Here is a 230686-nt window from a genome sequence, read left to right on the forward strand (position 1 = left end):
GCGGCCGCAACGGCCTGGGGATGGTGACGACGCTGAGACATGTAACGATGTACCTGTTGATCGGTGATGTGGAGGCCAGGCATCGGTACCTATCGCTGCTATGTTCGATAGGTGTTCAGATACCACCACTCCACGCGCCCCGATCAGATCCCCTCGCAAGGGGCTTCTGTCGCGCCCGCCCGTCAGACCCGCTCTCCGGTCGGGGCTCCGCCCCTCCCTGCGACCGGGCCCGACGGGCGACCCCACCGGCCATCATAGTTGTCGCTGAACCGGCCACCGTAGTTGTCGCCGCGCACTCGAACTGCGCCAGGGCCCCAAACAAATGAAAGACCAGACGGCCGCCGGATGTCGTGGTGTCGATGTTTTCGGTGATCGATCGAAAACCGGCACCTTTGGCCTCCAACTCGGTGATGATATCGATGAGGTGCTTCATCGATCGGCCGAGACGGTCGAGCTTCCAGACCGTGAGCGTGTCACCTTCCCGTACATAGCGAATGGCTTCCGCCAGACCGGGTCGATCGGTTCTGACGCCTGAAGCCCTGTCTTCGAACAGTTTCTCGCAGCCTGCTTTTCGCAGGGCGTCGAGTTGCAGGGCCGTGTCCTGATCCCCTGTGGAGACCCTTGCATAGCCGATCGAAGCCATAAGGTGTGATTTGTGGCGGGCTTTCGGAAGGCCAGAAGCGTGACCTCGACAAACTTCTCGACCCACGTGTGGGCACGAATGTGACCATCCTTGCGTGGGCGAGAACACCGGCATTGTCGCCTACCGCCATCAATCTCGACAGGATCGCCGAACGCGTCCAGTTTCTCCGGTCACTGAACCTGCCGATGCAACTGATGGAGCGCATTCCGGCCAAGGTTTTTGACGAACTCGCCGCGGAAGGGATGCGGATGAGCGCGCAGCATTTGCGCGACCTCAACCCTGACCGCCGGCACGCCGTGCTGGCTGCGACGGCTTTGCACCTATCTCGCCATTTGACCGACCGCGCGATCGACGTGTTCAAGAAGCTGATTGGTGCCTTGACGCGGCGAGCCGACCACCAGGCGACCGCCCGCATCACCAGTTCCGTCTGGGAAATTCAGAAGCCGCTGAAGGACGTTTCGAAAGTTTGCCACGCGATCATCGAGGCTAGGCAGAAGGGCGAGGATATCGGCAAGTCGCTCGAACGGGTCATTCAATGGCCGACCTTCGCGACCAGCGTTCAGGCGGTCGACACGCTGATTGCCCCGGACAGCATCGATGGAAAGATCGAAATGCTCCAGCGCTATCCGACGATCCGGAAAATGGCGCCGGAATTCCTCTCGACGTTCGTGTTTCGTGGCCACGCCGTGGCGGCGAATCTCCTGCGCGCGCTATCCATGGTCGCCGATCTGTACCGCAAAGGGAAAAAAGCGATACCCGACAGAGCACCCATATCCTTTGCACCGAAAGGCTGGATGCCGCTCATCCTGCAGGATGGCAAGATCGATCGCAGGGCCTATGAACTCTGCCTGTTCAGCGAATTGAAACGCCGCCTCGACGCCGGCGATGTCTGGGTGGCGGGCGCGAAGCGCTTCCAGTCCTTCGAGAGCTTCCTCATTCCCGCGCCGACATTCGAGTTGATGCGCGAAGAAGGTCCGCTTCCGATCGCGGTTGACACCAATGTGGAAACCTATCTGAAGCAACAGCGCCAGACCTTGAACGACGGGCTGAGCGAGCTTTCTCGTCTGGCGAAAGCCGGTGAACTCGACGATGTCGAATTGGCCGGCGCAGGTTTCAGCGTCACGCCACACAAGGCCATGTTGCCGGATATCGCAAAGGCGCTGAAACCAAGGTTGGAAAACCGCTTGCCTGCGATCCGCATCACCGACTTGCTGCTTGAGGTGGACGCCCGCACGGGATTTTCCAACGCCTTCACCCATCTGCGCACCGGGCGCACGGCCGACAACAAGCTTGCCCTGCTTACTGCCGTTCTGGCGGACGGCATCAATCTCGGTCTCACCAGAATGGCGGACGTTTCCCCCGGACTGACGATGCGCCAGCTCGCCTGGGCGCACGACCGGCATATCCGTGAAGAGGGTTACGCCGGCGCGCACGCCATCCTTGTCAATGCCCAGAGGCAATTGCCTCTCGCAAAATTGTGGGGCGACGGAACCACCTCATTCTCGGACGGGCAGTATTTTCCGGCAGGAGGGCAGGCCGAGGCGATCGGCGACCTCAACGCCCGCTATGGCCCTAACCCCGGCGCCAAGTTTTATCGCTTCACCTCCGACAAGTATGGTGCGTCCACATCATCGCCATGAACGCCAACGCAAGCGAGGCCATCTACGTTCTCGACGGTCTGCTCTATCACGGCAGCGATCTCACCATCGAAACCCACTATGTCGATACCGGCGGCGTCAGCGACATGAGTTTCGCTCTTTGCCATCTTGTCGGTTTCCAACTCGTGCCCCGGTTGCGCGGCCTCAAGGATCGCCGACTCTATCTCTTCCCGGGCGACGCGCCTCCCCAAAACCTCGCCCCGCTCGTCGGCGAACCCATCAACGTCGATCGGATCAGGGCAAACTGGAATGACATCCTGCGTCTTGTCACGACGATCCGTTCCGGCCAAGTGCGGCCTTCGACCTTGCTGGCGAAACTGTCCGCATTCCCGCGCCAAAACGGACTGGCGCTCGCGCTGCGGACATCGGACGCATCAATCGATCCATCTTCCTGCCGCAATGGTGGCAGAACCCTGAAATGCGCAGGAACGCCACCGCCGGCCTCAACAAGAGCGAGGCCCAGAACACACTGGCCCGGGCGCTGTTCTTCAATCGTCTCGGAGAGCTGCGGGACAGAACCTTCGAGAGCCAGTTCTACAGGGCGTCCGGGCTGAACCTGCTCATCAACGCCATTGTCTACTGGAATACGCTCTATCTCGAACCGACTTTCGCCGAGCTCAATCGCGAAGGCATTGCGACGCCGGCAGACGTGATCAAGCACATCACACCGCTCGGATGGCAGCATATCAGCCTCACCGGCGACTACATCTGGACCCCGACTGACAGCCTCGACCTCAGGCCGCTTCGGCGCGAAACGTCCATGCTCGCCGCCTGATCACCATATGTTCTCAAATGTCGGACGGATTCACCACTTTCGTGTCGTGACGCCACACTGGAGATTCGCCCCGGCTATATCTTCAACGTCCTCGTCGATCAGGACACGGTCTTTCCCAGCGCTTACCGCGAATAAGGCTTCGAAGGAGCGTAACGGCCTGCCATCATTCGCGGCGCTTTTGGCAGGATTGCCGATTCACCCCGGATCGCGGCTTGCGAAAGCTTGGCGTTCGTTCGGAAAGCTGATGACCTTCGGCTTCACGGTCGTGTTGACGGTGACCCGCTTGACGCCTTGGCTACATACTACCGCGTGCGCCACCTGAAATCTCTTGGCCAGCAACTTCCCCCAGTTTGTGGACACATATGTGTCGCAAGATGCGTTGGCTCGTCAGTGCCTGCAGCGGATGTCGCCGTTCGACCTCCGGATTGTGCGTATTCAGCCATGTCGGGTCGTAGACGGTTATGTCCGGAACTAGACACGAAGCATAGATATTCGACCGGTATGGCCTAAACACATGGCCTTTGCCTCCTCTGCATAGAACGCACGCAGAAACGTTTTCCGTGGCACATCGATTGCTTAGTGTGATTAGGGTTCGTGCGGTTATACGATGCCACGTCCGATCGTGCGCGAGGGCGACGGTCGCGTGGTTTACGAATACGTCGACTATCTTTCAGCTCTTGCCGAGGAAGCGAAACATGTACTGAATATGCTGCGAACGGCTATTACCGAAGCTGCAACAGAAGTGCGCCTGAATGCTGGGGACCTGCTGACAATGGACAACTCACATGTTGTCCATTGCCGAAGTCCTTATCAACCCAGTTACGATGGTAGAGATCGATGGCTGCAACGCCTTCTGATTTCCAGCAGGCTGGATAAAGGAAACCTGGGCTCCAGCGGGCAATTAATTGCCGATCCCTGCACTTCTGCATACGCCAGTGAATACCAAATGCTTCTGAAGCACCAACGGAAAACGGGAGGCGCCGAACTGATATCAGAATAGTCTAGCACTAAAAATAATGTATCCAGCGAGAACGCTTGGCGTTTCGTCCAATTCCTTCTAATAGGTGGAGTGTGACCATGGGTGACCCGAAAAAAAGAGCCGCAAAAGTCGACTTTGCTCTCGAGAATAGGCATGAAGTGCGTATCGAGGAAGTCTTAAGACTTGGCGCACTAAGAGACGGAATTCAGCTTCTCACGACCGGAGTGCGATTTCCGATTCTTGGGCAGGTCATACCGAGGCTCGAAATCGAAATACTAGGTCCTGAGTTTGTCAAAAAGATCACAGTACGTATCAACCAGAACTCACCGTTTATGTTCGACGGAGAGGTCATCACTGCATCAATAAACAACGAGATCGAACAAGTCCGCTGTCGACAGTGTATCGACCCAGAACGCTCGCCGACGGGCATGTATAATTTCGGCATGATGCGCGTGAATGGTGCCCGAAGCTTCGTGTTCGATTATCATGTTTACTGCTGCTATTCGTGCGATTTCTGTTTCAAGGAAAATGAATGGGAAGTGCTGGCGGTCCAGGGGGGAGGCGCTACGAATTACAAGGCCAACTTCCAAGAGTGTCTAAACTATGTCGACAAACATGGCCACACGTTTAATGACAAATTTGATATCGTTTGGTTAACCACTGGAAGCATCAAAGATGAGAAGACAGAATTGGATCGGCACGCTACAATCTCTCGTCACCTAAGGGAGGCCGGCTACACAAAGGGCATTTACGTATCCCAGGTAGTCCCGCCAAGCGTCCGGAATAACCAGGATAGGCGAATAGAGTACTTTTCAATTCTGAAAGATGCTGGCGTTTCGCGATTTAATACCGGGATCGAAATCGTCGATCCCGGATTGCGAAAAAAATATATTCGTGGCTTCAAGGGCGAATACACGTTTGACGAATACATGGCGATTTTTGCCGACGCGATTCACGTGTTTGGTCAGTTCAGGGTGGGAAGCTGTCTTCTAGCTGGAATTGAGGCTGCAGATAACACGATTAACGGATTGGAAGCATTGGCGAAGATCGGTGCGGTACCTGCCCCGACGGTGTTGACACCATTCGTGGTGACGCAAATGAACATTCCGTTCTGGTACGATCTCGAAGAACTGATAGATGCTCATGTTCGCTTCAACGATATTATCGCCCGCTATGAGCTGCCGGTCTTCTCCGGCGTATTCAGCCTCGCGTGACCCATCGGTGGCAACGACCGGCTGGCGAACCGGGTGAGGGCGCGCGCAAATTGTATGATGTGGCCCGTGAATCGCTATTGGCTGGCCTGGAAGAATGCCGCTCTGGCGCGCATGTCGCTGACATCGATAATGGTTCGCGTAAACCGATCGACCGTGCTGGGTTGGGCGATGCTGCGCAGATGCGTTTTGGGGTCGGCATTGGTATTGCCTATCCCCCGATTTGGTTGAGTTCCCTCCAGCTCGATAGATTTTCGACCGGCATACTGGAGCCGGGTATGACCTTCTATGTCCATTCTTGGCTATCGCTTCCCCGCGACGGCTTGGGTGTGATGTTGGGTGGCACTTACTTGGTCGTTGCCGAGAGCCATCTTTTGATTGAGGTCTCGCAAACCCGTCTCGGCCCGACGTGGGGCCGAATCCAGCAATGACGGTAGTAGCTCGCGGGGCTACCCGACGCCACACCATCGGGTACACGTCCTTCAAAGATGCGGAACTGCAGGATGAAAATCTCATCCTCCCTCGCGGCCGCCGCCTCTCCGACCGCTTTCCTTGCTGCCCGTTTTACACTCTTCACACCCGCTGCCCCGTCGAAGTTCAATGACGACGCATACTCCGTTGCATTCCGCCCCACAAATCCTCATGCTCCCCAACCACCTCGAAATGCTCAATGTGGCTCTCCGAAGTTACGACGTCCTCGAGAGGGTCGCCGAGTCGATCGGCATCGTGTTCGCTGGGCCGGCGCCACACGATCGGGAGCGCGCTTTCCTCGACGCACCGCTGCTCGGCGGCAAAAATGTCGGAAGACTGCTCGTTGGACAGAGGCGCCGGTGCCGGCATTTGGCGCCGCGCAAAGGACGTAAGGTCCAGCTCAGGAATGTCCAGCTGACGCAGGTCTATCGAGCTGAACCAGGAATCTTTGGACGCCTGAGGGATGTGGGGGAGGATAAGGAGATCCCGTGCCCGTGTGCACGCCACGTACCAGATACGCTCACGTTGATTGGCATCTTCCAGGCTTTCCGCGGCGCGCGCTGCAGCCAGCTCCGGCGGCGCGACGCCCCCCAGCATCCAGTGCAAGCTGTTGTCTAGCACCTGACCATTGCGCAACTCCGTTGGGGACTTGCAGGTCGGAGTGGAACGAACAGCTGAATCGAGGTGAGGCTGCCAACTGAACCGTCCTCGCCGACAAGCTTTGCCTTCGATGTTCTTCATTGATATCAGTCGGCGCGCCCGGAGTTGTCTGCCTACCACGTATCTTCACTGTGTGCCGAGCCACTGCCTGATGCCTTCGATGCTGCGGAAATCATCCACAGCCCGCACCTTCGCCCAAGGCAGCGTCGCCGCAGCCATCTCGGCCAAGGCATGGCCGGGGCCGAATTCGAGGATTTGGGTCACGCCGCGCTCGGCTAATATCTCCAGCACCGCTGCCCAATCGATGGTATCCGTCAGTTGCCTTGCCAGGCCGTTGAGCACAATTGAGGGGTTCGTCACCAGGGCAGGGCCGGTGGCGCTGACGAGACGCAGGCTGGGAGGCTTCGGCGCAACCGCGGCGAGGGCGTCGAGGAAGGGGGCCACCGCGGCAGCCAGGCGCGGCGTGTGGGAAGCAACGTATATCGGCATCGGAGCGGCTTTCGCCGCGCCATCCTCCAGAGCAGCCGCGCAAAACGCATCGATCGACGATCGAAGTCCGCCGACGATGAACAAGAGGCCGGGGTTCACGATTGCGAGCGCGCAATCGAAACGCCCGGCGAGACGTTCTACCGCCGGCCTCGACAAGCCCCGCAGATAGCAAAGCTGGTCATTCGACCCGCTGGCCGCGTCCATCGCGCGTGCCCGCCGCTCGGTAATCATCAGGGTCTCGTTCGTCGACCAGATCGAAGCCAGGCCACAGGCCGCGACTTCCCCGACACTGTAACCGGCCACAAAGGTTTCAGGTGGCGCGCCGGTCGGAAAAAGCGCCGCCGCGATGGCAAGGGCGCGAGTGACGCACAGAATTTGACCTTCCCGGTTTGCATGAAGAGCGGGTTCTGGCGCGGTTCGGCAGAAATCTGCCGGATCGGCGCCAAGGGCGATGCTCGCGCTATCGAGAATAGGCCGCGCCTGCGGAAGCACCGTCACGAGATCGAACATCTCGCGGTTCTGGTGCCCTTGACCCGAACAGAGCAGGGCAAGGCTCATGGCTCGAGCGCCTCGGTGAACAGTGCCATAGCGAGCAGGTCGGCACAGCCGCCCGGGCTTAGATTGCGGGCGACGAACTGACCATGCATGGCCTTGGCGTCCCAACGCCAATTTCGCCGCCCGACCCCACCATCGGCCAGGAAGGCGCGGGCCTCTTCTTGAGCAAAGCGCAGTCCGTCCTTGCCGCCTCGATAAAGCAGGTTGCTGTCGCCAACTTGCGCGATGAGAGCCATGCAGACTTGGACCCGCGCCGCTTCCTCGTCATCGTCGGCCAGGCGGCGCCCCTCGACCAGGGCCGGACGGGCCACCGCGTAGACGGATCCGAAGCCGCCGGCCGCCTCGGCGCGTGCACCGCCAACGCGGTAGCGCCGCGCCACGGCGCTGCCATGGCTGTCGCGCTCGGGCGGCGTCGCCAGAATTTCGGATCCCCAGCGTGCCGCGACCAGCGTGCCGAGCGACAAGCGCCAATCACATGCAGCGGCAAGACCGGCGGCTGCGGAAAGCAGGCCGAGGCCGAAGATGGCTCCGCGATGGGTGTTGACGCCACCGGTGGCGCTGCGCATCGCGCATTCCGCCTCCACGCCGATCTCGCGCAGGCGATCCATGCCGGCATCCGTGGCGCCTGCTTTGGCAAGCTCAACGAAGAACGGCTCAAGTGTTCTGGCGCTGCGCCGCAAAAGCTCTGCGTCCATGTCGAGATGGGCGCCGCTGTCGACGTGACTGACGAGGCCGGGCTTCGGCCAGGTTTCCAATTCCAGGATCAGGGCCTGGCGGGCGTGTTTGCCGATCTGCTCGGGATCGCTCTCGCCTATGGTCGGGCGGTCGGCTTGTATGCGCGTGGCAAGGCTCATGGAAACAAAGCCTCGCGGGCTGTCATGGCTGGCCCTGCGAGCGACTTCACCAGGAGTTCGGTGGCTCCCGAGGTCCACTCGCGCCATTGCACCGCAACTCCCGTGGAAGAGATCAGCTCGGCATCGATCTCCATCGGTGCACGCGCGGCGACGATGCTCAGCGCTCTCGTTGCCAGTTCTGCCTGCGCTTCGGTGCTGCAATGGATGAGCAGGTCGAGATCGGAGGCGTCCGTCAAATAGGGCAGGCCGGTCAGATGCTGCCAGGCGAGACTGCCGAAGCAGCGCCAGGAGATGCCTTCGGCCAGCAGTGCATCGATAGCCGCCCGCCATCTGTCCGGCGCCGTCGGCAGGGCTTCGCTCAGGAGAACCGGCGAAGCGATCCGTGCCACGCCGCCAGGAGAGCAGGCGAATGCCAGCCGTTTGCGATCCATCCCGGGCGGCAAGGGCAGGCCCAGCGGCACGCTATCGCCGGGATCGCCGCCAATGCGCCCGCGCAACACGGTCGGCCGCTCCAGCGCCGCCCAGCAAGCCAGTTCCTGATGGAGGTCACCCAGGTCGTGGCCGGCCAGCAGCCCGGGCCAGGCGCCGGGCTTGATATAGACCAGATCGTGGCGGCGCAGCACCGCGACCTCAACCATGGGCGAGGGACAGACGTTCGACTTCCGCTGCGATTGCAGCTGCTTTCAAACGTCCGCCTCGTTGGGCGCCAAGTTGCGCCCTCGGATCGTCGGAAGCCGGTCGGGCGAGTAGAGCTGCGAGCTGTCCGCTCAGGGGTTCACGCGGATCCCAGATCTCGACGATTGCGCCGGTCGCGAACAGATTGTCCAAGCCTGGCGCGAACACCGGCGTGGTTGCCGCCTTTTCCTTGAGGAGGTCGATCGGCAGTTTGGTAATCCGGGCCATGGACGGCAGGTCCATTACTTCCGGCCAGGCAGAAGGGAGCGCCACGAGCGATCCGCAGGCAAGGGCGGTCGCGATGAAAGCGCCGGCGGCGCTGCCGCCATAGAGCAGACCGACGGTGCGATGTCCCGCCCGGTCGGCGTGCCACAGCGCCTTGGCAAGGTGAGCCAGTGTTTCGCTGAGCCCCAACAGTTCATCGCGTCGGCTCATCCGCTGACTACCGGAATCGACAAGCAAGAGCAGCGGCGCTCGATCGGGGCGCGCCGCGACCTTGAGGATATGGCCGGCAAGCGCCACTGCCTCATCGACCCCGGGATATGTTTTGCCGCAGATGCCGACGACGTCGATTCGGTTGTTCGGGTCGAGCCGCCCGGTTCCGGTGACGAGGCCGCCGCTCTCGCGTATCTCGTGGCCGGCTGGAAAGAGCGAGGACAGAATTTCAGCGAGCTGCATCGGCGCCCTCCCGGCAGGCGTTGGCAGTGGCATGGAACGCGTCGATGTCGAGCTCGGGCAGTTCGGCAGGGCGGGCGACGCCAAGCTTTGCCCACACGTCGATGCCGTCGGCGGCATCGCCAAAGCGCCGAAGCCGCAGTTCGAGCCGTGCCTGTTCGCCAGCGAGCACCGACTGGTCCAGGACGGCTGGGACCCTCAAGGCCTCGATAGCCGCGAGCCGAAAAGCAGCGACATCGTCGTCGACGAAAATATCGGCAGCGCCGATCAGATACCGATGCTTGCCGCCCATGGTGCGCCAGACCAAGGCCCGATCACGCGAGTCGAATTCCTCCACGCCCTTGTTGGTCTCGATGACTTCCGGCCCGGAGACGGAGAGGCGTCCCTGTTCGGATATGACGAGGGCGGAACAACAGCCGGCAATGAGACTGCCGCCGCCGTAGCAGCCCGCCCGCCCACCGAGGAGCCCGACAACGCGCACGCCCTCGGCCCGCGCCTCCAGAAGCGCGCGGATCATTTCCGAGATAGCCAGCTCGCCGGCATTGGCTTCCTGCAGGCGCACGCCGCCTGTGTCGAAGGCAATGACGACATCGCGCTGCAATCGGCACGCCGCATGCAAGAGGCCCGTCAACTTGGCGCCATGTATTTCGCCAATGGCGCCGCCCATGAACCGCCCTTCCTGGGCAGCGCACAGCACCTTGTGTCCCTCAATGCTGCCGGTGCCGATGATGATGCCGTCGTCGAACTGTCTGGGCAGATCGAAGAGGGCAAGGTGGGGGCTCATCTCCCGCCTTTCGGGCCCCAGGAATTCGGAAAAGCTGCCAGGGTCGAGCAAATTTGCCAAACGGCCGCGGGCGGATTGTTCGTACCAGCTTTGACGGATCATTCGGGCCTCTCCATCAGCCGTATGCCTTGAGCCAGCCGCAGCGCCACCGTGTCCGGCCGGGCGCCGCCATCATTGATGGTGATGCGCAGCCCCCCGGCAGCCGAGCGGGCAACGAAATCCGAAGTGACCGCCGCCCAGAGATCCGCGAAACCATGGGCAGGCGTCGCCACGTCGATGATGCATCGGTCGCGCGCCTCGCCGCGTTCGAGCAGCACTTCGAGATTGCCTGAAGCGACGACGCCGACCAGGGCGGCGGGTCGGTTGCCGCGCGCAGGTTCGGTCGGGCCAAGTTCGTAGCGAAGGTTTTCCATGGGCGGGAACTCTACCAGTTTCGGAAACGGCTTGGCGGGCGATAGAGGCCGCCAGAAGCGAGCATCAAATCCTTGATGGAATGGGCGGAAAGCAGGCTGCGGTCGGCATCCAGCGGGTCGATGTCGAGATCCTCGGGGCACTGGATGACTTTGCGTTCGCGCAGGCGTTCCACCATCTTGCGGTCGCGAGCCCGCCCGACTTCGGTGTAGCCGGCGACACCGCGGATCGCATGCTCGCGCTCGTCCTTGTCGCGGCACAGGTGCAGGTTGGCGATCCCCTCTTCGGTGACGATGTGGGTCACGTCGTCGCCGTAAACCATCACAGGAGCGAGGTCGAGCTGTAGCTTGTCGGCCAGATCAAGAGCCGAGAGACGTTCGACGAAGGTCGGCGCGTTGCCATCGCCGAATGTCTCGCCGATCTGCACGACGAGCTTGCGACCCCGCCGCAGTGCCGGGTTGCCTTCTGGGTCGGCTTCCCGCCCGGCGCGCAGCCAGGGGTCGCTGGAGTGGCGCCGGCCGCGCGCGTCCGATCCCATGTTCGGCGCGCCGCCGAAACCGGCGACCCGGCTGCCGGTCACCGTCGAACTATGGCCGGATAGGTCGATCTGCAGCGTCGATCCTATGAACATGTCGCAGGCGTAGAGGCCGGCGGTCTGGCAGAAGGCCCGGTTCGAACGTAACGAGCCGTCCGGGCCGGTGAAGAAGATGTCCGGCCGGGCCCGCACATAGTCTTCCATTCCGACTTCCGAACCGAAGCAATGGATCTGTTCGACCCATCCGCTTTCGATGGCTGGGATGAGCGTTGGATGCGGGTTGAGCGCCCAATGCGTGCAGAGCTTGCCCCTCAATCCCAGTCGCTCGCCAAAGGTCGGCAGCAACAGTTCAATCGCGGCGGTGTTGAAGCCGATACCGTGGTTCAGGCGGCGTACACCATAGGGAGCGTAGAGGCCCTTGATGGCCAGCATGGCGGTGAGGATCTGGGTCTCGGTGATCGCCGCCGGGTCGCGCGTGAACAGAGGCTCCACGAAGAACGGGCGTCCCGCATCCACCACGAAATGCACCTGGTCGGCGGGAATGTCGACACGCGGCAACTGGTCGACGATCTCGCCCACCTGCGCGATGACCAAGCCCTTGCCGAAACTCGTCGCCTCGACGATCGTCGGCGTGTCTTCGGTGTTCGGCCCGGTGTAGAGGTTGCCGGCCCTGTCTGCGCTGACCGCCGCGATGAGCGCCACCTGCGGCGTTAGGTCGATGAAGTACCGGGCGAACAGTTCTAGGTAGGTGTGGACGGCGCCCAGCTCGATCTGGCCACCGAACATCATGCGAGCGATGCGGGCCGACTGCGGGCCAGAGTAGGAGAAATCGAGCCGGCAAGCGATGCCGACCTCGAACAGGTCGAGGTGTTCGGGCAGCACCACGCCCGATTGCACCATGTGCAGGTCATGGATCTTCGAGGGATCCACCTTGCAGAGTGCCTTGGCCAGCAGATCCGCCTGTTTCTGGTTGTCGCCTTCCAGGCAGACACGGTCGCCGGGTTTCAGGACCGCCTCCAGAAAGGCAACGAGCTTGCTTGGCTCGATGAACTTGCCGGCCGCAAGGCGTCCTCCCGCCTCGCGCCTTGCCTGCCTGTCTCGGCCTTTCGCGTTCCAATCCCGCATTCGCTCGCCTTTGTATACACGATGGGCTAGATGTCATCGCATTGTGCACACTATTGCAGAGAACGCAATATTGTGTATTTTATAATCCGCCGGATATTTGAACCGGTATGCATGGGAGGAGAAAATGACGGTCTTGCATATTGGCTGGACGCAACGGGAGTCACGCTCATGGTGATCTCCGGTGTGGCATTGCTTGCTATCTGTACACTCATGGGCGCCTTTCTCGGCGACCTGCTGGGTGTGGCCTTGGGCGTGAAGGCGAATGTCGGTGGCGTCGGCATCGCAATGTTCCTGCTGATTGCGATGCGCCTGTGGCTGACGCGGCGAGGCTTGCTGACGGCGCCGGTGAAATTCGGCGTCGAGTTCTGGGGCGCTCTCTACATCCCGATCGTCGTCGCCATGGCAGCCCAGCAGAACGTTGTTGTCGCTGCCCGGAGCGGGCCCCTGGTGCTGATTGCAGGCATCGCGGCGGTGCTCGTGTGCTTTGGCACCGTGGCCCTCATCAGCCGCATCGGCACGAAGGGGGAAACCATGGACGAGATCGAGGCAAGGGCTGGCGGCCAGTTGGCACGCTTAGGCGAGACGGTTTGAGGGAGCGGCGCAATGGAAGTCCTGACGCATGCTTTCCTCGCCAACGGCCTGCTCGCAGCCTTCGCCATCGTTGGCCTGGTGATGTGGTTGTCGAACGCAATTTCGAAACGTCTTTTTTTCGGACGCATTCACGGTTCGGCCATCGCGATTGTCATCGGCCTCGCCGCGGCCTTCGCGGCCGGTCTGTGGACGGGCGGCGAGAAAGGGGTGGTGGACATCCCGCTGTTCGCAGGGATCGGTCTGATGGGCGGCGCAATGCTGCGCGACTTCGCCATCGTCGCCACCGCCTTCGAGGTGGATGTGAGCCAGGCACGCAAGGCCGGCGCAATCGGCGCTGTGGCGCTAACGCTTGGCACGATCCTGCCCTTTATCGTCGGATCCGTTCTGGCCGTTGCCTTCGGCTACACCGATGCTGTATCCATTACGACGATCGGTGCAGGCGCCGTGACATACATTGTCGGCCCGGTGACGGGAGCCGCCCTCGGCGCAAATTCCGCGGTGATCGCGCTCTCTATTGCGACCGGGGTGTTCAAGGCGGTACTGGTCATGATCGGGACACCGATCGTGGCCAAGATGATCGGACTGGACAATCCGCGCAGCGCCATGGTTTTCGGCGGCCTGATGGGCACCGTAAGCGGGGTCTCGGGCGGGCTGGCCGCAACCGACCGGCGGCTGGTTCCTTACGGGGCGCTGACGGCGACATTCCATACGGGCCTGGGTTGCCTCGTGGCGCCCTCGGTCCTTTATCTTATCGTGCGGGCCATAGCTGGCGGTTAAGGGGGACTTCGAGTGTGATTGTCGATCTGGCGCAAGGTGAGCCCGAAGAGCGTACCCTGCTCTCACAGCGAATCCGCAATGCGCTGACGGACGAGATCGCCCGGGGCGACTTGCCGGCCGGCATGCAACTCGACGAGCAGGAACTGGCGGACCGTTTCGGCGCCTCGCGCACGCCAGTGCGCGAGGCGCTGAGCCAGCTCGCGGTCAGCGGGCTGGTGGAGATGCGGCCTCGACGCGGGGTGGTCGTCACACGGCTGACGGCGGAGCGGATCATGGACATGTTCGAGGCCATGGCGGAGATCGAAGCCATGTGCGTACGTCTGGCCACCTTTCGCATGACGCCGCTGGAGCGTAGTCGGCTGATGCATCTCCATGAAGAATCACTCGACATGGTCGAGCGAGGCGACGTCGACGCCTACGACGCCTTCAACCGCGAATTCCATGAGCATCTCTACCGCGCGACCCATAACAGCTTTATGGCGGAGCAGGCAGCCGCAACGCGCCAGCGCCTCAATGCTTTCCGGCGGACTCAATTGCGACAGGGGGATCGCATGGCGCGCTCCCGCGAGGAGCACGACACCGTCATGGCAGCGATCGCCGAGGGGGATGGAGACAATGCAGCCCGCCGCATGCGCGCGCACATGCTAAATGCCGCGACGGCCCTTGAGCGCTATATCGTGGAACACTTAGGCGCCTTTCAAGTGGGCGCAGATTAACGCTTGGCCAGGACTGCGCCCAAGGAGGCTCGGTCGTTGCGGTCGAGCCGATGGTGCCAGTTTCACGCTTTGGTAGGACGCTCCCGCGTGGCAAGTGATGCAGTTATATCGTTGGCGGCTGCTTCCACTCGCTCGCGCTGTTCCTTCGCCGATGGGCCGGGAAGGCCCAAGAGAATGCCGAGCAGACGGGTTCCTAGGATCCTGTCAATGAACTGAACGGCGAGCGCCTCACGGTGTTTCTTGCTGACACCACTAGCCTCCTGCTTCAGCCCAAGCAAGTATGCAACCATTCCTTCCAGGTGTCCGACAAGACTCTTGTGCGCCATCTCCGCCAGGCCCGGAAAGCGGGTGGCTTCTGCGATCACAGTGCGCATCAGGGCAATGGTATCTGGATCGCTCAAACGTCTCTGCGCCATTATTCCAGACCAAATGAGAACGTCCCTCAGGGGCTTTTTTAGAAGAGCCTCCCATTCTGCTCTTTCCCCTTCGTCGTCGGGATCGCAGGCATTCGAGATCACCGCCGAAAATAGGTCCTCCTTGCTCTCCGCATGGCGGTAGAGTGTCATAATCGATACATTCGCCGCCTTGGCGATGCCTTCCATGGTCGTGCCTTCATAGCCTGTTTCAAGGAAGCAAGCCTTGGCGGCAGCAAGGATATCGGCGCGCTTGCTCGCCATCAGCTTCGCTTTCGGATGGTCTGGGGACCACGATTTCATATGGCTTGACTCCTATACGATAATCTATCATATCGTACAAACGATAGTGAACAGTATCGTATCTCCGCGCCAACATACACAATGGTGTCCATCTATGAAAGCTGTCCGCCTCAGAGCCTACGGTGATGTCGATCAATTCGCGATTGAAGACATTCCCGCGCCAAAGCCGCAAGCCGACGAAATTCTAATCAAGATCGAAGCCTCCGCCGTCAATCACTTCGATCTGGTGATCCGCCAGGGCTATGTCGCCCAATACATCCCCCTGGAGCTACCAGCTGTGTTGGGCGGCGATGCCTCCGGGACCGTTGTCGAGGTCGGGGCGGGCGTGACGGGGCTGGCGGTTGGCGATCGGGTCGTTGCCGATTTCGCTGCGAATGGCAACGGTTCTCACGCTGAATATGGAGTCGTTCCGGCCTCGGCAGTTGCCAAACTTCCGGGCAATCTCACCTTCGAGGAGGGCGCGGCTCTGCCCAAGGCCGGTCTTACTGGACGGCAAACAGTCGATGCCCTCGGCGTCAGAACAGGCGACCGCGTCCTGATTTCGGGTGCTCTTGGCGCAGTCGGCCGTGCCGCGATCCAGTACCTGCAAGAGATTGGTGCAAAGCCTGTCGCTGGCGTCCGGCCCGATCGCGTCGACGAGGCGCGTCGACTGGCGGGAGAGGCACTGGACATAACGAAGGCGCCGATTGATGCAACGTTCGATTATGCCATCAGTGCCGCGGCGCCTGTCGCCGGAAATCTCATCGCGCATGTGCGAAACGGGGGCCAAGTCGCCAGCATAGTTCCGGTGCCCGAGGGCGCTAACCTCGCCAATGGCGTGCTGATCCGTGAACTCTATCATCGCCCGGACGCTGGCACTCTGAAGGCGGTGGCCGATGCGGCATCCCGTGGCGCGCTGGTCATCCCGATCGCAAAGATCTTTTCACTTGATGAGATTGGCGCGGCTCACAGGGCCGTGGGCGCCGGTGCCCAGGGCAAAGTCGTGTTGAGACACTGAAGGCAGTCGCTTCCGCCTCGACCGGAAGAAATTCTAGTCATCGAACCGATGGAAATAATCATGTCAAGTCTCGGCGCTCAGTCTGTTCGCTCGTCGTCCCGCTCTTGGAATATCGGCCTGTGGGTCGCGCAGGTTCTCCTTTTCATTCTTTTCGGCATGCCTGGCATTATGAAGACATTTCTCGATCCATCAGCGCTCCCGCCAATGGGAATCCTGTGGGCGACAGATGTTCCAGTCTGGCTGCTGCGGTTCATTGGCATCTGCGAATTGGCGGGCGCGCTTGGAATGATACTTCCAGCCGCGACCCGCATCCTGCCTTTCTTGACCCCCCTGGCTGCGCTTGGCTTCGTCGCCATCCAGGTACTCGCTATCGGGTTCCATGCGTATCGTGGGGAAACCAGCCAAGTGCTGCCTTTGAACCTCGTCTACCTGGCTCTGTCGATATTTGTTATGTGGGGCCGTGCGCGCAAAGCGCCGATTGCCAGTCGCCGATAAAATCGGCGCATCGTCGGCACATGCACCTTGAGCGTGCGCCGGTTTGCTCACAGGTCACTGTTTATGAGCAGTAGCGCCGATTGCGAAGTCAACCTATCGCTTTGACCGTGATGCTGTGGACCGCGTTCCGGGCGCCAGAGAGGGGCTGCTTGACCCCGGACTTGTCATACACCGGCACATCAAGACGTGCTCACCCTTTGTCGGTGTCCATGGCAGTTCGAACCGCTGCCAACTCCGGTCACGGCGAGGACGGACAGATGCCGTCTGCCAGTCCGCTCCTGCGTTGTGACTGATTTCGACGGTTTCGATAGGATTGTCTCCCCACGCCCAGCCCCACACGTCCACGGCCTCGCCGGCCGCAAGTGGTAACGTCGGGTCTGGACGTATAATTACGGATTCAGGGGCGACGGCCCAAACAGGCCACGTGCCGTTTGGGGTGGTGTCGTTGTAGAAGCGGGTCGTCCAGGGCCCAGGCGCACGCCGGTCTGCGGCTGTTATCGAACCAACCCATTTCACAGAATTGGTGCCGTACCAGCCCGGCACCACAAGGGGTCGGAACAAGATGGGGTGGTTGCCGCCCATCTTGTCCTGACCCCGAGCTCGCCGGCCGCCCTTATGAGCTGGTGTCCGTCGCCGGCGGCTGGCAGCACCGCACCAAAAAAGCCTTTGGCGGCATCATCCACGCCGCCTTCGGCACGGCCGCGGGTCAGGGGACAAAAGAACTGTCGCAGTCGGAGGCGCTTGTGCTCATGTGCATCGCCTATTTGGGGTGGGAACAAGAGCAGTGCGAAATCGTACGCGGCCTTTATCAACCAAAGACAGCAATATCCTTGTACACCATCGCTTTCCATGCGATTCTTTGGGCTCGAAGCGCAGGAGATCTGGATGTCTGAAACGATGCTGGCGGCGCTTTCCAACATTCGTACCGTTGAGGACATGATCGCGGCCTTCCGTGATGAAGATCATTGTCGGCGGCTGCTGGAAAGCATGGTGTGGCCGGATGGCAGGATCTGTCCCGCCTGCGGTTACAAACGCTCAATCGCGATAGCCGGCCGGGATACGGGCAAGCGACGCGCACGGCCGGGGCTTTATCAGTGCTCGAGCGGCGACTGCCGGTTCCAGTTCACGGTGACGACGCACACGCCCCTGCACTCCACGAAGCTACCTCTGCGTGTCTGGCTGAAGGCCATGTGGTTGATGCTGCAATCGGACAAAGGCATGTCCTCGGTGCGCCTGGCCGAAGCCCTTGGAGTAAGTCAGCCCACGGCCTGGCGGATGGGGCATGCGTTGCGTCTCATGGTGGCTCGCGAGCACATGCTCGACGGCACGGTCGAGGTCGATCACTTCCATCTCGGTGGAAGACCCCGAAAGCATCCTGATGATCCGCCGCCCGGACGGGGCCGGAAAGGCCAGGCGAACACGCAGAAAACACCGGTGATGGCAGTGGTGCAGCGGCCGAACGGCAACGCGCCTGGAACTGCGGCCGGTGACGCGCGGGCTGCAGTGGTGATGGGCCTTTCGTTGCGTGCCGCGGAGCGCATCATTGAGACACAGATCGAGCCCCATGCACGCTTGATGAGCGACGAAGCGAAAGCCTTCATGGCCATTGGCGAGAGTTTCGCTGAGCATGAGACTGTGAAGCACTCGAGCTGCGAATATGTTCGCGGCGCCGTCCACGTCAATTCAGCCGAAGGGTTCAACTCTCGCGTTCGTCGCACGATCGCCGGCGTCTTTCATCACATCAGCCCGCAGCATGCCGACCTTTATTTCCATGAGATCGGCTTCCGCTGGTCGCAACGCGTTGTCACGGGCAATGCCGTTCGCAAAACACGGCGCGGCCGCGAAACAATCCGGACGCTTTGGGCGCGCGTACAACCGGCGCTACAGCTGCCAAGCGTTTTTCGCGCCGCTACGGGACGCCAGATGCGCCGAAGTCCAGACGGCGGCATCATCATCAAATCGGCCGTTGCTGTCTTTGGTTGATAAGGGCCTCGTACGCTAAGGTCGAACGGAACATGAACCGTGCCGGAGCTCGGATGTGCAGGCTCCGATCTCTGTGGATTGCCACCACCAGGCACCAGTTTTGATTTCCTCGTCCGTCCGACTCGACAACGCTCCCGGCAGATTGGTCGTGGATGGTGTCGGGCGATGGCAAAACGGAAGCTGTCAAAGGTCAGGATCGACGGAAGGTTTTCGATATACCAGCCGACGAGGATAGCCTGATCCGGCGCTATTCGTTGTCACCGGCAGATCGTCTGGAGATTGAACTGCGGAGGCGTGAGCATAATCGACTCGGTTTTGCCGTTCAGCTATGTCTGATGCGATACCCGGGCCGAGTGCTGGGAGCAGAACAGACTCCGCCTCGCGCCATGCTCAGATATGTTGCTGATCAAATCGGCGCCGACCCAGAAGCATTTGCACTCTATGCACGCCGTGAAGAAACCCGTCGCGATCACACAGCGCGCCTAATGGTGTATCTGGATACGAGAAGCGCGACGGCGCAAGATCGTCGAGCCGCGCTATTGGCTGCAATTCAGGCGGCGACGATGTCCGACGACGGCGCTGCGATAGCCAGTTCCATTGTCGCCACGTTTCGTGAACGCGGATCTCTTCTGCCGGCGATCGACACGATCGAACGGATCGGCCTTGCCGGCCGCGCGATAGCCCGCCGACGGGCAGAGAGAACTCTGATTGAAGACATCCCGCTTGATAAGCTTCAATCGTTGGACAGGCTATTGGAGGTTGATCCGGTGATCGGCCAGACACGCTTTCATTGGCTGCGATCGGCGCCGGACGCGCCAGGTGGGTCAAACCTGGTCGAGCTGACCGAACGGATTGCTTTCCTGCGCACACTGGAGATCGATCCGAAATTGCAGGCGCGCATTTCGTCGGGACGATGGGACCAGATGATCCGTGAGGGTAACGCTACGCCTGCCTGGCTTGCCAATGACTTCAATGCCAGCCGTCGGCATGCTCTGATCGTCGCGCAAGTTATCAAACTCGGTCAGAAGCTCACCGATGATGCGGTGACCATGTTCATCAAGCTGATGGGTCGGCTGTTCTCGCAAGCCAACAACCGCAAGAAGCAGCGGCACATGGACTGCAGGCCGGATACCGCCAAAGCGCTGCGCATGTTCCCCGACACGATCACCCCCCTAGGCATCTCCGAAGGAAAGCCAACTCGCAAGGGCGCTACGGGAACTCGGCCGGATCGAGCGCTCGCTCTTCATGATCGAATGGTACTCAAGTCCGGCGCTACGCCGGCGTTGCCAGGCTGGCCTCAACAAGGGCGAGGCTGCGCACAAACTCAAACGCGCGGTCTTCTTCCATGAGCGCGGCGAACTCCGCGACCGATCGTTCGAAAGCCAGGCGTTCCGAGCCTCCGGCATCAACCTCGTCGTCAGTGCGATCGTACACTGGAATACGGTCTATCTCGACGCGCGGTCACACAGCTCAAACGAGCGGGAAGGAACGTTCCAGATCCGCTGTTGAAGCATGTCTCGCCGCTGAGTTGGGAGCATATCAACCTGACGGGCATCTACACCTGGGACAGCGAGCAACATCTCCCGGAAGGCTTCAGGTCGCTCCGCCTCCCGACTGGGCTACGGCGTGCCGCATCGACCTTAGCGTACGATTTCGCGCTGCTCTTGTTCCGACCCCAAAAAGGTCTTTGGCGACGTCATCCACGCCGCCTTCGGCACGCCAGCAGGGCAGGGGGCAAAAGAGCTGGCGCAGTCGGAGGCGCTCGTGCTGATGTGCATTGCCTATTTCCAGCCGATCACGCGCGGCGAGCTGTCATCCTTCTTCGGCAAGGAGGTGTCGCGCGATCTGATTGGCGTGCTGCGCGCGCAGGAGCTCATCGCCTCGGGGCCGCGCAGCCCACAGCCGGGCGCGCCCTACACCTATGTGACGACGAAGACCTTCCTGTCGCAGTTCGGGCTCGACACGCTGCGCCAGCTGCCGGATTTCGAGCCGCTCGAGGACGCCGGGCTGTTATCGAGAGAGAAGCTGCTGGCCGGCGATATCACGCCCGACTTTTCTTTTAACCAGCAAAAAGCCGATCTAGAAATCGAGGACTAACTAGTCGCAGATGGGTAACAGCCGATGGCAGTCCGACAAACCGCCCTTAGCGGCCGGAGACCAGAGGCCGTCAGCCGTCTTTTTTCTCTACCTTCTTGCTGTCGGACTTATTGATCATGTTCGTGATGCTCCGCTCACCTTCTTGCGCTTGGCATCCTCCGCCGTATAGGCGATATCAAGTGTGTCGCGCGGGTTCCAGCGGCTGTAGTCGGGCTGGGCCAGCCCGTAGCGTTTCCGCAGGTCGGCGGCGAGGTCGAGGGCGTATAGCCCGACGCGGCCATACTGGTAGCGCCTTTCCTCCCAGACTTCGTCCCAGTTCGGTGGCCCCGAGTGCTCGGCGAAGGCGGAGATCTTGCTGTCGGCTGCGGCGATCTCGTTGGGCAAGGACAGAGTCCGGTACATCAAGGCCGCGTCCATGGTTTTCCAGTCAAGGTCGGCCGGGAATTCCAGTCCCGGGGCGTCGACCTGCGGGGTCAGTTCGCCGTCGATGTACTCGCCCTGGTCATGTATCACGTCCACGCAGTGCAGCACGAACGGATCCAGTATGCAGACGACCCTGGTGGCCACGTAGGTGGCGTGCTTGGCGCGCTCCTCGTTGGAGTCCCTGCCAACGGTCAGCCGATGGTTGAAATAGGTAACCGCAATGGTGCCGACCGTCGTCGCCACGGCAGTCACGATTGCAAGTGGCCAGCCCGTCAGCAAGGAAACGGAATCGCCACCGGGCGTTTCGCCTGTCGACTGGGCAGCCGCGTGTATCGACGACAGCCCCGCCGCGAGGATGAGCGTTGCCGCGGGGACGATGACTTTCCAGCTAATTCTGACCATGTTCTTCATCAGGGGTGCGCCCGTCTAACCGGCCGTCTCAGTCTAAGGACGAGGTAAGCGAGCATCCCAGCGGAGATGCCAAGCATGGCGAACTCAACACCCGTCTCGAACGACCATGCGAGCGCGCCGAGCGGCACCGCCGACGAGCGTCCGGCCAGCCCAGGAGTCATGAACGCCGCCGCCAGCCATGTAGCAGCCGCCGCTACGAAGAGAGCGAGGGCTGTCGCCAGGACGAAGCCAAGCGTCCCGAGCAGGACCCCTGGCCGCATGCGCTGCGCGAGGTAGCCAGAAACTATGATGCTGGCCACGGCGACGGCTGCGTTGAAAGCGACGTAATGGTCCATCAGTGCGGCTTCGAATTCCTGCACGCTACCCCCCTCCGATGCTGGCCCGACACTCTAGGTGTCTAGCATGTCCCAGTCGTCGCCCATGACCCATCGGAGCGCTGACAGCTTGCCGTTGACCATTCCCCACTCGAAGTCGGTCCACGGGCCAAGATTCTCCAGGCCAACCTCTTCCTCTGTTTTCCGGGCGGCTTCCAGCGCGCCTTTCCAGATGCTGTCAATAATGACCCGGTTGTTACGGCTACGTGGTTCGGCAGCTTCCCATTCTGGCTTGGTGACGACCTTGGTATCTCCGCGCTCCACTTGACTGCGCAGGTTCCAGTGGCGGTTGTACCAAACCTGAAGCCCCAGCAGGCGCGCGGCCTCAAGGATTTGCGATAGCCGGCGAGGCTGATCCGTCCACGATAGCTCTTCGTCCACGAACTCAAGATAGTCAGCGTGCTCAGACTTCAGAAGGTCGCCCAGTGACGTCCAGTAAGTGGAGTGAGGCCCGTCGAAAAGTTCGGCGATGTCTGGATGGGGATTCCGCTGGTCACCGTTCGGGTCGCTGAAGTCGCGGGTATTGTGGGAAACGAACGCAACGCGCTGCCCCTTTGCCTTGGCAGCGCTCGCCAGATCGGCGTAGGTCTCTACAAGGATCGCATCGCCTACCGAATTCTTGGAGCGATGATAGGGCGCCAGCCCGGCGATCGCGCGTTCCGTCACACGTTGCTTGATGGCTTTGGTTGTAGCCTTGCTCAGTCCATGCGCCAGCAGGTCCTCGATCCATTCGATGGACTTGTTAACGGCCTCGCCCTTCATCGCGATGCGCTGGTCGATCTCGTTCAGGGAGTTCAGCGTCTCCGTCTTGTAGTCGTCCTCGGCGAAGCGGTCGACCGCCTCCCGGACGAGGCGGAAGTGAGCCTGCAGGCTACGCCGCGCGTCCTCGGCGACACGCGCCTTGTTGCGCGCAAACTCCGCCTTGACCACGTCCGGCACGACGAAGTCGATCTGTTGCCCGTCGAAGAGCTCTTTCGCCGCTAGGATCAAGGACTGCTGCCGATAGTCCTTTGCGAGATCGAGCCACACACACGTGTCAACGAGTATCTTGAGCATCGCCGCGCCCCTCCAACAATCGACTAGCGTCGCGGCTCAATCCAACGCGTGTATCGCCTGCGCAGGGCACCGTAGTCAGGCTGCTGCACCTCCCGCGGCCTGACCACTTCTTGTGGAGCGACCGTGTATTCGATGCCTGACTTGCCGCCGCAAGCGAGCTGCAGGTTGCGGATGAACAGGCTAACGTCGCCGAAGTAGTTCGGGTAGGTGGAGACGAGTTTGTCGATCTTGTCGACCTCGACGAGGACGACCTTGTCCTGGCTTTCTCCTGCCTCGATTGCCCTTTCGGCCAGCTCAAGGGCACTCGTTGCGGAGAAAGTGCCCGTGTAGGTCTCGATCTTGACGGTGTGATCCGGCCTGTAGCGCAGGAGGTAGTAGCGACCACGGTCATGGGTGAAATTCTCGGCGAAATGGGTGGCCGCCTTGATGTTCTCGAGCATGCTCACCGCGCCGAGCCGGGCATTAAGATCCTTTAGCTCCTTGACACGCTCTGCCTGATCTGGAACCCCGGTCGGAAGCGGGCTACGCTCCACTTGGGCGAACTCGGCGGAAGCAAGCTCGAACAGACGGAGCCAGTCGCCGTCTGCCTTGTGGTGCTTCAGGTCCTGATTACGGTAGAGACTGACGGCCTCGATGGCGGTCGCCCACGAGTGCTGCAGGCGCGTCCTCAACTGCAGTTCTATGCGCCGACCGGCAAAGGACTCGTCCTCCTTCCTTGCGGGCGTGAATTCCATGGAGAGATGGTGGCTGCGGTAGCCGTCGCCCTTGGGATTCTGGATGTAGTTCCATTCCTTGCGAATGCAATGCTGGGAGCGCTCGCGGACGCGTTCGACGAGGCGGTTCACACCATCGATGTCATTGAGGATCGCCCGGCACCCGCCGAGGTCCTGCATCTGGTCGAGCCGGATGGTGGTGTCGGCGAGCTTGCGCCGGATGGACGACATCCGCTTTGGCCGTGCGGCCATGTCACCTCGAATGTAGGCCTGCCGCATGGCGATCCGCACTGAGGCGCGGATGCTGCGCATGGGATAGATGTGGCTGTCACGCCAGGAGTTCGCTATCGAGAATATCTCGACAGCGACGGCGTTGTTTTGCGGGGTGAAGGAAACCGGGCCAGCAAGGCTTTTCCCCGCGGCGCGCACATCTTCCATGCTGTATTCGAGCCGCGGATACTGCGACATGGGACGAATCACTTATGGTTGAATCCACTTGAATCTACGGTTTTCCATCCCGCAGTCCAGCGCGGCGCAGGAGTTGTTCATGGTTGACGGGGGGTAGCGTGACATTCGCCGATGACGTCGTCGCACAGTACCACGAACACTGAAGGGCGTCGGACGAGACCTTTGCTCAGTGACGTGGCCCTCGCCGCGGCGATGCTGCTGATCATCCTGTTTCGTCCCCAGGGCATCACCGGCGGCCACGAGTTGGAACTCCCCCGAGACAAGAAGCCGATATCAGGCCTTGAAGCATCGACCAAAAACACAGGAATCTCCCATGTCTGAGCAACAGCCCAATCGGCCGACGCCGGTTGTCGACCCTGCCGCCCTTCGCGAAATCGCCGATGGGGTCTGGGTGATCCCCGACCATCGGGTGCCGCTGGTGCCCAATATCGGCATCGTGGTCGGCAGTCACTCGGCTTTGGTGGTCGATACCGGCATGGGCCGAAGAAACGGACAGTTGGTGCTCGAGACGGCGCGCCGCCTTGCCGGCACACGCGAGCTTGTCCTTACGCTCACTCATTTCCATCCAGAGCACGGCTACGGCGCCGAGCCGTTCAAGGGCGAGGCAGAGATCCTCTACAACAGCGAACAGGCCCGCGAGCTTGCCGACAAGGGCGAGGCCTATCTCGGCATGTTCAGGGGGATGGGACCCTCGATTGCCGAGGCTCTTGACGGAACGATGCTGGTCGAGGCGGATACGCACTATGACGACACCAGCCATGAAATCGATCTCGGCGGGCGCAGGGCTATCCTGAGGACATGGGGCAAGGCCCATACGCGCGGAGACCAGATCGTCTTCCTTCCTGATGACGGCATCCTGTTCACCGGCGACCTCGCCGAGGAAAAGACCTTTCCGATCTTTCCGTGGTTTCCACCTGAGGATACCGACATCGACGCGGACAATTGGATCGCCGCGCTAGACGACTGCTTGATTCTGCGGCCGGACATCGTCGTTCCTGGCCATGGCGAGATCGGCGGCCCCGAAATAGTCTCCGGCGTGCGTGACTACATCGCGAACCTGGGCGAACGTGTGCTTGCAGCTCGCAGAAGTGGCAAGGCCTCTGACGAGATCATTGCCGAGCTCGGGCCGAAGATAGGCGGTGAGCATCCCGACTGGCATTTCCCGGAATGGATCGATTTTGCAATCCGCTACCACGCGTCGTTGATTTAGGGTCGTAACAAGATGGGGTGGTTGCCGCCCATCTCAGACGGCATCGAATGTGCCAAATAGTGGGTAGGCCCACCAGCAGAGAGGACGGCAACCGCGATGAAAGATACGATGATCGGCGTGGATCTGGCAAAATCAGTTTTCCAGATTCACGGAGCGTCGATGACGGGACAAACGCATTTTCGCAGGAAATTGTCGCGTCAGCAGTTCCGGAACTTCATGAGCGAGAGCCGCCGGCGACAGTGGTTATGGAAGCCTATGGGAGCGCCCATTATTGGGCACGGGAGATGGTAAGTCTTGGCCATGAGGTGATGCTGATCGCTCCACAGTATGTACGGCCTTTTGTGAAAAGACAGAAGAGCGGTGTTGTTCCGGGCAAGGGAACGCCTGGTTCGACAGCGCACTGAAATGGTGAATGCGCTCCGCGCGGTTCTCTACAAGTTTGGGCACATTGTCCCCCGAGGGCTGGTCCAACTGGCCCGCATGCAGGAAATTGCGGAAGCGCCGAACAGTGACCTTCCAAAGCTGGTGCGGGAGGAATGCCTCGATATGGTTGAGCAGATTGCTGATCTGACTCGCATGATAGATGCCCGGACGAAGAAGGCGAAGGAACTTGCGTCGGAAGCCGATATGGCGCGTCGTCTCCAGACCATGCCCGGCGTTGGTCCGCTGACCGCATTGGCGGTTGAGGCGTTCGCGCCTGCGATGGAAAGCTTCAAATGCGGGCGAGATTTCGCGGCTTGGCTGGGCCTCGTTCCGCGTCAGCATTCTTCAGGAGGAAAGGCCCGGCTTGGGCGCGTCTCCAAGGCCGGACAGATCGATATTCGCCGGTTGCTGATCATTGGTGCGATGACGCGGTTGACCTGGCTCGGCCGCAAAGCGATCCGTCCCGACAGCTGGTTGGCCCGAATGGCGGAAAGGAAACCGAAGATGCTGGTGGCCATTGCGCTCGCCAACAAGATGGTGCGCGGGATATGGGCCATGCTGATGAAGGGCGAAGATTACAGGCTGCCGGCATGAAGAACTGCTGCCTGACAGAATGCAGGTTTTGGCGGCCGACAGATACCCCGTGAATGGGTGTAAGAAGGCGACGACCCGAATGGGCAAATGATCGAACAGATCGGGATTAGGCAACCCAGTACAGCTCTTGGAGCCCAGAGCTCGGGAACAACATTTGGACCTGATCCGCAGATCACCATACCGGCCCGCGGCGCCAAACAGGCCGCATCTTTGAGGCCTGACAGAAGACCGCACTCGATCGCAGCACATGACGGCCGGAAAACTCTTGCACTCCGGGCGGCAACCACAGAAGAGCTGTGCAGGATCTTGCGCTAAGAGCGAACGGATCGTGGACTCTATGCTGCGCGACGTATTGGGGTCGGAAGTCGTGGCGATCGGAATCCTTCAGGCATTTGATGTTCCGCGTCCCAAGTGTAGATGCCGGTCACGTTAATGTGCTCCCAACTCAGCGGCGAGATGTGCTTCAGCAGATGATCCGGAATCTCGCGACGTGCACTGCGCAAATGGGCAACCGCCCGTCCTATGTAAACTGTATTCCAATGCACGATCGCGCTGACGACGAGGTTCAAGCCTGATGCGCGAAACGCCTGGCTTTCGAACGACCGATCGCGGATTTCGCCCCGCTCATGCAAGAAGACGGCACCCTTGAGCTTGTGTGCCGCCTCGCCTTTGTTGAGACCGGCTTGGCAGCGCCGGCGCAATGCCGGACTTGAGTACCATTCGATCGTGACGAGGGACCGCTCGATGCGACCGAGTTCCCGCAGCGCCCTGGCGAGTTGGCTCTCCTTGTCGCGCCGCGCCGAAAAGCTCCTGGCAATAGCGCCAAAACTGCGCGCCAAGGGTGCCGGCGACGTGATTTTTCTGCTGCTCAATGAAGATGCCGTCGCCGGATCGCTGACGACCAAAACCTGTCGCGCTTTGCGGCGCGGCGGCTGTTCGAACGCCTCCAGCAACTGGATGCCGTGCGCGAGCTGTCGGGCCGTCCCACCTTCCGGCTGTTTGGGCTGTAGCGATAAGCCAGGCCTCCGTCCGCCGCAAGCCTGACGATCAGCCGGCGCTGCTCGACACCGAGCTCGAGCACCTGCCGCCAGAACTGCGCTGGCGCGAGTGGATGGGCTGCGTCGAAGCGGTGACCTTCGGGGCGAGCGAACCGGTGCCGCGCGAGGTGCTGGCGCGGGTGGTGGAAAGAAACTGCAATCTCGACCTGATCATCGACGACATCCGCGCCGAGCTCGCCGGTCGCCCCTACGAGCTGGCGTCAGTCGCTGGCGGCTGGCAGCATCGCACCAAGAAGGTCTTTGGCGATGCAATCAACGCCGCCTTCGGCACGCCGGCGGGGCAGGGGGCAAAAGAACTGTCGCAGTCGGAGGCGCTTGTGCTGATGTGCATTGCCTATTTCCAGCCGATCACGCGTGGTGAGCTGTCTTCCTTCTTCGGCAAGGAGGTTTCGCGCGACCTGATCGGCGTGCTGCGCGCGCAGGACCTGATCGCCTCAGGACCGCGAAGCCCGCAACCGGGCGCGCCTTACACCTATGTGACGACGAAAAATTTCCTGTCGCAGTTCGGGCTCGACACGCTGCGCCAGTTGCCGGATTTCGAGGCGCTTGAGGACGCCGGGCTATTGTCGAAGGAGAAGCTGCTGGCAGGCGATATTCCGGCCGGGCTGGCGAGCGGGGAAGGCGACAGCGAAGAAGAGCGAGTGGCCGATGTGGTCGACGACCAACTGTCTTGAGCGGGGCGTCGCCCCTTCCTAAACTCACAAATAGCCAGTCAACTCAGGGCCGCGATGACTGATTTTTCGGCAGCCGGTGATCCGGATCATGCAAAATGACTTGGTCGCGTTCGACAAGGTTCGCTGGAAAGATCACCAGGTTGGTGCCGCCGGCGTGACGCAGAGACGGAAACAGGATGGCGCGAAACCGGCCGTGATGCTCAGCTCCGCGAGCTTCCACGATGGCGGAATCTTCTTGTCGGAATTCACGCGTCATTCGGATTGCTATCCGCGCTGTGCAATGTCCGCCATGTCATGGCTTCTCCTAAATTCGCTGTGATCAGTCCGGTTGCAGAGATTGCATCCGCAGTCGGGCAGGTTTGTAATCTTTGTCGACAGAGTGTTCGGCCGCGGGCGAGCCGGCACACCTTTCCGGTTGTGACCAAATGCCCGATCCCGCATGCGGGATCATGTCAATAGCCGGTACAATGAGGACGCCGCGCCATTGCATAGGTGGCTCGGAACATCCGTCGAGGATGTCGGCAGCACGCGCTTCGACCATGTCGGATTTGTTTGATCCTCGACAAAATATTTCGCCCTTCTCTTGCTTCGCCCTCACATAAAATAGCTGAAGAGCAGTGAGAAAATTATGTTTTCGACCCAAGTCAGGAAACTGGCATGGGTTTTGCGATTTGTGGCTGCTTGAGAGCTGCCGGCGAAGACGCAACGTTGGCCGACCCGACGAGCTGCCAGACTGGGAGAAACTCATGGAGCGTTACAATAAAAAGTCGATTCTACGCACCGTAAGTAGCTTGCTGCTGCCTTGCATTTGCCTGCGGATGAGCTCCGCCAGGCGAGTGCCGAACTCTCGGATTACCTGCGGAGTGAATCGATCACCCACGCGACATTGCCTCCGGCCTTACTGGAGGCAAGACGGAGTGCAGGCTATTTGGCGTCGCACTCTCATTCTTGCCGGAGAGCTGCCGAAGGCCGAACTCATCCGACGTTTACCTGCAGCATCTGTTATCAATGCCTATGGACCGAGGGAAACGACAGTCTGTGCAACGACCTGGAGTTGCCCGGCTGACTTTGATGGGCGATTGTCCCGATCGGCCGTCCGATTGCGAACACGCGGGTGTACCTGGTGGACGGGCATGGCGCGCCTGTGCCGTTCGGGGCGGTGGGCGAGCTTTACATTGGCGGCGCAGGCGTTGCGCGTGGCTACCTGAACCGGCCGGAGCTGACAGCGGAGCGGTTCATCACCAGCCCGTTTGTGGACGGCGACCGGCTGTATAAGACTGGCGACCTCGCGCGTTATCTGCCGGACGGCAATCTGGAGTTTTTGGGCCGCAACGACGAGCAGGTGAAGATCCGCGGCTTCCGGATCGAGCCGGGCGAGACCGCGGCGCGGCTTTGCGAGCACGCCTGGGTGCGCGAGGCGGTGGTGGTGGCGCAACAGGATGGCGCCGGCGAGAAGCGGCTGGTGGCCTATGTGGTGTGCGCGCCGCAAGCGGGAGATGAGGCGGGAACCGAGGGCGAAGCGGGAGCCCGGGGCGAAGATCCAAGCGCGCTTGCCGAGGCCTTGCGCGTGCATCTTGGAGCGCGGATGCCCGACTACATGGTGCCGTCGGCCTTCGTGCGGCTGGCGGCGCTGCCGCTGACGGCCAACGGCAAGCTCGACCGCAAGGGGCTGCCTGTTCCCGACGAGGATGCCTATGCGCGAGCCGCCTATGCGGCACCGCAAGGCGAGGTCGAGACGGCACTGGCCGGCATCTGGGTCGAGCTTCTGGGGCTGGAGCGGGTCGGCCGCCACGACCACTTCTTTTAGCTCGGCGGCCATTCGCTCTTGGCGGTGCGGCTGCTTTGTCGGGCCTCGAACCTGGAACTGAAGTTGAGCGCCAGCGATCTCTTCCGGACACCCATTCTGATGGACCTTGCATCGAAGCTCAATTTGGAACCACATCTAGGCAATCTGGGAGTGATTCCCATCCGCGCGGCTGGATCGCAACCGTCGCTCTTCTTTCTTCCGACAGGGTTGGGGGACTGTTCCTACGCCGTCAAATTGATCAGCGAAATGGACATAGACTGTCCCGTCTATGCTGTGCCATGGCCGGATTTCAACGAACTTTGTCCCCCGACTCTTGAAGAGATGGCCTCACAGGCAGGCGGGGTGTTCATGGATATCCAGCCATCTGGGCCGTATCGCCTCGCACGATACTCGTCAGGCGGGATATTGGCCTACGCAATTGCGCAACACCTATTGAGGTTAGGCGAGACTGTTTCGTGCGTGGCGCTCATCGATGTTGCTGTACCTGTAAATGGCTCGACCATGTCACCCAAAATCGTGAACCACCTGGTTTTGGAACGCCTCGAATCGTTGGAAGACGAGCGCTTCGGAGAGCTTGAACGATTCGCTGAAAAAAGCTCCATTTCCCAGTTGCTTGAAAAGGCGCAGCAAATTGGAGCGCTCCCGTCAAATAGAGATCTGCGAGACGATGCGGTGATGTATAGAAAAGTCGCTCGGTTTCACGCGGCGCTGCAGGGGTACGAACATCAATCACTGCCAGTCGCAATACATCAGTTCTATGCCACCGAAATTTGCCGACCTCGCGGGGCACGAGCCAAAAGCTCAATAGGTCCAGAGGTAACTTCGCCTTTCCGGGGCTGGGACCGAGTTTTGAGTTCGGCGTCTATTCATACCGTGCCGGTTCCAGGCGACCACTTGACCATCATGAGCATTCCAGAAAACTGCAAATGTCTCGCGCTCTCATTGTCAATAGCTCTCAGTAATTCGGAAAAAAATGGCAAACGTGATACTGGGTGGGAGCTGTAAAGCTGTAGGATGCGATTGTTGGCTCCCGGTCTCGTTTGGGTGATTTTGCTCGAAGATGGAGGGAAAATAGTTGGAGATCATAACGTTTGCTCAACGGAAAATCCTCATGGGTTTTCGTACGATAGAACCCGCCGACGAGGATACTTTGGCCCCTTCCGAAGTTGCTGCGTCGGGACGCGCTGTTGCCAAAGTCCGTCGCCGAAGCGGTACTGCAAGGATCATAGCCCGAACTCTCCTCAGCGAATTAGGGTTCCCACCGATGCCAATCTTGAAAACGCGACTTGGCGTCCCGATCTGGCCAGACGGCGTAGTTGGATCTCTGGCTCATCACGATACGGTGGCCGCCGCCGCAATCGCACAGAGGAAAAACATTGAGGCCCTCGGCATCGACATTGAACCCGATGAGCCTCTTCCGGACGGTTTGATTGAATTGATTGCAACCCCCAAGGAGCAAAGCATGTACGACTTGCCCCTGCTGCGGCGGCGGGACCTCTTCGTTTTGAAGGAGGCAGTTTATAAAGCGTACTTCCCAATGCATCACCGAATGCTGGAATTTCAGGACGTTGAAATTGATATTGGCAGTCGGTCAGGCTACGTGCCCAAGGCACATTGTGCTTTTTCGGTAGATCTTCTTTCTTCTTCCACGAGCGTGATAGGTTTGGCGTACAAAGTGCCGCTACATGGGGCCGGGACAAGATTTGCTTTCCCAGACGGGCCAAGGTCGAACCAAGCACGAACATCTGTTTGCCCCCTGGCGCATCCGCAGTTCGGACGTGGGTGAATTGGTTGGCGAACCCAGTCTATTCGTGGACTTGTCGCAGCAGATCGGGCACCTCGATCAGCGGAAACATTTCACCTATCTCGGTATTCCAAATCTTCAGCCTCGCCGATGATCGGCGTGACGATCAGGGTCCCGCTTTCACGACGAACACCTTCGAGCTTTCCGGTTCGTGCCCGATAGGCAAGGCGTTTGAGGGTGAAGTCCAGCATTTGCCGAGCTTCAGTCAACCAGATCGCTCCATCAGCTTGCACGCCAAGGCCAAGTCGGTCGCCTTCCTTCATCGCAGTGGAAGGTTGGTCGAGGCATGAGGTGCTCATCGATGGGGCGGAACGAGCGACTCCCATCGACCCAGACATCGGCAAACGTAGCTGTCTCGCAATGCCGGCGAGTGCTGCAAGTCATAAAGACGGCGATCGGGCCTTTCCTGTCCGAAGATGAGTTTCCGATCGGCTTGGCTGAGGTGCAGGATCGGGGCGCGCTCCGGGAGTGTCCGGCGCTTCGTTGTCTTCTACCATAGCGGCAAGCTCGGGCTTCATCCGAAACAGTCGAGGCCAGCCAACTTCGCGATCGAGTGTCGCGATCGCATCATGGCCATTGTCATTAGCCACCTGGAGGGCAGGATTTCGAGGAACATCCGCAGAATCATTGAGGTCCCTGCCGAGCGTCCATGTGCCGCTGTTTCTTGCGATTGTTGGCACCGGTAGAATTATTGAAGAAAGTTTATCGTTTGCGAATTGTATTTAACTTACATTAACTAAAGTTTTACATATAATTAATTCCCACAAGCGCCAGTCACGGTTATCACCGTTCGGGTAATCTTATGCCGAATTGGCGACTATCCAATCCCGGAGCGTCGGGGGCTTAATCTAACAGGAGGGACTGTGGGAGCTGGTTCGTGTCGCGCGCACGAATGGCTTCGATATTAAAGCTATCGCAAGAGCTATACGGAGGTAACATACTTTGGAAATGGGATCCGATGTCTGCAGAAAGCGTGCCTCCTCGTGGCGTACTTGATTTTCAAGTCTCCGAAAAACAATATGTGCCGAAATCGATAGCTGTTCTACGCAAATAATGATCATTTACAAAAGACTATTTCATAAATCGCCAGTGGAGTAGGTAAAATGCCAAAATTACCTGGTGGAAAGAAGGAACTGCTTAGTACCATAAAGAGTGCAATTGACCCATCGTATCGGATAATTTGCTTCCCGCATGGGGGTGGTAGCGTCCAGTCTTTCCGTACCTGGTCAGACTATCTCCCCGACGATGTTGATCTTATTTGCCTCGATCTTCCCGGTCGCGGCAAACGGTCAGCGGAGGCCAACATTCGCAGCATGGACGTACTGGTGCCCATGGTCACTGAGGCGCTCAGCCGGTACGGCGATCTGCCTTTTGTTTTCTTCGGTCATAGCGTCGGTGCGCTCGTGGCTTACGAGATCGCCCGCTCCCTGGAGAAGGCCGGTCGGCCATCTCCCTTCCATGTTGTCGTGTCTGCTCACCCATCAGCGGATGTGCCGGTGGAAGGGCCGCCCATGTATAGATACGCGGATGACAAGTTAGCCGATGTGGTCCGGCTCCTTGGCATGGTCCCCGAGGAAGCGCTGACAAATGATGAACTCCTGCATGACTTCATTTTGCCGCCGCTGCGGGCTGACTTCGAACTTGCGGACACTTACGACCGGAATTTGCCGACACCTCTCGCCGCGGCAATCACCGCAATGGGGGGAGTTCAGGACGAAATGTTCAATGCCAATGACCTGGATCAATGGCGTAGGCTCACGACGTCGCGCTTCGCCCGGATTATGTTTGATGGAGATCATTTTTACACCCATTCCATGACGGCGGAAGTGGTGTCTACCCTCCTGAGTGAAGTTGGGGAAGTAAAGGCACAGCTCCCGGCGTCCATTCGATTTGGCGAGGTCCTGCCCTATCCCGAACTACCTCTGCATGATCAATTCCGTAAACAGGCGGCCCTCAATCCGGACGCCCCTGCCGTCGTCTCCGAGAGTCGGAGCTTGACGTTTAGTGAGCTCGACCAGCTGAGCGAGATTCTTTCCAGACACCTCTTCGGGCATGGTCAGAGCCGTGGTTCGCGCGTCGGTATCCTCTTGGATACCTCACTTGAATACGCCGTCGCCTTGTTCGGCATTCTTAAGACAGGGGCGGCCTACGTCGTGCTTGACAAAGCTCAGCCCGTTGCGGCGCTAAAGCGGATGCTTGAGAAGGCATGCGTTGAAATCGTTGTCACCAACAACCGTTTCGCAGCGAACCTTCCGCCTGACTGGTCGGGTCTTGCGCTGTCGCTCGACGAGGGTTGGGAAACGCAACTCGGCAAGGCCAGTCTGGCCAACTCGCAAGCGGTGGACCTCGATGCGCCGGCCCAGATTGTATTTTCATCTGGCACGACTGGTGAACCGAAAGGGGTCGTTTGCCCCCACCGAAGCGCTGTGCGCTCTTACCAGTGGCGCTATCACGCACTGCCATACAGGCCTAGTGAGCGCGAAGCGGTTAATCTCTTCTTGGTCCGGGAGATAATGCGGCCGATCCTTGCGGGTATGCCGGCCTATTTGATCCCGGACGACGTTATCTACGATCCACACCGGCTGGTTGAGTACTTGGAACGAAATCGCATTTCCAGAACATCATTTAGCCCCTCGCTGCTGGATGTGCTTCTCGGTAGCGAAGGCCTCGACGTCCGCTGCCGCCTGCCGGATCTCCGAGTGATTTACGTCTCAGGCGAGGTGTTAACAGCAGCGTTGCTGGCGCGGGTGAGGGATGCGCTGCCGCAAGTCAAGATTATCAATCACTACGGCGCAACGGAGGTCCATGATGTCTCACATATTGACTTGAGCGAGATCGATCCTGCGACAACACAAAAGGTCGTCCCGGTCGGTCCACCTCAGCACAATGTCAGTATCTATGTCCTGGGGAAACAAGGCGACCCCGTACCGCTGGGGTTCCTGGGCGAGGTTTTCGTCGGCGGCGATATATCGAGTCATGGCTATCTCGACAGCCCAAATATGACACGGGAAAGATTCCTTCCCGACCCGTTCCGCGCTGATGGCACAATGTTCCGCACTGGCGATCTTGGCCGCATGCTGCCGGGCGGCCAGTTGGAGATTCTCGGGCGTTGCGCATTCATGGTGAAAATCCGAGGTTATGGCGTTGTCCCCGGGTCTGTAGAAGCTGCTTTGCTTCGAGATTCCGTCGTCCGCTCCGCCGCCGTTGTGCCAGAGCTCGATGCGGCGACCGGTCAGCCTGATCGACTGATCGCCTATGTGGTCTTGCGGAACAGGTGCAAAGGCTGGGAGGCCGCTTTGCGGACGCACTTGAAGTCTGAGCTGCCGCACTACGCGATTCCGTCAGACTTTATCGCCGTGAGGGAATTGCCCATTGCAGCCAACGGGAAGCCTGATCAGTCGCGCCTCCGCAACCTCGCAAAAGAGACGTGCCCTCCAGTGACAGATGCCGACGAGGTCGAATCGGCACTTCGAGCAGCTTGGCGCGACCTTCTTCAGGCAGATGCTGCCGATCCGGATCACAACTTTTTCGACTGCGGCGGACACTCCCTTCTGGCTGCCCGTCTCTGCACGCGGCTTCGTGAGAGTCTGAAGATGGAACTCCGTGTCGTAGAGGTCTTCCTCAATCCTACTTTTAAAGAACTCGCGGCTCTACTCCGCAAGCGCGGCGGCGAGCAGGGCCGTCATCAAAACGGGAAACTCCCCAAAACACCGCCAGTCTCGGCGGGCAGGGCGCATAGTAGGGCGTTCGAAGGGCGACGAGGCCCCGGCATAGACATTGCGGTGATTGGTATGGCCGCGCGTTTCCCCGGCGCGGAAACAGTCGATGCGCTATGGGAAAACCTCTGTCAAGGGATCTGCTCGATCATCCCGCTGAACGAGCAGGAGCTCAAGGCCCGGGGCATTCCAGAGGCTGTCCTGAAGCGCTCCGATTATGTGCGCGTGGGCGCCCATCTCAACGACGTGGACCTTTTCGATCCCGATTTCTGGAACCTCTCGCGGCGTGAGGCTACGTTAATGGACCCGCAGCATCGCCTGTTCCTCGAATGTTGCTGGAAGGCCCTTGAGTCTGCCGGCTATGCGCCAACTCAGCATGAGGGTCGGACCGGGGTCTTCGCCGGTTCGGCCCTCCCTCTCTATCTCCTAAACCATTTGAAGGGGGGCGGCCTTATTGATCCCACCAACGCGCCGCTCGCTTTCCTGACGAAGCTCGGCAACGATAAGGACTATCTTGCCACGCGCGTGTCCTACATGCTGAACCTCAGCGGCCCAAGCATCGCGGTGCAAACCGCATGCTCAACTGGGCTGGTGGCAATCGCGGTCGCCACTCAGTCGCTCGCGGCGGGCTATTGTGACATGGCGCTGGCGGGCGGGGCGGGCATCACATTTCCTCAAGCGGGGTATCAGTATGTAGAAGGTTTTATCAATTCCTCGGACGGCGTATGCCACGCCTTTGATGCCGATGGCAGCGGCATGGTGCTCGGAGATGGGGTAGGGGTCGTCGTTCTCAAGCGCCTCGAAGAGGCTCTTGCGGCGGCCGATCCTATCCACGCAGTAGTAAAAGGATGTGCCATCAACAACGATGGTGGCGCCAAATCCTCCTACTCAGCACCTAGCGCGCGGGGTCAGGCCGCTGTTGTGCGCCAGGCACTTGCCTCCGCGGCACTCGACCCCCAAGACGTGGAATATATCGAGACCCACGGGACCGGCACGAAGATTGGTGATCCAATCGAAGTGCGCGCGCTGGCAGAGGTTTTCGCGGGGCAAGAGGACACGGGCAAAACCTGTGCGCTCGGGTCAATCAAACCAAATATCGGCCATGCCGGCGCTGCCGCTGGGGTGGCGAGCTTTATCAAGACAGTTCTCGCCCTTCAGCACGGGGTAATCCCCCCGACAATCAACATTAAACGGCTGAACGAGGACCTCGGTTTGGAGAACACGCCCTTCTTCGTCAATGAGCAACTTAGACCCTGGTCCCGTCCGCAGGGACGCCCGCGAACTGCCGGCGTCACTGGCCTCGGTATCGGGGGAACCAACTGCCATGTCGTGCTGCAGGAATGGACTGGCGAGAACGCTAGGGATTGGCCCGGTTCGGTCGAGCGGGGGTCCCACGCCCTTTGCCTTACTGCGAAGACGCCATCGGCGTTAAGCCGCGCCTGCCGGGATATGGCCGCGTTTCTGCGGCGCAACAGGGATATCAATCTCGGTGATGTCGCTCACACGCTACGGGTGGCGCGATGCCAGTTCGATCATCGGACGGTCGTTGTGGTGCGCAACTTGGACATGGCTATCATGAGGCTAGAGGAAGAAGCGGATCGCGCGGCTGATCGAATCCTTCCCTCGCCGTCGATTGCGTTCATGCTGCCGGGCGGTGGAGTGCAGCACGCGGGGATGTTCAAGGACCTGTTTGATCACGTGTCGGAGTTTCGCCAAGCGTTCCTGACTTGTGCCACGACTAGTCGCTCCATCTTGGGTCGTGATCTGGAGTCCCTCGTGTTTGGGGAAAACGACGGCCACGCGGCCGCATCCTTCGAAGAAATCAACGTGATGATCTTCTCCGTGCAGTACGCTATGGCACGTTTGCTGGAAACGTTTGGCGTGCATCCCGATTACCTTGTCGGACACAGCATGAGCGAATACGTCGTGGCCACCCTAGCTGGCATTCTGAAACTGGACGACGCACTGGCCCTGATGGTCGCTCGTGGTCGCGCGATGGCGAATCTTAGTGTCGACGGTGCTATGCTTGCGGTCAAATGCAGCCCGGAGGAGTCTGAGCGCATTCTCGAGGAGCACGCCTGGCGTGGCCGAGCTGAAGCCGGCGAGATCGGTGTCGGTGTCGTGAATTCCAAAACTAGTGTCGTGTTCACCGGAAAAAGGGAACTGATTGAAAGGCTTCAGGAGGGGCTCACAAAAGCAGAGATCCCCAACCAGATCCTCAATACAGCCGGCGTCCCCAGCCATTCTCCGCTGATGAAACCGGCGGCTGATACTATCGACGCACATGTCCGCACGCTCGAGAAGCGACCACCGGACTTGGCCATCGCTCTGAATTCAGGAGGATATCTTCACCCGGCGAAAGTCCCTCTACCCGAGACCTACTGGAGCAGGCAAGCAAGCGGAATGATCCGATTCGATCAGTCTCTCGCGGCCATCGTTGAGGCTGGCGCAACTGCGCTCATTGACCTTGGCCCCTCGTGCAACCTGACGCGTTTCGCACATGAAGCAATCGATTCAGCGGATAGTAAAACCAAGTTGCCAGCGATCGTCTCAGCCGCACGCGGGAAGGATGATCTGGAGTTCACCGACCGTCATGTTCTTCTGGAATGTCTTGGGGACCTCTGGTCCTTGGGTGTTGCGGTGGATTGGGAACAAGCCAGTGATCAATTGGAACCGTCCGGTTCTCACCGGCGGATATCTCTTCCAACATACTCGTTTGATCGTCAGCGTTGCTGGCCGGACGGTCAGCCGACTGGCTTGACGGTTCTGCCGCAGACCGAGGAGCGAGAGCGGCGCAGCGGAGAGGCGTTCATCTATGCGCAGAGTTGGACAGAGAAGAGACTTCCCCGCGCGGTTCCCGGTAACGGAAGCACAAAGTCGCTTCGTTGGCTGGTGTTGGCCGATCGGCCGTTTGGTGAGGCAGAGCATGCGGCAGACATCCTGGCGAAGAGCATTACGGGACAGTTGGAGCATGCGGGTCATGAAGTTGTTCGGGTTTGCCGACGAGCCAAACCCTCGAACCCACCCATGAAAGTCAAAGGGTCTATCATCATGATCGACCCCACCCGAGAGGGCCTGAAGGCGCTCGTCGACGCCGAGATCGCCTCGGACCGTCCCGTTGATCGGATTCTCTGCCTCTGGCACCTGAGTGGCTGCGCCGACGCATCCGGGGACCCAGGAACGGTGCAGACCGATCTTTTGCGGAGCTACGACGCGATACTCGATTTGGCGCGAGTTCTGTCGTCACTGAAATTCCAGACTCCGGTCGACGTCTGGATTGTTGGTGACCGGATGGTTCAGGTCGGTGAGGAACCTATCGATCCCGAAAAGGCGTGCGTCTTCGGTCCCGCCACCGTGCTGCCACAGGAGAACCCGATCTTCGATTGTCGCGTTGTGGACCTGAACATTGATGACCCTGGCGTGACCGATCATCTCTTTGCTGAAATCGGGAGGGACGTGCCAAATCCCGATGGGGTGGTCGCCCTCCGCGGGAACCGGCGGTGGGTCCCGCACTTTCCCGAGGTAGCCCTCGCCGCACGAGTTCCCGGTGAGGAGATCCTCCGACCCGAAGGAGTCTATCTGATCACGGGAGCTCTCGGGCGAATCGGTCTTTCCTTGACCGAACACCTCGTAAAGCTTGGGGCTACGGTTGTCGCGGTAACCCGTCGTGCAGTACCCGCCTCTTTGACTTCAGGGCGTGTGGATTTCAATGAGGATGGCTGGATGCGCAGATTGGCCGCCCTCGATGGTGAGAAGGGCCGGGTCATCCTTCGCCAGGCGGACGTATCCGATTTCGACAGCTTATCGAGTGTGCTCGACGTTAGTCTTCGGGAGTGCGGCCGCATCGACGGTATCTTCCACGCCGCCGCGTTGTCTGATCTAAAGTTCCTTTCTGAGATGGACGACACGACCTCTGCCAATGAGTTCGCGTCCAAAGTGATAGGGACGCGCAATCTCTATAATGCACTGAAACGAATTCACTCTACCTATACCCGAGTACCGGAATTCGTTTTCCTTTTCTCCTCGCTTGCTTCAATTCTCGGCGGACCGGCAACGGCCTCTTATGCGGCGGCGAACAGGTTCATGGACGCCTTTGCAAGCCAAGTGTCAGGCAAATTCGGCATCCGGTGGATCAATTCCAACTGGGATGACTGGGACTACGACTACGGGCGGCAGGTGACTGCCGCATACCAAACATCTCAGGCAAAAGCATTGGCACTCACTCCCGACGAAGGGATCGACATTATTGAGCGCATACTCGCAACCGTCGATAATGGTCAGGCCATCGTAGCGACGCGCCCCTTGCCTGCGCGCATAAGGCAATGGGTCGACCAGATCCGAACAACCACGCCCGACGACCTGCCGGCTGAAAAGAAAATATCTTCGTGCGAAGAAGGCACAAAAGGCAAGGACAACATGCCGGGAGAAGACGATTCGAGGAACCTCTTCCTTGAAGAAGTCAAGTCTCTTTTAAGCGCAGAAGAAATAGGTTTGGACGACAACTTCTTCGACTTCGGTGGAGACAGCCTTCTCGCAACGGCACTTCAATTTCGTTTGATGAAAAGCGATCGCTGGCGGTCGCCGCGACTGGATGAGATATTCAAGGCGCAGACGTTTGGCGACCTCTATGATCGAATTTCCAGAAATGACGGTCACCAGTCGCAATGACACTGGCGCACCATACCCTGCCTCGCTATCCCCCTCATCTGGGGCGACGATGCGGGCGGTTACTCTTGGAAGACGATAACGGTGATGCGGACATTTGGTGGAGGGGCCACGCCCGAGTCAAATCCTCGTCACGCTTTTTAGGACCGCGAAGATCGAAGAAGAGACGATCGAACGCGTCATGTGAATCGGCGTGCAAAATTGCCCCCCTAAGCCGGGGTATCGGCGTCCAATTGGACGCCGATCCGGGGTCAGTTTTGGAAGCCGTTTGACAGCTTACGACGGTTCTGGCCCGGTTTCGCGGCCGGAACCGTCGACTATTTGCGCGCCCTCGCATCGGCTCTATGCGGCTTCGTAGCTCCGCCTAACGATCTCAAACGGATCTTTCGCTATCCACTGCTGCGCGATGGACCCGTTGAAGCCAAAGGCCCAAACGGGATTTCCGGGATCTATGCCCCGAAGCTTGTCGTCTACAACCAAAGACTTGTCGGCAAGCGAAGTGATATATCCTGGGCGTACAGTGAAGCTCCACTGCTGAGATTTCGTAGGAGCGCCCTTGTATTCAGAGAGAACAAGCGGCACCTCTGGGGCAATCTTTCCTCCCTTAAAGTCAAGTGCCAAGATGTTCCCGCTCGCATCCAGCAAAATAACGTTCTTGCTGAGGTCGACGCTCCAAATGAGCGTGGCGGCTGATCCGAAGAGAGGGTAGATCCCCACGGGAGCACCCGCAATTTGATCATTTACGCCCAGGCCGCGACTGGTATCCGCTCGCCATTGTATAAACTTCTGAGCCATAATGCATACTCCGTTCTATACCACAGATGAGACTTAGCAAGCTCATGGTGCGCTTGTCGACGACAAAGTCAAATTAAGTCATTGAAATAAATCTGAAACATATATCGTCTGGTAAAGTCAGCCGATCTTTGGAAAACGGTTGTGAGTTAAAAAAGTCATCACCACGAATGGGCGCATTCTTGATAGCAAGTCATGGTCATTATGTGTGGATGCGATAGAGAATATGGGTTGTTTTTTTGACCGACAAAGAAAAAAATCTTAAAACGCAGACTGTGAAAAACAGCGTAATATAATATTCACAAATAATATCATTTGTATCACAATATACCGTGCTACAGTTCAGACGTCCTTTTTGACTCGGCAGGACGCGCGTTATCACCGTCCGCGTTATCACCGTCCTAGTGAGCAGCGGTAGCGACGATAACGGCTAGCGAACGAAAACCCGGTGTGGCTTGCCCTGCGCAAAAGGAGCCCTCGTGCAATGCAAAAAGAGCATGCGCACATTAGAGAAATCGTCAACCAGAAGGACAACGAAATGGCCAAGACCGAAGATCGAAACGTCGGGACTATCCACTTCCCGGCATTAGACCCTGCCAAAGCCGTCGATCAGATGCGTGTAGTGGCCGAACAGGCAAGCAAGCTGTCGACAGGAGCTCTTGTCAATTTCGCGTCGAGTGCTGAAGACGCCCAGAAAACGCTCGATTCCATCTTCGAAAACGCAAAAGCGGTCGGTGTCGAACTGTCGTTGAAGACGATCGCTGGATTGCGGGCCAATGCCGAGGCGGACCTCTCGCATCTACATGCGTTGGTTGACGCCAAGTTGCCGTCCCAAGTTATCGCGCTGCAGTCGGGCTTCTGGCGCAAGCGAGTCGAAATGTATGTGCAGCAGGCCAAGGAACTCCAGGCGCTCAGCTCTAAAGGAGTGGTCGACGTCACCAAGCCGATCACGGACGCTTTGGAGAAGGCGCTGACCGACGCCAAGGCAGCATGATTTGCCGGAAACTAGATGGAAGGCTCCCTTGGCATCGACCGAGGCCTGTATCCGGAGCCTGGCGAAATGCAAATCGAAAATAGAAGCGCCACTAAGAGGAGAAAGACCATGTATCAGGTGCCGGTTGCGAAACCCGCCGCGCGACCTCGAATACAATTATGCCGACGCGCGCTGCAGAGCACGGCGCTGCAAAGATACGCCAATCGGCTGACGCGTCTGTATCTTCAAGGAGCCAAGTTCCCTGAAATGGCGATCGAATCCGTGCCCCGGAATAGCGTCCCCCAACTAACTGTTCGCCGCGACGGGGCTAGCTGCCCTAAACGCCGGACGCGGTCGCCATGCCTCTGGACTCGGCGGCGTTACGGCTGATCGAACAGTCGGCAGACGACGTCATTGCTTTGCAGACGCAGGCGCGGACCACCTACGCCTGCCAAGGGGAACAGCCAACCCAAGGCCGGCCGACGCCGGAAATGATGATCGGCACCTCCCTGGTCATTGCTTCGTAAGCGCCCATGTTCTGGAACAAACGCTTTGTCCGAGTTGCAGTAGGAGTCCTGCTGCTGGTTGCCGCAGTTCTTGCTCTCTTGCCTGGACTCACGGGCTACACCAGCCTCGACGGCACCATCAATGCGCGTTTCGTCGAGATCTCGGCCCCGATCGAGGGCACCGTGCTGCAGACGCCCCCGAAAACCGGCATGCATCTGCCGGAAAATGCAGTACTGCTGACGATCCGGAACGAGCGAGTGAATCGCGCCGTCGAGACATCGCTGGCCGCGGAACTTGAGACCACGCGGAACAGAGTGCGGGCGCTCGAAAATCAGCGCAGCGAGTTGGAGGCGCTGCGTGCCAGATTGGGCCGACGCTTCGATGTCTATAGCAAGGCGATGATCAACAGCATCGAACAGCAGATTGCAATTTCACGTCAACGCATCACGATGCTGGCGGCCCGGCGATCGGCGAGTGCGGCGGATCTCCAGCGCAATTCGACGCTGATAGCGAGGGGCGTCGTTTCGCAGAGCAGTGTCGACGAGGCGCAAGCGACAGAGATCGCGGCCTCGGCACAGGTCGAAGTCGAAAACCTGACCCTGAAACGGCTGGAGCGGCAGCTGGAGGCGATGCGGCAAGGCATTTTTCTCGAGGACGGGCAAAACGACGTTCCTTACTCGCACCAGCGGCAGGACGAGTTGGCGATCCAGATGGCCGATCTCGATGCGCGTGCCGCAGAAAGCCGCACCCGTCAGGGCGAGATTTCCAAGCAGCTAGCAGAGGAGGCGCGACGGGTCGACAGCCTTGAACGCGCGGTCATGACAATGCCCTTCAACGGCGTAATCTGGCGTAACAACGTCGTTGCGGGAGCCAACGTCGTCGCCGGAAACGAACTGCTACGCGTGCTCGATTGCCGCGACCTCTTCGTGGATATTCTGGTTCCCGAGGTCGATTTCGACCAGATCTATCCGCGCCGAGCCGCGGAAGTCCGCATCCTCGGGACTGACAATGTCATTGACGGTGAGGTCACTTCGGTTCGTGGCAATTCGGCGGTGGTAGAGGAGCCGACACTCGCGGCGATGCCTCCAAGCGGCAGAGGGCGCAACGCCCGGGTCAGGGTGGCGCTCGCAAACTCGTCTATCAACACGGACTACAGCAATTTCTGCCATGTCGGGCGGTCGGTCCAGGTCCGCTTCCACACGCGCAGCTTCACGATGGCCCAGTGGCTGACGAGGCTATGGTTCAGTATCTGGTAGCGCTGGCGCCGACCTTTTTGGTCGGGGCATTCTTCCTCATCTTCGTCCAAGGCTGGTCGCGGTACCAGACCTGGACGCGCACCGTCACCTGCGCAATCGTTTTCGCGGTCGCTGTGCGGTATCTGTGGTGGCGTCTCACCGATACCGTGCTGCCCTATCCCGATGATGGCCTCGATTTCTATTGGGTGTGGTTTCTCTATGGCATCGAACTGCTCGCATTCTTCGACATAACGCTCTTCCTCATCATCATGAGCCGGTATGTCGACCGCAGCGCCCAAGCGGATGCGCTCGCAATCGAATTCTTCCGCCGGCCTCGACAAGAGCTTCCGACGGTCGACGTCTTCATCCCGACCTACAACGAACCGCTGGACGTGCTCGAGCGAACCATCATTGGTGCGCTCGGCCTCTACTATCCCCAAGAGAGGCTGAAAGTATACGTCCTGGACGACCTGCGCCGGGATTGGCTTCGGCGGTTCTGCGAAGAAAAGGGCGCAATCCACGTTACCCGACCGGATAATGCCCACGCCAAGGCCGGCAACATGAACAACGGCCTTACGGTGAGCGACGGCGAGTTCGTTGCAGTATTCGACGCGGATTTCGTGGCACACCGGAACTTTCTTCGACGCACACTGCCTTTCTTCACCGATCCCAGCATCGGCATCGTGCAGACGCCGCAGCATTTCTTTAACAGGGATCCCGTCCAGATCAATCTGGGATTGGAGCGATCCTGGCCCGACGAACAGCGCCTTTTTTTCGACGAGATGGCGGCCAGCAGGGATGCCTGGGACATAAGCTTCTGTTGTGGTTCGTGCTCGATCACGCGCCGCGCGGCACTGGAGGCAATCGGCGGCTTCCCGACGGAGTCAATCACCGAGGATCTGCTGACGACCCTGACGATGCTGAACAAGGGATACAAGACGCGTTACCTCAACGAGCGGCTCTCCATCGGGCTTGCCGCGGAAAACCTGAAGGGCTATTTCGTGCAGCGGCAACGCTGGTGCCAGGGCGGCATCCAGACGCTTTTCGTGCACAACGGACCCCTTCGCGGTCCCGGCCTCAGCCTGTTCCAGCACATCATGTTCCTGCCTGTGAGCTGGCTCGTGCAGTATTTCGTGCGCCTGGCGATCCTTACCGTCCCTGCCGTGTATTTCTGGACAGGGTATCCTCCGCTCTTCTTCACGGAAGTAGCCGATCTGGTCAACCATCAGCTGCCTGTTCTCGTCGCCTATTTCCTGCTGATGCACTGGATCACGCCGACGCGCTATCTGCCGGTGGTTTCGAGCGCTGTTGGCGCCTTCTCCACCTTCCGGATGCTGCCGACGGTGATTTCGAGCCTAATCCGGCCATTTGGGCGGCCTTTTCGGGTGACGCCCAAGGGAAGCTCGAACGTCGACAACAGATTCGACGGCTATACCTTTGCTTGCCTGGCAATATTAATTGCGGCCACAGCGCTGGGACTTGTGATCAATATCATTCCGGAATGGGCGCGCATTCCCCGGGGGGAATTCTCACCAGTCGCAATCTATTGGGCACTGGTGAACCTTGTGGTGCTCGTGATTGCGTCGCTGATCTGTTTCGAGAAGACGAATCCCGCCTCCGAGAGCCTCCGTGCTGACGAGCTAGCGCGGTTCGGCGGCATCGCCGGGCGAGCTGTCAGCCTCACGCTCGGGAAAGCCGTGGTCGAAATCCCCATCGAAACGGACGTCGAGACCGGCAAGGTCGTCGAAGTATCGCTGCACGGCGTCGAGCCCTTCGAAGCGGAACTCAGGGCCGTTACAATGCGCACACGGGGCCGCCGCCGGGATGCTGGCTCATTCAAATATGGCCATCTCCATTACGATTTGACCGGAGCGGCGCGCGACCAGATGATCATGAAGCTCTACACCGGCGACTACTCGCAGGATATCGAGGAGCTTCGACGGCGGACCGTGGCCGCCGGCCTGTTCTCGCGGACGTTCGGGCCGGACTATCAACGCGCATGGGGAGCAAAAGCGGTACGAAATTGATGGCATGAAAGGTTCTCGCTCCACCGGTGTTAGCTTGGCATCGAGTGAAGGCTCCCCGTCTAAACGAACTTAGTTCGGTCATGCGGCACGTCTCGAGCGCGCCGCCCACACTGGCATGCTCACTTCACGCCAACGTCGGCATCCTGGATCAATCAGGTCGAGCGGTGGTTCGCCGAGCTGACGCGAAAGCAGTTGCAGCGCGGCGTACACCGTTCCACCGCAGAACTGGAGGCCGACATCGACGCATTCATCGAAACCACAACGAAAACCCAACCCCATACAAGTGGGTCAAATCCGCCGACCAGATCCTCGCATCGGTCAAGCGTTTCTGTCAGAAGACAATGAACCAAACTTCCGATTCAGGTGACTAGGGTCGAATAGCATTAAACGGATGCGACAAATATTCTGTAAAAAAAAAGCTTCAGTCGAGCTTCATACGCAAGGGCGTCGAGATGAAGTTCAAACAGGTGAAGCAATTCCAAGCGCTTGCCGCAAAATCAGTAGCTGACATTTCCAAGCCGATCACGAACGTCGTCGATGGCCCAATGAACTGAAGGCCAGATGAAATGATGATGTGTGTGCCCCTTCGATCGAAGGCGTCTTGCGGGACTGGAGGGCGAAATGCTGTCACGGATTTCAGCGACGAACTCAAACCTGCAGTTGGCCCGCGTTAACTGTCCATCCGTGTCCGATCAAAGACGTGTATGTTCGAAAGCCGACGCTGAGGCGCAAGTATTCCGTCGGTGGTGGCCGCGCGGTGCACATAGCTTTCCCGTATTTTCGAGCAAAGACCGCAAAAAGGTCATTGGTGGCACGACGATTGCAACGAACACCAGCAAGCACCTGTGCGACCACGGCGGTCTCCCAGTTGTCCCCGCAGAACCCGAATGAAATTTCCTCGATTGTCCAAATCAATACCATAGACGCTGCACAGATGAGCGTGTTCCCTTCTAAACCACAGTCCGGATCCACTGGGAGCCACCGAATCCAAATCGCTAATTGAAATTGCGCTTACCTCAAGCAGAAGACGGCGACGTAGCCCGAACGCAACCTCTATCGCGCCTTGCCTTCCGACGAAAGCCAAAGGAGTCCTAAAGAAATGAACGTGCCGAGCTATTCCGAGGCCTTGGAGCTTGCGATCGACCGCTCGTATGACATCAACCTAGATATGTTGAGGTCACGAAATTTGCTCCTTGACACGTACAACGACTATCTCGTTGGCACGTATCCTCCTCTTAAGGCTATGGGCGACCTCAATGCCGAACAGCTGCTGGCCCGGGTTACGTCGTCGGTTGATCTCTATTTCCATATCCCCTTCTGCAACCAGTATTGCACCTTTTGCCACTTCGGAAAGGAAATAAACCCGCCCCCGTTCCGAGTGGACCGCTATCTAGCAGCTTTAAACCAAGAGATGATGTGGTCAGACGCGGCGCTCAAGGGAAAAGTTATTGAGACGGCCTTTTTTGGAGGTGGTACTCCGTCATTCTTGACCGCTCATCAACTAAAGACGCTCTTTGACATTATAAATAGGCGGTTTGATTTATCAAAGTCCGAAGTAAGTTTCGAATTGCACCCCTCTCTTGTGAAGAACGTAGATGCTGCGGATCGCATCTCGGCAGTCCTTCAAGGCGGCGCAAATCGTTTTGTCCTCGGTGTTCAAAGTCTAGATCCGAAAATCCTGCGCGTATTGAATCGCGGTCACGGCGTAGGGGAGGTGACGAAAACTGTAAAATTACTGGATGAGATGGGCGTGGGGAATCTATCCCTCGACCTTATGTACGGCCTACCGGAGCAAACGTTCCGAAGCTGGTACGACTCACTTATCGGCTTATTGGAGATGGGAATAGAGAAGTTCAACATATTCCCGCTGATGTTTAAATCGACCGACCCAATAGCCCGCCAACTGGCAAAAGGACGATATCAATTCGCTGGTTCCAAGGAGCGGATGATAATGCATTTCATGGCTGGGCACATCCTCACCGCGCTCGGCTATCGGCACGGGCCGATTTTCTATTGGACTAAGAAGTCACAGCCGCACTCCGTGCAGCAGTGCCGCAAATACGATTCATGGAACGACAATAATCTTGTCCCATTTGGGGTGAGCGGCTTTGGATACATGAGTCAGTGCCAGTTCTATAACGAAGCAAATTTGGATAGGTATCTATCTAGAGTTGAGGCGGGGGAAAAACCATTGTGGAAAGGGGCGGTGCTGTCGCAAGATGACCTTATGCGCAGGACGGTAATGTTCTCCTTGCGAAGCAGCGGAGTGTTGCTATCTCGATTCGAGCGTGAATTTGGCGTCCCAGTGGAAACGTACTTTAGCCGCGAGGTTAAAACGTTAAAAGAGGCGGGTCTCGTCAGAATTTCGAACGACGGCGTTCTTTCGTTAACTGCAGCCGGAATTATCAACTCAGGCGCTGTATCCCTACTATTTTTCTCGGACAATGTTCTAGAGCGGGTCGCGTACAACGATAGCCGGATAACAGACAAACGAACTGACCTGATCGAAAAACACGATTACTCGCCGGCGGGAAGATACGGGTCAAGTGAACAAATGCAAGCCGTCTTTCGGTGAAGTCTGGGGGCTCGTCAATGGCCGTTAGCTCGTCTTTTTCTGTCCCGGACCAGACGTCCCATCGGGCGCAGGGGATTTTTTCTCATCTGACCGACAGCATCGATCGCCGGCAGCGAAGACGCCCGCTCGGGACGGTTAGCGATTTTGTCGTTGAACAGCTCCCGCACTATATTGCAGAGATCAAAGGTAGTGAGCGGCCTGACGGGGCGGTCAAGGCGCTTGGGCATAGCATTAACACGATCATAGCGGGAGCGGACTATGAAGCGCACCTACTGGATCTGTCGCATTCCGAATTTGGAGTGGCTAAGACAGACGTTCATTATCTCGTCAATTGTGTCTATCAGATGTCCGCGGCTGCTGGCCTTGATCGCGTCGATGCCGAGTTAACGGTAGGAGAGCCGCTTAGGCGGATTGCACGCTTGAGCTGCCAGCGGCAGCGCAGCATTGATGTTCTCTCCTATGAAGATATGATCCTTTCCAATCCGCTGGAGAGCGATCCACGAGTATATTGCCTCGGCTCAGCCGGGGTCGAGGAGCGAGATTTTTGCCTAGGCCATCAACTCATTGAGAGCGACTTACAGGCGGCGATGGACGCACTACTAGAGTTGCGCGACGCGGTCGGCGCGGATGCGGGCCAGTGTCTCGCGCTTTGCGTGAAGTCGCTGGAATCCGCGAATGATGTCCTGGCGCGCTTTTATGAGCATATGTCGCCCGATCTATTCAGCGAATTTCGTGTGTTCTACGGAAAAAACCCTTACAAGGATAGGCTTGGCCCAAGCGGTCGTTTCTCTGCCCGGATCGTGGCGGTCTCGGTTCTACTGATGGGTGAAGAACTCTTCCACCAGAAACCGCAATTTTATAGGGATGTATATCGGCTGTCAGAGTACTATCCGCAAGGATGCATTCACGAGGTCTTCCGCTGGTTGTCACCAGACAACCGGAGCGCGCGGCTCCAGCCAAGCTGGCTAGAAGGGAAAGCGGGCTTTCCCAAATTTGCAACGATTTCGCCCGTCCTGAAGCGCCACGGAAGTGAAATCGGAAACATGCGAGCGTCCTGTGTTTGTGCGCTCGATCGGTTTACCCGGATGCACTTCAGGACGGCGTTGAAATATACGATTGACCCGGGTCGCCCGATCGTCGGAGTTGAGGCCGCGGAGAGTGTTGAGGCGGTGCTTTCACAGCGGCTTTTAACGGCGGTGCATCAAAAGTAGCTTCGGCACTTGTCTGGTTAGAAACGTATCATGAGGCCACGCAAGGCGTCGGAAACCAGAAAGGTGACGGCCGATGTCTCAAGACGAAGTGATCTTGCGTCGGTTCGAGACAGGGGATGCCGATGATGTATGGCACCTGCATAGAAGCGCATCTGAGGCTGTTGGTGTGTATGGTCCGCAAGGGGTGTGGGAGGATGATCTACGCAATGTCGGAGAAGTATACATCGCGTCAGGCGGAGACTTCGTGGTGGCGCATATTGGTTCCCTGCTCGCTGCTATGGGTGGATTGAAACCTGTTGACGATGATGTCGCAGAGCTGAAACGGATGCGGGTCCATCCCGCCTTTCAGCGACGAGGGCTTGGAAGGAGGATTCTTAGTGAATTGGAATCGCGAGCCGTTTCTCTGGGATTCAAGTGGATAGCGCTCGATACGACAACCATCCAAGTAGGGGCTCAAAGAATTTATGAGACGGCTGGCTATATTCGCCGCGCGGAAGGCATGTTGCACGGATATTCAGTGATCTTCTACAAGAAGCGGCTTGCCCGCCGGGATGACTGTTGAATGCTGCCGAGAAGTGCCCCGGATTTTTGCCAAGAACCGACCTGTGATTTGTATGCGGCCGAGTTTGGGGTCTGTCCGTTGTGAGTTCGTAGGCGATGGTGATTTTGAGTAGCCGGCCGACTTCGGAGCATGAGGATTTGTGAAGCGGTCATGCGGCGCGGACAGTTTGTCTGTACTCGTGATTGTCGTTCGACATGCCGGGATACCCACTGCCGAAAGGTTGAACGCAGAGATCCGTGAGGGGTCTGCGTGCGGGTTGCAGCAGAAGATGCGCGCCCAACCTGCTTCACTGCACCTGCTGTTTCTTGGCGAAACGCTTGCTGATGACGGCGTTGACGGTGCACTCCACGAAGGCCGAGGAGATGCGCTCACCGGAGCGATAGCGCTCACTGTAAGTGACCAGGCTCGCACCGTTGGAGGCGATGTAGGCCTGGAGCTCACCGATGGCTGTCAGGAACTTGTTTGGATAGTCCGTCGTGACCTTCTGCATCGAGTTGCGGGTCCGCGATTTCGTCACTGGCACGATAGCGGTTGCCCTGCCACAGATGCCACTTAATCCCGCGTAGGCCCTCAAACAGATCTTGCCGGCCTGCGGTTTTCCAGTCCCCTTGCGAAGTGGCGAAGGACCGTGATGCCCATGGTGATATGGAACCAGTTGAGCACATGCTCGCTCGCAGGCGCGATGATCTCGGCGAGCGAGCGGACCTCTTCGCCGCGATCTGTGATGAAAGTCATATCTTTGATTGGTCTGCACGTCCTGCTTCTTAATAGAATCAGGGATGCGCCGCTGCGGCTTATGGTCGTAACCGTGGACGAAACCGATGTATCGCGGATTACCGTCTTCGGGCAGCGAGCGGCCGACAATCAGCTCGAAGTTTCCGGTCGTTGCGGTCGCGGGATGTAGCCGCCATCCAGACCGATGACGATACGGCCATCTGGAACAGACAAGTTCATCCGGTCGCGCGGGCAGGCATCCTGTAGGATGGACACCCGCTCTTCCGTCAAATCCCGCTCGATACCGCGAGCGGTGCGCAGCGTATGCTGCCGGATTGTTGTGGCGTTGGCGCCGCAATCGATCGGTAGGACGTCGGTCAGCAGTTCGGCCGCGGCGGCACAGGGCACGAGCGAGGCCCAACGGGTCTCCAGATTGAGGCGTTCGTTGCAGGGTCGTTCCCTCCCGCCATCCGTGGCAGGCAATAACGCGGGCTGTTCAGCCGGACGTCGCCGAATAGGGTTTGGAAGGTGACGCGATAACTTCCCTTGCTGTGCAGGTGGCGGCCATCCAGATTACAATTTTCCTTGAGCCACGGTTCCACCTGCGTCTTCATCATTGCTTGCTGAAGTTTCGCAAGAAGGATCTTCGCCTAAGGCAGCGACAGCCCGAGATCCTCGGCACTGTGAGTTACCTCACCAGATCGGCGATGGTCTCAGTCGCGATCGTCTCGCGTCATCACCATCTGCAATATCACTCGCGCCCGCAGGTCGTCTTCCCGCATCGAGTTTTCCAGAATAGCTGGAGTGGAAAATCCGATGCTTGCAAAACATCCGTTTCCACACTTCGGCCTTGCCGGAAACAGTGATAGAGATCATCAATTAGCAATCCGAAAATTATCTGGCAAGCGGACCTGGCGGCGCGGGCCTTGCTTTCGGGCATCCGGCACGATCGCGGTGATGACGCCGCGCCCCTGGCAGGAGGTCTTCTTTCGAAAGATCGAGTTGACAGACGGAACCCGCCGCGAGGCCGTGACTAGTTCGCATCCGCTATTGGCAGACACTGCGGCGCGCAGAAGTTGCTGGCAATGCGAGTGAGGGCTAAGCCTTCTCTGCAGCTGCCTTGAGCATGGCCTCGCCGACGATGTGCTCGCCAGCGGCGATAAGAGCGTCGCCAGCGCCGCGAATGTCGCGTACCTCCTTGTTCTGGCTGAGCTTGGCCTTCCCGACCACGCTGGTGATCTCGATCTGCATCGCGACGACCGCTTTGACCATTGTATCGATGAAATCCTTCGGAGCGTCGCCCATCTTCCACGGAACTGGCTGGATGGATTCATGTCGGTGGGTGAGCTTGGCGACGTTTCTGCGAATGTACCGTTCGTCATCATGGATCGTCACCCGTCCGTGCGCGTGAACGACCATGTAGTTCCAGGTCGGCACCTGCTTGTGAAACTCGTGCTTGCTTGGATACCAGTTCGGCGAGACGTAGGCGTCGTCTGCCCGGAAGATGACCATCACCTCGTCCCCGTCACGCAGTTCCTCCCACACCGGGTTTTTGCGCGCGACATGGCAGTTTAGGATGCCGAGACCACCTTTTGAGCGGTCAAGTTCGAACGGGATGTGGTTGGCGTCGAGTGTGCCGTTGCTGCTGGTTACGAGCATTCCAAGCGGGTGGGCCTCGATGAGGCCATAAAGTGCTTCCGTGTCGAGCACGGCGAAGTGCGGCGGGATATACAAGGTGAACTCCTGTCCAAACGTTTACTGGTCAGCCAACGCCGCGCTCTCAAGCGCGGTTGGACCGTCGGATGAAATGAAGGCCAGGCGCTGCCCACCGCGCTCCAGCACAGCCATCGTGAAGCAGGTCCAGGCATCGGCTGTGCCGATGTAGGAATGTGACTGATCGGTGATGAGGTGGGCGCTTTCGCCTTCCTGCAAGGTAATTGATTCGCTGCCCACGACAACGGTCAGAGCGCCGGCAGTCACCGTCACCAGCTCGCGCGTGTCGGGGCTGTGGGCGTCCGCATGGAATTCGTCGCCGGGTGCCAAGGCCCAGGACCAGAGTTCAAACATAGTGCTGCCCGACATCGAGGCCTGCAGCTGAGCGCTACTGCCAGTGGGGCTCGTCCAGAGGGTTTTCGTCGCCGTGCGCTCAATACGCTTGTCAGCCTCTCCCCTGGGCGCATTGTTGATCAAGTCGCTTACGGACAGTGAGAACGCAGCCGCCAGCCTGCAAAGAATGCCTATGCTGGGGTTGGCCTTCCCTTGTTCGAGCGCCACCACCGTTCCCTTTGAAAGGCCGGTCAACTTGGCAACACCGTCAAGCGTCAGGTCGTGGTCGCGACGCAGCTGGTGCAACCTTGTGGCTATTGCCAGACCCAGCTCCTGCTCGCGATCCAATATGAATGATGCGTCGGTCATTATATTGACTTTAGCAGCTTTGATCGTTACGGTCAACATAATGACCGCCCCAAACAACCGACAAAAGGAGGCCGCCGTGCGTTTTGACACACAAGCTATTCATATCGGCCGGAGCGTGGATCCCTTGACAGGTGCGGTCTCCATTCCGCTGCATACCAGCACTACCTTTGAGCGAGGCGCGGATGGTTCCTTTCCGTCGGGTTATGAATACACGCGCGACTCTAATCCGACCCGCTTTGCTTTCGAGCAAGCGATGGCCGCGCTCGAAGGGGGCGGAGAGGGCATCGCTTTCGCATCCGGGATGGCTGCCATTGCCGCCGTCCTCGAAGCCCACCCTCCAAGGGGCAGGGTCGTTCTGCCGGACGACATGTATTTCGGCATCCGCTCGTTGATCAGGGAGACGGACATCGGCCGCCGTTTCGAGTTTGTGCCTATCGACATGCGCAATCTCGAGCGCGTGCGGACAGTGGTGCAAGACAAGCCTACTGGTCTGGTTTGGATGGAAACCCCGTCGAACCCGATGATCCGCGTTGTTGACATCGCTGCCATCTGTCAGATCGCCCACGAGGCTGGCGCTCTCGCCGTTGTCGACAACACCTGGGCAACCCCGGCACTGCAGCGCCCGCTCGATCTAGGCGCAGACGCGGTCGTCCATTCCGCAACGAAATACATTGGCGGCCACTCGGACATGATGGCCGGCATCGTTGTGGTGCCCGCTGCATCGCCCCTTGAGCGACCCCTGCAGATGATCCAGAAGCACAAGGGCAGTGTCCCAGCGCCTTTCGACTGCTGGCTGGCGCTCCGCGGGCTGCAGACGCTGCCGGTCAGGATGCGCGCGCACTGCAATGCCGCGCTGAAGGTTGCTGAAGCCCTATCAAAGTCGCCCCAGGTCGAGGAGGTCCTTTACCCGGGACTTGCTGGCGATCCCGGCCACGCGCTTGCTGCCCGGCAGATGAGTGCATTCGGCGGCATGTTGTCGTTTGTCGTGAAGGGCGGTGAGCCGGCGGCGATGGCTGCGGCCGGTCGCCTGAAACTGGTGGTGCGCGCCACCAGCCTCGGCGGCACCCACTCCCTGATCGAGCACAGAGCCTCGGTCGAAGGGCCCGAGTCGATGGCACCCGGCGGACTACTGCGCGTGTCGGTGGGGCTTGAGGATGTCCAGGACATCATCGAAGACCTGATGCAGGCACTCGCCGGTTCGGGGAACTGAACAACGTAGCATCTTATTCTGGTCTGAGCCGCCAGTCGTCGCTGCGGGCGTCTGGGCTCGGCCACCGTGAGGAACATGGGCGTCGCCCTCCGGCAGGGCCGCCAGGCCGGCCTTGCCTGTCCGCCGACGTCGTGACCGGCTCGATCTTCTGGGAGCTGATGGCAGCCACCGGTATCTCGGCTTTGCTGACTCAATTTGCCCATGCTCTGGCGTTGAGCAGTCGGGCTACCTCGTCGCGACTGAGCACCACCGCAGCTTGCGCGGACTGGTGAGATCGCCCGGCACGGTGCCTGAAGCGGCTGGCGCCAGTGACAATGACAGACTCGGTAGAGACGCGTGCTTCCAAGGTGAAATCAGTCGGCATGAGGGTCGATCGTCGCCTGATGACCGTTGCCTCAAACCGCAATGCCATCGCAACCGGTCGTATGTGGGGTGCATTCCTATTCCGACCGCGCCACGCAATGCTAAGTCGCTTTTCAGCGAGCCAAGCAATGACACCCACGAAACTGCTGATCGGGCAGCTCGCCGTTGTACTCTCGATCGTCCTTGTTGGCGTCTGGGCGGCAACGCAATGGTGCGCTCACATGCTCGGTTATCAGCCGCAACTCGGCGCGCCGTGGTTTGTCGCGGCGGGATGGCGGATCTACAAACCATGGAAACTGTTCGAATGGTGGTTCCATTTCGACGCCTATGCGCCCGAGATCTTTGACCAAGCAGGCGCGCTTGCCGGCGCCAGCGGGTTCTTGGGCTGTGCAGCCGCGGTCGCCGGTTCGCTGTGGCGCGCACGGCAGCGCGGACTGGTCACCACCTACGGCTCTTCACGATGGGCGGTGAAACAGGAAGTCGAGAAATCAGGGCTGTTTCGGCCCGCGGGCGTTTTCCTCGGCAAGCTGAATGACCGATATCTGCGGCATAATGGCCCGGAGCACGTCATGGCCTTCGCCCCGACACGTTCGGGCAAAGGCGTCGGACTGGTCGTTCCAACGCTTCTTTCCTGGACCGGCTCGGCCGTCATTCACGATATCAAAGGCGAGAATTGGCAGCTGACGTCTGGCTGGCGATCGAAGTTTTCTCATTCCCTTTTGTTCAATCCGACCGACCCGAGGTCGGCTCGCTATAATCCACTGCTGGAAGTGCGCAAGGGATCGAATGAAGTCCGTGACGTCCAGAACATTGCCGACATCTTGGTCGATCCGGAAGGTGCGCTCGAGCGGCGCAATCATTGGGAGAAGACCAGTCACTCGCTATTGGTCGGCGCCATCCTGCACGTGCTCTACGCCGAAGAGGAAAAGACACTCGCCCGCGTGGCCACCTTCCTGTCAGACCCGCAACGCTCGTTTACCGCGACGCTGCAGCGAATGATGACGACCAACCACCTTGGCGCGGCGGACAGGCCTCAGGTGCATCCTGTAGTGGCTTCGGCGGCACGCGAGGTGCTTAACAAGTCAGAGAACGAACGTTCGGGCGTTCTCTCAACTGCGATGTCGTTTCTCGGTCTCTATCGCGATCCGACCGTAGCCGCGGCAACATCGGGCTGCGACTGGCGCATATCCGATCTCATGGATGCCGAGCGCCCAATGTCGCTCTACCTGGTGGTGCCGCCATCTGACATCTCCCGCACCAAGCCATTGGTCCGACTGGTGCTCAATCAGATCGGCCGCCGGCTGACCGAGCGCCTGGAGGGTGATCCGAAGAAGAGCAGAAAGCACCAACTGCTCATGATGCTCGACGAATTCCCGGCACTCGGTCGCCTCGACTTCTTCGAAACCGCGCTTGCCTTCATGGCGGGATACGGCATTCGTGCCTATCTGATAGCACAATCCTTGAACCAGATCTCCAAGGCGTATGGCGAGAACAACGCCATTCTCGACAATTGCCATGTCCGAATTGCCTTTTCCTCTAATGATGAACGGACGGCCAAACGCATCTCAGATGCGCTCGGCACGGCGACGGAACTCAGATCCATGCGCAACTATGCCGGCCATCGGCTGGCGCCATGGCTTTCGCATGTAATGGTCAGCCGGCAGGAGACCGCGCGCCAGCTCCTGACGCCTGGTGAGGTAATGCAGTTGCCATCGGGGGATGAACTGGTCCTGGTTTCCGGATTGCCGCCGATCCGGGCTAAGAAGCTGCGCTATTACGACGATCAGAATTTCACTGAGCGGGTGCTGCCTGCGCCGGTGTTGCGCGAGGGTCCTTACGCCGACTGTCCTGCATCACGCCCGGATGATTGGACTGGACAGGTGCGCAGCGTCGATCGTCGTCTGGCCACTGACGAAGAAAGCGCCAGTGGGGCCGCTGAAGACGAGGGCGGCGTTCAGCAACAGCGCCATCCGGGATTGCCCGAGGAACACATTGCCATCTCTCAGGAGCCTGAGCAGGACGATCTGTTAAAGCCCGCAGACGATGATAGCGAGGCGCTCGCCGACAAACGTGTGATGGACCGAATTTCCACCGCGGCGCGCGCCTACGGTATCAACGAGGGCAGGGGCGACGACAAGGAAATCGTGCCCGGCTTCTGAGGGCCCCCAAAAGCCAAAGCGTATCTCGGCGTAGATAACGACGGTAAGCGATTTCGGGCAGCTGCTCCATGCTTGTTCTCGTCGCCGGCGCAATGCCGGCCTGTCGAGAACGAGTAGCATGAAGCCCCACCGCATCCGTCACCAGTTTCTGCTTGAGCCGGAGCTCAGCGAGAAACTAGACACGCTCAGCCGTGATCCGTCGACCACCAAGTCCGCGATCGTTGCGAAGGCCGTTGAGGCTTTCATCGAGCGCCGCGGTGAGAACGAGCTCGACCGGCGCTACGGCGTAAGGCTCGATCGTCTTTCCCGCGACGTCGCCCACGTCAGGCGCGATGCCGAGATGACCCTCGAGAGTCTGGCGCTCTTCATCCGCTTTTCGATCACGCTTCATGCCCACACGCCGGTCCCTGATCGAGCAACGCAGGCGATCGCACAGGAGCGCTTCGACAAATTCGTCGAACAGGTCGGCCGGCAGATCGCATCGGGGAAACGCTCGCTTCGCAAAGACAACGGCGTGGGAGGGGAAGGATGACCTCTCATCCGGAAGCCGACCACCGCCGCCGCGCCATGCTGCGCACCGCCATGGGCCAAGCGATCACCGAAGCCCTCGCCGATCCATTGGTCATCGAAGTGATGGTCAATCCCGACGGTGCGCTTCGGCTCGACCGTCTCGGAGAAGGTCGCGTCGATACCGACGTGCATATGCACCCCTCCGAGGCCGAACGCATCATCCGCCTGGTTGCCTCCCACGTGCGCGTCGAGGCGCATGCGGACAATCCGATTGTCAGTGCTGAACTGCCCTCAGGCGAGCGCTTCGAGGGGCTACTGCCGCCTGTCGTGCTGGCGCCATGCTTTGCGATCCGCAAGCCGGCGGCAAAGCTCTACACGCTGGCCAACTATGTCGCCGACCACATCATGTTCCCGCTGCAAGCCGATGCGCTCAGGAAAGCGGTGCGCGAGCGGCGCAACATTCTGGTCGCCGGCGGCACCTCGTCGGGCAAGACGACGCTTGCCAATGCCCTGCTGGCCGAAGTCGCCGAATGCGACGAGCGGGTGATCCTGATTGAGGATACTCGCGAACTGCAATGCGCGGCGAAGGACTGCGTTGCCTTGAGGACGAGGCGCGGCTCGGTCACGCTCGCCGATCTCGTCCGCTCGACCCTGCGGCTCCGGCCCGACCGGATCATCGTCGGCGAGGTGAGAGGCGCCGAGGCCCTCGACATGCTCAAGGCATGGAACACCGGGCATCCTGGCGGCATCGCCACCGTTCACGCTAACTCTGCACGCTCCGCACTTTACCGTGTCGAACAGCTCGCCCAGGAAGCCGTCGTCACTGTTCCGCGCCGCCTCATCGCCGAAGCCATCGATCTGATCGTCTTCATCGCCGGGCGCGGAACTTCGCGCCGCATTGACTCGATCGCCGAGGTCACCGGTCTCGACGGCAGCGGCGATTACGCCGTCACCCCGCTCACGCTTCCGCAACTCCAGCAGCTTTGAAAGGTCATCTCATGCGCAAGAAGCTTCGCTTTCTTTCGTCCACCGCGCTCGCGTTTCTTATCACGGCCCCGACGTACGCGGCCGGCTCCGGCATGCCTTGGGAACAGCCGCTGCAGCAGATCCTGGAGTCGGTGCAGGGGCCGGTCGCAAAGATCGTCGCGGTGATCATCATCATCACCACGGGCTTAACCCTTGCCTTCGGCGACACGGCAGGCGGTTTCCGCAGGTTGATCCAGATCGTGTTCGGCCTGTCGATCGCCTTCGCAGCATCGAGCTTCTTCCTTTCCTTCTTCTCCTTCGGTGGCGGAGCGCTCGTCTGATGGCCACCGCAGAACACCATATCGAAGGCTTCGAGGTGCCGGTCCACCGGGCATTGACGGAGCCGATCCTCTTGGGTGGTGCGCCGCGAGCTGTGGCGATCCTCAATGGCACGGTGGCCGCGGCAATAGGCCTTGGCTTGCAGCAGTGGATTGCCGGATTGGTGCTCTGGCTTATTGGCCACACGCTCGCGGTCTTTGCCGCAAGACGCGATCCGGACTTCGCCGGCGTGCTTGTCCGCCATCTTCGGCTGAGGGGGTGGCTGGCATGCTGAACCTTTCGGAATATCGCGGGAAGGCCGATCGGCTTGCCGACCATCTGCCCTGGGCCGCGTTGGTCGCGACTGGTATTGTTCTCAACAAGGACGGCAGCTTTCAGCGGACGCTGCGGTTCCGTGGCCCCGATCTCGAAAGCGCGACGGAAGCAGAACTCGTCGGTATCTGCGCGCGGGCGAACAATGCGCTCAGACGCCTCGGCTCCGGCTGGGCATTGTTCTTCGAGGCCGAGCGCATTGAAGCGCTGGGCTATCCAGCCTCGCGTTTTCCCGACGCTGCCTCATGGCTTGTCGATGAAGAACGGCGGGCGGCTTTCGAGGGCAAGGTCGCGCATTTCGAGAGCCACTATCACCTGACCTTGCTGTTCATGCCGCCACCGGATGCCCAGTCGCGGGCGGAGAGCGCACTGGTCGACTCTCATCACCCAGAAGACGAAAGAGACTGGCGCCAGGAGTTGGTTCGGTTCCGTGACGAGACCGACCGGGTCCTGGATCTCCTGTCCGGCTTTATGCCCGAAGTGCGTGGGCTCAATGATGCAGAGACGCTGACCTACCTGCATGGCACAATCTCGACCCGGCGACATCCTGTCGTCGTGCCGGAAACGCCGATTTATCTCGACGGCATCCTGGTCGACGCGCCGCTCATTGGTGGGTTGGACCCGATGCTGGGCGACCAGCATCTGCGAACCCTCACCATCTTCGGATTCCCGAATCTCACCCGGCCCGGGATCCTCGACGCGCTGAACCACCAGGATTTTGCCTATCGCTGGATGACGCGCTTCATTCCGCTCGACAAGTCGGAAGCGACCAGGACGCTGACGCGGCTCCGACGGCAGTGGTTTGCCAAGCGCAAGTCGATCGTCGCTATCGTACGCGAGGTTGTGACCAATGAGCCGGTACCGCTGGTCGACAGTGATGCCGACAACAAGGCGCTCGATGCCGACGAAGCCCTTCAGGAATTGGGTGGCGATCACGTCGGCTTCGGCTATCTCACCACGACGGTGACGGTGTGGGACGAGGACCGCCAAGCTGCCGCCGAAAAACTTCGCGCCGTCGAGCGCGTCATCAATGGGCTCGGCTTCACCACGATCCGCGAAAGCGTCAATGCGGTCGAGGCGTGGCTCGGTTCGTTGCCCGGTCATGTATACGCCAATATTCGCCAGCCGCTTGTTCACACACTGAACCTGGCCCATCTCATGCCGCTGTCGTCGGTGTGGGCCGGCCCGGCGGCGAACGAGCATCTCGCCAAGGTCACTCGGACCGAAGCGCCGCCGCTTCTCTTCGCCGAAACCAGTGGGTCGACTCCGTTCCGGCTTTCTACTCATGTCGACGATGTCGGCCACATGCTGATCGTCGGTCCGACCGGGGCAGGCAAGTCGGTTCTGCTTACCCTGATCGCGCTGCAGTTTCGGCGATATGCCGGCGCGCAGGTCTATGTCTTCGACAAAGGCAATTCCGCTCGTGCCGCAACGCTCGCCATGAGTGGAGAGCACCACGCATTGGGGGCTGACGGCTCCCTTGCCTTCCAGCCGCTGCGAAACATCCACGCTCCGGTCACGCGCAGCTGGGCAGCCGAATGGATCGCCGGCCTCATTGCCCATGAGAACGTCACCGTCACGCCTGAGGTGAAGGAGGCAATCTGGTCTGCGCTAGGCAGCCTTGCCACTGCGCCGGCGCAGGAACGCACGCTCACGGGCCTGTCGGTCCTGCTTCAGTCCAATGCGCTGAAGTCCGCCTTGATGCCCTACACGCTCGACGGCCCCTTCGGCCGGCTGCTCGACGCTGATGACGATCGGCTGGCCCTGTCGGATGTCCAGTGTTTCGAGACCGAGGAGCTGATGCACAGCCAAGGCGCTGTGCTACCGGTGCTCACCTATCTCTTCCATCGTCTCGAGGAGCGCTTCGACGGACGGCCAACGCTGCTCATGCTTGATGAGGCCTGGGTCTATCTCGACAATCCGCTCTTCGCCGCGCGCATCCGCGAATGGCTGAAGGTGCTGCGCAAGAAGAACGTGTCAGTCATCTTCGCCACGCAGTCGCTTGCCGACGTCGCGAACTCGGCGATCGCGCCGGCTATCATTGAGAGCTGCCCCCAACGGATTTTTCTCCCCAATGATCGTGCCGTGGAACCGCAGGCGCGAGCCGCCTACGAGCAGTTCGGCCTGAACGAACGCCAGATCGAGTTGGTCGCCCGCGCCACGCCAAAGCGTCAGTACTATTTGCAATCGCGGCGCGGCAACCGGCTGTTCGAGCTGGGTTTGGGCCCCGTCACGCTTGCGCTTTGCGGCGCCTCCGACCCAGCCACGCAGACGCTCATCGACAGCGTCCGGTCCGACGACGATCAGGAGAGCTTTGCCTCCCGATTTCTGAGTGCGCGCGGCCTCGATTGGGCCGCCGATCTTCTCCGGCAATTTCCTCAAGCAGACATGGAGCAATCGTCATGATGCGGCGCCGCTTTCTCTCAGGCCTGATAACCCTTTCGCTGATCGCCAAACCGTTGGCCGACTATGTCCAGCCGGCCTATGCCCTCATCGTGTTCGATCCCTCCAACTATACGCAGAACGTGCTCTCGGCGGCGCGCGCATTGGAGCAGATCAACAACCAGATCCAGTCGCTTCAAAACCAGGCGACCATGCTGCAGAACATGGCGCGTAACCTTCAGAGCCTGGATTTTTCGTCCGTCGGCCAGCTTACCGGTTCGCTACAACGGATCGACGGTTTGATGAACCAGGCAAGTGGTCTGAGCTTTAATCTCGGCAAGCTTCAGGACCTGTGGCGCCAGCAATATCCAGAAAGCTACGACGCCACGATCAAAGTCAGCGACGTGGCAAGCGCCGCGCGCGAGCGTTGGCAAAGCGCAATGCAGGCGTTCCGTCAGACCATGAATGTCCAGTCGCAGATCGTGGAAAATGTCCGCGGCGACGGCGACCTGCTTGCCGATCTCGTCAACCGCAGCCAAGGGTCTGCCGGTGCGCTTGAGGCAAGCCAGGCCACCAACCAGCTGATCGCGCTTTCGACCAAGCAGCAAATGCAGATCCAGACGCTGCTTGCGACGCAATTCCGCGCCGAGGCCGAGGACGCCGCCCGCAAGGCGCAGTCCGAGGAAGCTGCCCGACAGACGACAAAACGCTTCCTGGGCACCGGCTCCGCCTATCCCGGCAACTGATCACTGGCACTTCAACTTGAGGAAGGCGGCGGCATGAACGACCTTGGCGTCATCGATCGCTTCATGGAGACTTTTATCCGCTATATCGACAGCGGGTTCGGTCTGCTTTCGGGCGACGTCGCCTTCCTTACTACGACGCTCATCGGCATCGACATCACGCTTGCGGGCCTCGCCTGGGCATTCGGCGGCGAGCCCAACATTCTCGGCCGCCTCATCCGCAAGGTGCTCTATGTCGGCGTCTTTGCCTTCATCCTGAACAATTTCAAGAACCTCGCCGACATCATCTACCGCTCCTTTGCCGGCCTTGGCATCAACGCGTCCTCCGGCAATTTATCCGCCGACAATCTCCTGCACCCGGGCCGCATCGCCGCCACCGGCTTCGAGGGCGCCTGGCCGCTGCTCGATCAGGCGAGCCAGCTTCTGGGCTTCCCGGAAATCTTTGGCAACGCGCTCACCATTTTCGTGCTGCTCGTGGCCTGGTTCCTGGTCATCATCGCCTTCTTCATTCTCTCGATCCAGCTCTTCATCACCATCCTCGAGTTCAAGCTCACCACGCTTGCGGGCTTCGTTCTGGTGCCATTCGCGCTCTGGAATCGCTCGTCGTTTCTGGCCGAGCGCGTGCTCGGCAATGTCATCTCGTCAGGCATCAAGGTGATGGTGCTCGCCGTGATCGTTGGTATCGGCTCCACGCTTTTCGGCGAGTTCGCTTCGGCGCTCCAGGGCAAGGAGCCTGATCTGGCGGCGGCCATGTCACAGGTGCTGGGCGCGCTGGCGCTGCTTGGGCTGGGCATCTTCGGGCCGGGGATCGCTTCAGGGCTGGTGTCTGGTGCACCGCAGCTTGGCGCCGGCGCTGCGCTCGGAACCACGGCGGCCGCTGCCGGATCGGCGCTCGTTGCCGGGGGAACGGCATTCGCCGGTGCGCGCATGGCAACCGGCGGCGGGCTTGCCGCCGTCCGAGCCGGCACGACCATGGGTTCGGCAGCTTCCTCGGCGTGGCAGTTGGGGCGGGCAACCTCGCCCGGGACCGGCCTGTCCGGTGTGGCTGCTGGAATGCAGGGTGTGGCAAGCGCCGCCGGCGGCGCTGTATTGCGTGCAGCAGGATCCGCCGCGGGAAGCTTGGGGCCTAGCGTCAATGCCGGGCGCGAAGCCGCATGGACCGCCTCCCGCGGTGCGCCCACCGCGTCAATGACCGGAGGTCCGGCCGGTTCTGCCCCGAATACCGCACCCAATTGGGCGAGACGCATGCGTTCCGAACAGACCGCTCGTGCTCATCGCCACGCCGCCGTGCAAGCCGTCCGCGACGGTGACAGGCCGGGCGGCAGCGCCAATCCCTCTCTTAACGACAAGGACGACTAAATGCTCTTCAAACGACCCGTTCAACGTTACGGCAAGACGCCCGAGCCGGTCACGCCGTATCAGAAGGCCGGCCAGCTCTGGGATGAGCGCATCGGCTCATCGCGGGTACAGGCCCGGAATTGGCGGCTGATGGCCATTGGCTGCCTGGCTTTGGCGACCGGGCTCTCCGGCGGGCTGATATGGCAGTCGATGCAAAGCCGTGTCGTGCCTTACGTCGTCGAGGTCGACCGCTTCGGCGAGGCGCGCGCCGTTGCGCCGGCAATCCAGAATTATGAGCCCTCCGACGCCCAGATCGCCTGGCATCTCGGCCGTTTCATTCAGAATGTCCGATCCGTCTCCACCGACCCGGTCCTGGTGCGGCAGAACTGGTTGGCAGCCTACGACTTTGCCACTGATCGTGCATCGCTTTTCCTCAACGAGTACGCCAAGGCAAACGACCCATTTGGGCAGATCGGCACGCGCAGTGTGTCGGTGCAGGTGACCAGCGTGATCAGGGCTTCCGACAGCTCGTTCCAGGTCAAATGGACCGAGCAGATTTTTGAGCGCGGCAGCCTGGCCAGCACGACGCGCTGGACGGCGATCCTGACCATCGTGATCCGCCCGCCAAGCAATACCGACCAGCTGCGCAACAACCCGCTCGGCATCTTTATCAACGCTATCGATTGGTCGCGTGAGCTCGACAGCGCAGCACCTGCATCCGTTTCCCCAAAGGAGCCCGCCAATGACAAATAGAGCCCCATCGCTTCGTGCCGTGCTGATCTTGTCTGCGTCGGCAGCCGTCCTCTCGGCTTGCGCATCGAAGCCGGTGCCTCCACCAGAGATTTCTTATGATGCTGCCGACTTCAAAGCAGCGGCAATTGAGAAGCCGCCGGAGAAGGCGGTGAAGATCGTCGAGGTGCCGAAGCCGCTGCCTTTGCCCGGTCAGCTGCAGCCCGATCCGGGCAAGCTCGTCGAGGATAAACGCTCTCCTGAAGAACGAGTCGCGGACACCAACAAGGCGGCAACGCAGCAGCCCACCAAATACGGCTATGTCAATGCGGTTCAGGTCTATCCCTTTGCCGATGGCGCGCTTTATCAACTCTACGCCGCACCCGAGCGCGTTACCGATATCGCTCTGCAACCGGGTGAGAAGCTGACGTCCGTGTCCGCGGGCGATACGGTGCGGTGGGTCATTGGCGACACTGTGAGCGGCACTGGTGACAATCAGCGCACCCATGTGCTGGTGAAACCCTTCGCGCCAGGACTCAGCACCAACCTTGTGATCACCACGGAACGGCGGACGTATTACCTGCAGCTTCAAAGCACTGACAAGACCGCAATGGCGGCCATCTCGTGGACGTATAGCGAGGACCAAATCATCGCGATGCGCATGCGCAACGCTCAAGCTGAAGCTCTCACGCCGGTCGCGTCGAATGTGGCGCTCGAGAACATTCGCTTCCGCTATGCAATCTCAGGCGACGCACCTCCCTGGAGACCGACGCGTGCCTTCGACGACGGCAGCAAGGTCTACATCGAATTCCCGCGTCGCATCGATCAGGGCGAGGCGCCGCCGCTCTTCATCGTCGGGGTCGACGGGAGCAACCAGCTCGTCAACTACCGCATGCGCGGCAACTACTACATCGTCGATCGCCTCTTTGCCGCGGCCGAACTGCGGCTCGGCTCCAAGCAGCAGCAGGTGGTGCGCATCACCCGGACTGACGGGCGACAACCGCCGCGGCGGATCTCGCCGTTTTCTCGTCTCGGCAGGTGAGGGGATCCGCTCATGACTGACACGTCCCATTCCGCCCCTGCGCCGAAGCTTGATCCCGATCAGCTGCAGCTGCGAGCGTCGCCCCGCCGTGCTGTGCGGTTCAGGCGCGGCGTGATCATTGCGATCGCTGCAATCGGATCCGGTGCAATATTCGGTGTCACCATGGTCGCGCTTAGGGCCCCAGCTCTGCGCATCCAGGACTTAACGGAAGACCGCTATAACACTGAACGCAAGCCGACAGCTGAGGGGCTTGATAGCCTGCCTAAGGACTATTCGGCGATGCCGAAGGCGCCCGTGCTTGGACCGCCGCTGCCTGGCGATCTTGGCCGCCCCATACTTGAGCGACAGCGCCAGCTCGGTATCGCGCCGGGGCAGGAGACGTCCGCCGAGGAGCAGCGCCTCGCCCAGCAAGCTATCGAGGCACGCGAGTCGCAAGTCATGTTCCGGATCGACAACCGATCCAAGCAGACAGAAGTCGCGGGCGGCGGAAAGTCTGTCCAGCAGCCATTTGAAGCGCTTCCGCAAGCCGGGGCGGCACCCGCATCAGCTTCGGTCGCGCCGGCCGAGGGCGACCAGAACAACCAACAGCGGAAGCTCGATTTTATCAGCCAACGGAGCACAGGCGGGATCTACAATCCGCATGCGCTGCAAACGCCGGCTTCACCCTATCAGTTGATGGCCGGCAGCGTGATCGCGGCAAGCCTCATCACCGGCATCAATTCGGATTTGCCCGGTCTGGTCGTCGCGCAGGTCACCGAGAATGTGCACGACACTGTCACAGGCGGCAGCCTACTGATCCCGCAAGGCTCACGTCTGATCGGCACCTATGACAGCGTCGTCGCTTTTGGACAAAAGCGCGCATTGCTGGTCTGGCAGCGAATAATCCTGCCAGACGGCTCGTCGATCGAAATCGACAACCTGCCGGCGACGGACACTGCCGGTTATGCGGGCTTGGACGACGAAGTCGATTTCCACACCTGGCAACTGATCAAGGGCGTGGCTTTAGCCACGTTGCTGGGCGTCGGCACCGAGTTGAGTTTTGGGGAGAATGAGAGCGACCTCGTCAAGGCAATCCGGCAATCCACGCAGCAGAATGTCAGCCAAGCAGGTCAGCGCATCACGGAAAAGAACCTGAATATTCAGCCGACAATAACGGTCCGTCCCGGTTGGCCGCTTCGCGTAGTTGTGCACAAGGATCTCGCGCTGCGGCCGTACGCGGGCTGAAAAGGAGGGCCGATGGCAAACCTGAAACTAGGAAAACTTCCTGACCGGACGCCGTCGAAGATCACCATCACAGTTAGCGCGGGTCTGAGCCAGGTGCTGCAGGAATACGCGGCACTTTACCGTGACACGTACGGCGAGTCTGAAACAGTGGCTGAGCTCATTCCGTTCATACTGGCCGGCTTCCTGGAAGGTGACCGGGCGTTTGCCAAGGCTAGAAAAGAAGCTCTGCAGGCTGCCCGCATGCCAGGAAAACCGCGACGCCTGCCGGATTCAAATTCTGAGTAGTCAAGATCGAGGGTTGGTCAAGCTTGAGCATGGTGCGCGCCAACTCCTCACCGCTGCTCGCGGAGCTTGAACGATTTTTGGCTGTCACGGCCTATTTAGTCACTCGCCATGGCGAAGCCTATACACCGAAGCGCTTTCGGCGCCGCTTTCGAAGCACGGTGGGTCCGCCCGGCCCAAAGTGGGTCTGTGTACCGTTTGCAATTGGGGCCGGGTGGGATTATCTCGAAGCGTTCCGACAGCCCCTACAGGAGCGGTCGGTCGAAACATGGCTGAAAACAGCCCCGCACAGCGAACAATTCTCCCCCAAGGTGCCTGCTATAGTTCCAATCACGTACCGTGTTATTTTCAACATTTGCTAATTTATGTGTTGTTAATGAAAAGAGGCGTTCAGCGTGTGGATAACGTGCCGCCAATAACAGTGGAGCACGATGTGTCGCACGCTAAACCGGCGAGTTGAACTTTGCCAAGCCTGTCACTTATGTTATTTCTAGCCTAGGGGAGGGTAATTTATACCGATGGAGGTGGCCTTTGCGTCCAGAGGCATCAGGCGTCGGCACAAAGAGTGAGAAGCCCTCCTCGATCGATGTTTCACGTGTCGACGAAGCGCTTCTCGCTGACCTGTTAGCGAATACGACTGAACTTTTATCGCTCTACAATCGCGACTTTCGGCTAACCCACTACGCTGCCAGGCTCAAAGGCCTGTACGGAGACGCGGTGGTACCAGGCGCCGCCATTTGGGAGATCTACCCAAGCTTCCTGGATACCAGGTGCCGCGACGAATTCCTTCGGGTATTTCAGGGCGGCTCTGCGGCAAGCATCGAATTGCCGCGCTCATCGGGCGAAGCGCCTAGGTCCGTTTTCGTCTTCGGCACCGCAAATGGTGTCGGAATCATCGAATCACAGGGGCAGGGAGGGCGCAGCGCTGCGGAGGAGCAGGAGCATCTAATTCTGCTCCATCAGGCGACCCATGACGTGCTGACCGGGCTGCAGAATCGACGGCGATTTGGAGAGCGACTACAGGAAGCGCTGGCGGCAATCGGCGGCCCAAAGCCGAAAGCCGCCCTGCTCCAAATCGACCTTGACGATTTCAAGTCGGTCAACGACACGCTCGGCCATGGAGCGGGCGACACGCTTCTGCAACTCGCGGCAGGTCGAATCCGTGACGCGCTGCAAGATGGCGAATCTGCATATAGGTATGCCGGCGACGAGTTCGCTGTCATCCAATTGGGCAAGGAGCAGCCCGTGGAAGCAGAGCGCCTCGCCGGAACCCTGGTCAAAGCCTTCAAGGACCCGTTCGTCATCAACGGCATTCCCGTCTTTGTCGGTTCAAGCATCGGTATTGCTTTCGGGCCCGAGCACGGTACCGATGGCGAGCAGTTGATGAAAGCCGCCGACATTGCCCTTTATGCAGCCAAGACGGATGGTCGCGGCTGCGCCCGAACATTCAATCGCTCGATGCTGCTCTTACTCGAGCAACGCGAGAATCTCAGGCGCAGCCTTCGGACCGCGCTGGAGCGAGGCGAACTCTATATTGAATATCAGCCGCTGATCCGGCCTCCTTCATCGGTGATCGGTTTTGAAGCGCTGCTGCGTTGGCGACACCCCGAGATCGGCATCATCCCGCCCAGTGTGTTCATTCCTATCGCCGAAGCCGACGGTCTGATGGACGAGATTGGACGATGGGTGCTCGAGCAAGCCTGTCGCCAGGCGTTGGCATGGCCTTCCTGGCTTACAGTCGCAGTCAACCTGTCTCCGGCTCAGTTTCTGAGCGGCTCGCTGACAGATACGGTCGCTCAGATTATCGATGCAGTTGGAATTCGGGCTGACAGAATTGAACTTGAGATAACCGAAACGGTTCTTCTTGAGAAGACAATTGATAATATCGATACATTAAATACGCTGAATGTATTGGGGATAAGAATTTCGCTCGACGACTTTGGGACGTACTACTCATCGTTGAGCTATCTTAAGAATTTCCCGTTCGATACGTTGAAGATAGATCAATACTTTATTAAGGACTTGGAAATTGATCTCAAGAGCCAAACAATCGTGCGATCGATCATCAAGCTGGCTCACGGACTGGGTATAAGCGTCACCGCCGAGGGGGTCGAGACGTCGGCACAGGCACGGTGGCTGGTCGAGGAGCATTGCGATTGCCTGCAAGGCAATTTCCTGGGAGTGCCGCTTGGAGCCGAGGCAACCAGCGATTTCATCAGGCGGTCGCCGTCGAAGGGGGGGCGAGCGTTGGAGGAATCAAATCGGGCGCTCTAGCTCTGCACTCTTTGTGGAGGGGGAAAAGCGATCGAACTGGATACCGCGCAATGCGGAAACTCATCACGAGAGGCGGTCAAATTTCCGTCTCGCAGGTCAGGAGGATGCTGATGGGATCTGTTCATCACGAACCGGCTGGAGGGCCGACTTTTGAGCCGCTGATCCAGGTCGACATGGAGATCAAGACTTTTGTGTCCGCTTGGCAACACTGCGACTATGTCTCGACATACATGGCCCGGATGATCAGTCAAAAGCGATCAGACTCGGTCCGGCATTCGAATCTGTTTTCCTCTGCCTTCAACGAATTGCTGGAAGTCGCCTTCCGTACGCGCCATGCCGAGGGCGAGCTGGCCTGCAGGGTGTCTCGCCAAGGCGCGACGGACAGAATCGAGCTGACAATTCCTTGCGTGCCGGAGGAACGCCAGTTCTACCAGGAGGCCGTGGCGCAAGTCGCCGGATTTGAGGCCAGGGAGCGATATCTCAATTCCGTGTCTGGAGATCTGGCGCCCAGCAGGGAGGTCGTACTTCTGGAACTGGCTGTCGACTACAACGCGACACTCAGGGTGGAGGAGGCCGAAGGCGACGCGATCAAACTTGTCGTGGATCTTCCACTTGAGGGCTTGCAGCATTGAGCCCTTACATCCTCCATCCGCGCTTCAAGGCGCAATACGACCCCAACAACCAGGAATTCTCCATATCCGGGGTGGTTCGGCCGCAGGCGATCGATGAGCTTGGGCCCAGCCTGGCATTGCTGCGCGACGCGATCAGTTGTGTGCGCGGCGTCCTCTACGTCAACGTCAAACGCCTGACGCAGATGAACAACGCCGCGTTTCACGCTTTTTCGAGGGTCATCATTGACGCCTGCCGCGCGCGACCCGATCTCAGGTTCGTCGTCATCACGTCGAGCGTCGTCGGATGGACCTCGCGAAAATTCGGTCGCTTGAGCGGGATCGAGCCGAACGTCACGGTCGAGGAGTATGATAGCGAATTCTATCCAGGCCAGGGCTTCCTCGAGGAAGGCGGGTTCGTCCCAATCCTGCGCACGCAGACAAAGATGACCTGGCGCCACGAGCGCGCCATCCTGCCGCGACACGGCATGAGGCCCGGAATAGTCATGGCCGACATCTGTTGCGGGATCGGCGATTTCGCCGTGCTCGTGCAGAAAGAATTCCAGCCATCGCGGATCGTCGCCCTCGACCACTCCATATCAAGCCTGGACTACGCCCGGCGAGTGATGCGGGAGTTCGATATCCGGGGCATCGAATATACTTATGGCGATGCGTCCGAAATGCTGCTCGACGAAGCGCAGTTCGACTTGGTCACCTGCCGACATTCGCTTCAAATCTTCAATCGGCCGGAACTCATCCTCAAGGAACTCTACCGCATATGCAAACCCGGCGGGCGGGTCTACATCACCAACGAAAAGAATTCCCATTGCCTCGGCGAGCCGCGCGCAGAAAGCATTCGTTGGACATACAATGAAGTGGCGAAGCTGTTCGCGCATTTCGAGATGGACGTCGAGCTTGGGCCGAAGAGCAGGCGCTACCTGATGGAGGCCGGGTTCGAGGACATCCGCGTCGAATCCTTCATGGTCACCAACCTGGACGGCGATCCGCAGGACTTCGCGGATGTCATTGAAGCCTGGGCGGATGTCTACGCGGGCGAGATGGCTGCCAAACGCGGCGATGGACCGGAGTTCGTCGCACGGTTCCGGCAAGGTTTCCAGGACCACATTTTCGCTGCGCTCCACCCCAAGGGTTATGCGGGTTGGCCGATCTGGATCGCATCGGGGCGACGGCCGCAATGAAAGCCGACAACGAGCCCGCACCGCGCTTCGGCCTGCGCTCCTTTCGGGCGAAATTCGTGTTGGTCGTCGGCGGCGCGGTACTGTTCGATCTCTTGCTGAGTGGTGGTCTGGCGCTTTGGAACGTTCAAAAGCTGTCGCGCGACGCCACATCGGAAGTCGGCGAGGGCCTGACTACCGCGAACCAGGAATACATTCGCTCCTATGCCCAGTCCACGGCGACAAGTGTCGACCTGCTGCTCGATCGGGTCCATGGCGAAGTCAAGGCGCTGGCCGGCGTGCTGCAGGCCCAGATCGACGATCCGACGAGGCAGCAACAGGTCGGAGCGACCCTTGCACATGGAGCGCCCGCCTCAGTGAGGATCGTCTACGACGCGCAGGGCAATTGGGCCCAGAATCTGCCTGGCGCGCCGTCCGTAGTGAGCGTCTGGGGCTACCTGCTAGGCGCCGACCACAATCCGCTACAGGGCGTTCAACAGGAGATAGAAGACAGCGCCGTGATCGATCTCGTCGCGCCGTCTCTCATGGCCAGCGGGTCGTCCAAGCTACAGATGTATTATATCGGTCCGAAAGAACGGCCGATCTTCAGGACGGTGCCGTATACGAACCAGGCGCAGACCTTCGACCGGCTTTATCCAGGCCACAACAAGGCGGAGTTCTGGGAGTTCTTCTTTCCGGGGATCTATGGGTCATGGCAGCAATGGGCCAGCGATCCGGCCTTACGTCCGGTCGCCGACGACATCACTCAAACAGCGCCTTACACCGATGCGATCACGGGAAAGCTGATCGTCAGCTTTTTCCACCCGCTGTGGACGCGCGATCGCACCGGCATCGCCGGCGTAGCGGGTGCGGACATCACTCTCGATCAGCTCGCGGAAGTCGTCGAGCGCGTGAAGATCGCGGAAACCGGGTTCGGCTTCCTCACCATGTCGACCGGCAATGTGGTGGCAATCAATCCATCGGGCCAGGCGATCATCGGCCTGACTTCATCCAATGATGCGGGCACGCAGGGCGTCACCGGCCTGGAGAGGTCGCTGCGGACAAGCGCCCAACCGGCCATCGCGTCGCTGCCCCTCGACCAGAACAATGATGGCGTCATTCAGCATATCATGCTCGACAACAACGGCGCGCGTGTGCCTTACATCGTCGTCCTCAAGCGGTTGAAGCCGACCAATCTGTGGAGTTCGGGACCGATCAAGTCCGAAACGATGTCGGTCGGGATCGTCGTTCCCGAACGCGAGATTTATGCCTCCCTGTTCGCCGCGCAGCAGAGTATCTCCCGCGCGACCAATCGCATCCTTCTCTTTCAGGCGGGCGCGATTTTCTTTTCGCTTCTGATTGTCTTTGCGGCGGTGCTCGGAATTTCGAAGCGGATCACCGCCGGCCTCAGGGCGCTTGCCAGCGCCGCCCAGCGGCTCCAGTCCAAAGACTATTCCGTCCGCGTGAGCATTCCAACGCGTGACGAGGTTGGAGCGGTAGGCGTCGCCTTCAACCGAATGGCCGAGCAGATCAGCTTTCACACAGAAAACCTCGAGCAACTCGTCGACGAACGAACCAGGGAGCTCGGTGACGCAAATCAGGAGATTTCCGCGCTCAACGAAAAGCTACGGGACGAGAACATCCGGCTCGGCGCCGAGCTCGCGGTCGCTAGGCGCATCCAGATGATGGTTCTACCGAAACCGTTCGAGCTCGAAGCGATTCCGGGGCTTGAGATCGCCGCCTATATGCGGCCGGCCGACGAGGTCGGTGGCGACTACTACGACGTTCTGCAGAACGGATCACGGATCAAGATCGGCATCGGCGACGTGACAGGTCACGGTCTCGAGAGCGGCGTGCTGATGCTGATGGTCCAATCGGTTGCACGTGCGCTGCAGGAGACCAACGAAGGGAATCCGCACCAGTTTCTCGATCGGCTAAACAGAGCAATCTACAAGAACATCGAGCGCACGAACACCGGCAAGCATCTCTCGCTAGCCTTTCTTGACTTTGAGGATGGACGGGTAACGCTATCCGGCCAGCATGAGGACGTTCTCGTCATGCGCGCGGGCGGGGAAGTTGAACGCATAGATACGCTTGATCTGGGTCTTCCGGTTGGTCTGGAGAATGACATCTCGCAGTTCATTGACACGCGTGACATCGCGTTCGGCAGCGGTGACGTGATCGTGCTGCACACCGACGGCGTGACCGAGGCGGAAGATGAGGACAAGAGACTATTCGGGTTCGAGCGCCTCTGCCAGAGCGTGCAAAAACGTCACGGCAGCAGCGCCGAGGACATCAAGACCGGGATCATCGATGATCTGATGGCCCATATCGGTCTCCAGAAAATCCACGACGACATCACCCTCGTGATCATAAGGCATACATAGGATGACAGCGCTGTTCGGTACCCCTGACATTGCAATCGGGATGAAGGAGAGCGTCAGTCGCCTGCGGCTGTTCGATGGACCTCTCGACCTGAGTTGGCGACATTGTGCCACGACCTCGGACTTCATTGCCGATCTTTTCGCGTTGCGCTTTCAGTCATCCCGCAACGACTACGTGGAAGTGCGGCATAGCATTGGATATGTAGTCAACGAGCTCATCGAAAATGCGGTCAAGTTTCGCGCACCGGGTGAGATCGTGATTGAGGCGTCGATGGATTCGGAGAGCTTCAAGCTGAAGGTGTCGAACGACGTCGATAATGAGAATGCGTCTGAGTTCCAAAGTCTCCTCGCGGACATCACAGTTGGCGACCCCAAAGACCTGCTGATCCAACGAATTGAAGCGAATGCCGCGAATCCTGATATGGCGGGCTCCGGACTTGGATTGCTGACGTTGATGAGCGACTATGGCGCACGCTTGGCCTGGATATTCAGCCCCGCCGATAAACGCGATCGGATTTGCCTGGAAACGTACGCCTCCATTCCGATGTCGCAAACGCACAACTAGATGAAACGAAGCAAGGCAATGGAAATCAAGACGGATGACTACCGGGTATGGGTCGAAGGAAGTGAGATTTTTCTAGACGGTGCAATGCGGCTTGCCAGTTCGGAGGCAGGTGCGCCCGTCATGGCTTTGGCAAATAGGGTCCTTGACTCGAATCCTTCGACCATTACGCTCAATTTGAAGGACCTTCAATTTCTTAACTCTTCCGGCATCAATCTGCTGGCGAAATTCACGATTGAGGTGCGCAAGCATCCCCATGTCCGTCTCGTCGTGCGTGGAACGCCCGACATACCCTGGCAATCGAAATCATTGCCGAACCTGAAGAAGCTGCATCCCGCCCTGGTGCTTTTGATGAATTAATCGGTTGTCAGAAAGGCAATGCGCCTCTGCAATCGTCAGCTGGCTGAGGCGGCGATGAAAGGCGCCAACCGAGATCGAAGCAACGCCCGATGCGCTTCGGCGCACGCGTTCTTGGGTCTTGCGGTCGCTGGTCGTGCTCCGACATAACCAAGCGCGATTTCGGGACCGCGACCGTATGCCCGCCGATGAAAATCACGAGATCAGCTGCTTAGCCAAGCAGTAACGGCTCACACCCGACTGCGTTCGGGAACTGATCGGCGTTGTCTATGCTGTTCCTCCTGATGGACAGACAACCGCAGCCTGCAGGAATGCTTCCCCTTTTCTCTCTCTACGCATCAGCTAACAGAACGCACAGCTGTGTGAGATTGAATCAACGTCGAGGGTCGCGTTCTCATCGTCACGCCGCGGAACGGGCATTTTCGTGCCGTCGGTGGAAAAGTAGCGAGCCTGTCGCCCGATGACGCCGAAGTGCATGTCGCTGGCGTTGCCTATCAGGAGCACAGGCAGGCGGCATAGCGCAAGCAAGCCGCAGAGAAGTGCCAGAACGCGAGACGCGCGTGGGTGCCTGAGCACTCCGTAGGGCTCCATGACAAGACCGGCGGCCGATGTATACTGTTGGGGAATGGACACTTGAAAACCTCGGCCGCCGGCACTGGGCGTGGCGCGCCAATAAAGGCGCATACTCAGAGTCAGGCGTGATTGGATCGCCTTCAATCAGGTTGCCCGTTTATTGTGAACAAGCGGTTACTTTTCATGGGGTCAGCCCGTACCAGCAAGACTTGTGATCCACTATGGCAGCAGCGCCGGCCCCCGATCCCAATCCATCGGGATGACGGTACTTTTCGGAAGGGGAGGCTACACGCCGTGGTCTCAAGGAAAGCTCCGATTGACCCACAAAGCCGGGAGGACTTGGCCTGCAGCTATTATGATTGTAGCAAGGCGCCACCATATCGCGCCCATATCCGATCGCAGTCCCATTTTCTCAGGCTCGGCCTCCCTGGCAACCCATAGAGGACCATCGCACCGCGAACATCGTAGCCGAGCACCGACGCGTTGGCTACGAACTGGATGGCTCGCCCCAAGCTGAGGGTGCTGAACCTAGCTTCGGTTTTGGTGGTGAGATCAACGACACCAAGAATTTCCGCATCGCTTCCTCTGCCGGCCAAAACGGCTGACGAGATCGCATCGTCCAAGGCAAGAAGCATGGCAGGTCCCCGTAAACGCATTCTAACTTTGGCGCGCGGAATTGGTTCCGCGCCCGGCACGGAAGATGGCTTCCCGCAGGGAATGGATTGGCGTCCGTCCGCGGTCAAAGACCGACAGGGAATTGAAAGAGCTACTGTCGACATTCGCGCAAGAAGCGTGGCGGGGTCAGAATGGCGGATCGGAACCGGCGACGCGCGACGGAATCCAGAACGCGACGGAATCCAGAAAATGAAGCGGGAGATCGGCGCCGCGAGCAAGCTCTCAACCTTAACAAATGAGGAGGCGGACAGTTGCCTCAACGTTCATACTAGAATGCTCTAGGCTCCCGAACTGAGAGCAACCACCTTTGCCCGCTGGCTTCGGCCGGGGAACTTTTGGACGTTGAGCAGAAAATATGACGCCGAACACGACAGCGCTGGAGCGGGCGTTTTCCCTAGCGGAATCCGGCAAGTATTCTACCGTACAGCACATTCGCGACACGCTTCGGCGCGAAGGTTATGACGTCCAGCAGCTCACAGGCAAAAGCCTGATTAAGCAATTGCGGGAGATCATCCGCCGCACCTGATCGGAACTTAAAACATGGAAGAGCATTTCTTAGCCATCTTCAGTGACAAAGAAACTGTGATCGTCGAAGCTTGCCTGCTGGTTGCCGTGCCCGTGTCGATCGGCATGGCCGTTCTATCGGCTGGCCTCTTCCACTGATGAGCACGCGAGGCACCATTTTCGTGCCCAGTTGGATCCCTAACAACGTGTCGGACCACACTGGCATGGACGTGCTGGCAGTAGCCGAGATGGTGGACGAGCTATTCCTCGCACCGGCTGGGCGATAAGAAAAAGCCCCCTCGAGAGTTCGAGGGGGCCGCATTTGTTTGAGCGGTGTGGCTCGGCGAACGCGATCTCGTTCGGCCTCGATGTCGTTATAGGGCTCTGCGGTGGAGTCGAACCCTGTCCAGAGGCCCGCCTCGTAAGCGCTACGCCGCTCGTCAATATTGACGGAACGCTCTCCACACAGGATCCGTTCCGCCTCGCCGGTAAGCCGATCATCCACCCTGGCTCTCACCAGACTAACGCCGCGGCGCGCGCCCCGCATAGGCCTGGAACAGCTTGACCGCGCCGTTGTTCGCGTCTTGCTGCATCTTCACCCTTGGCTCCGGCATCTCGATCAATACGTCCATTCGACGAGGCCGCTGCAAGCGATGGCATCTGATGTTTGCATAATGTCTGCATTGGGCCGCGTACGGACAATATGGAGGAGCGGCTCGGCCATCAGGGCGAGAATCTTTCAATATCGATCGTGATCTCAAGGACAATTCCGGTGGCGTCCCAATCTCGCACGACTCTGCCAAGCTCACTCGCCGCGGCGCGGATCAAGCGGCTGCCGAAGCCTTCGTCTTCGGTGGCGACCGGAGGTGGCCCTCCAACCTCTCGCCACTGGACAATCACCTTACCGTCGCTGTTGGAGCAAGTGATGTCTATCCAGCCGGCGGCTGCCGAGAGGCAGCCATGTTTGGCAGCGTTGGTGGCGAATTCATGTAGCAAGAGAGAAAGCGGCGTGATCATCGCCGGAGGCGCCGGCAGATCGATGCCACTGATCGTGAAGCGGGGATGTTCGTCGGTTCCCTGGCGGTATGGCTCGAGGATTGCGGCGATCAATGCATGTAGGCTCGTCGCGACGTGAACCGAAGGGCCAGTCGCGGGGAGCATCGTCAGCGCATGCGCCCGCGCGAGGGCGCTGAGGCGGTCGGAAACGGTGGAGGCGAGCGCGGCCGGGGTTTCAGCGGCTGGCGCGCTCAAATTGACGATGGTGCGTGCGATGGCAAAGAGATTCTTCACGCGGTGGTCCATCTCGCGAAGCAGCAGCTCTCGCTGCTCATGCGCGCGCAGCCGTTCGGAAATGTCACGGCCGATCTTGGAGACACCGACGATCGCGCCGGACGCGTCCGCGATCGGGGAAGCGGTCAACGAGATGGGAATGCTGCTGAAATCCTTGCGCAGGCGAACGGTCTCGAAATGCCCGACATGCTCGCCATTGCGAATGCGCCCCAGAATCTCGCGCTCCTCGTTCTGGCGATCGGGCGGTATCAGCGCCATGAGAGGACGTCCGACCATTTCCTCGCGGCCGTAGCCGTAGAGCCGCTCGGCGCCGCTGTTCCAGTCCGTGACGATGCCATCCATATTGGTCGCGATGATTGCATCATCCGAGGATTCGACCAGCGCGCTCAGTCGCGCTGCTGTCGTTTCCGCCCGCTCCCGTTCGATCGCAAAGCCGAGCTGACGGGCAATGGTCAACGCCAGTTCGCGTTCACGATCGCCGAAGCGGTGGGGTGCCGGGTAGTAGACCATGAACTTGCCGATGAGCTCGCGGGAGCTGGCAAGCGGGATAAAGGCCAACGCTTGGATACCCTCGCCAAGGACGATGTCGATGAGCTGCCGAGATTCACCGCTGAGACGAATATCCTCGACAAAGATTGGCTCGGCGTCGTGCTCATTGCAGGTCCAAGGTGTGTGACCGTTGACGGCCCTGCGATAGTCTTCAGAGAGAGAGCGCCACGCGACAAAGCTCATGACGCCATGGTTGTCGAATCTCAGGATCGAGGCGCGAGACGAACCGAGGGCGTCGCATATGGCATCCAGAGCTGCATCATAGATCTCGTCAAGGCCGTTGGCCCGGTAAAGTCGGTCGGTGAGACGAAAGAGGACGGCTTGCTCGCGGACAATATCGCCGTCGGCAGGCTTAAGCTGGCCTCGCCCCATGCCCGCATTACTCACGGCCCCGTGCTGCATGGCTCCATCCCACGGGTGGCTCTATTGAAGTTCGACCATCCTTGACCAGATATCACTGCGTCCAGGTCCAGGCCCCTGGATTGCCGACTACGACCCCAAAGCCAAACAATATGCGCCTTGCGCAGTTTCGCAATAGGGACTTCGGCCGTGACGATGGTTAGGATCGCCAGTCGTTGTGGCTTGCTTGGACCGGGTTTTAGACCGAGTTCAGGAACAATGCCCGGCGATTCGACGCCAGAAGCTGGCCGAATTGCTACGCCGTCAATTTGCGAGCGAGGCAGTGCGGTGGCATCTGCTTGGGCTTCAGACCTTTCACGTTGAAAAAGTGTTGCCCGATCGACTTAAGACGTTGCTGGACCACCTCGCCAAAAAGGAAGACGGTAGGCTGCGGCAATGGGCGGAGCCGAGAAAGCGCCGGCACCACCCGATTCGACAAAACGTGCAAAAGTCGCATTATCCCGTCCAACGGGATTTGGGGATGTGACCGGGATAGATAAATCGCGCTACGACAACCGCTCTGACCAGTGGTGGCGACGCACTGGCGCCAGACGCTCACGTGCCTCGCCATGGGCCGGCGTGCCGCTTCGTCTGGTGCTCGTAACAGTCGCTGCGGTCTCCGCCCTGCTCACGCAATTCGTCATGCACAACAGCGGGCCCCTGCCGGAAATCAATCTGCAGAACATCATCAAGCCGAGGCCGGTGTCGATCGTCGGCGTTGCCTCGGTGATCGACGGCGACACGATCGAGATCCACGGCCAGCGCGTGCGCTTCAACGGCATCGACGCGCCGGAGAGCCGGCAATATTGCGACGATGCGAAAGGCTTCGAATATCCCTGCGGCCGCCGCTCCGCCGAGGCTCTGGACAAGTTCCTGGCGGCTTTCAGGCCGGTGCAATGCGCATTCGTGACATGGGACCGCTACGGGCGCTTTGTGGGCAACTGCATGCGCGCAGACCGGGCCGATGTCGCCGCCTGGATGGTCGGGCAGGGGCAGGCGCTGGACTGGCCGAAATACAGTAACGGCGCCTATGCCGCGCAACAGGCCAAGGCGCAGGCGGCAAAGCTCGGCCTATGGGTCGGCAACTTCCAAGCTCCCTGGGATTGGCGGGCGCAGCACAGCGATGGGGCGCAGGCGCCGTCGACGCCGACCTTCGCGCTTGGCAGCGGCAATGCCGGCTGCAACATCAAGGGCAACATTTCGGCGGAAGGCGAGCGAATCTACCACGTGCCCGGGCAGAATTACTACAGCGTCACCATCATCAACCCGCCCAAGGGGGAGAGGTGGTTCTGCTCGGAAGCCGAGGCTGTCGCGGCGGGATGGCGGCGGTCAAGGCGATAGTTGATCGCGTCCGTCATTTCTACTGAAAGAAGTTTATCCGCTAAGTCGGACATTCGCCACATGAGCCGCATTGCTTATGAGGATGACATCGGTCCCCGCAACCAATTTTGTCATCAATCAATAACCGACCCGGTTTGAACAATCGGGGCGGTTTTTTGCGTTTGGACGAAAGAGCAATCGCCGCGCGGCGCTAGACAGCTCATCATGGCGTCGAGAAGTTGCGGGAGCGCGCCCAAGTTAGCGCGCCTAAGCGCGGTGTACCGCGCCCCTAATGGGGAACCCATTTCACGCCTCAAAAATGCAAGTCTGCACAATCGCCCTGCATTCTTAGAAGCAGACTTAGCAGTTGGACGAAATGGAATCGATCGGGCTGAGATCGATCGGAGGACGAGGTTTGACATGAGTCTGTCGCTTGCGGGTCACCACATTGGCCTTGATCAACCTCATGTATGCACTCCGAGCGTTTGCAGCAGACCTTCGAAGGTTACGGCGCTATTCTCCACACGCGCATCGAACTGGGCATCTGAACTCTTACGATGCGTGCGGATGTTGCTTGGACTGTAACCGAACTGCTGCGTGAAGGCGCGGCTGAAATTCGCGGCCGAGTCGTAGCCTATCGCCAGGCCCACTTCGGCAATCGTGCGCCGGTCGGACGGGTCCGTCAGCATTCTGTGGGCCGCCAGAAGACGATGTTGGCGAATGTACTTCGCAACACCGCCAACGGGTTCAAAGAGTTCGTAGAGCCGCGTCCTCGATATCGCAAGCTCGCGGCTCAAGGCCTCGGGCGTCAGGTCCGACGAGATGAGGTTCTTGCGGATCAAGCGCCGCGCCCGCGTCATCAAACCGATCTGAGATACACGCTCGCTGTCGTCGCGATCTAGGAATGGTGCCACGGTATCGAGGATCATTTCTAGCAAGCGGCTCTTGATGCCCGGCAGGTCATCCTGTGAGAGACCGCTAAGATTGGTCTCAAGGCCAACCATGTGATCGTAAAGCAGCTTCACCCTGCGACCACCGAGGACGGTATTGCTGCTTGCCGGCGGTAGGCCGCCGCGATCCGCAAACTGATCGTCCGGAACGACAAGCGTGAGCGACTCCGACGCCAGGGCACGCCCCCTGAATGGGCTGCCAAGCGAACGGATCTCCATCATGCCGGGCTCGTTTTCGGCTACCCGTCCGTCGATACCCGTCCATGAGCGGCCGGTCCTGAGAAATGTAATCAGCCAGTGGTCGAGCGGACTGAACCGAACCATGTCCGGCGAACGTTCATAGCTGAAGGCAGGCACGGTCTGTTGCAAGAGCAGCATTCCGCCGAGGTTCCAAACCGCCTGGCGAACGGGAAACCCATCATCCGGTGCGACGTTGTCCGGCAGCCGCGCTTCCACCAGCGGGGACATATGTCCGCGCCACGCCGGGAACTGCTCAGGAGGGGAGAGGCTCTCCGTTTCGAAGCGCAGCGCAACGAGGGACGCTGCCGTCTTCTCGTCCTTGCCGAGAGGCTCTTGAGACACGCGCGGCCAGCGTCGGCGTTCGACGGGCACTGGCGTAGCAGGGGTCGCGTTGTTTTCTTCAGGCATCTTGCAGTCCAGTCACTACCCGGAATGCGACCAAGCCAAGGCCTAGAACGGTTTTCGTTAAAGTTCTCCTAGTTTTGTTCGTTCGCGGACTTTCTGCGCGCCGTTTCGATACGATGCAGTTTGCCCCTTGTTTCGCACCGGTCACGGCATGGCGGCGAGGGTGGACGCGCCGGCACCCTGACACCCGGCGACGATGGTTGCTGGAAGTCCGCTGAACAGCAGATCGGAGCATCTGCGCCATCAATTGGAAGCCCAGCCGTTGCCGCAAGCATCGGGGGAGCCAACGGCATCCCGCAAATTTACCCTGGCAGATCGTCCGAGAAATGGACGTTTTGATAAGTATCCGGATTTCCCGATATCGCTACGCCCCGGGGGAAGCTGCTAATTCCGGCATCAGTTTGGGCCATGAAAGACAACTGCGGATTCTTCCGAGATCTTCTCGAGTAACGAAGGTCAAAAAGTCGTCTTCTGGGAGTTAGTGAGGCAGGCGGCGATGAGTATAGTTTTCAGCTCCAAGAATCTCAAACCTCTGTCTACTTCTAGGCGCAGGATCCTTGTAGCAGGTGGTGCAGGGTTCCTAGGTTCCCATCTCTGCGAGCGCCTCCTGATCGAGGGCAATACGGTCCTTTGCGTGGACAATTTTTCCACCGGCCGCTTGGAAAACCTGCGCCATCTCAGGGGCTTCGAAGGGTTCAGCTTCGTGCGCCACGACATCGTCGAGCCGCTCGATCTGCCGGTTGACGAAATCTACAATCTGGCCTGCCCTGCTTCGCCGCCGCACTACCAGCTCGACCCGATCCACACGATGAAGACGAGTGTGATCGGTTCGCTCAACCTCCTGGAACTCGCTGTGCGCAACCAGGCACGGATCTTCCAGGCCTCCACCTCGGAAGTTTACGGCGATCCCCACGTTCACCCGCAGCCGGAAGCGTATTGGGGCAACGTCAATTCGTTCGGTCCGCGGGCCTGCTACGACGAGGGCAAGCGCTCGGCCGAGACGCTGTTCTACGATTTCCACAAGCAGCACCGGCTCGACATCCGCGTCGTGCGCATCTTCAACACCTACGGTCCGCGCATGCGTCCCGATGACGGCCGCGTCGTGTCCAATTTCATCGTCCAGGCTCTCAAGGGCGAGGACATCACGATATATGGCGACGGGTCGCAGTCGCGTTCGTTCTGCTACGTGGACGACCTGATCGAGGGCTTCCACCGGCTGATGTACGCCGAGCCGGCCATCCACACACCCGTGAACATCGGCAATCCGGGCGAGTTCACGGTCCGTGAGCTTGCGGAGCGCATCGTCGCTATGACGGGCACCAAGTCCAAGATCGTTTACCACCCGCTGCCGGTCGACGATCCGCGACAGCGCCGACCCGATATCTCGATTGCCAAGAAGGAACTCGGCTGGGAGCCGACTGTCGCGCTGGAAGACGGCCTGAGGTCGACGATCGCCTATTTCGAACGCCAGCTGACGAAGACTTCCGCGAAGCTCGTCGAGGCTGCGTAAATGTCCGCGAACACTGTGCTTGTGGTTGGTGGGGCAGGGTTCATAGGCAGCCATACGTGCAAACTGCTGTCGAAGCAGGGTTACGAGCCTGTCGTCTACGACAACCTCTCGACCGGGCATCGCGAGGCGGTGCGCTGGGGAGCGTTCGTCGAGGGTGACATCCTTGACACAGCGCACCTGATCGCTGCGCTCGAGGAGCACAGGCCGTCTGCAATCATCCATTTTGCCGCCTCGGCCTATGTCGGAGAGTCCGTCGAGAACCCGGCCAAATATTACCGCAACAACGTCGCCGGTACGCAGTCCCTGCTGGAAGCATGCCGCCTGACGGGCACGCGCAACGTGGTCTTCTCGTCGAGCTGTGCCACCTACGGCGTTCCCGACAACCTGCCGATCCAGGAACGGGAAATCCAGCAGCCTATCAATCCTTACGGTCGCACGAAGCTGATCGCGGAACATATGCTCGCCGACTACTCGGCGGCCTATGGCCTGCGTTTTGTGGCGTTGCGCTATTTCAATGCATGCGGCGCCGATCTCGATGGCGAGCTGAAGGAAGCTCATGATCCTGAGACGCACCTCATTCCACGTGCGATGATGGCTGCTGCCGGCACGATCGATTTTCTCGAGGTTTACGGCGACGACTACGATACGCCGGACGGCACCTGCATCCGTGATTACATCCATGTTCTCGACCTAGCTCGCGCGCATGTTCTGGCGGTCGAGCGTCTCAGCAACGACGGTGGAAATCTGGCCGTCAATCTCGGTACCGGCCGCGGAACGTCCATCCGTGAAATCATTAACGCTATCGGCCGTATCACGGGTCGCAACGTGCCGATCGAGATGCGTGCCCGCCGTGCCGGTGACCCACCAGCGCTTTATGCGGACCCCTCGTTCGCGGCCGAGAAGCTCGGGTTTCTTGCGGCCTATTCGGACCTGGACACGATCATCCGCTCCGCAGCTCCGACCTTCGGCCTCGAGCTACGGGGATGACAAAGTCCCGGCTCGACATGCCCACAAGGGAGGATCCCTTGATGGTTCGGATATTCCCCGGCCGCAAGCGCGTCGAATATGTCATCGGCGTCGCGCTCTGGGTGGCCGCGCTGATCTACTTCTGGCAATGGTGGATCCTGGAAGCCGTCCATACACACCTTTTCGGCTCAATCATGGTCAGCGCGCTGCTGGCATGGATAACCATTCTTCCGGTCTACTTCATCACCATCTTCATCAATGCGCGCAAGCCCGCCGGACAGCTGCGCATCCCGACCGGGAGCCGGGTTGCGATGGTGGTGACGAAAGCTCCATCGGAACCGTTCCACGTCGTGGCGGAAACCTTGCTGGCAATGCTGGCGCAGAGCGTGCCGCACGACACCTGGCTTGCTGACGAGGATCCGTCACCCGAAACGCTTGCGTGGTGCCGCGATCACGGCGTGTTCGTCTCCACGCGAAAGGGGCGTGCCGACTATCATCGTCAGTCCTGGCCCCGCCGCACGCGATGCAAGGAAGGCAACCTCGCCTTCTTCTACGATCACTATGGCTACGAAGGCTATGATTTCGTGTCGCAGCTCGATGCGGATCACGTCCCCGAGCCGGACTATCTGTTCCAGATGCTGCGTCCATTTGCGGATCCGTCTGTCGGCTACGTTTCGGCCCCAAGCATCTGCGACCGCAACGCACGTGAGAGCTGGTCCGCCCGCGGACGTCTCTACGTCGAAGCAAGCATGCACGGTTCGCTGCAAGCCGGCTACAACGGCGGCTTCGCGACGGTCTGCATCGGATCGCACTATGCTGTCCGTACGACTGCGCTGAAGGAAATCGGGGGCTTAGGTCCCGAGCTCGCTGAAGATCATTCGACGACGCTTTTCATGAATGCGCATGGCTGGCGCGGAGCGCATGCGCTGGATGCCATAGCCCATGGCGACGGGCCACGCACCTTTGCCGACCTAGTCACGCAGGAGTTTCAGTGGTCGCGCAGCCTGGTGATGATCCTTCTCCAGTACACGCCCAAGCTAATCGGCCGCATGCCGTTGCACTTGAAGGTGCAGTTCTTGTTCTCTCAGTTCTGGTATCCGCTCTACGCGTTCTTCCTGGCCATGATGTTCCTGTTGCCAGTAATCACCCTGGCCTATGGGGACAATTTCGTAAGCGTGACTTACCCGGACTTCCTGCAGCACTTCATGCCGCAGTCGCTGATGATACTGGTCATGGCGTTCTGGTGGCGGGCCAGCGGAACGTTCCGGCCCGTCGACGGCAAGATCCTGAGCTGGGAGGCGATGCTCTTTCTGCTGGCCCGCTGGCCCTGGGTTCTGGCGGGAACCTTTGCGGCGTTCCGCGACTGGCTGACCGGAACCTTCGTCGACTTCCGCGTCACCCCCAAGGGCGCGGCCGATGTCGATGCGCTGCCGCTGCGTGTTCTGGCGCCATACCTGTTCGTGGTGCTGACATCGATCCTTCCCGTGCTGCTCGTCCAGGACGCCTATCAGACTCGCGGCTTCTACGTTTTCGCCATCGTAAACGCGTGCTTCTACATCGTGTTGCTGGTGATGATCGTAGTGCAGCACGCACGTGAAAACACCGTCCGCTACCGTACCCGCATCTATCAGCCAGCGCTCGCGGCCGGCCTGCTCGCCCTGGTCTCGCTACCGACCCTCGCCACCGCCGAAAGGGGTCGTGACGGCATCGAGGCGCTCGCCTGGGGAACGCGTAGCTTCACGCTCTTCGATGATCGCTTCTCCGTCGCCGGCGCAGGCGTCGGCGGTCGCGATACGCACAAAACCATATTCAGTCCACGCTGGCGCGTAGGCGATGCCGGCGAACAAAGACAGCAATAACAAGGGATGTGTTGACATGAAGATTGCGATCATCGGAACCGGCTATGTCGGGTTGGTGAGCGGGACCTGCTTTGCTGCCTGGGGTAACGAGGTCGTCTGCGTCGACAAGGATGCCCACAAGATCGGGGCACTTCAGGGCGGCGCCGTGCCGATCTACGAGCCGGGCCTGGACGAACTGGTTGAGCGCAATTCGGTCGCCGGCCGTTTGAGCTTCACATGCAACCTTGCCGAAGCCGTCAAGGGAGCCGCGGTCGTGTTCATTGCGGTTGGCACACCGCCGCGCCCCGGCCATGGCGATGCGGACCTTTCCTTCGTTTACATGGCCGCTCGCGAACTCGCGCCGCTGATCGACGACAATACGGTCGTGGTGGTGAAGTCGACCGTGCCCGTGGGGACAGGCGATATTGTTCACAAGATCGTCGGATCGACGCGCAAGGCCGGGACTTTCTCGGTTGCTTCCAACCCCGAGTTTCTTCGCGAAGGCGTCGCGATCGAGGATTTCCTGCAGCCTGACCGGGTGGTGATCGGCGTCGAGGACAAGGTCGCCGAGGCGCGCCTGGTCGCGCTTTATGGAATTCCGCTGGAGCCTAAGAAGACACCGATCGTCGTCACGCGCCGGCGCACTTCGGAGCTTATCAAGTATGCCGCAAACGCTTTCCTTGCGACCAAGATCACCTTCATCAACGAAATGGCTGATCTCTGCGAGCAGGTTGGCAGCAATGTTGGCGAACTGGCGCTGGGCATGGGACTCGACAAGCGAATCGGGACCAGCTTCCTCAATGCGGGCCCCGGCTACGGCGGCTCGTGCTTCCCGAAAGACACCATGGCGCTTCTGCGCACCGCGCAGGACTATGGCGTGTCGGTGCGCATCGTCGAAGAAACCGTGACAGCCAACGAAGCCCGCAAGCGCCGGATGGCCCTGAAGGTCATGGACGCTCTCGACAATGACGTGCAAGGCCGCACGATCGCCGTTCTGGGTCTCACCTTCAAACCCGACACCGACGACATGCGCGACGCGCCATCGGTTCCGCTGATAGAGACGCTGCAGCGTTTCGGCGCCCATATCCGTGCCTATGACCCGGTCGGCGCAGAGAATGCCAGCCGCATCCTTTCGGACGTCGAACTCCACGACGATGCCTATGAATGCGCGCGCGGTGCGGACGCCGTGGTCGTCGTCACGGAATGGGACAGCATTCGCAAACTCGATCTGGCGCGCCTGAAAAAGGTCATGCGTCAGGCCGTTCTGATAGATCTTAGAAACGCCTTCGCTCCAGGCGTTGCCGAAGCCCTCGGTTTCCGGGTTTCGGCAATTGGTCGACCAACGTCTCGACAGGAGACGACTGGCACGGTCTCCCGCACGCATGCGGGCCCTCAGGAAGCACCGAGATCGCAGCAAACTCACGAGAACAGCATCGGAGGCTAAGTTGTTAACACGTAGAAACACGTCACGTTTTAAACGCTGCGCCAACGCCTTGGGCGCCGTCACTCTCATGTGGTTTGTTGGATCGGCCTGGAGCGCTTCAGCGCAGGAAGTTGTGCTGCCCAAGGCGGCCCGTGTGATGACGCCGGCCGAAATTCACGCCCTCTACCACGACAGGAGTTGGCGGTGGAAGGCTGGCGCGGCTTATCTTTTGAACGAGGGGCGGCGCTTCAGCGCCTGGGTCGATGGCGACACCGGCAAGTCATGGGCAGAAGGTCGCTGGATGATCACCGAGACGGGACAGATGTGTCTCGACGCGACGTGGCATTCCAAGGCCGGCCAATTCCCGGCCATGACCTGCTTTTCGCATCGCCTCGACAACGGGACAATCTATCAGAAGCGTGAGCCAGACGGCAGTTGGTACGTCTTTCGCCATGCCCAGCCTCGTGACGAGGACGAGGGGAAAAATCTGGTCCGTACGGACCTCGTGTCAGCTCATATCTCGGCTGTGAAGACTGCAATCCACTGAGAGCGGTTTTCTGGACAGCAAAAAAGGAGAATCCTGTGAATAGTTTTTTGAAGACAACCTTCATCCTCTTTGGGGGTGTGGTCATTTCGGGCGCTGTCTACGCCGCGAGCGGAGTCTCCGGCGCGAGCGTGGACAGTCGCAACCTGTTCCAAGATAAGCGCCCGTTCATAGCGGCTGATGCCGTCACGCCCGGAGCTTACGATCCGCATGGAGACTATACCAACGACGCCAACTCCAAGATCGAGCATATCTTCCTTCCCTGGGAGGACGTGGATCTGGCAACCCTTGGTGTTGCGGACGATTACGCCAAGCAACGCGGCCGGTCGTTGCTGCTCACTATCGAGCCCTGGTCCTGGGCCCGCGACTGGCGCGTCAGCCCGGAGAACCTGCTGAGCGGAATTCTCGCTGGTCGCTACGATTCCAACATGTCCGCGGTTTGCTCCGCGGCGGCACAGCTGAAGAGTCCGATTACCATCCGGTGGGGGCAGGAAATGGACGACAAGACCGGTCAATTCACTTGGTCGTACTGGAATGCAGACGGCTATGTGAAGGCCTACAGGCACGTGATCGACGTCTGTCGCAAGCACCTGCCGAATGCCAAGTATATGTGGTCGCCGAAAGGGGACGAGGGTCTTCAGGCCTACTATCCGGGTGACAAATACGTCGACGTGATCGGCCTGTCAGTCTTCGGCTATCAGCCATACGACAAGCTGGAAGCCGGCCACGATACGACATTCGTGGAGAGGACTAAGCCGGGCTACGACCGCGTGGCCGGTTTCGGCAAGCCGATTGCCATTGCCGAGCTCGGCTACGAAGGTGACGACAGCTACGTACGGAACTGGGCTGCGGAAGCGAACAAGCCGCATGCCGAATTCCCTGCCATGACTGCGGTGGTTTACTTCAATGACAAGGAAGTCTATCCCTGGCCGCGAAACGTCGGCCGGCCTGACTGGCGCGTGGCAGACCACCCGCTGAATCTGACGACCGAAACTAACGGAGCTGCTACAGCGACTCCGGATTGAACCGCTCATACCCTTGTTCCGCTTGATTTGCGGACGGATCTTTTCCCTGCCACCTATCGGAAAACAAGAAAATGTCTTCAGTCCATTCTACTGTTGTAAGTGCGGTGCTGGTCGCACTCATGCTCGCGGCCGGCAATGCCGCGGCGGCGCCGAAGCCTGCTGTCGATGACATCGCCAAGCTCGCCGCGGCCGCAACTCCCATGAAGGCGGATGCGGTTGAGCAGCTTTATGCCAACCGCACCTGGCTGTGGGAGAAGCACGGAGCCGGATATTTCTCCGAAAACGAGCACGGCCGGAAGCGTTTCGTGGCGCGAACGCAGACTGGTTATGGCAAAGGCGACTGGTATGTAACCAGCGGTGGCGAGGTATGCATGCGCGCGCTCTGGACTTCCAAGAACGACGGAGGAAGCGGCGCCATTACTTGCTTCCTGCATCGCGAAAAGGACGGTGTCATCTACCAACGGCCCAGCTTGGGGGGCCACTGGTATGTCTTCGGCAACAATCCGGTGCGGAAGAATGACGGCGTGCGCAAGCTGGTGAAGGGCGATAGGGTCATGAAAGGACTCTAGATGCCCTGGACTTCCCGCAAATGCAGAATGGCCGCGCCTGTCCAGGCCCGGCCATTCTGTCGAACATTATCGACAATCACACGTCCGGCTGCTTGAAAGCGCGCATATAACAACGGGACTTCTGACCGAAGCCGCTTGGGGTGCAGACGTAGGGGTTGTTGTGCAGGTACTGCAAGAACGAGATCTTGCGCACCGTCGTGGGGTTCTTGTTATACCGGACCATGCCGTTGATCCGGTACTTGACCAGGTACACAGTTCGCGTTTCGTCACGCGGCTTGCGAACTTCACCCGCCTGCGCGCTCGTGCCGGCAACCAGCGAAAAGCCGAGACAAAACGCGACCGCCGCAGCCCACTTCACAAGAATCGAGAACATTTTCCCACCTCCAGGTTTTGTTCTTGAGGTGGTGTTCGCACGGCCGGTCATAAGATTCCGGCCGAAATGTCATTAAAATTGTAAGCGCATCCTTGAGTACGACAGTAACTGCATTCACCAGCGCTCCCTGGGGTCATTGGGGTGCTGCGACCCACACATATGTAGATTGTAGGTAATGCGTCTGCTTTGCCAGTGCGACGCGAGTTGACCTTTCCTTCCCGGCTCCAAGCGAAGCGATACGTCGCGGGTGTTCTCCGAGCCGGCGTTGTCGGCATAGGCGCGGGCGACGAAGCGCCCGAAGAGGCCCGACAGGGCCACCTTCACCTCGCGCGCCTGGCCGAGCGGTTCACGGAAGATGAAGGGAGTGCCGACGCCGGTCGGCGTCAGGAGCGCATCGAGAATGGACCATGCGCCATAGGCAGCGCCCGGCGTCTGAAGCACCTCCCGAATGCCGGCGTCCTCGATATCCCCCACGTCTAGGTCGACGGTAGCGGCGCTGACGGGGCCGACGGTGGATCGAAGCTGTGAAGGAGGGTTCTCGTCATAGGGCTAGCGCTCGTGTCAGGTCGTCATGCTCGAAGGCGCTGGCCATACGGTTGATCTCGGCCGACCGTGCGCCGACCGCCTTTGCGGTCTCGCGCCAGGTTGCGGTCACGATCGCCACGTCTTTGATGACCGTGCGAGCTTGCGCCAGCGTCAGGGCGAAGAACTCCGAGGCCTCCTCCAGGAGGTCGAGCGAGCAGGTGCCCTCATCGAGATCGATGTTGGTCGTCAGCACCCGCGCCTTGATGTCAGTCGGCACTGGATTGAGGTCATATGCTGGGGACAGCGACCATCCGGCCTTGCCGAGCCAGAGGAAACCGTGATTGCGCAGATGATCGTCGACATTGGAGATCAGCACATTGAAGGCGACACGGCGATAAAGGGCGTGGGCATCGGTCTTTGCCTGCGCGCCGTGCTCGGCCAGAGCATCGACGATCTCGGGATAGCTGCCGCGCTCGCCATCCTTGGCGCCCATCATCGCCATGGCCGACAGGAAGGGAATCCGGACCGCGCCATCGCGGTCGAAGCGCCGGGACAGCATGACCTTCTTGCCGGCGACATCAATCAGTTCGTGGAGCGGCGTGGCGATGCCGGCCTGGCCGGCCAGTCGCAGGGCGATCTCCTCCCATGTCTCCATGCTGTAGTCGTCGGTCTCCTTGGGGAACTTGGCGATGGAGAGATGACCATGCAGGTCAACAACCGATGCCTTAGGCCGTGCTCCGCCAAGCGACGAGCCGGGCGCGAAGATGAGTTGGAGGTCCTCGTCGGTTTCCTCATCACGCAGGATGCGTTCGGTGATCTGGAGCAGTCGGCCGAGTTCGATCAGGGCGGGCACGCCGGCGCGGATCGGCGCTTGGAATTGTTCTTCGCCGACCCAGCGGAAGCGAAGTGCGCCAAGCCGGGTCTCGTCGGCGACGCCGAGCAGGTAGTCGCTTTCGGCCAGACTGCGGACGGCGCGGCCATCGTGGTCGGCGCTGCGCCGCTCCGAGCGTTGCATGAGGCGGCGGCCCCAGGTGTCGGGCGCGGAATCACCGATAGAGCCGAAGGTCGCAAGACCAGCGGGAGGCGCGAAGGCGCCGCGTGTCAGGGCTAGAGCCGGTTCGAGCGAGAAGCGATCCGGGTCGACGAGCCAAGCGCGATCATATTCGAACATGATGGTCTCAGCGCCCCGGGCGCGGTTGCTCCGCGCCAGTCCGATCGGGCGCGTGTGGCCGTGAAGGTCGAGATGGACCTCGAAATCAGCCATCGCGCGACGCTCCGGTCGGCCGCTTGGGATGGGCGTGCTTTGGCAATTCAGCGCTGGCAAGCGCTTGGCCGATGCTGTCGTTGCCGATGTCGGCGATCTGGCTCAATCCTTCGAGGAGACCGAGCGCCTGAAGGACGCCGGCATAGATACCGATGCTGACGTTGGTGTCGCCGGCCTCGATCTTCTGGAGTGTGGAACGCGACGTGAAGGCTCGCTCGGCCACGACGGACATCGGCAGCCGGCGACGCCGGCGGGCATCGTGGATGTCGGCGCCAAGCTTGCGCAACGCGCGCCGCACAGCGGCCGGGGGATTGTGGGGTGTCGGCATTTGCCACCTTCGCGCTACAGATCGACGGGATGTGTAGCACGAAGCTTACAATTTTACTAGCCCAGGCTTATGCCCATGCAAGCGGATGCCACGGCCCCCAGGTTGGATCGTCAGGCGCTCCCCAAAGCTGTCAAAGAGGCTTACCTGAACTCTATTGCGAAGCACTCAGGGCGGGAGCTGTGCGGAAGCTTGGTCCCGGCCTGGAGAGCAGCCCTCGCTGTGGTGGCGAAATCCTGCTATAGAGGACTGACGGTACTTTTCCTGCTGGTGTCTGGGCGGTGAGTAGGTCCGAAAATCGGCTCTGCGAGACAATCGATCTCGATAGCTGCCGATACCGCACAAAAAAATTTCTGGCAATTTTCCCTTTAAAATCAACACCGTAAGATTTTGACGGCCGCTGGGTCGGGTTTTTCGCGTGTCAAGCGAGAAAAAACCAAGCTAGATCAATGGCCTACCTGGGTTTAGAACAATCGAGTGGGAGTAGAGGGATAACGGCGGCAGTTAGCGTAGTTTCGGCGGCGATTTTCGCCGTCGTATAAATTGCCTTCGTGTCCACATCCGGCTCCTTCTCGACTGGGAACCTCCATCTCCGATCCGGCAGACGCGATCTGCGCCCACATCCCGGATCAAGCAAAGTGCTTTCGAATGGCGCGAGCGCCGTGGCGAAGAATGGCGTGCGTAAAGGCGTGTCTTCTTAGCGCCGCTTGTCGGCCGCAGAGTGAAGCTTGGCAGTAACCCTGAAAGCGGACATCGCAGGCGAATACCGTGACCGTCGTGGGTGGCGTCACGTGTGGAAGGTCCATGGCTATTTGGCGGTACGAGACACAACCCGACGCAAAAAAATCTAGTCTAGTCTAGCTGAACTTTGGGCACGTGTGAGAACGAGATGACGGATTGCCAGATCCAAAGTCCGGGCTGCGGCAGCGCAGTAGGCTTCTTCCCAGTTTGGCGACTACTTGCCTCACGGCGATGCTCGACCTCACGATCGCGCCGCTGCGTTGGCGACAACGAACACCGCGTAGAGCGACTGCCGCGCCGTGATGAACAGGCGGTTGCGCTTCGGACCGCCGAAAGTGAGGTTGGCCACCGTCTCCGGGATGCGGATCTTGCCGATCAGCGTGCCATCGGGATCGAAGCAGTGCACGCCATCGCCGGCACCGGCCCAGACGCGGCCGGCCGTATCCACCCGGAACCCGTCGAACAGGCCGGCGGAGCAGGTGGCGAACACGCCGAGCTCGTGTAGCATGTCGCCTTCGACGGCGAATTTACAGATGTGCTTCGGTCCGTCCTTTTGATGTGTGATGCCCGTGTCGCCGACATAGAGGACCGTCTCGTCGGGCGAGAAAGCAAGCCCGTTGGGCTTGGCCATGGTCGAGACGACGCGCGCCACTTCGCCTGTGACGGGATCGGCGCGGTAGACATGGCAGCCTACGATCTCCTGCTCGGCGCGATCGCCCTCATAGTCGGTCGCGATGCCGTAGGGCGGATCGGAGAACCATACCGTGCCGTCCGAATGGACAACGACATCGTTCGGCGAGTTCAGCCGCTTGCCTCCGAAGCGGTCGGCAATGACCGTGATCGCGCCGTCGTGTTCGGTGCGCGTGACGCGCCGCGCCCGATGCTCGCAGGTCACCAGCCTTCCCTGCGTGTCGACCGTGTTGCCGTTGGCATTGTTCGCCGGCGCGCGAAAAACCGAGACCATGCCGCTGGTTTCGTCATAGCGCATGATGCGGTCGTTCGGGATATCGGAGAACACCAGGTAGCGGCCACCCGCGAACCATGCAGGCCCCTCCAGCCAGCGGCCCCCCGTCCACAGCCGCTCGACCGTTACATGGCCGACGAAACAGCTTTCGAACCGTTCGTCGAGCACTTCGAACCCGGTGCCTTCAATGTCTCCGAACATAACCATCGCTCCACGAAATCGCTGCATCGATAGCCGTCGCGTCGACTCATTTTCAAGACTTGACCTTCAAAAATGTTAGCGATAACATCGACGGCAATTCAGTCGTTTGCTTGGCTTGGGAGGGCCAAAATGCGGCCCAAGCTCATCGAATTCATCGGCATCTCCAAGCGCTTCGGCGGCACCCTGGCGCTGAAATCGGTCTCGCTCGACATCCACGAGGGCGAGATCGTCGCGCTGCTCGGCGAGAACGGCGCCGGCAAGTCCACGCTGATCAAGACGCTGGCCGGCATCCACAAGCGTGACCAGGGCACGATCCGCTTCCGCGGCGAGGATTATCATCATCGCCCGCCGCGTCCGAACCAGCCGCAGAAAGTCGCCTTCATCCATCAGGACCTCGGCCTGATCGAATGGATGACGGTCGCCGAGAATGTCGGCATGGCGCAGGGTTTCTCACGGCGCTCCGGCCTGATCGACTGGCGCGACACCGAAAGCCGCGCCGAGCGCGCGCTGGCGCTGGTCGGCTGCGCCTTCGATCCGGCGACTCGCGTCCAGGACCTGTCGCGCACGGAAAAATCGCTGGTGGCGATTGCCCGTGCTTTGGCCACCGAAGCCGACGTGCTGGTGCTCGACGAACCGACGGCAAGCCTGCCGGCGGACGAGGTCGAGCGCCTGTTCGAAGCGCTGCGGCCGCTACGCCAGCGCGGCGTCGGCATGATCTATGTCTCGCACCGGCTGGATGAAGTCTTCCGCATCGCCGACCGGGTCGCCGTCATGCGCGATGGCCGCATGGTGGCGGTGAAGCCGGTCGCCGAGACGACGCCGCAGGAACTGGTCGATCTCATCGTCGGCCGGCCGGCGCACCAGATGTTCGCCAAGTCGCGCTGGCAGGACGGGCCGGAGCGGCTCAAGGTCGAAAACCTCACCAGCGGCAATGTCGGCCCAGTAAGTTTCGAGGCGCGCTCCGGCGAGTTGCTCGGGCTGGTCGGCCTGCGCGGCGCCGGCCAGGAAGCCGTCGGGCGCGCGCTGTTCGGCGCCGAGCGTTTCGACGGCACGGTGCTGCTGGACGGCAAGTGCCTCGACCTGACTTCGGTAGGCGCCGCCCTTGCCGCCGGCGTCGGGCTGATCGCCCGCGACCGCACCGAGGAGTCGGTGGCGCTGTCGCTCTCCGTGCGCGAGAACATGTATCTCAACCCGTCGGCCGTCGGCCGCGGGCTCTTCTCCTTCATGAAGCCGGCGCGGGAAAGCGAGCTGACACGCGAACTCGGCGCGCGGCTGGGGCTTAGGCCCAACGATCCGCATTTGCCGATCGAGGCGCTCTCCGGCGGCAACCAGCAGAAAGTCGTCGTCGGCCGTTGGCTGGCGACGGGGCGCAAGCTGCTGATCGCCGAGGACCCGACGGCGGGCGTCGATGTCGGCGCCAAGGCCGAGATCTACCGGCTGATCGCCGCCGCCGTCGAAGCCGGGCTGGCCGTCATCGTCGTCTCGACCGATTTCGAGGAAGTCGCCCATATCTGCCATCGCGCGCTCGTCTTCTCGCATAACCGCATCGTGCGCGAGCTGGCCGGCGACGCCTTGACCACGGCAGCGCTGATCAGTGCCGCCTCCGTGTCCGAAGCCGCCTAGAGCCGGATGATTTCAGGTCGGGTCGACCTGAAATCTGAATCCGGTTCTAAATCAAAGAGATAGAGCATGATGTCGTCCGAAAGCCGCCTCACACTTTTCGGCATCATGCTCTGGGAGAAGCCATGAACTCGATCAAGTCGACGGCGCTGGAACCAACCCGTTCGGAACTCTCCGGATTGAGCCCTGCCCAGAAGGCGGCGCGCTATCTGCCGGTCTACGGCCTGCCGATCCTGATGCTGCTCCTGATCCTGCTGTTCTCGCTGCTCCTCCCGCGGACGTTTCCGACGCTGCTCAACCTGCGCTCGATCGTCTCCGACAAGGCGATCATCGCCATCCTGTCGCTGGCCGCCATGATCCCGATGGCCGCGGGCCGCATCGACCTCACCGTCGGCTACGGCATCGTGCTGTGGCACATCCTGGCGATCAGCCTGCAGACTGCCTTAGGCATTCCCTGGCCGATCGCGGTGCTGATCGTCATCGCGCTCGGCGTGCTGACCGGCTTCATCAACGGTCTGCTGGTCGAGGTGGCGCGCATCGATTCCTTCATTGCCACGCTCGGCACCGGCACCGTGCTCTACGCTTTGGCCATGTGGTACACGGGCGGTCGCCAGGTCGTCGGCGTGCTGCCCGACGGATTCCTCTCGCTCAACGGCACGATGCTGTTCGGCCTGCCGATCACCGGCTACTACGTGGTTGTCCTGGCGCTAGCGATGTGGCTGGTGCTCGAATATTTGCCGATCGGCCGCTACCTCTACGCCATCGGCGCCAATCCGAAGGCGGCGGCGCTCAATGGCATTCCGGTGCAGAAATTCGTCATGGGCGCCTTCGTCGCCTCCGGCGCGCTGACCGCGCTCGGCGGCGTGCTGCTCGCCTCCAAACTTCGGATCGGCCAGGCCAGCGTCGGCCTCGAATACCTCCTGCCGGCGCTGGTTGGCGCCTTCCTCGGATCGACCACGATAAAACCCGGCCGCGTCAACGTCTGGGGCACCATCGTCGGCGTCGTCATCCTCGCCGTCGGCATCTCCGGCATTCAGCAGTTCGGCGGCTCGTTCTGGGTCGAGCCGCTGTTCAACGGCGTCACCCTGCTCGTGGCCATCGGCATTGCCGGCTACGCGCAACGCCGCCGCGGCGCGGTTGTGCCGCCTCCACCGCTTGCCAGCCAACCAACAAAGACAAACGACAATGCTTAATGGGAGAAGAAACATGCATCGCAGAACAGTCCTTCAGCTCGGCGTCGCCTGCCTGGCGCTCGGCATCGCCTCGCCGACGCTTGCCGACCCAATGGCCGACGCCAAGGCGGTCGTCGACAAATATGCCAGCAAGGTCGAGAAATGGGACGGGCCGACGACCGGACCGAAGGGCGCCGCCGGCAAGACCATCGTCGTGCTGGGCGCCGACATGAAGAATGGGGGCATTCTGGGCGTCACCAAGGGCGTCGAGGAAGCCGCGGCGGCACTAGGCTGGACGGTCAAGACGCTTGATGGCGCCGGCTCCATTGGCGGCCGCACGGCGGCTTTCGGCCAGGCGCTGGCGCTCAATCCCGACGGCATCATCATCAACGGCTTCGACGCCGTCGAGCAGAAGCCGGCGATGGAGCAGGCCAAGGCGGCCAAGATCCCGATGGCCGCCTGGCATGCCGCGCCCACGGTCGGCCCGATCGACGATCTCGGCATCATCGCCAACGTCTCGACCGATCCGATGGAAGTGTCCAAGGCGGCGGCCGACTGGGCCTTCGTCGACGCCAAGGGCAAGCCCGGCGTCATCATCTTCACCGATTCCACCTACCAGATCGCCATCGCCAAGGCCGACCGGATGAAGAAGGAGATCGAGGATCTCGGCGGCAAGGTGCTCGAATATGTCGACACGCCGATCGCCGAGACCTCGCAGCGCATGCCGCAACTCACCACCTCGCTGCTGCAGAAATACGGTGACGCCTGGACGCATTCGCTGGCCATCAACGATCTCTACTTCGACTTCATGGGCCCGTCGCTGGCGGCGGCCGGCAAATCCGGCACCGACGCGCCGATCAACGTGGCGGCGGGCGATGGTTCGGAATCCGCCTACCAGCGCATCCGCTCCGGCCAGTTCCAGAAGGTGACGGTGGCCGAACCGCTGAACCTGCAGGGCTGGCAGCTGGTCGACGAGCTCAACCGCGCCATGGCCGGCGAGAAATGGTCGGGCTACATCTCGCCGCTGCATGTGGTGACGTCGGACAATGTCGAGTTCGACGGCGGCCCGGACAATCGCTTCGATCCCGGCAACGGCTATCGCGACGAGTACAAGAAGATCTGGGGCAAGTAAGAAATCTCAGGCAACGGCTTGCCGCATAGGAACGGCCGGCGATCATCCCGCCGGCCGCTCTCATCTCTCGGAAATAATCAGGTCGTGTGGCGCACGATTACCCTCGGCGTCATGCCGACCACCACCCGGTCCTCCGGCGCGTGGCGCCCGTTGAGGAGGTCGAGCACCAGTTCGGCGACGCGGATGCCGATCTCATGCGCGCCGACATCGATCGTGGTGATCGGCGGCACCGACTGCTCGGCTAGATCATAGGCGCCGAAGCCGGCGATCGCGACGTCGTCGGGAACACGGATGCCGCGCCGCACGCATTCCATCAGCGCGCCGAAGGCGGAAAGGTCCGACACGCACATCACCGCCTCCGTGTCCGGCCAGCGCGAGATCATCTCGACCATGGCGGCGGCGCCCTCGCGCATCGAGATCGGCGGCACGCCGGAGGCGATGACGCGCGAAGCGTCGAGGCCGCGGTCCTGCAACGCGGCGATGAAACCGCGCCGGCGGTCGAGGCCGCGCGTGTCGCGCGACGTGTCGCCGCCAATGAAGCCCAACTTCGAATAGCCGCGCGCGACGAAATGGTCGACCATCAGCCGCCCGGCTTCGGCGTTGGAGAAGCCGACGACGTGACCGATCGGATCGCTGGGCAAATCCCAGGTCTCCACCACCGGCACGCCGGCATTGGCGAGCATCTTGCGGCAGCGCGGCGTGTGCCGGCCACCGGTGACGATGATCGCCTCCGGCCGCCGCTGCAGCAATTGCCCGACCAGGCGCTCCTCCTCCTCGACATTGTAGTCGGTGAAGCCGAGCAGGATCTCCAGCCCGCTGTCGCGCAGGCCCTCGGTCATGCCGCGCACGGTGTCGGCGAAATTGGCGTTGTTGATAGAGGGGATGGTCGCAGCCACGAAGCCGGAGCGGCGCGAGGACAGGTTGGCGGCGATGCTGTCGAAGACATAGCCGAGCTCTTCAGCCGCCTTTAGGATACGGTCGCGCGTGTCGGCGCTGACCGACGTATCACGCTTGAAGGCGCGCGACACGGTCATCGTCGAGACGTTGGCGCGATGCGCGACATCGGCCATGGTCGGGCGTTTTGGCGAAGGCTGCATGGCCATACGTTATCGATATCACAGCGGAATGCAACGCGCCGTTGCAGCTCACGCGAAAGCGATCTGGACCTTCATCGCCCGGCTGCGGTCGTTGGCGAGCTCGAAGCCGGAAAGCGCTTCGTCCAATGCCACCGTATGGGTGATCAGCGGCTTCACGTCGATCAGCCCCTTGCGCATCAATTCGACGCCGACGGCGAATTCCGGATGGAAGCGGAACGAGCCGTTGATCGACAACTCCTTGGCGGTGACCGCCGACATCGGCAGCGCCATTTCGGCGCCGCCGAGGCCGAGCTGGACGATCGTGCCGCGCGGCCGCACCGCCGCGATGCCCTGCGCCAGCGCTGCTGCGGCGCCCGAGCACTCATAGAGGACATCGAACGTCCCCTTGTCGGCGAGATAGGGCGCCAGCCCTTCCGGATCGGTGCGGGTGTTGATCGCCTTGTCGGCGCCGGCCAGCTTCGCCATCGCGAGCGTAAAATCGGTGATGTCGACAGCGACGATCTCGGCGGCCCCGGCGCGGCGCGCGCTCAGGATCGACAACAGGCCGATCGGTCCGCAGCCGGTGACCAGCACGCGCTTGCCCAGCATCTCGCCTGCCCTGCGCGTGGCGTGGAGGCAGACGGCCAGCGGTTCGGCCATCGCCGCCTCGCCGGCGCTCAGACCATCGGCCGGGACGCATTGCGGCGCATCCGCCACCAGCATTTCGCGGAACGCACCCTGGATGTGCGGGAACGGCATGGCGCTACCATAGAAGCGCATGTTGAGGCACTGGTTGTGCATGCCTTCGCGGCAATAGCGGCAGCTGTAGCAGGGCCGTGATGGCGAGACGGCGACCAGTTGGCCGGGCTGCAACCCGCTGACACCCGAGCCGATCATTTCGATCACGCCCGAGACCTCATGGCCGAGGATCATCGGCTCCTTCAGACGCACCGTTCCGAAGCCGCCGTGATTGTAGTAGTGCAGGTCGCTGCCGCAGATGCCCCCGGAGGCAAGACGCAGCAGCACCTGGCCCGGTCCCGGTTCTTCGACCGGACGGTCCTCGATGCGCAGGTCCTTGGCGGCGTGGATGACGATGGATTTCATGGTGAGCGGGCTCCTCGGTCAGTTCCAGGAAAGGCGCATGACGGTTCTGCGCCTAGAGCACCGGCGTCAGCAGCGGCTGGCCGGCGAAATGGGCGGCAAGGTTGTCGCGCACCAGCTTGCCCATCGCCTTGCGCGTCTCGACGGTGCCCGACGCATGGTGCGGCTGCAACAGCACGTTGTCGAGCGCCAGGAAGCGCTGATTAAACTTCGGCTCGCCTTCGAAGACGTCGAGCGCGGCGGAGCCGAGCGTCTTCTTCTCCAGCGCGTCGAGCAGCGCGTCCTCGTCGATGTTGGAGGCGCGCGAAATGTTGATCAGCATGCCCTCCTCGCCGAGCGCGGCGATCACCTCGGCGTCGACGATGTGGCGCGTCACGGCCGACGCGGCCAGCGTCACGAACAGGAAATCGGAGCGCCTGGCGAGTTCCACCGGATCGGCGACGAACGCCCAGTCCGAAGCAAACTCCTTCGGCGCGACATCGCTGTAGGCGATGTCCATGCTGAAGCCGGCAAGGCGCTTGGCTACCTCATAGCCGATACGGCCGAGGCCGAGCACGCCGGCGCGCCTGCCCCAGACGCGGCGCTTGAGCGGATAGAAGCCCTTGGCTGCCCAGCTGCCGTCGCGCACCCAGCGCTCGGCGCCGATCATGCCGCGCGACAGGCACAGCATCATGGCGATGCCGAGATCGGCGACGTCGTTGGTGAGCACATCCGGCGTGTTGGTGACGCGCACGCCGCGCTCCCGGCACGCCGCGAGATCTACGGCGTCGAAACCGACGCCGTAGACGGAGACGACTTCGAGCGCCGGACAGGCCTCGATCATGGCGCGGTTGGCGCCCAGCTCGCCGCGCGTGGCGATGCCGCGCACCTGTGGGCCGACCTGGGCGAGGAAAGCCGGCTTGTCGTCCACGGCGAAATAGCGATGCACCGTGAAGGCTTCGTTGAGCGGCTCCTCGTCCCATGCAGGATAGGGTCCAACCTGAAGGATATGAGGCCGATGCATCGATGTTGCTCCACTTGACTTGACATTGAATGTTATCGATAACATAAAGCGCATAGCGGCGAGAGGCAATCGGGAAAATGGCGTTAACCTTGTTCGATCTCACCGGGCGCACGGCGCTCGTCACCGGCTCTTCCCAAGGCATCGGGTTCGCGCTGGCCCAAGGCCTGGCCGAAGCAGGCGCCAGGGTGGTGCTCAACGGCCGCGACGAGGCAAAACTCACGGCGGCGGCCATGGAAATTCCAGGCGCGGCGACGCTTGCTTTCGACGCGACTGACCATGACAAAGTCCGGGCCGCCATCGACGCTTTCGAGCAGGCCGGCACCCCGATCGACATCCTCGTCAACAATGCCGGCATGCAGTTCCGCACCCCGCTGGAGGATTTTCCCGCCGACGCGTTCGAACGCCTGCTGCAGACCAATGTCGCCAGCGTCTTCCATGTCGGCCAGGCCGTGGCGCGGCACATGATCCGGCGCGGCCGCGGCAAGATCATCAACATCGCCAGCGTGCAGACGGCGCTCGCCCGCCCGGGTATCGCGCCCTACACGGCGACGAAAGGCGCGGTCGGCAATCTTACCAAGGGCATGGCGACCGACTGGGCCAAGCATGGCCTGCAATGCAACGCGATCGCGCCCGGCTATTTCGACACGCCGCTCAACGCCGCCCTCGTCGCCGACCCGGCCTTCAGCGCCTGGCTCGAAAAACGCACGCCGGCCGGCCGTTGGGGCAAGGTCGAGGAACTGGTCGGCGCCTGCGTCTTCCTGGCCTCCGACGCATCATCCTTTGTTAACGGACACATTCTCTATGTCGATGGCGGCATCACGGCTTCTATCTGACCCGCCGCCGCGCATGGTCGTCATGGGCGTTACCGGTTCGGGCAAGACGACGGTCGGCGAGGCGCTGGCCGATGCGATCGGCGCGACCTATGTCGATGGCGACAGGCTGCATCCCGAGGCCAACATCGCCAAGATGAGCGCCGGCATTTCGCTCGACGACGACGACCGCTGGCCATGGCTGGCGAAAGTGGGCGAAACGCTACGCCAGCAACCGGCGCCGGTCATCGTCGGCTGCTCGGCGCTGAAGCGCGCCTATCGCGATTTCATCATCGAACAGGCCGGCGCGCCGGTGTTGTTCATCTATCTCGACGGTTCGCGCGACCTGGTCTCGACGCGCATGCACGAACGCACCGGGCATTTCATGCCGACCAGCCTGCTCGACAGCCAGTTCGCAACGCTGGAAGTGCCGGGCAAGGACGAGAATGCAATCGCGGTGCCGATCAACGCACCGCTCGACAGGATCGTCGCGGACATAACAGCCAAACTCGGGGAGCGAGCGTCATGAACAACAGCATCGCACTGATCGGCGCCGGCGCCATGGGTGGAGCGATCGGTGAACGCCTCCTCGCCACAGGCAATCGCCTCGCCGTGTTCGACCTCGACAAGGCCAAGGTCGAGGCCCTGGTCGCCAAGGGCGCGATCGCCATGGCGACCGCTGCCGAAGCAGCCGGCGCGGCCGATTACGTGATCCTCAGCCTCAATTCCGCAGCGATCGTACGCCGGGCCGTGTTCGGTGAGGATGGCGTGGCTTCCGGGGCCAAGCCAGGCACGCTGATCATCGACATGTCGTCGATCGACCCCGAGGCGACGCGCCAGCTCGCGGCCGATGCCAGCGAGAAGGGCCTGCGCTGGGTCGACAGCCCACTCTCCGGCGGCGCGCCGAAGGCGCTGATCGGTGAACTGACGCTGATGGCCGGCGGCGAAGCCGAGGATGTCGCCGACGCGCATAAGGTGCTGAGCGACGTCGCCAGCAATTACACCCATATGGGACCGGCTGGTGCTGGCCAGACGACCAAGCTGATCAACCAGGTGCTGTGCGCCCTGAATTTCATGGCGGTGGCGGAAGCGACGCGGCTGGCGCTCGACGCCGGCGTCGACGCGCTCAAGATCCCGCTGGCGCTGAAGGGCGGCCGCGCCGACAGCGCCATCCTGCAGGAATATTTGCCGCGCTTCGCCACCCGCGACTACCGGCGCACCGGCCGGATTGACAACATGGTGAAGGACCTCAACGCCGCGCAGGACCTGGCGCGGCGCACGCACACCGCGATGCCGCTGACGGCGCTCTGCGCCGAGGTGCATCGCCTGCTGACGGCCGCCGGGCTGGGCGGCGAGGACCAAGCCGCACTGATGGAATTTTTCCGCCGCAAGGACGAGGAGCCTGGGATATGATCACACGCTACGCATTGTTTGAAGGCAAGGTGAAGGAAGGCCGGACGGAAGCTTTCCGCGAGGACGTCATCAGGACGGTGCTGCCGACCTGGAAGGCGTTTCCCGGCGCGCTCGACGTGCGTGTCTCTTTTGCCGAGGAGCGCGACGACGGCGCGCCTGAATTCCCGCTGATCCTGGCCATCAACTACGCGGACATGGCCGCGGTCGAAGCCGCGCTCGCAAGCCCGGCGCGTGCCAAATCGCGGGCCGCGACCGAAGCGGTATTGGCCAAGTATTTCGAGGGCCGGATCCACCACCACGTCACCATCGCAAACGAGTTCCCGCTAGCCGGAGATTAACCGTTGTGATCTCCTGCGCGAGATGATCGGCTTTGCCGTCGAGCGGTGCCAAGCCCGCAACCGGGTCGCTTCAGGTGCCGATGTCGGCGACGACGGTTCCCGAGACGGGATCAGTCAAACCGAGGTCGCCGCCGAGATCCTCGAGCATGTCGCGCATCGTATCGAGGAGCCCAATCATCTGCGGCCGTGCCGCGGCCAGGCTGTCCATGTCGATCCATTCACCGACGACGCAGAAGGAGCGGTCGCCGGTCTTTATCAAAGCGGCCTTGCGGAAGCCCCTGACGTCGAGGCTCGCCTTCTTGTGCGCATCGATGAATGCCTGTTCCTTACCGGGCTTGGTGCGGAACCGAACGACGTTGTAGGCAGTCAAACCTTCCTCCAATCGATTGCGGATATCGTTGCTTGATCAACCTTACGGACGTGCCTCGAGGACCATGTTGAACGGCGTCTCGGTGGCGCGGCGAAACCGCTTGAACCCGCCGCCCGCCACGACCTTGCGCAACCTCGCTTCGCCAGCCTGGGCGCCGAGCCCCAGACCGACCTCCTGGGACAGCGAGGCCGGTGTGCAGATGAAGGTCGAAGCAGCGTAGTAGATGCGGCCGACCGGGTTGAGATTCTCGGAAAGCTGGTCGTGCGCAAAGGGCTCGACGATCATCCAGGTGCCGTCCGGCTTCAGCGCCTTGTGGACATGTTTGGCCGCGCCTTCCGGATCGCCCATATCGTGCAGGCAATCGAAGAAAGCGACGAGATCGTAAGTGCCGGGAAAATCCTTGGCCGGTGCCACCTCGAAACGGGTGTTGCCTGCGACGCCGGCTTCCTTGGCCGCGGCTCGTGCCCGCTCGATCGAAGGGGCATGATAGTCGAAGCCGACAAAACGGGAGTTTGGATACGCCGTTGCCATCAACACGGTGGATGCGCCGTGGCCGCATCCGACGTCGGCGACGTCTATGCCCTGCTCCAGCTTTTCAACCACGCCGTCGAGCGCCGGCAGCCAGGAACCGATCAGGTTCGCGTTATAGCCCGGCCGGAAGAAGCGTTCGGTACCGCGAAACAGGCAGGCGCTGTGGTCATGCCAGCCCAGTCCCTTGCCGGAGCGGAAGGCTTGCCGCACCTTCTCCTCGTCGAGCCACAGCGTCGAGACGACCTCGAACGCGCCGGCCATGAAGGCGGGGCTGTCCTCGTTGACGAAGACCTCCACTTGCTCGGGGCTGAGGTAGAAGCTGTCGACGGCCTCATCATATTCGACATAGCCGGCGGCTGCCTGCGCCGACAGCCATTCGCGCACAAGTCGTTCCTGCGTACCGGTCCTTTGGGCAAGATGTCCGGCCGTCATCTTCCCGCCCTCGCTCATTGCCCCGAAAAGGCCGAGTCTATCTCCCAGTAGCACCGCGGCGCCTGTAGTGATGGCGCCGAGATCGCCGAGCATCTTTCCCAGCAGCGCCTCAAGCTTTTCCTTGTCGGGTTGCGTCTGCTTGTTGCGTTCTAGCATTGGCTTTCTCCTCCCGGCTCGATCCCAAACACTGCCATGGGCGACAAGCCGGACCCAGCAACGGGGAAGGCCTTGCCATGACAGTCCAGTGTTCGCCCCGCCGCGAGTGCCCGTTACAGCTTCACGGCAATGTGACCGCTGATGGGATTCTCAGCGAGGGCAAGACTTCAAATCGCCGAGGCATGAGGGCGAACGTGCCGGCTCAGGAACTGCGGCTGGCGTGGCCTCCTGTGCCGCCGAACTGGACAACGCAGATTTCAAAACATGAGCGTCGTCGAAGTCTACGAGCTTCGGATAAGCAATAGTCGGCGCATGCTCGAGGTCGAGGACGCGTTCGCGGTAACGATCGAGGCACATCCGGCGATCATCGCCGCTGATGCGCGCTGGTGCGTGCACAAGGAAAGGCTCGATCACCGTGAAGCCGACAAAGTAGAGCATCCCGTGATTGATTGGGAAAAGGATTTCAGCAATCGGGCCGTTCAGTCCTCGGTCTGAATAGATCGGCGGCGGTCCGCCGATTGTGACGGAGCACATCGCGCGCTTTCCCGAAAAGACGCCGCGGTCATACCATTTGCCGCCGCCATAGATGCGGCCACCCGACGCGAACACGCGGTCGACCCAGCCCTTGAGGATCGCCGGCAGTCCAAACCACCAGAGCGGAAACTGCAGGATCAACACATCGCACCAGAAGAGCTTGTCCATCTCCGCCTGGATATCCTGAGCGAATCCGTCGTGGGCCGCCGCGTTCGCTTCCTCAACCTGCTGGCGGTAGTAGTTCGCGTCGCTCACGGTCGTGAAGTTGCGGCGATCCGATACCGGATCGAAGCCCATGGCGTAGAGATCGGAGACGACGATCTCGTGTCCCGCAGCGGACAAGGCACCTTGCGCGGCGCGGGTGAGGGCGCCATTGAAGCTGTTGGGCTCAGGGTGGGCGTGAACGATGAAGATGCGCACCGTGCTTTTCCCACCCGGTTCATTTTCCAGGCGCCAAAAGGGTTCGCTCGGCGACATAGTCGAGCGAGAAAACACCTGCGCCGCGTGTCAGCACCAGAAACAGCAACGATGCCCACAGCAGATGCTCCGCCCAGTTCTCCGGATAGACGAAGATCTGGATGACAGAGACGACACCGAGCAGCATCAAGGCCGCAAGGCGCGAGAATAGTCCAAAGAAGATCAACACCGAGCCGGTGATTTCAGCCGCCGTCGCCAGTGGCGCCGCGATCGACGGATCGATGAACGGCAAATTGTATTCGTTGGCGAAGAGCTGCAGCGTCACCGGCCAGGACGCCAGCTTGCTCTGCGCCGACTGCCAGAAGACATGGGCCGCCGCCACTCGCGCGGCGAGCTGAACCAGCGAGAGTGGAATGTGTTCGGGCAGCTTGATCACGCGCCTGTAGAAGCCGACCAAACCGGCATGGCTGGTCGAGGAAGGCTCTGAAATCGCGGTCATGATTGTCTCCATCAGTTTGAGAGGGAATGCACGGTGATGCGCACGTTTGTGACGAGCCCGTCGGCGAACAGACGCACGAGCGCGGACACCAGGTCGAAATTCGGTTCGAGCGCATTCGCGCGGCTTGCGGCATGTTCAAGGCCGAAGCCGTGCTTGAGAGAATGGCGGAAGGCGAAGTCCGCGCGGTCGAGAAGCACCAGGCGAACGCTGTTCTCGGCCCGCCACACTGCCACGCGTTCGGGGCGTCTCGTCCAAGTGCAATGCTGGTCGACCACCGTGCCCTGCTGGTGCGCCGTCCATACCGACAGGATCGACCAGTGTGAAACGATCAGCCTGAGCGACGGTTGTAGCAGGATATCGGGCGAAGGCCCCAGGTCGACTTTATCGTAGTCCGCCAGGGTGCGGGGTGGCAGTGAAGCCGTATCGAGCGCCTCGGCGATGGCCCATTCCAGCCGAGCTGTTTCGGCGATGATCGGCATGTCTGACAGCGTGTCGATCGTTTTCAGGAAGCGCGGGAAGCCGGCGCCATAGCGCGCAAGGCGCGATTCAACCGGCGGATGGCGTCGAATGAACTCGCTCGCCACGTAACGGAAGAACCGTTCGTCGACCAGGCGAACCGTGACCGGGAAGACCGCCATCAGCACTGCGGTGAGCGAACTGCGTGTGTTGTTCTGGTAGATGCGCAGGCGGGCCAACGGATCGGCCTTGCCGGCGGTCAGCATTTTCGCGGAGACCATTGGTTCGATGGCAAGCACCGAGCGCGCCATGGTGGTCTGCAGGTGTTCAAGCGGCAACATCGTATCTTCCCTCCATTGGCGTTAAAGCGTTCGACAGGACAGGTCCGGCCTTGGCGGCAGCAAATGCCGCAAGCACAGGCATGCTGGTCCTCACGTTCTCAAAGGGGGTAGGAGACCCGGGCCGGGATTTGGTTGCCGCGGCCTGTCGCGCGGCCTGCTTGCGGCTGAACATGATCGAAGCGGTCAGCATGTCGGCCCACATGGCTTCGCCAAGCAGAACGTCGAGAACCGGAACGTCGGTATCCCACTCGATCAGGGTGGGTCGCGGCCCGAGGCGCGTTATGGCGTGCTGATAGAGGGTCCAAACGACCGGCGGAACGCGAGAGCCATGGTCGTCGATGAGCACGGTGTCGGCCCCGACCTGATTGGTGGCATGACCGGCAAGATGAATCTCGCCGATAGCGCCCGCGGGCAGCGCATCGATGAAGGCCTTTGCATCGTATTGCAGATTGTGCGCCGAGACATGAACGTTGTTGACGTCCAGCAGCAGGCCGCAGCCGGTCCGCGCCACGAGCTCGGCCAGGAACTCGGCCTCGCTCACCGAGGAGTCCGCAAAGGCGACATAGGCAGACAGATTTTCGATCAGCACCTGCCGTTTCAGCGTGCCCTGAACGGTCTCGACATTGCGCGCCACGATCGCCAGCGCCTCTTCGTCATAGCGCAGCGGCAGCAGGTCGTTGAGATAGGCGCCGTCGGCGACGCTCCAGGCAAGATGCTCGGAAACGAGATCGGGCTGGAAGCGCTCGCAAACCCTGCGCAATCGCTCCAGATGATCACGGTCCAAGCCTCGCGCGCTGCCGAGCGACAAGCCCACGCCATGCACCGAAAGCGGGTAGATCTCGCGCAATTTCTCCAGCGCCTCGACGCCGGCGCCGTCTCCCATGTAGTTCTCGGCATGAACCTCGAGCCAGCCGGCGGAAGGCCGTCGCGTCAGCATTTCACCGATGTGGGGAGAGCGAAGACCGATGCCCGCCGATGCGGGGATCGCGAGAGGCTGAAACATACGGGACATCGGTCTGCTCCATTCTGGAAGATTGGTTCGAAGTCTGGATCGTTCAGGCTTTCGGCTTGTCGCTGCCGCCTGCGATCTTGGCGCAGCTGCCGGCGGGTACGTAGAGCCAGGAATCCGGCTGGTTGTCGGCCGTCGCGGTGCCGGCGCAGGAATGCGTCGCGGTCTGGCAGTCGTTCTGACCGGCTTTGACCACGCCGTAGCATTTCTCGAAGGCGAAGCCGGGCTTGGCGGCGGGGCCGCTGTAGGCCGCTGTCGCGGCAAGGGAAGTGGCGGCAGCGAGGGCCGATCCGATAAGCGTCTTGGTGTTGATCACAGGCTTGTCTCCTGGTTGGCGTTTCGAGAGAAAGACCGGCCTTCGGGCCTGTCTGCAAAATCAGTCTCTCCGATTGCGATGCCGAGCTGAAATGCTGTCTCGGCATGGAATTGATACGCTGCCACTATGTTCTGGAACTCGGCGCGAAAAAGCCCTCCGGCGGGGAACCGGAGGGCTTGGCACCTGCATTCGGGAGTATGCGAAGCAGGGGCGGCTAGGCGGGGAGCGAGGCGCCTAGATGTATGGTCTTTCGCAGTTGGAGGCCGGGGCTTCTTCAGTGCGGAAAGGATCGGCGGCAAGCCAGTCTGCCGCATGCAGCCGCCCCCTGTCCCGCATGTCGGCCAGCTCGCCCCAGTCGATCCAGGGCCGCAGGAGCAGCGGGGCTCCGGCACGGTATCGACTGTCGAATATGGTGTGGACGGGCGCGCAGTTGGTCAAGCAATGGCCGGGGGTGGGGCTGCGATCCGGACACGAGGTGGTGAAAACTGAAGGTCTGCCGGTGACAACCAGGCGATGGCAAGCTTCAGGCGACAGGACAGGCGGCGACTGCAAAACGTCGCCGTCACCCCAATAAATATCGTTGTCGATCTCGACAGGCAGTGAGAGGAAAGGAAGCGTGGCCGCCGCCACGATCGCGTTGATCGACAGCTGGTCGCTTGTGAATATCCTCACCGCATCCGTGCGGGCGTTGACGGCCAGCACGCCCAGTTTCACCGGGCAGCCTTCATCACGAATTTGCTCGATATCGATGGACTGCTCCAGGATCGATCGAAGCAGGCTGGCCCTGTCATCGGCGAAAACCGAGGCGTGGCTGACGCGTCGCCAGAAATTGGCGAGTGCCGTCCTCGCGCCGCGCCTGCCGCCGACACTTAACCCATAGGCAAAAACCGCTGCCTCCATCGCGGCAAAGCCCGACGCGGTCACGCCGCTGACGCTGCAGTTTGCCTCGTCCAGCAGGCGATCGAGCACTCCCCAGACGAAAGCGCCATGTGCGTCGTTTGCCAGCACGATGTCGATCGTCAGGTCTTCCGCGCCAAGAGCAGCCACTGACATGGCGGCTTGGTCTGTTCTCATCGGGGACTGGGCAAGCATGGTTTGGTCTCCATCCCAAGATCGTCAACAAGGCGACTGGACACAGACTGCCGCATCTTCTCGTTCAGCCGAAATGCCAAGGTGGCATGAAGTCCATAGGCAGATTGCATTGGCTGCCGGTCTTCGCGTGCCGCACTCTGCATCCCGATCAGGCCAGGCGATGCGATACGCGTCGCCACAATTGGCACAGTTACCAGAGCCGTTGCCGGACCGGGAGATGAATGATGAGAACACAACTGGCCCGTGTGGCTGGGCTTGCAATTGGTCTTGGTGCGAGCCCGGCGTCAGCCGACCCTTTCAGCGACCTCGCCGCATTGCCGACGTTCTATACGGACGCCGCTATGAAGACGATGAAACCGATGGCCGGATTCAAGAGGGCTTGGTTCGCCTTGTCGAAGCATGACCGGGTCAAGATGACGAAGGCGTGCAGCGACCCGGCGATGAGCAGGCGCCACGCCAAATTTTGCGCCAACGCGCTTGCTTTGGGCGGAGACAATTAGCGGGCTCGTCGAGCACTCTTGGAATGCAGAACCGGCATAACCTCCATTCGCAGACGGCATTGGCGAGTTGAGCGTCGAATAAAGCAAAGTCCATCTCGGCAAGCGGGAACTACAGAGTTCCAAAATGCTGCCGGTCGTTCAGCGCAGTCGTCAAAAGGGGCGACTGCATAACTCCAGAGAAGGTTCCCATCATGAATATCAAAGCTATCTGCGTCGGCGCTTTTGCCCTTTCGGTTGTCGGCGGGGTCGCGTTCGCCGGAGTTCTCGACGAACCGTCCAATATGCAGCCCTTCTTCGCCGATTCCGGCATGAAGACGATGAAGTCGAGCGCCGATTTCGAGACGGCGTGGAAAGCCACGCCGAAGGGGATGCAGGTCTCGATGATGAAGGAATGCAACGACGCCGCCATGAGCAAGCCGCATGCTCAGTTCTGCGCCCAGCTCTTCGCTCTCGGTCATCACAGCTGACCGTCCCGAACGGCCAGTATCGGCTTGACGTTCAGATGGCGGGCCTCGGCCCGCCATCTGCCATGACGAAACGCTATCGTCTTTATAGCCCCCATGCATTGGCGGGATGGAGTGCTTTGCGGCAGGGTTCGAGTCCGCACTTTCTTCTTTATAGTTGGGGGACAAGCCGCATGGACATTCACCATATCCGTTATTTCCTGGCCGTCTGCGATACACGGAATTTCACGCGTGCCGGCGAAAGGTGCAACGTCACTCAACCGGCATTGTCGCGCGCGATCCAGCAGCTCGAGGATGAAGTTGGTGGCCTGCTGTTTCGGCGCGAACGGAACCTCACTCACCTGACGGATCTAGGCGCATTGCTGCGCCCGCGGTTCCAGCAGATCCTCGATGAACTGACCGGTGTTCGGCAGGAGGCCTCGAGGTTCCTTTGCCTGGAAAACGCCAACCTCAAGGTCGGCGTCATGTGTACCATCGGTCCGCGTCGATTTACCGGTCTGTTGACGGATTTCAACAGGCGCCAGCAGGGCATCCAATTGCAGTTGGTGGAGGGGGTGCCGGCATCGCTTTCGCAGCTGCTTGAGGCGGGCGAGATCGACGTCGCCATCATGGCCTCGAGCAACAGTTTTCCGGAACGTTTCGACGTCACTCCGCTCTACCGCGAACGCTTCGTCCTGGCGTTTCCCAACGGCCACCGGCTGGCACGCAACGACAATGTCGCCATTTCGGAACTCGACGGGGAAAACTATCTCAGGCGACTGAATTGCGAATATCGCGATCACCTTGCAGGTCTGTGCAGCGACCGGGGCGTGAAGCTCAGGATCTCCTACGCCAGTGAGCGTGAAGACTGGATCCAGAACATGGTTTCCGGCGGACTTGGCATCTGCTTCATCCCTGAATTCAGCGCAGTTATCCCGGGGCTGCAGATCAGGCCCGTCATCGATCCCGAAGTTTGGCGCGAGGTCTCGCTGGTGGTGGTCGCAGGCCGTCGGTTTTCACCGGCGACGTCGACGTTCGTCAAAAGCGTCAAGGCCCACAGCTGGCCGCAAAGCGGCATCGATCTGTCGGTCACGAAAACGGCTGCATAGACAAGTCGAGATGAAAGCGAACGCCGCCAGAATATCGTGGCGGCACGCTGGCATTGGTTCGGTCATCCACCATAGTTTTCAGGTATCGATTTAAGAGCCAGTCAGCATTTCTCTTTCTTCTCGGCGCCATTCACTCTCCTTCCATGCCCCGCCTCCCGCGATTGGGCAACGACAAAGGAGAATTACACATGGTTTCCAGGACTATCGCATTGCAGGCGCCGATGAAGCTGGCGCTGACGCTCGGTCTTCTCACGGCGACCGCCGCGTTTTCCGTGGCCCCGGTTTACGCCGGTGATTGTCCAGCCGGCCAAGCCGCCACGACGGACATCCAGGAGCATCCCAGCAAACCGGTCGGCGTTACCGACACGGTCCTCTCGGCGATCGATCTGAGCAGCAAGGGCGAGGCCTGGAAAGGCAATATGCTGCGCCTGCGCAAGCTCGTCGTTCAGCCCGGTGGCGTCGTGCCGTGGCACGAGCACAATGTGCGCCCGGCCAATATTCTGGTCGTCGAGGGCTCGATCACCGAATACCGCAGCACCTGCAAGGTTGGCATCGAACATCCCGCCGGCGACGTGACGGCCGAGTTCGGCCAACTCGCCCACTGGTGGAAGAACAACGGCAAGGTTCCTGCCGTCCTCTATTCCGCCGACGTCCTGCCGCCCGCCATGCATGACGATCATATGATGTGAGCTGCCCGTCGCGGCCACAGCAGATCCCGCATCAGCAACCAGAATGCGCGTCCTCGGGCGATTGCCGGGGACGCGTGGGCACGGAGCCTGTCATGACCACCAGTGAACATTCAGAACCGACGCGGCTTCGCATGGTGGCTGCCGACAGCTGGCGGTTCGGCCTGGTCGCTCTGATCGCATTCCTGACGCTCGTCGACCTGTTCGCCACTCAGGCCATCCTGCCTTCGCTGGTGACCAAATTTGGCGTCACCCGCGCGACCATGGGCTTCGCCGTCAATGCCAGCACCTTCGGCATGGCGGTGGCGGGTATTGCGGTCGCGCTTTTCGGCCGCCGCATCGATCGCCGCAATGGCATCTGGATCAGCCTGGCAATTCTGGCAATTCCGACGACGCTGCTTTCCCAGACCGACAACATTGTGGTCTTTGCCTTGCTGCGTGTGATGCAGGGCCTCTGCATGTCGACCGCGTTCACGCTGACTATGGCTTACCTGGCCGAGCATTTTTCCGCGCGGCAGACGACGAGTGCGCTTGCTGCTTATGTAACGGGCAACGTCGCCAGCAATTTCTTCGGCCGGCTGATGTCGGCCGCCGTCGCCGACACGTTCGGGATATCCACCAACTTCCTGACGTTCGCCGCTCTCAACCTGTTCGGCGCCGCTCTAGTCTGGTTCACGCTGCAAAAGACATCCGCAATGATGCGTGCCGACACGGCGGGCGGGCCCGCCCGCGCAGCCTGGAAAGGTCCGCTGAGCAATGCCGAGCTGCGCGCCTGCTTCGCGATCGGCTTCCTGATCCTGTTCGTCTTCATAGGCACGTTCACCTATGTGAACTTTCAGCTCGTCGCCGCGCCGCTGTCGCTGTCGCCCATGGCGCTGGGTCTGGTGTATTTTGTCTTCCTGCCTTCGATGCTGACCACACCGCTCGCCGGGCGCGTCGCGGCGGGTCTCGGTCCGCGAGGCGGAATCGGCGCGACGCTCGGACTGGCGATCGTCGGGCTGCTTCTGCTGCTAGCGGCCAGGCTTCCGGTGGTTCTTGCTGGGATGGCACTCGTCGCCATCGGCACCTTCCTGGCGCAGGCAATCGCCACAGGACACGTCAGCCGGACCGCCTCGCGCGATCGCGCCGCCGCCAGCGGCATCTATCTCGCGTCCTACTATGCGGGCGGGCTCGCCGGCAGCTTCGTCATTGGACAGCTCTACGATCGCGCCGGCTGGACCGCGTGCGTGTGCGTGCTCTCCGCGGTTCTTGCTGGTGCGATCATGACCGCGCGTGTGCTGCAAAGGCCGAGGACGTGAGACTCAAATGAAACTTCGCAACCCAATCAAGGAGACTGAAATGGCTAACCACCTCAAGGCCCTGCTTGCCGGCGCCGCCCTGCTGATGTCGCTTGTCCTTCCGGCCGCCGCCTCGGATGGCGTCGTCACGGTGAAGAGCGGCTATTCCGTCGCCGAGACCGTCGCGCGCATCAAGAAGGATGTCCTCAAGAAGGGCATCAAGTTCTTCGGTGTCATCGACCAGGCACAGCTCGGCAAGAATGCAGGCAATGACGTCAGGCCGTCGCGGCTGGTGATGTTCGGCAACCCGGCGCTCGGCACGACCTTCATCACGTCCAATCCGGAAGCCGGGCTCGACTGGCCGGTGCGGGTGCTGGTCTATCAGACCGCCGACGGTTCGGTTTACGCCGCCTACAGCGATTTCGACTGGATCGCCAAGCGGCATGGCATTACCGACCGTGCGCCGCAGTTCAAGATGGCCACCGAGGTCATCCAGTCCGTCACCTCGACGGTGAAGAAAGACTGAGCTGCGGGACTTTGCCGGATCCGATGCCGGGCAGGCGCGGATAGGTTGGCGTTGCTACTCGGCGGCGGACAGTGCCTTCGCCCGCTCGCCGAACCATTTCTTTTGCGTTGCCTCTCGCACCAATGCGCCTACCGCCGGTGAATGTCTGCGACCGCGCACCGTCACGAGATTGACCTCGCGCCAGAATTCCGGCTCCGTGATCGGCAAGGGCACCACGCCGGGATGCTTGGCGGTGTGCTCAGGCATGAATCCGAAGCCGAGCCCGGCGGCGATCATCGCCAGCGTCCAGTCGTCACGATCGCTCCAGTAGACGGGACTGACCGTCACGCCTTGCTCCGCGAGGATCGCATCCGCGTAGCCCGCAAACTCGCAATTGTTGCGATGGATGTAGCTTTCGTTGCTCATATCCTTCACCCGCACCACACGCTGGTTGGCAAGGCGATGAGCCAGGTGAACGGCCATCACCATCTGCTCCTGAAACAGCGGCAGGGAGTGCACTTCTTCGTCAGCGACGTTGGAGGGCAATGCATAAATGGCGGCTTCGATGTCGCCCTCGAGCAGCCTTCGTCTCAGGCTTACGGCATCGGCATCGCAAAGGTGCAGCTCAACGCCAGGGTGATGCGCGCGCACCGCCGCGATGAGTTCGATGATCTCGTCGGGGGCGATCGTGCTCATGATGCCGACCTTGAGCGGCATCCGTTTCAGGTTCACGTATTGCTCGGCGATCTGCTTTGCTTGTCGGGAATTCTCGAAGACGCCCTCGAGGTAGCTCTCGACCATGCGGCCGAGCTCCGTAAGGTGAGTGAAACGACGCTCACGATGGAACAGCGCCCCGCCAAACTCGTCTTCCAGCAGCTTGATCGCGCGCGACAGCGCCGGCTGCGTGACGTTGCATTGCTCGGCCGCCCTGGTGAAATTCAACTCCTTGGCGACGGCCAAGAAATATCTGACCTGGCTGATCTCCACTGCCACGCTCCCTCATCGGGCGCGCGCACGGCGCGACCACGCGTTGCCAGGCGATACTACTAGCTGCCCTTGCGTCAAACAACCCGATCGGTGGATTGATGCCTTGGGCGCGTCGATCTGACCGCCAGCTATCGAATCCATGTCTCAACGGCATTTCCGCGGCCCGGACCGGCTCGCCATACTGGTTTTCAGATCAGGACCGGGCCCCTGCAGCCCCGTCGACGGCAAACCGCCGGCATTCGCCAGCGGCTCAACACAAGGATGCGACGATGCTCAATGGCAAGACAGCACTCATCACCGGTTCGACCAGCGGCATCGGCCAGGGCATCGCCGAGGCTTTCGCGGCCCGGGGCTGCAACATCGTCCTGAATGGCTTCGGCGATGCCGCCGAGATCGAACTTATGAGGGCGAAGCTGGCCGCCGACCATGCGGTCACCGTCCGCTACGACAGTGCGGACATGAGCAAGGGCGGCGCGATCACCGAGATGATGGACAAGGCCATCGCCGAATTCGGTTCGGTCGACATTCTGGTCAACAATGCGGGTATTCAGCATGTCGCTCCGATCGACGACTTTCCGATCGAAAAATGGGAAGCGGTCGTCGCGATCGACCTGATGTCCTCCTTCTATACGATAAGGCGCGCGCTGCAGGCGATGAAGGCGCGTGGATGGGGTCGTATCATCAACGTAGCATCCGCCCACGCCCTCGTCGCCTCGCCCTACAAATCCGCCTATGTCGCCGCCAAGCACGGCGTGGCCGGCCTGACCAAGACGGTCGCGCTGGAAGTCGCCGAACAGGGCATCACGGTCAACGCGGTCTGCCCCGGCTACGTGCTGACCCCGCTGGTCGAAAAACAGATCCCGGATACTGCCAAGGCCCGAGGGATCACCGAGGAGGAGGTGATCAAGGACGTGCTGCTGGCGGCCCAGCCGACCAAGCAGTTCGTCACCGTGGCGCAGGTTGCCGCCCTCTGCTTGTTCCTGGCTTCCGACGACGCGGCCTCGATCACCGGCGCCGTCATGCCGATCGAAGGCGGTTGGACCGCCCATTGAAGCCGGCAACGAGGAGCAAGACGACCGTGAACAAGATCACCAGGAATCCGTCTACGTCCGAACCTCTGCCGGAGCATGGTCGTGCGACCGACGCTGCTGTCCAGCACCAGACCGTGCTGGTGCTGCAGGGCGGTGGCGCGCTCGGCGCCTATCAGGCCGGCGTCTACCAGGCGCTGTGCGAAGGCGGGATCGAACCGGATTGGGTTATCGGCACCTCGATCGGAGCCATCAACGCCGCATTGATTGCCGGAAACCGGCGCGAGGATCGCCTGCCGAGGCTTCAGGAATTCTGGGACGGCGTCAGCCGCAGCAGTCCGTTCGACGAGTTTTTCCGGATGATGGTTCCGAGCAACATCTTTGCCAATATGGGCACGGTGATGTGCGGCATACCGGGATTCTTCGAGCCGAACCCTAGCGCAATGTTCGGCGTGAACCGCGAAGTTGGTGTCGAGAACGCGTCCTATTACACGACCGATCCGCTCAAGAGGACTCTGTGCAACTTGGTCGATTTCGACTACCTCAACGCCCACCACACGCGGCTTACGGTCGGCGCGGTCAACGTCAACACCAGTGAACTCAAATACTTCGACACGCGCGACATGACTCTGTCGGCGGCGCACATCATGGCGTCGGGCGCCTTGCCGCCGGCGTTCCCGGCAGTATGCATCGACGGTGAGCCCTACTGGGACGGCGGCATCTATTCCAACACACCCATAGAGGTCGTGCTCGACGCGCGTCCGCGCCGCGATGCGCTGATCTTCGCCGTCAACATGTGGCAGCCTCGTGCCACCGAGCCGAAGTCGATTTGGCAGGTGATGGGACGGCAAAAGGACCTTCAATATGCAAGCCGCGGCCGAAGCCATGTGGCGCGGCAGGAGCAACTGCACCGGCTGCGCCACGTCGTGCGCGAAATGGGACGGCTTGTTCCCGAAGAGCGTCGTGATGATCCGATGTTCAAGGAGCTGGCATCCTATGGCTGCCGATCGGTGATGCACCTTGTCCGGTTGCTCTCTCCACGCCTCGACGGCGAGGATCATACCAAGGATATCGACTTCACTCGCGCGGGCATCCGCACGCGCTGGCAGGCTGGATACGAGCACGGAAAGCGCGTTCTGACGGAGAAGCCCTGGGAGTGCGAGGTCGACATGCTGCAGGGCATCGTCATCCACGAGTCGCAAGAGTGAACGCCGAACAAAGACGGAGAATCCCGATGCAGCTCACGACTCCGGGACTGCGCCTCATTCCGGAAGCGGTGCTTGCCGACAACGCCGCGCTCTTTCGCAAGATCCCTGAAACACCCTCGCACCACGACAGATCCCTGCACCGCGTGGTCATCGTCGGCGGCGGCGCTGGCGGTCTGGAACTCGCGACACGTCTTGGCCGCAGGTTCGGCAAAGGACGGCTCTCGGTCACCCTGGTCGATCGCAATCGAACGCATATCTGGAAACCGCTCCTGCATGAGGTGGCATCCGGCGCGCTCAGCGCGTCGCATGACGCGGTCGAATACATCGCCCATGCCAGTCGCAACCGCTACAGATACCGCATCGGCGAGGTCGTCGGCGTCGATCGCTTAAAGCGCCAGATTTTCGTGGCGCCCAGCTTCGACGACGACGGCAGGCAGATCATACCGCCGCGTGTCCTTGGCTATGACACTCTGGTCATGGCCGTCGGCAGTCTCAGCAACGATTTCGGCACGCCGGGCGCCGCCCTCCACGCGATTGCGCTCGATACCGCCGAACAGGCTGCCCTCTTCAACAGGCGCATGATAGACGCTTGCCTGCGCGCCAATGCGCAATACGAGCAGTTGACCCCCGGGCAGCTTCATTGCGTCATCGTCGGAGCCGGGGCAACGGGCGTGGAGCTGGCAGCCGAATTGCACAAGTCGATGCGCGAGATCGCTTCGCACAATCTCGACAACATCGATTTCGAAAAGCTGATCCGCATCACAATCGTCGAGGCCGGCTCGCGCATCCTGCCCGCGCTTCCGGAACAAATGGCACAAGCTTCGGCGCGACTGCTGATCAAGCTGGGCCTGCAGATCCGGTGTGGCATCAAGGTCACCGAAGTGACACAGGAGGGCGTCCGGCTCGGCGAGAAACTGTTTGTTCCTGCCGAGCTGGTGGTCTGGGCGGCCGGGATCAAGGCGCCGGATTTCCTAACGACTCTCGACGGCCTAGCGACCGACCCGATCAACCGCTTGATCGTGGACGAGACCTTGCGTGCCGTAGGAGACGAGCACGTATTCGCCCTGGGAGACTGCGCGAACTGCGTTCTGCCCGGAGAGGAAAGGGCCTTGCCGCCGCGCGCCCAGACGGCTCATCAACAGGCCGATCACCTGGTGAAGGTGGTTGCAGCGCGCCTCGCGGGAAAAGCCGCACCGCCTTTCCGCTACCGGGACTATGGGTCTCTCGTGTCTCTCGCGGACTACGGCGCCTTCGGCAGCCTGATTGGCGGGCTCAAGATTGAAGGGCTGCTTGCCAGGCTCGTGTATCGCTCGCTGCACAAGATGCATCTCAAGGCGGTGCACGGCCTGACGAAGACGGCACTGGCTTCGATCGGCGAGATGATCGCCAGGCGCGCCAGGCCCCGGATCAAGCTTCACTAGCGGCGGAGCGCTGCGATGGAAAAATATGACGTTGTGATCCTGGGCGGCGGCAACGCTGGGATGGGCGTGACTGTCGCGACGCGTGCGGCGGGACTTTCCGTCGCCATGGTAGAGGCCCGCGATCTCGGCGGCACTTGTCCCAATCGGGGTTGCACGCCGAAGAAGGTGTTGGTCGCCGCGGCCCACGCGCTCGATGAAATCGGCAAGGCCGATCGTCATGCGATCCGGGTCGACCGGCCTCACCTCGATTGGCGCGCTCTGATCGAACGCGAGAAGGCAGTAATCCGGGACATACCGCTCAGGGTATCGCGATTGATGGACAAGCGGGGTGTCGATGTAATCTCCGGTGAGGCGAGGTTCATCGGAAGCAATGCCATCCGCGTCAACGATCGGGAGCTCGAGGCCAAGAACATCGTCATCGCCACCGGTTCCAGACCGCGTCCCTTGCCGATTCCAGGCGCTGAGCTCCTGACCATTTCCGATGATGTCCTGAACGATCCGGAGCTGCCTTGCGCCGTGGTCTTTGTCGGGGGTGGCGTCATCGCTTTCGAGCTGGGCCACGTCTACGCGCGCGCTGGCGTGGACGTCACGGTCATCGAGGCGCTGCCGCAACTGCTCGCGGGCTTCGACGCGGACGCGGTTGCGCAGCTTCGGGGAGAAAGCGAGCGGCTGGGTATCGGCATCCATACCAAAGCTTGGGTCAAAAGGATCGATGAGTCCAATGGACGATTGCGGGTGAGTTTCGCCAAGGACGGCGTCGAACGCGTGGTGGAAGCGGACCGGGTCGTCAACTGCGCAGGGCGCATGGCCAATGTCGAAGGCCTCGATCTCGGCGCCGGCGTTGTCGTGCATCGCGAGGGCCGTATCGAGATCGACGATCGTCTGCGCTCGCGTTCAAACCCCGACGTTTATGTCTGCGGCGACGCCGTGTGGAATTCCCCCCAATTGTCCCCGATCGCGACCTATGAAGGGGGCATCGTCGGCCGCAACATCACCGAAGGACCGAAGCATCGGCCCGACTACAGCTGCGTGCCGGCCTCGCTTTACAGCGTCCCTGTGGTGGCCGGCGTCGGCTTGACAGAAGCAAAGGCGAAGGAGCTCGGTCTTCGCATCAAGGTCCACACCAACGACATGCGGGAATGGCTCTCCGCAAGGACATATGCCGAAACGGTGGCATGGTCGAAAATCATCGTCGAGGAAACCACCGACCGGATCGTCGGGGCTCATCTGGTAGGTCATTCCGGCGAGGAGCTCATCCATATGTTCGCGCTCGCCATGAAGCATGGCATACCAGCGCGGGCGTTGTCCGAGATGGTCTGCGCGTTTCCTACTTTTTCGGCCGACATCAGGAACATGATGTAACGGGCTGAACCGGCGCGGCGAATGGAACATGAACCTCTCGCCGGGCCGATGCACGCAGGGCATCGAAACGATGCACGAAAAGCATGGCAATTGCCGAGGGACTTTGGTGGTAGCCTGCGTGCGACCGGTGAAAGTGCAGAAATGGCCGTCGACGACCAGGCAATGACATTCGAGCAGTCCGTCCAGGCCGCCATCGAACTCGATGCGCCCCTCAACGAGCGTCTGGCGGTCGTCGCCGCGGCGGTTCGACGACTGAATTCGGAGTTCGCGGACGCCGTGGACCGGCTGGTCGAACGGCTCGAGAGACAGGGGGCAGGCGCCATGGCGCCAAGCCCAGGCGAACCCATGCCGGGCTTCCTGCTGCCCGACGAGGAGGGCAGGCTTGTCAGCCTGGCGGAGATCCTCGCCAAGGGACCGGCCGTCATCACGTTTCAGCGCGGACATTGGTGCCCCTATTGCCGCCTGAACGCCATCGGGATTGTCGAGGTGCAGCGCCAGATTTCCGAACTCGGAGGCCAGGTGGTCGCGATCATCCCGGAGCGGCGCAGATTCGCAAAAGCCATGAAGACGGCAGTCGGCGCTCAATTTCCTTTCCTGATCGACATGGACAACGGCTATGCGCTGTCCCTCAATCTTGCGATCTGGGTCGGGGCCGAGATGGAACGATTGATGGGGCTGGGCCTCGATGTCCCCAACTACCAAGGTAACAGCAGCTGGTTCCTCCCGATCCCAGCGACCTTCATCGTCGGAACCGACGGCATCATCACGCATCGCTTTGTGGATCCCGACTACCGCCGGCGCATGGACATTGACGACTTGATCGCGTCGCTCAAGCTGGCTCGCTGACGCCGAATGTGGACCAGTCAGCCGCCCTCAAAAGATTGAGCAGTGTTGTCGCGACCGGTGAGCGAAGCCTGCCGGCAACCGCGTAGACGGAAACGATGCGCGAAACGTCGAGATCACGAAGCTTGAGCCGGCGGCTGTTGGCGGATCGCGGCGACGTCAGCGACACAAAGCCGATTCCGACATTGGCTTCCAGCAATGCAAGCAAATCCTGATCGTTTTCTACCTCGTGAGCGGTTCGAGGCGTGTAGCCCTTCGCCGAAAGGCAACGCCACAATTCCTCGCTCGTCTCCCAATAGATCCGGCTCAGCACCGGTTCCGCCGCTAGCTGGCTCAAGTCGACATCGGCTTCGTTGCGGCGAGCCAGCGGGTGATCGGCATTTACCGCGAGCTCGATTCCTTCCTGGAAGAGCGGCCAAACATCGAGTCGATCCCAAGCCTGCCCCAGGGGCCCGGCGACCGCCAGTTCGGCCTGGCCTTCCTTAAGCGCTTCTATGACAGCACCGGGGGAACCGCGATTGATCTTCAGATGCACGCCCGGATAGGCCCGAAACAGCTCTGTGAACGTGGAAACCAACAGCGCGATGTTGACGCTGTTGGAAATGGTGACGTTGAGCGGCGCGACCTCGCTGCTCTGCACGGCCTTGGCAAGGGATTTGGCGGAAGTGGCCGCGTCGTAGCACTGCTGCAGCAGTGGGAGCATACGCCGCCCAAGTTCCGTGAGATGCGAGTGCTGACGCTCCCGGCGAAGGAGCTCGCCGCCCAGCTCGTCCTCGAGCGTCTTGATCGCACGCGTCAAGGCCGGCTGAGTTACATTGCATTCCTCAGCCGCCCTCGTGAAATTCAGCGTGTTCGACAGGGCCAAAAAATAGCGGACCTGCTGCATCTCCATAGATCTTCGCCCCCTCAGCGAAATGGTTCATCAGCGATTGCGCATATTGTCAGGTTAGCGCAGCGGAGCGGATTCGGCAAAGCATGGCCAGCCTGAAGTCTGCTTTCGCAATGATAGCGGACGTCATCGGCGACTGGATCGGGTTCAGGGGAACCGATCGTTGCGGACGCTATGGCGATGCTGGTGTAGGCGAATGGCATTGTCGCGGAGGGAAAAGGCAAAAGTTGCTGTTAATGCGGTCATGCTTCTGCATTCCAATCATGCCGGTCGCCATCATGGCTGGCATGATCGGGAACCACAGCGGCCTTGCATTTGTGCCCTCGACTTATGCGACCTGGGCGTTCGCGGCAGGAGGATTCATCCAGCCACGGCCGGTATCATCGCCAGTCCCGACAAAAGGTTGGGGCGGGCACCTGCGGCAAATCCCTTGCCAGCTCAGGTTGACTACGACCGGACCAGGCGCGACGAACAATCAGACTGCAAAGCCCTCACCGTCCGTCCCGTCGATGAGCGGGTCGGGAGCGCATGCGGCGGCGACGCGGGCCGCATCGAGAATTTCGATCGTCTGGCCGTCGACCCTGATGCCTGACTTTCCCAGGCTCGACAGTGCACGCGAAAAGGACTCGCGTGTTATGCCGAGCTCGGAGGCGATGAGCGTCTTCTCGAATGGCAGGACGGCTCGATCCGGCGTGCCCTGCCGCTTCGACAGGGCCAGGAGATAGCATCCGACGCGCTCGGTCGAGTTCCTCAGCTTGAGGTTCTTGATCTGCCGGACCATGCGTCGAAATTGCGCCGCGAGGCTTCCGATTGCCGCATGTGCCAGCAACGGTTCTTCTTCCACCGCCGCGCGAAACGCTGCCGCATGAATCAATAAGAACCGCGAAGGCTCTGGCACTCGGGCCTGCATGAGATAAGGCGCGCCGGTCAGGACGGCGGCGGGGATGACGAGATCCGGGGCTCTGACAGCCTCGATCAAGACTTCACGGCCTCCGGCCGATCGCCCAAACAGCTGGGCCGACCCTGCCAGCACGATCAGCTGGAAGTTCGGTACCTCGCCTTGTTCGAACAGAACGGTGCCTGAGGACACGCTGTGCACCATGGCATGTCGCATCAAATCGGTCCGGCGGGATACGGGTAACCCCCGAAACAACGGCAGCTCCTCCGGCGCCACGCCCTCATACGTCATTTCATCCAAATGTTCGTCTCCGATTTGAGGCCTTCCCGTTGCTTCCGCATCGTGTGTGACAAATGTCACGGCATGCCTTGATTTGAATCAATGCCAGATGATGCCGGCTTGGTCATGTTGGCCTTGAGCGGGCGAGAGTCCGATGAGGCCAATCGTCTAAGAGGCTGCCGACAATGAAAACAACCGCGTTTCCGAAGTCCGGTCAAATCCTGGGCGCAAGCACGACGGCATTTACGGTCTGCTTCGCGGTCTGGACCATCTTTTCCATCATCGGCATTCGCATCCGCCAGGAACTTGGCCTCAGCGAGACGCAGTTCGGCCTGCTTGTCGGCACGCCGATCCTGACGGGTTCGCTGCTCAGAGTCGCGCTTGGCATCTGGACCGACCGCTTCGGGGGCCGGATCGTCTTCACGCTGAACATGCTCGCGGCCGCGGTAGCGACTTTCCTTCTGTCCTATGCTCACACCTATCCGCAGATGCTGGTCGCGGCCCTCGGCGTCGGCATCGCCGGCGGCTCCTTCTCGGTCGGTGTCGCCTATGTGTCGCGCTGGTTCCCGCCGCAAAAACAAGGTACGGCGCTCGGCATCTTCGGTGCGGGCAATGTCGGTGCCGCGGTCACCAAATTCCTCGCCCCCTTCGTGCTCGTCGCCTTCGGCTGGCAGGCCGTGGCCGAGGTCTGGGCAGCGGCCCTCGTCGTCATGGCCGCCATCTTCTGGTTCACGACGGACGACGACCCGGTCATCGTCGAACGCCGGCGATCCGGCATCAAGCCGAAAAGCGCCTGGCTCGAGCTCGAGCCTCTGAAGAACGTGCAGATCTGGCGTTTCGCGCTCTACTATTTCTTCGTCTTCGGCGCCTTTGTCGCGCTCGCGCTCTGGCTGCCTCAATATCTCATCAACGTCTACGGCCTCGACATCAAGACGGCCGGCATGATCGCCGCCTTCTTCTCGGTGCCGGCGAGCCTGTTTCGCGCCTATGGCGGACACCTTTCGGACGGCTTCGGCGCCCGCCGCGTGCTCTACTGGACTTTCTTCGTTTCGGTGGTGGCGACCTTCATCCTGTCCTATCCGCCGACCGACTATATCGTGCACGGGGTCAACGGCACGACGACCTCCTTTCACATCGAGATGGGCCTTTTCGGCTTCATCATCACGATCTTCGTGCTCGGCTTCTTCATGGCTCTCGGCAAGGCCGCCGTCTACAAGCACATCCCGGTCTACTATCCCGACCATGTCGGTTCGGTCGGCGGACTCGTCGGTATGATCGGCGGCCTCGGCGGTTTCGTGCTGCCGATCCTGTTCGGCTTGCTGCTTGACTTGACCGGCCTCTGGACGAGCTGCTTCATGGCGCTCTTCCTGCTGGTCGCCGGCGCGCTGCTTTGGATGCATATGGCCATCCGCCAGATGGAGCGCGGAACGGTTGGCGAGGCCCTCGCCAAGCTGCCGCCTTTCCCCGAAATGCAGGACATGCCCGAGCCCGTGGCAAAGGCCCGAACGGGCGGTGCCCTTACTGACTGGCGTCCGGAGGACAAAACCTTCTGGGCTCAAACCGGCCGCCGCATCGCCAAGCGCAATCTGTGGCTTTCGATCCCGGCGCTGCTGCTTTCATTTGCCATCTGGCAGGTATGGTCGGTCGTCGTCGCCAAGCTCCCGCTCGTCGGCTTCACCTTCACCACGGATCAGCTCTTCTGGCTTGCCGCTCTGCCCGGACTCTCTGGGGCCACGCTGCGCATCTTCTATTCCTTCATGGTGCCGATCTTCGGCGGCAGGCTCTGGACGACGCTTACGACCTGGTCGCTGATCATCCCGGCGGTCGGCATCGGCTATGCGGTGCAGAACCCCGACACGCCTTATGTCGTGCTGCTGATGCTCGCGCTGCTCTGCGGTTTCGGCGGCGGCAACTTCGCCTCTTCCATGGCCAACATCTCCTTCTTCTTCCCGAAGGCGGAGAAGGGAAATGCGCTTGCGCTCAATGCCGGCCTCGGCAATCTCGGTGTCAGCGTCGTCCAGTTCGTCGTGCCGCTGGCGATCACCACCGGAATATTCGGCTGGCTCGGCGGCGATCCGGCCATGGTCAAGGGAGCGACCGGCGATGCGCCGCTCTGGCTGCAGAATGCCGGCTTCGTCTTCGTGCCATTCATCGTGGTCTCGGCTTTTGCCGCCTGGTTCGGCATGAACGACATCGCATCGGCCAAGGCGTCCTTCAGCGAACAGGCCGTGATCTTCCAGCGCCGCCACAACTGGATCATGTGCTGGCTTTACACAGGCACATTCGGATCCTTCATCGGTTATTCGGCCGGCTTCCCGCTGCTCACGAAGATGCTGTTTCCGGACGTCAACGCGCTCCAGTATGCCTTCCTCGGCCCGCTCGTCGGCGCCCTCTCGCGCTCGGGCTCCGGCTGGCTTGCGGACAGATATGGCGGCGCGCGCGTCACCTTCTTTGCCTTCGTGCTGATGATCGCGGGCGTTGCCGGGGTTTTGTGGTTCATCGGCGTCAAGGATCAGCCGGGCGCATTCGCGGGCTTCTTCGCGGCCTTCCTGCTCTTGTTCTTCGCCACCGGCGTCGGCAACGCCTCCACCTTCCAGATGATCCCGGTGATCATGGGCAAGGAGATGGGCCGCTTGTTGCCGAAGGCCAACGCGGAAGCGCGTCGCCAGCAGGCGGAGAAGGAGTCCGCGGCCATCACCGGCTTTACCTCGGCGATCGCGGCCTTCGGCGCGTTCTTCATCCCGAAGAGCTACGGCACCTCGATCGCGCTCACGGGCTCACCGAACGCCGCGTTGTGGGCGTTCCTTCTGTTCTACGTGAGCTGCGTCGGCATCACCTGGGCTGTCTATACCCGCAAAGGCGGCCTTCTCCACGACATCGAACGCGCCAAGCGCGGCGCGCCCGTCCATCCGGCCGCAGCCGAATAACTAGGGAAAAATCAATGTCGCATTTTCTCGACCGGCTAACCTTCTTTCGCAAGACCGTCGACAGTTTCTCCGACGGCCACGGGATCGTGACCAACGAGGATCGCTCCTGGGAAGACGGCTACCGCAAGCGCTGGCAGCACGACAAGATCGTGCGCTCCACCCATGGTGTGAACTGCACCGGCTCCTGCTCGTGGAAGATCTACGTCAAGGGCGGCATCGTCACCTGGGAGACGCAGCAGACCGATTATCCGCGCACGCGGCCCGATCTGCCCAACCATGAGCCGCGCGGCTGCGCGCGCGGCGCTTCCTACAGCTGGTATCTCTATTCCGGCGCCCGGGTAAAATACCCGATGATCCGCGGCCGGCTGTTGAAGCTGTGGCGGGCGGCCCGCGCCAAGATGACGCCCGTCGCGGCCTGGGCCTCGATCGTCGAGGACGCGGACAAGCGCCAGTCCTATATCTCGATCCGCGGCCATGGCGGCTTCGTGCGCGCCACCTGGGACGAGGTGAACGAGCTCATCGCGGCCGCCAACGCCTATACCGCCCGCAAGCACGGTCCCGACCGCGTCATCGGCTTCTCGCCGATCCCGGCCATGTCGATGGTCTCCTATGCCGCCGGCTCGCGTTATCTGTCGCTGCTCGGCGGCGTGTGCATGTCGTTCTACGACTGGTATTGCGACCTGCCGCCGGCATCACCGCAAACCTGGGGCGAGCAGACCGACGTTCCCGAGAGCGCCGACTGGTACAATGCCGGCTTCATCATCGTCTGGGGCTCGAACGTGCCGCAGACGCGTACCCCGGACGCGCATTTCTATACCGAGGTGCGCTACAAGGGCACCAAGAGCGCGGTCGTCTCGCCGGACTACGCCGAAGCGACGAAGTTCGCCGACATCTGGCTCAATCCGAAGCAGGGGACCGACGCCGCGCTGGCGCTCGCCATGGGCCACGTCATCCTTCGCGAATATCACCTCGACCGCAGCGTCGCCTATTTCGACGATTACGCCCGGCGCTATACCGACATGCCCTTCCTGGTGCGCCTTGCCGAGCGCGACGGCCGGCTCGTCCCGGAGCGCCTGCTGCGGGCCTCCGAGATCACCAGAGCTCTCGGCGAAAAGAACAATCCGCAATGGAAGACCGTCGCGATCGACGAGGTAACGGACGCGCTGGTCGCGCCCCTCGGATCGGCCGGCTACCGCTGGGGCGAGCAAGGAAAGTGGAACCTCGAGGAAAAGGACGGCAAGGGGCGGGACGTCCGTCTGAAGCTCTCCCTTGCCGGCGAAGGCGCCGATATTTCGGCCGTGGACTTCCCATATTTCGGAGGTCGGGCAACGGAACACTTCGTGGCCACCGAGCATGGCGAGATCCTTACCCGCAATATCCCGGTTCGCACGATCAAGGCCGCCGATGGGCCGGTGAAGGTCGCCACCGTCTACGACCTGCTCATGGCCAATTACGGCCTCGACCGCGGCTTCGGCGGCGCCAATGTCGCGGCCTCCTACGATGACGACGTGCCGTTCACGCCGGCCTGGGCCGAGCGCGTCACCGGGGTGAAGAAGGACGCCATCATCACCGTGGCGCGCGAGTTCGCCACCAATGCCGAAAAGACCAACGGCCGCTCGATGGTGATCCTGGGCGCCGGTCTCAATCACTGGTACCACATGGACATGAATTACCGGGGGATCATCAACCTCCTGGTGTTCTGCGGCGCAGTCGGCCAGTCGGGCGGCGGCTGGTCGCACTATGTCGGCCAGGAAAAGCTGCGCCCGCAGACGGGCTGGACGCCGCTCGCTTTCGCGCTCGACTGGGCGCGCCCGCCGCGCCACCAGAATTCGACGTCCTTCTTCTACGCGCACACGGACCAATGGCGGTACGAGACCCTGACGGCGGCGGAGATCCTGTCGCCGACCGCGCCCGAAGGGGACTGGAACCAGAGCTTCATCGACTACAACGTTCGCGCCGAGCGCATGGGCTGGCTGCCTTCCGCGCCGCAGTTGAAACAGAATCCGCTCGACATCGCCAAGCGCGCCTCGGCGGCCGGCCTCGAGGTCAAGGACTATGTGGCGGGGGCACTGAAGTCCGGTGATCTCGACCTCGCCTGCGAGGATCCGGACGATCCGGCCAACTGGCCGCGCAACATGTTCGTGTGGCGCTCCAATATCCTGGGATCTTCTGGCAAGGGCCACGAGTACTTTCTCAAGCACCTGCTCGGCACCACGCACGGCGTCATGGGCAAGGATCTCGGCGCCGAAGGCAAGGTGCGCAACAAGGAGGTCGTCTGGCACGACGAGGCGCCGCGCGGAAAGCTCGATCTTCTGGTCACGCTCGACTTCCGCATGTCGACGACCTGCGTCTACTCCGACGTCGTGCTGCCGACCGCGACCTGGTATGAGAAGAACGATCTCAACACCTCCGACATGCATCCCTTCATCCACCCGCTGTCGGCGGCGGTGGATCCCGCGTGGGAGGCGCGCTCGGACTGGGATATCTACAAGGGCCTTGCCAAGGCCTTTTCCGAGGTCGCGCCCGAGGTGCTGGGGGTGGAGAAGGACGTCGTCCTCACGCCCATCCAGCACGACACACCCGGCGAGATCGCTCAGCCCTTCGACGTCGCCGACTGGAAGCGCGGCGAGATCGAACCGATCCCCGGCAAGACGATGCCGGCCGTAACGGTCGTCACGCGCGACTATCCGAACCTCTACGCCCGCTTCACCGCGCTCGGCCCGTTGATGACCGAGGTCGGCAATGGCGGCAAGGGCATCAACTGGAAGACGGCGCATGAGGTCGAGGCGCTGGGTGCGCTCAACGGCGTCCAGCCCGCCGGCGCCGCCAAGGGCCTGCCGAAGATCGAGACGGATATCGACGCGACCGAAGTCATCCTGATGCTCGCGCCGGAAACCAACGGCGAGGTCGCGGTGAAAGCCTGGGAGGCGCTCTCCAAGGCGACGGGCCGCGAGCATGCTCATCTCGCCATCCCGAAGGAGGACGAGAAGATTCGCTTCCGCGATGTTCAGGCCCAGCCGCGCAAGATCATCTCCTCGCCGACCTGGTCAGGCATCGAGAGCGAGAAGGTCTGCTACAATGCCGGCTATACGAACGTCCACGAATTGATCCCATGGCGCACACTGACCGGGCGCCAGCAACTCTACCAGGACCATTTGTGGATGCGGGCCTTCGGCGAAGGCTTCGTCACCTGGAAGCCGCCGGTCGACCTGAAGACGATCGCTCCGGTCAAGGGGCTCAAGTCCAACGGCAACAAGGAAATCGTCCTCAACTTCATCACCCCTCATCAGAAATGGGGCATCCACTCCACCTACACCGACAATCTTCTGATGTTGACGCTCAATCGCGGCGGTCCGGTCGTGTGGATTTCCGAGATCGACGCCAAGGCCGCGGACATCGTCGACAATGACTGGGTCGAGGTTTTCAACGCCAACGGAGCGCTTACGGCCCGCGCCGTCGTCTCCCAGCGCGTCAAGCAGGGCATGATGCTGATGTATCATGCGCAGGAGAAGATCGTGAACACGCCAGGCTCCGAACTGACCGGCAACCGCGGCGGCATCCACAATTCGGTGACGCGCACCGTGCTCAAGCCGACGCACATGATCGGCGGCTACGTCCATCAAGCCTACGGCTTCAACTACTATGGAACCGTAGGCTCCAACCGCGACGAGTTCATCGTCGTCCGCAAGATGGCGGCCGTCGACTGGCTCGAGGAACCCCTGCAAGCCCAGGCTCCCAAGGAGGCCGCAGAATGAAGATCCGCGCTCAGATCGCGATGGTGCTGAACCTCGACAAATGCATCGGGTGCCACACCTGCTCGGTCACCTGCAAGAACGTCTGGACCAACCGGGAGGGCGTCGAATACGCATGGTTCAACAATGTCGAGACCAAGCCGGGCATCGGTTATCCCAAGGAGTGGGAGAACCAGCAGAAATGGAACGGCGGCTGGCATCGCAAGAAGAATGGCAAGATCGAGCCGAAGATGGGCGCCAAGTGGCGCATCCTCGCCAACATCTTCGCGAACCCTGATCTGCCGGAGATCGACGACTATTACGAGCCGTTCACCTTCGACTATCAGCATCTGCACACGGCGAAGGAATCGAAGGCTTTCCCCACCGCCCGCCCGCGCTCGGCCATCACCGGCGAGCGGATGGAGAAGATCGAATGGGGACCGAACTGGGAGGAGATCCTCGGCGGCGAGTTCGAGAAGCGGTCGAAGGACGTGAATTTCGAGGGCGTCCAGAAGGACATCTACGGCCAGTTCGAAAACACCTTCATGATGTATCTGCCGCGACTGTGCGAGCATTGCCTCAACCCGGCCTGCGCGGCGGTGTGCCCGTCGGGCGCGATCTACAAGCGCGAGGAGGACGGCATCGTCCTGATCGATCAGGACAAGTGCCGTGGCTGGCGCATGTGCGTCTCCGGTTGCCCCTACAAGAAGATCTACTACAACTGGTCGTCGGGCAAATCGGAGAAGTGCATCTTCTGCTTTCCGCGCATCGAGGCGGGGCAGCCGACGGTTTGCTCCGAAACCTGCGTCGGGCGCATCCGCTATCTCGGCGTGATCCTCTACGACGCCGACCGTATCGAGGCGGCCGCAAGCACGCCGCAGGAGAAGGACCTCTACCAGGCGCAGCTCGACGTCTTCCTCGATCCGAACGATCCGGCCGTCATCGCCCAGGCGCGTGCTGACGGGATTCCCGACAACTGGCTGGAGGCGGCCAACGTGTCGCCGATCTGGAAGATGGCGATGGAGTGGAAGATCGCCTTTCCGCTTCACCCGGAATACCGCACGCTGCCGATGGTCTGGTACGTGCCGCCGCTCTCGCCCATCCAGTCGGCGGCGGCCGCCGGCAAGATGGGCCTGGACGGCGACATGCCCGACGTACGCAGCCTGCGCATTCCGCTCCAATATCTCGCCAATCTGCTGACGGCGGGCAATGAGGAGCCTGTCGCTCTCGCGCTCGAGCGCATGCTGGCGATGCGAAGCTACATGCGGGCAAAGACGATCGACGGCCGCCTCGACGAGTCGATCGCGGCGCGCGTCGGCCTGACGGGCTCGGCTATCGACGAAATGTACAAGGTGATGGCGATCGCCAATTACGAGGATCGTTTCGTCATCCCGACATCGCACCGCGAATGGAGCGAGGACGCCCAGGACCTGCGCGGCTCCTGCGGCTTCTCCTTCGGCAACGGTTGCTCGGGCGGCTCCACCGAGACCAACCTCTTCGGCACCAAGCAGACCAAGCGGCCGACAAACCCGATGGAGATCGCGTGATGCTCTCGAACAGGACCTTCAAGGCGCTCTCGGCGCTGCTTTCCTATCCGACCGAGGAACTTTCCGCGGCGATCCCGGAAATCACCACAGCGATCGCGGACGAGGGACTGATATCGGACGAAGCAGACAAGCGGCTGCAGCCCTTGCTTGCCGATCTGGCCACCCTGGATCTCTACGATCTCCAGGAGCGCTACGTCGAGTTGTTCGACAAGACCCGCCGCCACTCGCTGCATCTTTTCGAGCACATCCACGGCGAGAGCCGCGATCGCGGCCAGGCGATGGTTGACCTGGTCGAACATTACCGCCGTGGCGGGCTTGACGTCGCGGCTAACGAATTACCCGACTTCATCCCGCTTTTCCTCGAGTTTCTCTCTGTTCGTCCCTTTGAGGAGGCGCGCGGCCTGCTCGCTGAAACCGCCCACATCTTCTCGTTGCTCGAAGAGCGGCTCGCCAAGCGCAACGCGGGCTATGCCGCCGTGTTCACGGCCATAAGATCGATCGTCAGCGAGCCTGCCGTGGTCGTGGATACTGCCGAAATCGACGAGCCCGACGACCTTGCGGCCATCGACGCTGCCTGGGAAGAGACCGCCGTCGCATTCGGCCCCGGGAATGCGACCGACAGTTGTACCGTCGACCGGCTGAGAATCCAGATGCGCGCCGCCAATCGCGATGCGCGCAACAATGCGGCCTGATGGAGGAAGCCATGTCCGACACGATCAACGCCGCGCTCTTTGGCTGGTATCCCTATTTCTGCCTGACCATCTTCCTGCTCGGCAGCCTGATCCGCTTCGATCGCGAGCAGTACACCTGGAAGACGGGTTCCTCCCAGCTGCTGCGTCGGCGCCAGCTGCGCTGGGGCTCCAATCTGTTCCATGTGGGCATCCTGGTGATCTTCGCCGGTCACTTCGTCGGCATGCTGACGCCGATCTGGGTCTTCGATGCGCTCGGCGTTTCCCACAGCTTCAAGCAGGGCCTTGCCATCACCGCCGGCGGCATCGCCGGTGTCGCCTGCTTCATCGGCATCGCGCTTCTAGCCCATCGCCGGCTGTTCGATCCGCGCATCCGCAACACGTCGGCGCCAGGCGACATCGCGATCCTGCTGCTGCTCTGGCTGCAGCTCACGCTCGGCCTCTCCACCATCTTCGTCTCGCTCGGTCACATGGACGGCCATGAGATGGTGAAGTTCATGAACTGGGCGCAGGGTATCCTTACCTTGCAACCGGCGGCCGCGGCCTACGTCGCCGACGTCAACCCGATCTTCAAGGCGCATCTCCTGCTCGGCATGACGATCTTCCTGGTCTTCCCGTTCACCAGGCTGGTTCATGTCTGGAGCGCGCCGGTCTGGTATCTCGGCCGTCCCGGTTATCAGGTCGTGCGCACGCGCTTCGCGGCCCGCCGGTCACCTGCGCCAGTGCCTGTGCGGTCGTCAGAGCCGGTGCGGCGCCCCGCCGCCGCTCCTTCCCACCAGCCCGCGGAGTAGACCATGACCGCGCTCGTCATCGATCATTCGGCCGGCCGCAAATCGTCCGAACATCCGCACGAACACCGACCCGCAACTCCCGACACGGCACCCTCTCGTGAACTTGTGGCGATGCCGCCGGTGACCGTCAACGGCGTGGCGATATCGCGCAAGGCGATCGCCGCCGAGGTGCAAAACTTTCCCGCCCGCAATCCCGGCGAGGGATGGCGTGCCGCAACCCGTGCGCTCGTCGTCCGCGAACTGCTCCTGCAGGAGGCCCGGCGTCTCGATATCGCCGCCGACCAGCGGACGGACCAGGATGGGCGCAGGGAGACCATCGAAGACGCGCTGGTGCGCGGCCTGATCGAGCGCGAGGTCCGTGTTCCCGAGGCAGACGAGGAGACGCTGCGGCGCTTCTACGAAAATAATCTTCGCCGTTTCATGACGCCGCCTCTCTATGAAGCCGATCATATTCTCATAGCGGCTCGTCACGATGATCGTGAAGCATTCGCCGCCGCGCGTGAAAGGGTGTCGTCGCTGAGATCTACTCTGGCAACTGCTCCAGAGCGTTTCGCGGCATTGGCGCGAGATTGCTCGGATTGCCCGTCGGGAACCTTGGGTGGCAGCCTCGGTCAGATCGGGCCTGGCGACACCACCCCGGAATTCGAGGCCGCTCTCATCGATCTCGTCCCAGGCGATATCTCGCAGCCGGTGGAGACGCGCTACGGCGTCCACCTCATTCGCCTGACGCGGCGCATCGATGGCCGCCAGCTTCCGTTCGAGGCCGTGCGGGAACGCATCGCGTCCTACCTGGCCGAGCACGTCAGCCGGCAGGCGACGGCGCAATACGTCTCCCTGCTTGTCGGCCGGGCGGACATCGTCGGGATTGCCATCGACGGCGCATCCTCGCCGCTGGTGCAGTGAGGGGGATGCAATGCTCGGAGATATCATCGCCTCGCTGGAAGACCCGAAAGCGGCCATGGCAATCGTCGCCGCGTTCGAGGAACCGGCCTTGGCCGCGCGGTTGACCGCCGTCGCGGATACATCCGGTCGTTCGCCGGCCGATATCGTCGGCTCTGCCGTTTCGTAATTTCGTGGACACCGCATCCGACGATCTTTGGACGCAACTCATCGGTATCATGAACCGCGCGCAGGATCCCGGTCTCGCGGCCATGCGCGCAATTCTCGACAAGGCGCTGCCTAGAACAGGCAAGACCTGATGAAGCCTCTCGTCCGACGTCGGAGCTGTTCCCGCCCGAGCGCGCGAACGGTGCCAATCGAAATAGCGGGACATGCGGGCCGGCAAAATTTCAATCTGAAGGAGGTTCCCGATGGGGAGCGTTCGCACTGACTGTCCTATCACCGCAATCGTCTACTCGAACGGTTCGGAATTCGAGGCATTCCTGCAGGAAATCACCGCCTCTATGGCTGAACGAGGCATGCGACTGGCTGGCCTCATCCAGCGAAGCGAATCGAAACCGGACCGCGTGAAATGCGACATGCATCTGCGGGATCTCGCGACAGGCATGCTCCACAGCATATCCGACGATCGAGGCCCCCATGCCCGTGGCTGTGTTTTGAATACCGATCGACTGCTCCGCGCCTGCGAAGCTGCGGAAGCGGAGTTGTCCCGCCAGACCGATCTCCTGGTTCTGTGCAAGTTCGGTAAGACGGAGGCCGAAGGAGCTGGCTTCAGGGCTCTGATTGCCAAGGCGTTCGAACTTTCCGTACCAGTGCTGATTGGCGTACCTTTGATCAATCTCGCCCCGTTCAGGGAATTTTCAGCCGACCTCGCTCGAGAAATCGAACTGTCTCAATTGTCGTCCGATCATTTGGCGGCCGTGGAATGTCTGCTCCATGGTAGCGTGAAGGTGCGCGGCGCCAATCAATCCCAGTATGGGAGAATAGTCGGTGCCGAAGTGGCGTGAGATCATTCTGCGCTCCGTCGTAGCCGGTGGAGCTACGTGTGTTTGGGCAGCCATCGTCGATTGGACGGGAGGCTCATCGGTTCTGATTTCCTTTGGAGCGATCTTGATAGCGTTCGGCGTCGTCGGTGATTTCAGCCAGAACTGATGGGGCAATCAGTCAACGATAGCCGCGCCAGATTCCCTCTGCCCGGCGCCGGCGGCCGGCCCGCCGCGCAGCGCCACGTGGATCGCCGGGATAACCAGCACCGTCCCGTGATGCATGGGGGGATGACAGCAGGTCCGCAATTTGGGGGCCCTCCGGACCGATATTCATGCCATCGTCCGGGCCTCCATGAGAGTTGGTCTTGCGCCGAAAAAATGCAGGCGGCGATTTTGGCTGCCGTATGAATTGCCTTCGTGTCCACATCCGGCTCCTTCTCGACTGGGAATCTCCATCTCCGATCCGGCAGACGGGATCTGCGCCCACATCCCTGATCAAGCAAAGTGCTTTCGAATGGCGCGAGCGCCGTGGCGTGGAAGGGTGTGCGTAAAGGCGTGTATTGCTTAGCGCCTCATCTCGGCCGAAGAGTTCAGTTTTGGTGCTGGCCGGAAGCGACTCTTCCCGCCCTCCTCGCTGCTGAATGCGGCCTCCGACCGATCCCTAATGGGATGTCGGCTTGGCTAGGATACGAGACACGGTCTCCTTGCTGACTAGGCCTCCCACGCCACGGATGCATCTACCCTAGACCTTCGCATCGCATGACAGATGCTTCCGTTCGATAGTCCGCGCATGCAGCCCCGGTGCATTGTCTGGAACGAAGACAGCTGATGCGCCGGGCCCTTGGCTCGATCAGACAAATCAACCCTGAAACACGAACGAGGAGGTTCGTTATGAAGATCGTTGTCATTGGTGGCACCGGACTGATCGGCTCGAAGACCGTCGAAAGGCTGCGCAGGAAAGGCCACGACGTATTCGCCGCGTCACCCAATGGCGGCGTCAACACGATCACCGGTGAAGGCCTCGCCGAAGTGCTCGAGGGAGCGCAGGTCGTCATCGACTTGGCGAACTCACCCTCCTTCGAGGACAAGGCGGTGCTGGAGTTCTTCGAGACTTCCGGCCGAAACTTGCTCGCGGCAGAGAAGGCAGCTGGCGTGAAGCACCACATCGCCCTTTCGATCGTGGGGGCCGAGCGTCTGCCTGACAGCGGCTATATGCGCGCCAAGATGGCCCAGGAAAAGCTCATCCGAGGTTCCGGCATCCCGTACACCATCGTCCACTCGACGCAGTTCTTCGAGTTTCTGGGCGGTATCGCCCAGTCAGGAACGGTCGGGGACACCACCACTGTTCCGAGCGCCTATTTTCAGCCAATCGCGTCTGACGACGTCGCGGACATCATGACCGATGTCGCGCTCTCGCCGCCGGTCAACGGCGTCGTTGAGATCGGAGGCCCGGAGCCGGTCCGCATGAGCGATCTGGTCGCACGGTTCCTGAAGGCAACGAACGATCCGCGCAGAGTAACCGCGGACCCCCACGCGCGGTATTTCGGCACACAGTTGGACGACCGCTCGCTCGTGCCACGCAACCATCCGCGGCTCGGTACGGTTCGCTTCGAAGAGTGGTTCAGCCACTCTCGTCCCAGCGGGCACTGACATGGCCTGCGCGCCGCGCGGGCCAGGATCGAACGGGAGTGAACGGAAGCCTAAGACGAACCGCTTTCTGTTCAGGTGCGCAGGGTCGGCGGGCGAGAAGTGTAGGAAAATGAAATGGTATACCATGTAAAAGAACAAGCTGACGGCAACGGTTACTATGGTTTCTACGTATACAATGACGAGAAATACGTAGCTGGTCCGTGGCTCGAAGATTGGGAGGCTGAACATTACATCGAGACGCTGACTATGGGCCGCTATATGGGAATGGCTGACAAAACAGCCGTCATGCGAGGCCGCAGAAGCGACGGCAAACTCGTTTTGCGCGATGAGCGCAAGCATCAATCCGGTGATACCGGCGACGCCGAACACGATGCGGATCATCGCGCATCGCGCCGAGACGTCTTGTTCGGCGCCTTCACCGCCGTTGCCGTGGCCGGTCTCGTCCGAGCCGCACCCGCTCAGGCAAAGCACCAAAACCTTCCAAGCAAAGGAGCCGCAGGCATGGGCATGATCACGACCAGCGACGGTACGCAAATTTACTATAAGGATTGGGGCTCCAGGGGCGCTCAGCCGATCGTATTCCACCACGGGTGGCCTCTGAGCGCCGACGATTGGGATGCGCAGATGCTCTATCTTCTCGACAAGGGCTACCGTGTCATCGCCCATGACCGGCGCGGCCACGGCCGCTCCGCGCAGGTGAGCGAAGGCCACGACATGGATCACTACGCCGCCGATGCCGACGCCGTGGTCAAGCATCTCGACTTGAGCGAGGCGGTCCACATCGGTCACTCCACCGGCGGCGGCGAAGCTACCCACTATGTCGCGCGGCATGGTCAGCGTCAGGGCCGCGTCGCGAAACTCGTGCTTATCAGCGCCGTGCCTCCGATCGTGGTGAAGACGCCCGCCAATCCAGGCGGCCTGCCGATCGAAGTCTTTGACGGCTTGCGCGAGGCGCTCGCCGGCAATCGGGCGGACTTCTATCTCGATTTCGCAAGCGGTCCTTTTTACGGGTTCAATAGGCCGGGCGCGAAGCCAATTCCTGGTGTCATCCAGAACTGGTGGCGGCAGGCGATGATGGGCAGCGCCAAGGCGCAGTATGACGGCATCAAGGCTTTTTCGGAGACCGACTTCACCGAGGATCTCAAGGCAATCGACGTGCCGACGCTCGTGATGCACGGCGATGATGACCAGATCGTTCCGATCGGAGACTCGGCACTGTTGTCCGCAAAACTCCTGAAGAGCGGGGCACTCAAGGTCTACGAGAAATTCCCGCACGGGATGTGCACGACCCACGCCGACACAGTGAATCCCGACCTGCTCGCCTTCATCAGGTCATAGGCTCGCGACCGCGTCCCCTCGGCGAGAGCCTGATCGCCGGCCGCCCCTCCCACGGCCGGCGATCCCCCCATCACAACTAGGAGCCAAGACAATGATCAGGACTACACTCTTCATCGCTGCCGCCGCAGCCATCTACGCAACCGGCGCTCTGGCCGACGATTCGCAAGGCCCAAAGGTCACGCTGGTCTACGATCAGCAGCTGCCCAACGTGCCGGGCAAGAGCATCAAGGGCGTGCTCGTCGAATATGGACCTGGCGGAAGCTCTGAGGCGCATACGCACGCAAAATCGGCTTTCATCTATGCCACGGTGCTCGAGGGAGCAATCAATACCCAGGTCAACCACGGTCCGGTGAAGACATATCGCGCCGGCGAAAACTTTTCTGAGTTTCCGGGTGATCACCACACCTTCGAGGAGAATGCGAGCAAGACGGAACCGGCGCGCATGCTTGCCGTATTCGTCGTCGATACAAACGACACCAATCTGACCACACCCGAAAAGTGAGGTCGACACCAGTAAGGTGATCTTTCGGAGGACTTTGATGCAAATCGAACAACTCAACGCGATGACGAAGGCTCGCCTGATGGTGATCGACGCCAGCGCGGCGGTGCAAGCCGCCGCGCATTCGCTTTCGAAGCCGGGTATTGGCCTTGTAATAGTATGCGACGACGATGGAGCCGCGGCAGGCGTCCTAAGCAAATCCGACCTCATCCGACACCTCACCAGCCCGAGATTGCCGGCGCCGCCGGCCTCCGCCCTCATGACCAGCCCAATCGTGTCATGCGGTCCGCAGGATGATCTCCACGCCGTCTACCAGACCATGGCTTCGCGAAGTCTGCAAAATCTCCCCGTGCTCGACGTCGGCGCAAAGCCTATCGGCATATTGGACATACGCGATGCGATGAGAGCTCTTTTCCGAGAAGAAGAGATCGAGGAGCAGATGCTCTTCAACTACGTCACCGGTGTCGGATATCGCTAGGTAATCCCTGTGACGGGAATGTACGGGTTTAAGATCAGGCCAGAGCAAGGTCCTCTGGCCCGATCGGCGTTAGCGCGGCATCCCCTGAGACGAGCCCTTGGCTTGCACGGCTTTGACGGTCCGCCGCGCGGTACGGCTGGAAGGCGCGCGCGTGGACATCGAAGCACATGGCCCGCAGCAGCATCACAAATATATAGTTGTTGTTGCTATCAGGCGCGGTTAACTCCAGTAAGATTGTTGTTATAATCCTAATATTCAGTTTTATGTATTAAACAATGGCGAAATATAGATTCGCTTGCGGATCATGTACATTAGAATAGATGCTTTTTGCTCAAGGTTCCTCAAAGTATTTTGCGAGCCGTGTCAACCGGACGAGACAGGGATGACGAATGCAGGGGTTTTTCCGGTTTCTCTCTGCAGCCAACGAATAGGCAGGCGAGCGTCTTACCTGTCCGGCTCCCCAATTCCAGCGTGAGTGTCGCCCATTTCATGTGACCACGAGAGGGCGCTGCTTGCGCGCTGTTTTTGCGAGATCACCTGAGACTGGTAGCTACGCAGCCTTCGAACCGTCATGACGGGCCGCATGCACCCGCAGCTGAATTTGATTTGTCGCCTCGATTTCCAGGCTCGTGGGAGAATGCATCCTGCACCTTTGCATGGGGCCACAGATACTCCCGTAGAATAGGTTCGCACGGCGGGTCGCGGCATTCTGCGCGTTAGGAGGAACGACATGTCCGAGATGCCCGCAACCACGAGATTCGGCAACGCAACCGAGGCGGCCGTGACTCAGCAGCAGCCGGCAGCCCTCATCGGGCAACCGGAGCAGCCTTCGGCGGAACAGCAAGGCCCCTTGTCGCTTCGCGCGGCCGGTGCTCCCGATGGCATCACTTCGCCGGTGTCCAAGCGGCGCTTCAAGCGCATGGCTCTCGCGTCCGCGGTTCTGGCCAGCATTATTGCGGGCGGTTATTGGGGGCATGGTTACTGGACCACGGGCCAGTACCTTGAGTCGACCGACGACGCCTATTTGAAGGCCGACTACACGACTGTGGCGCCGAAGATTTCAGGCTACATCGCCGCCGTGCTGGTGCATGACAACCAGGCGGTCGAGACGGGGCAGGTTCTCGCCCGCATCGACGACCGCGATTTCCGTGCCGCACTTGCGCAGGCGGATGCCGACGTCAAGGCCGCCGAGGCGGCCGTCCGTAATCTCGACGCACAGATTGCGCTCCAGCATTCGCTGATCGAGCAGGCAAAGGCGACGGTCGCCGCAACACAAGCCTCGCTGACGTTCGCCAGCGCCGACGCCGACCGCTATACGACGCTGGCCAAGAGCGGCACCGGCACTGCCCAGAAGGCTGAAGCAAGCCGCGCCCAAGCCGACCAGCTCGTCGCCGGGCTGCAGCGCGACGAGGCTTCCGTGGCTGCCGCGCAGGCCAAGATCAACGTGCTCGTCACCGAGCGCGACAGTGCCGTGGCCCAGAAGGATCGGGCCCAGGCAGCCGCCGGACAGGCCCGGCTGAACCTCTCCTACGCTACGATCACGGCGCCGGTCGACGGCACCGTCGGCGCGCGCACGCTCAGGGTCGGACAGTTTGTGGGATCGGGCATGCAACTGATGGCTGTCGTGCCGATGGACGCCATCTACGTCGTCGCCAACTTCAAGGAAACGCAGCTCGCTCATGTGCGCGACGGTCAGCCCGTGAGTCTCGTCGTCGACGGCTTCCCGGGCGTCGAGCTGAAAGGGCACGTAGACAGCCTGTCGCCGGCGAGCGGTTTGGAGTTCGCGCTGCTGCCGCCCGACAACGCTACCGGCAACTTCACCAAGATCGTGCAGCGTATCCCGGTGAGGATCGCCATCGACAATCACGAGCTCGGCGGGCTGCTCAGGCCCGGCATGTCCGTCGAGCCGACCATCGACACCAAGGCGACTGTGCTGGCCGAAGCAGGCAAGTCCGCCCAGGCCGACACATTCGTCGGGAACACGGAGGCTGCTGCGGATGGCGCCAGGTAAGCGCCGAGCATCCCGATCAAGCCGGGCTTAGCGAAACGCCAATCCGACGGTACGGGCCGACAGCCCTTCTACCGTTTGGGCGATGATCGACAAAGGGCTGTCAGGCCCATTCCTCCATGCGCTCGAGGAGCCGCAACCATGACCACCGCCGTGTCGTCGCTCCCAACTTCAGCCGGTGCCCAGAACCACGCCGGGACAGCCAGTACCGCCAGTTCGCCGCGGATCTGGGTGGCGGTGGTCGGCTCTGTCCTCGGCGCATTCATGGCCGTGCTCAACATCCAGATTGTCAACGCTTCGCTCGCCGACATCCAGGGAGCGATTGGGGCCGGCATTGACGATGGCGGCTGGATTTCGACTTCCTACCTCATAGCCGAGATTGTGGTGATCCCATTGACAGGCTGGCTGTCCCAGGTCTTCTCGTTACGTTACTATCTGATCACCAACGCGGTGCTGTTCCTGGCCTTCTCGGTTGCCTGCGCCTTCGCCGCCAACCTGGGTCAGATGATCGTTCTGAGAGCGGTCCAGGGTTTCACCGGCGGCGTTCTCATCCCGCTCGCATTCACCATCGTCATCACACTGTTGCCGAAAGCCAAGCAGCCGATCGGTCTGGCGTTGTTCGCCCTGTCGGCCACCTTTGCGCCGGCGATAGGCCCGACCATCGGTGGCTATCTCACCGAGAACTGGGGCTGGCAATACATCTTCTACGTCAATCTGGTGCCTGGCGCGCTCATGGTTGGCATGCTGTGGTTCTCGCTCGACCGCCAGCCGGTGCGGCTTAGCCTGCTCGGCAAGGGGGACTGGCCGGGCATCGTCACCATGGCGCTCGGGCTGGCGGCGCTGCAGACCGTGCTGGAGGAGGGCAACAAGGACGACTGGTTCGGCTCACCCTTTATCGCGCGACTGGCAATCGTCGCAGCCGTGTCGCTGACGCTGTTCGTTTGGATCGAGCTGACATCGAGCCATCCGCTGCTGAACCTCAGGCTGTTGCTCCGCCGCAACTTCGGCTTCGGCGTCCTCGCCAACTTCCTGCTGGGCATCGCGCTCTACGGCTCAGTCTTCATCGTGCCTGTCTATCTCGCCCGCATTCAAGGCTACAATGCCGAGCAGATCGGCATGGTGCTCGCCTGGACCGGGTTGCCGCAGCTGGTCCTGATCCCGCTTGTACCTGGCCTCATGCAGCGCTTCGACATCCGTCTCGTCATTGCGGTCGGCTTTGCGCTGTTTGCCACCTCCAACTTCATGAACATCCATATGAGCGGAGCATATGCCAGCGACCAGTTGTTTTTGCCGAACATCGTTCGCGCCATCGGTCAGGCCGTTATATTGGCGCCGCTTTCGGCAATCGCCACATCAGGCATCGAGAGTGAGAATGCCGGCTCGGCCTCGGCACTGTTCAACATGACCCGCAACCTCGGCGGCGCCGTTGGCATCGCGCTGCTGCAAACCTTCCTCACCAAGCGCGAGCAGTACCATTCGAACGTGCTGGTACAATCGGTGTCGTTGTTTCAAGAGGCAACCCGCATCCGCATTGCGCGGCTCACCGCCTATTTCCTGTCGCATGGTATCAGCGACCAGGCACTCGCCGCACAAAAAGCGATTGCTGCCATCGCGCTGAAGGTGCGCCAGCAGGCCTACGTCATGGCCTTCAACGACACCTTCTTCCTGCTTGGCGTCAGCTTGACGATTGCGTTGGCGGCAGTGCTGCTGCTGAAGAAGCCCGGCCCCATCACCGCCAGCGGCGCCCACTGAGTCGCTCTGTCCAACAAGACCGGACAAAAGGGAGCGGCGGTCACGTTTTAGATCAAGCCTGCGATTGCCGAGATCCAGTGCGTGAGAATGTTCGCCCGCCGGGCGGCAGCGAAATGGGTGATGTCGCCGAACAGGAATTGGCTGATTCTTGCCGGTGGACCGGTAGCGCGCAATATTATGGATTTCCATAAGATGCGGCTTTGGCATGGCGGCACTAGGATACGATGTGAATTTCGCCAGCCAGATATCGAGGACAGGCGCCAACCAAGCGCCGGCGGTCCTCACGCGGTCTTTGTCAGGCAGGAGAAGCCGATGATGCGCGTCTGGTCGCACCGTCCAAAATTCATGCTTTTGGGGCTTTTTGGGGCGGCTTATGTTCTGGGCTGCGGATTTGCTCAACTGCTCGCGATCGTACCTGGAACAGGCATTTCCGTTTGGCCCCCAAGTGGGCTTTTCATTGCGACGCTTGTCCTCGCCTCGAGGAGCAGCTGGCCATGGTGGATCCTCACCGGTTGTCTGGCTGAACTTTTCAGCAATTTCGTGTGGTTCCATAGTCCGTGGCCCGCAGCCTTGCTGATTTATGTCGGCAATGCTCTCGAGGCGACAGCCGGGGCATGGCTCGTGAACCGGACCAGCAAGCGTCCGGGACAACTGGAAAGCCTGCAGGAAGTTCTCGCATTCGTCGTGCTTGCCGCTGGAATTGCCCCGGTCGTAAGCGCGACCGTGGGAAGCGCCACCCTTGCCTGGTTTGACATGCAAGCGCAAACCTTCACGGGGGCCTGGCCCCTATGGTGGATCGGTGACGCCACCGGGGTTTTGATCGTGGCCCCGCTGGCGCTGGTCGTGTTCCGGAACTGGCTTGGCAGGGCCGACCTTTCGGCTGCGCGATGGTGGGAAGTCTGCATCCTGGGGCTAATCTTCCTGGGTGTCGCCGTACTTTCCCTGAGCGGTTACCTCCCTTACGCCTATATCATCATGCCACCTCTGCTTTGGGCCGCGGTGCGTTTTGAGTTCAAGGGCGCAGCCGTCGCCTTGGTGCTCCTTGCTCTAATTGCAGCTGTCTTCACGGTGTTCGGCGCCGGCGAATTTGCCGGTAATCCCGGCGCCTTGAAGCACAACCAGATCATGCTGCAGCTTTTCCTGGGGATCTCGGCATTTTCAGCACTCATCGTGGCCGCCATTTCCCGACAGCACCAGCTGGCGCTGCTCACATTGCGTCAAAGCGTGGAGGCGCTGCGCGACCGTGAGCGGGAGCTCTCGCTGCTCGTGGACATGGTTCCGAGCCATGTTTGGCGACTGACACCCGAAGGCGAGCCGACTTTCTTCAACAAGCGAATGGTCGATTTCCTCGGCCTGAACATTGCTGATCTGGGCAAGGCTGGGATGACCAAGCTCGATGCTGTTGTTGAGACAGTCCATCCGGATGATGCGGCAGCGTTCGGTGATTCGCTCCATCGTTGCCTAGACACCGGCGAGAGCTTCGCGATGCGATATCGCCTGCGTCGCGCCGACGGCGTCTACCATTGGATGTCGAGCCGGGCGGACCCGATGCGGGACCAGCACGGGCGCATCGTCCAGTGGTACGGGTTGTGCCATGACATAGACGATCAAGTGCAGGCCGAAGAGGCGCTCCGGCGAAGCGAGCGGCAGCTCCAGGAGATGGTCGACGCCGTGCCGGTCCGCATCTGGAGCGCAACGCCCGCGGGCGGGATGGTGTACTTCAACAAGCGATACCAGGATCATTTCCGCTCCGTAATCCCGGACTTCGAAACGATCGACAAATCGCGCATCGAGAATTTGCTGCAGGAGCTGGTTCATCCAGAGGATGCTCCTCAGGTCGAGCGCACCATGCAGAACTGTTTCGAGTCTGGCGGCTCGTCCGCCATGCGATTTCGCTGGCGCGAGAAGGACGGCGCCTATCGCTGGGCCGAGTGCAGGGTAGGGCCCCGGCGCGATCAGGATGGAGCGATAGCGCAATGGTACGGCGTTTCTCTCGACATCGACGATGAAATGCGCGCGCAGCAGGCATTGCGCGAAAGCGAGCGCGAGCTTTCGCAGCTCGTGGACATGGTCCCGGGTCACGTTTGGCGGCTGAGCCCAGAGGGCGAGCCGGTATTCTTCAACAAGCAGATGGTTGATTTCCTCGGCATGAAGGTTGCGGACACCGACAGGCCGGGCATGAGCCGGCTGCGGGTCTTGGTCGAGACCGTTCATCCGGACGATGCGCCGCGGTTCCAAGAGACCCTTCATCGGAGCCTCGTCACTGGCGAAAGTTTCGCCATGCGATATCGGCTACGCGGCGCAGACGGCATTTATCGGTGGATGTCGGGCCGTGCCGAGCCGATGCGGGACGAGAGTGGCCGTATTGTCCAATGGTTCGGTCTCTCGCACGACATAGACGATCAGATGCGCCTTCATCGCGAGATCGAGGAACGAGAAGCCAAGATCCGGCGACTGGTCGATTCAGATATTATCGGGATCGTCATCTGGGACTTGGACGGAACGCTCATTGACGCCAATGACGCGTTTCTGCGCATGGTCCAGTACGATCGCGATGAACTGAACGCCGGGCTCGATTGGCTCGCGATGACGCCGCCGGAATGGCAAGAAGTGCATGCCCAAGAGGAAGCAGAGGAACTTATGACGACGGGCAAGATGCAAGCCCGGGAGAAGGAATATTTCAGGAAAGACGGCAGCCGGGTGCCTGTGCTGATCGGCGGTGCATTCTTTGAAGGACAGTCCAGGCAAGGGGTCGCCTACATTCTCGATCTAACCGAACTCAAGCGTGCGGAAGCGGCACTGCGAGACCGCGAGCGTGAGCTTCAGCAACTTGTCGACGCCCTGCCGGTCCACGTCTGGAGCTGGACGCCCGATGGCAAGCTGGCCTACCTCAACAAGCGATCCTTGGAGGAGCTCGGTCTTTCCGGCGCGAACTTCGAAGATTGCGCCAGGGTGGCGCAGCAGCTGGTGCATCCCGACGATGCTCCCGAGGTGCTGCGCACGTCGCTCAATTGCCTCAAGACAGGCGATGCCTTCATCATGCGTTATCGGCGCCGCTGGAAAGACGGCAATTATCGCTGGATGGAGGGGCGTTGCGTGCCTCTGCGCGATGGAGACGGAACGATCGTTCAATGGTACCAGGTTTCCATCGACATCAACGACCAGATGCACGCGGAGGAGGCATTGCGCGAGAGGGAGCGCTTCCTCTGGCAGCTTGTCGAAACGCTGCCGGCGATGATCGATTGCGCGGCGCCGGATGGCGAGCCGGTTTATCGCAGCCAGCAGCTCCGCGAATTCCTCGGATATGAGCTCGAGACGTTGGACGGGACGGGAAAGTCGCGTCTAGCGGGCACGCTCGACGCCGGTGTTCATCCCGACGACGTCGCTGGGGTAAAAAAACAATATGCCCGTTCGCTCGCCACCGGCGAGCCTTATGCGCGAAGGCATCGCCTGCGGCGCTTCGACGGCGAATATCGCTGGGTCGAGACGCGCGCCGCGCCGATGCGCAACGCCGAAGGCGCCATAGTGCAATGGAATGTGATCTGCCTGGACATCGACGGTGAGGTTCGGGTGCAGGAACAACTGCGCCTGGCGCAGGAAAATCTCGCGCGTCAGAGTCAGGCGGCCAGTCTGGCCGAGCTCTGCGCTTCGATCGCTCACGAGGTCAACCAGCCCTTGGCGGCCGTCGTGGCGAATTCGCACGCCTGCCAGCGCTGGCTCATGGCTGAACCGCCAAATCTTGAGCGCGCGCAGAAAACCGTGGAGCGCGTCATTCGCGACGCCAACGCGGCGGCGGACGTCGTCAGTCACATCCGTGCCCTGTTCAAGCAATCCGCTGGAACAGGGACAAGCACAACGCTTCCAGGCGTGATTGCCGAAGCGCGCGACCTGATGGCCGAGGAGGCGGCGCGGCGTCGCGTCAGGATGAGCATTGATGTTGAAAACAATCTTCCGCCGGTCGCGCTCGGGCGCGTCCAGATCCAGCAGATACTGGTCAATCTCATCCGTAACGGCATGGATGCGATGGACTCGGTTGCGAGTGACAAAGTCCTCGGGATGCGTGTGCGCCGAACGGCGGATGCGATAGAGACCGAGATCAGCGATCGTGGATCAGGTGTCGCGTTCCCCGACAAGATATTCCAACCGTTCTTCACGACCAAAGACCACGGCATGGGTATGGGCCTCGCGATCTGCCGTTCAATCGTCGAGTCTCACGGCGGAAGGTTGTGGGCGGAGGCGAACGAACCGCAAGGGGCGAAGTTCATCTTCACATTGCCGATTGAAACGAAAACTGCGTCATGACGCCAAATGGATATCGGGGTCTCGGCACGGCTTACGTTTCAGCGAATGGTTGCGCACTGCGCTTGCAGGTCGTTGAGCCGCCCCTTTTTGCCCTATGCGAAGCAATCTTATGCGCAGAAGCATTTGCTCTAAAAGAGCCCGGCCAAATCGCAATACAATGCATGGATTTCCATGAGGTGCGCTCGGGGCGTGGCGGCATTAGGTTAGTGAGGTGAGTCTATCAGTCCAGGTTCAACTGCTGAGAGCGAGTGCCGTACGAAGCGCCAACAATCCCCCTAAGGGAGGTCCGCGCCATGACGACAGATGATCATGTTGTCTTCGTGGTAGATGACGATGAACGCATTCGCGAGGCTCTCAGCGAGTTGCTTGCTTCCCACGGCATGCATGCCGTCGCGTTTGGATCGGCTGGGGACTATGTCAGCGCGGACAAGCCAGACGTCCCAGCTTGCCTCATCCTCGATGTCGAGTTGCCGGATATCAACGGGCTCGATCTGCAGAAGCAGATCGCGGAGAGGGATCATCCACCGATCGTCTTCATAACAGGACATGGCGACATCCCGTCATCCGTCCGGGCCATCAAGGATGGCGCGGTGGATTTCCTGACCAAGCCTTTCAGCGACTCCGATCTCATGGCCGCAATTCGCGTGGCGATCGCCCGCGATCGGGAAATCAGATCGGAGCGTGCCGAACTTGGGGTGTTGAGGCGGCGCTACTTGGAACTTACTCCACGCGAACGTGAGGTGCTGCCGCTGGTGGTGAGCGGCCTGCTGAACAAGCAGGCCGCCGCCGAACTGGGGATCAGCGAGGTCACTTTGCAAATCCATAGAAGGAACGTCATGCAGAAGATGATGGCGGCGTCCCTGGCCGATCTCGTGCGTATCGCGGAGCGACTGGAAATACCGATAACCCACTCGCGCCGGGCGGGAGGGAGTGAGCATGCACAAGCATAAACCCATAGTGGCGGTGGTCGACGACGATCCAAGATTGCTCGAGTCGATGGAGGAACTTCTCGAGTCCGCCGGCTATGTGGCCCGAAGCTTCCCGTCGGCGCGACAATTGCTGATCAGCGGCCTATCGGGGCTGGACGTGCTCATCACCGACATCGGGATGCCTGGCATGGACGGCTTTGAACTTCGTGACCTGGTGAACAGGGCGCGCCCGGAGCTGCCGGTGTTTCTGATCACAGGCCGCCACGAGATAGCCGATCAGGACCGCGCGAAAGGGATCAGTGGGTTCTTCCGAAAGCCTTTCGATGCCCACGCGCTGCTTGCGGCCGTTGGCGAGACTTTGCGCAACCATGATACGGAGGACGGACATGAGAGTTGATCAGCCGCTCTTACGGAGATCGGCGCCGTTGATGCAGCGGAAAAGCGAAGCGGAGCAGCCGCTCATCATAATCGTCGATGATGATGCATCTGTTCGTGAGGCACTGTCGGAATTGATCCTGTCGGCGGGTTTCCGGCCGGTCTCCTTTGCTTCGACCCACGAATTGCTTGGTGCCGATGTGTTGGACAGTCCTGGCTGCTTGATAGTCGACGTGCGGATGCCAGGCGCGAGCGGCCTCGATCTGCAGCATCACCTGGCCGAAAGCGGCAATCCCAAGCCGTTGATCTTCCTGACTGGGCATGGAGATATTCCGATGAGTGTCCAGGCGATGAAGGCTGGCGCAGTGGACTTTCTGACCAAGCCAGTGCGGGACCAAACGCTGCTTGATGCGGTGATCGCGGGCGTTGCGGCGGATGCCTCGCGGCGGGCTGAAGCCGTGATCGTCAAGCGCAATATCGAACGTCGCGAGACGCTGACTCCGCGCGAGCGCGAGGTTCTGCGTGAAGTCGCGCGCGGGCGGGTCAATAAGCAGATCGCGTTCGATCTCGGCATCAGTGAAGTGACGGTCAAGCTGCATCGCGGCAATGTCATGCGCAAGATGGAGGCCAACTCCATTGGCGAGTTGATCCGAGCATGGGAAACGCTACCCGCTCCGATGCGCGAAGGCGGAGCGACCTAGACTAGACCTGGGCATTGAGCCTATCCAAGCCCTCGGTCCAATAGTGTAACCCTGCGGTTGGCCGTATTCGCGACTTTCTGCTTGTCGGCACGCTTGTGCTGCAACCCGCAATCCTCGTGTACTCCGGCTGGTCTTATTCGGGACCCGCGGCAAGGTCCGTACCGATGTCGACTACCCTGAAGCGACGTGCCGGCTGGAACCGCAAGTCGCTCAATTCGCTCGCACAACTTTCGTCGCGTTTGGGGCTGGAACAACGGCAGTTTGGCCGATACCGAGCCCTATGGGCATAGTCTACTCACCGCCCAGGCTTACCCTCGGCCTGCCTGTCCTGAACCTTGGCACTACATGAGAGATCCTTCCGTAGAATAGGTTCGCGGCCCGGATCGGTCCATCCTCCTTTGAGGTTACCACGAGTTTCGATCGCTCCTTCGCCGCCCCGCCGCGTATCCAACTGCGTAGGTCGATCCGACGGTCGCCATGGTTAGCCCGGTTGTTCAATGGCTCGTCACGGATGGATAGGATGAATCAGGATGGACTCTTTTGTATTGGCGCATCCCGCCGTGATGTGGCCCCGTCTGGCAGCCAGGAAGATCAGATAGTCCTCGTCGACCACTTGCGGATAAAGTCGATCCCCCGGAGCGCCGCATGGCATCGCAACCACGCGCCAGGGTCTGCTGAACACCGACCTGCTCACGTTCATGCCAAAATAAGATCGCGCGTCGTTAGCAATTTCCGCGGACGCGCTATGACCGTCCTTGGCAACCTTTCGCGCACATTGAATCGCATGTCGGGCGGCCCGCGAGGCCAGACGTTGTGCGCTCGCGTTGCTGAACGGCGGCCAGATTGCTGGTTCTGTCGGCTTATGTCGCGAATCGTAGAACCGAACCACTGCGCCATCGAACTCGCCTATTGGGTCAAGCATGGGACGCCGGCTGAGGCGGAATGGCGGATCGACGATCGATGAAGCCACGGCAGCAGATATTTGAAGTTACTGCCGAAGCGGTTGACTGTGCATCGCGCAGCCCGTCCGCGAACCAGCAAGCCGATCCTCATTGATGGGTCGTGGGCGGCCCGACGTGCCAGCATCCTATGCCTAGGCATAGGATAACCAGTGCCGAGGTCTCAATAGACCCCGACAGACCGGCAGTAGTACCGTCTAAGCGGTACACCGCCTGGTTTTCCCGCGAGGGTAGCGATCGAAGATTGAAGAACCATCATGGGAACGGCGTATTTTCAGTTCACGAGAACCTGAGGCCTCGTTGGCCACTGCATCGATTGTGGGCGTCCTTGCCGCAGCCCTTGAGAGGACCGAGCCCAACTGAAATGCCCATGCAGACATACGCCTACCCAACCAAACAACCCGGCAAGCGCAGCTTTTGTGTGCGGTTGCTGATACTTCTCGGTTTGCTGCTTGCGGCTTCGCCAGTCTACGCTGAAGGGGTGCTTCGCATACCCTACGTGGCCGATATAGGTACATTCGATCCGGACAATGGCTTCGAGACCGGCGCGATAAGCGCAATCGATAACGTCTACCAGGGTCTCGTCCAATACGAGCCCGGCTCGACCAAGATCGTTGGCTCGCTTGCCACGAGTTGGGACATTTCGGACGACGGACTGACCTACACCTTCCATTTGGCCGAAGGTGTCAAGTTCCACGATGGCGCGCCATTCAATGCGGCGGCGGTCATAAAGTCGTTCGAGCGCCGCCGCGATCATCGAATGATCCTGAGCTACTTCCTGGCCAACGTGAAGGACATGAGAGCGCCCGACGATTCGACCGTCGTGCTCACGCTCGGCCATCCTCAGCCTTCGCTCCTCGATGCCCTTTCCAGTCCATGGGGGCCGAAGATCATCAGTCCGTCAGCGCTCGCCGAGCATGATAACGGCGACTTCGCGACGACCTGGCTTAATGAGCATGCGGTCGGCACCGGTCCTTTCAAACTGGCTGAATTCAAACGCGGACAGCGCTATGTGCTCGAACGCAACGACGCCTATTGGGGCGACAAACCGTTCTTCCGGCAGATCCAGATCTCGGTCGTGCCCGATATCAGCCAGCAGATACTTCAATTGCAGGCGGGTGCGATCGATGCCGTGCCCATCAACTATCCGTTCGCGCAGCTGACCAGCCTGCCGGGGACTCTGGAGATCACGACTGCCCCGAGCATGATACCCTACGATCTCTTCGTTAAGCCGAACTCTCCGCTCGACGACTTGGAGGTCCGCAAGGCCGTCCTGACAGCGATCAACCCGGCGCTGTGGCTCCAGGACGCCTTTGGAGAGTTCGCCAGCCTGTCGAGGTCGGTCTATCCAAACGTTATGCTCGACCCGGTGACTCCGATCCGGTTCCCGACTGACTTCGAGGCAGCGAAAGCCACAATCGCCAAACATGGCGCGGTCCATTTGGTCATTGGCCTCCACAGCGCGGCCCCGGCCTACGCACGCATCGCCGACCTGATGATAGCGCAACTGGCGTTGATCGGAGTAAAGGCGACGGCTTACGTGCTGCCTTCAGGTGCCGCTTATGCGTTGAAGGGCGACCCAAATCCCCCCGACTTGCTGCTCACCATCGCAGGCCCGGACGCCGCTCATCCGGAGAACCAAGCCAAGGTGTTCTTCACAAAGGACGCTCCCCTCAACTTCTTTGGCCGGGTGCTGCCGGAAGCCGACGTCATCGTCAACCAGGCCGGGCAATTGACTGACATCAAGGAACGCAACGCTCTCTACGAGAGAGCGGGGCGGATGTATTTCGATGCCGGGATCGTCATCCCGCTTGTCAACGTCAACGACGTGGTGGTCCATGCCAAAGGTCTGAAGCATCTTGGACTCCGCCCCGTGAACCCACCCGGCAACATCGACTTCGCCACCGTTCGCTGGGGACCCTGAACTCCGCTCATTCGGTTCATTCCCAAAGCTCAGGCTCGTACCGCAGATGGTCAAGCTCTCGCACCGAATGTCCAGATCCGCGACCGAGCCTGTCCTCGCCGTCAAAGACCTCTCAGTCATACTCAGCCGCGAAGGCCGGCCTTCCCGCGTCATCGACAACATCAGTTTCGACATGTTTCCGTGCGAGATCGTCGCGCTGGTCGGAGAAAGCGGTTCCGGCAAGACAAGCATCGGGCTGGCCCTTCAGGGGCTGCTGCCGCGTGAATACCTGCCGCGGGTCGCCGGCTCGATCCGGCTTGCGGGCACCGAGTTAGTCGGCGCGGGAGGGCGTACCTGGCGGTCGGCTCGCCGTCACCTCGTACGCGCCATTCCGCAAGATCCGATGGGGGCGCTCAACCCGACGATGACGATCCGCCACCAGATGCGAGAATCCAATGGCGGGTCCGAGCGATCGATCAAGGACTGGCTCGCCCGAACCGGCCTGGCCGACCCCGACCGCATCGCCGATGCGCTTCCGCATCGCCTGTCAGGCGGGCAGCGTCAGCGCGTGCTTATTGCCATGGCGATGATGGCAAGGCCGAAACTGCTCATCGCCGATGAACCCACCACCGCGCTCGACGTGACCATTCAGGCGCAGATCCTCGACCTGTTGCGCGATCTCACCCGCGAGCAGCAGACGGCAATTCTGTTCGTGACGCATGATCTGAGTGTGGCGGCTTCACTGGCCGACCGCGTCCTGGTTCTCTACGCGGGACGCATCGTTGAAATGGGTCGCATACAGGACGTGGCCCGCAATGCCGCGCACCCCTATTCCGCGGGCTTGCTCGCCGCTCGATTCGATCTGGACTCTGATCGACGGCGGCCGCTTCCCACGCTCCCCGGCGAGCGCGCGCCCCTGATCAATGTTGCAAGCGCCTGCTCCTATGCGCCACGTTGCCCGATCGCCCAGCCGGATTGCATGGCAATCCGCCCTCCGCTGGAGGCAGCTTCCGCCCATGGTGGCGCAGTCGCCTGCCTTCATCAGGAACAAACCCCGTTGCTCTCAACGCAGCGCGCCGATGCGAAGCCATGGCCGGCCGTAGCGGTTCAGGAAACCGCCGCCTTGAGGCTGTCCAACGTCCGAAAGACCTATCCGACCGGGACCCGATCGTTTTGGGGACGGCGCCAATCGCAGCCTGTTCTTAGATCTGTCAACCTTACGATCAAGCCTGGCGAGTGCGTGGCCCTGGTGGGCGAAAGCGGCGCTGGCAAATCTACTCTCTTGAGAATAGCTGCCGGGCTCGAGGCCCCCGAGAGCGGTACGGTTACGCGCTTCGACAAGCTTGGTCCTCAGGTCGTGTTTCAAGACCCCGTGGCGACACTGACGCCGTGGCTCACGATCGGAGAACAGATCGGCGAGCGCCTGCGTGGGGTTTCGCTGGACAGTGAATACGGCCGACGTCGCGTCGGAGAGGCAATAAAGCTGGTCGGCCTCGATCCGGTTCTGATGGACGCTCTGCCGGCCGAGATCTCGGTCGGGCAGTGCCAGCGAGCCGTTTTGGCGCGCGCGGTAATCGTCCCCCCAAGTCTTCTGCTCTGCGATGAGCCGATCAGCGCCATGGACGTGTCGCTGGCGGCCACCACCTTGAACCTCCTCAGCGACCTTCGGCGGCAGCTCGACATGGCGATGCTGTTCGTGACCCACGATCTGGCGGCCGCCAGGATCATTGCCGACCGTATCGCAGTGCTAAAGGACGGTGAACTGGTTGAGGTTGCCGATCCAGATGCCATCATTGCCGCACCGCAGTCCGCCTACACGCGGTCTCTCATCGCAGCGATGCCGAGCCTGCCGGCGGGAGGCGGACGATGACAGGCAGGCCAGGCCAGGACACGCCCGCGCGGCCCCGGTTCAACTGGCGCGATTTCTTCCGGCGTGCCGGTTGGCTTGAAAGCATCGGCATTGTCGGAGTGCCTGTCGTAACCGTTCTTGCCGTGCTGGCGCCGTGGATCACCCCGTTCGACCCACAGCTGCGCGTCGCCGGGGCCTACCTGCCACCTTCGGCCGGACATTGGTTCGGCACCGACGAGATCGGTCGTGATCTGTTCTCGCGCATCATCCTCGGCGTTCGATACACATGGCTGTCGGGGCTTGCCGTTATCGGTTTCACTCTCATTGTGGGTTCTCTAGTCGGGCTGATTTCCGGCCTGATGGGGGGCAAGGTCGATCTTGTCGTCGAGCGGATCGTCGACTTGTTCATAGTCCTTCCCTCAACGCTGATCGCGCTCGCTTTCGTGGCTGCGGTTGGCCCCGGGCTCGTCAACACGATGATCGCGCTCGCCATTTTCTGGTGGCCTTGGTACGCGCGCATATCCCACGATGAAATCCGTCGTCTCAAAGCCCGTCCACATGTTGAGGCTGCGCGTATGGCCGGGGTGCGCGGTCCGCGGCTGCTGTTGCGCTACCTGTTGCCGGGAGTGGTCCCGGCCTTGCTCATCGGGGCGTCGCTGGACCTCGCGAACGTGATCATGACGCTGTCGCTGATGTCGTTCCTTGGTCTTGGCCTTCCTGCACCGGCGCCCGAGCTCGGAGCGATGACGTCGCGCACCCTTGACAGTCTCACCGTGCATTGGTGGCTGCCGATCCTGCCGGCTGCGATCATCTTTTTCCTCTGCCTTCTCGCCAACCTTGCGGGCGACGGAATTCGCGCCGCGCTAAGGGGGGCCTAGATGCTGGCATATCTCACCAAAAGCATCGTCGGCGCCGTCGTCGTTCTCCTGATGATGAGCTTCATCGTTTTCGGTCTGCAAAGCATGATCCCCGCCGATCCAGCGCGAGCCGTCGCCGGGCCGAACGCTCCGCCGGAAACGGTCGAGGCAATGCGCAAGCAACTCGGACTGGACGACCCGGCTTTCGTTCAGTACGGGCGCTTTCTATCGCGTCTGGCACATGGTGATCTGGGGACGTCGGTAAGGACGCGTCAGCCGGTCTCTGACGACATACGGCAATATCTCCCCGCTACGCTTGAACTCGGACTGGCGTCGATCGCTTTGGGAGCGGCGCTTGCGCTCGTGATGGCAGTCCTCCAGTTTCTGGTTCCGGGATCGGGCGGCATAAGGCTCGCCATGGTGGGCGTGGGCTCCACGCCGATCTTTCTGTCGGCCTTGCTTCTCAGCTACTTTTTCTGGTTCCGGCTCGGTTGGCTTCCCGGATCGGGTAGGCTTGGCTACCGCGATTTCGCAGGCCCGACGGGACTCAATCTCCTCGATGGAATACTGGTCGGCCGGCCCGACGTCAGTCTGGACGCGCTGCTGCACATGATCTTGCCCGCGCTTGCATTGGCGCTGCCCATCGGCATCGCGGTTGGGCGAAGCCTGAACGGCGCGCTCCACGAAGTTATGAGTCAGCCATATGTTCGGACGGCACGTGGCAAGGGTCTCAGCGAGACAAAGGTGCTGTTGCGGCACGGTTTGCGCAATGCCGCCACTGCGCCACTGTCCATGCTCGGCCTGCAGGTCCGGCTTCTTTTCGGAAATTTGCTGATCGTCGAGCGCGTTTTCGGCTGGCCCGGTCTGGGTCTTTACACGGTCCAGGCCTTTGCCAGCGCCGATCTCCCGGCGGTGCTGGGCGTCGCCATCGTCTTCGGAATCTTATACATCCTGGTCAACACTCTCATAGAGATCGGACAGTCGATTGCCGATCCTCGGATCAGCCTCTGACGAGCCCGCTCGGGCGCTTACCGTCGCGCCAGTATCTTGTCAGCCCCGGCGGCGCGGATGGGCAGGCTGAATGTTATGGATGCCCCTCCTGTATCGACATTTTCCGCCCAAAGTCGTCCGCGGTGTGCCTCGATGATAGAGCGGCAGATTGCAAGGCCCATTCCCATTCCATCCGGCTTGGTCGTGTAGAACGCGTCGAAGATGCGTTCCGGATTGCTTAGCCCACGGCCGCGATCTCGCACTTCGACCTCGACTGTTCCGTCATTCTGATGCCGCGATATGACTTGCAAGCTTCGCCCGGTGAAACTGATGTCCTGCATCGCTTCGATGCCGTTGCGGACGAGGTTGAGAACGACCTGCTCCATCTGAACGTGGTCGGCAGTCGTCGCAGGGAGAGCGGGATCGAGCTGAAGGTCCAACTCGACGTTGGTCGATGCGAATCTGTCACCCAGGAGATCACACACTTCGCGGATCACGGTGTTCAGATCGATCGCGCGCGGTTCGCTTTCGGTCTTGCTGAATAGTGCTCTGATGCGGCTGATCACCTGCGCTGCCGCGTCGGCGTTCTTGATGATCTTCTGGGCGACGCGGCTGGCGTGATTGAAGTTTGGCGGGTCGGCGTTCAGCCATCTCTGGAATGCGCCGGCGTTGGCCACGACCGCCTGCAGCGGCTGGTTGAGTTCGTGCGCAATGGACACTGACAGTTCGGACAGGCTGGCGGCGCGCAGGGCGCGCGCGAGCCGCTCGTCCGCCAGACGCAGGGATTCTTGTGCGCGGACCTCGTCGTCGATGTCGAAGTTGACGCCGTACCAGCGAAGGATTGTGCCGTCTTCGTCGCGCAGCGGTTCGAAGCGGGAATCGATCCAGCGATATTCGCCGTCCTTGCGGCAGAGCCGACCTTTGTGCTGGAGTGGCTCCCCGCGGGCAAATGACATCTGGAACACGGCCTTGACGCCGGCCTTGTCGTCGGGATGGAACAGCTCCACGTGCGAGGCGAATTGCCGAGTGCCTCGCGGCTCATCCTTGGGCACGTCGATGCCTGCCCAGTCGACGAACCGTTTGTTGAAGTAGTACGGCAACCCCGCCGGCGTCATCAGCCAGATCATGGTGGGAACCGTATCGACCAGCAGCCTGAGCTCCCTCTCGCTCCTACGCAGGGCCGCTTCCGCTTTGTGCCGGTCGTCTATGTCCTCGGTATGGCCATTCCATCCGACGATTCGCCCATGCTCATCGCGCGAGGCAACGCCCGTATCGCGAAACCAGCGATAGGTTCCATCGAACCGGCGCAAACGTTTTTCTTCGATCATCGGCTCGCCCGACCCCAGGCTGTGGCGCCATTGCGCCATGCTCGTCTCGACATCGTCGGGATGGACAAATCTCCGCCACCAGGAAAAGTCGTCCGCATCCATGATCTCGCGCATTTCTTCGGCCGTAACGCCAACGTACTCGAGGGCTGCGGGATTGAGGAACCGAAGGCGCCCGTCTGGATAGGCGGACCAGCCGAGGTCCGGCGTATCGGCAGCAGCAGATCCGGCGCCCTGGTAAACCCGGTCATAAAAGCTGATTGTCCTGAAGATCTTAATTATCAGCCATAGTCCAAACGCCCCGAAAACAAACGCGGCGAACCGAGCAAGACCGTTTTCCGTTGCGTGTCCAGGCAACAGCAAGATAGCCGCCGACATCAGGCTGGCGGCAGATGCGGCCACCAATCCCGCCTTCCAGCCCATGCAGATGCATACGACTGCGACCACCACCAATAGGCCAGATGGCTCGCGGGTTAACAGGGTAACCAAGAGGCACGCAACGCCAATTGCCGCAGCCACGGCGCGACGCTGCTGCGATGACGTTAGCTCCATCTGAGACCCTCTGGATGCCGCTTCCGCGGTCCGTCTGTCGCCGCCGCCCCGTCTACTCAGCGAGCAAAGTGCCCTCTTGCTCCCGATTCTGCGGCTGCTTGCCTGCGGCGGAAGCTATCTTCAACCGGCTTTGGATATCGGCTGGCAACGACTGACAGACGTTGAATAGATGAGAGACGGACCGCGCGTTCATCTTCCTCATCATATTGCTTCGATGGAGCTTCACGGTGATTTCGCTAATACCGAGATCGAACGCGATCTCCTTGTTCATCGCACCGGAAACCACAAAACTCAGTACTTCCCGCTCGCGAGGCGTCAATGCATCATACAAGGCTGAATTCTTTTGGGTTACGGCAGAGGCCGCTCTTCGAGCTATGTCGGCCGCAATGGCTATCGACACGGCGTCCAGGAACGTTTGGTCGCGCACCGGCTTGGTGAGGAAATCCACTGCGCCCGCCTTCATCGCCTCGACGCTCATGGCAATGTCGCCATGACCCGTCAAGAATATGATGGGCGTCATGATGTTTCTGGCTGCGAGGAGCTGCTGGAGATCGATGCCGCTCAGACCCGGCATTCGGACATCGAGTACCAAACAGCCCGGGCGGCTCGGAAGGTTCGTGTCGAGCACTTCCTGGGCCGAGGAAAACGATATCGTGTCGATCCCAACCGATCTTAGCAACTCCTCCAGGGAGTCGCGAACCTCCGCATCATCGTCGACCAGAATTGCTATGGGGCTGTCTGCAGTTTCTGGATTTGCCACGCCCATAATCCTCATCCGGGGCGATCTGGACACGAATTGACCGTGTTCGGTAGGTCATTATCAACCGCACGTCCGTCGCACGTCAACTAAACGGCCCTTGCATCGGCTTGTGAAAAACCCGTCACGGTCCCCAAAAAAGGGCGGGGATCGGCCCCGATAGGGCAATTCCCTCAGTATCTGACGTAGCGGAATGGTCGAGGGCGGCGCAACACGACAATGGGTGATTGGGCATAGAGTTTTGATTAGTCAGCCTAGACTTCGGTATAGGGCCGTTTTGATCCCGGTCTGAACGCGGTCGCCATGCTGCAGACCCCTGGCGCGAAACGGCGCGGCAAACGTTGGAGGCGCCGAGGCACAGGAAGCACACTGATGGCGTGCCGTTGCTGCGCCGCGACGACCTCCGGCAATCGATGTCAATTGGTGCTCGAATGAGCGTGCGCCCTGCGACTTGCCACAAGTTGCAGGGTGGCGAATGTCGCTACGCAAATCCCGATCAGGACATGCGTCCACATCGGACCCTGCGCCGATCCGAAGCCGAGCAGAAACGGAGCTGCCACCGCCCAGCACCCTAAGGTGAGGTTGGACCATTCCGCCCAATCGCCATAGCGATAGAGGGCCATGGCAGAGGTGCACACGATCAGCGCGCCCACGACCCCGGCGTTCCAAGCCGCGGCAGGCAGCCCGACGAACATGATTGCGGCGCAGGCCAAGCCTGCGCCGAGGATAAGGTTGGTCCATTCCAACCCTTTGCTTGGCACATCACTTCTCATTTTCATCTCCTTCTTCAGCCCTGCCACGGAGGTGGCCGGTAGGCGAAGGATGAGACAGTCCGGGGCAGCAGCCTATTCTACGCAGGCACCTGTCCGCCGATGCTGAAGTCTAGGTCGCCCAGGCCCGGTGATGGTTGAAGATATCGAAGCGCCGGTATCGCAGCTGGCAGGGGATCGGCGATGCTGCTGGCCGTATTATTCGGGATAGTCGGCCTTGAGGTTCTCGAACGTCAGCCTGCTATCGACATTGTCGCCGACCTCGATGTGCCTTTCCTTGTCTTGCAGCACATCGGTCCAATTCAGCGCGATGCGAAAGTCGGCAACACGCATCAGCGTCGCGCGCCAGTCTGCGATACTGCCGATGTTGTTGATGAACCAGCGCAGAGACGAATGCACCTGGTTGAAAGCGCCCACCGCCATCATCATTCCGCCGAAGCTGATATCGCCTGAGAAGTAGACCGGCGAAGCCACCAGAACGGGCGCCACGACGGTGATCCAGCCATAGGTTTCGGTAACCCAGGACAGGTTGAGTTGAGCCGCATAGATGCGCCGCATGGCGCCCAGTACCGCACTGAGATCGAGTTCCAGCCGCCGCCGCGCATCGGCTTCGCGATGGTTGCGTGCAATGGCATCGACGTCCTCGTTGACACGCACCATCGAGGAACGCAGTTCCGCTTCGCGTGTATAGCGATCGCTGTCGAGGCTGATGAGCGGACGCCCTACCAGCCAGCTTAACCACGATGCAATGCCGGCATAAAGCAGTGCCGCCCATACCATGTAACCTGATATCGCCAGGGCATAACCGCCAAGGTGAAAGACGAAGCCGGAAGAAAGCTGCCAGAGCACGCCGACAAACGATGCAAGCAGCACTAAGGACTGCAGCAGGCCGACGCCGAGATCCGTCGACAGGTCCGACAGATGCGCGGCATCCTGCTGCATGCGCTGGTCAGGATTGACGGCAATAGCGCCGGCATTGGCCAGCCGAAAGGCCTGCGCCGGACGCATCCATTGTTCGATCAGATCCAGCGTCAGCGCCTCGCGCAACCTCAAACGGATATTCTGGTTTAGCCAGGTCTGGCCGATACTGAGCACCAAAAGGCCGCCGGCAATGGCCGCGAAGACGAGAAGCTGGTGCAGGAAGTCCGTCACGTCGCGCCGGGCCAGGGCATCGTAGAAAGGCTGGTTCCAGCGGTTGAGCAGAACCTGTCCGATCGCGCTTGCGACGATGACCGCCACGATGCCGGCCGATGTCCAGAGCAGCCCGGTTCGGACCGGTGATCCCTTCAAACCCAGCCTGATCGCCGCCAGTTGCTCGCGGAGGCTGCTGGCCCCGACCGAGTCGGCGGTCTTCTCGACGTCGGATTGATCATCCGCTCGGCCAGCCATAAATGAGATCCATGTTTGCGCGGCGGGTCAAATCAACCGAAGCCGCGGCGCGAACTTCGGCATTGCGGCCGAAAATCCCAACCGCGTCTCGGTCGGCGTCTTTCCTGACAAAATGTCGGTTACGGCGCGTCGCGGCGACGCTCTGACCTGGATTGGGGCGCACTTCGCCGGGCTGTGATGGCCTAAGGGCCGAGGCCTTATGCCCCGGTCCTCGCAATTTTTGCCATCGGGATTAGTGGCCCCAGATGCCCTGGCCGTATTCTTCGTGAGGAACAATCGGCCTGCGCACGGTCCGCGGCCCGCCGACGTTGTCGTCTGCCTTCTTGGTCGATGAAGTGTGCATGGCATCAGTGGCAATTGCGGGCTGTTGATCTGCCCCTGACCCACAGCAATGGTCACTTCCGGCAAAAGCGCCTCCCGCGGAAAGAAAGAGAGCGGTGGTAACAAGGATCATTTTCATCGTGGTGACTCCGTATTTGATCTTGATGGCATTCACTCCAGCAAAGATACAGGCGGAGCACCTGCCAAACGATCAGACCTGCAGGCTGGCTGACCCATACGAAGGCATTGTGCTGTGCAGGCTGGAGGGCAGGGGATGCTGCCGTTGCCGAGAGGTTTTGGTGCCTATGTGCCGGCTCCTTGCGGGAGATCAAAGGCGATCGCCGCCAACTCCGTATGACGCGCGAAATGCAAGAACACGGCTGCCGTGTTCCTTGCGGTCCTGACCGTCAAGCCAATCGATCCTGCACTTTTGCATCGTGTGGCAGATCCTTCTGCACAATAGGTTGTCGGGTCGGTTCGGTGCAGTCTCCTCAGCATCGGCCACGATGTGCCGCATGGTATGGATTGCCCTCTTCCTCGAATCCGATCGACCGCAACGCCCTCCACTTTAGCGTCTTCCTGCAAAGCCAAATGCCGACTGAGAAAACGGGGGAATGGAATGTCGCACTCAGAACCGAAAGAGGACGTCTTCGACCGTCCGGCAGACCGCCCTCCAGGGGCCGGTCCCAGACAGATGTCGGCCGCCGGTATCGTTCATGACCTGGGCAATCTGATCCAGGTCGCCTCATCCGCTTTGAACCATTTGGCTCGCGACCCCAACGTTTCGGCGGCCCCCGATCTTGGGTCTGTGATTGCAGGCGCCAAAACCGCCTTGGAACGAGCTGGCGGCCTGGTCAGGCAGACAATCGGCGCGGCCGGAGGGATCTGTTCGGACATCCAGCAGGCGAACGTGTGCGATTGCCTTGCGGAGATCGAGACGCTCATTCGAAGCGCCTGGGATGCTGGTATCCGTCTTGAGGTCAGAGTTAGGCCCGACCTGCCTTTGATAAGGTGCGATCGGATCGGGTTGCAAAATGCGGTTTTGAACCTTCTGTTCAACGCGCGCGACGCGATGCCTGACGGCGGGCTGATCTCGGTTGAAGCCGCCTTTGTGCCCGAACGGGCTACTGTCGGTCAGATCGTTATTCGTATCCAGGACAATGGAATTGGAATGACCGGCGAGACGATGGTCCGCGCATTTGATCCCTTCTTCACCACAAAAGGCGAAGGCCTCGGCGGCGTTGGCTTGCCGATGGTGAAACGCTTTGCCGAGGAGTCGGGGGGAAGCGTCGCTCTGCAGAGCACGCTTGGGGCCGGCACAACTGTGACGTTGCGATTTCCAGCAATGCGGTAGGGCAAACCAACCCTCGCGCGAATATCCACAATCAGGCGAGCCCGGCAGATAATCGCGAGTATCAGAAGATGCATGCACAGGTCGTTGAAAACGTTCCCCTGCATCGTTTCGAGCTGCCGATCGCCACCGAAACACTGGCTGCGGCCCATTACCTGATCGAGAGCGGGAAAGTGGTCCTGATCCACACTGAAGTTCCGCCGGAATTGTCCGGGCACGGCATCGCATCGCGACTGGCGCAAGGGACGTTTGAACTGCTCCGCAAAACTGGTCGCAAGGCAATCCTGAAATGCCCATTCATGAGCTGGTTCTTCGAAAAGCATCCAGAGTATGCCGATGTCGTCGACGGATAATTTTGGGCACGACAGTCGCCGCTCGCAAAAGGGCCAGCGCTAATGAACGACGAGTATAATTTGCAGAGATTCATCACCGCTCAGGATCCGGTCTATGAAGAGGCGCTCGGCATTCTACGCCAAGGGATGATGTGTACCCCCTACTTGGAAATCATCTTTCCGAGACTGGCAACCGCACGGAGCGACAAAGCGCCTGATCCCTATGCCATCGCATCGCTGGACGAAGCGAGCGCCTACCTCTCATCTCCGATATTGGGTGGCCGTTATCGAGAATGTATTGGCGTCCTGCAAAGGCTTTCGGATTTGAGTGCCCGCGCGGTCTTCGGTGATGACGATGCGAAGAAATTGCACGCATCTCTGACATTGTTTTCCGAAGCCAGTAACGACGAGTTCCTGCTCGAGACCATGTTTGACGTATGGTTCGACGGTTTGCTCGACGAGGACACGGTGAACGAACTCAATTTGATTTCGTAGAGACCGGCCGGTTCGCGACCACCTGGCCGCGTGTGTGCGGGCTAGACATATCTATTCTATTGATCCCTTGGCCCTAGGAGGAGACGAAATCAGGTCTTGGGGCCCGTTTGCGAGCGGCTCGCCACCGATGAGCATTAGTCGCGCTGCGTGGAAGGCGGGCGGTTGAAGCACGACTTCCACGCCTGGCGTCAGCACTATCAGTGCGGCCTCTCCGAATGTCCCAGATTGGCCGACAACCCCAACTTCACCGGCGACCACATAGATTGCACGATCGCTGTGCTCGGGTTTCACCTGATATTGCGCGCCGCCTGTGAGCACGATTTCGGCAAAGATCGTTTCGGAAAAGACTTTGACTGGCGAGGTCAGCCCTTCGGCAGCCCCAGCGATTAAGGTGAATTCAACGCCATCGGCGCAGATCCTGGGAATTTCAGGTGAGCTATAGTGCGCGAAGTCGGCGGCAACATCCTCGTGCCGGGAGGGGAGCGCAATCCAGGCCTGAATGCCGAGAAGATTGCTTCCCGACGCTCGGAATTCTGTCGGCGCACGCTCGGAATGGGCAATTCCGGAGCCGGCCGTCATCCAGTTGACCTCACCCGGACGGATGGTGTGCACTCTGCCGAAATTGTCGCGATGGGTGATTTCGCCGTCGACCAGATAGGTCACGGTAGCGAGGCCAGTATGCGGTCGTGGCCGAATGTCGAAGCCGCGATCCGCATCGAGTTCTTCGGGGCCAAAATGGTCGAATTTGACAAAGGGTCCGATCATGCGCCGGTTCGCGGAAGGCAATGCGCGCCGCATCATGAATCCATGGACCAAGTCACGGGCCGCTGGAGGATGACGATGTCGATTCCAGCGATGCTGCCTTGCCGGTTGGTCATGACTATCGATCCTTTGTACGCGCTCATTCCACGAGTTGCTTGAACGCAGATGAACCGGAACTGTGTGAACAGACGCCTTGCCCTGAGCAGCGCAGATCTGGAACCCGCATGCTACCGACCCGGAATGTTGATATCGCCAGGTCGACAGCATCCCCATCGTCAGACCCACGCCGACCGTGATCTCAACCTCATTCTTCCGCCTTTGAGCGGGCCGCATTCTTTTCGAGCACTGCTTCGGTGATCGAATGCGGCAAAGGGCGCGGCGTCTCGATCAACCCGAGCAACGGCATCACGATGATGAAGAAAGCGAAATAGTAAAGCGTCGCCACCTGGGACATCGTGACGTAGGCGCCTTCCGCCGGCTGTGAGCCGAGCCAGCCGAGAAAGAGCGCGTTGGCCACGAACATCCAGAAGAACAGCCTGTACCAGGGCCTATAGACCGCCGAGCGCACCTTGGAGCTGTCGAGCCACGGCACCAGGAACAGCACGGCGATCGAGCTGAACATCGCCAGCACGCCGCCGAGTTTGGAATCGATCGGTCCCACGTTGAAGGTGATGGCGCGCAGGATCGCGTAGAACGGCAGGAAGTACCATTCCGGCACGATATGGGCAGGCGTCTTCAGCGGGTTGGCGACCGTGTAGTTGTCCGGATGGCCAAGAAAATTCGGCAGATAGAAGACGAAATAGGCAAAGAAAAACACGAACACGATAATGCCGACCGCGTCCTTGACGGTGGCGTAAGGCGTGAAGTCGACGACATCGGTTTTCGATTTCACCTCGATGCCGGTTGGATTGTTCTGGCCGACCACGTGAAGGGCCCAGATGTGCAGGGTCACTGTTCCGACAAGCAGGAATGGCAGCAGATAATGCAGTGCAAAGAAGCGGTTCAGCGTCGGGTTGCTGACAGCGAAACCGCCGAGCAGCAAGTGCTGGAGCCAATCGCCGACCAACGGAATTGCGCTGAAGAAGCCGGTGATGACGGTGGCGCCCCAAAAACTCATCTGGCCCCAGGGCAATACATAGCCGATGAAGGCTGTCGCCATCATCACCAGCAGGTTGGTGCATCCGAGCACCCATAGAAACTCGCGCGGCGACTTGTAAGAGCCGTAGTAGAGCCCGCGGCAGATGTGGATGTAGACGGCGATGAAGAAGAATGATGCACCGTTCGCATGCAGAGAGCGAAGCAGCCAGCCCGAATTCACATCGCGCGTGATCTTCTCGACCGAATTGAAGGCCAGCCCCGTGTCTGGAGCGTAGTGCATTGCCAGCACGACTCCGGTGATGATCTGCGACGCCAGCATGATCGTGAGAATGCCGCCGAACGTATACGCGTAGTTCAGGTTGCGCGGCACGGGATAGACGATGAAGGAATCATGAACCAGCCGGGGCAACGGCAGCCGGGCATCGAACCAGCGCTCGATACCGGTCTTGGGTTTGTAGGTCGAATGTCCCTCGCTCATTGAAATGTCCTTTGCCTCAGCCGATACGAATCTTGGTGTCGGAAATGAACTGGAACACCGGCACCGCCATGTTCTCCGGTGCCGGACCTTTGCGGATGCGTCCTGCGCTGTCGTATTGCGAGCCGTGGCATGGGCAGAGCCAGCCGCCGAACTCGCCGTCCTGGCCAATCGGGATACAACCAAGGTGAGTGCAGACCTGAACCATCACCAGCCAGGCCTCCTTGCCGGGCATGGTGCGGTTGGCATCCGTCGCGGGTGCGTCGGCGGGCAGATTGGCGTTGCGGGCAATCGTATCCTCGAGGGTACCAAGGTCGGCGGCCTCGGCATCCTTCATTTCCTGCCCGGTGCGGTTACGCACGACCACCGGCTTGCCGCGCCATTGCACGACGAGCGACGTTCCAGGCGTCAAGGAAGAGACGTCGACCTCGACGAAGGTGAGTGCCTCGGCAGGCGACGCGAGCTCGGCGGAGACGCTTTCGAGGTAGGAAGGATCGGTCATGATGACGGGCTCCTTTTGCTGGAAGAGCTGCTACATCGCGCCGTCGGCTTTCGAGCAAAGCGAGGCGGCTGCGGTCGCCTTCGAGGTTCCTGGTATCGGACTGAACCATGCAGGTCGCGACAGGATGCGAGCCATCGTGCCAAGGACACGTGCGTCCAATACTTTCGTTCATGATTTCCTGAGCGAAGGACTGGCCTGACAACCGAGGGAGCCATGCGTGTTGACAGGGTTCTGGATTCTTCCAGCTACCGCTTCTTGATGTCGATGTAGCGCGAGCGGCAATCAAGCGACGATTGTTTCAACCCGATCATACCTCGGCATAGGCATGCCTACCGCTCGGCGTCGTGGCCGTCCTCCATGCCAAGTGCGAAGCTCTCGGGTGCGCTGTCGAGGATGACTGGCGCCGGGGTCGCCTCGCGGGCTCCCGCTGCCAGTTGCGCAATGTCATCCGCGTTCAGAAAGAGAGAAATCGTGAAACTCTACTACAGCCCTTTCGCCTGCAGTCTGGCCGACCACATCGCGCTTCAGGAGGCAGGCGCCTCCTTTGAGCGCGAGGCGGTCGATCTCAAGACGAAACGAACGGCTTCCGGGGGAGATTTCTTCGCGGTCACGGCCAAGGGCTATGTTCCGGCTCTTGTGTTGGATAGCGGCGAAACGGTCACCGAGAACATCGCCGTTCTCGATTGGATCGCTTCGCAGTATCCGGCGTTGGGTTTAGCGGCTCCATTGGGCCGCACACGCGTCCTGGAAGCGCTGAGCTACATTTCGACCGAGATTCACCGAAGCTTCAAGCCGATGTGGCACCCCGGCCGGGATGCCGAGAAATCCAAAGCCAGAGTGACGTTGGCAAGGCAGTTTGAAATCGTCGCCGACGGGCTGGAGACAGACTATCTGTTTGGCGATCGGCTCAGCGTCGCCGACTGCTATCTGTACGTAATGCTGCTCTGGGCAGCGCGCTTCCAAGTTCCTGTTCCCGCCTCTTTGGAGGCTTTGCGCAACCGAATGGATGCTCGGTCGGCAGTGCGCATCGCCATGGCGGATGAGGGTCTCGTCTAACATCGCCAGGTGAGCCGGAAATCAACGAGGAGGTCTCTACGCCATGTTGGCATTCTTGCAGGCACTTCACCCGATCGCGGCCAAGCGCGGCGATGGACTGCGCCCCGAACTTCTGCGGAGGCAAATCGACGACGTGCTCAACCTGAATTTGCCGAACAGCCAACCGGTGCTGGTCGGCCCGGTTGAGGAAGAGGGCGCGAAACCAATGACTGCGATGCATCGAGCGCGAAATGAGCGGTGCGTCGATGACAATCCGTCAATCGTGGAACCAAATGCACCTCGAAATCGACGGCGGCCGCCGCATGTTGGCGCTTTCGGCGATAGCAGTTAGCGAGGCCGGCTTGGACGCGCCCGTGCTGGTGGCGCCTCGGTGCCACCCACCAAGGTTGAGACACTCGCGTCCTTTGTTCGTGAAACTCATCTTCTTCCGGAACCCGCCGTTCGCCGAAAGCGCGTCGGCGGGCATCACACTCGGACTGTAACCGTGGCGAGGAGGCTCGATATGAAAATAGTTGTCATTGGTGGCTCGCATTACGTCAGAGCAAGCACAGTCAAGAAGTTGCAACGCGAGGGCCACGAGGTGGAAGCGGCGTTTACGCTCCGCAGTGTCAATGCTCCCATTACGGACTATCGCGATGCTGGCTACGCCGGCCAATATCTGAGGCGTCTGCTCCTGCGTTTGGCGTCGCACGTTCGCGAGGTGTGGCACCAACGGCGCGCTTGGCGCAGGAAGCTTGGCTTTCGGCTCTAAGGGCGTGGTCCACCCCAAACGTTCGCTTAGTTGGCCAATCAGATTGGCAGGGTTTTCGTCGCTGCAAGTCCGCAGCGGATATCCGTTGACATAGCGGTAAAGAGGATCGCGCTTCCAGGGCAAGGTCGCGTGAAGGACTGTTTACGCACTCTCCGGTTTCGGCCCGATTGAGGTCATGGGAAATCGGCGCGAATGACCGCCTATCGGCTCTTCCGGCCAGTTTGTCTGCCCGCCGTTCAATAGCCACAATGTCAGCATGGATCGCCCACCGGGAGCGTGTCATCCGCCTCTCGTCCATAGAGCGTCATGGCGCCGCGGTGAGCATGGTTGAGGCGGCTAATCCATCATTTTCCCCAGCGACCTTGTCTTCCGGGTCTGAAGCAATTCCCTTGCGTCTGTTACGTGCTGCCGAAACTGTTCCGAAAACTTCCGAAACGTCTAATATGCGTATATGCGCGTCGCTTTTGGTCCGTTCATATTCGATTCCAACATCGGGACCCTCCTTAGGGACCAGGTCCCGATCACGGTTGGGCATCGCGGGCTGACGCTGCTGGCTGCGCTTACTGCACGGCCTGGTCAGATCCTGACCAAGGCCGAGCTGATGGACGCTGCCTGGCCTGGCGTCGCCGTCGAGGAAGGCAACCTTACCGTCCAAATTGCGATACTGAGAAAGGCCCTTGGTCCGGCTGACAATGGTGGTGAGTGGATCGCCACGGTGCCGCGCGTCGGCTATCGCTTCACCGCGACCGTCGAGCCGGTGGCGAGCGCGTCCTGCAGACCGATACCGCCGTCCGGCAAGCCATCGATCGCAGTGCTGCCTTTTGCCAATTTGGGCGGCGATCAGGATCAGCAGTACCTCAGCGACGGCATAACCGAGGACATAATTACGGAGTTGGCCAGGTTTCGCTCTCTCCTCGTCATCGCGCGCAATTCATCTTTTCAGTTTCGCCATCGGGCATTGGACAGTGCCGAAGTACATCGCGAACTCGGAGTTCGCTATCTCGTCGAAGGCACCATACGAAAGCTCGGTGATCGCATTCGGATCACCACGCAATTGATTGACGCCGCCACCGGCACCCACCTGTGGGCCCAACGGTACGACCGAGCCCTCGACGACATCTTCGCATTGCAGGACGAGGTTGCGGCCCTTATCGCCTCGATGGTCGAAGGCCAAGCGGAGGCCGATTCGGCGAGCCGTAGCAGACGCAAGCGTCCGGCCGATTGGGACGCGTACGACTACTACCTGCAGGGGCGCGCGCACTTCCACCGATATGAACTGGACAAGTCAGAGCCCCTCTTCGCGCGGTGTGTCGAGCTCGATTCGACATTCGCTCAAGGCCACGCCTTCCTCGCGCAGGCCCTCGTCGGCAGATTTTGGTACGACAACGATCCGCTGACCCTACAGGAGGCCTGGGGCTCGGCACGGACGGCGCTCGATCTCGACAGGAGCGATGGTGTCTGTCACCAGAGCATGGGGCTGGTGCTTACGCACATGCGCCAACATAGCGATGCGGGATTGCATTTCGAGCAAGCCCGCTCGCTGAACCCGTTGGACGTGAACATAGCGGGGGACTACGCAAGCTGGCTCAACTACGGCGGACGGGCCGAGACGGCGCTCAACGTGCTCGAAACAGCGCTCCTGCGCGACCCGTTACCACCGATTTGGTTCTGGGAGGTGAAGGGTAGCTCTCTCTTCCTGCTTGGGAGGTACTCGGAAGCCGTAGGTTCGTATCAGAAGGCCGGCGACCAATTCTTCATCCATGCCTTCCTCGCAGCGTCGTACGCCCATTTGGGCGAGACGGAGAAGGCGCGCGCTGAAGTCGAGGAAGCATTCAAGAGAAAACACGACCTGACCGTCCGGCTGATTTCAGGTCTCCCCTTCGCCGACCAAGCCGCCCTCGGACTTTTCACGTCGGGCTTCACAAAGGCCGGATTTCCCGCGTGAGCCCACTTTCGGCAGGCAGCGTTCCCTATTGATCGGGCGCCAGGGTTGCCGGGTGGCCTGCTGCCGGTTTTTCGGACACGCTGTCAAGCTAGCATAGTTTTGTGCTCGAGCCCGACGCTAAGTGACAGCTATGCACCTCATGTCCGACATTTGGACCGGCGGCGCTTAGAACAATTCTATCGAGTCCAGAAACGGCAACTGGATAAGCCAGCCAAACAGCAGACGTGCTCAGCCGGATAGACGAGCACTCGATAGATCAGTCCTAGGCCAATTTTTTGCCCGCCACGCTCCTCGTTGTGCAAGAGGTTCAAATTTGAGCTTTCGCACTCATGCTTTGTCGAGAGTATCGCCCTTAGTCTCTTCCGCACCATAAGTCTTGGCCGTTTTGAAGCGCCGCCGGCGACGACGAAAGGAGAACGAAATGACCCGCACTCACGTTGAACGTCTTGGTGAGTTCAGGGAAATCCTGGTCGCGACTCGACGCGAAGGCGTCCGTAACGTGCACCATACTCGCGATGCAATGCGGGCAAGCGGCTTTCAGATCGGGGATAGCGAAGGGTCCAGCTATGGTGCCCAACTGATGGCGCTCCAAGAGCAAATTGAGGCGGTCGATCGCGCCATCGAAGACGAGAAACGCTTGGCCTTGGCTATCGAGGGCGCGGCCCAATCCCGCCGACCGACTAAGCCGAGAATCGTCAAGGGAGCGTAGAGCCAGCTACGGCCGTGGCGGGGAACTGCGCAAGCGATCATGAGCGTATGAGTGCGCTAGCGGATCGAACCGTCGCGTTCAGCTTGTAGCCGTGTCGAGATATCGTGACGGTCTTTCGAGGGAAAATCCGCCATTGGAACTCCGGTTCGCCGTCGCGAACCCTTTCGATCATTGCGGTGCCGCCCCCCCTGCGGTAATCTAAAGTTTGATTGGATGAGACGCATGCTTCCTGTCGTTAGTGCAGGGGGTTCCCATCCTGTCTGGGCAGATTGTGAACTCTTTAACAGACCGCTGCGCCGCAAGCTGCGTTCTTGGGGCCGACAGGTCATAGCGTTAGGGATTTTGCCATGCTGCGACGCTGCGCGCTGATTGCAGCCTTGATCCTCGTGGGCCTCACGACAGTGCAGGCGCGAGCCGATCGAAGGGTTGCGCTTGTCATCGGCAATTCGGACTACCGCGAAATCCCGGCCCTCAAGAATCCCGACAAGGACGCCGAGGATGTGTCGAGCACATTTCGGCTGGCCGGGTTCGATGTGTTCGTCGCCAAGGACCTCACCAAACTTCAGTTCGAGAAGGAATTTCGCAATTATCTCGCAGCGGCGGACGGGGCCGATCTGGCGGTCGTCTATTATTCCGGTCATGGCTTTCAGATCGGCGGCGAGAATTTCCTGATCCCGGTCGATGCGTCGCTGAAAGGTTCAGCCGACATCGAGGTCCAGGCGGTCAAGCTCGACGACGTGCTGCAGCAATTGCGCGCCAAATCGAAAATCCAGGTGATCATCCTAGACGCCTGCCGCAACAATCCGTTCCCGCGCAAGGACTATTGGCTGCGCGACCAGTTGATCGCGGCGGGCGGCACCGGCCTTGCGCAGGTGAAAAGTTCGCTGAACACGCTGATTGCATTCGCCACCGAGCCCGGTGCGGTCGCCTATGACGGAAGCGGCGACCTCAGCCCGTTCTCGTCCGCCTTCTCGCGCCGCGCGCTGGCGCCGAACCAGGAGATACGCTCGGTCATGGCGGCCGTTCGCCGTGACGTGGTCGAGGCCACCAAAGGCGCGCAGGTTCCGTGGGAGAATTCCTCGCTGATCGACGAGGTGGTGCTGATGCGTCGCGCCAGCCGGCCCGCGCTGCCCCCGGTGCTGGAGAAGGTCGTGCCGTCGGGTGTCGGGCCTGTCGCGCTCGGCCTGCCGGAGCCGGTCGATGTCGACGGCGGCGCGGTGACCATCAGCATCGAAAGACCGCCGGCTTTGGGACGCCTGATCCTCGACGGTAAGCCGGTCGCAACGGGCGAGCCGATCGAGGGCAAGGATCTGCCGCGGCTTCAGATGGATGTGCCAAAGGGCACTGATGCCGAGGATCAGGTCGATATGCTGGCCTACGCCACGCATGACGAATGGGGCGGCGGATCGCAAGGCATCCTGGTGTTCAGGGTCAAGAATGGCGACGCTGCTGCTGGCAAGCAACTCGTGGCTTCGCTGGAGTCCGAGCAGAAGCAGCAGACGGTGGAGCGCGGCATCCACATCAGCGGCGCCGCGGAGGCGATCGACAACCGCGACGTGAACGTTCCGGTCGGTGTCGGGCCGGTTCCGCTGAAACTGGATTTTCCAACGAACGATCCGGCGGTCAGCGTGAAGCTGGCGAGCTATCCGGCAACCGGGACGCTTTCCTTGCCGGACAGGACCTTGTCTCCCGATTCGAGCCTGATGGCCGATGAGGTCGATCACTTGCGGTACGAACCCCAGATCGGGGCCGTCAAGCCGCTCATAGTCGGCCTCGAAATCCGGGCCGACAACACGTCATCGAAGCCGGCGACGATGAAGCTTTCGCCAAGCGTCGATCCGTGCGACATGGAGGCTGGCGAGCCTCTCGATCTGCAGGGCGTCGTCCCCGGCCTGTTGCCGAACGAAATCAGCAGCAACGCAGTGGACGTCTGCCGGGCGGCGGTGAAAGCCTATCCGGACGTCGCCCGCTTCCGCTACGAACTCGGTCGAGCGCTGCTTGTTGTCGGTAAGGTCGACGAGGCCAAGAAGGCGATCCAGGAGGCGGCCGACAAGGGCCATGTCCGCGCGGTGTTCGAGCTTGGCTACCTCAACGCGACCGGAACGGGAATGCCCGCCAACCGCAAGCAGGCCAACACCTTCTACGCAGCAGCGTCCGACAAGGGCGATCCCTACGGTATGACGTCATGGGGGCGCGCCTTGTTCAACGGCTATGGCGTCGAGCGGGATACCGCCAAGGGGCTGGACTTGTTGCTCAAGGCGGCGGCAATGGGGCACACCTATGCCATGAACGACCTCGCGGCGATCTTCACGGAAGGTCGCAATGGCGTGCCCGCCGATCCGACTCGCGCCGTGGCCTTCCTCAAGGCTGGCGTCGAGCGGCAGGACATGTATTCGATGAACCTGCTCGGCCGCAACTATCTCGCCGGCACGGGAGTCGAGAAGGATCCCAAGACCGCACTCTCGCTCTTCCAGAAATCCATGGATCTCGGCCAGCCTTACGCTCCTGGCAGCCTTGCGCGCATGTACAGGGATGGTGTCGGCGTTGACCAGAATCTCTCCGAAGCACAAAGGCTGTTCGAGCTGGCGACCGACCGCGGCGATCAGTCCGCTGCCTATGACCGCGCGGCTCTGGAGATGCAAAGGGGCGATAAGGCCGACCAGGCCGTGGCTGCCCGCTATCTCGCTTTCGCGGCGGCGCTCGATCTTCGCAACGAAATTCCGGACGCAAGGGCCACGCTGGGGAAATTCGGAGCCAAGGCCAAGACTGCTGCTCTGAAGAAGATGCGCGGAGAACTCAAATCCAAGATTTCGGCGGACGGTTCGTTGGACGACCAACTGGTCAAGACGGCCAGGGCAGTCTGGGAACAAGCCAATCCGCGCCGGGATTTGTTCTGATCAACAGGAGACAATGTGGTGGGCTGGGCATCAAAACAGGCGATCGTCGCAACAATCCTATCGGGTGCTCTAGCTGTCGCGGGCTGTACGACCATAATGCCCCAGCCCGAGCCGACACCCCACAGGACGAAGGTCGTTCGCACGACGACCGCGCCAAAGGTGGTCAAGCAGAAGAAGGTCGTCACGAAGAAATTGATCAAACCAGTTGGAGCGGCACCTCAAGCTGCTCCCCCCGTCATACCCACTGCTGGCGGCGGTGGCGGCGGTGGAGGTGGAGGTGGCGGCTGGGGAGGCTGACGAGCAGATCGCGGATCATTGCGTCCGAACCTTAAGGGCCACTCGCCACCGACGATTATGCGGTAATTGTGCTCACTCTTCTGCTCACTGCAGCTGGAACCGCTCGCCAAGCAAAGGCAAGTGCTCTATGGTTTCGGCACGTGCCGGTATCGAGATCGGGTTGTCCTGCGGGGGGCGTTCCATGTTCGAAGTCGTTGCATTGTGGCGCAAGCCGCGGGCGAAAGCCGTGGCCCTTGGCCTGGCCGCCGCCACGCTTCTTGGTTTGCTGGTCGTCGGATCGCAGGCGGCGAGCGCCGCGCCGAACTGGACGCTCGATCCGTCCGCCTCGGTGCTCACCTATCAATCGGTCAAGAAGAACACGATCGTCGAAACCAACAAGATCAGGAACATCACCGGCTCGCTGAGTTCGGCCGGTGACGCCAAGATCAGCTTCGACCTCAATTCCGTCGACACCGGCGTCGACCTGCGCAACGTCCGCATGCGCTTTCTGTTCTTCGAGACATTCACCTATCCGACGGCCGAGGTGACGGCGACGGTGGACCCGGCGGCATTCGCCGACCTGGCGACCAAGCGCCGGGTGAAGACGACGTTGCCGTTCCACCTCAACCTGCATGGCGTCAGCAAGGATTTGGAGGCGAGCGTCGTCGTCACCATGATCAGCGACACAGAGGTCTCCGTTGCTTCGGAAGCGCCCGTCGCCGTCCATGTCGAGGATTTCGGCCTGCTTCCCAACATCGACAAATTGCAGCAGGCCGCCAACGTCACCAACATCGTGCCCACCGCCTCGGTGTCGTTTGATTTCGTCTTCACCGCCGATGGCAGCAAGCCGGCCGCCGTGCAGACCGTAGCGGCCAGCACGGCCGAAGTGGGTCCCGTCGCCACCGATGCGGCGAAAGCCAATTTCAGCGACGAGGAGTGCCTGAACCGGTTTGCCGTGCTCTCGCGCACCGGCGCCATCTATTTCCGCCAGGCGAGCGCAAGGCTCGACGCCAAGAGCCGCCCGCTGCTGGCGGAGGTCGAGGGCGTCGTCGGCAAATGCCCGACCCTCAAGGTCGAGGTGTCCGGCTACACGGACTCCGACGGATCGCCCGAAGCAAACAAGGCGCTCTCCGAACGGCGCGCCCAGGCCGTCGCCGCTGCATTGGTCGCCGACGGCGTTCCGCCCAAGCAGATCAGTTCCGCCGGCTATGGCGAGGACAAGCCGGTCGCCGCCAACGACACGGCCAAGAACAAGGCGCTCAACCGGCGGATCGAATTCTCCGCCAGCAAACTCGCCAACTGAGGTGGCGGTGCGTCCCGGTCCGATCGCCCTTTGCGTTGTGTTTCGCGCCGCCGGACTCGTGGCGCTTGCGCTGCTGATGACGTTGACGGCGGCAAGCGCCGAGCGGCGCGTCGCGCTGGTGCTCGGCAATTCGCAGTATCAGCATGCCGCGCCGCTCGCCAACCCGGCAAGGGATGCGCAGGCCATGGCCGAGCGGCTCAAGGACCTCGGCTTCGAAGTGGTCTCCGGTTTCGATCTTACCAAGCAGCAAACGCAAGCTACGGTCGCCCAGTTCGCCAAGCAGGTGCGCGGTGCGGACATCGCGCTGTTCTTCTATGCCGGCCACGGCCTGCAGGTCGCGGGTAAGAACTACCTGCTTCCGGTCGATGCGGCGCTCGAGGACGAGACCTCGCTCGATTTCGAGGCGGTCTCGGTCGATTTCGTCCTGCGCCAGATGTCGCGCGAGACCAGCATCAGGCTCGTTTTCCTGGACGCATGCCGCGACAACCCGCTTGCCGACGTGCTGGCGAAGAGCGCCGGTATAAAAGGCGCAAGCAGTGGTCTCGCCGAAATCCCGATCGAGAATGGCGGCGCCGGCACGCTGGTCGCCTTCGCCGCCAGTCCGAACCAACTGGCCTATGACGGGTCGGGAGACCACTCGCCCTTCACCGGGGCACTCCTCCAGCATATCGGCGAATCCAACGTTTCCATCACCGAAGCGATGAACAGAGTGACCAGTGACGTCTTCAAGGCGACCGCTGGCAAGCAGCGTCCCTGGCTCAACGTTTCGCTGACCACCGAGGTCGTGCTGCACAAGGTCGACCTCAACGCGCCGCTGATCGTCGGCGAGGCGAGCGCGCCGCAGGCCGAGGCCGGCTCCGAGACGCGCAATACCGGGGCGGCATCGGGCCAGGCCGACGACCAGCTTGCCCTCAATGCATTGCGCGAAAAGATCCCGAAGCTGGCGACGGATGGGCCGATCCTTTTCGATCGTCCGGTCAAGTTCGGCGATCCGGCGATCGACGGCAAGAGCATCGCCCAACTGATCAAGGGGCAGCCGCTTTTCAGCCCTGTCGAAGGCCTCGACAAGTCGGTCTGGCAAGGCAGGCACTGCGACGGCTGTCATGAGTGGAACGAGACGCGCCTGTGCGAGCAGGCGAAGAATTTCGCCGCCAACGACGTCTCCGTCCTGCGCCTGCAGCATCCGCTCGGCACACGCTTCAAGGTCGCGCTCGCCAGATGGGCGCAGGGCGGCTGCAAATGATGTTGGATCAGGGTTTCGGAGGCTTATCTCCCGCGAACCCCTAATACACGTCCACCGATTGTCGTTGCGCTTCCATCTCCACCATCTGGATGCCCATTTCCACGAAGGCGGAAAGCACGCCAAAGCGGTCCGCCGTCGAGACGCGGGCGAGCCCCGCCAGGATCCCGGCATTGACGGCGTGGGCGGCGGGAAATCCGGTCGATATCATGTCGAAGGCCGGGTCACGCCATGCCGCCGACAATGCGATCCACGCCGCCGGCGTCGTCGGCGTCAAATCAACGACTTCGCCAAGGGCCGCTCGATGGCCGGGATTGGCCGGCTCGCCGACCCAGTCATTGACCAGCGCCAGCAATTCGAGATCCCCGTCGACAAGCAACTCGGCAAGGTTGCTCAGGCATTCATGCCCCCACCAGACCGCGGCGCGTTCGGGCAGCAGATAGGCACAGAAGGTGACGGCTTCCTCCGGCACACGCCCAGCAAGCAGGGCGCGGCAGAACTCGAGCGGGGGTTGAGCGACGGCCGGTGATTTCATGTCCCTGGCGATAGCGGGACAGGCAAGGAAGAGGTCCCTTGCTGTTCGATAACCGAGTTCATTGGCCATGGTTGCCACACCCCGAGCACCGGCTGAACAGCACTCAAGCCTGCGGCAGGGCGCCGGTCAAGCGTTAAGCATTAGCAGACGTCGGCATCCGGCAACGTGCGTTTGTTCACAGACAACCGCCCCGCGATTTGATATGGTTCGCGCCAGCAAAATCCCGCTCATACAGGAGTGACGGTCATGCGGTGGGGCAGTTCAGCCTTGACATTGGCGGCCGTGCTTTTTTCGACGCACGTCTTCGCCGATCCGCTTCAGAAGTCGGAAGATATCGTGAAGTTTTTCGCCGGCCAGAGCAATCTCGGCGCCTCGCGCGGCATTTGCGTCGGCACCGAGGAAGAGTGCAAGAGCAAGGCCGAGAAGGATGGGGCGACCCAGAAGGGCGGCCTCGACATGATGATCAATTTCGCGCTGGATTCGGCCCAACTCGACCAGACCGCGCGCACGGAGCTCGACGAGTTCGCCAAGGCGCTGAAGGACAACCGGCTGAGCACGTTCAGCTTCGTGGTCGAGGGCCATACCGACGCGACCGGCACGGACAGCTACAATCAGGGCCTGTCGCAGCGAAGGGCGCAATCAGTGGCTGCCTTCCTGACGGCGAACGGCGTTCAATCCACCCGCCTCGAAGCGATCGGCCTCGGCAAGTCGCACCCGCGCGTCGCCAATCCCTATGATCCGGTCAACCGCCGGGTCGAAATGCGGATCAGGACGGAATAGGCCGCCGGCGCGGAACATAGATCCGCAGCTAACCGGGCTCGAGCGTATCCTCGATCGAGCCGATCAGCGTGGTGATCGCCTGCTTGTATTTTTCGAATTCCGGCGACGTCTGCCGGACTTCGGTCGTCGTCGTCGGCTGGCTCTGATCGGTCGCCATGCGCGGAGCTTTCTGTCCCATCTTCCGCTCGGCCCAGTCGACGACGTAGCTCGCGGTCTTGCCGGTCAGGAACGGATTGGCCTGGATAACCGCCGATCCGAGCACCGCGCTGAGCTGCGCCGAACCTGGCGCCGCCAACACCTGATGCGCGCCTTCCATGCCGAGGAAATGGCAAAGATAGAGGCGCCCCGCGGTGATCTGGTGGCCGCGGGCGCGCAGGTAGGCCTCCCCCTCGCGCGCCAGATTGCGCACCATTTCGCGCGACAGCGTGGCGTCGTAGCGAAGCGCCAGCAGATCGGCGGTCGATAGCGAGCGGGCAAGGTCGGGCCGATACGTGTTCATCATCCGGACCCAGGTCTTGGAGATGAACTGGCCGGCGCCGGTCGCCGAGGAAAGCGGGTTCTTGGCGCGGGAGCTGCCGCCGCTTTCGACATGGACGATCCGGTCGGTCAGCGTCTCGACCGCTGCGTCGCCGGTGCCGCCGGAGCTGACGGAAACGGCCGTGGCCACCGTGGTGACCGTGCCCAGCGGATCGATCGCCTCGCCGTTCTGGTAGAGCTCGAAATGCAGATGCGGGCCGGTCGAAAGCCCCGTGGTACCGATATAGCCGATAACGTCGCCGGCCTTCACCTTGGTGCCAACGCCGCTGGCGATGGCGAATTTTTGCATGTGCGCGTAACGCGTCTCGCGGCCGTTGGCATGCGTGATCTTCACCAAATTGCCATAGCTGCCGCCATCGCCCTGGAAAGAGATCTCGCCATCGAAAGCGGCCATGACCGGCGTGCCGACCGGAGCCGCCCAGTCGACGCCCTTGTGGATGCGAACCGTGCCGAGGATCGGATGCTTGCGCGGTCCGAAGGTCGAGGTCATCACCCCGCTGACCGGCGTGACCATGCCGTTGGTGACGGTCAGCGACCGGACCTGGTCGTCGCCGGTGACACAGGCGTACTGGCCGTCGCTTTGCTGGAAGACGAAACAGTCGAGGTTGCTGTCCTTGCCCTTGACGCCGACATAGAGCACCCGTCCTGAGATCTCGCCCTGGCCGCGCGGCGTCTGCGAATAGATCAGCAACAGGCGCTGGTCCTCGCTGGCGAAGGCGTCGAGGTCCTGTCCTCGCGAGAGATACATGATCGCCTCGCCGATGACGCTGGTCGGCACCTTGTTGCGCGCCGCCGTCGAATAGATCGCGTCGAGCAGGCGGTACTGACGCTTGGGTCCGCCCTGATCGGAAGCGCCGGAATAGTTGAACAGATCCTCGCGCACCCAGGGGTCGACGCCCGACACGAAGGCGCCTGCTGCATTGCGCGTCAGCGTGCCGACATAGACGTTCCTGGCATAGATGGAGACCTGCATCAGCGACATGGTCGTCGTCTCGTGGCTCGGCCTGAACCCGCGCATGGCGACGACAAAGCCGGACTCCAGCCCATCGCGATTGAACAGCGTCTTCAGCGCCTCGCCGGCAAGCTTCGCGTCATCGGCTGAGAAATGCGCGTCGAGCGCCACGCTGTCCAGGCTGCGGTCGTTGAGGATCTTCACGAAGGTGTCCTCGGTCGCCTCGAAGCGCTGATATTCGCTGGTGACGGTCGCAACGGTCGTGTTGTTCTCGATCGCGGTTTTCTTGAAAGCGGGAAGGGCGGCTTCACCCTGGTCGATTGTCTCGCCCCAGCCGGCCTCGGAGTCGTCCGCGCCAGCTTTGGGCGCGGAACCGGCGGGGACGTCGCTCTCGTCCGGCGCCGCCTGGAGGTCGTTCTCCAGATCGCTCTGCTGATCGGCCTGTTGATCGTCCGGCGCAGCGGCTGGAGCCGGCGCGGCAGTTTGCTCATCATTGGGTGCCGTTGCCGAAGGCTTGGGGGTTGCCTGCCGCTGCGCCTGGAAGAAGGCGAAATCCTCCTGCGTCGACGGGATGGTCGTCATGAACTTTTCGCTGGCGCTCAGCATCACGTCGGACAGGATTTCGATCTGCGGCGAAGCCCCGGAACTGTCCAACTCGGCCGGGCGCGCGACCGTATGGCCCTTCGTTGCGGTGTCGGCATCGGGCGCGAGCGTGATCCACATCGGATCGCCGGCGAGATCGATGATCGCCGGCACATAGACCGGAGCGTCGGGCGGCACGTCTTCCATGCCCTCGACGGGGTGCAGTTCCTCATCCTCGTCGCCGAACGACCAATAGTCCTTGGTCAGATAGAAGCCGGTGGCCAAAGCAACGACCGCGAGCGTGGCAAGGCCGGCGAGAGCCCGGCGCCAGAGCTTACGCCGGCGCTCGGCAAGGCGGGCCTGTTTCTTCTGCCTGAAGCTCGTGTCGATCGAGTGCGTCACGGGCTGCTTCCGGTCAGGAAATAGGTCCAGCGCACCTGCTCGAGCGTATCGACTTCGACGAAGCGTGCTGCGATATGGCCGCGCTGCCAGCATTCCTCGATGCCGCGGATCGAGAAACGCCTCCGGTCGATGCACATCTCGGTCGATCCGTTGAGGATCGCGTGGCCGAAGACGTCCGTCGCGTAGAGGTAGATGTAGCGGTTGGTCAGTTCCTCTCGAATGACGTTGACGCACTGATTGGCGCCGATGGTCCACCAGCCATCCGTCTGGTCGGCATTGTCGACCTTCTGTCCGACGGCGAGGTTGACGACGTCGAGCGTCTGGTTGCAGACGGTGAACTCGGCGTGCGCATTGTCGGGCGAAAGGATTGCGAGCAGTGCCGCGCCAAGCAATGCGGCAAGCGTCGCGCGGCCGGGGCAGCCGGAGCAATTCCAGGAAAAGTATGAAACGGTTTTCCGTCCGGACTTGCGTAAAAACAAAAAGGTGGAGCGGTTCGGCGTTTCCGTGAAACGATGAAACGCTCTATGGAGCAATCTAAGCCGGCTACGCTGCATGCGTGGCGAGGGCTGGTGCATTGAACGCGGGCGGCGAAGGTCCATCGGCGTTCATGCTATCCGCCAAGCCGGAAATACGTGGCCGTGGCGGAGAACTGCGATCCGTCGGCCTCGATCTCCTCGAGGATCCTGGGCAACAGCTCCGAGGCCGGCGTTGGTCTGGAGAACATGGCGGCCTGGAGATCCTTGGGTCCGGTGATCACCAGCATGATCTGCGGCACGGCCTTGCCGGCTGCCTTGTCCGTCGGGCCAAGGCCGATCGGGATGTTGAAGGTCACCTTGTCGGTTTGCGGCACCATGCGGTCGTCGAGGTTGAACGCGACGCCCTTGTGGTCGATCAGCATCACGTTGGAGATGAGCCCGCCCCCCGTGTAGAGCGCGCCGCTGACCGGCGTACCGTCCGGCACCGACGTCCGGTCGAGCACAAGCTGAGGCTTTTCGGCCGAGCTTCGGTCGAGGAAGCGCAAGAAGGTGGGCACGCCGCACTGGGACGGGGTAATGAGGCGCACGCTGACGTCCGGCTCGATGTGGAACCTCGACTGAAAATCGTTGAGCATCTGCTCGAAAGGCTGCACCGCCGTGCCGAATCCCTCGATCGCGGGAGAAGCGCCTGGTCCCGATGTCACGTTCGCGTAAAAGCAGCTGCCGCCGCTGAAATCGCGCACCCAGGAGCGGCGCTCGGTCCACTTCGCCGTTTCCTGTTCCAGTGACGGAAGCGCCGGTTTGATCACATTGATGGCGACGTCGGTGTTGTCGGGCTGCTTGGCCGGCGGCGGCTGCGGTTGCTGCGCCGGCTGTGCCGGCGCGATCGGCGTCTGAGGCTGCCTGGCCGTCGGGGTTGGCGAAGTCGGCGGGCTGGGCGGCTGGCTTTCCGGCGCCGGCGCCGGAGACGCCTTCGGCTTGGGCTGCTTGGAAAGCATGTCCACGATGTCTTTCACGCTGGGCTTGGCCGTCGGCGGATTTGCATCCTGTTTCGGCTTGTTTTCAGTCGTCTGGCTCGGTTCCGGCGTCTTGACCGCCGGAGGCTCGCTGCTCGGTCGGGCCGGCTGCTCGCTCTCTGCAGCCTTTGGCGCAGGAGTTGGCAGAGGCGTCGGCGATTGCTCTGCCGGCGCTTGCGCGGGTTTTGTTTCGGCCTGGGGTGGTTTCGTCTGGTTGTTGGCTTCGTTCTCCGGCTGCGTTGCAGGCGGTGCCGGCTTCGCGACCGGCGTCTTGACCTCGTCGGGTTGGGCGGGCGGCTTCGCCGTCTCGATGGTGGCTGAGCTGTCCGGTTTTGACGCTTCCGGCTGAGGCGAGGCCGGTGCCTGCGGCTGTGGTTTCGGCGTCTCCGGTGGCTGCGCTTCGGTTGCTGGTTTGGCGGCTTCCGCGACCGGTTTCGGCGTCAGCGGCTTGGCGTGTTCCGCTGCCGGCGGAGGCGCCAGGACGCCGCTGAAATAAAGGCCGGTCCCCACCAGGGCCGCGAGCGCCGCGACGCCACCGGCGATGGCCGGCGTCCGCGAAGCCTTTTTCGGCGCAGCCGGCTTGGGCGCGCCGGCCGGAGCGGCGGCCGGAGCAGGCCGTGGCTCCGACAGATGCGCTGGACGTACATGCTCGACGAAGCGCGGCTCGCCGGGCGGCGGCGCCGGTGGTTGCGGTTTGGAGCCGGGCGGCGCCGTCCAGCCGGCGCGCGGCAGGCCCGAGCGTTCGCGTGCGCCAAACGGTGCGGGCGGCGGCAATGTCGCCTCGAGATCCTCGCCACGCGTCGCCCTGGCGATCTCGGCCATACTGGCTGGCCGGTCGCGCGGATCCGGCTGCAGCATGGCTTCGATGAGTTCGTGGAAGTCGGGATCGATATCCGACAGGTCCGGCACGGTCCGGCGCTTTTCGATGACCTCGTATTGCGAGCCGCTCATGTCGAGCGGCTCTCCGCGCAGCGCCGCGGCCAGCACCAGCCCGAGGCTGTAGATGTCGGATTGCTCGCTGACGTCGCCGCCGTAGAGCCCGAGCTGCTCCGGCGAAACATAATTGTATTTGCCGGCAAACCTTCCGCCGATCAGCGTCTCGCCGCCGGTCGCCGAGCGTGCGATGCCGAAATCGATGATCTTGGCGCGCTCGACCCGCCCGCCCGGCAGGATGATGTTGTCGGGCGAGAGGTCGCGATGCACGGCGCCCGCCTGGTGAACGGCGCTCAAGCCCGAGGCGAGCCGATGGCAAAGCCGGCGCACGTCGTCCGCCGGCATCGGCCCGCGCCGCATGACGTCGAAAAGCGACTCGCCGTCGACGAACTCCATGGCAAGGTAAGGGCGGCCGATCCCCGTATCGATCGTAAACACGTGGTAGCGCACCACCGCGTCATGCGAGAGATGGTTGAGGATCGATGCTTCCTTGCGGAACAGCGACAGGATCGTCTGATCGCGAGCGAATTCGGGCAGCACGATCTTGATCGCCACATGGTCGCCGGTCTGGATGTTGTGGCCGCGATAGACTTCGCCCATGCCGCCGGAGGCGATCCGCTCGTCGAGTTCGTAGATGCCGCTGAGCTGCGTGCCGACGCCCGCATAGGCGATGTTCGGCGATATCCGCGTCTTGTCGTCGTCGCTCACCGGGCCAGGCCCTCCACTGCGGACCGATCCGAATGGAGTGCGCCGTTGCGCCCGCCGCCGATCTTAACGAGTACGATGGTCACATTATCGGTGCCGCCGCGCGCCAGCACCATGTCCAATAGACCCTGGCAGGCCGCCCGCGGCGTGGCGGATTTGACGGCGGCCTCGATCTCGGGGTCGCTGACATGCGCCGTCAGTCCGTCGGTGCCCAGGACGAAAACATCGCCGGGGATCAATTCGCCCTGCTGGAAATCGATCTCCAGCTCGTCGCTGACGCCGACCGCATGTGTGATCACGTTGCGGCGCGGCCAGGTGAGCGCCTCCTCGGCGCTGATCATGCCGCGGTCGAGCAACTCTTGCACCTCGGTGTGATCCTTCGAAACCTGGAAGATCGCGCCGTTGCGCACAAGATAGATGCGGCTGTCGCCGGCCCACAGGCAGGCAAACCGTCCATCCATGGCGAGAAGGGCAGCGAAAGTGGAGCCGATGGTGATGCCGCGCGATCGCGATATGCCGCGGATCTCGGCATTGGCGCGGCTCAGCCGATCCTCGAAGCGGGCGCGGAGGTCCGGCGCGGAGCTCGCAATGCCGATGGTCGCCAGGTGGTCGACGATGCTGGCCGAGGCGACTTCGCCGGCCTCATGCCCGCCCATCCCGTCAGCCACCACCCAGAGGCCGGTCTGCGGTTCGATGAGGTAATTGTCCTCGTTGTGGTCGCGCACGCAGCCTTTGTGGCTCACGCCGAAGCTGTCGATGGGGAGGGCGACAGTGCTCAATTTGCCACCAAGCGCCTCGCGAGCGTCCTCTGTGACCAACCATGGGCCGCGTGCCCACGCCACTCTGCCACAAGCGTATGCATTAGAGTACCGAAATGAAGGCTGGAGCCGGCCATGTCAGAATGCCTTCGGACAGCTGAAGCCGGACAGGGCCGGCAGCAGCAGGGGGTTGGCGCCCGACCCGACCTGCATCGTGTAGGCGACGTCGCGTCCGCCAATTACGAAGCGCGCCTCGGTGTCGGAGCCGTCGCCGGTGACGGTCGCCTTGTCGAACAGCCGCTTCAACGCCCAAGGCCCCTCGAATTTGAGCGCGGACTCGCGGCCGGGCATTTCCGGCACGAGGCTGAGGCTCGCCGATCCAGAAGCGGCTCCGCTCGGCCACGTCACGATGCTCGGCGCGTTGCCGGCTTGCGCGCTCTGGACCGTCTGTCCGTCGACGTTGAGCACGGCGCTGTCGACTTCGCTGTTCACTGAGATGGGGGTGATGGTGATCGACACCGAAGGCACCGAGCCGCCGGATGGGAAAAAGGCGCTACGGATTTCCGCGGCCGACTGGAACGCCTTCAAAGTCGACTTGGCCAGGTCGCGGCTGGAACGGGCGTCCTGTTTCCAGGTCCATTCCTGGCCCGTCATGTCGATCAGCGGCGCAAGATTCTGCGCGAAGAAACGATCCATCAGGCCGCCAGGCGCGAACAGCTTGGTGAAATCCGCCATCGAGATCTCGTCCGTGCTGTCGCGGGTGAAGGGATAGCGGCCGTTGACCGCCTCCTCGCAGGCGCGCGTCACCGTCTGGTCGAGGTTCTGGTTGAGGTTGGCGACGGAAGTCTCGGCGACATTGCCTTCGAATTCGTCCGCCGCCGTGTTGACCATGCGTGCCAGCGGCTTGGGCAGGCGCGAGACATTGGCGCGCAATGTCGAGATCTGCAGCTGCAGATTGGCGTTGACGCGTTCGGTCTGCGAGGGGACATCGGCCGCGAGTTTCAGGCTCTGGTAAATGTCGTGGAAGTTCTGCGTCAGGGCGTCGAGCGGCCGGCGTCCGGCCGCCCCGCTGACCAGCGCCTGGAAGGACCGGAACTGCGCCTCGACGCTCCCGCCGGCATTTTGCGCAACGGCCGAGCTTGCGCCGGCACGGCTCTGCGACTTGCCGCCGGCGACCTGCAGCCCGATACGGGCCAGGCCCTTGGCCATGGCGGCAGGATCCTGCTGCGGCGCGCCGGTCTCGCCCTCGGCGGCCGCCGTATCCTTCGTCAATGCGGTTTCATCGGCGATCGCCGTGAACAGCTGGTCTAAAGGCGAGTCCGGCGACGCGACGGCCGAAAGCGCCAGATATTGCGGCTTGTCCTTCAGCATCGCCTTGAGCTTCAGCTGGTCGAGCACGCCGTTCCAGGCGGAGGCGAATTCCTTGCCGTAGCGGTCGACCAGTTCGGAACCGAGCTTGGGCAGGTCCTGGTCGATGCCGCCCTGTTCGCCACCGCCGCCGAGCACCCACTGGTCGTCGACGAGCGTCTGCGCCATGCGCGAGAGCTGTGGCAGGAAGAAGCGGTTGAAACCGGCACGCGTGTAAAGGCCGGCGACGTGCAGATCGGCGAGCTCGCTGCCGTCCATGCGCTCGAACAGCAGCTGTGCCTCCGGACCGGCCTTGGCGGCGACGGAGAAATCCTGCAGCCTTGCCGCGTAGACCGCCGACCTGATCTGCGCCGAGGCGCGGTCGGCGAGGCTCATGCGCCCCAGCGAGCGTTGCGCGGCCTCGACCAGCGGCTGATTGAGTTCGAAGACCGGATCGTACGCGTCGTCGAGCGCAAGCATGGCGCGCAGATGCTTTTCCAGCTGCGCGCGGCCCTCGCGGTTGTTTTCGCCGGGATAGCGGTTCTCTTCCCAGTCCTGCTTCATCCACGAAACGATCAGCTCGTCATCGACCTTCGGCGCCTTGCCGCCCAGCATCAGGTAGATTTTGAGGGGCTCGTAGAGCGTGATCGGATCGGCCATCTTGGCCTGGATCGTCCGCTCCGCCTGCACCAGTAACCGGGAGCGGAAAGTCCGCTCCAGCGCCTGCCGGTAGGCGGTTTTGGAGGCCGACAGCAGCCTCTCGCGCTGGCTGAGCCCGAACGTCTCCTCGATCGGCCTTCCTTGGTCGCCGTCTTCGAAACCGGCAGGCAGGTTGCGCAACTGGTCGAGCGGACCGATGACGTTTTCGAGATCGACGTCGGTCACCGTCGTGCTCTTCAGCAGCGAATCGGCGCTGTCGCGATAATGCGCCATGGCCTGCCTGGTGGAGGCGATCAGCTGCTTGTTGGCGAAGAAGCTGAGGCCAAGCACGCCAAGCGCTGCCAATGCCGCCAGCGCGACCGCGGAAAGGCCGCCGAACCTGGCGAGCCTGGCGCGCCGCTCGGCGGCCCTGTCGAACGACACCCAGCCCGATTCCGGGAAGATCACATCGGTCAGGAGATCGTGCAGGAAGAAGCTCTTGCCGGCGCCGGAAAGATGCGCCTGGGAAGCGTTGCCGAAACTGCGGCCGATCGCGCCGAGCACCTGGTCGAAGGGCGTCCCTTCCTGGGTGCCCGAAGAAAAATAGAGCCCGCGCAGACTGACGTTGACCTGCGACCGAGAGGTGTCGAACAGGCTGCCGACGAACTGCGTTATCCGGTTCTTCAGCGCGCCGAACTGCGCCGGAAAACCGAACAGCGCGATCCGCGTCACCGGATCGGTCTCTTCCTGCAGGCGGTCGGCGACCTCTTCGGCGAGCCGCTTGGCCAACGCGTCGAATTCCGGTGGCGCCTCGCCGGCCATGTTCTTGGTGCGGTCGGCGGTCTGGAATGTCGCGCCCCACACCTTGCGCCTGCGCGCTTCGTCGAAAGCGCCGAAATAATCCATGAAGCCGGACACGAGGTCGGCTTTGGTGAAGAGCAGATAGACCGGGAACTGAATTTTCAGCGTCTCGTGCAGCTCGCGCAGGCGGCTCCTGATTTCACTGATATGCGCGTCGAGCTGTTGGTCGTCGAAGCCGACCAGATCGGCAAGGCTGATGGCGAGGATCACGCCGTTGATCGGTTGCCTGGTGCGGTGTTTCTTGAGCAATCCCAGGAATGCGAGCCAGCTCGCCTTGTCGCGTTCGCGGTCCGACTCCTGCGTCGTATAGCGGCCAGCCGTATCGATCAGCACCGCTTCGTCGGTGAACCACCAGTCGCAGGATCGGGTGCCGCCGACGCCGGCGACCGGCTGCGCGCTGCCGGAACCGGCAAGCGGAAATTTCAGCCCGGAATTGACCAGCGCCGTGGTCTTGCCGGCGCCGGGCGGGCCGATGATGATGTACCAGGGAATGTCATAGAGGAAATTGCGCTTGCCGCTCGTCCGCTTCAGCGTCGCGACGGCTTCGCTCATGCGCGATTCCAGCACCTGCGAATCGTCGTTGCGCTCGTCGCTGCGCGCGATGGCCGTTTCCAGCGCCTTTTGCGCCCCGCGCCGCTGCCAGAAGCGGATGCCGTAGAACAGGGCGAGCACCGCGACGGTGACGCCGATGATCGTGGCCCTGAGCCACACGGGCCCAAGCGGGTGCGTGTCGGCGAAGCGGATCAGCGGCCCGGCATACCAGACCGCCGCCGAGAAACCGGCAAGCGCAAGCAGGCTGAAGATCCGCAGCATCCAGCGCATCAATTGCCGTTCTCCGCCGCCGCGCCGGTCTGCAAGGTCTCCTGTTTCGGGATCATGACGTCGACGCGGCGGTTCTTGGCGCGGCCGTCCGCCGTTCCATTGTCGGCAATGGGTTCATCCTCGCCCTTGCCGTCGACACTGAGCCGCGACGGGTCCTTGAAATCTTTGGCCATCATCGCCTGCACCGCTGTGGCGCGGGCAACGGACAGATCGAAATTCGATTTGAACGTGCTCGACTTCTTAGGCTTCACATTGTCGGTGTGGCCGACGATCCTGATCGGTCCGGGTTCGGCGTCGAGCGCCGTGGCGATGTCGGCCGCGATCGGCTGGAACTGCGGCTTCAGCTCCGCCTGGCCGGAAGCGAACAGAAGCTGGTTGCTGATCTCGACGACGATGAACTCGCCCTTCGTGCCGACGCTCAGTCCACCATCGGCGATCTCCTTGGCAAGCGCGGCGCGGATACGGTCGATCTGGGTGGTATCCGGGACCGAGGGCGGTGGCGGGCTGGCTTGCGCCGGTTCGGCGGGCGCCGCCACGCTGGCGCGCTCGATAGTGACGGGCGTCGACGGGTTGAGCGCCAGCAACTCGCCGGCGGTCGCGTCGCCTTCATTGGTGATCAGCACCCGCAGCCCGAAGAAGGTCGCCGTCACCAGCGTTGCCGCGGCCGCCGCGACCGCCCAGAGCGGCAATCGCGCCCTTGGCTTGGGTATCGCCGCCGCCATGCCTTGCCAGCGGGGCGCGATGTCCTCGTCGGCGCGTGGCTTGAAGTAGCGCAGCGTGTCGTAGACGTCGCGCCGGACACGTTCGAGTGCGTTGCGTTCGCCCGCCATCCCGCGATACTGGCCTTCGAAGCCAAGCGACAGGCAGGCATGCATCAATTCGAGCAGGTCGTAATGCGCTTCCGGCTTGGCGAGAACATTGTTCAGCGCTTCATAGAAGCCGGCGCCAGTCGGTTGCGTGTGGAAGAACTGTGCCACCAGGCTGTGCGGAAGCCAGCTGTCCTTGCTCGGCCAGGGCAGATTGCCGACGAGGTCGTCGGCGGTTTCGCAAAGGGCGAATTTGGCGATCCGCCCGTCCTCCTCGCCAATACCGGCTTTCGCGATCGTACGGTCGAACGTCTCGATCGCTTCGGCCATGTGCTCCGCCAACGGCGCCGCTTGCCGTTCGACCGGCATCAGCCGCAATTGGCCGAGAAGCATCAGCAGCGGCGCCGCGGCGGCAAGCAGCGGATTTGCCGCGGCGTATTTCACGCCGGCGGCGGCGTCGAGCAGGGCATCCTGGTGCACTCCCGGGGCGGCACCTGCGGCTGCCCCCGGAGCAGATGCTTGAAAGAGCACGGTTCCGGACGACCAGCCGGTCGGCACCTGCCGGCCGCCGCCAGGATCGAACACCGTCGATTCCCGGGCAGGCGATGGGGCAGGCCGGACGCTTTGCGGACCGGAACTCGCGGGAGCCGCAAGCGGCCGTTGCTTTGGCCGTGGGGCGCGGATGACGGTTTTGTCCGCCGGCTTTGAGGGATCGTCCTTTGAGCTCATCGGCGGCGCACGACCGTAGAGGCGCAAGGAGCATGTCCGCGCCCGGAGGGAAGCGTTCCAGGTTGAGTTCCGGCGGCGGGCCGCATGGAAAGGCTCATCTCGCCGAAACATGACATTGCTGCACACGCCCCAAGCCACGCCGCTTTGCCCGCCAGGCAAGCTTGCCCGCACATCCTAATCGCCAAGGCATCCGATTGAAACGGGGCTGCCGATTGAAATCCGAAAGCAAGATGCTCGAAGAGGCGGCTTCTTCTATGAGACCCGTCACATACAGCCGGCGCGGTCCGTGCCGATCCAGGCTATTTCTGCTTGCCGGCTTTTGCGTAGGCCTCGGCGAAATAGGCGAGGAACACATCCAGCATGCCGTTGTCGTGCTTGTCTTCCATCGTCCGCCATGTCGCGACGAGCGCATCCCAGGCCTGGCTCTTCCTGGATGAGAAGGATGCGGGCGGAATTTTCTTGGCGATTGCCTCCGGCGACAGGTCGTCGAGCAATCGGGACAATGCGGCCTGCATGGCGGCGTAAGTGGCGATTTCGTGTGTCTTCAGATCCCGGAACGCGTCCTCGATGCTATGCTTGGCATCGAGATAGCCGGCCCTGCGCTTGGCAAACATGATCTCCAGTATGTCGTCGGTGCCCGGCACGAATTTCAGCGGGTTGTTGTCCTCGGCGCCGATCATCGTCCGGTTGGCGCTTTTGGCGAGCACCTTGGCGGCCGCGCGGGCCTTGAGCAACAGGGACAGTTGCTCGACCGTGATCCTCAGCACGGCGCCGATCTCGGCCGCGACGTCATGCGGGTCGCGCGACTGCAGCAAGTCCGGCGCGATACCTGCCGCCCTGGCGATCTCGCGCAATATCGCGTCCGTTTCCGCCGGCCGGTTGGCCGGAGCCGCCGGGCCGGGCTGCAGCGCCGATGATGTCGAAACGGCCGCTGCCGCGACCTGGCGCTGCCCCGTCTGATTGAAGAATGGCTCGTGGCCGAGATCCAGCGGGCGGCCGGTCGAGGGCGGCGGTTCGCGCAGCGTCGACCCGGTCCTGGCCTGCGGATGTCCGGTCGCGACGCGTTCGTCTTCTATCGAAACGCCGACGACATAACGGCCGATCAACAGCCGGTCGCCCTGGGCCAGCCGATGCGGCCCGGCCATGCGCTGGCTCGAACCGTTGAGGAACGTGCCGTTGCGCGAGATATCGTAGAGCCAGAACGAACCCGCCTGGTAGCGGACCTCGCAATGCCGGCCCGAGATGAACTTGTCCGGGTCGGACAGCGTCCAGTCGCAATTCTCGCGGCCGATTTCGAAGCTGCGGTCGCGGGCGGCGTAGCTCGCGGTGGTACCGGCCGGCAGCCTATCGACATTGCTGATCTGGAGAGAGATGAACATCCGCAAGCGTCGCCGAACTTGGTCAATAAATGCTTATTTTCGTGCAAATTCCTGAGGGAAATGCGCCAGGCGTTTCCCCGGGATTGCCTCGGTATTCTAACAGCTTGCATGCGTAACGGGAGAGGAGCGTTTCACACCGGCGCGTGGGTGCGGTTTAGCCATCGCTGTTATTTGGCCTCCATCAAACATGTGCTAGGCTGGCGGCGGTCCGGAGCGATGAGTTCGAAAACGTCCCGAACGTGATGCAGTTTACAGAGCGGGGGTTTCGATCCATCACACTGGCGGCCGCGTCGAGGAGGGGCACGACCATGCCGAACGAACGTGCCACGGTTGTGCATACGCCGGCCGGCGACGACCTGACCTTCACCCATCTCATCGGCCGCGATGAGATCAGCCGTTGTTTCGCCTACACCGTCGGCTTCGTCTCGAAGAACCGCGACGTCGATCCGTTGAAGATGCTGGGCGGCGTCGTTTCGGTCGAGGGCGAATCCGATCCGAAGCGCTGGTTCAGCGGCCTCGTGGCGGATTTCAAGCTTACCCGCATCGAGGACCGGCTGGCCTTTTACGAGGCCACCGTCAGGCCATGGCTCTGGTTCCTCGGCAACACCACCGACTGTCGGATTTTCCAGAACATGACGGCGGTTGAGATCGTCGAAAAGATCTTCTCCAAATACGGCATCGCCAAATTCGAGAAGCGGCTGCAGGGGTCCTATCCCTCGCGCGAATATTGCGTTCAGTATGACGAGAGCGATCTCGACTTCGTCCAGCGGCTGCTTGAGCACGAAGGCATCTTCTATTTCTTCGAGCATGACGAGGGTAAGCACACGCTGGTGCTGTGCGATGCGATGAGCAAGCTGAAGCCGGCGCCCGGTTACGAGAAGGTGCTCTATAATTTCGAAGGCCACGGCTCGCGGCGCGATGTCGAATACATAACCGAATGGATTCCGGGCAGCGCGGTGCGGCCGGGCGCCTATGCCCATACGGACTATGATTTCGAGAAGCCCGGCGCCGATCTGATGGCGAAATCCGCCCAGCCCTTCGCCCACAAGGAGGCCTCGGGCGAGAACTATCGTCAGCCCGGCGCGCATCTCGATGTCGGGCGGGGCGACAAGATTGCCGGGATCCGCCGCGAGGAACTCCAGGCGGTGCATCAGCACAGCACGGCGGTGGGAACCGTGCGCGGCCTTTTTTCCGGCTGCAAGTTCACGCTGGAAAGCTTTCCGCGCGACGACCAGAACCAGGACTATCTGGTGCTCAGCGCCGAATACCGGCTGTTCGATCCCGGCTACCGCACCCAGAACGAGGCCCACAGCGAGAACTTCAAGGTCGTGCTGGGCGTCGCGCCCACCAAACTGCCCTACCGCCCGCCGCGCATCACGCCGCGGCCGATCATGCGCGGCCCGCAGACGGCAACCGTCGTCGGCCCCTCGGGCGAGGAAATCTTCACCGACAAATACGCGCGGGTGAAGGTGCAGTTCCACTGGGACCGCCTCGGCAAGAAGGACCAGAACTCATCCTGCTTCGTGCGCGTCTCGCAGACCTGGGCCGGCAGCAACTGGGGCTTTATCCAGATCCCCCGCATCGGCCAGGAGGTGATCGTCGATTTCATCGAGGGCGATCCGGACCTGCCGATCATCACCGGCCGCGTCTACAATGCCGCCGAGATGCCGCCTTACGCGCTGCCCGGCAACGCCACGCAATCCGGCTGGAAGTCGAATTCCTCGAAGGGCGGCGGCGGCTACAACGAACTGATGTTCGAGGACAAGGCCGGTTCCGAGCTGGTCAATTTCCAGGCCCAGAAGGACCACCATCTGCTGATCAAGCACGACCGCAACAAGACGGTCCAGCACGACCAGTCAGACCGCATCGACCACGACGCCAAGCACTCCGTCGGCCACAACCTCGACGAGGACGTCGGCAACAACAAGACGGTCAAGGTGGGTGTCGACCAGACGACGAATATCGGCAGCAACGATACGGAGACGGTGGGTAAGAGCCGATCATTGACGGTGATGGCAAACGAGACGATCCACGTCGTCTCGAACTCGACCGAGAACATCGACGCAAACCATTCGCAGACGGTGGGTCTCAACCAGACGGTGACGGTGGGTATCGCGCGCGTGGACACGGTGGGAGCCGCTGAGGCGAGGACCGTGGGCGCCACGCAGACGAACACGATCGGGGCGACTCGATCGGTGAGCGTCGGCATCAGCCAAAGCCACGATATCGGCGCGGGCGATAGTTGGAACGTCGGAGCCGGGCAAGACGTGAACATAGGTGCAGATCAGAGCTTCAATGTCGGCGGTGCCCACTCTTCGCAGATCGGCAAGGGTCGTGATGCCAAGATCGCCGAGGACGACGCGACGGAGGTGGGCGGAGCGCGCTCGCTGAAAATCGCTAAGGGTAGCCTGGTCGAAGTCGGCGAGGATGGTGCCATCAAAATTGGCAAGGATCTGCTGATCGAAGCCGGTGACTCCATCGTGATCAAATGCGGATCGGCGGCGATCTCGATGAAGAAGGATGGAACGATCAACATTGAAGGCAAGGACATTTCCGTTAAAGGCTCTGGCAAGATCAACGTGAAAGCTTCGAGCGACATCACGATGAAGGGCTCGGAGATCAAGCAGAATTGAAGGTGGCTGGATGACGAAGACCCGAAAGCGGATCGAAGGAGTGATTATCGGCGTCTTCCTTGGCTTCGACGACGAAGCGCCGCTCGTTGTATTTCCAGGCAACGCAAGCGAGACAGCTGTGAGAGCCAGAAGTCTGGCAGAGTTGAACTCCGACATGGTCGGCTCGGAGGTCGCCCTGCTCTTCGAGGGAGGTAATGTCGGCCGGCCGCTGATCGTGGGCCGTATAATCGAGCCAAGTCGCAAGTCGCGGGCGCAAGTCATACGCGATGGTGAGAAGGTAAGGATCGTAGGCGAGGAACGGATAGAGCTGCGCTGCGGCAAGGCCACGATCATTATGGAAAAGGATGGTCACATCACCATCCGCGGCACTTATGTGACGAGCCAGGCCAGCGCTACCAATCGTATCCGTGGCGGCTCGGTGAACTTGAACTGATGGCAGCGCCGGTCCTGCGAGAGATTGTCCGGCAGCATGCCGAAATGGCGGCGTTCCTCTGGACGGTTTACGATCATCACCTGCTTCATCCCGATGAGAACCCGGAGATGGACGACGTGCGTCTTGGCCGCCTGATCGAAAGGCTGGAGGCGCATCTTGATGGTCTGCGCGTAGCTGGAGATCAGGGTCGAAAGATAGCTCAGGAATGCTACGAGGAATTTCCAGAAGCGGGTGAGCTATTCGTGCTGCGAATGCTGGCGGCGCCGAAACCGATTGGGGTTGTAAATTTGGACCTCGCCAAGGTCAGGCGGTACCTGGCGGCCACACTCAGCCAGAACCGGTAATCCGCACCCTAACGGTAGTTGTTCATGTCGACGGTCCGAAGAAATATGTTGCCATCATAGCCCATCTCGAAACCGGACCAGTCGGTACCGTCGAATAAAAAGAATTCGTGCCAGCCGGCGACGACAAGAAATTCGTCGGTTGCTGTCATTGTAAAACCCTGTTCCGTTTCGAGCAGAGGCACGAGCTCGCGTCCCTTTTGCACCGAAACACCATAGCTCATGTCCGACCAGTAGCGTTTGCCGCGAAACTCGCAAATGTCGTAGTAGTCGACATCATCGGCCTTCAGCGCAATCAGTTCGCTGTCCCGAAGCTCGTATGCTGCCCCGTTTGCTCCGCCGATATATATCTCGCCCTGTGGCCCCGCGAGGACAGTGTTGAAATTCTCCTCGACTCCAAGATCGATGCGGCTCCAGCGCCGCCCATCGAGTTTGAGCAGAAGCCCGCGGTCGCCGGCGCAATAGACCGGGCTTCCGTCGCGGCCATGGATATCGTTGAGCACGGCTTCTTCGAAAGTCTCCAACTGCCCCCATCGGCCCCGCTCACGCAGATAGCTTACGCCAAGATCTCCGATCGCAAAGACGCGGTCGTGGGATGGCGCCCACAGCCGCGACAGCGCGCCTTCGGGCAGTTCGGTGCGAGACACCGAGCCCGGCGGAAGATCGTGGATGATGCCGCCAAGCTCAAGCGCGATATGGTTCTGCGGCCCGAAACTGACATGGGACCGGATCGCGTCCTCGATCTGCAGCCTTGCATTGAAGCGAATGGTCGGCCCAAGCTCGATTTCAAGAAGATAGGACCGGCTGAACTCGTCATCGGGGTCGCTCAGTTCGAAACTGGCGCTGAAGCGATTGCCGCCGTGATGGTATCCATCCACGGCCTGGACATCGATTTCCTCCGGATCAAAATCGGCGATGGTTTCGGGCTCACGCATCACTTCTTCCTTATCGGTTTGGCCAATATCTGGGCGGGTGTTGGCTTCGGGGCTCTGGCACAATCAATTAGGTAGTCGATGAGCACGAGCTTCAGGCATTCGAGCGCATCGTCCTTCTCTTGCTTGGTGCAGCTCTGCAGCTTTTCGTGATGGTCGCCGACTGCCTGCTGCACCTTTTTGATCGCGTCGCCCAGGGTTGGATTGCGCTTCTTTTTCAGAAAATCGCGGACAACCTTCGTCTTTTTGTTGTGCGGCGAGCCGCGCTTCGCCCCTGAGCCGGATTTGCGGTATCCAGTCGCTGTCTTCTTATAGGATTCCATGCAGATGCACGGCGCAGTGTCGACGTCGTAGTTTCCCCAGCCGGAATAGTTCTGACCGCCGCGACTCCTCTGGAACATCTGGTTCTCAAAGCAGTGCTCCGACTCCGTTGGATGCTTGCAATCGGAATCCTTGTGTTGATGAACGTATATCCCGACGTTGTTCAAGATCGTCGCGCAATCCTGTCCGTTGACAGTTATGGCCGCCGTATGTGGCCAGGTGACCGTGTTTCCAATCGGCGATGCATGGTTGTTGGTAGCTAAATCCGTCATACGAATGACGGGCTCGCCGTCGAACTTCACATCGTTGGACCACGAATTGAAGTAGCCCTTTCCAGTGTTTTTTGAGGTAATTACGCCTTTCTTCGCCGCGCAGCCGGCCTCCGTTCCGGATGTTCTGGAGAGGTCGGACTTGTTCTTGATGTTGACGGTCTTGCCGCCGATCTTGACCGTGCTGGTGCCTTGCTCGGTGTCGCTGGCCATCCCGAAACTGGGGTAGGGTATAGGCACTCCTGGTGGTGTCGCCGGATTTTCCGGGGGCGTGAAGCAGACGTCCGGGAAGGCGGCTATCGTCTGGGCGTTCACAGCCTTGCCGGAAATCTCCAGACCGTTGGCGAACACTCCGCCCATCATGCAGCCCTCGATGCCACGATGGCTGCGCCACAGGCGCCGGCATCGTTCGACGCCTCTATCAGGACCGGGTTACCCGCCGCGTAGCCCTTGCGGGCAGCGGTGAAAGCCATGCCGAGCATGAGCGGCACCACGGCGGCGCCGACATTTCCGAGAGATTCGCCTGGCGACCATATGTCCTGGAATTCGTGTCGGCCTCGCAGCAGGCGCAGGCTGGCCAGGGAGCTTTGCTTGAACCAATATTGTTCTCCCACGAGATCGGCGATGCGATAGCCGAGACGGTTCATTTCGATCCCGGTTTCTTCGAACGCCGAGCGATATGCGGCTGTCATGCCGTCGCCGCGCAACGGCAGATCCTCGGCGTTGTAGATCGATGCATTTTCTCGCGAGAGTCCGAGGCCGAACAGGCGCATTCCCGTTTGCCGCCGTTGTGTGCAAATCACCGCTGCAGCGGCTTCACCGGGTAGGAACCCGTTAGGGTTTTGCGGTGTCAAGATACGGTTCTGTGAGAGGTAGTGCGCGACAGTCTGGCTTGTCAGATAGCTGTCGACCCCTGCAATCATGACAAAGGGCAAGTCGCCTGATGCCAGTAGCCGGCGAGCATGATCCAGAGCGACAATGCCCGAAGGCCGCCCATGCGCTATTATCCTGGAGCTCGGATGCAGTTCGATTTCCGCGATTTGGGCGATGCTCCGGAGCAAGCCGGAATTGTCTCTGACGACGCGGCCCGGCCGGTCTTCTTCGGGAAGGCAGAGGATGAGTGCAGTCTGCCCACGTGCTTCCGGTACGCCCTCAAATGCTTCGCAAACGGCCCCCGCCGCCATGTGCGCCATGCGTCTGTCGCCAATCCAGTTGCGAGGCAATGCTATCGGCGCGCCTGTTTGCCACTCGCCGGCTGAGCCAAGAAGCCGCGTTTGCCTGAATCCGTCGAGCCTTGCGCGCATCGCCGCGCATGCCGATGGGGCGTCGAGGCCGACAGCCGTGACCATGCCGATCGAGACGATATCGAGTCTCGTGCTCATGCGGCTTCGCTCTCTCGGGTCGACTCGATGCGGTCGATGCGAACGTAGCGCTTTCCCTTCATCCTCGCCCTCAGCATGGCCGGCGTCGGCGGGCCGACCCAGCATTCCGAGAAATCGAGAATGGTCCTCTGGATTCGTTGCGAGACCCGCCAGACCAGGGAGAAACGGCGCTTTTCAGGATCGAGCAGAACGGTGTCAGGGTAAAGGTCGGCCTCATAAGCCATCTGCCTGCCCTTGAACAACGTGATCGGCAACGCCGTCGGCGGCATCCGGAAGCTCACGCGCCCCTCGGGGGTCAGGTTGACCAAAACCACCTCCTCGCCGCCGCGCGGATGATCGATCTGCTGGTCATCAGGCGCCATCTGGAAATAGCGCTCGTCGAAGTCCGTCGGCAGGAACGGAAAAATGTCCTTCGCCCAGTTGTCGTCGTAGGTGCCGCCATATTCGATGCGGCCAGGCCAGCCGCGGCCCATCGGCCCGAAGCTCATCGGCTTGTAGTCGCCGAAGGGTGAACGGATCTCTTCACCAACGGCCTGCGTGTTCGGCAGCCGCAGGCCAGGAATGAGACGCTGGTTCTTCGCACGAGACCAGCCGGTGCCGACCGGGTTGTATTTGTAGCTGGCCGGCAGCTTGTCCTCCGGATCCAGCCGGTCGACGCCACCCCAGGCGACGTCGTAGGAGATCGGCAGTTTCAGGAAGGGCTGGGGCGCGGTCGCGGTGAACACAGGTCCGATAGCGCGCCACTCGCGGTGGCCGACGACCTCGAACAGCTTCGACCAGTTGCCGACCTTGATGCCGACCGGCACGCGCTCGGCCGGGCGCCCTCCCGGCGCATAAGCGCAGCCATTGGCGATGACATCGCAGCGTGGCTTGCGGAAGGCGAAATCCGTCTCCCACAGCGTCGCCGAGTAGCCCGGCACGCCGGTGTGCGTGTCGGCCATCACCAGCGGCACCTGCTCGGCCGATTTCTGCACCAGTCCGCCCGGCTTCGTCGGAAAATCGAAGGTGCCCTTCACCACCACGACGAGCCACTCGTGGCCGGCCTTGTCCATGCCCATGGTGAACTGGTGCGGATAGCCCATCTGGTTCCAGATCTGCATCAGCTGGTCTCCCAACTCGCCGCGAAGATCTGCTCAAGCGTCAATTGCGGCGCCTGCGGATCGATGTCGAAAATATCCGTATGCGCCGTCCACATGACGAGGTCTTCGATGACATCGAGCTCGCCGTCGACCAGCGGAATGGGCAGGGCGGCCAGTGCCGCATCGAGTTCGTCGGGCGTCAGCTCTCCGCGTTGCGCGGCAAGCGCCGCATTCTCGACCCCTTCGAACCACGCGTCTGCGTAAGCCAGCTTGAGGGGTGCTTCCGACAGCCTTGCGACGACGCTCAGCGGAAATTGCCGGCCGACCCGGTCGGCGCTTTGCAGCACGATGCCTGCCGAGGCGCCGAAGGAACCAGGGCCGGCCAGAAAACGCAGCGCCGTGTCCGCCGGCCAGGCTTCGAGGCCGAACAGCGGCACGATATGCTGCGCCAGCCAGCGGTCCCACACGCGCACGAAATCGCCCGGCAGCCGGCGCGCCACGAAATCTCCGGCGGCGGGCATCTTGCCGTAGAAGCCGGGCAGGATCAGATCTGTGGCGGACATGTGAACTTCTTGAACATCTCTAACGTGTAGGGGTTCTCGACGCTGGCCGCCTTGAGCTCGAAATCGGCCCACATGCCCTTGGTGCCGAGCCGCAGGCTGTAGACGTCGGTGAGCTTGGTCGCGTTGAAGCGGCCGCCGCGCAGCATTCTCAGCCACGCCCAGCTGCCGGTTTCGTTGAGCATAACCTCCGGCGAGCCGTCGACCGGCTGGAAGGCGAGCGAGATCACGCCTGTGCCGTCCTTGCCGGGCCATGTCATCGGCTGCGGCCTGGTAGCGTTGTTGTAATAGACGAGGCTCTGGCCATCGAGATTGAGCGTCATGCGTGTGACGTTGGGCGACAGGTCCTTCGGCTCCAGGGTGAAGTTCATCACCGGTCCGGTGCCGCCGGGGAAGAGATCGTCACGGATATGCCGCGCCTGCTCGAACGCCGCGAGCGCTGCCGGATCCAGGCCGAAATCGGCACGCCATTTCCACGGCTCGCTGGCGGTGTCGACATAGTTGATCAGATGGTCGTTGGTGAAGGCATCGATCAGGCCCGTCGGTCCGAACAAGCGCTGGAAGTCGCGCACGTTGACGTCGACGGCGCTGTCCGGGCTGAACGGATAGCGGTTGTTGAGCGCGGCCTGGCAGAAGGGCAGGATGTCGGCGCGCCAGATGGCGTTGAGCTCATTGGTGACCGCCTTCTGTGACAGGCCGCTGGTGTCGCCGGCAATGCCGCCCAGCCAGTCGTTGATCGGCGAAGGCAGGATCTGCGCCTGCCTGGCGACCGCGCCTGTCAACTCGGCGAGACCACCCTGCTTCTTGATCGCATCCTGCGGGTCAGGATTGGCGGTCACCGTCTGCAGCACATTGGACAGCGCCGTCAGCGCCACGACCGCGGCGTCGAGCGCCGGCGGCTGGCCGTCGACCTGCGCGATCGTGCCCTTGAGCGGCTTGAAATGCTCGGCCACCAGACTGCCTGTCATGTCGACCTGATCGGCCGAGCCCGCGCGCGGCAACAACTTCGCTCCCGTCTTCACCACCTTGCCGAGTTTGCCGAGCTTCGAAAGCAGCTTCGATCCGGTCTTGGCGGCGCCGCTCTTGTCGTCGGCCGGCGCGTCGTCGGAGCGGGTCAGGTCGGTCTCCTGCACCACTGCCGTCAGCAGGCGCTTCAGCGCGGAGTCGGCGCTGGACAGGTCCTTGAGGTTCTCGCTTGCGACGTTGAGGTCCGTCAGCGGCGCGAGCCGCATGTCGCGCAGGAAGGAATCCCACTGCGCGATATAGTCGTCGTAATAGAGCTTCAGGATGTCCTCGGAGAGCGCCGACACCGAGGTCTCCGAATTCTCCGAGCAACCGCCGGCAAACACGGCGCGGTCGAGCGCGGCCTGGCCGGCGACATCTTCGACCCGGTCGAGGATCGCGTCGTGGAAGCCCGCATAGGTGTAGGGGCCTGGAACGCCGACGCGCAGCGTCTTGTCGGAGCGGCGCGCGAACACCTTTGCGCCGTTCGGTCCGGCGAAATTGGCCGGCACCCATTCCTTGACGGCGGCGACTTCCGGGTCGGCCAGCAACTGCTTGTAGGCGCGTTCCGGCAGCGAGATCGTGCACACCGTCTTCAGCGCCTCGGCGACCAGCTCCTTGTCGGGCGCGATGTAGCTGTCGTCGACGGCCATGCGGCGAATCGCGGCAAGTTGATGCTCTTCGGCGTCCGCGGTCGGGAAGGGCGGCGCGGGCGCGAATTGCGGCAGGCTGTTCACCCACCAGTTCTGGACGAAATCGGTGTCCATCTGCGACAGGCCGGTCATCATGCGGTAGGTCTTCAGCGCGCCGAGCATGAAGTCCGGATCGCGGATCTGCCGCCACATCGTCGCCTCGAGCAGGGCGACCATATGCGGCTCGAGCACGTTGCGCAGCGCGTGGTCGTAAGTGTCGGTCTGTGCGCGCACCAACTCCGCCGAAGCGGTCGGGCCGACCAGATTGTGGACCGCGTCCGGCGGCGCGGTGCGGGCCGCCGCCACCGCGTCCATCGCCGCCAGCGCGCCATCCATGGTCGGCTGCTCGACGGCTGCCGGCATGGCGGCGACGTCGGTCAAAGGCTGCTGCAACGCCTCGAACTGGCCGGCCTGCTCGGTGATCGCCTTGCGGTTGTCGAGATAGGACCAGGTGAACAATCCGGCGGCCAGCAGCGCCGCGAGCGCGCAAGCCGCGGCCGCCCCGCGCCAGATCCAGGCGCGGCGGCGCTGCGCCAGCGGATCGAATGTGCCGAGGCCGGCTTCCTTGAAAATCACTTCGGTGAGCAGGTTCCTGAGGAAAAAGCTGCGTTTCTCGACACGCGATGCCGGCATGGCGCGACGCGGCGGCAGGCCGAAGGACGACGACAGCGCCGCGGTCAGCCGGTCGATGGGCGCGCCTTCCTGCGTCGCCGACGTCAGATAGAGGCCGCGCAGCCAGGCGGCTTCCTCGTAACGGCTCTCGCCGAACATGGCCTCGATCAGCACCTGGATCGGCTCGGAGAGGCTGGCGAGCTGCGCCGGGAAGCGGAAGATTTCGGCCCGCTGACCAAGCTTGTCCTCGTCCTCGAGCCGCGGCACCAGCCGGCGCTCCAGTTCGGTCGCAAGCCTGGCCAGCTCGGTTTGGATCGTGCCGGCGTTGACGCGGGCATCGAGCGGGAAAGTCGTCCCCCACACCTGCTCGCGCGCCGTCGTCGACAGACCGCCGAAGAAGGCCTCGAAGCCTTTGATCAGGTCGGCCTTGGTCAGCATCAGATAGACCGGAAGCCGGATCTCGAGCCGATCGTTCAGCTCCGCCAGCCGGCGGCGGATTTTTCTGCCATGCGCCTTGATCGCTTCGTCACCTTCCGACAGCGCGTCGATCGATAGCGCGACGATGACACCGTTGAGCGCACGGCGACCCCGGTGCTTCTTCAAGAGGTCGAGGAACCCCAGCCATTCTGTGGCGTCGACATCCGGCTGGCTTTCCTGTTGGACGTAGCGGCCCGCGGTGTCGATCAGCACCGCGTTCTCGGAGAAGAACCAGTCGCAGTTGCGCGTGCCGCCGACGCCCTGCAGATCGTCGGTGAGGTCGATCGGGAAATTGAGGCCTGACTGGCGCAAGGCCGTGGTCTTGCCGGTGGCCGGCGGCCCGACGATCACATACCACGGCATCTCGCGCAGGAATTTTCTGCCGCCGAGCTTGCGCCGCTTCAACTCCGCCATCACCTCGCCGAACTTGGCGCCGACCGCCGCTACGCTCTCTTCGCCAGGTGTGAGTTGCTTTTCGGCTACGGGCGCCGCGATCTCGGCGACGAACATGCGGTTGGCGCGGATCGCACGGCGCTGCGCGATGATCAGCCAGATCAGCCACAGGATGATCAGCCCCGCGATCATGGCGATGCGCACATTGTCCGATTCGAACGGCGCGTAGGGACCGACCTGCACGATCGGGCCGAACACCCAGATCAGCAGCGAAAGCAGCGCGATGCCGATCAGCGTCCACAGGAATCGCGAGGTGATGACGGCCCAGAGGAAGCGCAGGATGAACATCTCAGAGCCTCTTCTCGACCAGAACCTCGACGCGCCGGTTGAGCGCGCGGCCCTCGCGCGTCGAATTGTCGGCCACCGGATCGGTTTCGGCGCGGCCCTCGGAAGAGATGTTCTCCTGCGGCACGCCGGCTTGCACCAGAAGCTTGGCTATGGTTTCGGCGCGCGCTTCCGACAGGCGCTGGTTGCTGGCAAGCGGATTCGACTTTTGCAGGCGCACATTGTCGGTATGGCCGACGACGGTGATTTTTCCGATCAGTTCCTTGTTGTCCAGGATCACCTTGGCGATCGACGCGATCAGCGGCTCGTAGCCTTCGGTCAGCGTCGGCCGCGAAGACTGGAACAGCTCTGGATTGGAGGACTGGATGACGAGCTTCGCCAGCGAAACGCTTTCCGTGCCGCTGAGCGCGCCTTTGAGGTTGTCCGGCGCTGCGGCCTTGAACTCCGGCAGCAAAGCGAAATCGACCGGCTGCGGGGCTTCGGGTTCGGGGGCATCCTGCTTTGGCGCAGCCCGGGTAACGTCGCCGCGCGAGGCCGGCGGCAGCGTGCGCACGAGCGCGGAGAGTTCGACCGCCTGGCTGCTCAAACCCATCGACAGGCCGATATAGGCAGCGGCGGCGATGACGACCGCGGCAAGCGCCATCACCCAGATCGGCACGATGAAGCGCTGCGGCTCGTCGGAGGCGATCACGCCCTTCCAGTTCGGCGCCAGCGGCGAATCCTCGGCATCCGCATTTCGGAGGAAGCGCGCCGCCGCCACGCGTACGGCGTTGAGCGACCGGTCGCCGGCGCGGCCGGGCACGCGATACTTGCCGCGGAAACCAAGCGCCAGGCAGTAATACTGCAGCTCCAGCATCTCGCGGTCGCGGTTCGGATGGCGCTCCAGCTCGTCGAGCCGGGTGAAGAACTGGGTGCCGGCATCGACGTCGCCGCGCAGCATGACCACCAGCGGCTGGCGCGGCCAGGCGCTGGCGCCGCCCCAAGGCGTGTTGAGCGCAAGGTCGTCGAGCGTTGCTGCCACGGCCCAGGCCGCCTGGTCTGCGCGCTCCAGCGACGAGCCGGCCGCCACTGCGGCGTCGCGGGCCCGCACCAACTCGTCGAGCAGGCGCGTGCGCATCACTTCCGGGTTCTCCGGCGCCAGCGCGCTTTCGAGCTCGGGCGCGAATTCGAGCAGCGGCGCGAAGATGTTGATCAGCGTGTTGGGATGGGCGCGCGCCCGCTTGACCGGCGCGCCGGGCGCCAGCGGCGCCATCGGCCGCGGCGACGCACCCGTCAGCCTTATGCGGGTGCGCTCGCGATCCTCCGACAGTCCGAAAGGATCATCCCGGCTCATGGCCTCACCTGTTCACCGAATAGCAGTCGACCTGCGGCTCGCTCGGCAGCACACCGGAAACGCCGATGACGAAGCCCGGGGCGTCGAGCAGCGAGGCCCAGTGCTCGCTCTTCTGGTCCAACTCCAGGCACAGCCGGTCGCCGTCATAGGGGATCTCGCGCGGCTGCGAATGGAGGGGTTTGAGCGGGATACCGGGCAGACGCGACTTCCACAGTCCTTCGAACTGATCGGCGGCGCCGACCGTCGCCTGGTTGACGAAGATCTTGCGCAGTGCGTCTTCCGAAAGCTCGGAGCCGACGCGGATGACGATGCGGCTGGCGACCAGGAGTTTCGGGTTGTCGATGCGCACCTTCCAGACATTGGTCGCGTGCCGCATGACCGGCAGCGCGCGTGATTTCGGCTCGATGTAGCGCAGGCTGAGGATGAGCGAACGCAAGGCGTCGGCCAGCGCCATATAGGCCGGACCCGGCGCCATGTGGTCGTAGGCAGGCAATTCGCCGAGCCGTCGCGAGCTCGAGCCATAGGTAGCCATCTCGCCTGCGAGACCGGCAAGCTCGAGATAGAGCTCGGCCGGATGGAAGACATCCTGGGTGAGCATATGCGCCAGGCGCGGCCGCGCCGCATTGGCGAGGTGCAGCATCAAAAGGTCCTCGACGCTGCGGCCGGCGCCGCCCATCACCATCTTGCCATGCGCCTCGGCGATCTGGTCGAGGCCAGTGACGACCTCCTGCAGCAATTGCCGGTACCAGGCGACGGCGCCGGTGATCAGCGTCGGCGGCAGGAAGGCCTGGTCGAGCGAGACGCCGCCATCGGCGCGCACACCTTTGATGTCGGCGATCGGCAGCGCCGTGTAGCCGCCGACCGATTTGCCGGGCGCCAGCAGCACGGCTTGCGGCCGCGCGATCTCGATTTCCTCCGGATCGGCGCCGCCTTGCACGGCATCGCGCACCGGGACGATCTTGCCGTGGTAGCGCGCGCCCGTCGAGGCTGCATGCGCCGGATCGAAGCCGACGCCGCCTGGCGGCTCGAGCGGCAGCGCGACCAGCACCGCGCCGGCGCCGGTGTCGGCCGTGACCGGCAACGGCTTGGGCGCGTCCATCAGCTCCGGGATGGAGAAGGGCGTGCCGTCCGGGAAGATGCCCCGGGCGGACACGATCGACACCTGGCCGGCATCGAGCAGCGACTGGTCGAGCGTCAGCTGCTGGAAGCCGAACGTATGGAGTTGGCCGGCCTGTAACGCGCCGCGCACCATCCCCTCGAAGAACCGGTCCTGCTGCTGGAAGTGCTGGGTCCTCAAGAAGAGTCCCTCGGACCACAGCACCCTGTTTGCGTCGCTCATGCTGCCACTCTCTGCACTGCCGTGGTTGTCTCGCCGTCAGGCGGAAATGCCGCCCTTGCCGAGGCTGACGTTGATGGTGAATTTCGACCCCGGCGATACCGACTTGGTCGTGCGCCAGTTGCGTCCGCCGGGTTCGCGGATCAGCGCGACGAAACCGAGCGCCGCGGCGTTCGGCTCGACCGTGATGGTCTTGGCCGCCGTTTTGCCCGGAGCGACCGAGATCGAGTCTGAGCCGATGAGGTCGGCGCCGAGCGCCGAACCGGCATCGCCCTGCAGCGCGAAATAATCGGCCGAATTGAACTTGCCGGTGCTGGCAAGCCGCATCACCAGCACCGTCACCGGCCGATCGCCGCCGCCCGGTCCCGGGTTCATGCCGGCGCCGCCGGTCACGTTGACCGAGATGACCGATGGTTTCGGCGGGCCGCTCTGGCAGGCCGCAAGCAGGCCCGTGGCGCCGATGGCAACGATGAATTCGCGTCTGTCGATCATGTCCTACTCCTCTTCATATGCATCCCTGAAGTCTGCGCCGATCTCGCCCAGGAAGCTCGATTCCGCGCTCTGAGCGATGTCGCGGTGGCGTCTCTGGTAGAGTTCCCAAAGCTTGGCGCTGCGTCCGCCGGACAGCAGATTGCCGAGCGCGGAATTGGATTTGAGCTCTTCCTCGATCGCGGCCGGATCGAAACGGTCGATCATGCGCCGCAGAGCCGCCTGCACGCCGCGCCAGGCGCGCACGTGATGCTGCGCAAGGTCCTTCACCGCGTCGCCGATCGCCGCCTCGCCGGAGAGAAAGCCCGGACTGCGTTCCGCGATGATGGTGACGATGACGTCCTCCACCGTCGGCAGGAATTTGAGCGGATTGACCTCGGAGGCGCCGACCATCGTCTGGGCGACGCGCGCGCTTCCTTTTTCCTCGGCGCGCTTGCGCAGCAACTGCATCAGGCCATCGAGCATCAGTCGGTATTCCCGCCCGAACTTCTCCATTTCGGCGATCGCATCGCGCCCGGGAAACTCGGCCTCTTCGACGCCCATACCGCGCAGGAACGCCGCGCGCAGCGCCGTCTCGCTGGGCGCCGGTTGTATTGGACGTGACGGCTTGGGCGCTGGAACGGGGCGCGGCGGCGGAGCAGGAGGGGCGGCCACCTGCGCCGGTATCTCCCAAGGACGCGCGGGTTGCGGCTTTTCGGCGCCGCGCTCGACACGGCCGGCCGGCTCGGCGCCGCTGGCTGGCGCGGTTGTCGCGGCCGGCCCGAAGCTGAAATCATCGTCGAAGCCGGCCGCTTTCTGCGCGGGTTGGGGCGCATCGTTGCGCGATGGCATGTCGTCGAAGCCGAATGGATCCGACCGGCCGGCGGCAGGCGCTTCGTTCGAGGCCGGCGTCGCCACCGGATCGAGGCTGAACGGGTCGTCGAAGGCCGGTGAGCTGCGCGGGCTCGAAGCGCGATCGTAAGCTCCTCGCACTGGCTGCTCGAACGGATCCGGCAGCCCGGCCGGGCGCGGCCGCTGCGGCTCTTCCTCGACCTTGGCCGAGAAGAAGTCGTCGCCGCCGATGCTGGGCGGGGTTCTTGGCTGCGGCGCCGACCATGCCGGCGCCGTATGGTTGGCGATCGGCGCCTGACCGATCGAGGTGTGGCCGGCGCTCGGCTGAACCTCGACATGGAGCACATAGTCGCCCATGCGCAGCCGCATGCCGCTTTGCAGCCGTGCCGACCTGCCGGTTCCCAGCGGGCTGTCGGAGTCGTCGATGAACAAGCCACTGCTCGACGTGTCGGTGACATAGTAGCCGTCACGCCCGCCACTGATCTTGCAATGGGCGCGCGAGACGAACATGTCCGGATCGTCGATCTGCCAGCCGGCATCGGCGCTGCGGCCGATCACCAGTTCGCCTTCATCCAGCCGGGTCTGCCTGACCACCTGCGAGCGCGGGCCTTGTTCCAGGGTCAGCAGCAGGCTCATGGGGCTGCCTCCGCCATGTCCGGCCGCCAGCCGACGATGGTGCGCAACCTGAGATCGTCGGCGTCCCCCTTTTCGGCCGGACGCGAAAGCCAGGAGGTGCGGCCAAGCTGGACGGTTCCCATCTTCGGCGGCGGCACGGCGTCGCGCGCGAGCACGATGCGCAGATCGACGTCGAGCGTTTCGCCGATCATCTCGCGCACCGCCTTCTTGAACAGGGCAAGGCGCCGTTCTCCGGGCAGAAAGGACTTGAAGTCGTCGAGGCTCAGCGGGCCGACGCGCAATTCGATCCTGCTTTGCCGGCTGAAGACGCGCGGGCCGATCGTTGCTCCGCCGCCCAGCGCCGCATAGGCCTTGCCGACTTGGCTCTGCAGCGCCTTCGGAATGGTTATCCAGGCGGCTACGAATTCCTTGATCTGCACCGGCACCTTGAAGGCCGTGGCGAGAAACAGCGTCAGCCGCTCCGCGCCGTCGACCTGGTTCGCCAGCGATCCGGCCTGGCGTAACCGCACCGTGTCGAGCTCCGGATCCTGTGTGCCGGGAAGGCCTATCCCGGCCATCGCCTCCAGCATGGCGCGGACGCGTCCGCCAACTGAACGCTCGACCTGCACCGCCGGATGCGCGTCGGCCCACGCGCGGTAGTAGAGCGCGATCATGCGGTGCTGCAGGATGTTGACGAAGTCGACGAACGTCGTGTCGCTGGTCTGCTCGGCGTCGGCGCCGGTGAACCAGCGCTGCGACAGGCGGTCGAGCACCCAGCGCGTCAAATGCAGCGGCATCGGTCCTTCCGGTCCGAGCAGGCCGAGATTGGCGACGGTCACCCGCGCCGGAGCCTTGTCCCTGGCGTCCTGGAACTTGACCACGTCCCTGGCCGAGAAGCTCAGGCGCACATGTTGGCCGAGCCTTGCCGGCTCGCGGTCGGCGGTTCCGGCATGGCCGAACAGTCCGCGCCGCTGCTCCAGGCGGCGCAGCAGCTCGAAGAAGTCGGAGCCCTCCGACAGCGCCTCGGCTTCGTTCGGGGCCGGCTGCGCTAGATCAGGTAGCGATTGCCGGGCGTCATCGGCCATGGCACATCCTCCTGTTTCTGCAGCAACCGCGTACGCGTCCGCACGAAACCATTTATCCCGGCATGGCGGGCAAACAGCCGCGCCAGCAGGGCCGAAAGCAGCAGCGAGCTCTGACCCGCCAGCACCGACTGGTCGACATGCAGAGTCACCTCGGTGCCGCGTCCGAAACACATCGGTCCGTCGATCTGCAGCCGCTCGATCACCGGGCGCGAGTCGATACGGGTGATCGAATGCACGTTGCGGGCAAGGCTCGGATCGCCGCGATCGGCGTAGAGGTCGAGCAAGGCATGCAGCGGATCGACGCCGCGGCCTTCCTTGGCGAGGCTGAGGAAGTTGAGCGAGAGCTGCGCCACCAGCCGCCAGGCGAGATTGTCGGCGCGGGATTCGCCTTCGGCCCCAGACGGCAGCGCTGCCGGGATCGCCGGTTGTGGCGGCCGCAGCGCGCCGAGCAACCGCACCGCTTCGACCGGATCGGCGGTCTCCAGCGTCAGCGTCGGCGTGTCGTCCAGGATCGGCAGGTCGCGGTTGGTGCAGAGCGCCATGATGTCGAGCCGCTTGAGCGGCCGGTTCGCCGGACTTCCCGCCGGGCGCGAGATCGCGATAAAGACATCGTCGCCGGTGTAGGAGGTGCGGGTCAGGCCGTCGCGCCGCTCGTCTTCGGTGGCTCGGCGCGGGCGCCGCTCGGTCGAATAGACCCAGCCGCTGCCGCGGTTCTGCCCGAGGCTGAACAATTCCGGAATGATCGCCTCATTGCCTTCCGCGTCGGCATCCTCCACCCGGATGACGCGGAAAATCTCGAAATCGCGCGCCCGCGTCCGATCGGCATGCAGCACCTGGCGCGTCCGGCGCTGGTCGATCTCGATGACGTTGCATTCGCGTTCGAAGAGATTGATCACCGGCGTCACGAACAGCTCGAAATCGGCCGCCGCTACGTCGGCGAGTTCCGGCACCGGACGGCGGAACAGGAAGATGACCTCGATTCCCCCATCGCATTTGCGCACCACCGGCTGCAGACCGGTCACGCGCACATAGTGGAAGCGCTCGGGGATAATGAAATACTCGCGCAGCAGCCGGTATCCCTCGAATGTCGGGCGGGTGCGTGGCATCAGCGCTTCGTCGTCGCTTATGCCGATCATCTCTGGCTCGGGCAGGGCCGTGAGCGGATTGGTCTTGCCTTCCGCCCGCGCGCCGACGGCCGAGCACGCGCCGAAGATCGCGTCGAACAGCAGCGGCGCCTTGGCGCGTCCGGCGAAATAGAGGTCGAGGCGATCGAGCGACAATTCGCTGAGCTTGCCCTTTCCGGACCGCGCCAGCGTGATGCGAAACGCCGCCTCGCCGCGCACGCCGCCGAGCGGCGCGATGCCGGCCGCCGCCAGCGCGCTGCGATCCTGGAAATAGCTGACCGAGGTGATCGCGATCGGCCACAGCGTGACCTCCTGCGCGGTGGTGAAGGTTGAGCGCGACGAAAGCCCCGGATGCAGGCCGGAGACCAGCCGCGTGCCGCGCGCGACGGCGTGGCCGGCGATCATCGATTGCACCTGCTGGCCGGGTCTCAGCACGGCCATCGCCGTCGCCGGCGCCGGCGTCACCAGGTCCGGATAGAGCACGTCCAGCACGGCGCGCGAAAACCGCGAACGCTCCGCGTCGACCTTCAGCCGCGTGCGCGCCGCCAGAAAGGCCACGCCGTCGAGCAGCCGTTCGACATAAGGGTCGGGGCAGGGGACCGTGTCGAGGGAAAGGTTGCGGGCGACCGCCGGATGCATGTCGGCGAATTCCGCGGCCAGCGCCCGGATATGGGTCAGTTCCTCTTCGTAATACTCCACGAAGACCCGATCCATCTCAGGTCTCCCGGAATTCGGTTCGCGCCAGGCCGTTGTCGAGATTGATCGTGGTGCGCAACCGCATGCGTTCCGGCGTCGGCGTCATGATCAGTACGGCGTCGATCTCGATCTTGAGGCCGACGCTCTTGTCGCCGAGCGTGACACTCACGGTCGTGGCGCTCTCCTTGAGGCGCGGCTCGAAGGTGGCGAGCACCGCGCGGATCTCGCGCGCCAGAGTATCGCGGTCGAAATCCCGCGACGAGCGGCCCGAGAAGGACGGCACGCCGTAATTCACGACGCTGCGGCGCACTTCCGGAAAATCGGCGAGCGGCGGCAACTCGTCCAAAGGCTGTTCGTGCTCGGCATCGGAAAGCATCGGGACGGATTCGAAGCGCTCGGTGTTGAACAGGGCCTCGATGTCGCGCCGGACGGCTTCGCGCAGTACACGCGCCGAGACCACCACGCCGCGGCTTTCGATTTCGGCGCGATGCTCGGTCTGGAACACCAGCCGGTGCAGGCGCCGTTTTTGCTCGGACGTCGATACCGCATCGGCATCGATGGCGCGCGCACTGCCGGCAAGAAGAGCCTCGACGCGCTCGGCGCCGAGTTCTTCTTCCAGCAGGCGACGCAGCCCGTCGATCTCCGACGTCAGCCCGGGCAAGTCGTTGACGAGACGGTCCCAGAGGGAGGGCTGGACCGCCTCGCGCTTTGCCCGGGAGCTGCCGGCAAGCTGCGCTTTCCCGCCAGGCCGTTTGGCCTCACTTGCCGACATAGACGTCCATTTCGATCTCGTCGTCCTTGTCGTAGACGAACTTGATCTTCTTGTAGGCGAAGCTGACTTCTTCCTCGATCAGGTCCGCCTCGTCATGGGCCTGCCGCATGTCGTATTCCATGATCGAAGCGTCGGTGAGCGTCACGACCAGATAGTCGCTGGTCTCGCCGTCGATGGTGCGGCGTGCCGAAAACACCACCTCGTCGAGCGCTTTGTTCTCGAACAGCGCCTTCTTCAGGTAGGGCGACGACTTGTCGTAGTGCTTGAAGAACTTGATCATTCCCATCGATACGCGGCCGCGCCGCGACAGCGAATTGGGGTCGTAAGGCGCGATCATCTTGTAATCGACGCCATGGATCTCGATCTCGTCTTCATGGCCGTCGCGCTTGCTCGGGCCCTTGATGTCCGGAACTTTCAAAAAACCATCGATCTTCATGGAAGGAGCCTCGCTTCTCTCTGTGGTAGGCATTGTCTTTCTCCACCGCTTTCAAACGAAACAAGATGACTTTGCTTATGATTTCAGCCCTTCACTGACGGCAGTTCGGACACCAGCCGGAGCGAGGCATTGATGCCTTCCAGCTGGTAGTGCGGACGCAGATAGAAACGGGCATTGTAGTAACCGGGCCGGCCTTCGACGCTGTCGACCTGGACCTCGGCCGCGGCAAGGGGACGCTTGGCGCGCGCCTTGTCGTCGGCAAAGGCTGGATTGGCCAGCACGTACCGGTTGATCCATTCGGTCAACCAGATCTCCATGTCGGTGCGTTCCTTGAACGAGCCGATCTTGTCGCGCGCGATCGCCTTGAGGTAATGCGCGAAGCGCGACACCGGGAACAGGTAGGGCAGGTTGGCGCTCAGCCGTTCGTTCGACTGGGCATCGGGATCGACCAGACGCCCGGCGCGCGTCTCGTCGTCCTGCAGCGAATGCGCGCCGATAAAGGCCGCGAGGTCGGTGTTCTTACGGTGCAGGATCGGCATCAGGCCGAGCTTGGCCAGTTCCGCCTCGCGCCGGTCGTCGATGGCGACTTCCGTCGGGCATTTCATCGCGATCGAGCCGTCGTCGGTCGGAAAGGCGTGCACCGGCAGGTTGAGCACCGTGCCGCCATTCTCGACGCCGCGGATCTGCGTGCCCCAGCCGTAGAGCTTATGGCTGCGGTTGATGTTCACGCCCATCGGGAAGGCGGCGTTCATCCAGACATATTTGTTGTGATCGCCACCCACCTCTTCCTCGAAGGTGAAGCCTTTCACCGGCACCGTTTCCGAGCCGTAGGGCAGCCGTGCCAGCACGCGTGGCATGGTGAGCCCGATATAGCGCGCGTCCTCGCTTTCGCGCAGCGACTGCCACGAGGCGTAGGCCGGGTTGTTCACGATCATCTGGAGGTCTTGCGGGTTGGGCAGTTCCTGCCAGCTGTCCATGCGGAACAGCCGCGGCGAAGCGGCGGCGATGAAGGGTGTATGCGCCGAGGCGCAGACGCCCGAAATGTTGCGCAGCAGGCCGACATCGCGCGGGTGGTTCGAGAATTCATAGGCGCCGATGATGCAGCCGACCGGCTCGCCGCCGAGCATCGAATACTCGTCCGTGTAGACCTTCTTGAAGATCGGGCTCTGGTCCCACATCTGACCTTCATAGTCTTCGAGCGTATCGGCCAGCTTTTCCTTGGAGATGTTCATCACCCGGATTTTCAGCTTGGTATCCGTCTCGGTGTTGTTGATCAGGTACCAGAGGCCGCGCCAGGTGCCTTCCATCTCGCGCACTTCGGGCGCATGCAGGATCTCGTTGACCTGCGTCGTCAGCATCTTGTCGATGCCGGCGATAAGCGACTTGATCGACTTGATCGCGTTGGACGAAATCGTAGTCGTCTCGGAGCGCGATTGTGCGGCAAGAGCCAGGTTGCGCACCAATTGCTGCAGCTTTTCGCTGTCGTCCTTCTTGACCTTGAAGTCCTTCTCTAGGAGTCCGCTGAATTCGCCGAGATCGATGGCTTCCGCCTCGGCGGTGGCGGCTGCGGTCTTTTGCTGTTCGGCCATGACTTACTCCTCGCCCTTGCCGTCATCCATCGCCTGAGTGGCGATCTTGCTCAGCAGCGGCTCGTTGTTCAGAAGTTGCGCAATGCGCTTTTCGGCGTCGACACGGCCGTCCATGAAGCCCAACAACTCTTCGAGCTGACGGCGCATCTTCAGGATTTCGGCCAGTTGCGGCACCTGCTCGGCGACCTTGTCCGGCGCGAAGTCACCCATCTTGGAGAAGGTGAGGTCGACCGCGAGCTCTTCGTCGCGCTCCTGGCCCTCGGCCTGCGGCAGGGTGTTCTTCACCCGCGCCTTCACGCGGGGACCCATCGCCTCCATGAATTTGGGGAACCGGTTGGCGTCGGTTTCGACGAAGTTGCGGTCGAGCACCGACTTCGACGCTTCCTTGGTCTGTGAGGCGCCCGAAAGATCGGCCATCACCGCCATGACGAACGGCAGTTCGATCGTCGTCGGGCTGCCGTAGGTTTCGACGTCGTAGGCGATCTGCACGCGCGGGGCGCGGTTTCTTTCGATGACCTTCGCTTTGCTCTCTGCTGGCATGCTCGTTACCTTTCATCCTTCTGGGCCGGCTTCTTGGGATCGGGAACGCCGGCAAGCTGCCGGAACTCCTTCAGCCCCGACGGGGCGAGATCTTCCATCAGTTCCACGAAATCCATGTGCACCATCCGGCGCACGCGACGCGCCAGATGCGGGATCGGGCTGGACGGCTCGGTGCGGTCGTAGAAGGCGACCACGAGGTCCAGGCATTTGACGACCTCATCGCGCGAGTTGATCCGGTCCGGCAGACCGGCGCTCGCTTCCACGGAGCTAGCCACACTTGCCATCGTCTCGGTTCCATGACCGTTTCGGGCGGGTGTCGATGCCGGCGGCGGTGCCGGCTGCGGGGCGGTTTTTGCAGCGCCATTGGCGGCGCCGGCGCTGGAATTGCGCTCCAGCGTCGTCAGCAAACGCTGCAAGAACCTCTTCAATTCCGGAACGGTGGCGCCATTGCCGTCGATGCGGGGATTGAGCGCGCTATCCACCGCCTCCAGCGCGGAAATCGCGGCCTGGGTGTCAGCCAGCAGCGACGTCATGGCGTCCGCCGCCTGATCGAACTGCGCCGCGCACCCGGTGCGCACACGGTTCAACAGCTGGTTGTGGGCGCTCGTCAGCGCCGCCTTTTCGCCGGCGCCAAGGCCGGAGGCCGCCTCCTGCAGCATGACGCGCTCGTCGAGCGACGCCTGTTCCAGGTCCCGGCCGCTGATCGGCCCGATGGCGCGCGGCGAGAAAAAAACCGCCTGCCTGAGGTTCGCCAGGAGGCCTTCCTGGCCGTTTTGCAGATCGAGCAGCGCATTGATGCGGCGCAAGGCGGCTTCGCGCAGCGCGCCGGTGCGCAGAGCCGGGTGCATCGTGTCCCAGTACTGCTCGAAGGTCCGCGCTATCAGCGTCAGGCCCTGGGCTAGGCCGGCCAGCCCGTCTTCATTGGCCAAAGCGCGTGTGACGAGGACCAAGAGACGCAAATCGCGGCCGTGCGGCCGCAATTCCTCGGCCTTTTCCAGGACTGCCGCCCAGTCGACCGCGACAGTGCCCTGCGAAGCGTTGTTGCCGTCGTGGGAAACTTTGAGCTGAGTTTCCGTCAACCGCTCCAGCTCGTGGAAAGCCGGGTCGTTGCGCAAGTCCTCTCCCGACGGATTCGCACCGTCCAGAGGATTCAGCCAGAGTGCGAGATCAATCACACCTACCCCCAGCCAGCGGTCCTGAGACCTCTATGTGACGCAACGTTATCACCGGCCCCACGTCACGACAATTGAGCACCTGCGCAAAACCTAACGGAAGCTAAACGCAATCGTTCTGTTCGGTGAAACCCATTGCGCGATTGACGGACCCGGTATGTGAAATGGCTCGCATAGTCTGGACGGCAATCCAGTGTTTGTTGGGCGAGTTTGCAAGGCTTGTGTAACCGGGCGGTGCCGCCCGGATAGATTCAAAAAACCTTATCCCCCACGCGGCTTTGTCAAGCAGCCGCTTATGTGGCAGGGTACGGTCGGCAGGTTGCGGGAGCAGGTTCGATGGAACAGCGCCGGTCATCGCAGAGCTTCAAACGTAAGGAACTGGTCGCCAAGCTCAACGCCACGGGGGTGCGCGCCTTCAAGGCAGCGGCCGACACGGCCAAGTTGCGCGGCAATCCCTATGTCGAACTCGTCCACTTCATTCAGCAACTGGTCCTGTCCGAACGCTCGGACGTACAGATGATCGTTGCCGACGCAGGTATCGATGTCAGCCGGATGACGGCGGACATGACCCGGGCCATCGACAAGCTCCCTTATGGCGCCACTTCGGTGGAGGAGTTTTCCGACCACATCTTCCACGCCATCCAGGAAGGTTGGAACCTCGCCACGCTGGAATTCGGCGTCGAGGAGGTTCGCAGTTCTCATATCCTGCTGGCCTGCCTGAAGACGCCGGTGCTGGAAGGCTTGGTCTCGAAGATCAGCGCCGAGTTCGACAAGATCGACGCCGACGGGGTCATTTCCCGCTTCACCGATGTCACGGAAGGCTCGCTCGAAACCGGCGCGCCGCCCGCCGCTGCTGCCACCGAAACGCCGATGAAACGCGGTCCGGGCGGGGATTCGGCTCTAGCCAAATACGCCACCGACCTCACCCAGCGCGCCCGCGACGGCAAGATCGATCCGGTCGTCGGCCGCGATCCGGAAATCAGGCAGATCGTCGATATCCTGATGCGACGCCGCCAGAACAACCCGATCCTGACCGGCGAGGCGGGCGTCGGCAAGACAGCCGCGGTCGAGGGCTTTGCGCTGCGTATCGCCCAGGGCGACGTGCCGCCGACACTGCAGAATGTCAGCGTGCGCATGCTCGACGTCGGGCTGATGCAGGCGGGCGCCAGCGTCAAGGGCGAGTTCGAGAAGCGGCTCAAGTCCGTCATCGACGAGGTCCAGGCCTCCGAAGTGCCGATCATCCTGTTTATCGACGAAGCGCACACTCTCATTGGCGCTGGCGGCGCCGCCGGAACAGGCGATGCGGCCAATCTCCTGAAGCCGGCGCTGGCGCGCGGCGAGCTGCGCACCATCGCGGCCACCACCTGGGCCGAATACAAGCAGCATATCGAGAAGGATCCGGCGCTGACCCGCCGCTTCCAGGTGGTCAAGATCGACGAGCCCTCGGAAGCGGTGGCCGTGCTGATGCTGCGCGGCGTCGCCGGCGTGCTCGAGCAACACCACAAGGTCCAGATCCTGGACGAGGCGATCGAGGCGGCGGTCTCGCTCTCGCACCGTTACATTCCGGCCAGGCAGTTGCCGGACAAGGCCGTCAGCCTGCTCGACACCGCCTGCGCCCGCGTCGCGGTCTCGCAGCACGCCACGCCTGCCGAGGTCGAGGACATACTGCGCCGCCGCCAGGCGCTCGAAGTGGAGAATGGCATCATCGGCCGCGAGGCGGCGATCGGCATCGACGTCGCCGACCGGCAGGCTCGCGTCGACGCCGGGCTTGCGGAAACCGAGACCGCTTTGGCCGCCGCCCAGGCGCGCTGGGATCGCGAAAAGGCGCTGGTCGCCGAGATACTCGATCTGCGCTCCAAATTGCGTGGCGAGGGCGTGCCGCTCGATGAGGCGGCGGCGGAAGAAGCCGCTGCGGAGACGCAGAGCGCGGAGGGCGCGGCAAAAGCACCTGTGCAAAAGGGTCCCGATAAGATTGGCGAGGGTAAGGCTGCCGAGACCAAGAAGACAAAGGCCTCGAAAGCCAAGGGGGCCAAGGCTGCAAAGGCCGAAACAGCCTCCGCCGAACCGGCGGACGAGGCCGCCGCCGACCTGGCACGGCTGCGCGAATTGATGGCGGAGCTCGCCACGGCGCAGGGCGAGACGCCGCTGATCCTGCCTTCGGTCGACCGCAACGCCGTGGCCGCCGTCGTCCAGGACTGGACCGGCATCCCGACCGGGCGGATGCTGTCCAGCCAGACCGAAAAGGCGCTGAAGCTCGCCGCCACCCTGTCCGAACGGGTGGTCGGCCAGGACCATGCGATGGAAATGATCGCCAGGCGGGTGCAGACCAGCCGCGCCGGCCTCGGCGCGCCCGAAAAGCCGGTCGGCGTGTTCCTGCTTTGCGGGCCTTCCGGAGTCGGCAAGACCGAGACCGCGCTGGCGCTGGCCGAGACGCTCTATGGCGGCGAGCAGAACCTGATCTCGATCAACATGTCCGAATTCCAGGAAGCCCACACCGTCTCGACGCTGAAGGGCGCGCCGCCCGGTTATGTCGGCTACGGCAAGGGCGGCATCCTGACCGAGGCGGTGCGCCGGAAACCTTATTCGGTGATCCTGCTCGACGAGGTCGAGAAGGCGCATCCCGACGTGCACGAGATTTTCTTCCAGGTCTTCGACAAGGGCATGATGGACGACAGCGAAGGCCGGCGCATCGACTTCAAGAACACGCTGATCCTGCTGACCTCGAATGTCGGTTCCGACGTCATCATGGACCGCACCAGGAACGGGACCGTGCGCACCGGCATCGACGATCTGGACACCGCGTTACGCGCGCCATTGCTGAAAGTCTTTCCTGCCGCCTTCCTTGGCCGCGTGGTGACGATCCCCTACTATCCGCTGTCGGATTCGATGATCGAGGCGATCGCCCGGCATCAGTTCGGCAAGATCGCGCGCCGTCTCAGGGCGACCAACGATGCCGAACTGGTCATCGGCGACGGCGTCATGGACCTGGTCAAGGCGCGCTGCACCGAGATCGAGTCCGGTGGGCGCATGATCGACGCCATACTCACCAACACACTGCTGCCGGAGCTCAGCCGCGGCGTGCTCAATCGTTCGCTCGAGGGCAAGAAGATGACGAAAGTCATCGTCGGTGCCTCGGCGGAAGGATTTACCTACTCGTTCGAATGAAGCTCGATTGAGATCAGCCGTTCGGCCTCGCCGAGTCCTTGGCGCGCCAGTGTCGCGGCAGGAACATTAGCCGCCTCTAAGGGTTCATGAGGGATACCGTCGACACCCTGGGTGGAACATGGCTGAGCTGGCATTCACTCTCGTATATTACTTAGGGCTGACCGGCCATGACATGTTCGGTGCCATCTTGTCGTTGATGGCGGGCCTCGTTCTCTACAGCGTCTTGCGGGAGGATCGGCCAAACCGATAACAAATCCGTTCGGAGAGACGGGTGATCGGGCGGCCCGGCTCGAAAGCGGGGGAGCCCACGAGCCGGGCCTGACCGGCGGGGGCACGGACTAGATACAGGTCGCCGGCTGACACTGTTGTACCAGCGTTTGCCAGACCGACTGCCATCCGAACGAAGGACGTATGGACCCGGCATGCTGCAGACGGAACATTAGGGCGCGCTGACTGTTCACCTCCCACAGGAGGAAATCCCATGCACAGCATCATCTACATTGTCGGGCTCGTTGTCGTCGTCCTCGCCGTCTTGAGCTTTTTCGGGCTGAGACGATAGGCGCTCGCCCCCAACGAGTATCGACCTCGGAAGCCGGGAATGCGTCCTAAAATTGTTCTATCGGAAAGCGCGTGACATCTGGTCGGTGAGCGGCTTCAGCAGATAAGACCAGACACTGTGCCGGTCTGTGCGTATGTGAACCTCGGCCGGCATGCCCGGCTTGAGCACCTTCGCGTCTGTCAGGCAACCCGTCTTGTTTTCGACACTGATACGAGCCGAGAAATAGGAGAGCTGGTGCTGCGGGTCCTTGATCAGATCCGCGGAAATCCATTTCACCGCGCCCTGGCAGGCCGGCGTCGTGCCGGAATCGAATGCCGGGAAACGGATCGAGACAGGCTGACCGGGACGAATGTCATCCACCCGCGACGGAGGAATGAGCGCGTCCACCACAAGATTGTCCGCATCGGGGACGATCGTCATCAGCAACTCCCCTGGAGCGATCACCCCGCCAACCGTGTGGATGGTGGATTGCTGTATCGTTCCCGATTGCGGGGCGCGGATTTCGGTTTTGGTCAGCTCGTCCTGCGCCACTATTCTGCGCTCGTCGAGTTCGGTCCGCTTGGCTTCGGTTTCACGCAGCTCTTTCGTCACTTCGCTGCGCCGTTGTTCGTCCAGTTGCAGAACCTGCAACTCGGTTTCGGTGATCTTGACCTGCGCTTCCGCGACGGCCGCGGCCAGCCGCCCGGACTCGCCCTTGGCTCGTGTCGCGTCCAGCCTGACGTTGCTGAGCCTCTCTTTCGAAACCAGTTTCTTGGAATAGAGAGCATCCACATCCGTGAGATCGCGGCCGAGCAAAGCCGCGGATTCGTCCATCGCGGCCTGCTGGGCTTTCAGGCCTTCGAGCTGACGCTCAATCTGCTCGGTCTGGCTGCGAAGAAGCGTTTTCTGACCGGCCAGTTCCGATGCCCGCGTTTCGAGCAAAGTGCGCTCGCCATCGATCAGCGCCACCACGTTCGGATTGGCCATATCCGCCTGGAGACTGCTTGGGATCTGCATCGTCGACAGCCCCTGACGTTCGGCCTCCAACCGGGCAAGCCGCACCGTGGCGCGGTCGAAATCCTCGCTGATGATGTCAAGGTTTGCACGCGCCAGCGTATCATCCAGCCTGACCAATATGTCGCCTGCCCGGACATGATCGCCGTCTTGCGCAAAAATGCCGCTGATGGTGCCACCGGTCTGGTGTTGCACCTTCTTGGTGTTGCTTTCGACGACCACGGTCGCGGGGGCGATCACGGCACCTGCTATCTTGGTCAAGCCGAGCCATAGCCCTCCGCCGAGAACCAGCAGGCAAGTCACCGCCAGTCCGAGCGCCAGGCTGGGTCCGAGGTTGCCGGGGGGCGTGAGCGCCTTCGTACCCGTCGAGCGCGGGCGGGCATCGAACCAGACGAAGGATGGCAGGAACGCAAGGACGCGAGGCAGCACATCACGCATGTCCGCTCACACCCCTTTGGATGGGAATAACCGGGGAAGGGCGGTGCGCCGCGGAAGAGGGCGGTCGTGCGATGCTCGCCAACACCTCCTCGCGAGAGCCGAACGTGCGAACCATGCCGTTGGCCAGCACCAGAACCTGATCGATGTTGGTGAGAGCGGACGGACGGTGCGCAACCACTATGACGATGCCGCCGCGCTGGCGCACGGCCAGAATCGCTCCGGCTAGCGCGGCGTCTCCTTCGACATCGAGATTTGAGTTTGGCTCGTCCAGGACGACGAGAAACGGGTCGCCGTAGAGCGCCCTGGCGATGCCGATCAATTGTCTCTGGCCGGCCGACAAGGCCCTGCCTGCCTCGCCGATGCGCGTTTGGAAACCTTCCGGCAGATGCATGATCATCGAATAGACGCCGGCGGCCCTGGCGGCGGCAAGCACACCTTTGGGGTCGCTCTTGCCGCCGAACCTGGAGATGTTGTCCGCGACCGTCCCGTCAAAAAGTTCAACGTCCTGCGGCAGATAGCCGATATGGCAGCCAAGCGACCGCGGGTTCCACTGATCGAGGGAAGCCCCGTCCAACCGCACTTTGCCATGCAGCGGATTCCAGGCACCCACCAACGCCCGTACGAGCGTTGTCTTGCCTGAGCCGCTGGGGCCGACGATGGCCATGCCTGCGCCGCTGGACAGCTGGAAGCTTACATCGAGCACGGTCGGCTTTGGCATGCCGGGTGGCGCGACCGTCAGCCTCTCGACGGTCAGCTGTGTTTGCGGCCGTGGCAACTCCATGGGATCGGTCGGGTTTTCGAATGCCTCGAACGTCGCCTTGAGCTGGAAATAGCTGTGTCGGGTCGACAGGAAGCCTTTCCAGTTTGCGATCGCCGCATCGACCGGAGCCAGCGCGCGGCCAAGCAATATCGATGATGCGATGATCACCCCGGGGGACGCTTCGCCGCCGATGACCAGGTAGGCGCCGAGGCCAAGCACGCAGGACTGGAGCGCCATCCTCAGCGCCTTCGACAATGAACCGGTCCCGCCAATGATGTCGGATAGCCGCTCCTGATAGGCGAGGTAGCTATGAACGACCTCGCTCCAGCGCCCGGCCAGCCTGGATGAGAGGCCCATGGCCTGAACGACCTCCGCATTGCGACGGCCGGACTCGGCAAGGACGCGTTGCGAGATCATGGCTTCGGATGTCAGCCTGGCAGGCCTGCGACCGAATATTTCCGCGACCGCGGTCAGCGCCACCACTACAAGGGCACCGATCGTCGCCAGCAAGCCTAGCGACGGGTGCAGCATATAGATGACGAGAAGATAAAACGGGATCCAAGGCGCATCGAAGATGACGGTCGGCCCGGACCCTGAAAGGAAGCCACGCAGGTGGTCGAGGTCCCGCAACGGATCCAGCCGATCGGCTTCCCGGCCGGCCTTGAGCGGCAAAAGCATCGAAATGGCGAATGCCCTTTGATGCAGGTTCCTGTAGAGCCGGCTGGCGATGCGGACCAACAGGCGAAGTCGAACGAAGTCGAGCAGTCCGTAGGCCGCGTAGAGTCCCAGCATGCCGACAGTCAACCCGACCAGGGTCGGAACGCTCTGGGACGGCAGCACCCGGTCGTAGACCTGGAGCATGTAGAGGGACCCGGTCAATGCCAGGAGGTTCGTCACCGCGGAAAAAAGCCCAACCCCAAGCAACCCCGGCGCGCAATCCGACAGTGCGCTACGCAAAAGGGACGATAATTCTCGTTTGGTCTTCATAGCCTTTTGTTCTCCACGCGGAAGTGCCGCGCGGCTTTCTTGGCTTCGGCCAATATTGGAAACCCCAACTGCTGAAATGCCTAAGGCCCAGGCGAAGTCCCCCGAAAATCCTGAACATGAGGCGCTGCTAAGATATTCGAACTTTAATCAAAATGTAGCAAAATCGTGGCGGAGTCCGCGGTCACCGGCGGGCAAGACGGTGAAATTCGGGGATAATGAGGGGGAAAGACCTACGCAAAAGCCCGGCTTTTCTGGAACCACTGCGCTGAAAATGTGGAGTTTTTCCCCCGCCAGCGTTTGTCGGTCACGCGGCGGCAATCAATTATTTTGACCGGCGAAATCTGTATGTGATTTCTGTCTAATTTACCTTTCGTTTACGCAAGCGCTGTTGGGGGCGTTGCCGATAAGAAGGGATAACCATGGCAACTCTTCACTATGCTGCTGGCGGTACGGCCGCCGAAGTCGCACCTGATGGATTCAATCTCGTCGACGTTCAATATGTTTCCCAGGTGAATGCACTCCCTGACGGAATGAAGGCGCTGGTCTACCTGGGCGCCCATGACGGCGCCACCCAGTCGTTCATCGATCAGGTCACCCCTTTCCTCAACAATCCGAAGGTGTTCGGATTCTATCTCATGGACGAGCCCGACCCGACCGGGAGATGGGGAACCTATGCCAGCGCGGCAACTCTGAAGGCCGAATCCGACTGGATCCATTCGCATTTTCCGGGCGCCAAGACCTTCATCACGATGATGAACATGGGGTCTTCCACCAATCCGGATTTCACCAACACCTACAATCCGGCGAACACCGGCATCGACTATTACGGTATTGATCCCTATCCGGTGCGCACCGGCACCACCACCGTCGACTACGACATGATCGACAGGGCCGTGGCCGCGGCCGTGAAATCCGGCATCCCGATCGATAAGATCATTCCTGTCTATCAGGCTTTCGGCGGCGGCGGCTGGACGACCGACACGGGCGGCAAGCATGTCATGCCCACTGCGGCTCAGGAACAGATCATGGTCGATCACTGGGCCAACCTCGTTCCATCGCCGGCATTCGACTACGTCTATGCCTGGGGCTCGCAGAATGGCGACACCGCGCTGGAGAATTCGCCGGAATTGCAGGCCTTCTTCAAGCAGCACAATGCCAGTACGACCTCCTCGACGCCGCCGGTGACCACTGATCCGACACCGCCACCAACCTCCGACCCGACGCCCCCGTCCACCGACCCGACGCCGCCGACAACGACCGATCCTTCGCAAGGCGACCATGTGATCCAGGGGGGCAAGGGCAACAACACCTACCATATCGACAACGCGCACGACAAAGTCATGGAGGCTGCCGGCGGCGGCTTCGACAAGGTGATGGCCTCGGTCAGCTATGCCCTGTCCACCGGCTCGCATATCGAGCAGCTCTCGACCTCCAGCACGCGCGGCACAACCGCCATCGATCTGACGGGCAACGAGTTCGGCCAGACGATCATCGGCAACAATGGCGACAACAAGATAAACGGCGGCGGTGGGTCCGACCTGTTGAAGGGCTATGGTGGCCACGACGCCTTCGTGTTCAGCACGGCGCTCGGTCCGAACAATATCGACAGGATCGCCGACTTCAACGTTTTCCAGGACAAGATCTATCTCGACCACACCATATTCGCCGGTCTTCAAAAAGGAGCGCTTTCAGCCTCCAATTTCCACATCGGTCCTGCCGCGCACGACGCCAATGACCACATCATCTACAACAGCGCGACAGGCGCCCTCTCTTTCGACAGCGACGGAATTGGCGGCCATGCCCAGACCCAATTTGCAAGCCTCGCTCCGCATCTGCATCTAGGCGAGAGTTCCTTTCTCATAGTCTGACGAAGCTTGCTCACCGGCAGGACCGCTCGGTCCTGCCGGTGAGCAGATCCCGCTGTTCATGTCGCCTGCGTTCAACCTCAAACCGCAGCCGTCGCCGCCTTCTTCGGAACATTTCGAAACGATCGAAGTTTCTGGTCGTTGGGAACGAAATGGGCGGGAAATGGCATGCCTAATTATGAGGTCGAGGAGATGTTTGCCGAAAAGGTGGTCGTAGCGCACAAGGTCTTGGCGCCGACGCCCTTTCGGGCTGCAAAGCTCGCGACAAACCGGGACGTTACCCTGCGCGCCTCCGAGGTCCGGTGGATCAGGGTGTTCGAGGAAGGGGGACGGCATCGAGCCTACGAATATACCTTCATTGAGCGACCTCGAAATCGGCTGCGCGGCCGGCAATCGTGACCGTCCAATTCTTGCTTGCGTTCCACCGCGCTGCTCCGCCCGACAGGTGCCTCCCAGCCACCTCAACGGGAGACAAAGTGGCGCTTGAGGCCTGGTTCTAAGGGCCTCGGCTTCATCGCTGAATACACTTAGGTTTTTCAACTTTCTGTGATTGCCCGACTGCTGTCGTGGAGCGGTCCTCCTCCCCTCATTCGAACGGACGAGGACAAGCGTTGGACCTGCCCATAGCTTTGGCCTGACTGAGCGCATTCTCGCAAAGATAGCGGCCATGAGAGACTACTTTGGTTCCAGCCATTTCGGGCTGCTGGTGGACCGCAATGTTTCGGGAGCGGCAAGATGAAACCGCACCTGGTCTGCGTCGGCGGCGAGGATCACGCGCTAAGAATTCCATTTTTCATGGAGCTGCGCGACAGAGGCTTTCAGGTCACTGCCGTGTCGACTTGCGATGGCGCCTCCTTCCAAAGACACGGGATAGCCCACAGGCGCTATGGGTTCGACCGCTTCAGCAGCGGCAGCGGGAAGGCAGGCACGGTCAGGACGCTTCGCGGATTGATCGCGGAGTTGCATCCGGACATCGTGCAGAGTTTCGACACCAAGCCAAACCTCCTGACCCCGCTCGCGGCGCGCGGGCAGGTGCCGGTTGTCCGCACGATCAACGGATTGGGCTGGACCTTCTCGTCGCTTGCGCCGCGCGCGTTGGCGCTGCGGCCGGTTTTCTGCGGTCTGCAATGGCTGGCGTCCTTTTGGACGGCGGCGACGGTCTTCCAGAATCGTGACGATCAGACGTTCTTCCAGCGATATCGACTGCTCGGACATGGCACCAACCGCCTCATTGCCGGCTCAGGTATCGACACAGGCAGTTTCGCGGCTGCGAGGCATCTTGGTCCGTCAGCCGCGCGGATGCGCCAGGAATTCGGGCTTGAATCGGCTGAAGTCGTCATGTTTGTCGGCCGGTTGACCCGTCAGAAGGGGATCCCGACGCTCCTCAAGGCCGTGCCGAAAGTTCTGGCTAGAAGGCCGAATGCACGCTTCGTGTTGATAGGACCCTGGCAATCCGAAGGGCCGTTCGCCGTCGAGGAATCGGAAATTCGACAGCTTGGTTCCGACGTGCTCGTGCTGGGAAAACGCCAGGACATCCCGGCGCTTCTGGGTATGGCTGACGTGTTTGCGTTTCCAACCGAATACCGCGAGGGGGTTCCGCGCGTATTGCTGGAGGCAGGGCTTGCGGGGCTGCCCATCGTTGCTTCGAGGATGCCGGGCTGCACCGATGTCGTCCAGGATGGCTGGAACGGCTATCTGGTCACGCCGCGCGACCCGGACGCGTTGGCCAATCGCATCGTCGACCTGCTCTCGGATCGCCAGCGCGCCGTGACCATGGGCGGCCGTTCCGTCGACCTTGTCAAAGAGCGTTTCGCCCTTCCTGGAGTGGTCGACCAATATTGTGATCTCTACAGGGCCGTCCTTGCGGCTCAATCCAAAGGCAGTCTTTCACATCCGATCCCAGCGGACCGCGTCGCGAAGCGCCGATTGGGCGAGGCGCGCCGATGATAAGGGATGCATTGCTCGGCGCCGGCGTCGCCTTGTCCTTCGCGTCGCAGATCTCCGTGCCGGGTTTGCCATTCGGTTATGGCGAGCTTTTCCTCGCGCTTTGGATCATGCTCTCGTTGGCCCGGATACTGGCGGGCGGACCCGTCGAAGCGACGCCGGCCTTTCTGCAATTGGCGAAGTTCTGGCTGCTTTTGTCGCTGACTTTGGCGGTCGGGACCGTTGTCGGCTACTTCACCTCGATCCTTTATCTGACGGGGCTATCCCACGACACGATGGCCTATGTGCTGCTGGCCAGTGTCACCTGCCTTGCCGCATCGGAGCCCGGCGCCGCGTTGCGCCTGCGGCGGAGCGCCTGGTGGGTGATCGCCGTGGCCACCGGCGCTTCCATGGTGCAGCTCGGCCTCGCATGGGGCTGGATACACCAGTCTGGGGTCGAGGCATGGTACTGGGATCGCTTGCGCGGCTGGTCAGAGAATCCCAACCAGCTCGCCCTCTATTGCGCGGTCTTCGGTCCACTGGCACTGCACCTTGCAGTGACCACCGACAGGCGGTGGGCCCAGTTCCTCGCGCTCGCCAGCCTTGTCCCGATCTTCTATGTCGGACGGCTGACCAAAAGCGACACCTATCTCTACACGACCATCCTGAGCTGCCTCGTTTTCCTTGGGCTGCGGCTGAAGGCATGGTTCGCATCCGGTGCCGGCGGGGCCAGTCTTTCCCGGCAGATTGTGCTTCTGCTGATCGTCGGCGCCGTTCCGCTGGCGGCCGCAGCTGCGCCATATGCCGTCGCCGAGGAGAGCAGCGTGGCACAGTTCGCCAAGAGCCTCACCAAGGACGGAGGCGGCGACGCAACGGTCGAGACATTCGACCTGCGGATTTTCTTGTGGCGGGAGGCGATCGAGAAGGGGCTGCAATCCTGGTCGCTCGGCCTCGGGCCTGGTCCGCACCTGGAACGTCCCCCGGTCGCGGACAGGCAGTTTCTCGAGCGGCCGTTCGAAGCTCACAACACAATTCTCGATCTCTACCTCCAGGGAGGGCTGGTGGCGGTTCTCGCCCTGGCTTGGATCGTCGGATCAGCCGCCATGTCGGCCTGGCGCAGCCGGTTTGACGCGCTGTCGGTGCTTGTTGCCTCGGTGGTCGTCTTCAGCATGCCGCATCTGACCATCCGCCACCCGATCGTTTGGTTCGCTCTGACTTTCTGCCTTGTCGCCGGAATGCGCCACGAAGTCCGCTTGCGGCCTCAGTATGTGAGGGTGGCGTAATGTGCGGGATCGCTGGAATTCTACTCTCGCCGGAGCAGATGGATCCGAAGTCGCTTGAAGCGATCGGGCAGATGACGAGTTCGCTTCGGCACCGCGGACCCGATGGCCAGGGACTGTGGATGGATCGGGACGCGGGCGTTGCCCTCGGCCACCGGCGGCTTGCCATCGTGGACCTGTCGAGCGCCGGACGGCAGCCCATGCGTTCCGCCAGCGGCCGGTACGTGATCACCTTCAACGGCGAGATCTACAACTTCCGCGACCTGCGGCGCGAGCTCGAGGGTGCGGGCTGCCAGTTTCACGGCACGGGCGACACGGAAGTCCTGCTCTGCGCGGTCGAGTTCTGGGGTCTGGAAGCCGCGCTGAAGCGCTTTGCGGGGATGTTTGCCTTTGCGCTTTGGGATCTGAAAACCCGAACCCTTCACCTTGCCCGGGACCGGATGGGCAAGAAGCCGCTTTATGTCGCATTGGCGGGGGGTGCCCTGGTCTTCGCCTCGGAGCTCAAGGCGATCAGGTGCTTTCCGCTCTTCTCCGCCGAGCTCGATCTCGATGCCGCTGCGTCCATGCTGTCGAAAGGATGGGTTCCGGATCAGGCTTGCATCTGGCGGGGTGCGTTCAAGCTGCCGCCCGGTTCGGTGCTTTCGGTCAAATCTTCGGACCTCGCGAGAGCGGGCAGCGCGGGTTCACTTGCCCAGCGTGCCGATCATTGGTGGTCGCTGGCCGAAGTCGCCAAAATGGGGCGTGCGGAACCAACCGCCGGCAGCGACGATGACCTGACCGACGAGCTTGACGATCTGCTTCGGCTCGCGGTTCGCGAGCGGATGATCGCCGATGTGCCGCTGGGCAGCTTCCTTTCCGGCGGCATCGACAGCTCCACCGTCGTGGCTCTGATGCAGGCTCAATCGAGAAGCCCGGTGCGCACCTTCACGATTGCTTTCGCGGAGGGCGGTTTTGATGAGAGTGGCTATGCGGCCGAAGTGGCGCGGCATCTGGGCACCGACCACACGGAGCTTCACCTTTCGCCCGATGCCGCGCGCGACGTCATTCCGGAACTGCCGCGGATATGGGACGAGCCGTTCGCCGACGAATCCCAGATACCGACCCTGCTGGTGGCGCGGCTCGCTCGCCAATACGTGACGGTCGCGCTGTCGGGCGATGGCGGCGACGAGTGCTTCGCCGGCTATGGCCGCCACTTCATGGCGAACCGGCTGAAGCGCCAGCAAAGCCTTCCTTTGGCAGTACGGCGAACGATGGCCACGGGTCTGAACCTGGTGGCCCGCGCGGCGCATGAGGACATCCTGCGCAGGCTTCCTCTCGGGGCAAATCTGCGCCACATGCTGCGGAGCGATCGCCTCAATCGGTTCTCCGGCCTGCTCAGCGCAAGGCATGAGGACGAATTGTACCAGCGGTTGGTGACGTCCCCGACTGCAAGCCTCACTCGCCATGGCAAGCCTGGATCAACCCACAGCACACCGAAACTCGACGGGCTGCTGTCGCGACTTCTCTACGACGACATGGCCGGCTACCTGCCCGGCGACATACTGGTGAAGCTGGACCGCTCCACCATGGCCAACGGGCTCGAAGGGCGTTGTCCCCTGCTTGACCATCGGGTCGTCGAATACGCCTGGCGCCTCCCGTCGGATGCAAAGGTGCGTGACGGCAAGGGCAAATGGATCCTTCGCAATCTGCTGCGTCGTTACCTTCCGGACCGGCTGATCGACCGGCCGAAGCAAGGTTTCGACGTTCCCGTGGCCACCTGGCTGAGAGGTCCGTTGCGCAATTGGGCGACCGATCTTCTCGCGGACGTTCGGCGCGATGGCGATGAGGTGCTGGACAGCGCCAAGGTGGACGGTTGCTGGCGCGATCACATGCGGGGGCAGGATCGCTCGCGCGAATTGTGGTCGGCGTTGATGTTTCAGGCTTGGCGCAACGAGGCCAGGCAGACGCCCTACGCGGCTCCGTCGCGTGAACTCGACATGGCAGGAGTATGAAAATGGCAGGTTCCGCCGTCAGCCGGATCAAACTTCCGCGAGCCGTTCCTCCGCCTGTCCCGACAGTCGTCGAATCCAGGGAACGCATGCGGCCCCGGCGCGAATACGAGCCACCCACTCCCACGCATGAGCTGGTGGCCGTACTCGCAAGGAGAAAATGGCTGATCCTTGCCTTTGCGGTCATCGGTGGGATCCTGGCTGCAATCGTGGGCCTCGCTCGGCCGGTGATGTTCGAGGCGACCAGCCAGTTGATCATCGATGCGCCGGCACGCAGTTCTGTTGCTCCCGGCGGTTCTTCCGCGCAGGACCTTATCGATTCCAGCATCGATGATCACATCACCATGCTCTCGTCGCAGGGCCATCTGCGCCGTGTCGCGACGGCGCTGCATACCATCGAAGGCGGCGCGCCGGGTGCCTCCAACACCGAAACTTCCGGATCCGGTACGAATGCCCCATCAAAACAGTCGATTGCAGCCGGGATTGTCGAGCGGCTCTGGCCGCAAAACGGGCAAGCGGCGGTCGACCCCGATCTGAAGCAGTTGCGCAATAGAATAAGGATCGGGCAGGAACTGCGCTCGAGGATCATTTCAGTCGCCTTTGCGGACGAAGACCCGGCGCGGGCCGCTTTGGTCGCCAACACGTTCGCCCAGGTCTATATCGATGAGCTCGCGAAGCGGAGGCTGGCCGAGGACAAGCAGGATCTCGATGCGGTGGTCGCCAGCCTGCCTGGCGTGCAAAACGACTTGATTGCGGCGACCGATCGGCTGGAGAAGTACCGGCTGAGCCATGGCGCCGTAGATCAGGGCTCGGCCGATAACGCCGCCAGGGAAAGGGCCGATCTCAGCCAGCAGATTTCCATGTCCAGGGCCGATCTCGCGGCGATGGAATCGCGCCTTCAACATATCCAGGACCTGCGCAAGCAGGGCGCGCCGGTTGCCTCGCTGGCTGAGGCCCTGGGCGCGCCGGAATTGGCTGATCTTGCGGCTCGCCAGGCTAGTGCGCCCGCGGACAAGGATCTCGCCGCGGCTATCGAAAATGAAATCCGGCAAGGCCTTGCCAAGGTCGAGGCGGAGGTGAGCACCTATCGGGCTCAAGTCGGCGCGCTGGAAGATCGCCAGAATGTTCTCGATGCGGTCGGGGCAGACACCGCCAGCCGGCTCTCCGGGTTGCGCGCTCTCGAGCCGCAGGTAACTCTGCTCACCCAGAGATACAATGAGCTCCTGAGCCGGCAGCAGGATCTGACGAGGCGCATCGCGGCCCCTTCGGCGGGCGTCTCGATCCTTTCCCCGGCATGGCCGCCGTCCAAACCCCAGACCCTGCCGCCGGTCTTCCTGGTCCCTCCCGGGATGATCGCGTTCGCCATCCTCGGCGCCGTCCTGGTGCTGATCCGCAATCGATCCAATCGCACCTTGCGGGGCGAAGCCGAGACCGAGGCAGCGCTGAGGGTTCCCTGCGTCGGCATGATTCCAGAACCCGGCAAGATCGCCATGAAGCAAATGCGGGAATTGATTCTGGATCAGCCCAAATCCGCCTACAGCCGTGCCGTCACGTCGCTTTTGGTTACGGCGGCGCCAAATCAAGCCAGGACACGTTCCTCACAGGCGATCCTTGTCGCGTCCAGCCTGCGTTATGACGGTGCGAATGAACTTGCCTGGAGCTTGGCGTTGGCCGCTACACGGCTTGGTGGCCCGGTTCTTCTGATCGACCTCGAGCGCACGCATCATCAGCTCACGCAAGAGTTCATCCGCCAGGCCGGCGGTCCGAAAGCCTACCGTTCGTTCGGCGATTTTATCAGCAATCGCTGCAGCCTGGAGGACGCGGTCGTGACTGTGCCCGGCGCAGGCGTCGACCTGATGACCGTTGCGCCCGGCGACGATCTGCTCGGACTTTTGACGCGCGTCGACAGCCTCGAATGCAGGGATGAACTGCGTGCCGAATACAGCCTGGTGATCATCAACGGGCCATCCGGCCTTGCCGGACCGGAAGCCAGGCTCCTGACGAACTGGGCGGACGCGATCCTTCTCGCCGTCCGTTGGGACAAGACGCCGCGCGATATCGCTCGCGGAGTTCTGGAGCTCCTTCAAAGGGACGGTGCGGTTTCGGTTCCAACCGGGAGCGTCCTCACGCGGGTCGATCTCAAACGGCACGCCAAATATCGTTTCGGTGATAGCGCGGATCTGTTGCTCGCGCGCATACCTTGAGTACCGCAGCCAGCCGCCATGTCGAGTGTTGAACCTTGATCGTCGAACTCTTCGGACCGCCCGGTTCGGGCAAGACAACATTTGCCCACGCACTTGCTAGGCGATTGCGCGAGGGCGGATACAGCGCCGAGGTCGTTCGCAGTTACCGACCTGCGGTAAGGTCCGGAACCCTCGACCTGGGAGTCTTTCTGTTTGTGGCCAGGGTCGTCTCGGCGACCGTTTCCACGGCCAGGGAAGTGTGTTTCCCGCGAAACGGCGGGCAAAATTTGACGAAATCGATGTCGATGCTCAAGGCAATGCCGCCGAAGAAGCCGATCTGGCGTGTTCGAATCTGGCAGCACATATTGAAGCTGTCGCACGCTTGGGATCGAGCAAAACGGGCTCCGAATATCCTGATCTTCGACGAAGGCTATGTTCAAGCCGTTGGATCTCTGGCCTTGCTCAATGGGAATGCCGACAAGGCGGCCCTGGCAACGACACTGGGCAATGTACCCGTCGCGGACTTGACCATTAGAGTGGTGGTGCCTCGAGCGACGGTAGCGGCTCGTCTGCGCCAACGCATCGAAAGCGAGCCCCCCGCGGAACGCCTTTTCGAAGCCGATTTTGAAGTGAATATGCGCTCTTTCGGCGTCTTCAAAACGATAAGCGACATACTTTCAGTGTCGGGGCGAGAGTTTATTTCCGCGGAAACGTCAACCAAGCAGGCAACGGCAAAGAGCACCCAGGACGTTGAGCGGGCGATCATCGCCAAATACAATCTGGACAGGGCAGCGATGCCGCCTCGAGACACCGGCCCGAAGCTGGAGACTCTCGGCGCCGTGGCCAAGGCCCCTTTCGGCCTGTCCAATCTGCTCATCCACTTGCAAAGACGCAGGTGACGGCGATGCCGGTCGCCGACACCAGAGCGGTTCAGCGTTTCACGGAATCGCCTAACCGCTCTAAGTACTTGTTTCTACGAAATTCCTGAGGGAAGACCGTTACACACCTTTCCTGGAATTGCTCTAGCTTTATCCGCTTCATCATCGGCGCTTCATATAGGCATCAGGGAGCCGCGCCGGCGGCGGGGCGCGCAACATCATTCAGGTGAATGATGGCGTGCCGCGACCCCCACCGTAAGCTCCCAACTCCACTCGTCAGCCGCTTCTCGGAATCGCCAGCCAATGTCTTACAGCGAGTTTCTGAGATCCAGGGAGGGGCAGGTAACAGCAAGCCCGATCCGTAAGATCGTCCGCGCGGCGAGCGGTGTTTCGGCAATGGCGATTGCAGGGCAGCTCATCCTGGTCGCCACCATTCCAATACTGGCCCGCCTCTATTCCCCGGCGGACTTCGGCGTCTTCACGATCTATCTCTCGACGGTCAACATACTCGGCGCGGTCGCGGCGTTGCGCTTCGAACCTTCGCTCTACGGCGTCAAGGAGACTGAGCAGACCTATGTCACCGTCAAGCTCATTCTGCTGGCTGTCCTGACCACCGGTGTGCTGACCTTTGCGGCCGGACAATTGCTTTTGGACCTTACACCTGTCCAGCTCAAGCATCTGGTCTGGCTGGTTCCAATGGGGATGAGCGGCGCAGCGCTCGTTGAAACGATGAACTGCTGGGCTCTGCGTGCGGGGCTCTTGCGTGACTTCGCGGTCGGCCGCCTGATC

Annotated in this window: 190 protein-coding genes and 12 pseudogenes (1 of these 202 cut by a window edge); 124 read left to right on the plus strand and 78 right to left on the minus strand. The window is 61.5% G+C overall.

What is annotated here, in order from left to right:
• Positions 1-115 precede the first annotated feature (115 nt).
• Positions 116-643 carry a recombinase family protein gene (locus DPM33_RS00005; RefSeq protein WP_112094884.1) on the minus strand — a complete coding sequence of 176 codons (528 nt, stop codon included), beginning with the start codon at positions 641-643 and terminating at the stop codon, positions 116-118.
• Positions 644-1779: 1136 nt separating this feature from the next.
• Here DPM33_RS00005 and DPM33_RS36735 point away from each other — a divergent pair.
• The 4 genes and pseudogenes from DPM33_RS36735 (at position 1780) to DPM33_RS00025 (ending at position 5697) form a co-directional block, all read left to right on the plus strand.
• Positions 1780-3076: pseudogene (locus tag DPM33_RS36735) on the plus strand (Tn3 family transposase).
• A 607-nt stretch (positions 3077-3683) separates the two neighbouring features.
• On the plus strand, positions 3684-4076 hold the full coding sequence (locus DPM33_RS00015) for a TauD/TfdA family dioxygenase (protein WP_112094885.1): 393 nt from the start codon (positions 3684-3686) through the stop codon (positions 4074-4076).
• Positions 4077-4153: 77 nt separating this feature from the next.
• Positions 4154-5269, plus strand: a complete 1116-nt coding sequence (locus DPM33_RS00020) for a hypothetical protein (RefSeq protein WP_112094886.1) — start codon at positions 4154-4156, stop codon at positions 5267-5269.
• Positions 5266-5697, plus strand: coding sequence for a M24 family metallopeptidase (locus tag DPM33_RS00025; protein ID WP_281004748.1), 432 nt, complete (start codon positions 5266-5268; stop codon positions 5695-5697). Before DPM33_RS00020 ends, DPM33_RS00025 begins: the two co-directional genes overlap by 4 nt.
• 166 nt (positions 5698-5863) lie before the next feature.
• Here the strand turns inward: DPM33_RS00025 and DPM33_RS00030 are convergent, their stop codons facing one another.
• Genes DPM33_RS00030 through mdcA form a run of 8 tightly spaced genes read right to left on the minus strand, consistent with a single transcriptional unit; the run spans position 5864 to position 12500 of the window.
• The gene (locus DPM33_RS00030) at positions 5864-6478 is read right to left on the minus strand and encodes a hypothetical protein (RefSeq protein ID WP_146770175.1); all 615 of its coding nucleotides are present in this window, start codon (positions 6476-6478) and stop codon (positions 5864-5866) included.
• Positions 6479-6523: 45 nt separating this feature from the next.
• Positions 6524-7444, minus strand: coding sequence for an ACP S-malonyltransferase (locus tag DPM33_RS00035; protein WP_112094889.1), 921 nt, complete (start codon positions 7442-7444; stop codon positions 6524-6526).
• On the minus strand, positions 7441-8295 hold the full coding sequence (mdcB, locus tag DPM33_RS00040; RefSeq protein ID WP_112094890.1) for a triphosphoribosyl-dephospho-CoA synthase MdcB: 855 nt from the start codon (positions 8293-8295) through the stop codon (positions 7441-7443). The genes DPM33_RS00035 and mdcB overlap by 4 nt, the downstream gene beginning before the upstream one ends.
• Positions 8292-8933, minus strand: a complete 642-nt coding sequence (gene mdcG, locus DPM33_RS00045) for a malonate decarboxylase holo-[acyl-carrier-protein] synthase (RefSeq protein ID WP_112094891.1) — start codon at positions 8931-8933, stop codon at positions 8292-8294. Before mdcG ends, mdcB begins: the two co-directional genes overlap by 4 nt.
• The gene (locus tag DPM33_RS00050; protein WP_112094892.1) at positions 8926-9648 is read right to left on the minus strand and encodes a biotin-independent malonate decarboxylase subunit gamma; all 723 of its coding nucleotides are present in this window, start codon (positions 9646-9648) and stop codon (positions 8926-8928) included. Before DPM33_RS00050 ends, mdcG begins: the two co-directional genes overlap by 8 nt.
• Positions 9635-10531, minus strand: a complete 897-nt coding sequence (locus tag DPM33_RS00055; protein ID WP_112094893.1) for a biotin-independent malonate decarboxylase subunit beta — start codon at positions 10529-10531, stop codon at positions 9635-9637. Before DPM33_RS00055 ends, DPM33_RS00050 begins: the two co-directional genes overlap by 14 nt.
• Positions 10528-10842 carry a malonate decarboxylase acyl carrier protein gene (gene mdcC, locus DPM33_RS00060; protein WP_112094894.1) on the minus strand — a complete coding sequence of 105 codons (315 nt, stop codon included), beginning with the start codon at positions 10840-10842 and terminating at the stop codon, positions 10528-10530. The genes DPM33_RS00055 and mdcC overlap by 4 nt, the downstream gene beginning before the upstream one ends.
• 11 nt (positions 10843-10853) lie before the next feature.
• Complete coding sequence (gene mdcA / locus DPM33_RS00065) at positions 10854-12500, minus strand: malonate decarboxylase subunit alpha (protein ID WP_112094895.1); 1647 nt, start codon at positions 12498-12500, stop codon at positions 10854-10856.
• 168 nt (positions 12501-12668) lie between these two features.
• On the opposite strand from mdcA, the gene madL reads away from it, so the two are divergent.
• From madL to DPM33_RS00080, 3 genes are read left to right on the plus strand one after another with little or no spacing between them, the layout of a single operon-like run.
• Positions 12669-13091 carry a malonate transporter subunit MadL gene (madL, locus tag DPM33_RS00070; protein ID WP_112095807.1) on the plus strand — a complete coding sequence of 141 codons (423 nt, stop codon included), beginning with the start codon at positions 12669-12671 and terminating at the stop codon, positions 13089-13091.
• Positions 13092-13103: 12 nt separating this feature from the next.
• A complete protein-coding gene (gene madM, locus DPM33_RS00075) occupies positions 13104-13868 on the plus strand; it encodes a malonate transporter subunit MadM (RefSeq protein ID WP_112094896.1) in 765 nt (254 codons plus the stop codon).
• A gap of 14 nt (positions 13869-13882) precedes the next feature.
• Complete coding sequence (locus tag DPM33_RS00080) at positions 13883-14584, plus strand: GntR family transcriptional regulator (RefSeq protein ID WP_112094897.1); 702 nt, start codon at positions 13883-13885, stop codon at positions 14582-14584.
• A 62-nt stretch (positions 14585-14646) separates the two neighbouring features.
• Here the strand turns inward: DPM33_RS00080 and DPM33_RS00085 are convergent, their stop codons facing one another.
• On the minus strand, positions 14647-15300 hold the full coding sequence (locus DPM33_RS00085; protein WP_112094898.1) for a TetR/AcrR family transcriptional regulator: 654 nt from the start codon (positions 15298-15300) through the stop codon (positions 14647-14649).
• 94 nt (positions 15301-15394) lie between these two features.
• Between DPM33_RS00085 and DPM33_RS00090 the strand changes: the two genes are divergently transcribed.
• Both DPM33_RS00090 and DPM33_RS00095 read left to right on the plus strand, forming a co-directional pair.
• Positions 15395-16297 (plus strand): NADP-dependent oxidoreductase, encoded by a 903-nt coding sequence (locus DPM33_RS00090; RefSeq protein WP_112094899.1) that lies wholly within the window; start codon positions 15395-15397, stop codon positions 16295-16297.
• A gap of 60 nt (positions 16298-16357) precedes the next feature.
• Positions 16358-16792, plus strand: coding sequence for a DoxX family protein (locus DPM33_RS00095; RefSeq protein ID WP_112095809.1), 435 nt, complete (start codon positions 16358-16360; stop codon positions 16790-16792).
• A 93-nt stretch (positions 16793-16885) separates the two neighbouring features.
• Here the strand turns inward: DPM33_RS00095 and DPM33_RS00100 are convergent, their stop codons facing one another.
• Positions 16886-17374 carry a molybdopterin-dependent oxidoreductase gene (locus tag DPM33_RS00100; protein WP_342634300.1) on the minus strand — a complete coding sequence of 163 codons (489 nt, stop codon included), beginning with the start codon at positions 17372-17374 and terminating at the stop codon, positions 16886-16888.
• 14 nt (positions 17375-17388) lie between these two features.
• Between DPM33_RS00100 and DPM33_RS00105 the strand changes: the two are divergent.
• The 5 genes and pseudogenes from DPM33_RS00105 to scpB (DPM33_RS00120) all read left to right on the plus strand — a co-directional run.
• Positions 17389-17556 (plus strand): annotated as a pseudogene (locus DPM33_RS00105) (SMC-Scp complex subunit ScpB); the annotation flags it as partial.
• Between the two features lie 121 nt (positions 17557-17677).
• Complete coding sequence (locus tag DPM33_RS00110; protein WP_112095810.1) at positions 17678-18775, plus strand: IS1595 family transposase; 1098 nt, start codon at positions 17678-17680, stop codon at positions 18773-18775.
• Between the two features lie 165 nt (positions 18776-18940).
• Positions 18941-19950: pseudogene (locus DPM33_RS00115) on the plus strand (DUF4158 domain-containing protein); the annotation flags it as partial.
• A 7-nt stretch (positions 19951-19957) separates the two neighbouring features.
• Positions 19958-20382: pseudogene (locus DPM33_RS37695) on the plus strand (Tn3 family transposase); the annotation flags it as partial.
• Between the two features lie 70 nt (positions 20383-20452).
• A pseudogene (gene scpB, locus DPM33_RS00120) lies at positions 20453-20872 on the plus strand (SMC-Scp complex subunit ScpB); the annotation flags it as partial.
• 114 nt (positions 20873-20986) lie between these two features.
• On the opposite strand, the gene DPM33_RS00125 reads toward scpB (DPM33_RS00120), so the two are convergent.
• Genes DPM33_RS00125 through DPM33_RS00140 form a run of 4 tightly spaced genes read right to left on the minus strand, consistent with a single transcriptional unit; the run spans position 20987 to position 24317 of the window.
• On the minus strand, positions 20987-21706 hold the full coding sequence (locus tag DPM33_RS00125; protein WP_112094900.1) for a hypothetical protein: 720 nt from the start codon (positions 21704-21706) through the stop codon (positions 20987-20989).
• Positions 21706-22065 carry a hypothetical protein gene (locus DPM33_RS00130; protein ID WP_112094901.1) on the minus strand — a complete coding sequence of 120 codons (360 nt, stop codon included), beginning with the start codon at positions 22063-22065 and terminating at the stop codon, positions 21706-21708. The genes DPM33_RS00125 and DPM33_RS00130 overlap by 1 nt, the downstream gene beginning before the upstream one ends.
• Positions 22066-22095: 30 nt before the next feature.
• Positions 22096-23136 carry a PIN domain-containing protein gene (locus DPM33_RS00135; protein WP_112094902.1) on the minus strand — a complete coding sequence of 347 codons (1041 nt, stop codon included), beginning with the start codon at positions 23134-23136 and terminating at the stop codon, positions 22096-22098.
• A gap of 23 nt (positions 23137-23159) precedes the next feature.
• On the minus strand, positions 23160-24317 hold the full coding sequence (locus DPM33_RS00140) for a RelA/SpoT domain-containing protein (protein ID WP_112095812.1): 1158 nt from the start codon (positions 24315-24317) through the stop codon (positions 23160-23162).
• Between the two features lie 162 nt (positions 24318-24479).
• On the opposite strand from DPM33_RS00140, the gene DPM33_RS36035 reads away from it, so the two are divergent.
• The 3 genes and pseudogenes from DPM33_RS36035 to DPM33_RS00150 all read left to right on the plus strand — a co-directional run bounded on the left by DPM33_RS36035 (position 24480) and on the right by DPM33_RS00150 (position 26544).
• Entirely contained in the window at positions 24480-24638 is a 159-nt protein-coding gene (locus DPM33_RS36035; RefSeq protein ID WP_167448892.1) for a hypothetical protein, read from the plus strand.
• A complete protein-coding gene (locus DPM33_RS00145; protein WP_112094903.1) occupies positions 24631-25527 on the plus strand; it encodes an MBL fold metallo-hydrolase in 897 nt (298 codons plus the stop codon). The genes DPM33_RS36035 and DPM33_RS00145 overlap by 8 nt, the downstream gene beginning before the upstream one ends.
• A 96-nt stretch (positions 25528-25623) precedes the next feature.
• A pseudogene (locus DPM33_RS00150) lies at positions 25624-26544 on the plus strand (IS110 family RNA-guided transposase).
• Positions 26545-26879: 335 nt separating this feature from the next.
• On the opposite strand, the pseudogene DPM33_RS00155 reads toward DPM33_RS00150, so the two are convergent.
• Positions 26880-27332: pseudogene (locus DPM33_RS00155) on the minus strand (Tn3 family transposase); the annotation flags it as partial.
• Here DPM33_RS00155 and DPM33_RS00160 point away from each other — a divergent pair.
• Together DPM33_RS00160 and scpB (DPM33_RS00165) are read left to right on the plus strand one after the other, a co-directional pair.
• Positions 27217-27554 (plus strand): annotated as a pseudogene (locus tag DPM33_RS00160) (DUF1403 family protein). The pseudogenes DPM33_RS00155 and DPM33_RS00160 overlap by 116 nt on opposite strands.
• A 2-nt stretch (positions 27555-27556) precedes the next feature.
• The gene (gene scpB / locus DPM33_RS00165) at positions 27557-28276 is read left to right on the plus strand and encodes an SMC-Scp complex subunit ScpB (protein WP_112094904.1); all 720 of its coding nucleotides are present in this window, start codon (positions 27557-27559) and stop codon (positions 28274-28276) included.
• Positions 28277-28319: 43 nt separating this feature from the next.
• On the opposite strand, the gene DPM33_RS00170 is transcribed toward scpB (DPM33_RS00165), so the two are convergent.
• Complete coding sequence (locus DPM33_RS00170; protein WP_245441933.1) at positions 28320-28532, minus strand: hypothetical protein; 213 nt, start codon at positions 28530-28532, stop codon at positions 28320-28322.
• Positions 28533-29390: 858 nt separating this feature from the next.
• On the opposite strand from DPM33_RS00170, the gene DPM33_RS36740 reads away from it, so the two are divergent.
• The 3 genes from DPM33_RS36740 (at position 29391) to DPM33_RS00180 (ending at position 31869) form a co-directional block, all read left to right on the plus strand.
• Positions 29391-30083, plus strand: a complete 693-nt coding sequence (locus DPM33_RS36740) for an AMP-binding enzyme (RefSeq protein WP_281004749.1) — start codon at positions 29391-29393, stop codon at positions 30081-30083.
• A gap of 63 nt (positions 30084-30146) precedes the next feature.
• Positions 30147-31088 (plus strand): thioesterase domain-containing protein, encoded by a 942-nt coding sequence (locus tag DPM33_RS36745; RefSeq protein WP_245441988.1) that lies wholly within the window; start codon positions 30147-30149, stop codon positions 31086-31088.
• 70 nt (positions 31089-31158) lie between these two features.
• On the plus strand, positions 31159-31869 hold the full coding sequence (locus DPM33_RS00180) for a 4'-phosphopantetheinyl transferase family protein (protein ID WP_112094905.1): 711 nt from the start codon (positions 31159-31161) through the stop codon (positions 31867-31869).
• A 22-nt stretch (positions 31870-31891) separates the two neighbouring features.
• On the opposite strand, the pseudogene DPM33_RS36750 reads toward DPM33_RS00180, so the two are convergent.
• Positions 31892-32565 (minus strand): annotated as a pseudogene (locus DPM33_RS36750) (Tn3 family transposase); the annotation flags it as partial.
• Between the two features lie 425 nt (positions 32566-32990).
• Here DPM33_RS36750 and DPM33_RS00190 point away from each other — a divergent pair.
• Positions 32991-40271 carry a type I polyketide synthase gene (locus tag DPM33_RS00190; protein WP_112094906.1) on the plus strand — a complete coding sequence of 2427 codons (7281 nt, stop codon included), beginning with the start codon at positions 32991-32993 and terminating at the stop codon, positions 40269-40271.
• A gap of 339 nt (positions 40272-40610) precedes the next feature.
• Here the strand turns inward: DPM33_RS00190 and DPM33_RS00195 are convergent, their stop codons facing one another.
• A complete protein-coding gene (locus DPM33_RS00195; RefSeq protein ID WP_112094907.1) occupies positions 40611-41063 on the minus strand; it encodes an RICIN domain-containing protein in 453 nt (150 codons plus the stop codon).
• Positions 41064-41544: 481 nt separating this feature from the next.
• On the opposite strand from DPM33_RS00195, the gene DPM33_RS00200 reads away from it, so the two are divergent.
• From DPM33_RS00200 to DPM33_RS00230, 8 genes and pseudogenes are all read left to right on the plus strand, one after another.
• A complete protein-coding gene (locus DPM33_RS00200) occupies positions 41545-42054 on the plus strand; it encodes a phasin family protein (protein ID WP_245441934.1) in 510 nt (169 codons plus the stop codon).
• Between the two features lie 338 nt (positions 42055-42392).
• Positions 42393-42560 (plus strand): hypothetical protein, encoded by a 168-nt coding sequence (locus tag DPM33_RS36040; protein WP_167448893.1) that lies wholly within the window; start codon positions 42393-42395, stop codon positions 42558-42560.
• A gap of 6 nt (positions 42561-42566) precedes the next feature.
• A complete protein-coding gene (locus tag DPM33_RS00205) occupies positions 42567-43796 on the plus strand; it encodes an HlyD family secretion protein (RefSeq protein WP_112094908.1) in 1230 nt (409 codons plus the stop codon).
• Entirely contained in the window at positions 43778-45802 is a 2025-nt protein-coding gene (locus DPM33_RS00210) for a glycosyltransferase family 2 protein (protein WP_112094909.1), read from the plus strand. The genes DPM33_RS00205 and DPM33_RS00210 overlap by 19 nt, the downstream gene beginning before the upstream one ends.
• A 96-nt stretch (positions 45803-45898) precedes the next feature.
• A pseudogene (locus DPM33_RS00215) lies at positions 45899-46173 on the plus strand (IS630 family transposase); the annotation flags it as partial.
• A 728-nt stretch (positions 46174-46901) separates the two neighbouring features.
• Entirely contained in the window at positions 46902-48377 is a 1476-nt protein-coding gene (locus tag DPM33_RS00220) for a coproporphyrinogen-III oxidase family protein (protein ID WP_167448894.1), read from the plus strand.
• Positions 48378-48394: 17 nt separating this feature from the next.
• Positions 48395-49588, plus strand: a complete 1194-nt coding sequence (locus DPM33_RS00225; RefSeq protein ID WP_112094910.1) for a hypothetical protein — start codon at positions 48395-48397, stop codon at positions 49586-49588.
• Between the two features lie 73 nt (positions 49589-49661).
• Positions 49662-50150 (plus strand): GNAT family N-acetyltransferase, encoded by a 489-nt coding sequence (locus tag DPM33_RS00230; protein ID WP_112094911.1) that lies wholly within the window; start codon positions 49662-49664, stop codon positions 50148-50150.
• Between the two features lie 148 nt (positions 50151-50298).
• Here the strand turns inward: DPM33_RS00230 and DPM33_RS00235 are convergent.
• Positions 50299-51588 (minus strand): annotated as a pseudogene (locus tag DPM33_RS00235) (ISKra4 family transposase).
• An 80-nt stretch (positions 51589-51668) separates the two neighbouring features.
• Between DPM33_RS00235 and DPM33_RS36045 the strand changes: the two are divergent.
• The gene (locus DPM33_RS36045) at positions 51669-51959 is read left to right on the plus strand and encodes a hypothetical protein (RefSeq protein ID WP_167448895.1); all 291 of its coding nucleotides are present in this window, start codon (positions 51669-51671) and stop codon (positions 51957-51959) included.
• 3 nt (positions 51960-51962) lie between these two features.
• Here the strand turns inward: DPM33_RS36045 and DPM33_RS00240 are convergent, their stop codons facing one another.
• The gene (locus DPM33_RS00240; RefSeq protein WP_112094912.1) at positions 51963-52598 is read right to left on the minus strand and encodes an FMN-binding negative transcriptional regulator; all 636 of its coding nucleotides are present in this window, start codon (positions 52596-52598) and stop codon (positions 51963-51965) included.
• A gap of 21 nt (positions 52599-52619) precedes the next feature.
• Positions 52620-53279 carry a helix-turn-helix domain-containing protein gene (locus tag DPM33_RS00245; protein WP_112095818.1) on the minus strand — a complete coding sequence of 220 codons (660 nt, stop codon included), beginning with the start codon at positions 53277-53279 and terminating at the stop codon, positions 52620-52622.
• Positions 53280-53355: 76 nt separating this feature from the next.
• On the opposite strand from DPM33_RS00245, the gene DPM33_RS00250 reads away from it, so the two are divergent.
• The 21 genes from DPM33_RS00250 (at position 53356) to DPM33_RS37335 (ending at position 76149) form a co-directional block, all read left to right on the plus strand.
• Positions 53356-54489 carry a trans-sulfuration enzyme family protein gene (locus DPM33_RS00250; RefSeq protein WP_112095820.1) on the plus strand — a complete coding sequence of 378 codons (1134 nt, stop codon included), beginning with the start codon at positions 53356-53358 and terminating at the stop codon, positions 54487-54489.
• 491 nt (positions 54490-54980) lie between these two features.
• Positions 54981-57011, plus strand: a complete 2031-nt coding sequence (locus tag DPM33_RS00255; protein ID WP_112094913.1) for a conjugal transfer protein TraG — start codon at positions 54981-54983, stop codon at positions 57009-57011.
• 118 nt (positions 57012-57129) lie between these two features.
• Positions 57130-57543, plus strand: coding sequence for a CopG family transcriptional regulator (locus tag DPM33_RS00260; protein WP_112094914.1), 414 nt, complete (start codon positions 57130-57132; stop codon positions 57541-57543).
• Positions 57540-58508 (plus strand): P-type conjugative transfer ATPase TrbB, encoded by a 969-nt coding sequence (gene trbB / locus DPM33_RS00265; protein ID WP_112094915.1) that lies wholly within the window; start codon positions 57540-57542, stop codon positions 58506-58508. The genes DPM33_RS00260 and trbB overlap by 4 nt, the downstream gene beginning before the upstream one ends.
• An 11-nt stretch (positions 58509-58519) precedes the next feature.
• Positions 58520-58828, plus strand: a complete 309-nt coding sequence (locus DPM33_RS00270) for a TrbC/VirB2 family type IV secretion system protein (RefSeq protein WP_112094916.1) — start codon at positions 58520-58522, stop codon at positions 58826-58828.
• Positions 58828-59100, plus strand: a complete 273-nt coding sequence (locus DPM33_RS00275) for a VirB3 family type IV secretion system protein (protein WP_112094917.1) — start codon at positions 58828-58830, stop codon at positions 59098-59100. Before DPM33_RS00270 ends, DPM33_RS00275 begins: the two co-directional genes overlap by 1 nt.
• Positions 59094-61544: a conjugal transfer protein TrbE gene (gene trbE / locus DPM33_RS00280; protein ID WP_112094918.1), complete on the plus strand. Its 2451-nt coding sequence runs from the start codon at positions 59094-59096 to the stop codon at positions 61542-61544. Before DPM33_RS00275 ends, trbE begins: the two co-directional genes overlap by 7 nt.
• Positions 61541-62266, plus strand: coding sequence for a P-type conjugative transfer protein TrbJ (gene trbJ / locus DPM33_RS00285; RefSeq protein WP_112094919.1), 726 nt, complete (start codon positions 61541-61543; stop codon positions 62264-62266). Before trbE ends, trbJ begins: the two co-directional genes overlap by 4 nt.
• 33 nt (positions 62267-62299) lie before the next feature.
• On the plus strand, positions 62300-63622 hold the full coding sequence (trbL, locus tag DPM33_RS00290) for a P-type conjugative transfer protein TrbL (protein ID WP_112094920.1): 1323 nt from the start codon (positions 62300-62302) through the stop codon (positions 63620-63622).
• Entirely contained in the window at positions 63623-64354 is a 732-nt protein-coding gene (gene trbF, locus DPM33_RS00295; protein WP_112094921.1) for a conjugal transfer protein TrbF, read from the plus strand.
• Positions 64344-65372: a P-type conjugative transfer protein TrbG gene (gene trbG / locus DPM33_RS00300; RefSeq protein WP_112094922.1), complete on the plus strand. Its 1029-nt coding sequence runs from the start codon at positions 64344-64346 to the stop codon at positions 65370-65372. The genes trbF and trbG overlap by 11 nt, the downstream gene beginning before the upstream one ends.
• Before the next feature lie 12 nt (positions 65373-65384).
• Complete coding sequence (locus DPM33_RS00305; protein WP_112094923.1) at positions 65385-66596, plus strand: TraB/TrbI/VirB10 family type IV secretion system protein; 1212 nt, start codon at positions 65385-65387, stop codon at positions 66594-66596.
• Between the two features lie 12 nt (positions 66597-66608).
• Positions 66609-66881 carry a DUF2274 domain-containing protein gene (locus tag DPM33_RS00310; protein WP_112094924.1) on the plus strand — a complete coding sequence of 91 codons (273 nt, stop codon included), beginning with the start codon at positions 66609-66611 and terminating at the stop codon, positions 66879-66881.
• Positions 66882-67460: 579 nt separating this feature from the next.
• Positions 67461-69152, plus strand: a complete 1692-nt coding sequence (locus tag DPM33_RS00315) for a putative bifunctional diguanylate cyclase/phosphodiesterase (RefSeq protein WP_112095822.1) — start codon at positions 67461-67463, stop codon at positions 69150-69152.
• Between the two features lie 110 nt (positions 69153-69262).
• On the plus strand, positions 69263-69784 hold the full coding sequence (locus DPM33_RS00320) for a ubiquinone biosynthesis methyltransferase UbiE (protein WP_112095824.1): 522 nt from the start codon (positions 69263-69265) through the stop codon (positions 69782-69784).
• Positions 69781-70959, plus strand: coding sequence for a class I SAM-dependent methyltransferase (locus tag DPM33_RS00325; protein WP_112094925.1), 1179 nt, complete (start codon positions 69781-69783; stop codon positions 70957-70959). The genes DPM33_RS00320 and DPM33_RS00325 overlap by 4 nt, the downstream gene beginning before the upstream one ends.
• Positions 70956-73322 (plus strand): SpoIIE family protein phosphatase, encoded by a 2367-nt coding sequence (locus tag DPM33_RS00330; RefSeq protein WP_112094926.1) that lies wholly within the window; start codon positions 70956-70958, stop codon positions 73320-73322. Before DPM33_RS00325 ends, DPM33_RS00330 begins: the two co-directional genes overlap by 4 nt.
• Before the next feature lies 1 nt (position 73323).
• On the plus strand, positions 73324-73884 hold the full coding sequence (locus DPM33_RS00335; protein WP_167448896.1) for a slr1658 superfamily regulator: 561 nt from the start codon (positions 73324-73326) through the stop codon (positions 73882-73884).
• 18 nt (positions 73885-73902) lie between these two features.
• Positions 73903-74241 carry a slr1659 superfamily regulator gene (locus tag DPM33_RS00340; protein WP_112095828.1) on the plus strand — a complete coding sequence of 113 codons (339 nt, stop codon included), beginning with the start codon at positions 73903-73905 and terminating at the stop codon, positions 74239-74241.
• 1600 nt (positions 74242-75841) lie between these two features.
• Complete coding sequence (locus DPM33_RS36050) at positions 75842-76012, plus strand: hypothetical protein (RefSeq protein WP_167448897.1); 171 nt, start codon at positions 75842-75844, stop codon at positions 76010-76012.
• Between the two features lie 14 nt (positions 76013-76026).
• The gene (locus DPM33_RS37335; protein WP_281004750.1) at positions 76027-76149 is read left to right on the plus strand and encodes a hypothetical protein; all 123 of its coding nucleotides are present in this window, start codon (positions 76027-76029) and stop codon (positions 76147-76149) included.
• A 564-nt stretch (positions 76150-76713) separates the two neighbouring features.
• On the opposite strand, the gene DPM33_RS00360 is transcribed toward DPM33_RS37335, so the two are convergent.
• Entirely contained in the window at positions 76714-78231 is a 1518-nt protein-coding gene (locus DPM33_RS00360; protein WP_112094930.1) for a PAS domain S-box protein, read from the minus strand.
• Positions 78232-78711: 480 nt separating this feature from the next.
• Between DPM33_RS00360 and DPM33_RS00365 the strand changes: the two genes are divergently transcribed.
• Positions 78712-79569 (plus strand): thermonuclease family protein, encoded by an 858-nt coding sequence (locus DPM33_RS00365; protein ID WP_245441935.1) that lies wholly within the window; start codon positions 78712-78714, stop codon positions 79567-79569.
• Positions 79570-80012: 443 nt separating this feature from the next.
• Here DPM33_RS00365 and DPM33_RS00370 read toward each other — a convergent pair whose 3' ends face one another.
• Positions 80013-81146, minus strand: a complete 1134-nt coding sequence (locus DPM33_RS00370; protein WP_112094932.1) for a helix-turn-helix domain-containing protein — start codon at positions 81144-81146, stop codon at positions 80013-80015.
• A 493-nt stretch (positions 81147-81639) separates the two neighbouring features.
• On the opposite strand from DPM33_RS00370, the gene DPM33_RS00375 reads away from it, so the two are divergent.
• The 7 genes from DPM33_RS00375 (at position 81640) to DPM33_RS00405 (ending at position 89018) form a co-directional block, all read left to right on the plus strand.
• Positions 81640-82653 carry a UDP-glucuronic acid decarboxylase family protein gene (locus tag DPM33_RS00375; RefSeq protein ID WP_112094933.1) on the plus strand — a complete coding sequence of 338 codons (1014 nt, stop codon included), beginning with the start codon at positions 81640-81642 and terminating at the stop codon, positions 82651-82653.
• Positions 82654-83640 carry a UDP-glucose 4-epimerase GalE gene (galE, locus tag DPM33_RS00380; RefSeq protein ID WP_112094934.1) on the plus strand — a complete coding sequence of 329 codons (987 nt, stop codon included), beginning with the start codon at positions 82654-82656 and terminating at the stop codon, positions 83638-83640. It abuts the gene before it with no gap.
• Positions 83637-85478 (plus strand): glycosyltransferase family 2 protein, encoded by a 1842-nt coding sequence (locus DPM33_RS00385; RefSeq protein WP_112094935.1) that lies wholly within the window; start codon positions 83637-83639, stop codon positions 85476-85478. Before galE ends, DPM33_RS00385 begins: the two co-directional genes overlap by 4 nt.
• Before the next feature lie 16 nt (positions 85479-85494).
• Complete coding sequence (locus tag DPM33_RS00390; RefSeq protein WP_112094936.1) at positions 85495-86901, plus strand: UDP-glucose dehydrogenase family protein; 1407 nt, start codon at positions 85495-85497, stop codon at positions 86899-86901.
• A 49-nt stretch (positions 86902-86950) separates the two neighbouring features.
• Complete coding sequence (locus DPM33_RS00395; RefSeq protein ID WP_245441936.1) at positions 86951-87427, plus strand: DUF995 domain-containing protein; 477 nt, start codon at positions 86951-86953, stop codon at positions 87425-87427.
• 35 nt (positions 87428-87462) lie between these two features.
• Positions 87463-88449 (plus strand): glycoside hydrolase family 26 protein, encoded by a 987-nt coding sequence (locus tag DPM33_RS00400; RefSeq protein WP_112094938.1) that lies wholly within the window; start codon positions 87463-87465, stop codon positions 88447-88449.
• 71 nt (positions 88450-88520) lie between these two features.
• Positions 88521-89018: a DUF995 domain-containing protein gene (locus DPM33_RS00405; protein WP_112094939.1), complete on the plus strand. Its 498-nt coding sequence runs from the start codon at positions 88521-88523 to the stop codon at positions 89016-89018.
• 76 nt (positions 89019-89094) lie between these two features.
• Here DPM33_RS00405 and DPM33_RS00410 read toward each other — a convergent pair whose 3' ends face one another.
• The 5 genes from DPM33_RS00410 to DPM33_RS00430 form a co-directional block, all read right to left on the minus strand.
• On the minus strand, positions 89095-89391 hold the full coding sequence (locus tag DPM33_RS00410; RefSeq protein ID WP_112094940.1) for a hypothetical protein: 297 nt from the start codon (positions 89389-89391) through the stop codon (positions 89095-89097).
• Between the two features lie 114 nt (positions 89392-89505).
• Positions 89506-89865: a hypothetical protein gene (locus DPM33_RS36755; RefSeq protein ID WP_245441937.1), complete on the minus strand. Its 360-nt coding sequence runs from the start codon at positions 89863-89865 to the stop codon at positions 89506-89508.
• A gap of 67 nt (positions 89866-89932) precedes the next feature.
• Positions 89933-91180, minus strand: a complete 1248-nt coding sequence (locus tag DPM33_RS00420) for a type II toxin-antitoxin system HipA family toxin (RefSeq protein WP_112094941.1) — start codon at positions 91178-91180, stop codon at positions 89933-89935.
• Complete coding sequence (locus tag DPM33_RS00425; RefSeq protein ID WP_112094942.1) at positions 91173-91508, minus strand: helix-turn-helix domain-containing protein; 336 nt, start codon at positions 91506-91508, stop codon at positions 91173-91175. The genes DPM33_RS00420 and DPM33_RS00425 overlap by 8 nt, the downstream gene beginning before the upstream one ends.
• 979 nt (positions 91509-92487) lie before the next feature.
• Positions 92488-93411, minus strand: a complete 924-nt coding sequence (locus DPM33_RS00430; RefSeq protein ID WP_112094943.1) for an SMP-30/gluconolactonase/LRE family protein — start codon at positions 93409-93411, stop codon at positions 92488-92490.
• A 129-nt stretch (positions 93412-93540) separates the two neighbouring features.
• On the opposite strand from DPM33_RS00430, the gene DPM33_RS00435 reads away from it, so the two are divergent.
• The 3 genes from DPM33_RS00435 to DPM33_RS00445 all read left to right on the plus strand — a co-directional run bounded on the left by DPM33_RS00435 (position 93541) and on the right by DPM33_RS00445 (position 97335).
• Positions 93541-95034, plus strand: coding sequence for a sugar ABC transporter ATP-binding protein (locus tag DPM33_RS00435; RefSeq protein WP_112094944.1), 1494 nt, complete (start codon positions 93541-93543; stop codon positions 95032-95034).
• Between the two features lie 122 nt (positions 95035-95156).
• The gene (locus DPM33_RS00440) at positions 95157-96224 is read left to right on the plus strand and encodes an ABC transporter permease (RefSeq protein ID WP_112094945.1); all 1068 of its coding nucleotides are present in this window, start codon (positions 95157-95159) and stop codon (positions 96222-96224) included.
• A 13-nt stretch (positions 96225-96237) separates the two neighbouring features.
• A complete protein-coding gene (locus tag DPM33_RS00445; RefSeq protein WP_112094946.1) occupies positions 96238-97335 on the plus strand; it encodes an ABC transporter substrate-binding protein in 1098 nt (365 codons plus the stop codon).
• Between the two features lie 77 nt (positions 97336-97412).
• On the opposite strand, the gene DPM33_RS00450 is transcribed toward DPM33_RS00445, so the two are convergent.
• Genes DPM33_RS00450 through DPM33_RS00460 form a run of 3 tightly spaced genes read right to left on the minus strand, consistent with a single transcriptional unit; the run spans position 97413 to position 100515 of the window.
• Positions 97413-98432, minus strand: coding sequence for a LacI family DNA-binding transcriptional regulator (locus DPM33_RS00450; RefSeq protein ID WP_167448898.1), 1020 nt, complete (start codon positions 98430-98432; stop codon positions 97413-97415).
• A 48-nt stretch (positions 98433-98480) separates the two neighbouring features.
• Positions 98481-99515: an L-idonate 5-dehydrogenase gene (locus DPM33_RS00455; RefSeq protein WP_112094947.1), complete on the minus strand. Its 1035-nt coding sequence runs from the start codon at positions 99513-99515 to the stop codon at positions 98481-98483.
• Positions 99516-99567: 52 nt separating this feature from the next.
• Positions 99568-100515, minus strand: coding sequence for a 2-hydroxyacid dehydrogenase (locus tag DPM33_RS00460; RefSeq protein WP_112094948.1), 948 nt, complete (start codon positions 100513-100515; stop codon positions 99568-99570).
• A gap of 77 nt (positions 100516-100592) precedes the next feature.
• Between DPM33_RS00460 and DPM33_RS00465 the strand changes: the two genes are divergently transcribed.
• Genes DPM33_RS00465 through DPM33_RS00480 form a run of 4 tightly spaced genes read left to right on the plus strand, consistent with a single transcriptional unit; the run spans position 100593 to position 103075 of the window.
• Positions 100593-101348, plus strand: coding sequence for an SDR family oxidoreductase (locus DPM33_RS00465; RefSeq protein WP_112094949.1), 756 nt, complete (start codon positions 100593-100595; stop codon positions 101346-101348).
• A complete protein-coding gene (locus DPM33_RS00470) occupies positions 101317-101853 on the plus strand; it encodes a gluconokinase (RefSeq protein WP_112094950.1) in 537 nt (178 codons plus the stop codon). Before DPM33_RS00465 ends, DPM33_RS00470 begins: the two co-directional genes overlap by 32 nt.
• Positions 101850-102737, plus strand: coding sequence for an NAD(P)-dependent oxidoreductase (locus DPM33_RS00475; protein ID WP_112094951.1), 888 nt, complete (start codon positions 101850-101852; stop codon positions 102735-102737). Before DPM33_RS00470 ends, DPM33_RS00475 begins: the two co-directional genes overlap by 4 nt.
• Positions 102734-103075, plus strand: a complete 342-nt coding sequence (locus DPM33_RS00480; protein ID WP_112094952.1) for a hypothetical protein — start codon at positions 102734-102736, stop codon at positions 103073-103075. Before DPM33_RS00475 ends, DPM33_RS00480 begins: the two co-directional genes overlap by 4 nt.
• 70 nt (positions 103076-103145) lie before the next feature.
• Here DPM33_RS00480 and DPM33_RS00485 read toward each other — a convergent pair whose 3' ends face one another.
• The 8 genes from DPM33_RS00485 to DPM33_RS00520 all read right to left on the minus strand — a co-directional run bounded on the left by DPM33_RS00485 (position 103146) and on the right by DPM33_RS00520 (position 109228).
• The gene (locus DPM33_RS00485) at positions 103146-103445 is read right to left on the minus strand and encodes an antibiotic biosynthesis monooxygenase (RefSeq protein ID WP_112094953.1); all 300 of its coding nucleotides are present in this window, start codon (positions 103443-103445) and stop codon (positions 103146-103148) included.
• A gap of 42 nt (positions 103446-103487) precedes the next feature.
• Entirely contained in the window at positions 103488-104564 is a 1077-nt protein-coding gene (locus DPM33_RS00490; protein ID WP_112094954.1) for a class I SAM-dependent methyltransferase, read from the minus strand.
• Between the two features lie 150 nt (positions 104565-104714).
• Complete coding sequence (locus DPM33_RS00495; protein ID WP_112094955.1) at positions 104715-105518, minus strand: NAD(P)H-dependent oxidoreductase; 804 nt, start codon at positions 105516-105518, stop codon at positions 104715-104717.
• Between the two features lie 19 nt (positions 105519-105537).
• Complete coding sequence (locus tag DPM33_RS00500; protein ID WP_112095832.1) at positions 105538-106014, minus strand: DoxX family protein; 477 nt, start codon at positions 106012-106014, stop codon at positions 105538-105540.
• An 11-nt stretch (positions 106015-106025) separates the two neighbouring features.
• Positions 106026-106781 (minus strand): HvfC/BufC N-terminal domain-containing protein, encoded by a 756-nt coding sequence (locus tag DPM33_RS00505; protein WP_245441938.1) that lies wholly within the window; start codon positions 106779-106781, stop codon positions 106026-106028.
• Between the two features lie 16 nt (positions 106782-106797).
• A complete protein-coding gene (gene bufB, locus DPM33_RS00510; RefSeq protein WP_483466563.1) occupies positions 106798-107814 on the minus strand; it encodes an MNIO family bufferin maturase in 1017 nt (338 codons plus the stop codon).
• Between the two features lie 52 nt (positions 107815-107866).
• The gene (locus DPM33_RS00515; RefSeq protein ID WP_095081018.1) at positions 107867-108136 is read right to left on the minus strand and encodes a BufA1 family periplasmic bufferin-type metallophore; all 270 of its coding nucleotides are present in this window, start codon (positions 108134-108136) and stop codon (positions 107867-107869) included.
• 234 nt (positions 108137-108370) lie between these two features.
• Complete coding sequence (locus DPM33_RS00520) at positions 108371-109228, minus strand: patatin-like phospholipase family protein (RefSeq protein WP_146770176.1); 858 nt, start codon at positions 109226-109228, stop codon at positions 108371-108373.
• A 224-nt stretch (positions 109229-109452) separates the two neighbouring features.
• On the opposite strand from DPM33_RS00520, the gene DPM33_RS00525 reads away from it, so the two are divergent.
• From DPM33_RS00525 to DPM33_RS00550, 6 genes are all read left to right on the plus strand, one after another.
• Positions 109453-109728, plus strand: coding sequence for a hypothetical protein (locus tag DPM33_RS00525; RefSeq protein ID WP_146770177.1), 276 nt, complete (start codon positions 109453-109455; stop codon positions 109726-109728).
• 191 nt (positions 109729-109919) lie between these two features.
• Positions 109920-110195, plus strand: a complete 276-nt coding sequence (locus DPM33_RS00530) for a hypothetical protein (RefSeq protein WP_112094960.1) — start codon at positions 109920-109922, stop codon at positions 110193-110195.
• 170 nt (positions 110196-110365) lie between these two features.
• Positions 110366-111280: a LysR family transcriptional regulator gene (locus tag DPM33_RS00535; protein ID WP_112094961.1), complete on the plus strand. Its 915-nt coding sequence runs from the start codon at positions 110366-110368 to the stop codon at positions 111278-111280.
• 188 nt (positions 111281-111468) lie between these two features.
• Entirely contained in the window at positions 111469-111969 is a 501-nt protein-coding gene (locus DPM33_RS00540; RefSeq protein ID WP_112094962.1) for a cupin, read from the plus strand.
• A gap of 92 nt (positions 111970-112061) precedes the next feature.
• Entirely contained in the window at positions 112062-113264 is a 1203-nt protein-coding gene (locus tag DPM33_RS00545; protein ID WP_112094963.1) for an MFS transporter, read from the plus strand.
• A gap of 40 nt (positions 113265-113304) precedes the next feature.
• Positions 113305-113769 (plus strand): DUF302 domain-containing protein, encoded by a 465-nt coding sequence (locus DPM33_RS00550; protein WP_112095834.1) that lies wholly within the window; start codon positions 113305-113307, stop codon positions 113767-113769.
• A 54-nt stretch (positions 113770-113823) separates the two neighbouring features.
• Here the strand turns inward: DPM33_RS00550 and DPM33_RS00555 are convergent, their stop codons facing one another.
• Positions 113824-114741, minus strand: a complete 918-nt coding sequence (locus DPM33_RS00555; RefSeq protein WP_342634303.1) for a LysR family transcriptional regulator — start codon at positions 114739-114741, stop codon at positions 113824-113826.
• Positions 114742-115004: 263 nt separating this feature from the next.
• Here DPM33_RS00555 and DPM33_RS00560 point away from each other — a divergent pair, with 263 nt between their 5' ends.
• From DPM33_RS00560 to DPM33_RS00580, 5 genes are read left to right on the plus strand one after another with little or no spacing between them, the layout of a single operon-like run.
• On the plus strand, positions 115005-115787 hold the full coding sequence (locus DPM33_RS00560) for a 3-hydroxybutyrate dehydrogenase (protein ID WP_112094965.1): 783 nt from the start codon (positions 115005-115007) through the stop codon (positions 115785-115787).
• Positions 115788-115813: 26 nt separating this feature from the next.
• Positions 115814-116971 (plus strand): patatin-like phospholipase family protein, encoded by a 1158-nt coding sequence (locus DPM33_RS00565; protein ID WP_112095836.1) that lies wholly within the window; start codon positions 115814-115816, stop codon positions 116969-116971.
• Positions 116968-118392, plus strand: coding sequence for an NAD(P)/FAD-dependent oxidoreductase (locus DPM33_RS00570; RefSeq protein WP_245441940.1), 1425 nt, complete (start codon positions 116968-116970; stop codon positions 118390-118392). Before DPM33_RS00565 ends, DPM33_RS00570 begins: the two co-directional genes overlap by 4 nt.
• A 15-nt stretch (positions 118393-118407) precedes the next feature.
• The gene (locus tag DPM33_RS00575) at positions 118408-119754 is read left to right on the plus strand and encodes a dihydrolipoyl dehydrogenase family protein (protein ID WP_112094967.1); all 1347 of its coding nucleotides are present in this window, start codon (positions 118408-118410) and stop codon (positions 119752-119754) included.
• A 21-nt stretch (positions 119755-119775) separates the two neighbouring features.
• Positions 119776-120600 (plus strand): peroxiredoxin-like family protein, encoded by an 825-nt coding sequence (locus DPM33_RS00580; protein ID WP_342634304.1) that lies wholly within the window; start codon positions 119776-119778, stop codon positions 120598-120600.
• On the opposite strand, the gene DPM33_RS00585 is transcribed toward DPM33_RS00580, so the two are convergent.
• Positions 120584-121489, minus strand: coding sequence for a LysR family transcriptional regulator (locus DPM33_RS00585; protein WP_112094969.1), 906 nt, complete (start codon positions 121487-121489; stop codon positions 120584-120586). The genes DPM33_RS00580 and DPM33_RS00585 overlap by 17 nt on opposite strands.
• A gap of 472 nt (positions 121490-121961) precedes the next feature.
• Positions 121962-122675, minus strand: coding sequence for a helix-turn-helix domain-containing protein (locus DPM33_RS00590; RefSeq protein ID WP_112094970.1), 714 nt, complete (start codon positions 122673-122675; stop codon positions 121962-121964).
• A gap of 173 nt (positions 122676-122848) precedes the next feature.
• On the opposite strand from DPM33_RS00590, the gene DPM33_RS00595 reads away from it, so the two are divergent.
• The 19 genes from DPM33_RS00595 to DPM33_RS00680 all read left to right on the plus strand — a co-directional run bounded on the left by DPM33_RS00595 (position 122849) and on the right by DPM33_RS00680 (position 148266).
• A complete protein-coding gene (locus DPM33_RS00595) occupies positions 122849-125590 on the plus strand; it encodes a nitrate/nitrite transporter (protein WP_112094971.1) in 2742 nt (913 codons plus the stop codon).
• A 14-nt stretch (positions 125591-125604) separates the two neighbouring features.
• Positions 125605-129345 (plus strand): nitrate reductase subunit alpha, encoded by a 3741-nt coding sequence (locus tag DPM33_RS00600; RefSeq protein WP_112094972.1) that lies wholly within the window; start codon positions 125605-125607, stop codon positions 129343-129345.
• Entirely contained in the window at positions 129342-130868 is a 1527-nt protein-coding gene (gene narH / locus DPM33_RS00605) for a nitrate reductase subunit beta (protein ID WP_112094973.1), read from the plus strand. The genes DPM33_RS00600 and narH overlap by 4 nt, the downstream gene beginning before the upstream one ends.
• On the plus strand, positions 130868-131560 hold the full coding sequence (gene narJ / locus DPM33_RS00610; protein ID WP_112094974.1) for a nitrate reductase molybdenum cofactor assembly chaperone: 693 nt from the start codon (positions 130868-130870) through the stop codon (positions 131558-131560). The genes narH and narJ overlap by 1 nt, the downstream gene beginning before the upstream one ends.
• 11 nt (positions 131561-131571) lie before the next feature.
• Positions 131572-132348, plus strand: coding sequence for a respiratory nitrate reductase subunit gamma (gene narI, locus DPM33_RS00615; protein ID WP_112095838.1), 777 nt, complete (start codon positions 131572-131574; stop codon positions 132346-132348).
• A 3-nt stretch (positions 132349-132351) separates the two neighbouring features.
• Positions 132352-133251 carry a peptidylprolyl isomerase gene (locus DPM33_RS00620; RefSeq protein WP_112094975.1) on the plus strand — a complete coding sequence of 300 codons (900 nt, stop codon included), beginning with the start codon at positions 132352-132354 and terminating at the stop codon, positions 133249-133251.
• A gap of 10 nt (positions 133252-133261) precedes the next feature.
• Positions 133262-133417: a hypothetical protein gene (locus DPM33_RS36760; RefSeq protein WP_245441941.1), complete on the plus strand. Its 156-nt coding sequence runs from the start codon at positions 133262-133264 to the stop codon at positions 133415-133417.
• 4 nt (positions 133418-133421) lie between these two features.
• Positions 133422-133547, plus strand: a complete 126-nt coding sequence (locus tag DPM33_RS37340; RefSeq protein WP_281004751.1) for a hypothetical protein — start codon at positions 133422-133424, stop codon at positions 133545-133547.
• Positions 133548-133658: 111 nt separating this feature from the next.
• On the plus strand, positions 133659-134255 hold the full coding sequence (locus DPM33_RS00630; protein WP_112094976.1) for a DUF2478 domain-containing protein: 597 nt from the start codon (positions 133659-133661) through the stop codon (positions 134253-134255).
• An 870-nt stretch (positions 134256-135125) separates the two neighbouring features.
• Positions 135126-135884 (plus strand): SDR family oxidoreductase, encoded by a 759-nt coding sequence (locus DPM33_RS00635; protein WP_112094977.1) that lies wholly within the window; start codon positions 135126-135128, stop codon positions 135882-135884.
• Positions 135885-136385: 501 nt separating this feature from the next.
• The gene (locus DPM33_RS00640; protein ID WP_112095840.1) at positions 136386-137222 is read left to right on the plus strand and encodes an alpha/beta fold hydrolase; all 837 of its coding nucleotides are present in this window, start codon (positions 136386-136388) and stop codon (positions 137220-137222) included.
• 91 nt (positions 137223-137313) lie between these two features.
• The gene (locus DPM33_RS00645) at positions 137314-137724 is read left to right on the plus strand and encodes a cupin domain-containing protein (protein WP_112094978.1); all 411 of its coding nucleotides are present in this window, start codon (positions 137314-137316) and stop codon (positions 137722-137724) included.
• A 61-nt stretch (positions 137725-137785) separates the two neighbouring features.
• Positions 137786-138199: a CBS domain-containing protein gene (locus DPM33_RS00650; RefSeq protein ID WP_281004775.1), complete on the plus strand. Its 414-nt coding sequence runs from the start codon at positions 137786-137788 to the stop codon at positions 138197-138199.
• Positions 138200-138929: 730 nt separating this feature from the next.
• A complete protein-coding gene (locus DPM33_RS00655; protein WP_112094980.1) occupies positions 138930-140210 on the plus strand; it encodes an HlyD family secretion protein in 1281 nt (426 codons plus the stop codon).
• 138 nt (positions 140211-140348) lie between these two features.
• On the plus strand, positions 140349-141959 hold the full coding sequence (locus DPM33_RS00660; protein ID WP_112094981.1) for an MDR family MFS transporter: 1611 nt from the start codon (positions 140349-140351) through the stop codon (positions 141957-141959).
• Positions 141960-142271: 312 nt separating this feature from the next.
• Complete coding sequence (locus DPM33_RS00665) at positions 142272-146261, plus strand: PAS domain-containing protein (RefSeq protein ID WP_112094982.1); 3990 nt, start codon at positions 142272-142274, stop codon at positions 146259-146261.
• Positions 146262-146554: 293 nt separating this feature from the next.
• Entirely contained in the window at positions 146555-147211 is a 657-nt protein-coding gene (locus DPM33_RS00670; protein ID WP_112094983.1) for a response regulator transcription factor, read from the plus strand.
• Complete coding sequence (locus DPM33_RS00675) at positions 147198-147587, plus strand: response regulator (protein WP_112094984.1); 390 nt, start codon at positions 147198-147200, stop codon at positions 147585-147587. Before DPM33_RS00670 ends, DPM33_RS00675 begins: the two co-directional genes overlap by 14 nt.
• Entirely contained in the window at positions 147577-148266 is a 690-nt protein-coding gene (locus tag DPM33_RS00680) for a response regulator transcription factor (RefSeq protein WP_112094985.1), read from the plus strand. Before DPM33_RS00675 ends, DPM33_RS00680 begins: the two co-directional genes overlap by 11 nt.
• Positions 148267-148771: 505 nt before the next feature.
• On the opposite strand, the gene DPM33_RS36055 is transcribed toward DPM33_RS00680, so the two are convergent.
• On the minus strand, positions 148772-149236 hold the full coding sequence (locus DPM33_RS36055; protein WP_167448899.1) for a hypothetical protein: 465 nt from the start codon (positions 149234-149236) through the stop codon (positions 148772-148774).
• Between the two features lie 359 nt (positions 149237-149595).
• Here DPM33_RS36055 and DPM33_RS00685 point away from each other — a divergent pair, with 359 nt between their 5' ends.
• Genes DPM33_RS00685 through DPM33_RS00700 form a run of 4 tightly spaced genes read left to right on the plus strand, consistent with a single transcriptional unit; the run spans position 149596 to position 154845 of the window.
• Positions 149596-151149 carry an ABC transporter substrate-binding protein gene (locus DPM33_RS00685; RefSeq protein WP_112094986.1) on the plus strand — a complete coding sequence of 518 codons (1554 nt, stop codon included), beginning with the start codon at positions 149596-149598 and terminating at the stop codon, positions 151147-151149.
• A 46-nt stretch (positions 151150-151195) separates the two neighbouring features.
• Complete coding sequence (locus DPM33_RS00690; RefSeq protein WP_112094987.1) at positions 151196-152998, plus strand: oligopeptide/dipeptide ABC transporter ATP-binding protein; 1803 nt, start codon at positions 151196-151198, stop codon at positions 152996-152998.
• Complete coding sequence (locus tag DPM33_RS00695) at positions 152995-153855, plus strand: ABC transporter permease (protein WP_112094988.1); 861 nt, start codon at positions 152995-152997, stop codon at positions 153853-153855. The genes DPM33_RS00690 and DPM33_RS00695 overlap by 4 nt, the downstream gene beginning before the upstream one ends.
• Positions 153856-154845: an ABC transporter permease gene (locus DPM33_RS00700; RefSeq protein ID WP_112094989.1), complete on the plus strand. Its 990-nt coding sequence runs from the start codon at positions 153856-153858 to the stop codon at positions 154843-154845. It begins immediately after the preceding gene.
• 17 nt (positions 154846-154862) lie between these two features.
• On the opposite strand, the gene DPM33_RS00705 is transcribed toward DPM33_RS00700, so the two are convergent.
• The 4 genes and pseudogenes from DPM33_RS00705 to DPM33_RS00720 all read right to left on the minus strand — a co-directional run.
• Complete coding sequence (locus tag DPM33_RS00705; protein ID WP_245441943.1) at positions 154863-156572, minus strand: PAS domain-containing sensor histidine kinase; 1710 nt, start codon at positions 156570-156572, stop codon at positions 154863-154865.
• A gap of 181 nt (positions 156573-156753) precedes the next feature.
• Positions 156754-157467, minus strand: coding sequence for a response regulator transcription factor (locus DPM33_RS00710; RefSeq protein ID WP_112094991.1), 714 nt, complete (start codon positions 157465-157467; stop codon positions 156754-156756).
• Positions 157468-157874: 407 nt separating this feature from the next.
• Positions 157875-158231, minus strand: coding sequence for an SPW repeat protein (locus tag DPM33_RS00715; protein ID WP_112095841.1), 357 nt, complete (start codon positions 158229-158231; stop codon positions 157875-157877).
• 198 nt (positions 158232-158429) lie between these two features.
• Positions 158430-159617: pseudogene (locus DPM33_RS00720) on the minus strand (ABC transporter ATP-binding protein/permease); the annotation flags it as partial.
• A gap of 1015 nt (positions 159618-160632) precedes the next feature.
• Here DPM33_RS00720 and DPM33_RS00725 point away from each other — a divergent pair.
• From DPM33_RS00725 to DPM33_RS00735, 3 genes are all read left to right on the plus strand, one after another.
• Positions 160633-161292: a sensor histidine kinase gene (locus DPM33_RS00725; protein WP_245441944.1), complete on the plus strand. Its 660-nt coding sequence runs from the start codon at positions 160633-160635 to the stop codon at positions 161290-161292.
• A 68-nt stretch (positions 161293-161360) separates the two neighbouring features.
• Entirely contained in the window at positions 161361-161642 is a 282-nt protein-coding gene (locus DPM33_RS00730) for a GNAT family N-acetyltransferase (protein ID WP_112094993.1), read from the plus strand.
• A 42-nt stretch (positions 161643-161684) separates the two neighbouring features.
• The gene (locus tag DPM33_RS00735; RefSeq protein ID WP_112094994.1) at positions 161685-162116 is read left to right on the plus strand and encodes a DUF1810 domain-containing protein; all 432 of its coding nucleotides are present in this window, start codon (positions 161685-161687) and stop codon (positions 162114-162116) included.
• A gap of 51 nt (positions 162117-162167) precedes the next feature.
• Here DPM33_RS00735 and DPM33_RS00740 read toward each other — a convergent pair whose 3' ends face one another.
• The 3 genes from DPM33_RS00740 to petA form a co-directional block, all read right to left on the minus strand.
• Positions 162168-162914: a pirin family protein gene (locus DPM33_RS00740; RefSeq protein ID WP_245441945.1), complete on the minus strand. Its 747-nt coding sequence runs from the start codon at positions 162912-162914 to the stop codon at positions 162168-162170.
• A gap of 268 nt (positions 162915-163182) precedes the next feature.
• The gene (locus DPM33_RS00745) at positions 163183-164454 is read right to left on the minus strand and encodes a cytochrome b (RefSeq protein ID WP_112094996.1); all 1272 of its coding nucleotides are present in this window, start codon (positions 164452-164454) and stop codon (positions 163183-163185) included.
• A gap of 16 nt (positions 164455-164470) precedes the next feature.
• The gene (gene petA, locus DPM33_RS00750) at positions 164471-164953 is read right to left on the minus strand and encodes a ubiquinol-cytochrome c reductase iron-sulfur subunit (RefSeq protein ID WP_112094997.1); all 483 of its coding nucleotides are present in this window, start codon (positions 164951-164953) and stop codon (positions 164471-164473) included.
• 471 nt (positions 164954-165424) lie between these two features.
• Between petA and DPM33_RS00760 the strand changes: the two genes are divergently transcribed.
• From DPM33_RS00760 to DPM33_RS00800, 7 genes are all read left to right on the plus strand, one after another.
• Positions 165425-166009, plus strand: a complete 585-nt coding sequence (locus DPM33_RS00760) for a glutathione binding-like protein (RefSeq protein ID WP_112095843.1) — start codon at positions 165425-165427, stop codon at positions 166007-166009.
• Between the two features lie 43 nt (positions 166010-166052).
• Positions 166053-166340: a hypothetical protein gene (locus DPM33_RS35710; protein WP_146770178.1), complete on the plus strand. Its 288-nt coding sequence runs from the start codon at positions 166053-166055 to the stop codon at positions 166338-166340.
• 871 nt (positions 166341-167211) lie between these two features.
• Positions 167212-168705, plus strand: a complete 1494-nt coding sequence (locus tag DPM33_RS00775) for a winged helix-turn-helix domain-containing tetratricopeptide repeat protein (protein ID WP_112095001.1) — start codon at positions 167212-167214, stop codon at positions 168703-168705.
• 421 nt (positions 168706-169126) lie between these two features.
• The gene (locus DPM33_RS00780; protein WP_112095002.1) at positions 169127-169414 is read left to right on the plus strand and encodes a hypothetical protein; all 288 of its coding nucleotides are present in this window, start codon (positions 169127-169129) and stop codon (positions 169412-169414) included.
• A gap of 347 nt (positions 169415-169761) precedes the next feature.
• Positions 169762-172311 (plus strand): caspase family protein, encoded by a 2550-nt coding sequence (locus tag DPM33_RS00785; RefSeq protein WP_112095003.1) that lies wholly within the window; start codon positions 169762-169764, stop codon positions 172309-172311.
• Between the two features lie 478 nt (positions 172312-172789).
• Positions 172790-173890: an OmpA family protein gene (locus tag DPM33_RS00795; protein ID WP_112095005.1), complete on the plus strand. Its 1101-nt coding sequence runs from the start codon at positions 172790-172792 to the stop codon at positions 173888-173890.
• 1 nt (position 173891) lies between these two features.
• Positions 173892-175133: a caspase family protein gene (locus DPM33_RS00800; RefSeq protein WP_112095006.1), complete on the plus strand. Its 1242-nt coding sequence runs from the start codon at positions 173892-173894 to the stop codon at positions 175131-175133.
• Between the two features lie 40 nt (positions 175134-175173).
• Here DPM33_RS00800 and DPM33_RS00805 read toward each other — a convergent pair whose 3' ends face one another.
• Complete coding sequence (locus DPM33_RS00805) at positions 175174-175665, minus strand: DUF6931 family protein (protein WP_245441946.1); 492 nt, start codon at positions 175663-175665, stop codon at positions 175174-175176.
• Positions 175666-175911: 246 nt separating this feature from the next.
• Here DPM33_RS00805 and DPM33_RS00810 point away from each other — a divergent pair, with 246 nt between their 5' ends.
• Positions 175912-176445, plus strand: a complete 534-nt coding sequence (locus DPM33_RS00810) for an OmpA family protein (RefSeq protein ID WP_208648343.1) — start codon at positions 175912-175914, stop codon at positions 176443-176445.
• A 28-nt stretch (positions 176446-176473) separates the two neighbouring features.
• Here the strand turns inward: DPM33_RS00810 and DPM33_RS00815 are convergent, their stop codons facing one another.
• The 7 genes from DPM33_RS00815 to tagH (DPM33_RS00845) form a co-directional block, all read right to left on the minus strand.
• The gene (locus tag DPM33_RS00815) at positions 176474-178918 is read right to left on the minus strand and encodes a M23 family metallopeptidase (protein ID WP_112095008.1); all 2445 of its coding nucleotides are present in this window, start codon (positions 178916-178918) and stop codon (positions 176474-176476) included.
• A complete protein-coding gene (locus tag DPM33_RS00820) occupies positions 178915-179310 on the minus strand; it encodes a DUF1036 domain-containing protein (RefSeq protein WP_112095009.1) in 396 nt (131 codons plus the stop codon). Before DPM33_RS00820 ends, DPM33_RS00815 begins: the two co-directional genes overlap by 4 nt.
• 218 nt (positions 179311-179528) lie before the next feature.
• Positions 179529-182051 carry a protein kinase domain-containing protein gene (locus DPM33_RS00825; protein WP_112095010.1) on the minus strand — a complete coding sequence of 841 codons (2523 nt, stop codon included), beginning with the start codon at positions 182049-182051 and terminating at the stop codon, positions 179529-179531.
• Positions 182048-182827, minus strand: a complete 780-nt coding sequence (locus tag DPM33_RS00830; RefSeq protein ID WP_112095847.1) for a PP2C family protein-serine/threonine phosphatase — start codon at positions 182825-182827, stop codon at positions 182048-182050. The genes DPM33_RS00825 and DPM33_RS00830 overlap by 4 nt, the downstream gene beginning before the upstream one ends.
• 117 nt (positions 182828-182944) lie before the next feature.
• Entirely contained in the window at positions 182945-186475 is a 3531-nt protein-coding gene (tssM, locus tag DPM33_RS00835) for a type VI secretion system membrane subunit TssM (RefSeq protein WP_208648344.1), read from the minus strand.
• Positions 186475-187866 (minus strand): type VI secretion system protein TssL, long form, encoded by a 1392-nt coding sequence (gene tssL, locus DPM33_RS00840; RefSeq protein ID WP_342634305.1) that lies wholly within the window; start codon positions 187864-187866, stop codon positions 186475-186477. The genes tssM (DPM33_RS00835) and tssL (DPM33_RS00840) overlap by 1 nt, the downstream gene beginning before the upstream one ends.
• 443 nt (positions 187867-188309) lie before the next feature.
• Complete coding sequence (gene tagH, locus DPM33_RS00845) at positions 188310-189389, minus strand: type VI secretion system-associated FHA domain protein TagH (protein ID WP_112095013.1); 1080 nt, start codon at positions 189387-189389, stop codon at positions 188310-188312.
• Between the two features lie 308 nt (positions 189390-189697).
• Here tagH (DPM33_RS00845) and DPM33_RS00850 point away from each other — a divergent pair, with 308 nt between their 5' ends.
• From DPM33_RS00850 to DPM33_RS00860, 3 genes are read left to right on the plus strand one after another with little or no spacing between them, the layout of a single operon-like run.
• Positions 189698-192022 carry a type VI secretion system Vgr family protein gene (locus tag DPM33_RS00850; RefSeq protein WP_112095014.1) on the plus strand — a complete coding sequence of 775 codons (2325 nt, stop codon included), beginning with the start codon at positions 189698-189700 and terminating at the stop codon, positions 192020-192022.
• 10 nt (positions 192023-192032) lie between these two features.
• Positions 192033-192455 (plus strand): DUF6484 domain-containing protein, encoded by a 423-nt coding sequence (locus DPM33_RS00855; RefSeq protein ID WP_112095015.1) that lies wholly within the window; start codon positions 192033-192035, stop codon positions 192453-192455.
• On the plus strand, positions 192452-192799 hold the full coding sequence (locus DPM33_RS00860) for a hypothetical protein (protein WP_112095016.1): 348 nt from the start codon (positions 192452-192454) through the stop codon (positions 192797-192799). The genes DPM33_RS00855 and DPM33_RS00860 overlap by 4 nt, the downstream gene beginning before the upstream one ends.
• A gap of 8 nt (positions 192800-192807) precedes the next feature.
• Here the strand turns inward: DPM33_RS00860 and DPM33_RS00865 are convergent, their stop codons facing one another.
• The 17 genes from DPM33_RS00865 to tssA all read right to left on the minus strand — a co-directional run bounded on the left by DPM33_RS00865 (position 192808) and on the right by tssA (position 212881).
• Positions 192808-193794: a beta propeller repeat protein gene (locus tag DPM33_RS00865; RefSeq protein ID WP_146770179.1), complete on the minus strand. Its 987-nt coding sequence runs from the start codon at positions 193792-193794 to the stop codon at positions 192808-192810.
• Positions 193731-194678 (minus strand): DUF4150 domain-containing protein, encoded by a 948-nt coding sequence (locus DPM33_RS00870; RefSeq protein WP_208648355.1) that lies wholly within the window; start codon positions 194676-194678, stop codon positions 193731-193733. The genes DPM33_RS00865 and DPM33_RS00870 overlap by 64 nt, the downstream gene beginning before the upstream one ends.
• The gene (locus DPM33_RS00875; protein WP_112095019.1) at positions 194678-195700 is read right to left on the minus strand and encodes a 3-oxoacyl-ACP synthase; all 1023 of its coding nucleotides are present in this window, start codon (positions 195698-195700) and stop codon (positions 194678-194680) included. The genes DPM33_RS00870 and DPM33_RS00875 overlap by 1 nt, the downstream gene beginning before the upstream one ends.
• Complete coding sequence (locus DPM33_RS00880; RefSeq protein ID WP_112095020.1) at positions 195697-196800, minus strand: DUF2169 family type VI secretion system accessory protein; 1104 nt, start codon at positions 196798-196800, stop codon at positions 195697-195699. Before DPM33_RS00880 ends, DPM33_RS00875 begins: the two co-directional genes overlap by 4 nt.
• Positions 196800-197342 (minus strand): type VI secretion system-associated protein TagF, encoded by a 543-nt coding sequence (tagF, locus tag DPM33_RS00885; protein WP_208648345.1) that lies wholly within the window; start codon positions 197340-197342, stop codon positions 196800-196802. Before tagF ends, DPM33_RS00880 begins: the two co-directional genes overlap by 1 nt.
• Entirely contained in the window at positions 197324-200863 is a 3540-nt protein-coding gene (gene tssM, locus DPM33_RS00890; RefSeq protein ID WP_112095021.1) for a type VI secretion system membrane subunit TssM, read from the minus strand. Before tssM (DPM33_RS00890) ends, tagF begins: the two co-directional genes overlap by 19 nt.
• 1 nt (position 200864) lies before the next feature.
• Positions 200865-202193 (minus strand): type VI secretion system protein TssL, long form, encoded by a 1329-nt coding sequence (gene tssL / locus DPM33_RS00895; RefSeq protein ID WP_112095022.1) that lies wholly within the window; start codon positions 202191-202193, stop codon positions 200865-200867.
• Positions 202194-202197: 4 nt separating this feature from the next.
• Positions 202198-203532: a type VI secretion system baseplate subunit TssK gene (gene tssK / locus DPM33_RS00900; RefSeq protein ID WP_112095023.1), complete on the minus strand. Its 1335-nt coding sequence runs from the start codon at positions 203530-203532 to the stop codon at positions 202198-202200.
• A gap of 36 nt (positions 203533-203568) precedes the next feature.
• Positions 203569-204021, minus strand: coding sequence for a type VI secretion system lipoprotein TssJ (tssJ, locus tag DPM33_RS00905; protein ID WP_112095024.1), 453 nt, complete (start codon positions 204019-204021; stop codon positions 203569-203571).
• A gap of 3 nt (positions 204022-204024) precedes the next feature.
• Positions 204025-205485 (minus strand): type VI secretion system-associated FHA domain protein TagH, encoded by a 1461-nt coding sequence (gene tagH / locus DPM33_RS00910; protein ID WP_112095025.1) that lies wholly within the window; start codon positions 205483-205485, stop codon positions 204025-204027.
• Positions 205482-206549: a type VI secretion system baseplate subunit TssG gene (tssG, locus tag DPM33_RS00915; RefSeq protein ID WP_112095026.1), complete on the minus strand. Its 1068-nt coding sequence runs from the start codon at positions 206547-206549 to the stop codon at positions 205482-205484. The genes tagH (DPM33_RS00910) and tssG overlap by 4 nt, the downstream gene beginning before the upstream one ends.
• Positions 206513-208387 carry a type VI secretion system baseplate subunit TssF gene (gene tssF, locus DPM33_RS00920; protein WP_112095027.1) on the minus strand — a complete coding sequence of 625 codons (1875 nt, stop codon included), beginning with the start codon at positions 208385-208387 and terminating at the stop codon, positions 206513-206515. The genes tssG and tssF overlap by 37 nt, the downstream gene beginning before the upstream one ends.
• Before the next feature lies 1 nt (position 208388).
• Complete coding sequence (tssE, locus tag DPM33_RS00925) at positions 208389-209141, minus strand: type VI secretion system baseplate subunit TssE (RefSeq protein WP_112095028.1); 753 nt, start codon at positions 209139-209141, stop codon at positions 208389-208391.
• Positions 209128-209577, minus strand: a complete 450-nt coding sequence (locus DPM33_RS00930) for an Hcp family type VI secretion system effector (protein WP_167448900.1) — start codon at positions 209575-209577, stop codon at positions 209128-209130. The genes tssE and DPM33_RS00930 overlap by 14 nt, the downstream gene beginning before the upstream one ends.
• Positions 209578-209660: 83 nt before the next feature.
• Positions 209661-211166, minus strand: a complete 1506-nt coding sequence (gene tssC / locus DPM33_RS00935; protein ID WP_112095030.1) for a type VI secretion system contractile sheath large subunit — start codon at positions 211164-211166, stop codon at positions 209661-209663.
• A gap of 3 nt (positions 211167-211169) precedes the next feature.
• The gene (gene tssB / locus DPM33_RS00940; protein WP_112095031.1) at positions 211170-211706 is read right to left on the minus strand and encodes a type VI secretion system contractile sheath small subunit; all 537 of its coding nucleotides are present in this window, start codon (positions 211704-211706) and stop codon (positions 211170-211172) included.
• A 5-nt stretch (positions 211707-211711) separates the two neighbouring features.
• A complete protein-coding gene (gene tssA / locus DPM33_RS00945) occupies positions 211712-212881 on the minus strand; it encodes a type VI secretion system protein TssA (protein ID WP_112095032.1) in 1170 nt (389 codons plus the stop codon).
• 333 nt (positions 212882-213214) lie between these two features.
• Here tssA and tssH point away from each other — a divergent pair, with 333 nt between their 5' ends.
• Positions 213215-216043, plus strand: coding sequence for a type VI secretion system ATPase TssH (gene tssH, locus DPM33_RS00950; RefSeq protein WP_112095033.1), 2829 nt, complete (start codon positions 213215-213217; stop codon positions 216041-216043).
• 616 nt (positions 216044-216659) lie between these two features.
• Here the strand turns inward: tssH and DPM33_RS00955 are convergent.
• Positions 216660-218033, minus strand: a complete 1374-nt coding sequence (locus DPM33_RS00955; RefSeq protein WP_112095034.1) for an HlyD family type I secretion periplasmic adaptor subunit — start codon at positions 218031-218033, stop codon at positions 216660-216662.
• Positions 218026-219780 (minus strand): type I secretion system permease/ATPase, encoded by a 1755-nt coding sequence (locus DPM33_RS00960; RefSeq protein WP_112095035.1) that lies wholly within the window; start codon positions 219778-219780, stop codon positions 218026-218028. The genes DPM33_RS00955 and DPM33_RS00960 overlap by 8 nt, the downstream gene beginning before the upstream one ends.
• A gap of 419 nt (positions 219781-220199) precedes the next feature.
• On the opposite strand from DPM33_RS00960, the gene DPM33_RS00965 reads away from it, so the two are divergent.
• The 7 genes from DPM33_RS00965 to DPM33_RS01000 all read left to right on the plus strand — a co-directional run.
• On the plus strand, positions 220200-221648 hold the full coding sequence (locus DPM33_RS00965) for a calcium-binding protein (RefSeq protein ID WP_112095036.1): 1449 nt from the start codon (positions 220200-220202) through the stop codon (positions 221646-221648).
• Between the two features lie 732 nt (positions 221649-222380).
• The gene (locus DPM33_RS00975) at positions 222381-223592 is read left to right on the plus strand and encodes a glycosyltransferase (RefSeq protein ID WP_112095038.1); all 1212 of its coding nucleotides are present in this window, start codon (positions 222381-222383) and stop codon (positions 223590-223592) included.
• Entirely contained in the window at positions 223589-224851 is a 1263-nt protein-coding gene (locus tag DPM33_RS00980) for an O-antigen ligase family protein (RefSeq protein ID WP_112095039.1), read from the plus strand. Before DPM33_RS00975 ends, DPM33_RS00980 begins: the two co-directional genes overlap by 4 nt.
• Positions 224851-226839: an asparagine synthase (glutamine-hydrolyzing) gene (gene asnB / locus DPM33_RS00985; protein ID WP_112095040.1), complete on the plus strand. Its 1989-nt coding sequence runs from the start codon at positions 224851-224853 to the stop codon at positions 226837-226839. Before DPM33_RS00980 ends, asnB begins: the two co-directional genes overlap by 1 nt.
• Before the next feature lie 2 nt (positions 226840-226841).
• On the plus strand, positions 226842-229040 hold the full coding sequence (locus DPM33_RS00990; RefSeq protein ID WP_112095041.1) for a GumC family protein: 2199 nt from the start codon (positions 226842-226844) through the stop codon (positions 229038-229040).
• A gap of 35 nt (positions 229041-229075) precedes the next feature.
• On the plus strand, positions 229076-229918 hold the full coding sequence (locus tag DPM33_RS00995) for an AAA family ATPase (protein ID WP_112095042.1): 843 nt from the start codon (positions 229076-229078) through the stop codon (positions 229916-229918).
• A gap of 282 nt (positions 229919-230200) precedes the next feature.
• Positions 230201-230686 carry the start of a lipopolysaccharide biosynthesis protein gene (locus DPM33_RS01000; RefSeq protein WP_112095043.1) on the plus strand. Its footprint extends 873 nt past the window's final position, so 486 of the gene's 1359 nt are visible here — the first part of the coding sequence; it begins with the start codon at positions 230201-230203; its stop codon lies off the right edge, out of view.

It is taken from the genome of Mesorhizobium hawassense (assembly GCF_003289945.1).
Classification (GTDB): domain Bacteria; phylum Pseudomonadota; class Alphaproteobacteria; order Rhizobiales; family Rhizobiaceae; genus Mesorhizobium; species Mesorhizobium hawassense.

Coding starts and splice junctions, on each gene's coding strand:
- DPM33_RS00005 (WP_112094884.1), bottom strand. CDS start 643: ATGGCTTCGATCGGCTATGCAAGGGTCTCCACAGGGGATCAGGACACG.
- DPM33_RS00015 (WP_112094885.1), top strand. CDS start 3,684: ATGCCACGTCCGATCGTGCGCGAGGGCGACGGTCGCGTGGTTTACGAA.
- DPM33_RS00020 (WP_112094886.1), top strand. CDS start 4,154: ATGGGTGACCCGAAAAAAAGAGCCGCAAAAGTCGACTTTGCTCTCGAG.
- DPM33_RS00030 (WP_146770175.1), bottom strand. CDS start 6,478: ATGAAGAACATCGAAGGCAAAGCTTGTCGGCGAGGACGGTTCAGTTGG.
- DPM33_RS00035 (WP_112094889.1), bottom strand. CDS start 7,444: ATGAGCCTTGCCCTGCTCTGTTCGGGTCAAGGGCACCAGAACCGCGAG.
- mdcB (WP_112094890.1), bottom strand. CDS start 8,295: ATGAGCCTTGCCACGCGCATACAAGCCGACCGCCCGACCATAGGCGAG.
- mdcG (WP_112094891.1), bottom strand. CDS start 8,933: ATGGTTGAGGTCGCGGTGCTGCGCCGCCACGATCTGGTCTATATCAAG.
- DPM33_RS00050 (WP_112094892.1), bottom strand. CDS start 9,648: ATGCAGCTCGCTGAAATTCTGTCCTCGCTCTTTCCAGCCGGCCACGAG.
- DPM33_RS00055 (WP_112094893.1), bottom strand. CDS start 10,531: ATGATCCGTCAAAGCTGGTACGAACAATCCGCCCGCGGCCGTTTGGCA.
- mdcC (WP_112094894.1), bottom strand. CDS start 10,842: ATGGAAAACCTTCGCTACGAACTTGGCCCGACCGAACCTGCGCGCGGC.
- mdcA (WP_112094895.1), bottom strand. CDS start 12,500: ATGCGGGATTGGAACGCGAAAGGCCGAGACAGGCAGGCAAGGCGCGAG.
- madL (WP_112095807.1), top strand. CDS start 12,669: ATGGTGATCTCCGGTGTGGCATTGCTTGCTATCTGTACACTCATGGGC.
- madM (WP_112094896.1), top strand. CDS start 13,104: ATGGAAGTCCTGACGCATGCTTTCCTCGCCAACGGCCTGCTCGCAGCC.
- DPM33_RS00085 (WP_112094898.1), bottom strand. CDS start 15,300: ATGAAATCGTGGTCCCCAGACCATCCGAAAGCGAAGCTGATGGCGAGC.
- DPM33_RS00090 (WP_112094899.1), top strand. CDS start 15,395: ATGAAAGCTGTCCGCCTCAGAGCCTACGGTGATGTCGATCAATTCGCG.
- DPM33_RS00095 (WP_112095809.1), top strand. CDS start 16,358: ATGTCAAGTCTCGGCGCTCAGTCTGTTCGCTCGTCGTCCCGCTCTTGG.
- DPM33_RS00100 (WP_342634300.1), bottom strand. CDS start 17,374: ATGGGCGGCAACCACCCCATCTTGTTCCGACCCCTTGTGGTGCCGGGC.
- DPM33_RS00110 (WP_112095810.1), top strand. CDS start 17,678: ATGTCTGAAACGATGCTGGCGGCGCTTTCCAACATTCGTACCGTTGAG.
- DPM33_RS00125 (WP_112094900.1), bottom strand. CDS start 21,706: ATGAAGAACATGGTCAGAATTAGCTGGAAAGTCATCGTCCCCGCGGCA.
- DPM33_RS00135 (WP_112094902.1), bottom strand. CDS start 23,136: ATGCTCAAGATACTCGTTGACACGTGTGTGTGGCTCGATCTCGCAAAG.
- DPM33_RS00140 (WP_112095812.1), bottom strand. CDS start 24,317: ATGTCGCAGTATCCGCGGCTCGAATACAGCATGGAAGATGTGCGCGCC.
- DPM33_RS00145 (WP_112094903.1), top strand. CDS start 24,631: ATGTCTGAGCAACAGCCCAATCGGCCGACGCCGGTTGTCGACCCTGCC.
- DPM33_RS00170 (WP_245441933.1), bottom strand. CDS start 28,532: ATGACGCGTGAATTCCGACAAGAAGATTCCGCCATCGTGGAAGCTCGC.
- DPM33_RS00190 (WP_112094906.1), top strand. CDS start 32,991: ATGCCAAAATTACCTGGTGGAAAGAAGGAACTGCTTAGTACCATAAAG.
- DPM33_RS00195 (WP_112094907.1), bottom strand. CDS start 41,063: ATGGCTCAGAAGTTTATACAATGGCGAGCGGATACCAGTCGCGGCCTG.
- DPM33_RS00200 (WP_245441934.1), top strand. CDS start 41,545: ATGCAAAAAGAGCATGCGCACATTAGAGAAATCGTCAACCAGAAGGAC.
- DPM33_RS36040 (WP_167448893.1), top strand. CDS start 42,393: ATGCCTCTGGACTCGGCGGCGTTACGGCTGATCGAACAGTCGGCAGAC.
- DPM33_RS00205 (WP_112094908.1), top strand. CDS start 42,567: ATGTTCTGGAACAAACGCTTTGTCCGAGTTGCAGTAGGAGTCCTGCTG.
- DPM33_RS00210 (WP_112094909.1), top strand. CDS start 43,778: ATGGTTCAGTATCTGGTAGCGCTGGCGCCGACCTTTTTGGTCGGGGCA.
- DPM33_RS00220 (WP_167448894.1), top strand. CDS start 46,902: ATGAACGTGCCGAGCTATTCCGAGGCCTTGGAGCTTGCGATCGACCGC.
- DPM33_RS00225 (WP_112094910.1), top strand. CDS start 48,395: ATGGCCGTTAGCTCGTCTTTTTCTGTCCCGGACCAGACGTCCCATCGG.
- DPM33_RS00230 (WP_112094911.1), top strand. CDS start 49,662: ATGTCTCAAGACGAAGTGATCTTGCGTCGGTTCGAGACAGGGGATGCC.
- DPM33_RS00245 (WP_112095818.1), bottom strand. CDS start 53,279: ATGACCGACGCATCATTCATATTGGATCGCGAGCAGGAGCTGGGTCTG.
- DPM33_RS00255 (WP_112094913.1), top strand. CDS start 54,981: ATGACACCCACGAAACTGCTGATCGGGCAGCTCGCCGTTGTACTCTCG.
- DPM33_RS00260 (WP_112094914.1), top strand. CDS start 57,130: ATGAAGCCCCACCGCATCCGTCACCAGTTTCTGCTTGAGCCGGAGCTC.
- trbB (WP_112094915.1), top strand. CDS start 57,540: ATGACCTCTCATCCGGAAGCCGACCACCGCCGCCGCGCCATGCTGCGC.
- DPM33_RS00270 (WP_112094916.1), top strand. CDS start 58,520: ATGCGCAAGAAGCTTCGCTTTCTTTCGTCCACCGCGCTCGCGTTTCTT.
- DPM33_RS00275 (WP_112094917.1), top strand. CDS start 58,828: ATGGCCACCGCAGAACACCATATCGAAGGCTTCGAGGTGCCGGTCCAC.
- trbE (WP_112094918.1), top strand. CDS start 59,094: ATGCTGAACCTTTCGGAATATCGCGGGAAGGCCGATCGGCTTGCCGAC.
- trbJ (WP_112094919.1), top strand. CDS start 61,541: ATGATGCGGCGCCGCTTTCTCTCAGGCCTGATAACCCTTTCGCTGATC.
- trbL (WP_112094920.1), top strand. CDS start 62,300: ATGAACGACCTTGGCGTCATCGATCGCTTCATGGAGACTTTTATCCGC.
- trbF (WP_112094921.1), top strand. CDS start 63,623: ATGCTCTTCAAACGACCCGTTCAACGTTACGGCAAGACGCCCGAGCCG.
- trbG (WP_112094922.1), top strand. CDS start 64,344: ATGACAAATAGAGCCCCATCGCTTCGTGCCGTGCTGATCTTGTCTGCG.
- DPM33_RS00305 (WP_112094923.1), top strand. CDS start 65,385: ATGACTGACACGTCCCATTCCGCCCCTGCGCCGAAGCTTGATCCCGAT.
- DPM33_RS00310 (WP_112094924.1), top strand. CDS start 66,609: ATGGCAAACCTGAAACTAGGAAAACTTCCTGACCGGACGCCGTCGAAG.
- DPM33_RS00320 (WP_112095824.1), top strand. CDS start 69,263: ATGGGATCTGTTCATCACGAACCGGCTGGAGGGCCGACTTTTGAGCCG.
- DPM33_RS00330 (WP_112094926.1), top strand. CDS start 70,956: ATGAAAGCCGACAACGAGCCCGCACCGCGCTTCGGCCTGCGCTCCTTT.
- DPM33_RS00335 (WP_167448896.1), top strand. CDS start 73,324: ATGACAGCGCTGTTCGGTACCCCTGACATTGCAATCGGGATGAAGGAG.
- DPM33_RS00340 (WP_112095828.1), top strand. CDS start 73,903: ATGGAAATCAAGACGGATGACTACCGGGTATGGGTCGAAGGAAGTGAG.
- DPM33_RS36050 (WP_167448897.1), top strand. CDS start 75,842: ATGACGCCGAACACGACAGCGCTGGAGCGGGCGTTTTCCCTAGCGGAA.
- DPM33_RS37335 (WP_281004750.1), top strand. CDS start 76,027: ATGGAAGAGCATTTCTTAGCCATCTTCAGTGACAAAGAAACTGTGATC.
- DPM33_RS00360 (WP_112094930.1), bottom strand. CDS start 78,231: ATGCAGCACGGGGCCGTGAGTAATGCGGGCATGGGGCGAGGCCAGCTT.
- DPM33_RS00370 (WP_112094932.1), bottom strand. CDS start 81,146: ATGCCTGAAGAAAACAACGCGACCCCTGCTACGCCAGTGCCCGTCGAA.
- DPM33_RS00375 (WP_112094933.1), top strand. CDS start 81,640: ATGAGTATAGTTTTCAGCTCCAAGAATCTCAAACCTCTGTCTACTTCT.
- galE (WP_112094934.1), top strand. CDS start 82,654: ATGTCCGCGAACACTGTGCTTGTGGTTGGTGGGGCAGGGTTCATAGGC.
- DPM33_RS00385 (WP_112094935.1), top strand. CDS start 83,637: ATGACAAAGTCCCGGCTCGACATGCCCACAAGGGAGGATCCCTTGATG.
- DPM33_RS00390 (WP_112094936.1), top strand. CDS start 85,495: ATGAAGATTGCGATCATCGGAACCGGCTATGTCGGGTTGGTGAGCGGG.
- DPM33_RS00405 (WP_112094939.1), top strand. CDS start 88,521: ATGTCTTCAGTCCATTCTACTGTTGTAAGTGCGGTGCTGGTCGCACTC.
- DPM33_RS00410 (WP_112094940.1), bottom strand. CDS start 89,391: ATGTTCTCGATTCTTGTGAAGTGGGCTGCGGCGGTCGCGTTTTGTCTC.
- DPM33_RS00420 (WP_112094941.1), bottom strand. CDS start 91,180: ATGGCTGATTTCGAGGTCCATCTCGACCTTCACGGCCACACGCGCCCG.
- DPM33_RS00425 (WP_112094942.1), bottom strand. CDS start 91,508: ATGCCGACACCCCACAATCCCCCGGCCGCTGTGCGGCGCGCGTTGCGC.
- DPM33_RS00430 (WP_112094943.1), bottom strand. CDS start 93,411: ATGTTCGGAGACATTGAAGGCACCGGGTTCGAAGTGCTCGACGAACGG.
- DPM33_RS00435 (WP_112094944.1), top strand. CDS start 93,541: ATGCGGCCCAAGCTCATCGAATTCATCGGCATCTCCAAGCGCTTCGGC.
- DPM33_RS00440 (WP_112094945.1), top strand. CDS start 95,157: ATGAACTCGATCAAGTCGACGGCGCTGGAACCAACCCGTTCGGAACTC.
- DPM33_RS00445 (WP_112094946.1), top strand. CDS start 96,238: ATGCATCGCAGAACAGTCCTTCAGCTCGGCGTCGCCTGCCTGGCGCTC.
- DPM33_RS00450 (WP_167448898.1), bottom strand. CDS start 98,432: ATGCAGCCTTCGCCAAAACGCCCGACCATGGCCGATGTCGCGCATCGC.
- DPM33_RS00455 (WP_112094947.1), bottom strand. CDS start 99,515: ATGAAATCCATCGTCATCCACGCCGCCAAGGACCTGCGCATCGAGGAC.
- DPM33_RS00460 (WP_112094948.1), bottom strand. CDS start 100,515: ATGCATCGGCCTCATATCCTTCAGGTTGGACCCTATCCTGCATGGGAC.
- DPM33_RS00465 (WP_112094949.1), top strand. CDS start 100,593: ATGGCGTTAACCTTGTTCGATCTCACCGGGCGCACGGCGCTCGTCACC.
- DPM33_RS00470 (WP_112094950.1), top strand. CDS start 101,317: ATGTCGATGGCGGCATCACGGCTTCTATCTGACCCGCCGCCGCGCATG.
- DPM33_RS00475 (WP_112094951.1), top strand. CDS start 101,850: ATGAACAACAGCATCGCACTGATCGGCGCCGGCGCCATGGGTGGAGCG.
- DPM33_RS00480 (WP_112094952.1), top strand. CDS start 102,734: ATGATCACACGCTACGCATTGTTTGAAGGCAAGGTGAAGGAAGGCCGG.
- DPM33_RS00490 (WP_112094954.1), bottom strand. CDS start 104,564: ATGCTAGAACGCAACAAGCAGACGCAACCCGACAAGGAAAAGCTTGAG.
- DPM33_RS00500 (WP_112095832.1), bottom strand. CDS start 106,014: ATGACCGCGATTTCAGAGCCTTCCTCGACCAGCCATGCCGGTTTGGTC.
- DPM33_RS00505 (WP_245441938.1), bottom strand. CDS start 106,781: ATGGCGCGCTCGGTGCTTGCCATCGAACCAATGGTCTCCGCGAAAATG.
- bufB (WP_483466563.1), bottom strand. CDS start 107,814: ATGTTTCAGCCTCTCGCGATCCCCGCATCGGCGGGCATCGGTCTTCGC.
- DPM33_RS00520 (WP_146770176.1), bottom strand. CDS start 109,228: ATGCTTGCCCAGTCCCCGATGAGAACAGACCAAGCCGCCATGTCAGTG.
- DPM33_RS00525 (WP_146770177.1), top strand. CDS start 109,453: ATGAGAACACAACTGGCCCGTGTGGCTGGGCTTGCAATTGGTCTTGGT.
- DPM33_RS00530 (WP_112094960.1), top strand. CDS start 109,920: ATGAATATCAAAGCTATCTGCGTCGGCGCTTTTGCCCTTTCGGTTGTC.
- DPM33_RS00535 (WP_112094961.1), top strand. CDS start 110,366: ATGGACATTCACCATATCCGTTATTTCCTGGCCGTCTGCGATACACGG.
- DPM33_RS00540 (WP_112094962.1), top strand. CDS start 111,469: ATGGTTTCCAGGACTATCGCATTGCAGGCGCCGATGAAGCTGGCGCTG.
- DPM33_RS00545 (WP_112094963.1), top strand. CDS start 112,062: ATGACCACCAGTGAACATTCAGAACCGACGCGGCTTCGCATGGTGGCT.
- DPM33_RS00550 (WP_112095834.1), top strand. CDS start 113,305: ATGGCTAACCACCTCAAGGCCCTGCTTGCCGGCGCCGCCCTGCTGATG.
- DPM33_RS00560 (WP_112094965.1), top strand. CDS start 115,005: ATGCTCAATGGCAAGACAGCACTCATCACCGGTTCGACCAGCGGCATC.
- DPM33_RS00575 (WP_112094967.1), top strand. CDS start 118,408: ATGGAAAAATATGACGTTGTGATCCTGGGCGGCGGCAACGCTGGGATG.
- DPM33_RS00580 (WP_342634304.1), top strand. CDS start 119,776: ATGGAACATGAACCTCTCGCCGGGCCGATGCACGCAGGGCATCGAAAC.
- DPM33_RS00585 (WP_112094969.1), bottom strand. CDS start 121,489: ATGGAGATGCAGCAGGTCCGCTATTTTTTGGCCCTGTCGAACACGCTG.
- DPM33_RS00590 (WP_112094970.1), bottom strand. CDS start 122,675: ATGACGTATGAGGGCGTGGCGCCGGAGGAGCTGCCGTTGTTTCGGGGG.
- DPM33_RS00595 (WP_112094971.1), top strand. CDS start 122,849: ATGAAAACAACCGCGTTTCCGAAGTCCGGTCAAATCCTGGGCGCAAGC.
- DPM33_RS00600 (WP_112094972.1), top strand. CDS start 125,605: ATGTCGCATTTTCTCGACCGGCTAACCTTCTTTCGCAAGACCGTCGAC.
- narH (WP_112094973.1), top strand. CDS start 129,342: ATGAAGATCCGCGCTCAGATCGCGATGGTGCTGAACCTCGACAAATGC.
- narJ (WP_112094974.1), top strand. CDS start 130,868: ATGCTCTCGAACAGGACCTTCAAGGCGCTCTCGGCGCTGCTTTCCTAT.
- narI (WP_112095838.1), top strand. CDS start 131,572: ATGTCCGACACGATCAACGCCGCGCTCTTTGGCTGGTATCCCTATTTC.
- DPM33_RS00620 (WP_112094975.1), top strand. CDS start 132,352: ATGACCGCGCTCGTCATCGATCATTCGGCCGGCCGCAAATCGTCCGAA.
- DPM33_RS36760 (WP_245441941.1), top strand. CDS start 133,262: ATGCTCGGAGATATCATCGCCTCGCTGGAAGACCCGAAAGCGGCCATG.
- DPM33_RS00630 (WP_112094976.1), top strand. CDS start 133,659: ATGGGGAGCGTTCGCACTGACTGTCCTATCACCGCAATCGTCTACTCG.
- DPM33_RS00635 (WP_112094977.1), top strand. CDS start 135,126: ATGAAGATCGTTGTCATTGGTGGCACCGGACTGATCGGCTCGAAGACC.
- DPM33_RS00640 (WP_112095840.1), top strand. CDS start 136,386: ATGGGCATGATCACGACCAGCGACGGTACGCAAATTTACTATAAGGAT.
- DPM33_RS00645 (WP_112094978.1), top strand. CDS start 137,314: ATGATCAGGACTACACTCTTCATCGCTGCCGCCGCAGCCATCTACGCA.
- DPM33_RS00650 (WP_281004775.1), top strand. CDS start 137,786: ATGACGAAGGCTCGCCTGATGGTGATCGACGCCAGCGCGGCGGTGCAA.
- DPM33_RS00655 (WP_112094980.1), top strand. CDS start 138,930: ATGTCCGAGATGCCCGCAACCACGAGATTCGGCAACGCAACCGAGGCG.
- DPM33_RS00660 (WP_112094981.1), top strand. CDS start 140,349: ATGACCACCGCCGTGTCGTCGCTCCCAACTTCAGCCGGTGCCCAGAAC.
- DPM33_RS00665 (WP_112094982.1), top strand. CDS start 142,272: ATGATGCGCGTCTGGTCGCACCGTCCAAAATTCATGCTTTTGGGGCTT.
- DPM33_RS00670 (WP_112094983.1), top strand. CDS start 146,555: ATGACGACAGATGATCATGTTGTCTTCGTGGTAGATGACGATGAACGC.
- DPM33_RS00675 (WP_112094984.1), top strand. CDS start 147,198: ATGCACAAGCATAAACCCATAGTGGCGGTGGTCGACGACGATCCAAGA.
- DPM33_RS00680 (WP_112094985.1), top strand. CDS start 147,577: ATGAGAGTTGATCAGCCGCTCTTACGGAGATCGGCGCCGTTGATGCAG.
- DPM33_RS00685 (WP_112094986.1), top strand. CDS start 149,596: ATGCAGACATACGCCTACCCAACCAAACAACCCGGCAAGCGCAGCTTT.
- DPM33_RS00690 (WP_112094987.1), top strand. CDS start 151,196: ATGGTCAAGCTCTCGCACCGAATGTCCAGATCCGCGACCGAGCCTGTC.
- DPM33_RS00695 (WP_112094988.1), top strand. CDS start 152,995: ATGACAGGCAGGCCAGGCCAGGACACGCCCGCGCGGCCCCGGTTCAAC.
- DPM33_RS00700 (WP_112094989.1), top strand. CDS start 153,856: ATGCTGGCATATCTCACCAAAAGCATCGTCGGCGCCGTCGTCGTTCTC.
- DPM33_RS00705 (WP_245441943.1), bottom strand. CDS start 156,572: ATGGGCTGGAAGGCGGGATTGGTGGCCGCATCTGCCGCCAGCCTGATG.
- DPM33_RS00710 (WP_112094991.1), bottom strand. CDS start 157,467: ATGGGCGTGGCAAATCCAGAAACTGCAGACAGCCCCATAGCAATTCTG.
- DPM33_RS00715 (WP_112095841.1), bottom strand. CDS start 158,231: ATGAGAAGTGATGTGCCAAGCAAAGGGTTGGAATGGACCAACCTTATC.
- DPM33_RS00725 (WP_245441944.1), top strand. CDS start 160,633: ATGTCGGCCGCCGGTATCGTTCATGACCTGGGCAATCTGATCCAGGTC.
- DPM33_RS00730 (WP_112094993.1), top strand. CDS start 161,361: ATGCATGCACAGGTCGTTGAAAACGTTCCCCTGCATCGTTTCGAGCTG.
- DPM33_RS00735 (WP_112094994.1), top strand. CDS start 161,685: ATGAACGACGAGTATAATTTGCAGAGATTCATCACCGCTCAGGATCCG.
- DPM33_RS00740 (WP_245441945.1), bottom strand. CDS start 162,914: ATGCGGCGCGCATTGCCTTCCGCGAACCGGCGCATGATCGGACCCTTT.
- DPM33_RS00745 (WP_112094996.1), bottom strand. CDS start 164,454: ATGAGCGAGGGACATTCGACCTACAAACCCAAGACCGGTATCGAGCGC.
- petA (WP_112094997.1), bottom strand. CDS start 164,953: ATGACCGATCCTTCCTACCTCGAAAGCGTCTCCGCCGAGCTCGCGTCG.
- DPM33_RS35710 (WP_146770178.1), top strand. CDS start 166,053: ATGTTGGCATTCTTGCAGGCACTTCACCCGATCGCGGCCAAGCGCGGC.
- DPM33_RS00775 (WP_112095001.1), top strand. CDS start 167,212: ATGCGCGTCGCTTTTGGTCCGTTCATATTCGATTCCAACATCGGGACC.
- DPM33_RS00780 (WP_112095002.1), top strand. CDS start 169,127: ATGACCCGCACTCACGTTGAACGTCTTGGTGAGTTCAGGGAAATCCTG.
- DPM33_RS00785 (WP_112095003.1), top strand. CDS start 169,762: ATGCTGCGACGCTGCGCGCTGATTGCAGCCTTGATCCTCGTGGGCCTC.
- DPM33_RS00795 (WP_112095005.1), top strand. CDS start 172,790: ATGTTCGAAGTCGTTGCATTGTGGCGCAAGCCGCGGGCGAAAGCCGTG.
- DPM33_RS00805 (WP_245441946.1), bottom strand. CDS start 175,665: ATGAAATCACCGGCCGTCGCTCAACCCCCGCTCGAGTTCTGCCGCGCC.
- DPM33_RS00810 (WP_208648343.1), top strand. CDS start 175,912: ATGCGGTGGGGCAGTTCAGCCTTGACATTGGCGGCCGTGCTTTTTTCG.
- tssM (WP_208648344.1), bottom strand. CDS start 186,475: ATGCGCTGGATGCTGCGGATCTTCAGCCTGCTTGCGCTTGCCGGTTTC.
- tagH (WP_112095013.1), bottom strand. CDS start 189,389: ATGTTCATCTCTCTCCAGATCAGCAATGTCGATAGGCTGCCGGCCGGT.
- DPM33_RS00850 (WP_112095014.1), top strand. CDS start 189,698: ATGCCGAACGAACGTGCCACGGTTGTGCATACGCCGGCCGGCGACGAC.
- DPM33_RS00855 (WP_112095015.1), top strand. CDS start 192,033: ATGACGAAGACCCGAAAGCGGATCGAAGGAGTGATTATCGGCGTCTTC.
- DPM33_RS00870 (WP_208648355.1), bottom strand. CDS start 194,678: ATGGGCGGAGTGTTCGCCAACGGTCTGGAGATTTCCGGCAAGGCTGTG.
- DPM33_RS00875 (WP_112095019.1), bottom strand. CDS start 195,700: ATGAGCACGAGACTCGATATCGTCTCGATCGGCATGGTCACGGCTGTC.
- DPM33_RS00880 (WP_112095020.1), bottom strand. CDS start 196,800: ATGCAGATCTGGAACCAGATGGGCTATCCGCACCAGTTCACCATGGGC.
- tagF (WP_208648345.1), bottom strand. CDS start 197,342: ATGTCCGCCACAGATCTGATCCTGCCCGGCTTCTACGGCAAGATGCCC.
- tssM (WP_112095021.1), bottom strand. CDS start 200,863: ATGTTCATCCTGCGCTTCCTCTGGGCCGTCATCACCTCGCGATTCCTG.
- tssL (WP_112095022.1), bottom strand. CDS start 202,193: ATGAGCCGGGATGATCCTTTCGGACTGTCGGAGGATCGCGAGCGCACC.
- tssK (WP_112095023.1), bottom strand. CDS start 203,532: ATGAGCGACGCAAACAGGGTGCTGTGGTCCGAGGGACTCTTCTTGAGG.
- tssJ (WP_112095024.1), bottom strand. CDS start 204,021: ATGATCGACAGACGCGAATTCATCGTTGCCATCGGCGCCACGGGCCTG.
- tagH (WP_112095025.1), bottom strand. CDS start 205,485: ATGAGCCTGCTGCTGACCCTGGAACAAGGCCCGCGCTCGCAGGTGGTC.
- tssG (WP_112095026.1), bottom strand. CDS start 206,549: ATGGCCGATGACGCCCGGCAATCGCTACCTGATCTAGCGCAGCCGGCC.
- tssF (WP_112095027.1), bottom strand. CDS start 208,387: ATGGATCGGGTCTTCGTGGAGTATTACGAAGAGGAACTGACCCATATC.
- tssE (WP_112095028.1), bottom strand. CDS start 209,141: ATGTCGGCAAGTGAGGCCAAACGGCCTGGCGGGAAAGCGCAGCTTGCC.
- DPM33_RS00930 (WP_167448900.1), bottom strand. CDS start 209,577: ATGAAGATCGATGGTTTTTTGAAAGTTCCGGACATCAAGGGCCCGAGC.
- tssC (WP_112095030.1), bottom strand. CDS start 211,166: ATGGCCGAACAGCAAAAGACCGCAGCCGCCACCGCCGAGGCGGAAGCC.
- tssB (WP_112095031.1), bottom strand. CDS start 211,706: ATGCCAGCAGAGAGCAAAGCGAAGGTCATCGAAAGAAACCGCGCCCCG.
- tssH (WP_112095033.1), top strand. CDS start 213,215: ATGGAACAGCGCCGGTCATCGCAGAGCTTCAAACGTAAGGAACTGGTC.
- DPM33_RS00955 (WP_112095034.1), bottom strand. CDS start 218,033: ATGCGTGATGTGCTGCCTCGCGTCCTTGCGTTCCTGCCATCCTTCGTC.
- DPM33_RS00960 (WP_112095035.1), bottom strand. CDS start 219,780: ATGAAGACCAAACGAGAATTATCGTCCCTTTTGCGTAGCGCACTGTCG.
- DPM33_RS00965 (WP_112095036.1), top strand. CDS start 220,200: ATGGCAACTCTTCACTATGCTGCTGGCGGTACGGCCGCCGAAGTCGCA.
- DPM33_RS00975 (WP_112095038.1), top strand. CDS start 222,381: ATGAAACCGCACCTGGTCTGCGTCGGCGGCGAGGATCACGCGCTAAGA.
- DPM33_RS00980 (WP_112095039.1), top strand. CDS start 223,589: ATGATAAGGGATGCATTGCTCGGCGCCGGCGTCGCCTTGTCCTTCGCG.
- asnB (WP_112095040.1), top strand. CDS start 224,851: ATGTGCGGGATCGCTGGAATTCTACTCTCGCCGGAGCAGATGGATCCG.
- DPM33_RS00990 (WP_112095041.1), top strand. CDS start 226,842: ATGGCAGGTTCCGCCGTCAGCCGGATCAAACTTCCGCGAGCCGTTCCT.